Origin of the sequence: Streptomyces sp. E-08 (genome assembly GCF_049913095.1) — a bacterium.
GTDB lineage: Bacteria > Actinomycetota > Actinomycetes > Streptomycetales > Streptomycetaceae > Streptomyces.
Genome location: NZ_CP183971.1, coordinates 8,374,302 through 8,601,236, shown reverse-complemented (window position 1 = coordinate 8,601,236; position 226,935 = coordinate 8,374,302). Strand labels below are relative to the sequence as shown.

Sequence of the window (226,935 nt, the reverse complement as noted above, 5' to 3'; positions counted from 1 at the left end):
GGTGGCGTGGCTGGCACGCCTGGGCCGGCGGACGGCGATGGCCGCGGCAGGGGTGGTCCTGGCGGCGTCCTACCTCGGCTTCTGGCTTGCGGGATCGGTCGGCGGCGCCGGGGCCGCCGTGGGCGTGGCGCTGATGTCCGTGGTGCTGACCCTCGGCGAGATCATGTACACCGGCAGCGCGACCGCCCTGGTCATCGCGACCAGTCCCCCCGACCGTCTGGGCGCGGCGCTGGCCAGGTTCCAACTCTCCAGCGGCATCGGACAGGCCGTCTCACCAGCCGTGCTCACGGCTCTGCTGTCCCTCGGCTCCGCCGCGCTCTGGCTGCCCCTGGCCGTCGCCACCCTGCTCGGCGCCCTCGCATTCGGCAGGAAGCAAGGTTCGGTGTAGTTCGTTTCGAGGGACCCCAAGGGGGTGAGAGACCCCTCTGGGTGAGGGACCCCATGGGATGGGGTCGAGCCTGAGATCCCCGGCGTTGTCTCGGAGTGCCGCGTCGACAGGGACAGGGCTGACGTGGTGGGTGACTCTGCCAGGTACTCGCTGAAGGGCCGGCGCATCGCGCAGCCGGGCCTCGTGGGCGCGCAGGTCACCGGTTGGGAGCCAGCCATCCACCATCGGTCCGACCCTCAGGCTCGCGATGGGTGCTGCCCGAAGTCATGAACCGTTCGGCTCTTCCGACGGCCCAGGCCACTGCCCAAAATTGGTGAACAAACGCTGTCGGTTCCCGGGCTCTGGTCCAACTTCTGTGGTGTGCCTACTCGCTGTGCACGTTGATCTTGCGGGCCCTTCTGCGAGGTCGTCTGGATCCGCCGGTACCGACCTCGTCTGGGCTGATGGTTCCGGGCTGTGCGCGAGGTACTCTCCGGCTGGAAGAGCTGCTCTTCCAGCCGGCTCCCGGGGATCAGGGTGGTGTCGGTGCAGGACGACGGCGACGTGGTCCGAGTCGGTGTCCGATGTCGGACGGCCGGGGCTCAGTGTCCGGCTGCGGGAACTGTCTGGGACGGGTGCACGTGCTCACCCAGCTCCAGGGCGACCAGCTTCCGCAATGGATCGCGGCGGTTCGGGCCGACGACGTTCCCCGCCACCACACCTTCGTCAACAGCCTCGAACGGGACCTCGCCGCCGTCACCGCCGGCCTCACGCTGCCCTGGAACTTCGGCATCGTCGAAGGCCACGTCAACCGGATCAAAATGATCAAACGCCGGATGTACGGCCGAGCCGGCTTCGGCCTGCTGCGGAAGCAAGTCCTCCTTGCCTGACCGCTCTGTCGCTCGCTGAGTGGATCCGTCAGCTGATCGCAAACGGCACGGGATCCAGGCCCAGCTTGCTCCGGCAGGAGTCGACGGCCCGTGTGACCCAGGCGATCACGGCGTCGCGATCTGCCGCGATCGCGTGAAGATCACGCGCCTTCTCCTGAGCTTCGACCATCCACTTGGCCAGCGCGTCCTCTCGCAGGACTCGTTCGAAGTGATCGCGGGCCGTGTCCGGGTCCCCCACCAGAGCGGCTGCGATCCCAGAGTCGAAGCTGTCCCAGAGGAATCCCCGCCGCACAGGCCTGGACGTCAGATGCCGGGCGACGTCCGGCAGAGCTGAGAACTCCTCCCTCAGCGCTGTCACGTTCACGGCCGCCTGGCGACTGAGTTCGAGTGCCAGCGGCATGAACTGGTCCTCGGTGCGAAACAGCTCGGAGCCCACTCGGACTGCCTCCACGTGGAAAGCCAGGTGGTCCACGTCGTGCCACAGCCACATCGCACCGACGTACAGGCCGCTGCCGGCAAGCCGCGACGGGGTGAACTCCACAACCGCGAGCCACCATCCGTGATCATCAATCCACAGCCTCGACCGTCCGCGCTGAGTCAGGCCGAGCGGTTTCAGGGACTCTCGCGCGGCCGAGGTGATGATACGGAGCACCGGACTGCGATCTGCCATGACCGGCATTATCGACTGCCCCACCGACATGCCGTCGGTCGTGGTGGCACAGCATCATCGCGGATCTGTTCACCAACACTGAACGTCACCGCTCCACAGAAGTTGGACCAGAACCGGTTCCCACGGACAGAGCCACCCTGCCGACGGACCAGGCCCGCACGCTCTGCTGGTCAGACTTTCTCGCCCCTCACAGCAATCCCGCAACCGCGCACCCGCCTGACGCCGCGGACTTGCCGCCTCCAGTGGTCACCGACACCACCCGGCAAGAACGCCCAACGGTCACAGCACCCCCATTCACCAGGGCAAAGGACCTATGAGGCTCACAGCCCGGTCACTTACTGGTCCTTTCGTGAGTTCGGTGGGTGTGATGGCTGGATGGTCATCAGGCAGGTGGGGGCGAGGAAGGACCATGGCAGGTGGGGGTTGTTGTTGATGCGGTGGATGACCCTTTCGGTGGCGTCGGCGACATCGGCGAGGTGGTCGCCGGCGAGGTCTGCGAGGTCACGCTTCTTGAACGAGGACCACAGCAGTTCCATCGGGTTGAGCTCGGGCGCGTAGGCGGGTGATCGCTCCAGGTGGGCCAGTGCTGTTCGGCGGCCCAGGCGCGCATCGCCCGGCTCCAGCGGGCAGACAGGCCGTCCCGCACGAGGACCGCTCGCTCGCCGCTACAGAACACCTTCACCTGCTCCAGGACCTCGATGAGCCCACGGTGTCGTGGCTCCCCGGCCTGAGGTGGAAGCACAGGCGGGCCCCCCGATCGGGGTCGGTGCAGTGGTAGCCCGGGGCCCGGCCGTCGAGGCACGCTTCCGGTTCAACCCGCGCCGCGGGAGAGGCGTGTGGCCATGCGGCAGGGCAGCGCGGCGCCTCACCGCAGTTCGAACCCGTGCCGGAGAAGGCCCCAGTGCCCGCATCGGGCCGGGCCGACCACGCACCCGCCACGACCGCGTGCGGGCCCACAAGGCATACGCCTCCCGAAAGAACCACCCCTACCTGCGCCGACGCGGGATCCGCTGCACCATCCCGGACCAGGCCGACCAGGCGCGCGACCGGCACAGGCTCGGCCCCCGCGGCGGCCGGCCGCCGACGCGGTGGCGATCCACATTTCGACCCGGTGTCGACCACCGCCGGCGCCATGCGGCCGAGTGCGGCATCAACCGCCCCAAGAGACATCACGCTGTCGCCACGCGCCATGACAAGCTCGCCGTCCGGTACGAGGCGACCGTGCTGGTCGCCGTCCTTGACGAGTGGCGGGGAGAGGCCCCCTGCCGGGACGATGCGTCGGTGAACTCAGGACTCCCGGCCGGATGGACGATTGAACGCGTGCGCGCTCTGTCCGGAGACCCCAGCGCCGTCCCGCTCTCCCCCGATCGGCTCGTAGTCGTCGAAGCCGCCGGTCAGGACGACTACGAGCCGCTCCGGCCCGATGTGATCCTTGCATTCCACGAGTTGTGCCTCGCGAGGGACGACGGTGAGTGGTTCATGGGGCAGCTTGACGATGACGGCTCGGTGATCTGCTGGGCCTCCTACGGATCCGACCTGGTCGAGGCCATCCGCAGCCTTTGAACGACACCCCGCATCTTCAGCCACTTCCACAACACGCCCTGCGACGCAACGACCCCACCCTGATCTGCGACGACACGAACCCGGCCTTCTGGGGCGACGACTTACGGCCGCGGCCGCAGCCGGTCAGGACGCCTTCTCGAAACCGTCCGCTGCGAACCGCGGGCACGACGAACGGGATTCCCCTGGACGTGAGCAGCCCGGATACGCGACCTTGCCGGCCGGGAGCCGGGCCGCACCCCGCAAACCCTGGGATAATCAGGACGTATGGGCCTGCGGTTCTTCGACGACAGGCGTCTGGCGTGTGACCTGTACGCCGCGGCGAGCCAGAACACCGGCTCCGAGCAGGTCGGAGCCGGGATCTCCCGCGTACTCGCCCCGATCGTGGCCCACGACGCGCTGAGCCTGGTGGGCACCGACCCCTCATCCGGTCCCGGCCTGGGCACCTTCAGCTTCTGGCACCAGTACGACCCCGGTCTCGTCCGCGAACTCGTCCTGCACCGGCACCTGGGGGACGACCCGCTGAGACCGGCGATCCCGACGCTCCTGCGGACCCCGGCCGTCGTCGCGGGCACGGGTACCGGCGAGCAGCCCGTACATGATCCGCACACGGGGAAGATCCTCACCTCCCACGGGGCGAGCTCCGAGCTGCGCCTGCTCCTGAAGGACAGGCGCGGCGTGTGGGGAGCCCTCGGGCTGCTCCGCAGCGAAGGCGCCGCACCGTTCAGCCAGGACGACGCCCAGCAGGCCGCCCGGCTCGTACCGGCGCTCCTGGCCGCCCTGCACCGGTACGCGACGACCGGCCCCCTGTGCCCCGAGGTCCCCCCACAGGCGGCGGGGGTGATCACCGTCGGTCCCGACCGCCGGATCAAGGCCGTCAGCCCCCAGGCACGGCTGTGGCTGGACCAGTGGTCGGCGCACGCCATCCCCTCGTGGGCCCCGGAGGCCTTCTTCGTCTCGCTCTCCCTGGCCGCACGGGCGCAAGCCCGCCGTCCGGGCGGATCGATGCCCCTGGTGTGCGCGCCTCCGGCCGTCTGCGGCCGCTGGACCACCTGCCAGGGCCAGGTCCTCGACGCGGACGCCACGGGCGATGTCGCCCTCGTCGTGCGGGGGGCCTCCTGGGACTCGGTCCTGCCCTCGCTGTGCGAGTGGTACCGCATCACCCCCCGGGAACGTGACGTCGTCGCGCAGCTGCGCACAGGGGCGTCCGTCAAGCAGATCGCCCGTCGCCTCGACCTGTCCGCGTACACGGTCAACGACCACCTCAAGGCGGTGTTCCGCAAGACCGGAGCAGACGGCCGCGACGAACTCAGCGCGGCCCTGACCCGCTGACCACCGGTGTCCATCCCTGATGTCAGGGGGCCCCAGCGACAGCACGGCGGCCCACCCTGGGAAGGGAAACCGCACCACCGATCCGAAGGGACAGGGCCATGACCCACAACGATCTGGTCGAACCCACCCGCGCGAGCGGGGACGGGACACGACTGAACCCGGAGATCGCCGCCACAACCCATGACGTCCGAGGCCACGGCGTCTTCGAGCAGATTCTGGACGCACCCGGCTTCCCAGGCGCCGGAGGCATGATGCTCGCCGGCGCCACGGAGTTCAGCCCCGTCACCGGCGACCCCATCATGGGAAGCGCCGTCGTCACCCTGCACAACGTGGTGCCCCTGAACGGGGCCCGCGTACAGGTCCGCGTGGAAGTGAAGTGGCCGGAGGACCTCTCCATCAGGATCCAGCTCTTCTACCTCCTCTGAACCGACCCGGGAGGGGGGCGCGGCGAACCGCGCCCCCCTCGCCCCCGATGACCGCATGCTGACGCACGACCCGGCCTCCTCGATGACCGCATGCCGACGCACGACCCGGCCTCCTCGATGACCGCATGCCGACGCACGACCCGTTCCCCTCGTCGGCGAGCAGCACCTGCGCGCGCACCGCCCCGAGCGCGACGAGCCGAGCGCGACGAGCCGTCAACGCGGCGAGGTGCTCATCGGCCCAGGAGCCGGTGCCCACCCTCACGTCGAGGTGCACCCGGTTCTTCACGACCTTCCCCTCGGGAACGCGCTGGAAGGACAGACGCGGGCCCACACCTGACGGATCCGGGCAGGCGGACCAGGCATCCCGCTTCTCGACCGGCAGCGAGAACGAACACGCGCCGCAGGTCGGCGAACCCCTCCGGCGGCGGGGACGGGGGCGTACCCCCACACCTCACACCACAAACACGCGACGCGCTCGGGCCGCGCGGGCTTGCTCTGCCTTCCAGGACATGCGTTCTGCGGCATCCCGACAGAAGCGAAGTCGCTCTCCGATCCCCCTCGCCGCTGGTGCAGCCGCCGTTGTCGCACATGGCCGTCTGGGGGCGCGGCCTCATCGATCTTCTTCAAGCCGGTGTCCTGCAGCCGGTGCCAGAAACCGATTCAACGCCGCAAGGACGGCTGGACCCGGCGTTGGTGCTCGCGCACGTGCCACCGGTTGTCCCGCGGCTGGTCTGAGCAGCCGAAGAAGGCCAAGCAGCCGACCGGCTGATCGCACAGAGCACCGCAAGGCAACAACCACGATGGTCAGCCTGCGCTGGCGCAGAGAGCCATGTGGTCACCCTTCGCTGACACAACCGGCTTTGATCAACTCTCCCTGGCAATCCACCGTCCGCTGTCACAGGTCACCGGTACAGGGTTTGTGCCGGAGCGCGATAGCGGTCACCTGACCGCGACGGTTGTCCCAAGGGCTTCACGACGAGGCTTGGAACCGATCATCCGTTTGAGTGAAGGCGGTCGATCGATGACGCTCCGGGTGACAAGGGTGTCCAGGATGATCACCGCGCAGTGATCGCACGTGACCCACGGGTATCCGGCGGGGCGTACTCAAGAAGAGGGGCAGCACCATGCAGGCATCCGTAGGAGACCGCTACATCGGCAAGAGCAGGATGGTCGGCCAGGACAGGGTCGGAGAGATCATCGAGGTCAAGGGGCCTGACGGAATGCCGCCGTACCTGGTGCGGTTCACCGACGGGAACGAGTCTCTCGTCAACCCGGGTCCCACCGATGTGATCCAGCCCGCCGGCACTCAGAACTAGGTAGACCGCGTCCCGGCCAGGCGGTCGAGGCCGGGGAGGTCGAGATGCCGTCTGGGCAATGAGCTGCTGAAGCGCTTGCCGGGCAGGAAGCGGGAGTCGTTCGGGCCCGCGCCCAGCGACGCCCCTGGCGGCCCGGCACCGCTATGCCGGGCCGCCGACTTTACCGACGCATCAGCCAAGGTCAGGTTTGCGCACTCAGTGCGCCGGAGCGCGGCAATCGTCACCGGGTGCACTGGTACGCCCCGGGCGCACTGCGAGACGAATCGCCGCGGTTGCCACCCCCTGGTCCCGGCACCTGTCACCAGCTCGCACACGGGGCGAAAGGTCCGCTCGGGGAACTGCCCGCGTTCGCGCCAGGCGAGGTGATGCAGATCGACTCGACCCGCTGGACGTGCTGGTCCACCGGGACGACGGGATTGCCGGCAAGGTCGAGCTCACCGGAATGATCGAAGTCGCCACCAGGACAGTGACCGCGGCGGTCCTGCGGCCCACCACCAAGCCGGTCGCCGCGAGCCTCCTTCCGGCCCGCACCGTCACACCGGAACTGATGCGGCCGGGCTCGGCGGACGCGTTGCGGACGACACGACCGGTCCTGCCTCACCGCCCGCTGCTGACTCCGGACGAACGACTGGAGCACGCGGCGGCACGGCCGGTGATCACCTCATCACCCCCATGCTCGAAGAGCGACTCGCTCCGTCAGAGGCCTGGGACCGGATGATCAACGATCACGGAATCCCCCTGTCCCGGACCCACTCGGCACCTCCATCAACAGATGGCACCTTGACCACATCCGCAAAGGCCACCCGCCCATCGCGACCTACCAGCCCGATCGAGCCCCGAGTTACAGGTCGAGATAGTTGATACGTCGAGATAGTTGATACAGGGAGCGGAATCCCACCTGAGATCTTGGGCAGTTCTGATCACTATGGCTGTCACAGTCCGGTCGTTCCCACTGTCACCAGCGCCTGCCCCTCGGCCACACTGTCGCCAGGAAGTCACGACGCCTCTTCTGCTTGACCCCCCGCGCGGGCGACGCCGAAACCGGTCGCAACGTCCGCGTCCGGTCTCTACAGTCGCCGCATGGCCACCCAGGACGAGCACCCAAGTCAGCCCGACATCACCGCGATGCTCAACGACCAGACCAGTGCCTGCAAGGCAGCACGCGACACCCTCGCCGCCGGCGGCGAGGTAAAGCTCTACGACGGACAGCCACCGCAATGGATGGTCGCCGGCATCGCCGCGACAAGGCTGAGACGATCATTGAAAATCGGCCTGACGACCCTCGGCCTCGACGAATCCGTCGAGATCCTCTCCCGCCACCGCGGCGAACAGTTGCGTACCGGCAACATCGTTGCAGCGGACCGGTCCTGGTTCTTCACCCTCTACTTCGACGCCACCGGAACCGAGCTCCTGGCATGCAGCGGCGTCAAGAACGAGCGTCCCTCGCAGGACGACGGTCAAAAACTCCAGCTGTAGAGGCCACCACCCAAGTCCACCGCAAACACCGCGAGCCGCGCAACTCCCAGCAAGACCACCAGTAGATCACCGTCGGTCAAGTCACCCCCACCCTCGGACCGGACCCGCGCGGTCCAGCGGGCAGCAAGCTCTTCCAGCTCGGCGGAAGTCGCATCCGCCAGCGCCCGGGTCAACCGCTGCGGCACAGCGAACACCTCAATGCCATCGTTCAAGGGGGCGGTGACCCACTCCGGCCACGGCCGCCACGCATAGATCCGCTCAGGAGGCGGGACCTCGGCCGAAGGCTCCTCGAAGTACATGTCCCACTCGGCAATGGCCGTGTCCGGCTCAATGAAACGGCACGTCACGGACTCGAAACCCTTACCAGGCCCCCGCAGGCGCGTCGCAGCGGCGGTCTCGTCGTCAGGAGCAAGGAAGATCACTATCTCGTGGGCCATCTCAGCATGATGGCAGCCCGCCGAACCGATGTCGGCGACAGACATCGTGACCAGGCACCCACTGCCTCGACCCGCCACATCCCGCGACGGCCGTCACTCACACTTCAATGAGATCGCTCAACCCTCACTGCGACAGGACACGCGTCCTCGCCCAGGAAACGCGGACACGGACGCACACGGAGTCCGCCCGCCCCCGCACCCCCACGGCCATCACCGCCCAGCGGGCGGCGCCGGCCGATCCGCCTCTCCGCCGAGGTCTGCTTCCCCCTACTGGGTCCGCCCTCACCCGGCCACCGGCCGGGCCGACCCCCTGCGCCAGGTCCGGGACCGCCTGCACGACCACGGGGAGACGGCAACATGACCACAGGGAGGTGGCAGCATGACCACAGGCCCGACAGCGAGGACTAGCAGGTCACTGGGGCTGAACATCTAGATGACGACTCTCTACTGACAGCCTCACGCAGAGCATCATCCCGCGCATCCTTGCCTCGGCCCGCCCGCAGAAGCGCACTGGCGGCCAGGAGCTGGAGATCGCCTCCATGGCCGACGACCCGGAGGGCACGTACGGGGCGTGGCTCGCGGAGCTCGGACTCTCGGAGGCGATCGAGCGCGAGATCCTCGCCGGGTTCTAGATCGACGTCTTGGACATCCGCGACCCCTCCCCCGTCCTCGGGGAGTCCGAGGAAGCGCAGCGGGGCCGGCGCCTGGCGCTGCTGCAGGCCGCGCTCCTGGAGCACGCCGCGGCGTACAACCTGCGTACGGTCATGACGTTCCACCAGAAGGTGGAGGAGGCGGCCGCGTTCGCGGAGAAGCTGCCGGAAACGGCGGCCGAGCTTTACGTCAACGACGCCTCCGATGAGGACCTGTCCGCCGCCGACAAGCTGCCGAAGTCCTCGATCGACGCGGAGTTCTACGAACTCGAGGCCGGCCGCCACCGTACCCCCGGACCGGGTGTGGTCGGCGTGGCTGTGCGGCGACCACCTCGTCACCGAGCGCCGGGAGGTCCTGCGCCAGTTCGCCAACGGCATTGACGCAGCCGGGCGCCGGGTCCACCGCGCCTTCCTCGCCGGCTGCCGCGTACTCGGCGAAGGCGTCGACATCACCGGCGAACGCGGAGTCGAGGCGATCTGCTTCGCCGACACCCGCGGCTCCCAGGTCGAGATCGTCCAGAACATCGGCCGGGCGTTCCGACTCAACCGCGAGGGCTCCACCAAGGTCGCCAGGATCATCGTGCCCGTCTTCCTGGAGCCCGGCGAGGACCCGACCGACATGGTCGCCAGCTTCCGTCCCCCTGTAGCGGTCCTCCAAGTCCTCCGCAGTCACGACGACCGCCTCGTCGAGCAGCTCGCCTCCCGCGCCCTCACCAGCGGCAAGCGCAAGATCCACGTCCGGCGTGACGAACACGGGCAGATTTCGCCCCCGGCGGCAAGGCTGACGGCGAGGACCAGGAGGACGACGACACCCAGGCCACCGCCGAAGCCGCACTGCTCCACTTCTCCAGCCCGCGCGACGCCGCCACCACCGCGGCGTTCCTGTCCCTGGTGTGGCTGGAGGGCTACCAGGCCCTGATCCGCTGGCGGACGGAGAACGAGATCACCGCCGTCCACACCGTCCCACACGACACCGAGGTCGAGGTCGGCGTCACCAAGAACTTCCCGCTCGGGCGGTGGGCACCAGCAGAGCAAGGCACTGCGCACCGGAGACCTCGCAGATCAGGGGTGCAACACGGCTCTGTTGCACCCCTGCTGTTGCACGGGGGTGTTGCTGTCGCCGTGGGCCGGATGGATGAACGCAGGCACTCCAGCTCAGGGCACTAGCTCACGACCGGGACACCGCCGGTGGCGACGTAGACCGAGTCGTAGACCCTGCGCTCGACGCCGGGAGCCGGAAGGTCGGTCAGGCCGTTGACCGGACGCGTGCCCTCACCGAGCAGCATCGTGGTCGAGCCGCCGCCGTCCTGGTTGAGGGCGTCCATGGCGCCGAGGGCCTTCAGCGGTTCGGTGACCTCTGCGAGGAATCCGCCGTCGGGGTAGTACTGGTCGCGCGGACCGCTCAGCGCGACCAGTAGGGTGCGACCCTGGTCGTCGACACCGATGACGGTGCGGGAGTCCCGGCAGATGTCGGTCTTGGCCTGGGGGGTCGCAGCCGAGAGCTCCTTGACCTTGCCGTTCTCGTCATAGAGGCGGGCGCAGCTGCCGTGGGCGTAGCCCGTGGCTCCCGTGCTGCCGTACTTGTTGACGCCGTCGCGCATGAGCAGAGATCCGCCGTTGACGACGTCCACCGTCTCGTCCAGGAGTATCTCCCGCTTAATGCCGTCGGCCTCGAAGCGGTGGTCCCAGAGCTTCTGCGTGACCGTCAGGTCGGCCTTCTTCTCCACCTGTTGGCGCAGCCAGTCGACCTGGTGGTCCCCGATCGCCTGGAGGACGTACTGGCCCTTGCCGACGGTACGTCCGCCCCGGCCCGGACCGCCGTCGATGATCTTGCCGGTCGTGCTGTCCAGCACCACCTCGTACCCAGCCTGGTCGTCGGCGGTGATGTCCTTGTTGACGTCCGGCTTGGGCGTCGTCGTCTTGTAGGAGTAGTTGAACAGCACGAACTCGGTCGGGTCCGTGTAGGCGGTCAGCTTCTTTTCGTAGGCGTCGTAGTACGGGCCGAGTTCGCCGGCGGTGTCGTCGGCGTCGCGCGGGCACCCCAGGGCGCCGCCGGGGTTCCGGTTGACGTCGTCCACACGCTGGGTGGCCTCACCGTACGGCTGCTCCTGCGACAGACTGCTGGTCACGGTGATGTCGGTCTCCAGCTTGGTGATGTACGGAACGCCGTACTGGAGCACTGCGCTGTAGCGGTTCTTGCCGAGCAGGCACGAGGCTCCCAACACCTCCCCGTCGCGGACGGTGGCGCCGAAGGTCTGAATGGTCTCCGGTACGTCGTCCGTCGTGACCTCGGTGCCCTCGTTCATGAAGTAGCTGCCGTTGATCGCCGCGAGGGGGGCCTCGGGCATGGCTTCCACCATCTCCCGGACGGTCTCCCTGGTTCCGGCCTTCCTGCCGAAGGTGCTCTCGATCCGCACGGCGCCCTTGGCGGGGTCGATCCGGATGACGTTCAGCTCACGCGGGTACGTGCGCTGCGCGATCGGTGAGGTCTCCTTGTACCGGAAGTACTCCACACCGGGCGCGAGCAGCCTGCTGTCCGCGGTCTGGGCGGTCCAGCGCGCCAGCTCTGGGGCGGACGGCGGTTCCTCGGCCGCGCTCGTCGAGCCCGGGGAGGTGAAGAGGAGCACCGAGCCGAGCGCGGTGGCGGCAGCCACCAGACGCGCGCCGCCGCGGTGTGCGGTACGGGGTGCGGGGGGTGTCATGACAGGCATTCCTTGTCCGTGGCGGAGTCGGCGTCCGGGGTCCTGAGCCGGTGCGACTGGAAGGACTTGTCGAAGGGGACCGTGAGCGATGTGCTGTCGCCGGCGTTGACCTTGTACGCCTTGGCGGCGGGCTGCCCGGTCTGCGTCCACTCGCCCGTCCAGGAGGCCCCGTTGAAGAAGCAGGCGACCTTCTCGGTGCGGTTCATGACCGACCGCACGTTGTCCGCCCAGACTCCGGCGAGGTATCCGGCGTGGTCGTTCGGGGTGCCGTACATCCCGCCACGGCCGTTCGGTTCCTTGAAGATGCACAGCTGACCGACGGGGCAGCGCTCGTATCCCGTGAAGCAGGCGCCCTGCGAGGGGGTCAGTTTGTGAGAGGTCACCTGCAGACCGAGCGTCTTCAGGTCGCTGCGGGCGCCCGGCGGGATCGCCTCCACGGTGCCGCCCAGGTACGTGTTCGCGTACACGCAGCCCCAGAAGTGAGTGTTGTTGTACACGGACACGGCCTTGTCGTCCCAGCCTGAACCGGTGACGGTGGCGGTGCCGTCGAGCGGGAGCCGCAGGCTTTCGCCGGTGCCGCCGGCGCCCTGGTAGAGGCAGAGGGACGGCTTCTCACAGTCGTCGTAGACGGCGCTCGCGGGCAGGGCGAACAGGACCGAGCAGAGGAGGGCGAGGGCTCCCACGACGAGGGAGCCCCGCAGAATATTGATCTTCACGGGCTGAGAGTCTGTCAGTAAATGTCGATGCGTGGGGATGCGTTTTCGAGCGGGCGCGGGACGGCGCACGAGGTGCTCTTCGACAGGTCGATGCCTTCGGCGGCAAGCTGCTCGAGGACGGCTCCGGGAACCCGTACACGCGGCTGTCGGGCAACGCGGAGGGCTCCCGCAAGGACATCTACTTCAAGGTGCCCTTCGCGCACTGGGAGCAGGGCTACAACCGCAGCCCCCGCACCGCCTGCTCTTCCGGCACACCGCGGACGGCGTCCGCGAGCCGCGCAGCGACCGTCACCGCCCATGCGCCGGCCCCACGCCGCTCGGTTCGCACCCTGCCACCTGCACGACCGCAACCGGCCGACGGCCCCACCCCGGTGCCCGAACCCCTGGCGCCAGCATGCGCAACTGGGCCATCTCAGGAGACGACCCCTTGGAGGCCGTTGCTTACCGATCATGGAGTCTGACGATCGCACGGGAGTCCCGAGCGGGTGAACGCGGGCCTTGCCCGGCATGAAAGCAGAGCCTGGCGGTACAGGGGGCAAATCCCGAGGAGCGGATGGCCGCTGCTACGGTCGGGCGCCATGAGCTGGCTTCCCGATGATTTCGTCCACCCCGTCCTGGTACCACTGCCGGGCGGTGGTCATCACCTGCGGCCGATCCGGGAGGCGGACACCCCGCTCGACTATCCGGCTGTGATGGGCTCGCGCGAGCGGCTGTGGACCATCTTCGGCCCGGCCTGGGGCTGGCCCGCGGCCACCATGACCTACGAGGCCGACCAGGCCGACCTCTTGCGGCACGAGAAGGAGATCGCCGCGCACCAATCCTTCAACTACGCACTGTTCGACGCGGAAGAGACAGCTCTGCTCGGCTGTGTCTACATCGACCCACCGCAGAAAGCCGGCGCGGACGGCGAGATCTCCTGGTGGGTGGTGGACAAGCTGGTGGGCAGCAAGATCGAGCAGAACCTCGACACAATGGTGCCGCAGTGGATCGCCGCCGACTGGCCGTTCGAGCAGCCTCGCCTCCTCGGCCGCGAGATCTCCTGGCCGGACTGGCTCGCCCTGCCACAGCACCCCGACGCGTAATCGGCCGCCCTCAGCACGACGAGAGGCACGTCGTGCTGAGGACAGCTGAGGAGATAGAGGCGATCGTCGCCGGCTTCGGGCCGATCGCCGCCCGGTACACCGCCAGCAGCGCCATCCCACTGCCCCGGATCGCCGAGGCCATCGGCACACGCGGCGGAACCGGCAGGGGAGCCTGCCCACCACCAGTGAAGATCACCCAAGGTGCCGCAAGCACTGCCAGGGCGTGTGTCGGAAGTGCTCTAGGTTGGCTGACGTGAGTGCGCGGGGGCGGGGTTATCAATATGTCGGACCGGTCGAGCTGAAGGCTGCGGTCCGGCCTGACAGCGGCGGGTGCCCAATCAGCTCGGCCGCTGAGTTCGTCGGCTGGATCGCTGAGCGGTCGGCGTCGGAGTTGGCCGAGCCGTTCACCTTCGTGGTCGGCACGGACGGCGTGCTCCGGCTGGCGCCGCGGCGAAGCGAGCACGTGGCCTGTGCCGGCGGAGCCGTGGTTCTGAGTGCCGGTGAAGTCAGCTTCGTGCGCGAGGCGGACCGGTGGACCGTGAGCGAGGTCAGCAACCAGTCCACCGGGTACTGCCCGGACGTCACCTCCTGGTCGGAAGTCGCTCGTGCTCTGGACGATGTAGGGCTCGGGCGACCCTCCGGCTTCACCCATGAGGTGGTGTTCCGGCGGTGCCCTGACTGCCAGGAGCGCAACATCGTGCGCGAGGACGACTTCGTCTGCGTCTTCTGCGGCAGCGATCTGCCTGCGGCGTGGAACGTGGATCCCGCCGCGTGACAGCCGAGGGTCACAGCCACTCGTTGATGTCCGCTACGAGGACGGTCGCCTCGTAGCGGACGGCGAGCTTGTCGTATCGCGTGGCGACGGCGCGTTCCTCTTGAGGCGGTTGATCCCGCACTCGACCGCGTGACCCTCGCGGTAGTCGACCGGGCCGGGTGTGGCGCTTGATACGCGGGGGCCGGCATCGCCCCTGGCCCGGCGTCCGCCGGTTCGGGCTCGACGTGCAGGCCCAGGCACCGACGGGCCGTGACTGTCGCAGTCCTCAGTGCGGCCAGCTCTTCCCCCACCACCCGGGGCGATCTGGCCGAGTGCAACGGCCAGGGCGTCGCTCGCGATCAATGCGCCGTCAGCGGAAATTCCGCGGCACACGACATCAGTAGCTGTCGTAGCTGGGCCTGCCGTTCGGCCGGTAGACGCCGACGACGGTGCCGCCCTTCGTCGTCGAGACGCTGACCGGCTCCAGCGCCGTAGGGATCGCGCCGTCGGCGAACAGCCGCTTGCCGGTGCCGAGGATCACCGGGTGGATGGTCAGTCGGTACTCGTCGACGAGGTCGTGCTGCATGAGGGTCTGGGCGAGGTCGCCGCTGCCGACAACGTTGATGTTGCCGCCGTCGGACGCCTTCAGCGTACGAACGGCATCGACGGTGTCGCCCTCCAGCAGTGTGGAGTTCTGCCACTGGACCGACGTCAGGGTCCGAGACGCCACGTATTTGTGCATGCTGTTCATCCGCTCGGTGAACGGGTTGCCTGGATCGGCGGTCGGCCAGTACGACGCGAAGATCTCGTACGTCTTGCGACCGAGCAGCATCGCGTCAGAGCCCTCATACCAACCGAAAACGGCCGCGCCGACCTCGTCGTCGTCCACCGGTTTCTGCCAGCCGCCGTGCTCGAAGCCGCTTTCCGCGTCCTCGTCCGGACCGCCCGGCGCCTGCATGACGCCGTCGAGCGTCAGAAACGTGCAAACGATGATCTTGCGCATGGTGCGCTCCCTTCGTTGACGGGTAGACCCCACAACCGCCGGAAACTCATCGGCGCCACTTCCGTGCCACAGCCCTACGGTGTCTCACCGCGATGGCGGATCCGACATCCATCCGACATCGACCCGCGCTGCCGACCATCCATCCGGCGGACCGTGGTCAGCGGTTGCCGGTCCAGACGATCCGGTCCGCGAAGCCGCCGCGCTCACTCGCCTCGACCTCGCGGATCTTCTCCAGCTGTCTCGCGTCGACCCCCAGGTCCGCGGCGAGCGCGTGCACGACCTCCAGCACGTCCGCGAGTTCCTCCGGCGCCTTGGTGTCGTCGGCCTCCAGGAACTCGGTGACCTCCTCACCGAACTTGTCCCGCCGGCGGTTGCGATACTCCTCCGGGCCCGCGATGTAGGTGACGCTCGGCCCCGTCCTCGCGGATGATCTGCGGAATCCGGTCCCGCACCAACTTGCCGTACTCGCCCTTGCGGTTCATTGGTTGTTCTCCCGCACCCATCACCGCGAGGCGGGCCCCGATGGCCGCCCTTTCATGCCGAGGCAGCCTAGGCAAATCGCCTCACCGCTCGCCATGTGAACCGCCGTTCCCACCCGTGCGGGTCCAGGATGGCTCAGAATCAGCGTCGGCCGCGCGGAAGCGGGCGGTGACCCCGTCCGGCAGAAGCGGTCCGCTGTGGGGGTGGGTTCAGGGCGGTGACGCCCAGCGCGGCGTCCCGCGTGGCCAGGGCCTCGTCGCGTTCGGCGATCTTGGCCATGAGCGTGGTCGGATACTTGTGCGTCAGCAGCCACCGCTTGACCTGGGCTTCTTCGGCGAGGTCGAGGATGGTGAGCTTGCCCGAGGAGTGGAGCGGGGTGCCAGCCAGCAGCCGGTCGGCGGCCGCCCTCAGCTTGAGGCACAACTCCTGTGGCGGATCCTGCTCGGCCGTCACCACGTATCCCCTCCTGGACGCCCGCGCTCATGCTCGTCGATGAGCCGGTCCAGATCGGCCAGGCGGCGGCGTTCACGTTCCCACCGCTGCGGCCCGCAACAGGACGTCCCGGTGTTGCAACACGACCGGATCGTCGTACCCGGGGAGAAGATCCACCCGTTCCCCGTGAAAGCAGACCTTCCATCTCACATCACGGATCCTGCATAGCCCGACGTCACAGCAGAACCAGTACAGGTCGCCATTCGCCCAAACAGGTGACTCCCGCTGTGCCCGGCGCCAGCAACACGGATCTGCATCAACACACAACTCGCTAGAGAAGCAACGACTGGCCGGTGATGAACGATGCGGACGGGCTGGCGAGGAAGGCGATGCCCGCTGCTACGTCTTCGGGCTGGCCGCGGCGCGGAACGCACTGGCGGGCTATCTGGTCTTCGGGCCGGGCGCGGTGGTGGGCGGGAAGGTCGTTCCCGGCGGCGACCTGGATGGCGCCGGGGACGATGATATTCACGCAGATGCCGTGGGGTCCGAGTTCCCTGGCCGGGGAGCGAGTGAGGGCGATGAGTCCGGCCTTGGCGGTGCTGTGTGCGGTGAGCCCGGGCCGGCCGACGCGGGCGTTGACGCTGCTGATGTTGATGATGCGGCCCCAGCGGCCCTGGACCACCTCAGGGGTGACCGCGTGGCTGGTGCGGTAGTGGATGGTCAGGTTGAGGGCGAGGGCGCGGGCCCAGACGTCCTCGTCGGTCTCCATCCGATTCACTCGGCCGCGCAGGGCCGCCCAGGTGCAGCGTCACCGGCCGTCGCTGGTGCCGAGTGCCTGGAAGTCGATCATTCCGTAGGCCTGGTGCACGTACACGTTGGTCAGGCGCGGGTTGCGGTAGTTCAGCGTCTTCTCTGCGGCGACGGGCAGATAGTAGGCGCCGTCGGTGACCTTGTGGTTGATCCGGCGGTAGAGCTCGGTCGCCTCGGCGGCGTCGGTCGCGGCCTCAGCCTGGTCGAAGAGGGCGTTGATAGCGAGGTCGTTGATCTGGGCGTGGTTCGAGTTTCCCGCGGGGAGGATGAGCCGTCCGTCGGCAAGGGGCTGGAGGAAACTTGAACCCTGGGGGAAGTCGGCCCCCCAGCCGACCATCATCAGCCCGTAGCCCTTGCTCCGGACCGTGCTGGGCGAGCCTGCGGCGTCGAGGAACTCCATGGTGTCCAGCCGCTCGATTTCGACGGCGATGCCCACGGTACGTAGGGCCTGCCGCAGGGCTTCGGCGGACTGGATCTCCTTGGCCCTGGTGCTGCGCACGAGGAGCTTGGTGGAGAATCCCTTGGGCTTGCCGCAGGCCCGCAGCTCCTCCTTTGCCTTCTCGGGCTGGGGTTTGCCGCTGGTCAGGGCGAACGGGTCGTACGCGTCGGCGCCCGGAAATACCGGGGGAAGCATGTTGCCGTGTCGCGAACCGGACGTCGGACCGCCCCGCGCGTTCTGGAAGGCATTGGTGTCGGCCGCGTACAGCACGGCCTTGCGGCAGTGGGCGTTGTCCAGCGGCGCGATCGTGGACACGAGCGAGACGTAGCGGAGAAAGCCGTTGGCCGGGGCGTCCGCGTCGTCCCTCAGTTTCGGGTCCCCCAGCACCCGGCTCGCGGCGCTCGGCGAGAGACCGGCCTGCTGGACGTCGAGGTCCGCGGTTCCTTCAATCACCTGCGCAGCCACCCTGTCGGCATCGGTCGCGACGGTCAGCTCCACCCTGTCCGGCAGTGCCTTGCGCAGCGGGTCGGAGGACCGGTTCCAGTGGTCGTTGCGGACGAGGAGGAGCGACTTCCCCGGGGTGTACGACTCGAACCTGTACGGGCCCGAGGAGACGGGCTTCGTGCCGTACTCGGCTCCGGTGTCGCGTGACTGCGGCACGGGGGAGGTGGCGCCCATGGCCAGCACGTAGGGGAACCGCGAGTCCGGCTTGGCCAGCCGGAAGACGAGCGTCAGGTCGTCCGGTGTCGTGATCGCCTTCAGACCGGTCTTCCCCGACGTCCCGTCCTTGTAAGGGCCCCTGTAGTTCTGGCCTTGGTCCAGCGCCTCGATCAGGTAGGTGGGGCCTCCGGTCAGCACATCCTGCGCAAAGACGCGCTCGATACCGTACTTGACGTCCTTGGAGGTGATCGCTGTGCCGTCCTCGAACTTCAGACCGGGCTTCAGCCTGACGGTGTACGTCCTGCCGTCGGCCGACACCTGCGGCTTGGCCGAGGCCAGGTCGGGGACGACGGTGAGGCCCTGCTTGCCCGGCTTGACGTCGTACGTGAACAGGGCGCGGGTGTAGAGGCGCTGGAAGTTCCAGACCCATCCGTAGTACGAGCGGGCCGGGTCCCAGGAGTCGGCGTCCGCACCGCTGGCCAGGCGGAGCGTGCCGCCCTTCTTGTCGGATGCGTTGACCACGTTGCCGATGGCGGCGTCGAAGCCCTTGCGTGCTTCGGCGGAGGGCCCGGTGGGGGCGCCAGCGGATGCGCTCGAACCGCCCTTGGCCCCACCGGAGTTGTCCTTGCCCTGGCTAATGATCAGGGCTGTGACGCCTCCACCCGTGACCAGGACCGCCGCGACAGCCATCGCCACGAGCCGCCGGATCCGGGCCCGGCCCGGCAGACGTGCCGGGGACGTGGGTGAGGTAGGTGACGTGGGGTGCGTAGGTGAAGTGGGGTACGTGGGTGGCGTGGAGGGTGAGGCCGGGAACTTGGTGGAGACGAGCATCGGCTCGGCAGGCGGCCGAGCGGGCAGCGCGGTGCCCGGGAGGTCGTCGGCCGTTGTCGGCGGGGTGGGCGGTAACGGCGGCAATGCCACTGTCTGGTCGGCGGTGGATGCGGGCACCGGCGTGGGCGTGGGTTCGAGGGTGGGCCCTGGCATGGGCGTGGGCACGGGACCAACGGCAGGCCCGGGCGTCTGCTCGGGTGTCGGCTCGGACGCCGACGGTGTGTCCCCGGCAGGGGCGGGGGCAGGTGGGGTCGGCCGCGGTTCCGCGTTCTCCGTGGGGAGGGGCGCGGGGCCGGAGCCGGTCGGGTCGGTGAGTGCCAGGGCCACTGCTTCGGGCAGCCAGTCGGTCTCCTTCGGCAGCCGACCTCCGTACGTCTGCCCGCCCTCCTCTCCGAGCAGCTGCGCGAGCCTGGTCAGCAACTCCAGTACCGTCGGCCGCCGTTCAGGGTCCTTCTCGAGACAGCGGTCGACGAACTCCGTACCAGCGGGCAGTCCATGTAGGTCGGGCTGCTCGTAGACGGCCCTGAAGTTCACCGAGTGCGGGGAGCCGGTCCCGAAGGGGGCGGCCCCGGTGCCGGCGAAGGCCAGCACCGCGCCCAGGGAGAACACGTCGCTGGCCGGTCCGACCGTTCTTCCCGTCACCTGCTCGGGCGACATGAACCCCGGCGTGCCGATCACCATGCCCGTCTGGGTCAGGAGGCTCGCCTCCGAGGCGACCGAGATGCCGAAGTCGATCACTCGTGGACCGTCGGCGGCGAGCAGGACGTTCGACGGCTTCAGGTCCCGGTGGATCAGCCGCGTCCCGTGAATGGCTTCCAGGGCCTCGGCGAGGCCGGCCCCCAGGACGAGCAGCGAGTGCCGGGGCCATGCCCCGTGGGCGCGGATCGCCGCGTCGAGCGGCAGGCCCGGGACGTAGGCGGTGGCGAGCCAGGGGGGTACGCCCCCGGGGTCGGCGTCGACGACTGCCGCGGTGAAGAAGCCGGTCACGCGCCGGGCCGCTTCCACCTCACGGGCGAAGCGGCGCCTGAAGTCCGGGTCCTCCGCCAGCTCGGCGCGCACAACCTTCACGGCGACCATCCGGCCGCTGGTGGATCGGCCCAGGTACACGCGGCCCATGCCGCCCGCGCCCAGGCGCGCGATGATCCGATAGCGCCCGATCTGTCGTGGGTCTGCCGCACCCAACTCTTCCAACGTCGCTCCCCCAGCCGGTGATCCCCGGCCCCCGGGGGTCGTCCGGCGACAATTACATCAGATCCGTCCACCAGGTTCTGGGCCGCGGTGGTGACCGAGCCGTTGTCGGTGATGGCAGGGACTCCGGCCCCCGGCCACGTGAGGTCGTTGCCGAGCAGCCACGTACCGCTGGATCCTGCCATCACGCCGATCGCCGTTCCCGAGGAGGTCGTGCCCGGTCAGCCGGGCAGAGCGAGGCCGAGCAGGAAGGCGGGCAGCCAGCTGGCGAAAACGATCGCGGCCCAGATAGTGGAGTGGGTCAGGCCTGAAACGAGAGCTGTCATGGCCCAGGCGAAGCCGACGGTGACGATGATGCCCAGCAGCAATTTCCACATGCTCTGGTGAGGGTCGGCGTCGAAGGCTGCGCTGAAGGCGATCCCGGTCCAGGTGGAGAACCCGAGGTTGAGGGCGAAGACCAGGAGCGCCGCCAGATGCAGCAGGAGAAGCAAGGCAGTGTCCGCAGCGACGGAGCGGTACGGAACGGGGTGCGGTGGGACGGGGCGTGGCGCAGTAGGTCTGGAACGAAGGGCACGGAGATCGGTGTGGTCCGGCCCATCACCACCCCAGCCGCGCCCGCCGCGAAGCCGGGGCAGTCGCCCAGCTGGCGATCGTCTTCCTCGCTCTCCTCGTGCCCCTGCTCCTGGGCCGGTTGGCCGTCATGAACGGCGCCGGCAAGGAAGACACCGCAGCGCTCCTCGCCCCCACCGAGACCCCCTCCGGTGACAAGAGCCACACCGACGACGTCGAGTCCCGGCGGAACACCACCGACGGTCGGCGACCCGGCCACGGCCGACGGCAAGGGCGAGGAGCTCGAGGCCGACGGCCCGGCCGTGCGCGGGGCCACCGCGTCACCCGTACCCGGCACCTCCCCCACCGACAAGGCCACGCGGACTACTGCCCCGGCATCACCGACCTGGACAGCCCCCGCGCCCACCACGGCCCCGACCACTTCCTGCCCCGCCCCGCTCAAGGCTGAGGGCCGTGCCACGTGCGCCCACTACAGGTCCAACCGCTGCCGACTGGGCAGGCGCCTTCGGCGACGCCACCGTCGCAGGCGCGATGCTCGACCGGCTCCTCCACCGAGCCGCCGTAGTCAAAATCGACGGACCGTCCTACCGGCTTCGCTCGCACCAGTCCCACTCCGACAACCTTCGCAAAGGGGTGACCGGACGTGCTGGTTGAACGCCGCCCCTTGCCCCATCTGCTGGACCCAGTTCCAGGTCAACCCCCAGGCAACCCGCCACACCAACACCGGACCGCAGGTAGGTGCCAAGCTTGTTCGTCAGACGCCCTGCGGCCTCGGCGGATTTGAGGTGCGGACCACGTCGTCGAGGCTGGTGAGGTAGACCGAGCAACCGGCCCGAGCAGGGCGGCGTCCACGCCGCGCGGCTGCCCGGATCGGCCTGGGAGCGGACCGGCTGATCATGGCCTGGCCGCTCGCACCGCTTCTCACGGCCGGGGCATCCCCGCACGGGCGTCCTCCGCCCCGGCCCTGAGCGCCGATGACCCGACCCCTGGGGGGCGGGTCATCGGCGTGGGTGCCGATCGTGGTTGCGCCTACCGGGTCAGTGGCCCTTCGAGCTCAGCCAGCTGACGATCGGCGACACCGCCTCGTGGATCACCTGCGAGGCCTCGTGGAGGGCGTGGGCGCCCCGGGGGGCGAAGTGCGCGGCGGTCTTGATGCCGCCGGACATTCCGAGCGTCAGTATGCTCAGCGCGGCGATCGAGGCCTGTTTCTTGAACTCCTTGCTCGACCACCCGTAGCCGATGCCGTAGAAGACCGCGCTGGTCACGTCGAGGATCCCGGCGGCGATGCCGATGCCGAGGCCGGCTCCCATGAAGAACGGGGTGGCGGGGGCGAGGGGGGTGAAGGAGAGGCCGATGCCGACGGCTCCCACTCCGACGCCCACGAACCCGACCATCATGCCGGCCTCGTGGAACGCGTTGGCATACGCCTTGGCGCTTCCGGGGCGGATCTCCTCGGGGCCGTTGTCGTAGTCGGCCACGTTGCACGGGTTGATGCCCGCCGACTTGTTCGCCTGAGCCTGCTCCGCGGCCTTCCTGGCCGCCGCCGTGCGTTCGGCCCACGCCTTCTCCACCGCGATGGTGTGCGCCTCGCTCGACGCGGCGGCGGCGGTGTCGCGGTCCCGTCCGGCCTGGAGTTCGGCGGCGCGTGCCGCGTTCTTCGACGCCAGCGCGGAGTTGGCGGAGGCGATCGCTTCGCGGGCGGACTCCATGGCCCGGTCGGCGGAGTAGTTCGCCGAGCGCGCGGCGACCCGGGCGGTGGACGCCGCCTGTGCCGCCTGGTCCGCCGAGGCCTTGGCGCTGGCGGCCGACTGCTCGGCCTGGTTCGCGAAGGTGTTCGCCCGCTCGGCGGAGGTGGCGGCGGCGGTGGCCGACAGCTTCGCCTTCTCCGCCCAGTCGAGTGCCTCGCCGACGGCCGTACGGGCGTATGCCGCCGCCTCCTGGGCTCGGTGGGCGTCCTCCTGCGCCTTGTCCGCGATCTTCGCGGCCGCGGCGATGGCCCCCTGCATGGCGGCGATGTGCGTGTCGGAGTCGTAGTCGAGCTGGGCGGTCCTGTACTGCACCGACGCGATGAAGTTGCGGCGCATCCACGCCGGGCCCTCCAGGGCGGCTTGCGCGTGGGCCTTGGTGTAGCGGCCCGCGGTCTGCAGGAGGGTCGCGGTCGCGACGGCGTCGTCCTCCCGCTGCGCCGCCTCGAAGGTGACGGTGAGGAACTCGTAGAGTGCCTCGGGTGTCCCGGCGTCGAGCGCGGCGTTCGCCGACTCCTTCACCTTGCGGCCGGGGTTGTCGGCCAGCAGCCGGGTGACCGCGACGCGGTTGTCCATGGCGGCGGCCCGGGCCGCTCCGCCGCTGAGGAACTTCGCGGGGGCGTCGGGGTCCGTGCTCTGCAGCGCGTCGGTCGCGGCGAGGGCGACGGCCGGCTGCGTGATCCTGGCGAGGAAGAGGGTGGACTCGCGGTCGTCCTGGCGCTGGGCGATGGCCCGGTCGACGTCGATCCAGGCGTGGATCTCGGCGTCCGTGCCGGCCAGCGCGAAGCGCGCGGCCTCCTGGGACCAGGCGCCCTTGGACTCCAGCAGGGCGAGGGCGGCCTTGCGTCCCAGGTCGGTGGCCCGGCCCCGGTCACCGGCCCGGAGCGCCGCCTCGGCCTCGGCGATGAGTTCCTTCGTGGCCTGGGCCGTCTGCTCGGACTGGGTCCGCTTGCTCTCGGCCTCCGCCCGGTCCTTCGCCTCGATCTGGCCGAGCAGTCGCACCTCCTCGATCGCCCGCTGCGTGTCTTCGTCCAGACGCTGCCACTCGGCCTCGCGGGCAGCCTTCTCCACGTCGACCGCCTTGAGGACCGCATCCGTGGCGGCGTCTGCGGCCTTGGTGGCCTCGTTCGCGAACGCGGTCGACTTGTTCGCGTAGTCCACGGCTTGGCCCGCGTACGCGACGGCCCACTCGGCGGCGTCCGCGGCCTTGTCGGCGTGGGCCGCGGCGCTGTTGGCAGCGTCGCGGGCGGCACGGGCGGCCGCCGCGGAGGCGTTCGCCAGGGCCCTCGCCGTCCCGGCGGCGTTGGTGGCGATCTGGGCGTTCGCTCCGGCGATCTGCGCCTGGCGCCTGGCCTCCGCGGCCTCGGCCTGTGCCGCGCCGGCGGCGCCGGCGGCCTCGGCCGAGGCGTTCGCGGCGGCGGTCGCGTTCCGGGCGGCGTTCGCGGCTGCCTCGCCGGCGCTCGCGGACTGGGCCGAGGCGATGGAGGCCTGGTCCGCGGCGAGCGCGGCGGTACGGGCCTGCCGGGCGGCATTCCGGGCGGCGACGGCCGCGTCCTTGGCCAGGCCCGCCTTCGTGGCGTCCTTGGAGGTGGCGATGGCCGCGTTGTACGCCCGCGCTGCGGCCGAGCCCGCGTTCGCGGCGGCCTGGCCCGCGGCCGCCGCCGCGTAGGCGGCACGGCGGGACGCCGCGACGGCGGCGTGCGAGGCGTTGATGGCGACCCGCGACGCATCGGCGGCACCCCGCGCGGCGTCGGCCGCCTTGCGGGCCGCGCTGCCGGCCCTGGCCACGTCGTTCTGGGCCTGCTGGGCCTCGTACGCCGCCGCCTCCGCCGCCTCCTTGGCCTTGGCGGCCGCCTCCACGGCACGGGCGGAGGCTTCTTCGGCCGCCTTCGTCTTCGTCTCGGCGTTCTTGCCCTCGCGCTGGACGACGGCGACGAGTTCCTCGATCTTCACGCGCTCCTGATCGCGGGCGCGGGCGATGTGCTGCCCGGTCTCCAGGAACCACTCGACGTCCTCCCCCGTGCCGGACAGGGCACGGTCGGCGTACTTCTGCACCTCCGGGCCCGCCTGCACGAGCAGCTTGGAGGCGGCCACGCGCATGTCCTGCAGCCGGGCGGTGAACTGACCGTCGGTGAGGAACGCCTCCAGGGCGGGCTGGGTACCGTCGTTCAGGGCGGTGTTGCCCGCCTGGGTGAGCGCCTTGCCGCCCGCGGCCATCACCGTGGCGGTGGCCACCCGCAGATCCTCCAGGACGGCGGCCTTGAACCCGCCGCCCAGGAAGGCGGCGATGGCGGAGTCGCCCTCGTTCATCGCGGCGGTCACCGCACGGCGGGTTCCCTTGCCCGCCACCGCGAGGCTGCTCATCAGCGCGGCGCGGTTGTCCACCGCCGTCTCGCCGGCGAGCCTGGTGCTCAGGAAGTACTGCACGTCGGCGTCGGAGCCGGTGAGCGCCGCCGCCGCGGCGGCCTTCACGGCTTTGCCGCCCAGGATCCACTCCTTGACGACCTTCGCCCGGTCGGTGTCCGGCAGCTGGAACGGGTCACCGCCGTCGCCGTCCGCTGGAGGCGTGTCGGCCCAGGCGGCCAGGGGGTTGAGCACGAGGCTGGAAGTGGTGACCACGGCCGCACCGGCCGCGAGGGCGCCGAGAACGCGCCGCCTATTCCAATAGATGGTATCCAAAACGGTCCTTCGCTATCGGCGCCTGGCGTGCCGCAAAACACTGCGGCCCGGGCCAGGACAGCAAGGTGTGAGTCGCGTTCATATTCATCGGACCGCCGACGGAGATGACGGAGCCCGAGAGGCGCGCAGCTCGACCATACGGGCTGCGGTTCGCTTTGACCAGACTGAAGTTGATGCGCAATCAACTCTAGTTGATTCGAGGTGGCTTGACGGGGCCTGCGAGGGTTGAAGTCGTTAGGCAGACCGGGACAGATGCCCCTAGAAATCAGCATTTGACCTGGCCCGCACTCGGCCATGTGAGACCCGTCACCCTGCCGGCCGAGGGGGCCGCTCCCTCCCCCTGCCGTCCTGAAATCACCAACCCATGACATCTGAAGTGCCCTCAAGTCATTTTCCATGGGCTTGATTTATACACAGGTTGTGTTGTTAGGTCTCGGTGGAAGTCGGGGGCTTCCCTAAGTCGACGCGAGAACATGCCCATTCGGCATGTCCGCCTTGTCGGCCTCGGTATGAGCCTTCACCTCCGAATGACGCACTCTTTCCGGGACGCACCGGAACTGACGACTGGGACAGGGATGAAGGCACGTAAGACACTCGTCCGCGCGGTGGCCGCGGCCACGGCCGCCGGCGCCCTCGCATGGCTGGCGATCACCGGCGGCGCGAGCGCCGGCCCCACCGGGACCGACACGGACAGCGGCACGATGACGTCCATCGCCGACGAGGGCCCCGGCTACGCCGTGGAGGACTTCGGCTACCCCGACGCCGACAAGATCCTCACCGAGCGGCACATCACCCTCAAGCGGGGCGACGGGCACATCGTGCTCGCCGACTGCGGCAGTGCCACCGACCTGTTCGAGGTCTGGTCGCGCGACAAGGACAAGATCTGCTTCAAGGTCAGCGGCACCCGGGGCTACCTGGCCCTGGAGATCCCGACCGTGTTCGCCGTCAAGGGCAACACCTACTCCGCGCAGGTCGACATGACCACCGGTACCGAGGAGAAGACCTTCGACGTCAACAAGAACTCGTGGACCCCCGTCGGCGAGAGCGCCGACGAGCAGGGCCGCGACTTCATGCTGATGGAGATCCGCACCGCCAAGTAGACGCCCGCGCCCCGGCACCACCACCCAACAGCTCCAAGCCCTGCTTCCAGGAAGTGAAATGAAGCGTCTGCATCGCACAACGTCCCGGGTACGAGCCGCACTCGGCGCGGCTCTCCTCGCCGCTCCCGTCGCGCTCGCGGGTCTCGCCGGCACCGCGCACGCCGCCGTCGGCACCCCCGCCGCGGCCGGTGCGCCGACCCACACCGCTCAGCTGTCCGTCGGCGCGTGGCCCGACAACCGGGGCTGTACCGCCACGCTGGTGGACGAGTTCTGGCTGGCGACCGCGGCCAGTTGTCTCGCCGAACGGCCCGGTGAGGCGGTGGCCGCCGGCAAGCCCGCCCGCAAGACCACCGTCACCCTGAGCGGCGGCACGGTCCGCACGGTCGTCGAGCTGGTGCCCCGTACGGACCGGGACCTGGTCCTGGCCCGTCTCGACCTCCCTGCCCAGGGCGTCACCCCGGTGACGCTCTCGACGGCGGCCCCCGCCGCCGGGAGCAAGGTGTCGGCCGCCGGATTCGGCCGCACCAAGACCGAGTGGGTCCCGGACAAGGTCCACAGCGCCGGCTTCAACGTCACCGGCACCACCGGCGGAGTGCTGACCCTGGAGTCGGCCAACGGCACGGACGTCCTGTGCAAGGGCGACACCGGCGGCCCGGTGCTCGACGCGTCCGGCAAGCTGGTCGGCATCAACAGCCGTTCCTGGCAGGGCGGGTGCCTCGGCACAGCGGTCACCGAGACCCGCAAGGGCGCCGTCGCCGCGCGCACCGACGACCTCGCCGACTGGATCGGGGCCGCCAGGCAGCGCCCGCTCGTCCTCAAGGCCGGGGACACGCTGATGCCCGGCGAGACGATCTCTTCGCAGAGCGTCAAGCTGGTCATGCAGACCAATGGCGACCTGGTCATGTACCACCGCACCGGCGCCGAGAACCAGGGCGGCGCCCTGTGGGTCTCCGGCACCGGCGGGAACCCGGGCGCCTTCGCCAAGATGCAGGCCGACGGCAACCTCGTCGTCTACAAGAAGGACGGCAAGGAGACCGACCCGACCACCGCGCTGTGGTCGAGCGACACGTACGGCAACCCCGGCGCCCGGCTGGCCCTGCAGGCCGACGGCAACCTCGTCCTCTCCTCCTCCGTGTCCGACGGGGACACCGGCATGGTCAAGTTGCTCTGGCAGACCGATACCGGCTCGCGCGGGGCCAAGCTGGCCTCCGGCGACCAGCTCAAGCCCGGCTCGTGGCTCACCAACGGCACCGTCGTGCTGATGATGGACATCCAGGGCAACGTCCTGCTCCGCGAGGCTGCCTCCGGACGAGAGCTGTGGGGCAAGTACTCCTGGAACTGGCAGGCATACCTGCACATGCAGAACGACGGCAACCTCGTCCTCTACAAGAAGGACGGCGGCCAGGGCCGTGGCGGAAACCTCTGGGCCACCGAGAGCTGGAACGGCGCCGGCTCGTACGCGAGCCTCGACGGCAACGCCCTCGTCGTCCACACGAGCGACGGCGGCATCCGCTGGGCCGACTCCACCCTCCGTGGCGAACAGTCCAGCCGCTGCCTCGACTGGAACGGCGCCACCGGCGCGACGATCTGGGACTGCTGGGGCGGCCCCAGCCAGCGGTGGGACGTCACCCCGGCCAAGGAACTGCGCGTCGGCGGCGACAAGTGCCTGACCGCCCCGAAGGGCGCGACCCAGGGCCCGGGCGTGTCCGTCCAGCCCTGCGACGGAAGCGCCGAGCAAACGTGGAACGTCAACGCCGACGCCACGATCACCACGGTGCTCCACCCGGAGCAGTGCATGAACGTCTGGGGCCAGGCCACGGCCAACGGCTCGGGTCTCGGCCTGTGGCCCTGCAACGGCGGCGCGAACACCAAGTGGTTCCGTCCCTGATCACACCCCGAGGGGGCGGCCCGTCCGGCGGCGGGCCGCCCCCTCAGCTTCGTACGGCCCGGGAGAGGGCGACCAGCAGGTCGCCGTGCTCCGCCTCGGCGGCCCGCAGCGCCCGCACCGCCACCGCGCCCCGCTCCGCGTCGGAGGACGCACCACGCCCCCGTGCGTCGGCCGCGGCGGTGAACATCGCCGCCAGGCCGGCGGCCGCCCACCCGGCCTCCGTCCCGCCGCCTCGGCGGGCCTCGGCGCAGGCGTGCGCGCGCACCTCGTCCGAGCAGTACGGCCCGAGTTCCAGCAGCCGGTCGTGAAGTTCCGTCATCCTGTCGGTGAGGCGCCGGCCGGGACCGGCGTACCAGGGAGTGCTGAGCCGCATCCGGTGGCGACCGCCGCGCAGGCGGACCGCGTGGCGCAACGGGCCCAGTGCGCGCAGCGTCCGCAGCGGCCCGAACACCCGCAGCGCGAGCCACGGCACGACGATGGGGATCAGGAAGCCGGCGGATACCAGCAGGGTCCCGAGTCCGACGAACGACACGGCCGCCTGATTGAGCGGCTCCCACGCGCGTCCGGTCCACGTGCCCACGATGGCGACCAGCTTCGCCACGCCGTAGACGACGTTGCTCAGGAAGCCCACGGTCAGGACGGTGAGTCCGAGGCGCAGGGCGCCCTCGGCCGAGGTCCTGCGCCCGGGGTGCTCGCGGCGGATGTCGCGCGCCCACCGGCGGCAGGCGACGGCAGCCGCCGTCGCGGCTGCGGTGACGGCGAACAGGCAGAGCAGCACCATCTCGCGGATGAAGGGGGTGCCGGCGTAGTAGGTCTCGAAGTCACGCGGCCGCTCGACCGGTGCGTCGCCCAGGGCGAAGCAGCCGACGAGCAGGACGGTCACCGCCACGTGACCCCAGATCCAGCGTCTCACCCGGCGGCGGGCGCGGGGCTGGACCCGTGCGTCCTCGCGCCAGTTCTCCATGAGGACGCGGCAGGCGCACGCGTATCCGGAGAGCAAGCAGTAGACGAGGACGGCCGAGACGTTGCTGATGCCGGTCGTCTCGTTGACCACCCGGATCGTGGGCGGGGCGGAGAAGAAGAAGGCCGCGGCCTGGAGGAAGATCACAGCGTTGACGCTGCGGACCAGAGGGGTACGCCAACGTCGCACCAGGGACGGTGATTTGACGGCCAGGACGACGCCGAGCGCCGCGGCCGGGAGGTAGAGGTTCACGCCGGTCCGGTCGTCACCCTCTGAGCGAGGCCCAGATGCGGCCCGCCACTCCGGCGGAGGGCGTCAGGGCGTGCCCGCGCCCGAGGTACGGCCTGAACCTGTCGGCGAGCATCCGGCCGAACTCCTCGGCACGCCGCTCCTCCTCGACGTCGGGCCCGGTGCGCGCGGCGACGTAGGTGACCGCCTCGGACAGGCTCCACCGGTCCCCCAGCATGCGGGCCGCGGCCTGCACGCCGAACCCGTCGCCGTGACCGCAGTGCCCCTCCTTGAGGTGCCACAGCTCGTGCCCGAGGATCACGAGCTGGTGCAGCGGCGAGGTGTTCGCCTCGACGACGATCAGATGGTGGTCGCCCAGGTCAAGCCACAGCCCGGTGACCGTGTCCGGCGGGAACTCCTCCAGCATCAGGCGCACTTCGCGGCCGCAGCTCTTCGAAGCGACGTCGCAGATCGCCTTCAACAGCTCCACAGGACGCTCCGGAACCGGCCGCGGCAGATCCGCCGCGAGCCCGTCCCGATAGCGCCTCATCTCGCGCGAGACCCCCACCTCTTGCCAACCCGTCCTCAGTGCCCCGGACCCACGGTTCCCGCCGTGGGTCGCCCCTTTCTCGTCACCGCCGGTGGGGAACTTTCTCGGCCACACCGCGGTCAGACGACGTCATTGTGCCCCACCCCTGTCTCCAGGGCCGCGCGGTTCTCCCGGGCCCGCTCCTCGCGCGAGCGCCGTGCGACGGACTCGATCAGCGCGATGAGCGGCTGGGCGGTGTCGTCGGGGACGTCGGCCAGCGCCCGGGCGGCGTACGCGACGACGCCGAGCTCGGGGTCGATCTCGCTCGCGGGCCCCGCGTTCCGCAGGCGTCGCAGATCCTGGTCCTGGCGCTCCACGGTCCGTTCCAGCAGGTCCCTGTGGATCTGCTGGAGCACCCGGTCGAGGGCCTCTACGGGCTCGGCGACCAGGAACTCGATCCGTTCGCCGAAGAAACCGGCGATCCCGGCGGCGTGGTCGAGGTTGGGCGCCTTGCCCGTCCTGATCATCTTGTCGAGCCACTGGGCGCTGGTGCCCGCCGCGGCGGCGATCTCAGCCAGGGAGTGGGCCCGCCTGCTGCCGTCGGCGCCGTCGCGCAGCCGGGTCGCGCGCAGGAACTGGATCCGCTCGACCACGCGCCGGTGGCGCGCCTCGACGACGTCCTCCTCGTCCTGGGCGGTGATGCTGGGCCGTTCACCCCGCAGCAGTTCCCGCACCTCCGCCTCCGGCACTCCGGAGGCGTACGAGAGCCCGCCCTCGCCCTCCACCCGCAGGACGTCCTCTCGCTCCACGCCCATGCGGTCGAGGAGCGCATCGATACGACGCACCAGTCCCCCGAGGTCCCGGGCCGGCCCTTCACTCACACGAACTCCCACGGTTGGCGTACTGCGCCGCACCAGGCTAGCAACCACGGTTGACGCGGGACCTCCTCGCGGTGGGAGACCTCGCCCGCGCACGGGCCGGATCCGGCGCCGTACCCCGACGAGCCCGGCTCCGGGACGGCCTTTCGGGTCCTGGGCGGCGATCGCTGCCGCGCCGGACAAGCCGGCGCGGTTCGCGGCACGAGGGGTCGGGACGTTGTCGGTGGCGGCCGGTACGTTGCCGGTCATGGGTCTCTATCTGGTGAGTGTCGCCGCGCAGGACTGGTCGCGGCCCGGGGAGGACGGGTACGGGGACGTCGCCGCTGCGCTGAACATCGAGCTGGAGCGGCGCGGGCTGCCTCCTTACGAGCTGCGGGCGGCCGCACGAGGGGTGCAGGGATGGTTCGAGGAGAAGGTCGGCCCGTCCATGGACGGCTTCGTCGCTCTGTGCCGGACGCGGCTGACCGATGCTGAGCTGTCGACCCTCCTCGACTGGAGCGTGCTGGTGCCGTTCGCGCTGGAGGAGGAGATCGTGCTCCCCGTCGGCACCGCGTACTCCGGCGAGGAGACAGCGGTCGCCGGGGCCCCGCGGGTTCTCGCCCTGGCGGAGCGGCTGGCCGGTGCCGTAGGCCTGCCCGTGGACGCGATTCCGGCGGGCGAGAACCTCGCACTGAGCCTGTGGTTCCTGGAGGGCGGGGCGGAGCGGACCGCCCGGGTGCGGCCGGGACCGTGGGCCGAGGACCGGGACGCGGCCTTCTACGTGGCGCTCTACCTGCGCGCCGCGCAGTACTCCCTGCGGCACGGCTGTCCGATGACCTACTCCTGAGCGACGGCGGCGTCCGACCGGAGGCCGACGCGGGCGCCGGACGGGGGGGTGGCCCTACGGCGGGCCCTTCCGGGCACCCGGAAGGACCCGTTCGGCGTCACGGACTCAGGCGGTGTGCAGCCGCAGGCCGTACCGGCCGGGCATCTCGTTGATCGGCTGGAGCCAGGTCTCGTCGTCGGAGGAACCCACCGACCCGGCCGGTCACCTCCTGCGGCGGCACGGCGCCGTCTGCCTGGAGACCCAGCACCTCCCCGACGCCCCCAACCGCCCCTCGGCCCGACCTGCGTCACGGCCCGCGCCAGAGGTTCGCGAAGGCCGCGTTCTCGATGGTCCGCCGCTGGCGGACGGCCTCCAGTTCCATGACCGCGTCGTGCACGGCGGCGACCACGGCTGTGGCCGCTTCGTCGTCGAGCCCCGGCTCCTCGTCGGGCGATTCGCCGCCGATGCCCACGGCCGAGGCGAGAGCCGTCAGGACGGGTTCCCGCCGCTCCCAGCGGTCGGCGGCCCCGTGACGGGCCGGCGTATCGACCGCTTCCACGCGTCGCGCGCCGAACGACAGGCGGCCTGCGGCCTTCGGCGTCAGCTCACCGTCCGCCTCCAGCACGGTTTGGTACGTGGCCGCGAGGTCCCTGCCCCGACGCCACAGCCAGTCCTCGACGGTCTCGTACGGCGCCTGCCGGACGATCCGCGCCCCCGCCTCGCCGAGGAGCCGGTCATCAGGGGCCGGCGCCCCACCCGGCACGAGGACGTCGTCCTCCAGGGTGAGGCCCCCGGCACCGAGGAGGTCGATCAGCTCGGCACCCGCGAGCGCGAGCGACAGGTCCCCCTGTCCGACGGTCTGCTTCTGCCCGGAGTCCATCGCGATGATGAACAGGTCTTTCGCCGTGGTCATGAACGGCTCCCCTCGAAGGCATCGACGAAGGCGCGCTCCGCCCGCTGCCCGGCCGTGGAGGCCGTCGCGGCTTTGGCGCGCTGCCTTGCCAGTATCGTCCCGTCCGATCGCTCCCGTCACAGATTCCGCCGCATCGCGATCAACGGCTGGCCACCCGGACGGGGGGGGACGACGCGGTCGCGCGGTGCCCTGGTCCGAGGCTGCTTCCCTCTTCACGGCAGGGCGATGTCGCCCCCTCCGACGCGGCGAGCTGTTTCCGCCACCTCCCCGCGTGACGCGGGTCCCCTGCCCAGGGAACAGGGCCGTCACGCCGCGACGCGGACGCCCCCGGACGCCTTGTGAGGGCGGCCGGGGGCCGGAGCGGTCCTGCCGGGGTTACGGCGCGGCCGGCACCGTGTCCTGGAAGGTCGTGTCCGCCGTGCGGTACGTCCCGACCTTCGCGGCCACCTGGGCCGGGGTCAGGACCTGGTCCTTGACGTACAGGACGTAGTCGACCTTCTGGTCGTAGGCGCGCGGTGTCGTCGAGGTCTGGCCGGCCAGGTCGATCAGCCACTGGTTGAAATTGATCGACATCGGGCGCTCGGGCAGGTACCGGGCGTCGTGCCGGCCGAACTCCTGGCCGTCGACGTAGTAGACGATCGCGTTGTCGTCGATGGTCAGTACGAGGTCGTGCCAGCCGGCGTAGCTCGCGCGGGACTCGGAGTGCTGGTTGACGGCCTCCCACGGGTCGGGCCGGTAGGTCTCCCAGGACGTGGTGTAGAGGATGTCGGCGGGTTCGCCCCAGCCTCCGTTGGGGAGGTACTCGAAGTCGTACTCGGCGTAGTCGTCGGCCATCGGGGCCTTGAGGTCGTTGATGGTGAAGAAGGTCTGCACGACACGGTCGCCGTCCGGGCCCGACACGGGTGCGTCGGAGAAGCGCACCCGTGCCGCGTAGGTGCCGTTCTTGAACTTCGAGGCCTGGGTGAGGATCTCGGTGTGCCGGGTGGACTCTCCCGTCCCGGCGGTCGAGCTCCGCAGGTTCATGATCGAGTTCGCGCCTTCCTTGGCGAAGGTGACGTTCTCGGGAGCCCAGGTGGCACCCGGCACTCCGGGTCCGCCGGAGTTGGACCGGACGCTCCAGCCGTGGGCGTTGATCGCCGGGTCGGTGTGGCCGGTGTAGTCGAAGTCGTCGAAGAGCGCGGCCCCGGTGGGCGGCGGAGTGGTCGGGGGGTCGGTGGGGTCGGTCGGCGTCGGGGTGGGCTCGTTGCCCGCCGGCGCCGTCCCCCAGACCTGCACGCCACCCACGGTCGCCGTGACCTTGGACCAGTTGGCGTACGTCGTCTGGGCCGGACCGAAGGAGTAGTCGTCGCTCTGGTTCAGGGACTGCCAGTTGGAGCGGTGGAAGCGCAGCTGCATGTCGCCGGTGTCAGCGCCGGGCGCGAGGGATCCGGCGCCGGCGGTGAAGCCGATCTCCAGGTAGCGGTCGGCGGTCGCGGTCGGGTTGGCGAGGGTGCCGAAGGTGCCGGTGAGGTTCGCGCAGCCCTTCACCGCCCAGGAGCAGGCGTAGGTGTACGAGGCTCCCGCGTCGGCCTTGAAGTAGTAGCGGACCTTGACCTGGCTCAGCGGCACGCTGGACGCGCCCGTGTTGACGACCTTGAGCCAGGGCTCGGCCTGGTCGCCGCCGGTCGAGCTCTGCCGGTACTGGACGGCGAGCGCCTCACCGGCCGCGGCCGCCGGCAGGGCGGTGAGGGCGGTGGCGCCGAGCCCGGTCACCGCGGCGACGGCGAGTGCGGCGCGGATCCGCAGGTTCCTGGTCCTCGTGGGGTCGTTCATGGTGATTCCTCTCCTGGGACGGGGTGGGGCGGAGGTGCGGACGGGTGGTGCGGCTGACGTACGCACGGGTGGGACCGGCGTACGAGCGGGGGGAGGGGTGTGCGGGCCCGGTCACGGGGCGGGGGCGAGGAGGGCGGCGGGCGTGGACGGCAGCCGGCGCGGCACTCCGAGGGCGTCGAGCCGTGTCCTGTGGTGCCGCAGGCGCTCCTGGAAGCCCGGCCAGTCGTGGCGGCCGGTCCAGACGACCTCGGCCAGCGCGCAGAGTCGGGGGAACGTCAGGTACTCGGCGTGCGCGGTGGTGGGCACGTACTCGGTCCACAGCTGCACCTGGGAGCCGAGGACCTGGACGGCCTCCTCCGGGGTCCAGTCCGCCGGCGCCGGTTGGTTGCCGTGCACGGTCCGCAGATCGACGACCTCGCCGGCCTGGCCCGGCGGCTCGGCGGGGCTGGCCGACTGGGGGTAGTCGAGGTAGGTGGTGCGATGGGGCGCCATGACGACGCGGTGTCCGCGGCGGACGGCCGTGCGGCCGTGGTCGGCGTCGCGCCAGGGCATGACGGTGAAGTACGGCGGGAGGTCCGCGCCGTTCTCGGTCCAGCTCAGCGGCAGCCGACCCGCGTCGAGCAGGTGCCGTCCGATGCGTTCCATGAACCATCCGTGCAGGGCCTCGGGTCCCGGCAGCCCCTCCTCGGCGGCCCTGCGCAGCGCGGCGGGGGCGTCGTGCCACTCGGTGGTGGGGCATTCCTCGCCGCCGATGTGCACGTACGGGGAGGGGAAGACCTCCATCACCTCGTCCATTACTGCGCGGCAGAAGTCGAGGGCGCCGTCGTGGACGCCGAGGATGGTGTCGCACACGCCCCACCGGTCCCAGACCTCGTAGGTGCGGCCGGGATGGTTGCCGAGCTCGGGGTAGGCGGCGAGCGCGGAGCGGACGTGCCCCGGCATCTCGATCTCGGGCACCACAGTGACGCCGCGCTCCGCCGCGTACGCCACCAGACCGGTCAGTTCGGCCCGGGTGTAGGCACCGCCGTGCGGCAGCCCGCCGACTTCGGTGAGTCGCGGGAGCGCCGCGACCGGCATGCGCCAGCCCTGGTCGTCGGTGAGATGGAGGTGGAGGACGTTGAGTTTGTGGAGGGCGAGGAGGTCGACGTACCGCCGCAGGTAGGAGACGGGGCGGAAGCGGCGGGCGACGTCGAGCATGGAGCCGCGCCACGGGAAGCGCGGGGTGTCGGTGATCTGCACGCAGGGGACGGACCAGGCGACGCCGGCCACGGGTTCGGCGTGCAGGGCCTCGACGGGCAGCAGCTGGCGGAGGGTCTGCACACCGGCGAGGAGCCCCTGGGGCCGGGCGGCCCGCAGCAGCACCCCCTCGGTGCCGATGGTCAGGCCGTACCCCTCGTCGCCGAGTCCGGTGAGGGCGCGATCGAGCGCCAGGACGACGGAGCCGTCCGCACGTGGGGGCAGCGGCAGGCCGGTGGCCGGGCCGAGGAGGGTACGCAGCAGTCCGGCAGCGCCCTCGGCTCCCGGAGAGACCTTGAGCGCGGTCGACGCGTCGAAGGTGAACGTGCCGGGCAGGAGCTGGAGGTGGGTGGGTTCGGGAACGAGTCGGGGCTGGGGCATCGAGGTGCGTTATCCCTTCACGGCTCCGCCGGTCATTCCGGCGGCGACCCGGCCCTGCAGGACCAGGAAGAGGACGAGGACGGGCAGGGCGAAGAGGGTGGAGGCGGCCATGGTGGCGCCCCAGTCGGTGCCGAAGACGTTGGAGAAGGACGACAGCCAGACGGGCAGGGTCCGGTCGTCCTGGTTCTTGATGATGAGCATGTTGGCGAAGGCGAACTCGTTCCAGGCGGTGATGAACCCGAAGAGCGAGGTCGCGAGCAGCCCGGGTGCGAGCAGCGGGAGTGTCACCCGGCGGAACGCGGCGGTGCGGGTGCACCCGTCGACCTGTGCCGCCTCCTCCAGTTCGGGCGGGACCGCCGCGAGGAAGGAGCGGAGGGTCACGATGGTGAAGGGCAGGGTGACCATGAAGTAGACGAGGCTGAGGGTCATGAGCCGGTCGAGCAGGTCGGCGTCCCGGGCGATCACGTACATCGGGATCAGCAGCGCCTCCCATGGCGCCACCTGGGCGATGAACACCATGAGGATGAAGCCCCGCCGGCCGCGCCAGTTCATCCGGGCGACGGCGAACGCGGCGGCGAGCGCCACCACGAGGGCGAGTACGACGCAACCGGCGGTCACGAGAAGGCTGTTGCGCCAGAACATCCAGAACCCGTCGGCGGCCACGGCGTGCCGGAAGTGCTCCAGGGTGACGGAGACGGGCAGGAACCGCGGCGTCTCGGACTGGATGTCGCGGGTCGGCCGGAAGGCCGTGAGGACCATCCAGTACACAGGGAACACGGCCAGGACGAAGACGAGCGCGGCCGCGGTGTTGAGGGGGATTCGGCGCAGGGCGCGCGGGGTCACCGGTCGGCCTCCTGTCGGAGCATCTGGCGGAAGTAGGCGATCAGCACGGCCACGAGGAGGAGGACGGTGAGCGTGGAGACCGCCGCTCCGAGGTCGTAGCGGTGCAGCGACTGGGCCACGCGGTAGGCGTACACGGGCAGGGTGGTCGTCGCCTCGCCCGGGCCTCCCTTGGTCACGGCCCAGATCTGCGCGAAGCAGCGGAAGACCCAGATGACCTCCAGGCAGAGGACGAGTCCGAAGATGGGGCGCAGCAGGGGAAGCGTGACCGAGAGGAAGATCCGTCGGCCCCCGGCGCCGTCGAGCCTGGCGGACTCGTACAGCTCGGCGGGGACGGTCAGCAGCGCCGAGTGCAGCGTGATCGCGGCGAAGGGCACCGACTGCCAGACCACCAGGAGGACCAGGACGGTGAACGCGGCGGGGCCGTCCGCCAGCCACGAGTAGCCCTCGAAGGACTCGAACCCGAGCCGTACGAGAACCCAGTTGACCACCCCGAGCCGGGAGGCGAACAGCCACTGGAAGACGGTCGTGGTGGCGATGACCGGGCTGGCCCACGCGAGGACCAGACCCGTCGTCACGAGGATCCGCATCCGTCGGCCGAGTCGCTGCATCATCAGCGCGACCAGGGTGGCGATCACCATGATCAGGACCACGTTGACCAGGGTCCACCAGAAGGTGCGCCGGACGACCTCCCAGAACTCGGGGTCGGCGAGCACGGTCCGGTAGTTACGGAGCCCCACGAACGAGGCTTCGCCGCGGATGAGTTCGCCCAGGCCGTACTGCTGGAAGGAGATCAGCAGATTGCGGACGAAGGGATACCCGAGGAGGAGCAGACCGCCGAGGACGGTGGGGGCGACCAGGAGGTAGGGCCAGAAGGCCGCCCTTCTCGACGGGCCCCGGCCCCGCACCGGACGGCGGGCCCCACCCGGCCGTCCTGCGGGCCGTCGGCCGATCCGCCGGCCGGGCCGCCCGCCGAGCGGTCCGTCGGGCGGTCCGTCGGGCGGTCCGTCGAGGGGCGGGTCGAGCGTGCTCCCGGGCTGTCTCACGGGCGGGCTCACGGGTCCGCTCACGGGTCCACTCACGAGCCGAGGGTCTTGGTGATGCTCTGCGAGGCGATCGCGGCCGCCTGCGCGGGGTCGGTGCCGGTGAGCACGGCCGTCATGTACTGCTTGATCGGGTTGGTGGCCTCGACGGCCGCCCACTGCGGGGAGTTCGGGGTCGCCCGGCCCTGCGCCGCGCCCGCGGCCATGGCGGCCGTCCCTTCGTCGTCCTGGATCACGCGCGCGAGCGAGGTGCGGTTGGGCACGTAGCTCATCGTCCTGGCCATGTCGGTCTGCCACTTCTCGCCCGCCAGTGCCTTGACCACCTCGTACGCGGACTCGGGGTGGTGCGACGCCTCGGGCACGATCAGGTCGGAGCCGCCGGTGAAGACCGCGCCGGGCTTGCCCGCGGTCTTGCCGGGGATCGGGAAGAAGCCGAGCTTGCCCTTGAGCGCGGGGTTGATCTCCTCGACGATCTTCGCGCCGCCCGGCACCGCGATGATCTGGGCGACCTCGCCCTTGGCGAAGACCTCGGCCTGCGGGGGCTTGGCCTCGTCGGAGTCCTTGGGGCCCTTGCCCAGGGCCTGGAGCCGCCGGTAGAAGTCCATGCCGGCGCGCGCCTGGGCGGAGTCGAGCGCTCCCTTCCAGGCGGCCCCGTCCTTGACGGCGAGGTCGCCGCCCTCCTCCCAGATGAACCCGGAGAGGGTGTACCAGTTCTGGCCCGGGAGGTAGATGCCCTGGGTCCTGCCCCGGTTCAGCTGGGCCGTGGCGGCGAGCCACTCGGCCTGCGTCTTCGGGAGAGTGGTCACGCCGGCGCGGGCGAAGAGGTCCTTGTGGTAGATCACGACCCGGTTGGCCGCGTACCAGGGAATGCCGTACTGCTTGCCGTCGACCTTGCCCGGCTCGGCGAGCCCCGGCAGCCAGTCCGCGCCGTTCAGCTCGGCCGTCCTGTCAGTGAGGTCGCGGACGCCGCCGCTCGCCGCGTACTGCGCGACCTGGGTGTTGCCCACCTCGATGACGTCCGGGGCGTCCTTGCTGGCGAGGGCGGCGGTGACCTTCTCGCCGATGCCGTCCCACTCCTGGATCTGGATGTCCAGGTCGATGTCCTCGTGCTCCGCCTCGAAGCCGGTGCGGAAACGGTCGAGGAAGGCGTCGGTGACGCTGTCCTTCATGATCCATACGGTGACCTTCTCGGGTCCGCCGGAGGCTGCCGGGTCGCCCGATCCGCCACAGGCCGTGGCGGTGAGGGCGACGGCCGCCGCGAGGGCGACGGAGCCGACGAGGGGACGATTCTTCACGGGCACCTCGATGAATAGTTGACCAATTGGTCAAGTGGTCAGGCGTGTGAGCAGAAGGTGGCACGCGCGGCGAAGGCCGTCAATCCCTGGAAAAACATGAGTCGTTCACCGGACCTACGGTCAACCGGTGCGGCTAGTATCGGATTTACCAGTTGACCAGTGAGGTGAGGGTGGGTGGCATGAAGGACGGCTCCTCCAGCGGGGTGCTGAAGCGGGAGCGGGTACGGGAGCACCTCTTGGGCCTGATCGAGGCGGGCGGACCCGGCGACCCGATCCCGTCCGAGCGCACCCTCTGCGCCACCCTCGGCGTCTCCCGGCCGACTCTGCGCGCGGCCGTCGACGAACTCGTCGCGACCGGGGCCCTGGTGAGGGAGCACGGCCGCGGGATGTTCGTCGCACCCGCCAAGATCATCCAGCGGCTCGCCCCGGACGACGCGGCCTTCACCGTCCCCCGCGCGTCGGGCAGCTGGTCCAGCACCGTGCTGGAATCCGCCACGATCCGGGCCGGCGCCCGCATCGGCCGCAGGCTTCGGCTCTCGCCGGCCGCCGAACTGCTCTACGTCGCCCGCCTCCGCCTCGTCGACGGCTCACCCATGGCCATCGAGCACCTCCACATCCCGGCGGACCTGGTGGGCGCCTCGCTCACCCCCGAGGAGCTCGAAGCGGGCGACCTCTACGACCATCTGCGGGAGCACCACCGGGTCCACGTCCAGGAAGCCACCCAGTCGATCGAACCGACCGTCGTCAGCGAGGACGAAGCGGCACTCCTGGACGTCCCCGTGCTCTCCCCCGCCCTGCTGATCGAGCGCCTCACCCTCGACACCGCGGGCCGTCCCGTCGAGTACGTCCACTCGGTCTACCGGGGCGACCGCTACCGCATCGTCTCCCGCCTCGACTTCACCCGCGACGGCCTCGTGACCTCCTCCACGGAGGGGGATGCATACTGACCCGCAGCGGAACGGCGCACTGGGGAGTGGACGGCATGGAGCTGAAGCGGGAGCGGGTGCGCGAGCACCTCCTGACCGTGATCGAGAGCCGCCGACCCGGCGACGCGATCCCGTCCGAGCGCACCCTCTGCGCCACCCTCGGCGTCTCCCGGCCCACCCTGCGCGCGGCCGTCGACGAACTCGTCGCCACGGGCCTGCTGGTACGGGAGCACGGGCGTGGCATGTTCGTCGCGCCCGACAAGATCACCCAGGAGCTGGTCTCCGAACACCGGGCGGCTGGCGCGCCCCGGAGCCGGGGCGACTGGACCAGCACGGTGCTCGGACTCCGCACGGTCCGGGCCGGCGCCCGCATCGGGCGCAGACTGGCGATCTCCCCCGCCGCGGAACTCGTCCACGTGACGCGCCTGCGGCGGGTGGACGGCGCCCCGATCGCCCTGGAGCACCTCCACGTCCCCGCCGATCTGGTCCCCGGCCTCACCGCCGCCGACATGGAGGGCGGCTTCTACGCCCACCTGCGGGAGCGGCGCGGCATCCGTCCCGCCCACGCGGTCCAGTCGATCGAGCCGACCGTGCTGAGCGAGGAGGAGGCGGTTCTCCTCGACGTACCGGTCCTCGCGCCGGCGCTCCTCTTCGACCGGATCACCTCCGACACGCACGGCAGACCGGTCGAGTACGTCCGCTCCCTCTACCGGGGCGACCGCTACCGCATCGTCTCCCGGCTCGCCCTCGCCGACAGCGCGGTCGGCGATCCGGCGGCGGACGCGGCGCGGGGCGGGGCGTGGTGGGGAACGGTGGAGTGACGCCCCCTCATCCGGTGCGCCGGGCGAGCAGGACCCGGGTGAGCACGTCACGGGTGAGGGCGAGGTGGGACTCCTCGGGATGCGGGGTCAGCCGGATCCTGATCCAGGCCTCGTCGACGCTCAGCCCGGACACCACGTCGGGGCGCCGGCAAGGACCGGGTCACCAGCTGCGAACGGCAGCGCTGCTCAGGCCTTGGACTCCGGACTGGTCAGAGGGTGCGCAGGTGGTCCCGAGCGGTGGCGATCAGCCGGGCCCTGGCCGCCTTGAACGGTTCCCAGTCCCCTGCCGCGCGCGCCGTACGCAGGCCGAGCAGCACCTCGTGGGCATGGGTCCCTACCTCAGGGGCGTTCGTCAACTCGATCAGCGTCAGGGCCCGGCGGGACGCCAGGTGTGCCTCGTCCTGCGCCCGGGTGTGTGCGTGGTCGTTCCGATCGGCCCGGCCGGACTCAGCCTCCCAGGCCAGAGACATCTCTCTGTCGGCGGCCGCGACGAACTCGACGACGGTGTCGCGCTCCGTGGCATAGCGCGTGGCCGCACGGGCCGCCTCAGCAGTGAGATGGACGGTCTTGAGCCCGGCGGACCTTCCGATCAGGCCGCCGCCGACAGCGGCGACCGCGGCTATCGCTGTCCGCCCGGGCAGCGTCGACGGACGGGGGCACGTTCGGCGCCAGGTGTACGTACCTCGTCGCCCTGTCCCGGACCCGAAGCGGGCTGCGAGACCTCGCTCACCACGTTGAGCAGCCGGTGCCGGAGTGGGCGCAGCCGGCGTGCGACATCGTGCGGGAGGGCGGCACGTACGAGCTCCGCCACCAACTGCAGCTCTGTGCTCCGGCGGAGCTGCTGGCACTGACCGAACGGGTACACGCGGCGCTTCGCGACTTCCGGGAGCAGGTCCTGGTCGGAGCCGCTCCCGAGAACGAGGCGTACCGAGCCGCGTGCGCTACGTACGAGGATGCTGCCCGAGCCCTTCGCGAAGCGATGCGTCGCAACCTGAACGTCGCCCCTGGCTAGCGCACCGACGGCCAGAGCTCAGGGCTTCCGGCCGTCGCCGAGGTAGCGCCGGAAGAAGGCCTCGGCGTAGGCCGTGCCGACCCGCCGCTGCTCCGCCTCGGTCAACTGGGGAGCGTAGGCGGAGCCGCCGGGTTCGGTGCACTGGCCGGGCCGGTCGACGTCGTGTCCGGCGTCGTCGCGGGCGGCGACCTCTCCGCTCTCCGGCGACCACTCCGTGTTGAAGTAGTTGTGGTTCGCACCGGGTATCGCGAGCCGGTGGAAGCCGGCGGTGCTCCGGGCGGTGGCGTCGGCGGCGAAGGAGAAGGCCTCGGTACCGACCTGGCCGTCACAGGTCCCGCGCAGCACGGCCACGGGGGTCTTCGTGATCTCGTACGCGGTCATGTCCTCGGTCATGACGTTGTAGGCGGGGGCCAGTGCCAGGACCGCCTTGACCTTGACTCCGGTGGGCCACTGGTCCTTGTGACGGTCGGCCGCCTGCCAGGTCACACCCGCTCCACCACGCGAGTGGCCCATGGTGCCGACCCTGTTCAGGTCGACGCGGTCCCGGAAGTCGACACGCAGCGGCTTGCCCGTCGCCACGTCGCGGAACGCGCCGACGAGGCCGCCACGGCCCGAGGTGCCGAGCCGCTGCCACAGGGCCAGGTGCCTGTTGATCAGGTCGGCCCGTGCGGAGGCGTTCTCGTCCCCCCACACCGAGGACGCGTTGATGCCGTTGGCGCGGATGGACACCACGACGAAGCCGCGCCGGGCCAGTTCCTCGCCGAGGTAGTCATAGCCGCGGTCGTTGGCGATCGGACGGGTTCCGGGAGCGCAGGGCCAGCTGAACAGCTTCCGGCTGGCCGCTTCGTACGCCTCCCAGTCCTGGGCGAGTTCGGCAGCGGTCCGGGCCTCTGCCGCAGCCCGGTCGGCACAGGTCTCGTGCCAGCCGTGGAGCTGGACGACGAGGGGCAGCGGCGTGGTTCCGAGATCCGCCGGGTAGTGCACGGTGCCGGCGATCTCGACCGGTTCCCCCGTTCCCGGCAGCCGATAGGACTGGTCACCGAGGTCGTAGGTGACGGCGGAGACGCCCCGCAGGCCCTGGGCGGCGTCGGGAGTGGCGGCGGTCGCGGGGCTTCCCGCCAGGACCTGCGGTACGAGAAGGGCCGCCGTCGACGCGGCGAGTGCGCAGGCTCGCATCGGGCGGCGGGTGGTGGTGTCGGTGTGGTTCAAGAGTCGGTCTCCATGAGCCGTGAGCGGTGAACGGTGTGCCGGTTGCGGGGCGCCGGGAGCGGCTCCCGGCGCCCCGCACGCGGCTTCATCTCGACAGACGTCCGACCAGGCCCGGGGTTGCGTCGTGTCCCGGGGAATCCGTGACAGGGTCAGGAGGCGTGCCTGAAGGTCTTCCGGATCCAGTCCGCGTACGCGGGCACGTTGACGTAGAGACCGGGCCCGGCCGAGCAGGCGACCCCCGGGGCGCCGGGACCCGAGGTGGCCCCGACGAGCTCCCACTGTCCGCGCCTGCCCTTCTGGAGCTGCGGTCCGCCGGAGTCCCCGAAGCACGCCATGGCCTCGGGGACCTCGCTGATCGTGCACAGCCGGGTCCGGTCCGCGTAGCCAGGAGCGCACTCGCGGGCGGCGCCCCTGCGCGTGTCGAGCTCCTGCAGCCGCTCAGCGAACGCGAACTCGCTGTCGGCGGTGGTGCCGAACCCCAGGATGCGCGTCGGGGTCCCGGGCGGCCCGGCCCGCTCCGCGATCCTGACGGGCTGCTCGGAGACGGGGCGGTCGAGGCGGACCAGCGCGATGTCGTGCCGGTTGGCCGCCTTCCCGTCACCGCTCCGGAAGCCCGGGTGAATCACCGTTCGCTCGATGGCCCGAACGGTTCCCCCCGACTTCCGGGCCTCGCTGCCGATCCTGACGATGCCGTCCAGCACCAGACCCTCACCCGTTACGCAGTGGGCCGCCGTCAGCACCCACTGGGGATCGATCAGCGACGCCCCGCAGTTGCCGTCGTGCAACCCCTGGGTCGGGGCCGACTCCGGGATCGACGCCATGAACGGATAGCGCTCGGTGGAATCGGTCCCGTTCACGATCGCTCCGGCGCTGCCCGCCATCATGGTGACGCTGGTCGCGACGGCGAGCACGCCGACCGCAGTGGTAAGCGCCGCGCGGCGGGCGGCCGCCTTCAAGCTGAACACGTATGGTTTCCCTTCCTCATACATCCTGGTGTGCCCGACCAACCCTGCTGGTCAGGGATCCGCCGGACCATCCGGCCAGCGGGCGGGAACGCGGTGGGGATGTCCCCCCGGAGAAAGCCGGTGGGGTGCCCAGGTCACGAAACCGGGGAAGGCCGAACGACGCCTGGTGCACGGAGTTCGAGACTCTTCTGACGCGCGTCCGCGTCGCACTGCTGCGGGGAAGTGCAAGGGATTCGGGTTCGGCCGAGCGGCCGAAGACCTCCCGTGTCACCCGAACCGCTGTCAACCAGCCGGTCCGAGCTGGACCGTAGGCTCCCCCACATGACTGTGCTGTACGGCAACGCCCTCGTACTCCGGCCGTCCGAGCCCCACGACGTCCCCGCACTGGCCGCGATCCGCGCCACCCCCGAGGTGCGGGCGCGCTGGCGCGGCGGCCCCGACCTCAAGGCCGAGATCTCGGAAGACCTGACGGATCCCGACACCCACTGTCTGACGATCTACCAGCAGGACCGGATCATCGGCATGATCCAGTGGCACGCCGAAGAGGATCCTGACTACCGCCACGCGGGCATCGACCTCTACCTGGACCCGTCGGCGCACGGCCGGGGCCTGGGCACCGACGCCGTCAGGACCCTCGCCCGGTACCTCGTCCACGATGCCGGCTTCCACCGGCTCGTCATCGATCCGGCCGCCGACAACGCCGCCGCCATCCGCTGCTACACCAAGGTCGGCTTCCGCCCCGTCGGCATCATGAGGCAGTACGAACGCGGCGACGACGGAACCTGGCACGACGGCCTGCTCATGGACCTCCTGGCCGATGAGCTGAACTGACCGCGCACCATCGCGACCCGGGCGGGCGGCGCGAACGCACACGGGTGGTCGGCCCGCGGGTGGTCGGCCCACGGGAAAACCGGATGCCCCCTTCCGTCCCGCGTCCCTAACCTGACGTCATGGAACACAGACCCGCGCTTCTGAACGTCGTCGACGTCGAGGCCACCTGTTGGGAGGGGCAGCCGCCGCCCGGTGAGGTGAGCGAGATCATCGAGATCGGACTCACCGTCGTGGATCTGGCGGCCCGGCGGCGCGTGGAGCGGCACCGGATCCTGGTGCGACCCGCACGTTCCGGGGTGAGCGAGTTCTGCACCGAGCTGACCGGGCTCACCCCGGCGGAGGTCGCCGGCGGCGTCGGCTTCGCCGAGGCGTGCCGCATGCTCGCCGACGCCCATGGGGCGCGCAGCCGGCCCTGGGCGAGCTGGGGAGACTACGACCGCAACCAGTTCGAACGGCAGTGCCGGGCGACGGGCGCACCGTATCCGTTCGGGCGGCCGATCGAGCAGCGGCACACCAACGCCAAGGCCGTGTTCACCGACGCGTACGGCCTGCGCAAGCGACCCGGTATGGCGGGCGCCCTGCAGATCGCGGGGCTGCCGCTGGAGGGCCGCCACCACCGGGGCGAGGACGACGCTTGGAACATCGCCGCCCTCGTCCTGAACCTGGTGGAGCGCGGGGCCTGGATGGACTCGAGGGTCGGTTCGCCGTCGACGCCTTAGGGGAGGAAGGCCCTCGGCAGCGGTCGGTCATCCGGACCCATGCCGTCACGTGCGCGGCGGGCTCGCCTCGGGGAGGGCGCTGCGAATGGCGGTGATCAAGGTGCGGCTGGCGTCGAAGGCGGCGGCCATGGCCTGGGTGGGGTTGGTGCCGGCCTGCTGGTGGAGGACGACACCGAGGATGAGGCGGGAGGTTCCTGCGACCTCCTGGGTGGCGGCCCACATGAGGTTGCCGCCGGCCGGGGTGGAGGAGCCGGTCTTCAGGCCGATCACTCCGTCCTGGCCGAGGAGTTTGTTGCTGTTGCGGATCTGCACGCCGACGCCGGGGGCCGTGACGGTGGGTGTGGCGACGATCTTGCGGAAGGCTTCGTTCTTCATGACGGCGCGGGCCAGTTTCAGCTGGTCGGTCGCGGTGCTCTGCGTGCTGGGCTCTATGCCCGAGGCTCCCGTATAGGTCGTGCGGTCCATTCCGAGCTTCGAGGCGGTCTCGTTCATCTTCTCGGCGAACTCTTCCTGGCTCCCCGCGTCCCAGCGGGCCAGGAGCCTGGCGACGTTGTTGCCCGAGGGCAGCATCATGAGCTCCAGGAGCTCGCGCTGTGTGTAGTCCCGGCCGGCCACGAGAGGTGCGGTCGACTCGGTCGGGGAGTACGACTCGTCGGCGGCCTGCTGGTCGGCGGTGACCGTTGCGCCCTGCTCGTCCGCGGCCATCGGGTGGCTGGTGAGGATCACGTGGGCGGTCATGACCTTGGTGATGCTGGCGATCGGCACCGGTGCCTGTTCGCCTCTGGTCCCGAGGCTTCCGAGGCCTTCGACCTCCGCGCTCGACTGCCCTTCCGTCGGCCACGGCAGGTCCGTCGGAAGGCTCACGCCGGAAGGCGATCCAGTGCCCGCGGCGGCGCTGGAGGGCGCTCGTCCACCGAAGGTGTACCAGCCGGCCGTGCCGCTCACGAGGAGGGCGGCGGACAGGTACAGGACGGCGGGACGGCGCAGACTGGGTCGGAAACGGCCAGGATGGGCGGACATGGGGGACCTCCGAAGGCGGGGTGGGTGCGGATCCCGCACCTGAATTCACCTTCGAGGGCTCGTGCTTCCGGTCTCGTGCGCCCCTGTTTCCGTCGCCGCGGGGTCGTATTGCGGTTACGTTTCAGACGGGATCGAGGCCAGGTCGAGGGTGGCCGTCGCGCCTCCGTCGGGGGCGTTGGCGAAGGTCAGCCGCCCTCCGAGCACTTCGGCCTGCCCCAGCGCGATGGTGAGTCCGAGGCCGTGGCCGCGCCCCCGCTCGGAGGTTCCCGTACGGAAGCGCTGTGGTCCTTCAGCGAGGAGCGGGGCGGGGAAGCCGGGTCCGTGGTCCCGTACGACGATCCGCGTGCCGGTGACGGTGACCTCTACAGGGGCGGCTCCGTGCCGGTGTGCGTTGGTCACCAGGTTGACCACGATCCGCTCCACCCTTCGCGGGTCGGTCTCCACGACCTGGGCGTCCCTGGTCGTGACGACGGTCGGCGTCCCGGTCCGGCGCACGACGTCGGCGACCAGGTCTCCCAGGGGTACGAGGTCGGTCCTGGCCCGTTCGGCGCCGGCGTCGAGCCGGGAGATTTCCAGGAGGTCCTCGACCAGGCCGTTCAGCGCCGAGGCCCGGTCGCGTACGAGTTCCGCTGCTTCGTCGTCTTCCGGGAGCAGTCCTGCGGCGGTGGACAGGCCCATCAACGGGGTGCGCAGTTCATGGGCGACGTCCGCGGTGAATCTCCGCTCGTTCTCGAGTTTGCGTTGCAGGGCTTCGGCCATCACGTCCATGGCGGCCGACATCTCGGTGATCTCGTCACGGGCTCGGCCGCCGGAGCCGATCCGGGCGTCGAGGTCGCCGTCGGCGATGGCCCGGGCGGTGCGCGAACCGCGGCGCAGTCGGCGGTTCATCGGTTCGGTGGCCAGGGCGGCGAGCGGTACGACGACCGCGAGGGCGGCGAGCACGGCTTTGATGATGCTGCGGTCCAGGAGCTGGAGGCTGCGTACCTCGGTGCTCATGTCCGTCCGCGCGACGAGTACGTGGTTGTCGGCGACGGGCATGGCCGCCCACAGCCAGTACCAGTTGGGGGGCTTCTGGTCGTACCAGGTCGCGTACAGATCGCTCGGGTTCCTGGCTGCCAGTGCGTCCGCGAGGGGCGCTTCCAGCTGTTGGGGGGTACGGATCTCGATGTCGATGGGTACGGTGCCTGTGCGGGTGTACTCGCGCTCCGCGGCGGTCAGACGGGCGCCGACGCGCTGTTCGCCCGTGCGGTCGCCGCGCTCGGATATGGCTTGGTGGACGAGTACGCCGATCACCGCGGCCACCGCGCAGCAGGCGGCCGCGGTCAGGGCTGCGATCTTCCAGCGCAGGGCGCGTGGGTTGAGGAGTGCCATGGGCCGGTTCGGTCTCTCAGTCGCGGACGAGTTTGTAGCCGAAGCCGCGGACGGTCTCGATCCGGCCGGTTCCGATCTTCTTGCGTAGGCGCAGTACGCAGAGGTCCACGACCCGGGAGTCGCCTTCCCAGCCGTAGTCCCAGACGTCGCGGAGCAGCCGTCGGCGGTCCAGCACGGTGCCGGGTGCCGCGGCGAACTCCAGGAGGAGGCGCAGTTCGGTGGGGGTCAGCGGGACGGGCCGGCCGTCCCGGTGCACTTCCAGACCGACGGTGTTCACGGTCAGGTCGCCGAAGACCAGCACCCCTGAGGTCACCGCGCCGGCCTGGTCCACGTCTGGCTGGGTGTCCGGGGGTGGGGTGGGCGGCTTCTCGGCTCGTTCGGATGGTCCGAAGCTCGCGCGGCGCAGCAGCATGCGGATGCGGGCGACGAGGATGGCGGTGTCGACGGGTTTGACGACGTAGTCGTCGGCGCCCGCTTCCAGGCCTGCGACGACGTCGAGGGCGTCGCCGCGCGCGGACATCATCAGGATCGGTACCAGGCTCTCCTCCCGGATGCGCCGGCAGAGCCCGATGCCGTCGAGTTCGGGCAGCATGACGTCCAGGATCAGCAGATCATGGGCGTCGGCTCGGAACGCTTCCAGGCCGGCGAGGCCGTCCGCGGCCACGGTGACCTGATAGCCGTATCGCTCCAGGAAGAGCTGGACGGCGCGGCGGATGACGGCGTCGTCCTCGACGACGAGCACGCTGATGGGGCCTGGTACTCGGATGACCGACATACCACCTATCTGGTCATGGGGCGGACAAGTGCTTCCCGTCATCGTAATCAGCGGTTCGGGCGGTACGGTCACAGCCGCAGCGAGGCCGCGACGGGGAGGTGGTCGCTGCCCGTGGCCGGAAGAGACCAGGACGAGACGGGGCTCACTCCCCTGACGAGGATCTGGTCGATGCGTACCAACGGGAACGAAGCCGGCCAGGTGAAGCCGAAGCCGTCGCCCGCTTCCCGCTGCGTGGAGCGCAGCTGCGAGGTCAACGGCCTCAGCGCGGTGTCGTCGGTCGTCCCGTTGAAGTCGCCCATCACGATCACTCGGGGCAGCGGTTCGGCCCGCACGGCCTCCGCGAGATTCCGTCCTGCCTCGTCGCGGCGGGAGGTGGCGAAGCCGGCGGTCGGGGTCACTCGTACCGACGCGAGGTGAGCGGCGAACACCGCAACGGGTCCTTTCGGCGTGTCGACCGTGGCCCGTACCGCACGGGTCCAGGGCATGATCGGTACGGGTTCCACCCGGCGCAGCGGGTACTTGCTCCACAGTCCGATGCCCAGGTGCACGGAATGGTGTGGGTAGTCCGCGGCCAGCTCGCGCTCGTACGTGGGAGTGGTGTCGGAGGACAGCTCCTCCACGGCGAGCACGTGCGCCCCGGAGCGGGCAAGGGCACGCGCGGTGCGCTCGGGATCAGGGTTCTCCTCGCCCACGTTGTGGGTGACCACGATCAGGTCTCCGCCGACGGAGCTCTTGTCGGCGACGACTCCGTAGAAGAGGGAGACCCAGACGACCGCGGGCGCGATCACGGCGACGGCCGCGAGCCGGGAGCGTCGAACCGCCGCCATCGCGAGCAGAACCGGAACGCACAGCCCGGCCCACGGCAGGAAGGTCTCGAACAGGTTGCCGAGCCGGCCGACCCCGTTCGGGACTTGGGCGTGCAGCGCCATCAGCAAGGCGGCGCAGAGCGCGAGGCCGGCGATCAGCCGGCCGCGACGGCCCGCGCGGGCGCGGTCCTCAGGCGGTCGGGCACCGTCCCGGGGCGGTTCGGCGGGCCCCGCTTGGGGGGCGGGAGAGGGGAGCTGGAAAGTGCGCAGCAAGACAACGGCCTCCGACGTCACGTACACCGGGGATCGGGTACGGGCACAGAGTCGCGCGGACACGCTTCCAGCCGGCCTGAGCACTGCTTCCAGCGCCCCGCGGCTGTGTTTCAAGTGTGTATCGACACTTGCTTGCCCCCCTTCCCACCGTGGGTTCTGGGCGTGCGTAGTCTCGACCGTGTCTGGCGCGGCCGCCCATGCCACCGAAGAAGCCGGTGACGATGTTCGCGAGGGTTTTCTCGATTCTTCTCGGCGCGGCCGATGAGTCTGTGGCTCCGGGCCGGTCCAAGCTCGTGACACCCCAGGAAAGGACACCGCCATGTCGGAGCTTCTCGTCGACTTCATCACCTCCCTCGACGGTTATGCGTCAGGAGAGGGATGGCCCGGGTTCTGGGGCCTCGAGGGCCCGGAGTACCTCGCCTGGCTCGGCGAGCAGCCCGAGGTCACCTACCTGATGGGAGCGAACACGTACCGCCTGATGTCGGGCTTCGCCGCCGGCGAGGTCCCGAGCGGTCAAGACGAGTTCAGGGCCGAGGAAGAGGCGTCCGTCGACTCGCTCACACGAGCGTCGAAGGTGGTGTTCTCCTCCTCCCTGAAGGAGCCGCTGACGTGGGCCAACGCCACGCTCGTCCGCGACGACGCCGTCGAGGCGGTCCGCGCCATGAAGTCGAGTGGCTCGGGGCTCCTCAGCACGATCGGCAGCCTCAGTCTCTGCCGGTCCCTGCTGCGAGCCGGACTCGTCGACCGCTTCCGGGTCGTGATGTTCCCGGTGATCACCGGTGCCACGGGCGAAGAACGCATCTACGACGGCTATCCGGACGTTGCCCTCGAGATGATCGAGCACCGAACCTTCGATGGCCGCATCCAGCTGGTCGAGTACAGGCCCCAGGTGCTCGAACACCCGCCGCTCGTCGTTCCTGCGTGACGGTGCTCCGGCAGCCGGTCTGGACGGGGGAGGGCGGCACCAACACGCGGGGAGCGAACACATGCCCCAACTCGTGCGCCAGGAACCACTCGTCGGCCGCCGACGCGGCCAGGACGACCCCGGCTTCTCCACGGGGCTGTTCGGACACTGAGGGTCGCCGACAGCGGAAAGGGTGACGTTCCGCGTTTGGCCGCCGGCTTGCCCGCCGTCGACTGGATGACGGCCATGTCCTCGCCGACCTGCATGAGCTTGATCATCGCCAGGATGCTCGCGACATTCACCTCGTCGCTGGAGAACGAAGCGCGCGTTGCTTTCGAGCACCGCCTCGGATCCAGGGCGGATTGATCCATTCGCTCCGCCCGGCAGAACTCGGCACACTGGAAGCGGTGATCCTTTCGGTCCGAACGGAGGGATTCTGATGCTGCAGCCCGGCGAACCCGGCGCCATCCCACCTGACGCGTACGAAGCCCTGGAGGCACTGAGATCCGCGTACGCACGCCTGCAGCCGTCCGACGTGGGGTTCGGCGTCGGCCTGAAGCGGATCGGCGACACGTACGTCGAAGAACTCTCGCTGATCGTCTACGTTCCCGACAAACGCCCGCCCAGCCGGCTCCCCACGGAAGCGGTGATCCCCCGCACCTGGGAGGGTTACACGACGGACGTCGTCGAAAGTCACCCGGAGCCAGTCGCGCTCCTCAACGACTCGACCTTCTACCACGCACCGCGCGGCGGCGTCTCCATCGGATGGGAAGACCCCTTCCAGGTGTTCGTCGGCACGCTCGGCTGCGTGGCACAACGGCGCAGCGACGGAGCGCGGCGCCTGCTCACGGCCAACCACGTGACCCCCGCCCCCGGCATCGACATGTTCCAGCCGCAACCCGGAGCCCCCCAATCCGCAGTCGTCGGCACCGTCGAACTGCAGGGGACGGACTGGGACTGCGCCATCCTCGATCCCGACCCCGGCCGCGGTACCCCCGACTGCAGCGTCCTCGACATCGGTGCTCTCCCCGGCTCGTCCACCCTCCCGCCCGGCGCCCACGTCTGGACCGCTGCCAGAAAGCGGGGTCGCGCGACGGGCCTCACCAGCGGCCTGGTCGTCGCCCACATGAACCCCGGACAAGTCGGCATCGAACGCCTTCGCGTGGACACCTTCCCCTTCGGCGGGCTCTTCCTCTGGCACGGCGACTCCGGCTCCGTCCTGGTCAACGTGAACGACGAGGTCATCGGCCTCCTTGTCCAGGGCGACGAGATGAAGCCCAGTCCCACCAGTACCAATCCGACCGCTGCCGTCGGCCTCGCCCTGCCGATCGCTCCCGTACTCGACGAGCTCTCCATCGAGATCGGCGTCGACCCGCCCGTCATCACCGACATCACCCCCGACACCGCTCTCGGCGTCCTCGCCAACGGTGGCAAAGCCCTCATCACAGGCTTCGGCTTCGACGCGGCCAGCACCGTCACCTTCAACGGGATCGGCGCCCTCAGTATCGTGCCGGCCTCCCCGCATGTCCTCGTCGTCATCCCACCCGTCCTGGGCATCGTCGGCACCGTGCCCGTGGTCGTCACCAACGCCTTCGGCGCGCAGTCCCTGCCGGGGCCTCAGGCGACGTTCACGTACTGAGGCATGCGTATTCCCTGGCCGCGGACAGCGGCCAGCCCACGAGCTCGTGCACGGTAAGCGGTGAATCGTCGAAGGCCGGCGTCCGCGAGTGGGCCTCTGCACGCCTCCCTCGCTGCTCCATCGGATGGTGGAGGCCGGTCTGCCCGGCCGAAGAACCGGCCGGGGGTTCCATGCGTACGACCGGGAATGTCACGTACCCTCGGCCACCTAGCGAGCTCAGGCCGGCCGACGCCGAGGGAGACGGATGGGCGTTCTGAGACGCGGACGGCCCGAGCGCTGCGTAGGCTGGTGGCAGGAGCTGTGCTCGGGATAGGGATCGGAAGGTCCGTGAGACCGGAGATCGACCACAGTGCGTTGTTCGCCGCAACGCCGAGCCCGTATCTGGTGCTGGCACCGGATCTGGTCATCGTGGATGTCAACGAGGCGTACCTTCGGGCGACCGGCCGCACCCGGACGGATCTGCTCGGGCAGCACGTGTTCGACGCGTTCCCCGACAATCCCGCCGACCCGGGGGCGGACGGGGTGAAGAACCTCGGAGCGTCGCTCGGGCGGGTGCTGGCCACCGGTGAGGCGGACACGATGGCCGTACAGAAGTACGACATCCCCGTGGTCTCGCAGCCCGGCGTTTTCGAAGAACGCTGGTGGTCCCCGGTGAACACCCCGGTCAAGAACGCGGAAGGGCGGGTCGCGTGGATCATCCACCGCGTGGAGGACGTGACCGCCTTCATGCACTCCCGTCGATTCAGCGGCCGGGGCCAGGGGCGGCGGATGACGGAGCGCGAGGCGGGGATGGAGGCCGAGCTGTACGCCCGCGCCCGGGAGCTGCAGCGGCTGAACGAGGAGCTGCGGGCGGCGCACGCACGGGAGCGGGAGGTCGCCGTCACCTTGCAGGAGGCGATGCTGCACTCCCCGGACCTGGCCCGGCACGACGACGTGGCGGTGCGCCACCTGCCGGCGATCGGCTCGCTGAACGTGTGCGGCGACTGGTACGACGCCGTCGATCTGACCGAAGGACGGTTCACCGTCGCGGTGGGCGATGTCGTCGGGCACGGGCTGGAGGCGGCCACCGTCATGGGCATGCTCCGCAGCGCCCTGTCCGCGGCAAGTCGCGCGGTGGCCGGGCCGGCCGGGGCCCTGGAAGTACTGGGCATGTACGCCCGCTCCGTCGAGGGCGCGCTCGCCGCGACCGCGGTCAGCGTGCTCGTGGACACCCGCTCCAGGCTGCTCGTCTACTCCAGCGCCGGGCATCCGCCGCCGGTACTGCTGCACAGGGACGGCACGTGCGATCTGTTGGACCAGGCCACCGATCCGCCGCTGGGAGCCAGACCCGAGCACGTTCCTCGGCCGCAGGCCGGCACGGCCTACCGCCCGGGCGACACCCTGGTCCTCTACACCGACGGACTCATCGAACGCCGTGACGAGGACATCGACGTCGGCCTGGACCGGCTCACCACCGCCCTGGGCGACCTCGCCGGCCTCGGCCCGGCGCGGCTGGCCGACACGCTGCTCGCGCGGCTCGGCGTCCCCGGCGGAGCCCGCGACGACATCGCCCTGGTCGTCGTCCGCGTCTGAGCCCGCGTGACGTGCGTGTCCCCGGACCACCGGACAAGGGCGCGTTCTTGCACAACAGCGCCGTCATCCTGCTGCTCTCCTCGCGGAGCGGTGTCCGTCAGGGCGTGGCGTTCCTGCTGTCGTGGCCGGCCAACCTGGTCGTGGTGATCGATCGCTCTTGTCCTGCTGCTGACGGGAGGTCACCTCCGGCACGTCCCAGTGCCCCTTCGGCCGCCGCCGTCGCCGCGAAGCTCGCCATCGGTGTGGCACTGGTGCGGTACGGCTCCTACCGGCACCGTCGCCGCCCCACCCTCGCTGAAGCAGGCCCCCCGCCCTTCGACAGGACAAGTCAGCGGGGTCACCGCCGAGGAGGTGGGGGCGGGTTCCGTCTTCCGGTTCGGCTCGAGGCGAGTGCGCTGCTCGACGGACGGAACGCCGGGGGCTCGTCCATGCTCCCGTTCTGGGCACCCGTAGGCTCGCAGCCGACGACGACAGGAGATCGGCATGTGGAAGCGGGCCCTCGACCGGGCCGGGGTGAGGGAGCCGCGGCTGCGCCGGGACTACACCGAGCAGCGGCGGTCGGTTCGGAGATTCGCGGCGGCAGAGTACGCGGCCGCCCGGCTGCTGCTCCCGGCCGCGCTGCTGCCGCACGTCGTGGCCGTGGTCGCGTTCATGCACGACACCGACGACCGGATCGACCGCGGGGAGCCGGACGAACGGGCGGCCGCGCTCTGGGAGTGGGACGGGCTGGTAGGAAAGGCGTTCGCCGAAGGTGACTCCGGGGTGCCCGTACTGCGCTGCCTGACGCGCACGGCCGAGTGCCACCCGGATGTGCTCGCCCATGTGGACGAGTTCTTGCGGGGCTGTCGGCGCGAGGTCGCGTGGAGGGCCATCGCGGACGACGAGGAGCTGGAGGAGTACGTACGGGAGTACTCCCTGCCCGCACTGATGCTCTCCGCCTGTCTCATCGCGCCTGCGGACGCCTCGGCGCGCACGGAGTTCACCAGCGGCTGCCACCGGCTCATCCGTGCCATGCAGCGCTTCGACTTCCTCGAGGATCTCTCCGAGGACGTGCGCGCGGGCCGGCCGGGCGTCCCCACGGACGCGGTGGCACGCCACGGTGCCGACCTCACCCGGCCCGGCGCGCCGCTGGGCCGGCTCGTCGAGGAGCAAGCCGACCGGGCCGCGGCCGACCTGGCTCCGGCTGCCTCCCTCGCGGGCGTGGTGGACCCTCCCTACCGACCCTTCGTGCGTGCCCTCGTCGGCGTGCAACGTCTTCGTCTCGACGCCGTACGCCGTGCGGGCGCGTCCCTGGCGACGCGCACCTCCGGGCCTTCGGCGTCGGCGGCCGCCGTACTGCTGCTGAGGGAGACGGCGGTACGGGCGCTGCGGCCCCCGTGGGTCAGGCCCTGAGGGGGCTCGTCGAACGGGCCGGATCGGCGAGTCGCCTCCGACGCGGTGGATCACGAGCCGGAGGAAGACGTGGTCGTCGCCTTCGATCGACCACCGCTGACGGCGTTCGACGCATGCCGCCGTCCGGTGCGCGTGCGTAGGGCCCGGTCCCTGGACGACGAGCGGCACGGCGGGCGGGGTGGACGACGGGGCCGGGGATCAGCGGCGTGAGGTGAGGATGCTGAGGACGTTGGCGCCGACGACGGTTCCGATGGCCAGCCCGTCGATCCAGCCGAGGCCCTCGCCGAGCCCGATCCAGCCGACCACGGCCGCGAGCACGGGGTTGACGCTCATGAACAGGCCGAACGCAGCGGCCGGTACGTGGCGCAGCGTGAACAGGTCCACGAGGTACGGCACGGCCGAGGCGAGGATTCCGGCGGCGACGGCGTACCCCAGGGACGCGACGGTCGGCGGGTGGCGCAGCACGACGTATAGCCCGACCGGGAGGAACGTCAGGGCGGACAGCAGCGCTGCCGCCGCGGCGCCCTGCGCCCCTGGGACGCGGCTGCCGACTGTCCGGTTGAGCAGGATGTACGACGCCCAGCAGACGGCCCCGAGCAGGCCGGAGCCCATGCCGACGTAGTCGGTGGAGGGTTGCGGGCGCATGAGGATGACGACCCCGGCCGTCGCCATCACGGCGCACAGGACGTCGACCCGGCGGCGGGTGGCGGCCAGGGCGATGGCGAGTGGGCCCAGGAACTCAAGGGTCACCGCGAGCCCGAGGCCGACGCGGTCGATGGCGGTGTAGAGGGAGAGGTTCATCGTCCCGAAGACGACCGCGAGCATGATGACGGGCCGCCACTGCCGCCAGGTGAGGCTCCGCAGCGCGGGCCGGCCGACGGCCAGCAGCACGGCGGCGGCGACGTACTGACGGACCGCGACGACCCCCACGGGTCCGAGGACGGGGAAGGCGAGGGAGCCGGTCGCCGCGCCGATCTGGTTGGACAGGCCGCTGCCGAGCATGGCGGCCACGCCGGCCGGGGAGGTGCGGGGTGTCGGCTCGTTGCGGGTCGTCGGGGCAGGTCCGGACGGGGCTGTTCGCATGGGCCGATGCTGACGCCGGATCGTCCTTGCACATAATGCATGCGCGGATCCGATCTATACGCTGGAGTCATGGATCTCGAACTGCGGCAGCTGCGCTGTCTCGTCGCGATCGTCGACGAGGGCACCTTCACCGACGCCGCGCTGACGCTCGGCGTCTCACAGGCCGCCGTCTCCCGAACCTTGGCATCGCTCGAACGAGCGCTCGGTGTCCGGCTGCTGCGGCGCACCTCCCGGTCCGTGACCCCCACGAGTGCCGGGGTGCGTGTGGTGACGCACGCGCGGCGGGTGCTCGCGGCAGCGGAGGAACTGGTCCGGGAGGCGTCAGCGGGACAACACGTCCTGCGGATCGGTTACGCCTGGTCCGCCCTTGGCCGCCACACTCCCGCCTTCCAGCGCCGGTGGGCCGCGGCGCATCCCGGGACCGAGCTGCACATGGTGCGGGTCAACTCGGTGACCGCCGGGCTTGCGGAGGGCTCGTGCGATCTGGCCGTGCTGCGCAGACCGCTGGAGGACCGGCGCTTCGACTCGGCGATCGTGGGCCTCGAGCGACGACTGTGCGCCATGGCCGCCGACGACGAGCTGGCCAGGCGCCGGTCGCTGCGTCTGGCGGACCTGAGCGGCCGCACCCTTCTGATCGACCGGCGTACCGGCACCACGACACCGGAGCTGTGGCCGCCGGACTCACGCCCCGCGATCCAGGAGACGTACGACGTGGACGACTGGCTCACCGCGATCTCCACTGGGCGCTGCATGGGCATGAGCGCGGAGGCCACCGCCATCCAGTACCGCAGGCCCGGCGTGGTGTACCGACCGGTCCGCGATGCCGAACCCGTCGCGGTGCGGCTGGCCTGGTGGCGCGACGACCCGCACCCGGCGACCCAGAGCGTGATCGAACTGCTCACCGACCTCTACCGCAAGACATGACGTGTCCCGGAGGCGCGCAGGCATGCCTCCTCCGCAAGGCGTGACAGTGCCCCGAAGGCACGCAAGCATCCCTCATCGTCTCGGCGGGGCATTCTCATGGCGTGCGACCGACTGATCACAGGTGCGGAGTCGCCGCGAGCAGAAGGCCCAGCAGGTGATGGGAACAGGCCGAGGTGCAGACCGGCGGCCCGAACTCGCGGCTCGCGCATGGCGGGTCGCCGGCTCTTCTGTGAGCATCGTGCCCGGCTGTCGAACGTCACATCCTGAGCAGGTCAGCGGGGAGGGGATGTCATGGACGGAGACGAGCGGACCATCGCGGAGCTCCTACGGTCCGAGGTGGTGCGGGAGCGGCGGGGGGCGTTGCGGCAGCGGGTCCGGTCCGCGGGGATCCGCCTCCAGGACATTCTGTGCTGCGAGGACCGCCGTGGCTTCGTCGGGCCGGGATACGCCGACGAGTACAGCGTGGTGCTGGTCAGGGCCGGTTCGTTCGTACAGCGGGTCGAGGGAGAAGAGCTCTTCCTCGACGCCACCGGTGGCTACCTGCTGCGGCCGGGTGACGAGCTGCGGGTCGCCCATCCGCTGGGTCCGGGCGACCGGTCAAGCGAGCTGCGGTTGTCCGAGAACTCGTTCGCCGATCGGTTCGACGACACGGCCGGGATCTCCCGTGGATTCCACGTCGACGGGGTCACCGATCTGCGGCACCGGGCGCTGCTGGCGGCCGCTCGACGCGGCGCCGAACCGTTCGAGCTGGCCGAGCGCCTGCATCGGCTGCTCGATGCAGTGGCCGCTTCCGTGGACTCCCGGCGCGCTGAGGACCGCGGTCGCGCGCGGCAGGCGACCGCGCGCGTACACGCCAGACTCGTGCGCGACGTCTGTGCCGTTCTGGCCACCGGGCCGGTGGCGCTCGGGCTCACGTTGGAGGATCTGGCCCAGGTCGTGGGGGTGTCGCCGCACCACCTGAGCCGGGTGTTCCGCGCCGTCACCGGGACGACCCTGACGCGGTACCGCAACGAACTGCGGCTGAGGGGGGTCCTGCATGCCATCGAGGGCGGGGTGGGCACGGGCGGCCTGCGGGCGCTGGCGTACGCGTACGGGTTCGCCGACCAGGCCCATCTGACCCGGATGTGCCGGAGCCAAACGGGGCACGTGCCCAGCGGTGTACGGAGGTTGCTCGCCGATCGCGCATGAATGTTCAACGCGGGGCGGCGCTTCCCGACCCAGGATGACGGCAGCCGGGCCTCCGGCCGTGCCATGGCGGCCGACGCCGCTGGCACCACGTCTGCCGACGGGGAAACGACCATGACCTTTTTCAGTCGATCTTGTACGGCTTTGGTGGCTGCTCTGGCCGCCGCCGCGTGTGTGGGGTCCACGGCCCCGCCCGCGGCCTCGGCCGCACGGCCTGCCTCCGCCACCGCCACGGTTGCCGGAGCCGTCGGCCTCGCAAGCCTCAGCGGCCTCAACGGCCTCAACGGGCATCGGCCGTGCCCCGGGCAGTCCGACGTCGTCTGCGCCGACTTGACCGTGCCGTTGGACCGGAGCGGATCCGTGCCGGGCACACTCGCGCTCCAGGTCGCCGTGTCCGGCCGGGCGGACGCGCCGCGCGGGACGCTGCTCTTCCTCACCGGCGGGCCGGGGCAGCCGGGGGTGCCGTTCGTTCCGAGGATCCGCTCGCGGCTGCCCGGGGCACTTGCCGAGTACCGACTCGTGATGATCGACCAGCGCGGCACGGGAACGTCGGCTCTCGACTGCCCGGCACTCCAGAAGGAGGTCGGAAGCAGCGACACCGTCGCCCCCACGCCGGGGGCCGTCACGGCCTGCGCCGAAGGCCTCGGAGAACGGCGGAACTTCTACACCACCTCCGACACCGTCGCCGACCTGGAGGATCTCCGCCGCGCCCTCGGCGTCCCGTCCTGGACTGTGGACGGCGTCTCGTACGGGACGTTCACCGCAGGGCAGTACGCCCTCGCCCATCCTCGGAAGGTTCGCAAGCTGGTCCTGGACTCCGTCGTGCCGCTCGACGGCTCCTCCGTGTTGTACGAGGATTCGCTCGGTCACTCCGCGCGCGTCCTGCGTGCCGCCTGCCGGGAGCAGCGGTGCGGGTTCGACCCGGCGTGGGACCTCGCACGGGTCGTACGCCGGGACGGCAACGCGGTCGGCGTCTTCAACCTGCTGGTGATCGCCAGCATCATCGACCCGAAGCTGAACGATCCGAGGTTCGGCATCCTCAACGCACTGCACGCCTCCGCCGGCGGTGACCGGACCCGACTCGATGCCCTGGTCGCCGGCTTCTCCTCACCGAGCGACGAGATTCCGGCCGAGTTCAGCTCGGGGCTGCACGCCGCGACCCTGTGCGCGGACGGGGCGTGGCCGTGGGGCGACGCGTCGGTACCGGTGGCGGGGCGGCAGCGGGCTCTGGAGCGGGCAGTACGACGGATCAAGCCGGCGGCGACGTGGCCGTTCCCCCGGGAGACGGCGGGCGCCCAGGGGATGCCGCAGACGTGTCTGCCGTGGCCGGCGTCGCGGCCGAACCGTGCGGCGGCGCCCGGCCGCACGTTGACCATGCCGGTGCTGATGCTCGCCGGGGACCGTGACCTGTCGACTCCGGTGCGGTGGGCCCGGGAGCTCGCTGCCGCAACCCCTCGGGCCGAGCTGATCGTGCTCCCGGGGGTCGGGCACTCGACCCAGAACCGCAGTGACGAGGGGGCGCGAGCCGCGGAGGAATTCCTGCTGCGGTAGCTCCGTCGGAGACCTTGGTTATGAGGGCGTCCTCCATCAGGCCTCGGGTGCCGTGGCCATGGTGAACCGGTCGCCCGCGCCGGCCGGTCCGATGGAGTGGTAGCGGGTCGGCGTCTCGTCGACGACCCGGCACGCCTGCCGGACCGGGACAGGCTCCGGGCCCGGTGCGAGGGTGCGCGTCGCGTTGTTGCGGAAGGGGCCCCGGCCGGAACGTCCGACCGGGGTCCAGCACCGTAGGCGTGCCTGGCGTCAGCCGGCTGCAACGGCCGGATCGCCTGCCATCGGGCAGATCGGTGTCGTGGTCCCGTGCCCGGTCAGACAATTCGGTGGCGGGTGTGAAGAGCGGCGCCTAGGGTCTGGATCATGTGCTCGTTCTTGAACAACTGGCAGTCCCTGCGCATCCGTCCGAGGTCTCGGACTCGGTGCTGATCCGGGGCGTCCCGTCGGCACCTGGTCATCCGTGCACTGTTCACCGTTCGCCTCAGGATGACGAGGACTCTTCTAATGCGCACCACCTCACAGCCCACCTTTCTGTTCGTTCCCGGAGGATCCAGCAACGCCCGGGCCTGGGGACCGCTGCAGAACGAGCTGGCCCTGCACGGGCACCGCTCGTACGCCGTCGACCTGCCCGGTCATGGCGACCACGCCGACCACCCGGCCGCCTACTACCGGCAGCCTCAGGACCTTGCGGCACTGGCCACCGCCCCGTCCCCGATGCGCGGAGTCACCTTGCGGGACAACGTCCGTCATGTGGTGGACGTCCTGCACCGGCTCGCCCCCTCGGGGCCCGTGATCCTGGTGGGCAACAGCTTGGGCGGCCTGACCGTCACTGCCGTCGCGAACGCCGTGCCCGAACTCCTCCACCACGTCGTCTACCTGTCCGCGGTCTGCATCAGCGACCCTGCGATGGTCACCGAGGAATGGGGCGTCCACGACGACAACCTGCTGGACGCCGTAGCCGCCCGGATCGCCGTACCGGACGCAGGAAACCAGGGTGTAGTACGGCTGAACTGGCGTGCCGCGCACTCTGACCCCGTACTGTTCGCGCAGCTCAAGGCCGCCATCATGGCGGACTCCACCGACCACCAGTTCCGGATGCTGCTGGACTCGATGGACCCGGACGAGAACTACGCGGTACTGGAGGAGGGTGCGGTGGCGCAGCTCGCACGCTGGGGGCGGATTCCGCACACCTTCGTACGCCTCTCCGAGGACCTGAGCATCCCCCTGGCCGTGCAGGACTACATGATCCGCAAGGCCGACGAGCTGACGCCGGACAACCCCTTCGACGTCCGCACGCTGGCCGCCTCCCACACCGGATACTTCAGCCGCCCGAGCCTCTTCGCGGAACTGCTGGCCGACCTGGCGCCGACAGCATCCACATAAGAGGCAGCGGCACCCCGGGCGGTGGTTCAGTTTGCGTAGACGTCCCCGGCGGCGCGGCGTTCGCCGGGGGCAACCACGCAGGACTGCGCGTCTCACCCCTGCCGGCCGCCGGTCCTGCCCGAGCCCGCGCGGCACGGCGAGGACCCCTCCGACTGCGATGCGTGCCGCGAGCGCGATGAGGGGATCTGGTTCAACGACAACTGGCGGCTCACCCGGATCACGGGCGTAGGAGTGCCGCTGGTGCTCATGCTCCACCCGCTCCCGCCTGCACGTGGACTTCCCCGAGGGAAGCCGGCTGTGGGGCGGCGGCGCCGGCCCGGCCAAGATCTCGGGCGGCGCCGAGGCGTCGTTCGCGGCGACAGGGAAGACGGACGGTTTCGCGTCTCGGCGGGCGGGTCCGGTCGGCGGCGGTTCACCGGCGAGCATCCATCCCCACGCCGTGAGGGAGATCCAGTAGATCCACGCGGAGGACTTCTCGATGCCCGGGCCGGTGAGGTACCGCTCGACCGCCGCGGTGTACGACGACGGCGGGCGGACACGACCCGAGCGTGCGGGAACCGATGTGCGCCCCCGCTCCCGATTTGGGTCACGGGTTCGATCGTCGCGCCGTCCCGCCCTTCCAGTGCTGCCGCAGGAGATGCGTCCACCTCGCCTTGGCGGCCGGATCGACCCGCCGCAGGTCGCGGTGATCACGGGAGGTGCTCTGCCGGAGTAAATCCGTTGATTGCTGCGGTAGTTGTGCATACGTCTCCGCGATCGAGCAACCGCCCGAATGCGAGTGGACTGTCAGCGCCCGGGGCCGGCGTGCTCACCTGGGTCATGCTCCAGATGCTCCGTCACAGGCAGGCACTCGGCGAGCAGGTCGACGACGTCGCGCCAGGCTCGCTGCGCGTGGCGTGGGTGGTAGCCGACGCCGGGGACCGCGGGGTGGTCGACCGGCGGGTGATGGAAGGCGTGCAAGGCGCCACCGTAGACCGTGAGGCGCCAGTCGACGCCCGCGGCCTGCATCTCAGCGGTGAACGCGTCCCGCTGCGCGGGCGGCATGATCGGGTCTTCCGACCCCACCCCGGCCCAGACCGGGCAGCGAATACGCGCAGCCTCGCCCGGTCGGCCCGTGGTCAGTGCGTTGACTGTCCCGATCGCACGCAGGCTGACGCCGTCGCGCCCGAGTTCCAGCCCGACGGCACCCCCCGTGCCATAGCCGACGGCGGCGATCCGGTCTGGGTCGGTACGCGGTTCGGTGCGCAACACATCGAGCGCCGCATGGCCGATGCCGCGCATCCGCTCGGGATCGGCGAGCAGCGGCAGGCAACGGGCCAGCATCTCCTCGGGGTCACCCAAATAGCGCCCGCCATGAAGGTCGAAGGCCAGCGCTACATATCCCAGCTCGGCGAGAGCATCGGCCCGGCGGCGCTCGACGTCGCTGAGCCCCATGCCCTCCGGTCCGAGCAGCACCGCGGGCCGGCGGTCGGCACCGGCCGGGAGCGCGAGGTGCCCGGTCATCGTCAAACCGTCGGCCGGATACTCGACCGTACGCGTCGTAATCGTGGTCATGAGCCAGGACTGTAGTGATCGTCGAGCCCGGTCCGGCCGGTGTTCCGCCGCTGGCAGAACAGCGCGGGCATCCCTCTGGAATACGGCGGGGGCCGACAAGAACCGTCACGAGCTCCGCCCCTACGGCACCGCGGCGATGTGGATCCGCGACCGCCTCGACGGCCTCTTCGGCGACGAGGTTCCAGTGCGCCCTCGGCTTGGAGCTGAAAGACCCCGGCTTCCGCCACAGCGTGCTGTCCGACTTCCGCGACCGGCTGGCCGAGGGCGACCGCGCCGACCGGCTGCCGGGCCCTGGCACTGACCCGGATCCGGCGGGCCGGCCTGCTCAAGGGGTGCGCCGCCCGCACCAGTCGAGCATTTACATAAACTATGAATATAAAAATGCTATGGTTCGAGCATGAGTCGTCACGACACCACTCCTGGCGCGTCCGCCGCCATCGGGTCGGCCCTCTACGGCCTGGCCACCAGGGCCGCGAGACGCCTGCCCCGGGACATGAGCCTGACGTCCGCCGCCACCCTGGCCACCCTGGACCGGACCGGACCGCGACGCATCACCGATCTGGCCGCGGTCGAGGGCGTGACCCAGCCCGCGATGACCGCCCTGGTCCGGGTGATGGAGGAGTCCGGCCTGGTCGAGCGGCGGGGTGACGCATCCGACAAGCGGGTCACGCTGGTGTGCCTGACCGAGGCCGGCGCCTCCTATGTCCGGACGCGGCGCCAGGCGGGCGTCCACGCGTTCGAGCGGTTGATCGGCGAGCTCACCGGCGACGAGGTCGAGGCGCTGCTGGCGGCCCTTCCGGCGCTGAAGCATCTGGCAGAGCTCGAAAGCCAGGACCGCGAAGGGCTCAAACGGTGACCGGGCAGCCGGTCGACGGGGTCGCGGTGAAGGCGCTCCCGGTGGCGCGTTCCGAGGCGCGGCTGTTGGTCCCCGCCCTGCTGTTCATCGCTCTGGTCGTGGCGGCGGTCGCCAGCCTCGGGACGCCGCTCATCACCAGCGTGGCGACCTCGTTCCACGTCTCGCTCGGCAGCGCGCAGTGGACGCTGACCGTCGCGCTGCTCAGCGGCGCCGTCGCCACGCCGGTCCTGGGCCGGCTCGGAGCCGGCCGGCACCGGCGGGCCACGATCCTCGCCACGCTGGCGGTCGTCGTCGCCGGCAGCGCGCTCACCGTCCTGCCGCTGCCGTTCGCGTGGCTGCTGGCCGGTAGGGCGGCCCAGGGCGTCGGGCTCGGGCTGACGGCTCTGATGATGGGCGTGGCCCGGGACCACCTCCCCGAGGAGCGCAGCGCGGCCGTGATCGCCCTGATCTCGGTGGTCTCGATCATCGGGGCCGGCGTCGGATACCCGCTGGCCGCACTGCTCGCCGAGCTGGGCGGGGTACGGGCCGCCTACGGCCTCGGCCTGGTCGTCACCGCCGCCGCCCTCCTGACCGCGTGGCGCTCCATGCCCGAGGCCCCCGAAGGCCGCTCCGCCCACGTGGACGTGGCGGGCGCGGTCGTCCTGGCCGCAGCGCTGTTCCTGGTGCTGTTCCTCGCCGGCGAACGGAATCTGTGGAGCCGGCACCTCGCCGTGGCGGCGGGCCTCGCCGTCGTCGCGGTGGTGTTGCTCTGCGTCTGGGCCGTCATCGAGCTGCGCAGTACGACGCCCTTGGTCGATGTGCGGGCGGTGCGGCACCCGGCGGTCGCCGGGGCGAACCTCGCCATGTTCGTCGGCGGGATCGGCATGTACCTCCTGCTCACGCTCATCACCCGGTACGCGCAGACTCCGCACGGCGCCGGTTACGGCTTCGGGCTGACGACCTTCGTCGCCGGGCTGGTCCTCATCCCGTTCTCGGTGCTGGGATTCGTCGCCGGCAAGCTCACGCCGCGGGTCCGGACGCGGATCGCCGACCCTCTGCTCCTGGCCGGCAGCGCCGTCGTGGTCGGCATCGGGTTCGCCCTGTTCGCGGCAGCCCGGTCGAACCTGGCCGAACTGTTCGCGGCGATGGGCGTGCTCGGCTTCGGCGTCGGCGGCTTCTCGGCCGCGATGCCCGGCGTCATCCTGGCCGTCACCCCCAAGAGCGAGACGTCGAGCGCCATGAGCTTCAACTACGTCGTCCGCAGCGTCGGGTACGCCCTGGGCAGCGCCATCGGCGGCCTGATCCTCGCCGCGGGCACCGGCCCCGACCACCCCTTCCCCGACGACAGCGCCTTCACCGCCGCGGCGCTGGTCGGCATCGGCGCCATGGCGGTCACGACGCTGACAAGCCTCGCTCTCGCCCGCCGATGCTCGTCCGAGACAAACCCGTAAGTCAGATGCACTCATCCCCGCACTGGAGGTTCCATGCCCAAGGGCTACTGGGTCAGCGTCTACCGCACCATTTCAGACCCTGAGAAGCTGGCTGCTTACAACAACCTGGCCGGTCCGGCCGTAGCGGCCGGTGGCGGCCGGGTCCTCGTCCGTGGCGGTCAGGTCGTGGCGCATGACGCCGGAATCGCCGAGCGCACCGTCCTGATCGAGTTCGACAGCTTCGAGCAGGCCGTCGCGGCGCACGAGAGTGCGGCCTACCAGAAGGCGCTGGTCATCCTCTCCGACGGCGTCGAGCGCGACTTCCGCATCGTCGAAGGCATCGACTGACCGAGATCCAGTCGGATCTTCACTGAAGAGCAGCAGGATTCCGGGGTATAGCCGCCCGCTGCGGTGAAGGGCGTCACCAGCTGGTTCCCTCACGGCTCAGACAGCCTGGCCGAGACCGGCGGCGGTCAGGTCCTGCTCGCGCAGCGGAGTGAAGTCGACGTCGGGTTCCGGGTCGTACGCCTCGGGCTGGATGCCGAGTTCATGGGTGCTGTATTCGCCGAACCTGTTGATGTGTGCGGTCAGGTACGGCGAGCTGTGCGCCAGGTCTTCCGGGTCGATCTCCCGTCCCTCCTCCACCAGCCGGCAGCCGATCTCCGCGATGTCCAGGGCGTTGTGGCCGACGGGGCCGCTGCAGAAACTCCGGCAGGACGCGCACCAGTTCAACCCGGGGGCGTCGCTGAGAGGTAGGCTGATGGAGGCCCGCAAGGACGAGAAGGCGGGTGTGGGAGACCGGGTGGAGCAGCTGGACCTGCTGCGCAAGATCATGGAGGACCCGGACGCGCACGAAGCGTTCCCGGCGATGTCCCTTCCCGGCGCGAAGCTGGAATTGCGCAGGGAGTCGGATGAGGAAGGGAAGGCCACGTCATGACGTCCGCTGCCGAGGAAGCGTTCCGCGCCGTAACGTGCTGTGGGGCGGCTTCAACGGTCTCGCGTACGTGCCGAGGCTTCCCCCACCGCCTATACCCTCCTGCTGCACATGATGACCGAGCAGTCGGAACACCCTGCTGAGGCTGAACATCTCTCTGCCAGACCACCCAACGCCACTCCCCCGCGTGCTCGGCGTCGACGAACACGCCCAGCGCAAGGGCCGGATCTACGGCACCCGTACTCGTCGACGCCGAGACTCGACGTCCCGTGGACCTCCTTCCAGACCGGGAAGCGGACACCCTCGCGGCCTGGCTGTCCGAGCGACCCGGGATCGAGATCATCGACCCCCGCCTCTGCGCGGCCATCGTCGACCGCCTCACCTTCAACGGCACCATCATCGAGACCGGCACCGACTCCTACCGCCGCGCCAGCACCCGAGCCCGAGCCGAGGAACCCGCCCAGGCCGGCTGAGCCGGAGTCCGCTTCTCACCATCGCGCCGGCCATGTCAGCCTCAAAACAGGCAGGCCGAGCGACACCACTGCTCGCCGTTCAGCAGCGAATATACGAACACGTCCCGCCGCTCGGCCCCCACCTGCTGCCAGCCCCGCAGCAGCCCCTCCCGCTGGAACCCCACGCGCTCGGCAGTGCGCACGGAACCCGTGTTCCACGGCTCGACATACAGCTCAAGCCGAGGAATCCGCAATTCGTTCAAGGCCCACTCGGCGACGGCTCCGACTGCGGCCCCGGCTGCCCCCTGCCCACGGGCCGACTCAACGACCCAGTAACCCAACGAGGCCCGCCCCTGCCCCAGGTCCTTCAGCCACAGCCCCACATTTCCGACCGGCCGACCATCAGCGCTCACGATGACGAACGGATACCCAGTCCTCGCGAAGGCCCGACCCCACTGCCGCTCGACGAACGCGACAGCTGCCGACTCTGAATAGGGCGAGGGCACCGTCGTGATCAACGGGATGTAGTCGTCCTCGGATGCCTCGCGGACAAGCTGAAGATCCGAAAGGCACCACGGCCGAAGACTGAACCCCGCACCAGCAGCGAGTTCGGGCACGTCAAGTGGTTGCTCCATCCGCCCATCCTGCCGTGACACGCAACCGGCCGCACCCAGATACTCCCGCCGTTCCGCGCTCTGCTTCCCCGCTGGAGCGACGAGCCACGCTGGTCCCAGTGACGTCATTTCCCGTCAACATCCGTGAGCCCGACGCCCACCAATCGCCGTTGAAACTCGTCGACAAACACTGTCGCTGAACGTGAACGAAGCCAGGATCCCCCGCATTCGGCCAGTACCGCCCTCAAGCAAACGGCGCCGGCTACGCACGCTGGGGCCTCCAAGTCGTCGAGTTCCGCGGCGACCGGATCAGCAGCATTACGGCCTACCGTGACACCGATCGTCTCTGCCGGCTTTTCGGTCTGCCGGACCGCCTGAGCGAGGTGCAGACCGACCCCGGACCCGAGCCCCTGCGCAGGTCGCCCGCATCCACGACCAGCAGGGCACCCACGAACAGCGAGTTCACCGTCTGAAGCCGGCCCGGCCCGCCTGCGTAAAGGCGCACGTTGTGGGCGGCCGCCCGGCTTCGACAAGTACCGCTGCAAGAGGTGCATGGTCGCAGTCGTAGCCCTGAAAGGGGGTAGCCGAGGAATGTTCGGGTGGCCCCGCTCCAGCCCCGTAGCCCCCTCTCCCCGCCTGAGGAAGTCGGGCGCACGGGAAGTCGACTCCGGCGACTCCTCGCAACGCCGTCAGAGCCTCACTCCCAGGCGTCGTAATCCCTCTCCCCCGGGTCTTCTGCCAGCCGTTAAGGATCCGTCCGCGGCTCCGACGCGACTTCTTCTGGAGGTAGCGGAGAAAGGCCAAGCACTGTGCGGATCTCTCTGCTCACGCCCTCAACAAGCGCTTCACCGGTGCTGGTCCCCTCAAAGGCTGCCCGCAGGAGGCTGCCCGCAGTATGAGATGGCCTTCCGGGCGACGGCCGGACTGTGCCAGCATGCCGGGCATGCAGCAGCAGCTGATTATCAGCGGCAGCGTGCCGGCACCGAGCCCGAGGGAGTAACCCTTCCCGAACTCACCGCCCGCACGCAGACCTCTCGCGCCTCGCGAGGGGTCTTTTCGTTTTCCGGCCCCACCATGGCCCCATGAACAGGACCACCGCACATGGAACACACCCGGCTCACCGTCACGCTCCAGTCCGGCCACGGAACACTCGCGCGGCTCGCCGCCATGCTCAACAACCACCACGTGCTGGACCTGACCTACACCACCGCGACGACGAACACGGCCACAGCCGTTGTATGCGTGCCACAGTCCGACGCTCTGCGCGCACAGCACAAGCTGCGCAGGCTCGTCGACGTGATCGACGTGACGCCTGCTCCCGCACTGCTGGGCACCTCAGAAAGTCCAGAAGTTCCCCACACCCGCGCCAGCCACCTCACCGGCGCGCCACGCCAGTGAATGGTCCGCCCGGCGCTCTGCTCGGACTCGGGCAGGGCGAGCTCGACCGAAGAGCGCGTCGCCCCGGTGCGGATCGGCCAGAAGCAGGGCGTCGCCGAGGCGCGGAGCAGCCCGGGGCGCTCGCGGCCGCGTCGCGGCGGCTGCCTTCTCCGTACGGTCGAGCACTTTCCGGAGCGGGACGTAAATCTCTGTCGGCCTCGGGGCGTGACACACATGTGACAGAGCATCCGGAGGGCGGCCCGAGTCGTGGGGCCGCCCTCCCTTCTCGGATGCTTCTTACGGCTTGCGTCCGCACCACGCCACGAGGCGGTCGATGGCCGGCGCGTCCGGGTCGACTTCCACAGCGGCCCCGAACGGCGCGCCGTCACGCGGCCCGGTGGGCAGTCCGCGCCTCATGGCGGCGTATGAGATCGCCACGAGCCCGGGATCCCAGTCCGGGAGTTGACCCGTGGCGGTGGCCACGTCCCAGGTGTGCACGGTGAATTCCGAGGTCCAGACGGCCGCGGCGGCAGCACCCGGAAGGCTGCCGAAGGGCAGGGTCAGCGTCCGGCCCAGGATCGCGGGATCCGCCCACGCCGCCTCGACCTCTCGCACGGCGGCGTCCCACGCCTCCTGCCATGCGGTGTCCGCGAGGTCGTCGGCAACCGTGGGGAGACTCGTCACGTCGCCGCCACGCCCGGCGAGGGCGATCCGGCGCAGGACGGCGACGAGGTGCCCGGCCAGCCGCCGAACGGTGAACTCGGTACAGGGCGTGGGCCCGTCGAGCTGCTCGGGACGGACCGCGGCCACGGTACGTCCGGCCAGCGCGATTGCCTTCAGCAGGCTCTGGCGGGGGTCGTCGGTGGCGTCAGGGGTGGCAGGGGATCGTGGGGGGTTCTGTGTGTGCGTCATGGCCTCATCCTGTAACCCGAATAGGTCATCTTCTGGCCTATTTCCTGAAGAAGATGGTCGGCATGAGAGCCGATCGACTGGTGGCGACCCTGCTGTTCCTCCAAGCGCGCACCCGTGTGACCGTGGCCGAGGTCGCCGCCGAACTCGAAGTGTCGCCGCGGACCGCTCGCCGCGACCTGGAGGCCCTGTCCACCGCGGGTATCCCCGTCTACTCACAGCGTGGCCGTGGCGGCGGCTGGGCACTGGTCGGCGGCGCCCGTACGGAGCTCACCGGGCTGACCGCCGAGGAGATCCGGGCACTCTTCCTGCTCGCGGGCCCGTCTTCCACCACGCCCGAACTCCGCACCGCACTGCGCAAGTTGGTACGAGCCTTGCCCGCACCTCTGCGTTCGGGCGCCGAGGCGGCCTCGCGGGCCGGTCTTGTCGATGGCACGGACTGGTCGCGTGTCGACGTCACGGCCACCGGGCCGCTCCTCGACGCGCTCCGGCGAGCCGTGGTGGACGGGATCCAGGTGCGGCTCGGATACGCCGGGCCTGGCAAGCCCGTCGGCGTACGCACCGTCCATCCGCTCGGGCTCGTAGCCAAGGCGGGTCACGACTACCTCGTCGCCGAGACGGAGCAGGGCCTTCGGACCTTCCGGCTCAGCCGGGTCGTCTCGGTCGAGGTGACCGGCGAGCCCGTTGTCCGGCCGGACGGCTTCGACCTTGCCACGGTCTGGCGTTCGTTCTCCGCGCGCTTGGAAGAACGGCTGTACGCGGTGACGGTTCGGGCCCGGGCCGAGCCAGATGCCATGGCGATCCTGGAGCGGCTGTTCGACGGGCGCCTGCACGTGGGTCCGTTGCTCCCCGACGGGTGGACGGAGATACGGGTCGACGGGCCGACGCCGGAGGTCGTCGCGACACAGCTGGCTGGGCTGGGGGGACGCATCGAGGTGCTGGAGCCGCCGGAGGCAAGGGAGCGGCTCGCACGGCTGGCGGTTGAGCTGGCCGGTGTGTACGGACCGCCGGGTTCTGAGTAGGGTCTGGCTCGCCGGGCCAAGTCGCGGAGACATCGGTGTCAGTGGGTGTGGGAGTGCCGTGTGTCGGCGAACAAGGCGGGCGGTCGCTCCGGGGCCCCGGGGGTACGCCGGACTTCCGGGACCTCTGAGGTCGCCCACCGGGCCGCGCCCTCGGCCGTGGCGGTCCGAAGAATTGTCCTGTCCTGGGCGGTGGTGGTGTCCAGGGCGGGTGGTGTCCAGAACGGCCTGGTCGCGGCCGGTGAATCGGGGGCGGCGCGGTCGGCGTCCCCGGTGCGTGTGGGGGCAGCGGTGGGCAGCATGTGACCCGCCGCTCTCATGCCGCCGGTCAGCTTTGGGCGGGTGGGGATGGGCGGTGGCTGCCCTGGTCGATGGCGGCGATGATGGTGCGTGCCCATTCGGCGGGGGCCGGTGCGGCCAGGAGTCCCGCGAGACGGACGGTGTGGGCCCGTCGTTGTGCGGGAGTCATCGCGAGGGCGGCGTGCAGCTTGTCGACCAGGTCGCGCGGGGAATGTGGGTCGGTGAGGAGGGCGTGGTCCTTGACGTAGTCCGCGGCACCGGCATAGCGCGAGAGGACCAGGACGCCTGACCTGCCGGTGGCCATGTGCGCGGTGACGTATTCCTGGGCGGTGAGGTTCATTCCGTCGGCCAGGGATGTCACCCAGAAGATGTCGGCCGCCAGGTAGTGGTCGACGACTTCCTCGAACGGCAGGGTGCTGGTGATGTATTCGACCGGCTTCCAGCCGTGCCTGCGCCAGTAGCCGTTCAGTTCTGCGATGGCCTCTTCGAGTTCGGCGCGGGTGGTGTCGTAGGCGCGTATCCCCTTCTCCGGCGGCGGGCATACGAGGCGGTAGTGCACTCTTCCGCGTAGCGCGGGATACAGGTTCAGGAGCTCTCCCAGGGCCTTGATCTTGTGCACGGGGGCCTTGGCGTAGTCGAGCCGTTCTACGGAGAGGATCGTCTTCTCGTCTCCGCTCTCTCCTCCATCCGTCCCGCTCGCGGCATCGGCGCGGACCCGGGCGAGGATGGCGACGGCCTTGCGGTCGATGCCCAGTGGGTGCACGCCGATGCGGGGCATCCGGACGGCGGTGCCGGCCAGGAGACCGCGGAAGTTCCGGGCGAACCCAACGGTGTGGAAGCCGGCCCAGTCCAGCTGTGCGAGGGAGGCGCGCAGTTGGTCGGCCATCGGAAGCCGCTGGAATGTCCACGGGTCGGGGAATGGAGTGTGGTGGAACAGACCGACCGTGAGATCGGGCCGGTGCTGTCTGAGCAGAGCAGGGACCAGCCACAGGTTGTAGTCATGCAGCCACACTGTCCCTCCGTATTCGGCATGGCTGCTGACATGTCGGGCGAAGGCGGTGTTGACGGCTTCGTAGTCTGCCCAGGCGGCCGGGTCGTGGCGGATGAGGTGCGCTTGGGAGGTCAGGGCCGGCCACAGTGTCTCCTTGCAGGCGCGGTGGAAGTACCCGGCCCATTGGTCGGGCGGCAGCGGAAGCAGCGTCAGGGGCAGTCCCGGCGGGACTGTGGCTGCCGTGGAGGCGTCCTCGGTCGTGGCGGCTGCCCATACCGCGTCCAGTTCGCCGGCGTCGGTCCCGAGGGCGGACACCAAGGTCGGCAGGATCCCGTTGGGGCTCGCCGGCGGCCGCCAGCGGCCGTCGTACCGCTGCCACGGCGGACGGTGGTACCCGATCACCACGCGTCGGGGTGACCGCACCCAGCTGAGCCGTTCCAGGGCGTCCAGGACGGCCGCGGCGCCGTCCAGTGCCGGGCGGTGGACCAGCGGGTCGCCGGATACCTGCGCGACGAGTGCCGGTTCGGCGTTGCCGACGACGACTCCGTGCGCGCCGAGGCGAAAGAGCGACAGGTCGTTGAGGGAGTCTCCTGCTACGAGGAGGGCTGCCCGCGGCCAGTGGAGACGGCGCATGAGTTCCCTCAGGGCCTGGCCCTTGCCCGCGCGCGGCGGTAGCACGTCGAAGTAGCGTTCCGCAGAGTGTGTCCAGGAGCATCCCAACGCCGCGACGGCGGCGGTGATCTCGTCCGACGGCCGGCCCGCGGTCAGGTAGTAGGAGCACCGGCCTTCCTGCGCGACGGTGTCCTGGTAGACGAGTTCCGGGAACCGGTGCAATGCCTGGCGAACCCGGTGCTCTCCCGGCCAGCCGGTGCGCAGCACCGTTTCGAGCGGCTCGGCATGGGACATGTCCTTGGTGTCGATGACGCTCGCCCCGACGTCCGCGATGATCCATTGCGGCCAGGGGACGTAGAGGTCCGCGTTCAGCAGGGTTCGGACCGAGGCGAGGTTGCGGCCCGTCGCATAGACCACGGTGATGTCGCGGTGCCGGTCCAGTGCGCGGCGCAGCCGGTGGCGGCTTTCCTCGTCGCCTCCCAGGAGCGTGCCGTCAAGGTCGGTGACCAGGACTTTCTCCACCGGAGCTGCCTCGGTGCCGGACATGGCGGATCCTTCCTAGGCCCCCCTTGGCTGGGAGTTGCCTGGGAGTTCACCAGGCAGGGTCATGGGTCACCGGGTCGAGCGCGGTGGTGTCGGAACGGGAGGAGCCGGCGTGGTGGGGGCCGTCGGTGTTCCGCTCGGACCGCAGCAGTTCTTCTTGGATCGCATGTACCGCCCTGCCCAGTCTGGCCAGGTGAAAGTCGGGGCTCGCCAGAAGGCCGGCGACCGTCTCGTGTGGCGCGTCGACCGCAGAGCCGAGCAGGTCGTCCACCAGGCGGGCGTGCCCGAGCACCAGGTCCGCGTCTCGTGTGTCCGGTGGCACCACGCCGGCGACCTCCGAGCCGTGCGGAACGCTGAACGCGAACGAGACGTCCCCCGCCTCTCCGTCGACGGCGTCCTGACCTGGGCACCCGTCTGGAGTCCGATGGTCTGACGGGTGCTGCGTCACGGTGACCTGCACGTGTGTGTATCCGTGGCGGGGCCTGGGTTTGGACCTGATGCGCTCGATCCTCGGTGACACGACCGTGCTCCTTCCTGCGGGCAGGCGGCGTCCCCAGCATCGCCTCCGGGCCGGGACCCGGGCACTCGGGGCTATGCCATTGGAGTGACGCGCCTGCCGGGGGCATTCAGGCGAATCAGGATGTCCGCACCACGCCTGACCAGGCGAAACCTGCCCACCGCGTGATCACTGTCCAGCCACGTGCCCGCAGGGTCGGGGAGCGAGGCATCGCTGATCGTCCCGAGCCTCGCCTCATCCCTGCCTGATCGGCGTCGTCGACCACATGGACGAGGAGGAGGGCGGTGTCACCCCACCTGCTGTGGAGTACGCCGGCCTCCGCTAGCAAGCCGCTGTCGAAGTCCTCTTCAAGGCGCGCCTGTTCGCCGAAGACTGGACCTCGTGTCGAGGTAACTCGTGAAAGTGGCTCTGTCAAGAATTTCGTAGCCGTAGATCATCTCGGCGACACGGTTCGGCTGGTCCGCAGGGCGGGCAGTCTATCTTTGCGCCCTGCTGAACTGACGGAAATATAAACGCAGTTGGCTTATGTGCTGGTCATGTCGGTCGATGTCTCTGATCTGGTGTGGTGGTTCACGCCCGCACGAGGTCCGGCGTTCCGGGGGAAGGCACGGGATGCGGCAGGCTCAGCGAGTGGTCCAGGACATCGCCTCCGCCCACCGCGGCTGCCTGCCCGCGGCACAGCCCCCAGCGGGCGAGAGCGATCCCGCACCGGCCGAGGAGACCGCCGACAACACCACGGCGGCCTCGTCCATGAGTTCCGCAGGCTGGGGCCAGCCTCGGGTCAGTCGTGTCGGCCGCCCCTCTTGGCGGACCGGGGGCGGGGGCGACCTCGCGGCGACAGCCTGCTGCGGCGATGGAAGTGGATCACCAGGTGCATGGCGACGGCGATCGGGACAAGGAAACGCCCGGCCGCAGGTAGCCGCCGAGCTTGCTGGTCAGGCGCCACGCCGGAAGGTTGCGCGGTAGTCCCTTGGGCGTCGTCCGGTGTGTTTGGCGAAGAGAGCAGCGAAGGTTCCGGAGTCCTTGTACCCGACCGCGGTGGAGATGTCGGCGACGGTTCGGTCTGTGGTCTCAAGGAGGTGGCGGGCGCGACGGACGCGCGACGACTGTAGGTACTCGAGAGGACTCTGGCCGGTCGCGTCCGCGAACCGCCGTAGCAGAGTCCGAGTGCTGACCCTGAGTGCGTCCGCCAACGCGGCGAGGTCGTATCGGGCGGCGAGGTTCTGGTCGAGGTGCCGCATGACCTTGCGGGAGAACTCGTTTCCGGGTTGCGGAAGAAGTCGCGCGTCGACGTAGGGAGTCTGGGACGACCGCGCATTGTCGAGGAGCGCCACCCGCGCGGTTGTCCGTGCCACGTCGGCACCACTGTGTTGGCGGATGAGTTCCAGTGCGAAGTCGTACATGGCGCTGAAGGCCGCCGTCGTCGTCACCCCCGTGTCGGTGACGACCAGACGTTCGGGGCGGACATCAGTCTCCGGACAGCGTCGAGCCAATTCGTCGGCGAGGAACCATGCCGTCGTAGCCCGGCGCCGGTTGAGAAGCCCTGCCTCGGCGAGCAGGAACGCACCGACGCAGATCGAGACGACGACATGACCCGCAGCGGCGTGTGAGCGGATCGCCGCAATTTCAGGGGCGAGGGCTACGAGCTTCGCGTCCACGTCGTGGCCCGGCACGAACTCGAAGCCTGGCACGACTAGAACGTCGACCTCGCGCAGCGGAGAGACGGCCAACGTCGCACCACCTGATGCGGCGACGCGATGACGAGGCGAAACAATCGACACGTCATAGCCGGCGCGTTCCGGACCGGCAACGTGCATGGCCATCGTCAACAGATCGGGTACGCCGAACACCTCGGACGCGAAGCAGCCTGGATAGGCCAGGACACCAACCCGCAGCGCGCTCACGCTCGCCTCCTGAGCATCATGCCTGTGGCGAGATCACCCCATTACATGGCGATCCAGCCTATCGCCTTGTGCGGGTACATCAGTCCACGCTGTCGCCATGAGTGCTCCCAACGGACGTTTTGACGACGCGATCACGGACTTCTCCCGCCGACTGGTGGACGTGGACGGGGTGGTGAAGACGGTGCATGCCGCCGGTTCCGGGCCGGCCGTCGTGTTGATGCCGGAGATGCCCGGCATCAGTCCTGACGTCCTTCGGCTGGCGCGGTGGGTGCGGGATGCGGGCTTCACCGTCTACGTCCCGTCACTCTTCGGGGTCGACGGTGCCTATCCCACGGCCGAGGGTGGTGAGGAGGTAGTCCGTCGCGCGTGTGTCAGTGCCGAGTTCCGTGCGTTCGCGGGAGGCGGCACCAGCCCCGTCACGGCGTGGCTGCGCGGGCTGGCGCGCCAAGCCCACGCCGAGTGCGGCGGTCCGGGAGTCGGTACGATCGGACTGTGCTTCACCGGTAACTTCGCACTCACCATGGCGATTGAGCCGGCTGTCATCGCGCCAGTGGTCAACCACCCGTCACTGCCGCTGGACGATCCCGCCGGGATCGAGATGAGCGAAGAGGACGCGCGCGCGGTCCAAGAACGGATCGCGCGCGACGGACTGAAGGTTCTCGCCTACCGCTTCGACGACGACCGCTGGTGCACCGGGCAGCGCTTCGCCGCGTACCAAGCACTCCTCGGCGACGCCTTCGACGGCCGCGTCCTTCCGGGCAGTTCTGCGAACACGAACCCGCCCCCGTTCTTCCGCAACGTGGTCGGGTCCCCCCACAGCGTTGTCACCGCCCATCTCGTCGACGAGGACGGACATCCCACGCTGAAGGCCAGGGACGAGATCCTTGCCTTTCTGACCGAACGTCTGAGTCGGTCTGGACGCTCAGAGAGCAATTGCCAAGATCTGTAGATCACTTGAGGTCATTCACGCCGCGACGCTCTCGGGGCGTTGGACGAGTTGGCCGCGCGCGCGTCTTCCTCCCACTCCTGCCCCGTGCACAGCGTGATCACGGCCAGGCGGAACAGCGCGCCGGGGTGCCCTGCTGCAGCGGCGGCGCCCAGCCAGTCCACCGCCGGGGCGAGCTCGCGCCGCAGCAGCGCTTTCGACCCGAGCCGGTAGAGCGAGTTCGCCTTCCTCCGGGCCTCGACGCCGTAGGAGGAAGGGTGGTCCAGGGGGCCGAGGTCCCCGCGTGGCCGGTCCCAGAAGTTCGGCTGCCCCTGCAACTTCCTGCGGAGGGCGAGCAGCCCGCCAGGGATTCGGAGGCGGGGCTGCCGGCGCCGTTGTCCTTGCTGAAGCGGCGCACAGCCGTCACCCTTCCATCTCTACGCGTTGTGTCTGCTGGCGATGCCCGTCACCGATGTGCTTGCCCAGTTTGCCGCGCGGCTCAACGACAGCGGACGAGCGGTGCCGTACAGCCGGAGCCTGTCGATGCCCAGCACGCTGGCGATGTCCGTGTCCTCAACTCCCGAGCTCTGCAGCTGCACGATCTTGCGGGCTGAGTAAGGGACTTCACGTCGAGCAAGGGCACGACGAGGCGTTCCAGGAGGTCGGCGTCGTCGGCGGAAACGCGCAGCGGAGACAACGTGTAGCAGTCCAGCAGTCGCTGCTCCACCTCGGTGAGAGAGGGCTGCTTCCACGGTCATCCCGGCATCGGGAACGCGTACGTGATGACGCGCAAGACAGGGGCTCAACCATTCGGCCGAGCACTCCCGCGGCGTGCTGAGGCTGCCTCGCAGCGGCTGGGTGTTCAGACGAGAGCCGGGGCGGGAGTGGACAGGTAGGGGGAGATGTTGCGCCAGGCGCGCTCGATGTATTCCTCCTTCTCGCCGACCGGGGCGACATAGTGCATCGCGCCTTCGGCGGCATCGTGGCCTTCGAGGCGGGCGATGATCCACGCGGCGAGGTACTGCGAGGCCAGGCAGCCGCCGGCGGTGGCAATGTTTCCCTTGGCGTAGAAGGGCTGGTTGAGCACCTCGACGCCGGCGGCGACGACCCAGGGCTTCGTGGTCAGGTCGGTGCAGGCGGGGATGTCGTTGAGCAGGCCGAGCTTGGCCAGTACGAGCGCGCCGGAGCACTGCGCCGCGATGAGTTGGCGCGAGGGGTCCAGACCTCGCAGGACCTTCATGATCGCCGGGTCTTCGACGACCTCGCGGGTGGCGATGCCACTGCCGACGATGACGGCGTCGGCGGCGCACGCCTCCTCAAGGGTGGACATCTGCTCGATGACGACCCCGTTCATCGACGTCACCTTCGGGCTGGGGGTGGCGATGGTGACGCGCCAGTCGTCGGTCTTGATGCGGTTGAGCACGCCGAGCGCGATCAGGGAGTCGAGCTCGTTGTAGCCCTCGAAGGTGAGGATGGCGATGTGCACGGCGACTGTCCTTCGGCCGGGTGGGTCGGTGGACCTTGACAGTAGGAAGCCGCGACCAGGACGGTCAAAGAATTGTCATGGATACAATTCCGTACATGGCAGCTTCGCGGTACAAACAGCTGGTCGACGCGCTCGCAGCCGACATCCGGTCGGGTCGGCTCGCCGCAGGTGTGCGGCTGCCGACACACCGCGGGCTCGCCGCCCGCGAGAGCATCGCCGTGGTGACCGCGACCCGGGTGTACGCCGAGCTGGAAGCGATGGGCCTGGTGAGCCGGGAACAGGGCCGCGGCACATTCGTGCGCGACATCGCGGTTCCCGCCGGCCACGGCATCGATCAGCAGGTCGTCGCCACAGACGCGGTCGACCTCACCTTCAACTACCCGTCAGTGCCCGGCCAGGCCGATCTCCTCCGGCAGGCCCTTCGAGAGGTGGCCACCTCCGGTGACCTCGACTCGCTGCTGCGCTACCAACCACATCGAGGACGTCCCCAGGACAGAGCCTCGATCGCACGGCACTTGAGGCGTCGGGGCATCACCACGGACGCGGAGCAGATCCTCATCGCAGGCGGTGCCCAGCATGGCCTGGCCATCACCGTGATGGCCACGCTCAACGCCGGCGACGTCGTCGCGGTCGACGCACTCACCTATCCGGGTTTCAAGGTGCTCGCGCATGCCTTTCATCTCGGCCTGGAGCCCGTACCCGTCACCGCCGACGGGCCGGATCTCGATGCCCTGGAAAGACTGTGCGCGACCCGCCCCGTGCGCGCCATCTACACCATGCCCACCTTGCACAACCCGCTGGGCTGGGTCATGCCGGCACCCGACCGTACCCGCCTGATCAAAATCGCTCGGCGGTACGGTCCGCTCATCATCGAGGACGCCTCCTACGCCTACCTCGCCGAGGACCCTCCGCCGCCGCTGGCCTCCACAGCGCCGGACATCACCCTCTACGTCTCGGGCCTCTCCAAGAACATCGCCACCGGTCTCCGCGTCGGCTTCGTCGTGGCCCCGCCGTCCACGGTGCCGTCGCTCGAACGCGCGATCCGGGCGACCACATGGAACACCCCTGCCCTCACCACCGCGATCGCCTGCCGCTGGCTCGACGACGGCACTGTGGACCGCCTGGAAGCGCAGAAGCGAAACGACGCCAAGGCCCGCCAGACCCTCGCCAGAGAGGAGTTGGCAGGCCTGCCGCTCATCAGCTACCCCTCGTCCTACTTCACCTGGCTGCCCCTGCCCGACGACGCACGCGCCGACCGCCTGACCGCCACCCTCGCGCGTCAACACATCTCGGTATCCACCGCGGAGCCGTACACCACCTCGACACACACACCACAGGCCCTCCGCCTCGCTCTGGGCTCGACCGATCTGGACCGTCTCCGCTCGACGCTGCGCACAGTGCGGCGAGTCGCCATCGAGGACGCGTACGCCTGAACTCCTTGCGAGCGTCCGATTCCTGGCCGCACCCACTTCCGCGTACGAGAGATCGTGAGCGTCGGAGTCCTGGCAGAACAAAGTCGGCAGCCAGATGTGCTCGACCCCGCCCCAGGTGAGCGGGAAGGCGTGAGCCACCATCATGATGCGCAAGCGACGGCCTCTCGGGTTGCGATGAGGTCCGTTGCCCCCGCCCGCCGTGCTCCGGCGCCGTCCCCGGGCGCGGGGCGGCGGCTTCGACCGTGGATCAGCGTGACAAACAACCAGGGCTGAAGCCAGGAACACGTCGCCAACGCGCAGACGGAGTGGGCCGGTCAGCCGTGGCAGCGTCCGACGACATGGTCGACCGGCTGACCGACCGCCCCCGTTTGACGAACCCCGGCAGCGTGCCGCGGGCACGAACCTGTGGAACCGGCCGCGACGACCCTCAGGCCGAGCGGGCATGACACGACCGGCCCGCGCCCATGCGAGGGAAACACGCAGTGGACTCTTGAGGTGGACGTGCTGGCCATGCGAGGCAGTGAACAGCACACCACGATTGACCACTCGGGACCCGCGAACGCTCTGTCCCGGTCCGGGCGTGGGATGCGCTCTCTCGGGCCCGTGAGCCGCAGAAGCACCCCGCGCGCCTGGTTTGCATGACAGCCATGTCGCGCTGGGCCTGTCTCCAGAGGCCCTCCTGCGATGTCCCCTCCCCGCGGGGCCGCCGTCGCCCCGGTCCCCTCCCCCGCCCGGCCCCGCTCGCCGCGCCGGTTCGTGACCGCAGCCCTACGCTCGGGGCATGCGACGCCGCCCGATGCACATGTCTGCCGAGGCCCAGGACGCTCTGCGCACCGCGCTGGAGGAACTCCGCGCGGAGCTGAAAGTCCCCCTGAGATTCCCCAAGCGCGTACTCAAGGCGGCCGACAAGGCCGCGGGTGAAGCGCGCCTTCCCGACAAGGACGCCACCCACCTGCCGTTCTTCACGATCGATCCGCCGAACTCGAAGGACCTCGATCAGGCCATGCACCTGGAGCGGCGGCCCGGTGGCGGCTACCGCGCGTACTACGCCATTGCGGACGTGGCGACCTTCGTCAGGGCGGGCAGCCCTCTGGACGTCGAGGCGCACGACAGGATCGAGACGCTGTACTTCCCCGACCTCAAGGTGCCCCTGCACCCGCCCGCGCTCTCCGAGGGCGCGGCCAGCCTGCTGCCGAACAAGGACCGCCCCGCCCTGTTGTGGCAGCACGACCTTGACGCCCACGGCAATCTGACCGACTCGTCCGTGAGCCGGGCCATGATCCGCAGTCGGGCCCAGCTCGACTACGCCGGCGCCCAGCAGGCCATCGAGAACGGCACGGCGGAGGAGTCCCTCGCCCTGTTGCGCGAGATCGGCGAGCTGCGGGAGGCCGTCGAAGTCGCGCGCGGCGGCATCTCGGTGAATCTGCCGGACCAGGAGGTCACCCTTGAAGACGGATCGTTCCGGCTGCGCTACGTGGCGACGCTTCCGGTCGAGGGCTGGAACGAGCAGATCTCCCTCATGACCGGGATGTCCGCGGCCCAGATCATGCTCGACACGGGTACCGGCATCCTGCGGACCCAGAGGGAGCAGGCCGATCAGAACGTGATCAAGCGCCTCCACGACATCGCGAAGGCCCTGGGCATCGTCTGGCGGCCCGGCATCTCGTACGCCACCCTGGTCCGCAAGCTCGATCCCCAGAACCAGCAGCACATGGCTTTCCTCTCCGAGGCCACGAGCACGATGCTCAAGGCGGAGTACACCGTCTTCCGCGACAACCAGAAGCCGGCGTACACGATGCACGCGGCGATCGCGGCCCCGTACACCCATTGCACGGCTCCGCTACGGCGCCTGGTCGACCGGTACACCGGTGAGCTGTGCGTGATGGCGTGCGCGGACAAGGCCCCGCCGAACTGGGTGCTCGACGCCCTGTCCTGCATCCCGTGCGACACGGCACGGGGGAAGGGCGGCCTGGCGGACCGCCAGACCGTGGACCTGGTCGAGGCCGCGGTGCTCAAGGACCGCGTGGGTGAGGTGTTCGACGCCGCGGTCATCGATACCGACGCGGAGCGCGGCAGGCCGCGCGAGGGCAAGGTGTTCCTGGCCGACCCAGCCGTGCTGGCCAAGGTCGTCTCGACCGACGGCCTGGATCTCCAGCTCGGATCCAGCGTCAGGGCCAGGCTCAAGCAGGCGGACCCCGCCGCGGACGAGGACAAGGTCCTCTTCACCGTGCCCTAGGGAATCCCTTGTCGATCAACGGATCATGGGGCCGGCCCTGAGGGAGGCGGAGCTGTCTGATGGCGCGTGGGCGGTCGGTGATCGCACCGTTGCTGCCGCCGGTTGGACCGGGCCCGCGGGCGGTGGCGTGATCACCGGCACGTGCTGGAAGGCAGCGACTTCAAGTGCCGCACCGGCGTACCGATGACGCGACGTTCCCGAGCGGTTCGGACCGGCGGGCAAACCGTCCATGGACGCGCTTCGCCGACCGGTCCGCCGAAAGTACATTCGACCGCCTCCTGGCCGTGCCCCAGGGCCCGGATGAAGGGGACTGGATGGTCGCGATCGACTCCACGATCGTCCGGGCTCGCAGCACACCGCTGCCAAAGGCGCCCACGCCGAACGAGCCGGTTACCTCTCAGCTCGTGGGTGGGCTCGCGCTTGGAACCGCAGCGTCTGGTTCGGCAGAGCCGGACCCGCGCGGCGCGGCGTCGGCGCGCTGACCGACGCCCTCACGGGTGTCTTCTCACGACACCTGAACGCGCCCTTCGGCCTCTCGCCCTGGGATCACCCGTGACCAGTCTCCTGGTCGATGTGGGCGTCCAACGCCGCTGTGGCCTCATCCCGACGCCGGTCCACGAGGTCCGCGAGACGGGCGACAGCCGTCCGCTCGGCTGGGGTGAGTTCGTCCATGGCCACCTCGATGGCCTCCCGGACGTGCTCGGCAACAGCCTGTGCCTTGACAGCTTCGATCTCGACCGGCCCGACCGTGTCGAGATAGCCGAACTCGACCAGCCGCCGGACCGAAGCCCGGGTCTCCTCCGGCGGCATCCGCAGTTCGGCGATCAGCCAGTCGAGATCACCGTACGGAGCGCAGATCGCTCCCAGCCACCGGCACCGCATGTAGACACCGACGTCAGCTGACGACAGACGGCCGTCGGTGATCGGCAGGTGGGCTACGGCGAGCACGTCGGGCTCACCGGGTTCACTGCGCAGCTTCAGCTGCTCCTCCGACACCGCTACCGCCGCCCCGCAGCAGCTTCGGCGCCGAGCAGATCGGTGGCGTCCAGGGCTTCCCGGGGCGAAGCCGCACGAGGGTCAGCCGATGTCGGCAGCCGGTGCTGTGGGCCGGCGGCGGCAGGCGCGAGTTCGCCGGGCCGGGCCGAAGTACTGGGGACCGAGTCGTCGAAGACGAGGAGAATCGTGCGGCGGAGATCCATGGGGTCCACGCTGCCGGAACAGGAACGGGGCCCGGGGTCAATGCGGCGCGCGATCACCAGAACGGGTGATCCAGCGCCGACGGCAGCCGATCTTTTTCGACCCGTAAGCGGCCCATGACCTGGGCGAACGCGGGTGCGTCACCTGCCTGGCCAGGCGTGAGGACGAATATGAGCGGGCGTCAGTTGCCGTCTGCGGCGAGTGGATCTCGTGGTCAGTCCGCCGCGGGATCCTCCGGTGGGCGCCCCTCCACGACCCGAAGTGTTCGGGCAGGTCCATCCACGGCGTCCCGGTGCCGTTCTTGAACGCGATCGCGTCGATCACCTGCCGGTGATCCCGCCACCGCCCACCCCGCCACGGAGCGCGGTCCGGCAGCGGCTCGATCCGCGCCCACTGGGCGTCAGTCAACGACACACATCAACCGGCGGTGGGATGATCCGAAGGAAACGGCCTTAGCCCCCCATGAACTGGGAGCACCGGTACGGGCCCGCCGGGCGGCCGTCGCCGATGAGGGTGACCTGGACGTCGTCCGGTCGGATCGCGGGGTGCAGGGTGGACTGGGCGCGGGCGAGGGTGCAGACGAGCTGGCCGTTGATCAGGTCGTCGCGGCGGTTGCCGGAGAAGGTGGTACCCGCGGAGCGCAGGGTCACGCGGGTGGCCTCCGCCGTGGTGTCGTAGGAGATCCGGCTGACCAGCGTCGTCAGGCCGCGTTTCTGTTCGGGCTCGGTGGGGCCTGCGACCAGGAGTTTGAGTGCCGCGTCCAGGCCGGTGAGCTCCGTGTCGGGGCGTGAGACGCCTTCGAGGTGGCCCGTCGCCGAGACGAAGTAGAGGCGGAGGCCCTTGGTGAGGCCGGTCGGGGGTTCGCCCGCGCCGATCACTCCGCTCGGCTGCACTCCGCAGGATGTCAGTACGGCCGCCAGCGCGGCCGCCGGCAGCATCAGGGCGGCAGGTCTGCGGGTCATGGTGTGCGGGCCTCCGCGTCGGTCGGGGGCAGGGGCAGGTGGAGGGTGAAGACGGCGCCGCCGTCCCGGCGGTTCGCGGCGTCGATGGTGCCGCCGTGCAGGCGGGCGTTCTCCAGGGAGATGGCGGTGCCGAGGCCGCTGCCTTCGGAGCGGGTGCGTGCCGCGTCCGCCTTGTAGAAGCGGTCGAAGACGTGCCGGAGTGCGTCGGCCGAGAGGCCGGGGCCCCGGTCCGCGACGGTGAGGACTGCCGTGTGCCCGGTGGTCGTGAGCGAGAGCGTCACCGGGGGTGCGCCGTGCCGGAGCGCGTTGCCCACCAGGTTGGCGATGATCACGTCGAGGCGGCGGCGGTCCAGTGGGGCGCGCACGCCGTCGGGGAGATCGACGTGTACCTCGTCCGTCCAGCCCCGCAGGGCCAGGCTTGCCCGGATCGCCTCGGCCAGGTCGGTGTCGGTGAGGGTCAGGCGGGCCGCACCGGAGTCGAAGCGGGACATCTCCATCAGGTCGTCGACCAGGCGGGAGAGCTTCGCCGTCTCGGCGCTGACCGTGCGGGCCGCACGGGCCGTGTCGGGTGGGAGCTGGTCGGCGTCCTCCTCCAGGACGGTGGCCACCATGGTCATCGCCGCGAGTGGGGTGCGCAGTTCGTGGGAGACGTCGGCGACGAAGCGACGGGCACGCTCCTCCTGGTCGCGCAGGTGGGTGACCGAGGACTGGAGCTCGTCGGCGGTCTCGTTGAAGTCCTGGGCCAGATTGCCGAGTTCGTCGCGACCCTTCACGGTCACCCGGATCGAAAGGTCCCCCTCGGCCAGCTTCCGGGTCGCCCGCCCCAGGTCGCGCACCGGGCGCAGGACGGCTCGTGCGGAGAGCAGGGCGAGGAGGGCGGAGAGCAGGACGACGGGGGCGATGCCGTCCCGTACCGCCGTGAGCAGTCCCGCTGTGTCGTCCTGCTCGGGCCGCAGCGAGGCGACTGCGTAGATCTCCAGGCCCGAGGCCCGGCCGTCGTCGGCGAAGGTGACGGGTGTGCCGACGGCCAGGTACGGGATGTCGTGGCGGGTGACGCGCTGGAAACTCATCGTGCCGCGCGTGCGGACCGCCTCGCGCAGCTGCGGGGTGATCCTGCTCTGGTCGGCGAGCACGTCGGAGGTGCCCTGGAGCTCGCGGTAGCGGCTGATGACGAGCGGGGCGCCGTCGAGGCTCTGGGCGACGCGCTCGGAGAGTTCGGTGAGGCCGCGTTCGGTCGGCGGCAGGTCGATGTCGGGCGCGATGGTGGTGACGCGGTCGTACAGGTTGTGCTGGAAGGAGTCCTGGGCGCGTTTGAGGATGGCGGTGCGCGCCTCGCGGTAGGCGAGCGCGGTGGCGGTGGCGGAGCCGGTCAGGGTGACGAGGACGAACGTGACGACCAGGCGGGTGCGCAGGCTCCCCAGCCACGGTCCGCGGGGGCGGCGGCGGCCCCGGGAGTCGCGGCCGGGCCGCGTGCGGCGGGGCGGGGTCATATCGGGCCGAAGCGGTAGCCGAAGCCGCGGACGGTCTGGATGTATCGGGGGCGCGCCGCCTCGTCCTCGATCTTGGCGCGCAGGCGCCCCACGGCCGCGTCGACGAGGCGGGAGTCCCCGAGGAAGTCATGGTCCCAGACCCGTTCGAGGAGCTGTTCACGGCTGAGGACCCGGCCGGGCGAGGCGGAGAGCTCCAGGAGCAGCCGCAGCTCGATGGGCGGCAGGGGGACGCCGGCGCCGTTCTTGGTGACGGTCAGTCCGGCGCGGTCGAGGACGAGTCCGGTGTACTCGGAGCGTTCGGGGTGCGCGGGCTGCGGCTCGGCCCGGCGCAGTGCGGCCTTGATGCGGGCTTCCAGGACGGGGGCGGTGACGGGCTTGACGACGTAGTCGTCGGCGCCGGCCTCCAGGCCGCGGACGATGTCGGAGTCGTCGCCGCGGGCCGTGAGCATGATCACGGGCAGGGTGGAACGGGAGCGGAGGCGGCGGCAGACCTCGAAGCCGTCGATGCCGGGCAGCATGAGGTCGAGCACGGCGAGCTCCACCGCCTTCCCGGCGGTGCTGTCGAGGAGGTCGAGGGCTTCCTCACCGGTGGCCGCGGTGTCGACGTCGTAGCCGTGTCGGCGCAGGACGAGTTCCATGCCGTCGCGCACGGCGGCGTCGTCCTCGATGAGAAGCACATGGGGCATGCGTCCGATTATGGGCGAGGATTCCGTGTCGAAGCCCCCGGGACCAAGGCTCGGATACGCAGGCCATCGGCATTGTTACGTTCTCATCATGTGGTGTTACGTGTTCATGGAACGGCGCGGGAGAGACCATCATGTGCGGGCCTGAGGGTCGTCCGCATGACCTCGAACACCATGAACGCCTTGAGCGCCACCGACCGCGATGGCTGTGTGCGGCCCCGTACCCGCCGCCGGTCCCGTGCCGTTCTCACCTCGTTCCTCGCCGTGCCGGTTCTCGCTCTCGCCGTCGCCTGCGGTACCGACGGCGGGGCCAAGGACGCCGGTGTGGCCACCGTCCCCGATGAGCCGACGGCCTCTGCCGCCACCCCGAGCGGGCCCGGCGACGGCGGCTCGCCGACGGCCGGCGGCAAGGGTGCCTTCTACGACGCGCAGATGACGTACGTGCGGTGCATGCGCGGCAAGGGCGGCGTCAAGGAGTTCCCCGACCCCAAGCTGAGCGGCTATCTGGACTGGACGAAGATCGACGAGCTGAGCCCCGCGTACCCCGAGGTGTCCAAGGGCGGCAGGAACGGCGTCTGCGTGGCGGAGATGACCGCGGCGTCGCAGCAGGAGCCCGAGCGCGACACGCAGACGGAGTACGAGTCGATGCTCGCGCACGCCCAGTGCATGCGCTCCCAGGGCGTGTCTCGGTTCCAGAACCCGACGATGTCCGGTGGCAACGTCATCCCGGGCGGCGATCCGAACCCGGCGAGCCCGTCCTTCGACCGTGGCTCCCCGGCGTACAAGCAGGCCGTCGCGGCCTGCAAGGACAAGCTTCTCGACGGCCTGGACGGTATGCAGTGACGCGGCGCCGGACACTTCTCGTCGGCGGTGCGCTGACCGTGGCCCTCGCGGGCGGTGCCGGGATCCTCGTCCTCGCCACCGGGCCGGAGGCCGAGCCCGCGGGCGGCGGGGCGGGACTGCCGCCCGCCACCACCACCGTCGTACGGACCGACCTGGTGAGCAGCAAGACCGTCGACGGACGGCTCGACCACGCGGGTCGGCGGCCGGTGAAGGCGGCGGTCGCGGGCACGGTCACCGTCGCGGCCGAGGAGGGCACGACCGTACGCCAGGGGCAGGCGCTGTACGAGCTGGACGACAAGCCCGTCACCCTGCTGTACGGGCCGGTGCCGATGTTCCGCGAGATGCGGACCGGCGACCGGGGCACCGACGTCCTCCAGCTCGAACGCAACCTGCGCGACCTCGGGTTCGGCCGCGGGATGTACGTGGACCCGCGGTACGACGCGGCGACGGAGGCCGCCGTCAAGCGGTGGCAGAAGTCCTTGAACCGGGAGCCGACCGGGCGGGTCGGCAAGGGACACGTGGTCTTCCAGCCGGGCCGCGTCAGGGTCGTCTCGGCGGATGCCGCTCTGGCCGACCAGGTCGGTCCCGACAAGGCGGTGCTCACGGTCGCCTCGCCCCGGCCCGTCGTGCGGGCCGCCCTCGACCCGTCGGACGCGCCGCTGACCGCACCGGGCACCCGCGCCGAGGTGACCCTGCCCAGCGGGACGACGGTACGGGGGAAGGTGACCGGCACCGTAAGGCCCGGCGACGACGGGTCCGGGGGCGGGGAAGCGGCCGGGGGCGGCCGCGAGGGCATCACCGTCGAGGTGACCCTCGACGACGGGACGCCTGCGGGCGAGGACACGCGGGCCACCGCGAGCGTGAAGTTCGTGAGCGAGAGCAGGAAGGGCGTGCTCGTGGTGCCCGTCGAGGCGGTGGTGGCACTGCGCGGTGCGAACGGCGGCTACGGGCTGGAGGTCGTCGAGGGCGCTTCCACCCGGATGGTGCGGGTGGAGACGGGCATGACGGCCGACGGGAAGATCGAGGTCAAGGGCGCCCAGCTGCGTGAGGGGATGCGGGTGGGGGTGGCGGCTCCGTGATCGCACGCCGTCGTTCCGCGGTCCCGGACGGAGCCTCTGACACGATCCCGGCCGTGGCCTCGGATGCGGTCCGGGGCCCGGTCCCCTCCGCCGTCCCGGCAGCGGCCCCGCACCTCGCCGACGGGCTCGTCCCTCGCGACGCGCTGGCCGGCGCAACCTCCGTGCCTCCGGTCGTCGAGCTCCGGGGTGCCTCGAAGACCCACCCCGGACCGGTGCACGCCCTGCGCGCGGTGGACCTGACCGTCGAGGCGGGCGAACTCCTCGCCATCGTCGGCCCCTCAGGCTCCGGCAAGTCGACCATGCTGAACATCATGGGCACCCTGGACCGGCCCACGACCGGCACCGTCCACGTCACCGGGCGGGATGTCGGAACGCTGTCGGACGCCCGGTTGTCCGCGCTGCGGGCCCGGCACATCGGCTTCGTGTTCCAGCACTTCCACCTGTCCGCCGGGCGCGACGCCGTCGACAACGTCTGCGACGGTCTGCTCTACGCGGGCGTCGGCCTGCGGGAACGCCGCGCACGAGCCCGTACCGCGCTGGAGAGGGTCGGGCTCGGGCACCGCCTCGGCCACAGGCCCACCGAGCTCTCAGGCGGCGAGAAGCAACGCGTCGCCATCGCCCGGGCCATCGTGGGGGCGCCGGACCTGCTGCTCGCCGACGAACCGACGGGCGCCCTCGACACCGCGTCCGGGAAGATCGTGATGGAGCTCCTGCACGAGTTGAACGCCGCCGGTACGGCCGTGTGCGTCATCACCCATGACCACGACATCGCCGACTCGCTGCCCCGGCGGGTGCGCTTCCGCGACGGCGAGGTCGTGGACGACTCGGGACGGGCCGGCTCGCGTCTGCCGGAGGTGGGAGCGTGAAGGGCCCCGTACCCCTGCGGCCCGCGCGCCTGTCCGCCCGTGACATGCTGCGCACCGGAGCCATCGGCCTGCGCACCCGCCGTACCCGGGTGGTGCTGTCCGCGCTCGGCATCGCCATCGGCATCGCGACCATGATCGCCGTCGTCGGTCTGTCGACCTCCAGCCGTGCCGACCTGATGAGCCGCCTCGACCGCCTCGGCACCAACCTGCTCACGGCCGAGGCGGGCCGGGACCCCTATGGCCAGGAGGTCACCCTGCCCAAGAACGCGGTCGCGATGGTCCAGCGCATCGGCCCGGTCCGGCATGCGACGGCCACCGGCGACGTGGACGCGCGGATCCGGCGCAGCGACGTCGTGCCCGAGGAGCGGACGGCGGGCGTCACCGCGCAGGCCGCCCGTCCCGACCTGCTGGCCGCGCTCGGCGCGAAGGTGAGCCGTGGGGTGTGGCTGAACCGGGCGAACGAACGCCTCCCGGTGACGGTCCTCGGCTCGGTCGCGGCGCGACGGCTCGGTGTCACCGAACCGGGCGAGAAGATCATGATGAACGACGAGTACGTCGTCGTGGTCGGAATCCTCGAACCGATCGAGCTGGTCCCGAATCTGGACCGGGTGGCACTCGTCGGATTCCCGGCCGCCGAACGCTACTTCGCCTTCGACGGGCACCCGTCGACGGTCTTCGAGCGCTCACCGGACGCCACCGTCGAGGACGTGCGCGCCGTGCTCGCGCGCACCGTCAGCCCCGGCAACCCCGTCGGGGTCAAGGTCTCGCGGCCCTCCGACGCGCTCGCCGCGAAGGCCGCCACCGACAAGGGCCTCACCGCGTTGATGCTGGGCCTCGGGGCCGTGGCCCTGCTCGTGGGCGGTGTCGGTGTCGCGAACACGATGGTGGTGTCGGTACTGGAACGGCGTCAGGAGATCGGGCTGCGCCGCGCCCTCGGGGCCACCCGCGGCGCCGTCCGGCTGCAGTTCCTCACCGAGTCGCTCCTGCTGTCCGCCCTCGGCGGCCTGGCGGGCGCGGTCCTCGGAGCGGCGGCGACATACGGCTTCGCCCTGGTGCAGGGCTGGACACCGGTCGTCCCACCGTGGTCGCTGGGCGGTGGACTCGCGGCCACCCTCGCCATCGGTGCCCTGGCGGGCCTCTACCCGGCCGTCCGCGCCTCCCGCCTCGACCCGACCACGGCGCTCAACGCGACCTGACCGAGCCGCGGCGGCGAGGATCTGTGGAATCGGTTCTGTCCGCATTTCGCGAAACCCCAGGCCGATCGCTCGCCGTCTCGCGGCGCGATAGCGTGCACCTGTGACAGAGCTCGTCCTGGATACTCAGGTCCTCGTGAACTTCCGGCACCACGACTTCACAGGCCACGGACCGCACGGCTACCGCTGGGTCGACGTGAAGTCCTTCCGGTTCCCCCAGGGCATTCAGGACAGTGAGCTACTGGTGGCGCTCGTCGCGCACGAGCAGTTCCGCGATGACTACGCGGGCGGCGGCGTCGACCCTGCGGGGACGCGGCACGGCCCGTACTGGCTCAAGCACGTCACGGCGCATGCCTACCGGCCGGTTGCCGACACAGACGCACTCCGCACCCTCCGCGGGTGGGCCAGCTGGCACGGCTCCATCCCGGACTCCCTGGAGGAGACCCTCGCCTCGACCGTGCATGCCCCGATCGACTCGGCCACCAGCTGCTACCACCTCCAGGACCTCGGACACCAGAAGTTCCACGACTGGGGCGGCGTGCACATCGACTTCCATGAATACATCGCCATCGATCATGACCAGGCCCTGTTGACGCTCCTGGTCGCGGCCGACGACTGAACCCGAGGTCGTTCACGAAACTGCGCACAGACAGACAGAACCGTGGAATCGGCCAGTGCTGCCCTCGTTCCCCAGGCCCCCGGGCCCCCGCTGCGGATATGCGGGGGCGGGCGGCAGCACCGAGAACCGGTGCCGCACCACGAAGCCGAACCGCGGCGCGTACAACGCCCGCGTCTGTGGCCGGGAGTCGGTCGCGTCGGTTTGGGGCTTGGGCCGCCTGCATGGCGGTGAGTTCGCGGACGTAGTGGGCGGCGACGACCGCCGCCGGCACAACCAGCAGGTCCACGGAGTCAGCCCGAGCGGCCCGGCCACGAGGGCGAACAGGCAGGCGGCCCACCAGCCTTGCAGCAGACGGGGCGCCGGGGCTGTGCCGAGGCCGGGTGGGCTGGAAACGCGCCAGACGTCGTTGGCGATCTGCCTGGTGGGGCAGGACGGCCCGCTCCGCCTGGTCGGCGACATGGGGCGGGTGCGGTGGACGGGGCGGCCCCTCGGCCCACGCCTCGGTGGCAGCGTCCGCGTCGAGCGGTGCGTCCGCGGCCGGACCCATCCGGGTGTGCGGGTCCTCCTGGTCGAGGAGTTGGCAGGCTTCCTGTCCGAGCCGGGTCAGTACCTCCAGCGGAAGCCAGGGGCCCAGCGAGTGGTACTGCGTCTCCTGCCGGTGCCGCAGCTCGGCCAGAGTCGGCCGAGCCGCCGGATCCTTGGCCGGGCAGGCCGCGATCAGCTCCTGCAGCGGCTCGGGCCCACCGGCGAGGTTCGGTGCCTCGTGCACCACCCGGTAGATCACGGCGTGCGCCTGACCCTCCGCCACATCGAACGGGAGCCGCCCTGAGGCGGCCGAAGGCCGGCACCGTGCCCAGCGAGAAGACGTCGCTCGCCTCGGTCAGCCGCTCACCGCGGATCTGCTCCGGCGACATGAGGCCGGGGGCACGGAGGGTCAGGACCGCACTGTCGTACGGGGAGTCTCGCCGGGTCCTGTGCGGGCCGAACGGAGCAACGCGCATCTCCACCCGCGTACGCCCGACGGGCGCCCCGCAACGGTGCGGGTTACCGACAGCGGATCGACGGGCCGTCCCTGGCGCGGAGATACCCCGTGCGCCACGTGCGTGGCCTGCTTGACCTGCCGTGCGGTCCCCTGCAGAGTCGGGGTACGGCGGATCGGTGACGACGTCCCGTACCCAGGCCCGCCGCTCCCTCGTCCCGAGAACGGCGGACAGCCCCGAGTCCCAGGAGTGACTGAAGCGGTGCTCCTCGACCTGGTAGTGATCGGTTTGGCCATCTCGTTGGGACCTCTCCACAACAGCGCCTTCATCCTGCTGCTCTCTTCGCGGCGCGGTGTACGTCAGGGGCTGGCGTTCCTGTTGTCGTGGCTGGCCAACCTGGTCGTGGTGATCACCCTCGTGATGCTGCTGACGAACGGACAGCCCCCGGCCCGTCACAGCACCCCTTCGACCGCCGCCATCGCCGCGAAGCTCGCCATCGGTGTGGCTCTGGTGCTGTACGGCTCCTACCGGCACCGTCGGCCTCCGCGCCCGCACGGGCCGCCCCGCTGGAGCGCCCGGATCGACAACGCCTCCCCCATCACCGCGGCCGGTCTCGCCTGGGCGCTTCAGCCGTGGGGACTGGTCGCCGCCGGCGCCGCCACGGCCCTCGACGCGGACCTCTCCACTGCTACCGACTGGCTCGCGCTGACCGGCTACTGCCTGTTGGCCACGCTCAGCCTCATCGTCATGGAGATGTACGTGGTCTGGGCTCCCACGAGCGCGAACGCTCGCCTCAACGCGCTGCGGAGCTGGCTGAGTCGGCATCAGGAGCAGTTGATCATCACCATTTCCCTGCTGGTCGGCCTGTGGCTCATGGCTCGCAGCATCTACGACCTGGTCTCCTGAGCCCCGCCTGCCCTGGCTTCATCACGCTTCCTCCCCGCCGGCCGTTGCAACCGCCAGGCCCTGCTGGGCTCCGCCGCCCTCGCATCAAGGAACTGCTGCGTACGCAGGAGATTTTCGCGGAGGACCTGTTCGACGCTGTGCCGGACGAACTGGTTCCTGAAGGTGCCCGCTGCTCCGCACCGCGGCCCAGCGTGGATGTGGTGCGTGCGGCTCCGCGAGGGCCTCGCTCGTGCGATCCGCGCGCCGCCAGGGCAATGGTTTCGGGCATATCTCGGTCCCCGTAGTCTCCGTGATCCGCGTTCTCGCCGTCGGTCGGTGGAGGGTGGCGGGACATCACTCCCCCGCCCCGCGTGCGTGGCCCCCTGGCCATCGGTGGACACCGGCCCGGCGCCTCGGCCGCTTCAGCAGGCCGCCGAATCGTTGCTGCCGCGTGCCGCACGGCCGTGGCATTCGCCCACGAACACGTCGGCGATTGCGAAGGTAAGCACTTCTTCCTATCAATTACCTCGTGACGAATCCCGGCGCGCGCTGGCCAGAAAGTGCTGCCGGGGAAATCCGCAGGCCCTCGCGTCCGCTGCTAGTCTTCGGTTCCTCGTTCGGATGCAATGGAGATTCTCCGTATGGAAAATCCACCCGGAATGGGGCCGCTGCCGGCGAGGTCCTGGGCCATCGGCGATTTCTCGCGCGAGGTGCTCCGCCACGCCGCATACCCGTTTCTGGCCTTGTCCGCAGTCTGGCTCTTCGCCTCGACCCTGCACTACGGCTGGGACCGCGGGACGTCGGTCCAGATCTTCCTCGTCGGCGTCATCCTCTACCTCTCGGCACTGGAGCGCGCGATCCCCCATCGAGACGACTGGCATCCGAGTGGTCGGGAACTCCGCTGGTACGCGGCCTACTTCGCGTTCACCATGGTGGGTGCCGTGCTCGCCCAGGCGGTGGTGGGGGCAGTGGTGGCGGCGGTCGCAGGGCCGGTGCTGGGGCTCGTGCTGTCGGTGCAGATCCCCGTGGCCCTGCTGGCTTCCTCACTGGCCGGATATCTGGCACACCGCCTGGCGCACTCTCATCGCTGGCTCTGGAAGGTTCATGGAATTCACCATGTACCGGAGAAGGTCAACGTCGCCAACAACGGCGTCAACCACGTATTGGACGTCGCCTTCAAGCAGGGTGCGGTTCAATTGAGTCTCGGATTGCTCGGATTCTCTTCCGACTGCCTCTTCGCGGTGGCGCTCTTCACCATCGTCCAGGGCTATTTCGTCCACGCGAACGTCGATGTCCGTCTCGGGCCGTTCAACCATGTCCTGGCCAGCCCGGAACAGCACCGGCTGCACCACAGCGCCGACGTGGCCGAGGCCGGGCACTACGGCGTCGACCTCTCGGTCTGGGACCGCCTCTTCGGCAGCTTCACCTGGCGGCCGGGCCGCCGGCCCCTCGTGGTCGGCGTCCAGGACCCCGCCGCGTTCCCGGGGACCGGGTCGGTCCTCGCCGGCCTGCTCCACCCCTGGCGCCGTCCGCCCCGTACCGCCTAGCCCCGTGCCGTACGGGCGACGCGCCCGACACCACGCCCACCGCCCGGCCCGTACCGAGGCGCCGTCACTTCCGGATTGGACCATGACCGACTCACCTCATGCCGCCCTGCGAGACAAGGTCGCCATCATCGGCATCGGCTGTCGCCTCCCCGGACACGCGGGTGACCACCGGGCCTTCTGGCGGAACCTGATCGAGGGGCGGGACTGCCTCGTCCCCACGCCGGCGGACCGGTACGACACCACCACGCTCGGCAGCCGCGACAGGGCCAAGCCAGGCCGGCTGATCGGTGGCCGGGGCGGGTACATCGACGGCTTCGACGAGTTCGACCCGCACTTCTTCGGCATCAGTCCCCGCGAGGCGGAACACATGGACCCGCAGCAGCGCAAGCTGCTGGAGGTGTCCTGGGAGGCGCTGGAGGACGGTGGACAGAAGCCCGGGGAGCTGGCCGGACGGGACGTCGGGGTGTTCATCGGCGCCTTCACCCTGGACTACAAGATCCTTCAGTTCGCCGACCTCGGCTTCGAGACGCTGGCCGCGCACACCGCCACCGGCACCATGATGACGATGGTGTCGAACCGCATCTCGCACTGTCTCGACCTCCGCGGCCCCAGCGTCTCGATCGACACGGCGTGCAGTTCCTCTCTGGTGTCGGTCCACCTGGCCTGTCAGAGCCTGCTGCGCGGCGAGAGCGAGCTGGCCCTGGCGGGAGGGACCCTGCTGCACCTGGCGCCGCAGTACACGATCGCCGAGACCAAGGGCGGCTTCCTCTCCCCCGACGGACGCTCGCGGGCCTTCGACGCCGCCGCCGACGGTTACGTACGGGCCGAGGGCGTCGGCGTGGTGGCGCTCAAGCGCCTGTCGGACGCCCTGCGCGACGGCGACCCGGTGCACGCGGTGGTGATCGGCAGCGGCGTCAACCAGGACGGGCGGACCAGTGGCATCACGGTGCCCAGCGCGGACGCCCAGGCCACGTTGATCGAGCGGGTGTGCGCCGAGGCGGGCGTGGTACCAGGCAGCCTCCAGTACGTCGAGGCGCACGGCACCTCGACGCCGGTCGGTGATCCGATCGAGGCCGAGGCACTCGGTCGGGTGCTGGCGATCGGCCGCGCGCCGGGTGCGCGGTGCTACGTCGGCTCGGTCAAGACCAACATCGGGCACACGGAGTCGGCGGCCGGAGTGGCCGGGCTGATCAAGACGGCGCTCGCTCTCAAGCACCGACGCATCCCGCCGCACCTCAACCTGGAACACCCCAACCCCGCCATCGACTTCGGCTCGCTGCCGTTCGAGATCCCGACCGTTCCGGTGGACTGGCCGGAGCACGACGGCCCCGCCCGCGCGGGCGTCAACTCCTTCGGCTTCGGCGGCACCAACGCCCACGTCCTGCTGGAGGAGGCGCCGCCGCTCGAGGAGGAGGGACGGAGTCCGGCCGGACACGAACCGCCCTGGTCCGTCCTTCCGCTGAGCGCACGCCATCCGTCGGGGCTCGCCGAACTGGCGGGCGGCCTCCGCCGGGAGATCGCCGCGGGCGTGCCGCTCGCGGACATCGGGCACACGCTCGCGCACCGCCGCCAGCGGTTCGAGGAGCGGCTGGCAGTCGTCCACTCCTCCCGCGAGTCCCTGGACGAGGCACTGGCCGCCTGCGAGCGCGGCGAGCCGCACCCCCGGGCGGTGCGTGGCCGCGGCCGGGAAGCCGGGCAGCGGCGGCTGGTCTGGGTCTTCACCGGCATGGGGCCGCAGTGGTGGGGCATGGGACGCCAGCTGCTCGACGCCGAGCCGGTGTACCGGGAAGCGGTGGAGCGCTGCGACCGGGAGATCCGCAGGCAGGCCGGATGGTCGCTCCTCGATGAGCTGGCCAGGCCCGAGTCGGAGTCGCGGATGGCCGAGACGTGGCTCGCCCAGCCGGCCAACCTCGCGGTGCAGACAGGGTTGGCGGCGCTCTGGGAGCACTACGGAGTGCGGCCCGACGCGGTGGTCGGACACAGCACCGGTGAGATCGCGGCCTTCCACCGGGCCGGGGTGTACAGCCTGGAGGACGCGGTCCGGGTGGCGCTGGGGCGCAGCGTCCTCCAGCACCGGCTCGCCGGCACGGGCACCATGCTGGCGGCGAACCTGTCCGAGGAGGAGGCCGAGCGGCTCGTTCTCCCGTACCGGAACCTGGTCTCCGTCGCCGCCGTGAACAGCCCGGCCTCGGTGACCCTCTCCGGGGACGTGGACACGCTTCGAGAGCTCGCCGACCGGCTGGGCCGGGAGCAGGTGTTCACCAGGTTCCTCGACGTCGAAGTGCCCTATCACAGCGTGCGGATGGACCCGATCAAAGCCGAGCTGCACGAGGCGCTGGCCGGGATCGAGCCGCGCCCGGCGAGGCTCCCGCTGTACCTGACCGCCCGGGACGGACGCGCGCAGGGGCCCGAACTCGACGCCGGATACTGGTGGGAGAACGTCCGGCGGCCCGTCCGGTTCCGGTCGGCGGTCGACCGGCTCGTCGACGACGGGTACACCCTGTTCCTGGAGGTCGGCCCGCACCCCGTGCTCGGCCACTCGATCCGGGAGTGCCTGGACGGCCGTGCCGCGGACGGGCGCACCCTGCCCTCGATCCGCCGCGGGGAGGACGAACCCGAGCGGTTCGCCCGCTCCCTGGCCGAACTCCACACCCTGGGCGTCGAGGTGGACTGGACCGTGCTGCAGCCCGAGGGCCGACCGGTGCCGCTGCCCGGCTACCCGTGGCAGCGGGACCGGTACTGGGTGGAGCCCCGCCCGGTGGAACAGATCCGCCTCGGCCGGCTCGACCATCCCCTTCTCGGTCGCCGTACCGCCTCCCTCCAGCCCACCTGGGAGAGCAGGCTGGACACCGAGCGCCTGGCGTACCTGGCCGATCACCGGATCGAGGGGAGCACGGTCTTCCCGGCCGCCGGATACCTGGAGATGGCAGCTCAGGCCGTGCGCGCGATGACCGGCGGCGGCCTCGCCGCCCTGGCCGACGTGGAGTTCTCCCGCGCCTTGTTCCTGCCCGAGGGTACGTCCGCCACCGTCGAGCTCTCGTTCGCGCCGGAGGAGGCCGGCTTCACGATCGCTTCGCTCGCCGATTCCGGGGCAGCCGGGTCAGGGGCCGGTGACCGGGTCCCGGAGCGTACGGTCCACGCGCGTGGTGTCGTCCGCTCCGGCCAGCCGTGCCGGGTCACGGGCCTCCTGGACGTCGGTGCCGTCCAGGCCCGCGGTGAGCGCTGTCTCGACCGGGCCGCGTGTTACGAGGAGCTGGCGGCGCTCGGCTATCAGTACGGCCCGGCCTTCCAGGCCATCGACGAGGTGTGGAGCGGCCCCGGCGAGGCGCTGGCCCTGATCCGCCCCACCACGGCGATCGGTACGGACGCGGCCGACTGCCATGCGCACCCGGTGCTGCTGGACGCCTGCTTCCAGACGATGCTGACCACGCTGTCGCCCGACGGCGGACGGTCCGGTGGCATCCGACTGCCCGTCGCGATCGAGGAGCTGCGGTTGGACCCGGTCGGGGACCGGGCGTTGTGGGCGCACGCCACCATCACGGAACAGAACGACGAGGAGCTGATCGGTGATCTCGCCCTGTACGCCGAGGACGGAACACCGCTCGGCAGGATCACCGGATTCCGAGCGGCTGCGGTGGATCGCGTGGCCTCCGCGGTCAAGCTGAGCACCATCGACGGCTGGCTGGCCGAGGTGGGCTGGGAGGAAGCGGCATCGCAGGAACCCGCACCGGATCGCTCCGAGGGCGAGGCGTCCGCCGAGCCTTCGGGGACGGGGGCTCCCGACCTGGTGCTGTTCGCCGACGCCGGTGGGCTGGCCGACCGGCTGGCCGAGCTGGTCCGGGAGCGTGGCGGGCAGTGCCGGATCGTACGTCCCGGCCACCGCTACCGGCGCGGCGCGCGGTGCACGACCGTCCGGCCTGACTCGGCCGCCGATCTGCGGCGGTTGTTCGCGGACCTCGACCCGTCTCTCCGTACCGTGGTCCACCTGTGGAACCTCGACCTGCCTCCTCTGGACGCCGTCGCCCCGGAGGACCTCGCCGAGATCGGCACCGTCGGAGCCTTCTCGCTGGTCCCGCTCGCGCAGGTGCTGCCCGAGGCCCGGCCGGGCGGACGGCTGCACATCGTGACCAGGGGTGCCCAGGCCGTCCGGACGGGCGATCCGGTGGAGCCGTTCGGGGCGCCCGCCTGGGGCATCGGCCGGGTTCTGTGGCAGCAGGAGCTCACCGCCCAGGGCGGAAAGCTGATCGACCTCGGTCCGGTCGCGGGGCCGGGCACGGCCGCGTCCGCCGGGGCGGCGACGGAAGCCGAAGCCCTGCTGCGTGAGCTGGCGGCCGACGACGGCGAGGACGAGATCGCCCTGCGCGGCGACCGTCGCCACGTCAGCCGGCTCCGGCCGCCCGCCGGTCTGACCCGGCCGCTGCCGCTGCGGCTCCGTCCGGACGGCTGTTACCTGGTCACGGGCGCGTTCGGGGCGCTCGGGCGGCTGCTCTGCCGCACCCTGGTCCGACGGGGGGCCCGGCGTCTGCTCCTGCTCGGCCGTACCGCCGTGCCCCCACGCGACGCATGGCACGGGCTCGATCCGCAGGGCCCCGCCGGGCAGCGGGTCGCCTTCCTGCGCGAGCTCGAAGCGCTGGGTGCCGAGGTGCTGGTCGTGGCGGCCGACGTGACCGACCGGGAGGCGATGGAACGCTGGCTGGCCGAACGGAGGGACGGCGGACTGCCTCCGGTTCGGGGTGTGTTCCACCTCGCCGGGCAGGTGCAGGACGTCCTGCTGCCGTCGCTGGACCGTGCCGCGTTCGACGCCGGCTACGGACCGAAGGTGTACGGCGGGTACCTCCTGCACCGGCTGCTGCGCGAGGAGCCGGTGGAGCACTTCGTCCTGTTCGCCTCGGTCGCCTCGCTGCTGACCACGGCCGGCCAGGTCAACTACGCGGCCGGCAACGCCTTCCTGGACGCGCTCGCCCACCGCCGTCGCGCGCAGGGCCTGCCCGCGCTCAGCCTGGACTGGGGGCCCTGGGCGACCGGCATGATCGAGGAGCTCGGTCTGGTGGCCCACTACCGGGACGCCCGGGGGATGAGCTCGCTCGCCCCGGAGACCGGGATGGCGGTCCTGGAGCGGGTGATCGGGCAGGACCTGCCCCAGTTGCTCGTCGCCACCGTGGTGGACTGGCCGGTGTTCCTCTCCTGGTACCCGCGGCCGCCGCGACTGGTCTCCGGCCTCGCGGCCGCCGCCGCGCGGACCGCCCCGGCCGGACAGGGCGGCGGTCTCCTCGACACCTTCCGCCGTTCCGACGGGGCGGCTCGCACGAGGCTGGTGTCCGAGCACTTCGCCGCGCTGGCCGCCGGTGTGCTCCGGGTGGAGCCGGGCCTGATCGACGCGGACAGTCGTCTCGGCTCGCTCGGTCTCGACTCTCTGCTCGCGATGGAGCTGCGGGCCCGGGTCCACACCGAACTCGGCGTCTCGCTGCCAGTGGTGGCCCTCCTCAGCAACGGCCCGGTCGGTGAGCTGACGGCCCGGCTCCACGAGGGGCTGGCGGACCTGGTGTCGGCAGACGCTCCGCCCGAGGAGACGGAGGTGGAGCTGTTCACCGACGAGCACTGTCACCCGCTCACCCACAACCAACAGGCCCTGTGGTTCCTGCGGCAGCTCAACCCCGACGGCTTCGCCTACAACATCGGCGGCGCGGTGGAGGTCCGGGCCGAGCTGGATCCGGAGCTGCTGTTCGAGGCGTTCCGCACGCTGATCGGGCGGCACCCGAGCCTGCGCGCCAACATCACCACCGAGTCCGGCCGCCCCGTCCAGCGCATCCGGAGCGACGTCCGCGCCGACACCGGCCTGTTCGACGTCGAAGGCCGGTCCTGGGAGGAGATCAGGGCGCTGCTGGTCGGGGAGTACCGCAGGCCGTACGACCTGGAGCTCGACCCCCTGGTCCGGTTGAGGCTGTTCCGGCGCGCGCCGGACCGCTGGGTCATCATGAAGGCCGTCCACCACATCGTCTCGGACGCGATCTCCACCTTCACCTTCATCGAGGAGCTGTTCGAGGTCTACCACGGTCTTCGTACGGGCCGGTCCGTGGAGCTCGCCCCGGTGGCGGCCCGCTACCTCGACTTCCTCAACCGGCAGAACCGCTTCCTGGCCGGGCCCGAGGCGCGGCGGATGCTGGAGTACTGGCGCGGTCACCTGCCCGACGAGGTGCCGGCGCTCGACCTGCCCACCGACCGGCCGCGCCCGCCGGTGCAGACCGACAACGGTGCCTCCGAGTTCTTCCGGCTGGACGGGGAGCTCAGCGCCCGGGTGCACGCGCTGGCCCGGGATCACAACGTCACCGTGTACACGGTGCTGCTGACCGCGTACTACCTGCTGCTGCACCGCTGGTCGGGTCAGGACGAGATCGTGGTCGGCAGCCCCGTCACGGGACGCACCGACGAGGAGTTCGCGTCGGTCTACGGCTACTTCGTCAATCCGCTGCCCCTGCACGTCAGCCTGAGCGGCGAGCCGACGGTGTCCGAGCTGCTGGCGCGGGTGCGCGACACCGTCCTCGGCGGGCTGGACAACCAGGAGTACCCGTTCGTCCTGCTGGTCGAGCAGCTGGGGCTGCAGCGTGACCCGAGCCGCTCCGCGGTCTTCCAGGCGATGTTCATCCTGCTCACCCACAAGGTCGCCACGGAGCGGCTCGGCTACGAGCTGGAGTACATCGAGCTTCCGGAGGAGGAGGGCCAGTTCGACGTGACCCTGTCCGCGTACGAGGACCGCTCGGACGGCCGCTTCCACTGCGTCCTCAAGTACAACACCGACCTGTTCGACGCGGGCACGGTCCGGCGGATGGCCGAGCACTACCGCAACCTCCTCGACGGGCTCACCCGCGCGTCCGCAAAGTGCCCGGCCGGCCGGCTGCCGATGCTCGGCGCCGGGGAACGGGACCGGATCCTCACGGAGTTCAGCGGCGTCGGACGGAGGATCGACCACGACGTCCCGGTGCACGAGCTGATCGGCAAGATCGCCGCCCAGCACCCGGAGGCGGTCGCCGTGTCCGTCCCCGGCGGGCGGCGGATGGGCTACCGGGAGCTGGAGCACCGCTCCCGTCGCGTGGCGGCCTCTCTGCGCGACATGGGCGTGGGCGACGGCACCGTGGTGGCGTTGTGCATGGACAAGTCCCCGGAGCTGGTGATCGCCCTCCTCGCGGTCCTGCGGGCCGGCGGTGCGTACCTTCCGCTGGACCCGGACCACCCGGCGGAGCGGCTGGCCGAGCTGATGACCGGTGCCGGTGCCACGCTCGTTCTCACGGACGGGCAACGGGACGGCGCGTCCCGGCTGCCCGGCAGGCCGGTGACCCTCGACGAACTGGACAGGCCCGAGTCCGGTTCCCTGCCGGAGCCCGTCGTGGGCCTCGACCAGGCCGCGTACGTGATCCACACCTCCGGTTCCACGGGCCGCCCCAAGGCGGTTCGGGTCAGCCACCGCAACCTGGCCTCGGTGTTCGTGGCCTGGCAGGCGGAGTACCGGCTGGACACCGAGGCCCGGGTCCACCTGCAGATGGCGGGCGTCTCCTTCGACGTCTTCACCGGAGACGTGGTCCGGGCCCTGTGCTCCGGCGGCACCCTGGTCATGGTCGACCGGGACCTGTTGTTCGACACGGGGCGGTTGTACCGGACGATGCGGTCCGAGGGGGTCGACTGCGGTGAGTTCGTCCCTTCCGTGGTGCGCGGCCTGATGGCGTACTGCGAGCGGGAGGGCGTGGGCCTGGACTTCATGCGGCTGCTGATCGTCGGCTCGGACTCCTGGAAGGCGGGCGAGCACGAGCGGCTCATCGCCCTCTGCGGTCCGGCCACCCGGGTGGTGAACTCCTACGGTCTCACCGAGGGCACCATCGACAGTGCCTACTTCGAGGGCCCGGCCGGCCACCTGGAGCCGGGCCGGATGGTGCCGGTCGGCCGGCCACTGCCCAACAGCGCGCTGTACGTCCTCGACCGGCACGGCGAGCCCGTACCCCCGGGCGTGACGGGCGAGCTGTGGCTCGGCGGCGCAGGGGTCGCGACCGGGTACCTGGGCGAACCGGAGCGGACGGCCGAGCGCTTCGTCACCCTCACTCCGGACCGCGAGCCCGTCCGGCTGTACCGGACGGGCGACCTCGGTCACTGGGACGCCGGCGGTGTGCTGCACCTCCTCGGCCGGGCCGACGGCCAGGTCAAGGTCCGCGGCCACCGGATCGAGACCGGCGAGATCGAGGCCCGGCTGACCGCCCGGCCGGAGCTGGCCCAGGTGTGCGTGACGGTGCGGCGGGACGAGACCGGAGAGAACCTCCTCTGCGCGTACTGCGTGCCCTCGGAGGGCACCGCGCTGGACGCCCGCGAGCTGCGCCGCCACCTCGCGGAACAACTGCCCACGTACCTGATCCCCACGCACTTCACCGAACTGCCGGCCCTGCCGCTCACCGCCAACGGCAAGGTCGACCTCGCCGCACTGCCGGAACCCCGCACCGAGGCCGGACCCGACCGGCACGAGCCTCCGGTGACACTGTACGAGCGGCGGATGGCCGCGCACTGGCAAGCCCTTCTCGGGCTCGAACAGCCCGGTCTGCGGGACGACTTCTTCGAGGCGGGCGGCAGCTCGATCAAGCTGATCGAGCTGATCCACCACCTCAGGGCCGAGTTCAACGCCGCCGTCCCGGTCGGCAGGCTGTTCCGGACGAGCACCCTGCACGGCATGGCCCGCAGCCTGGAGGACGTCGTCACCGGGCGGCTCCCCGGCGCCGAGCCGTACCTGTGGTTCAACCCGGGCGCGGACCCGGCCGGTACGGTCTTCTGCCTGCCACCAGCGGGTGGACACGGGCTGGTCTACCGGGAGCTCGCGGCCCGGATCCCCGAGTGCCGCTTCGCCGCGTTCAACCACCTCGCCGGTACGGACAAGGCCGCCCGCTACGCGGATCTCGCCGAGGAACTCCACCCGGACGGCCCGTACACCCTGTTCGGCTACTCGCTCGGGGGCAACCTCGCCTTCGAGATCGCCGAGGAACTGGAGCGGCGGGGCCGCACGGTGAGCGTCGTGGTCATCATGGACTCGTACCGGATCACCGAGGCCTTCGACTTCGGCGACGAACACCTGGCCGGCTTCGAGCAGGAGCTGGGCGAGCACCTGCACCGGCACACCGGGTCCGAGATCGTCGCCCGGGAGACCCTCGAACAGGCCCGGGAGTACCTCGCCCACTGCGCCGCCCATCCCGCCCTCGGCGCGCTCCGTGCCCCGATCGAGGTGATCGCCGACCAGGACAAGCTGCGCCACTTCGCGGCGGGCGAGCCCGGCAGCTGGTACAGCGCCTCCACCACCGGGTGCACCGTGCACCAGGGCCACGGACGGCACGCCGAAATGCTCGACGGCACGTTCCTGGACCGCAACGCCGAGCTGGCCCGCACCCTGCTGGCGGGAGGTGCCCCGCATGGCGTCGCGTGACACCGGGCCGCGCTGGGGCGCCCGGACGCCCGGCGGACGTCCGCGGGTCATCATCATCGGCGCGGGCATGTCGGGCCTGGCCTCCGGCTGCTACGCGCAGATGAGCGGCTTGGAGAGCCGCATCTTCGAGAAGCACGTGCTGCCCGGCGGCTGCTGTACCGCCTGGGCCCGGCAGGGCTTTCTCTTCGACTACTGCATCGACTGGCTGATCGGCACCGCCCCCGGTACCGGGGCGAACGACGTCTGGCGCGAGCTCGGCGCGCTGGACGGCAAGCGGATCACCTCGTTCGACCAGTTCAACCGGGTGATGGACGAGGACGGCAGATCCGTCACCTTCTACAACGACCCCGACCGGCTCCAGCGCCATCTGCTGGACGTCTCGCCCGCCGACGCCCGGCTGATCCGGGCGTTCTGCCGGGACCTCCGGCGCTTCGCCGCCCTCGACCCGCGTTGGGAGACGAAGCCGCCGGCGCTGAAGTCCGCGGCGGAGAAGGCCGGGACGCTCCTCGGCATCCTGCCCGCCTTCCTTCTGTACTGGCGCACCGCGGCCACCCCGATGCGCCGCTTCGCGGACCGCTTCCAGGACCCGCTGCTGCGGCGGGCCCTCCCGAACGTGTTCCTTCAGGAGCTGACCGGCTTCCCCCTGCTGCCGTACCTCTTCACCATGTCCTGCGCGCACAACGGCAACGCCGGATTCCCGGAGGGCGGTTCGCTCGGGCTGGCCCGTTCGGTCGAGGAGCGGTACGCGGGCCTCGGCGGGCACATCGGCTACCGGTCACGGGTGGAACGCGTCCTCGTCGAGGACGGGCGCGCCGTCGGCGTACGACTCAAGGACGGGCAGGAGCACTTCGCCGACCATGTGATCGCCGCCTGCGACGGCCCGACGGTCCTGGACCGCCTGCTGGACGGACGGTGGACCAGCCCGCGTACCGACCGTCTCTACCGCGAGCTGCTGGACACTCCGGACAACCTCTATCCGGCGGTGGTCTCCGCGTTCGTCGGCCTGGACGGAGCCCTGCCGGCCGGTGAACCGCACAGCACCACCTACCTGCTCGGCGCGGAGCGGGGCGCCGCACTGCCGGGCTGCCTGCAGAACAGCCTGGTGGTCCAGCAGCGGTCGGGGTACAGCTCCGGCTTCGCGCCGGCCGGGAAGTCGGTCCTGCACTGCACCTACTTCACCGACCACCGGTCCTGGCAGGAGCTGCGCACGGCCGACCGCCGGGCGTACCGGGCACGCAAGGGGCAGGTCGTCGACTTCGTCCGCCGGTTCCTGGCCGAGCGTCACCCGGGCATCGACGAGCGCATCGAGGTCATCGACGTGGCCACCCCCGCCACCACGGAGCGCTACACCGGCAACACCTACGGGAGCATCCTGGCCTGGAAGGCGTTCTCCGAGGCCGATGACGTGTCGACCGCGCTGGTCAACCGGGACCGGATGCGGTTGCCGGGCCTGAGCGGTTTCTCCATGGCCGGGCAGTGGACCGGCATGGGGGGCCTGATCCGGGCGGCCACGAGCGGCCGGTTCGCCGTCCAGTACCTGTGCGCGGAGCTCGGCCTGGAGTTCCGGGCCTGGCCGAGCGAGGCGACCGAACCTTGGCACCCCGGAAAGCTCGGGCGGCTGCCGCAACTCGAACCGCGACGTGCTCCTCGGAAGGCGACGGTGGCCGAATGACGAGAAGGACCATGCTGATCGTGGGCGGGGGTCTCGGCGGCCTGTCCACCGGCTGCTACGCCCAGATGAACGGCTACCGCAGCCGAGTGCTGGAGATGCACGAGATCCCCGGGGGTTCCTGCACCGCCTGGGACCGGGGCGACTTCACCCTGGACTGCTGCGTCAGCTGGCTCCTCGGCAGCGGCCCCGGCAACGAGATGCACCAGATCTGGCTGGAGCTGGGCGCCCTCCAGGGCAAGCGGATGCGCAACTTCGACGTCTTCAACACCGTGCGCGGCCGGGACGGCCGAGCGGTCCACTTCTACTCCGACCCGGACCGCCTGCAGGCCCATCTGCTCGCCCTCTCCCCCGGCGACGCCCGGCCGATCCGGGACTTCTGCACCGGACTGCGCACGTTCCGCCGCGCCCTGGCCCGCTATCCCTTCCTCACCCCGGTCGGCCTGATGGGCCGGAGGGAGCGCTGGCGGATGCTGGCCTCCTTCGTTCCCTACTTCAACGTGATCCGGCGCTCCCTCACCGTGCTCATGCGGGACTACTCCCAGCGGTTCCAGGACCCTCTGCTGCGCGAGGCCTTCAACTTCATCCTGTACGAGAAGCACCCCAACTTCCCGGTCCTGCCGTTCTACTTCCAGCTCGCCGCGCACGCCGACCAGTCGGCCGGTGTGCCCGAGGGAGGCTCGCTCGGCCTGGCGCGCTCGGTCGAGCAGCGCTACCTCGGGCTCGGCGGCCAGGTCACGTACAACGCCAAGGTGGAGGAGATCCTGGTCGAGGAGGACCGGGCGGCCGGCGTACGGCTGAGCGACGGGACCGAGCTCAGGGCCGACATCGTGGTCTCCGCCTGCGACGGCCGCACCACCCTGCTGGACCTGCTGAAGGGCCGCTACCTCACCGACGCCTACCGGGAGCTGTACACCAGGACCATCGCCGAACCGGGCATGGTCTTCCCCGGCTACCTCACCGTCTTCCTCGGCCTGCGCCGTCCCTTCCCCGAGGGCGAGCCCTGCACCACCCACCTCCTGGGCGAGGACCTCGCGGCCCGGCTCACCGGGATCCGCCACCCCAGCATCAACGTCCAGTTCCGCAGCCGGCACTACCCGGAGCTGTCGCCCCCGGGCACCTCCGTCGTCTACGCCACGTACTTCTGCGACATCGCCCCCTGGCGGGAGCTGAGCACCGGTCCCGAGCAGGCGACGCGAACGCGCCGCGGTGCGGAGCTGCACACCCTGCCGGTCGGACGCGGACGCGAGTACCAGCGGGCCAAGCGGCAGGTGCGGGACGCGATCACGGACTTCCTCGAGGAGCGCCACCCGGGGCTGAGGGACGCGATCGCGGTACGGGACGTGTCGACCCCGCTCACCCAGGTCCGCTACACCGGCAACTACGACGGCACGGTCCTCGGATGGCAGCCCTTCGTGACGAGCGGCGAGACCGTGGAGCAGGAGGTCAAGCGCCACGGACCGGGTCTGCCCGGGCTCGCCGACTTCTACCTGTCCGGGGTCTGGGCCACCACCGGCGGCCTCATCAGGGCCGCCGCCTCCGGACGGCACGTCATGCAGTTCGTCTGCCGCGACGACGGCCGGCCGTTCACCGCCACCGTCGACCACAGCGCCCCCCTCCCCGTCCAACTCACCGACCCGGCAGGAGCAACCCCTTGAAGACCGAGAAGTGGATCGTCAGCGAGCACAACGACGGCGTCCCGGACGTGGACCGGATGTACGTGAAGGTGGTGGAGGACCTCGACACGGAGCTGGCCGACGACGAGATGCTCCTGCGGACCCGGTACGTCTCCGTCGACCCGTACCTCCAGGGCATCGCCCTCGACACGCCGGTCGGCGACCACATGGGCGCCGACTCGATCATGGAGGTGCTGGCCGCCGGGCCGCGCGCCAGGTTCGGCGCCGGCGATCTCGTCCAGGGCTTCGGCGGCTGGCGCACGCACCTGGTCAGCACCGGTGCGCCCGCGCTGTGGCAGACCGGAACGTTCCCGATGGTCTTCCCCGCCTACCGCCGTCTTGACCCGGCCCACTACGACGACGCGCTGCCGCTGAGCACCGCGCTCGGCGTCCTGGGCGGTGCGGGCATGACCGCCTGGGGCACCCTCAACAAGTTCATGACCGTCCGGCCCGGCGACACGGTGCTGATCAGCGGCGCGTCCGGAGCGATCGGCACTCTGGTCGGCCAGTTGGCCAAGCGGTCCGGCGCGCGGGTGGTCGGCACCACGGGTTCGCCGGAGAAGGCGGCCCGGCTGACCGCGCTGGGCTTCGACGCCGTGGTCGCCTTCCGGCACGGCGGCGACGCCGCCCAGCTGCGCGAGGACCTCTCCAAGGCGGCCCCCAGCGGAGTCGACAAGTACTTCGACAACCTCGGCGGCGTCATCACCGACACCGTGTTCCCCATGCTCAACGTGGACAGCCAGGTCGCGGTCTGCTGGCAATGGGCGAGTCAGGTCGGCGGCGAGTGGTCCGGCCCGCGCCTGCTGCCGTACATCATGTTCCCCCGCACCACGATCCGTGGGATCTTCGCACTGGAGTGGTTCACCGACGAGAACTGGGCCGCCCTGCACGCGGACCTCGGCCCGCTGGTCCGGGCCGGGGAGGTCCGTTACCAGCAGACCGTCCACCGGGGCTTCGACAGCATTCCCGCCGCCTACCGCAGCCTGTACACCGACCGGGCCGGGTCCTTCGGCAAGGTGCTGGTCGAGCTGTGAACCGCAGGCACACCCGACCCCTCACCGAGGGACCGAGCCCGGCCGACGCCCACGAACCCGGCCTGCCGTACCCCGACGGCTGGTTCGCGGTGGCGTTCTCCTCGGAACTCGTACCGGGCACGGTGCTGACCCGGCCGCTCCAGGGCGAGGACGTGGTGCTGTACCGGCTCCGTGACGGCGAGGTCCGCGCGGTCCGCCCCTACTGCCCGCACCTGGGGGCCCATCTCGGACTCGGCTCGGTGGAGGGAGACGACCTGATCTGCCCCTTCCACCGCTTCGCCTTCGGCCCCGACGGCTCCTGCGTGCGTACGGGATACGGGACACCACCGCCGCCGTCGTCCGACCTGACTCCGCTGCCGGTGCGCGAGGTCAACGACGCCGTCTTCGTCTGGCGCCACCACGACGGGCGGGCACCGGACTGGGAGCTCCCGGACTGGCACACCCTCGGTTCGCGGGCCCCCCGCCTCGCCGCCTGGGAGATGGCCGGCCACAGCCAGGACGTCGTCGAGAACGCGGTGGACCTCGGGCATTTCACACCCCTGCACGGCTGGGGCGAGTCCGAGGTCGCCGAACCCGCCACGTTCGAGGGACGGAGCTTCCGGGTGTCGGTGCGCTCCCGCGAACGCGTGCCGCTGCTGGGCGAGAGCCCCCTGGAGGTGACGCTCGAGGGCTGCGGCATCAGCCGCGTACACGTGTGCACCGCCCTCCCGAGGTTCGGGGTCCGTACCTGCGCGATGTACGCGGCCACGATGATCAGACCCGCCGCGTTCCAGCTCCGCCAGGCGAGTTGGCTCGACGTGGCGGAACCGGGTGCCCTCCCGGAGCCCGTGGCCCGCTGGCTGAGCCGCTCGGCGTCGCGCCTGCTGGCCGGTCTGATGTTCCGTGGGAACTGCGAGTTCGTCGCCCAGGACTTCCCGGTCTGGGCGACCAAGCGCTATCAGTCGCCACCCCGGCTGGCCCGGGGAGACGGTCCGATCGGTCCGTTCCGGCACTGGGCCCGCCAGTTCTATCCGGCGGACCGCCTGCGGACGCACGTACCGGCGTCGGTCCGTTCCACGGAGGGCAGCAGGGCGACCTGAGCGCCACCTCGCGCCGGGGAGGTCTCGCGCACCCCGGCGCGCTGCGAGTCGTGTCGCCGCGAAGTCGACGAACTCCGGCTGACGACGGCGCGGCTGTGCGGCGGCGCCGTGAGCGTCACCACGCCCCTGGAGCTGCGGATACCACCCTCCTTGAACCTGCGCTGGTGATGCATTCCGGCCGGTGAATGCCGATGCGGCTGTGGGAAGGACATCGGCCTCGGCAGGGCCGAGCCCGCAGCAACGCGGGCGGGCCGGGCACCGGCTTGCAGGGCCGGCCGGGGGCGCGGCACTCTGGTAGTCGAGGGCAGGTGCTGAGGTGCACACCAGTGACGAGATCTACCACCGTGTGCTCTGGGACCCGCGGTTCGACCCCGAGCGGTTCGTGGTGGGGATCGCGGAGCGCGGGGCTTCGCCGAAGCGGGTCCTGTTCGGCGATTTCGTGCCGGGCGGGGAGGTCCCCTGGCACCGGGTGGTGTTCTTCGAGGCGGACGGCCAGATCGTCTGGGACCGCGCTTCGGGCACCGACATGCTCGGTGAGACCCTCGCGGGTCAGGTCGATCCCGTACCGGCCCCGGCGCCCGGCGACGTCCTCGTCGTCCCTCCGACGAACCGCAGTACCGTCGCCTGGCTGCCTCCCGCGGAGCTGTGGCCACCGATCCAGCACATTCGCCGCGAGCACGACCGGCAGATCCACCGCTGGCCGCCGCACGTCAACGTGCTCTTCGGTTTCGTCCCCGAGGCCGAGTTCACTCGGGCCCTGCCGCTGGTCGCCGCGGCGCTCGCCGAGACGCGGCCGTTCACCGCTCGTCTGGCGGGCGTCCACTGGTTCGGCCACCGCGCGGACGCCACCGTCTGGCTGGACCCGGCCGCCACCGACCAGGAGCCCTGGGCGCGGCTGCGGGAGTCCCTGGAGCTGCGGTTCCCGCTGTGCGGATCGCACTCTCACGGCTTCACCCCGCACCTGTCCCTCGGCCGTACCCCGGACCCCCACCTCCTGGCCCGCAAGGTGGAGGCCCTCCTCGGCCCCATGACGGCCCGGGTCGACGAACTGGCCGTGCTCTCCCGACACGGCGACGAGCCGATGCGGGTCCGGGCGCGCGTCGCACTCGGCAGCGGGAACGTACGTCTGCCGGAGGGGCCGGCCTTCCCGAGCGAACCTTCGCCGTCACCACCCCCTGCCGAACGATGATCCGTCTCACGAAACTCCTCCCCTCGGCCGGATGGCGTGGCCGGGCACGGGGCTCATGGTGTCGGCGCGGGTGTAGGTGTAGGTGAGCAGGGTCCGGGGGCGCGTCCAGCGGCACCGGAACGGGCGAGTCGCACCGGGCAGAATGAGCGCCATGATCGATGAGGGGAACTCGGGCTTCACACTGACGCGGGGGTCGACAGGCTTTTTCGTGCCTGGGGACGGCCCGCTTCCGCAAAGTGACCTGCGGGTGTTCCGTACCGCCCTGTATGCCGCCGCCCGAGCCGCAGAAGGCCAGGTCGGCGAGATCGAGGTCCAGGAGTACCCCCGGACCTTCCACACCGCGTCGGTCATCGACCGCACGGGCGAGAGCGTCATTCTGTGTCACGCCCATCACCCCTGGATCGCCTTCGCTCACGAACGCCGGAACTGGTACGCGGAGGAGTTCCTCCCGCCTCCCCTGTGGGCGTCCACCTTCACCGAAGCAGGCCTCACGGTCCTGTCCAGCGAGCGGCTCGCCACACCCCTCTCAGCCCTGGACACCTCGATGCTCACGAAGGACGAGTGGCGCCACATTCGCACCTACGGCATCACCACGCTCGGCGGAACACTCTTCAACGCATGGGACTGATCGCCCGGCTGCTCATGCGGCAGATCTCGCTGGTAGGAGACGTAGATCCGACTTCGGTCAGGGGAGGGTGACGTTGTTGAGGGCGTTGTGGGTGGGCAGGGTGTCGGCGGCCTTGGCCTGCTGGTCGCCGTTTCCGAAGGTCTGAGACAAGAGTCCGACCCCGGGAAGGTTGTTGCCGACACTGTCGGCCGAGGCCGCCCCGGCCGAGGCGAGGACCGCGGTGGCGGCGATGGTGGCGGCGGTGAGGACGCGGCGGTTGAAGATCGTCATGCTCGACTCAACGACGCGCGCCGCGAGGGGACACGCCCCTCGCCACCACGAGGTTCGGGACGGATGTCAAGGCGCGAGCGACATCCTCGCCGGGGGCTGCGAGAAAGGGTTCCGCCTGGTAACCGGCACACCTCACACGCGCAGGGCTGTGGTGTAGGGCCAGCCGTGTGGCAGAGCGGTCTCATGTTCGCCGGTCGGGCCGGACGCGGTCTCGACCCAGGCGTGGTGGACGCGCGGCGGTGGGAGGAAGCGCACGCCGAGGCACCAGGAGAGGCGATAGCCCTGGGCGACGGCCGCCAGGCTCGCGGCGAGCGAGGTCTCGAGGCAGGCCGCGCGCCCCGGCCACCAGGCGCCGGCGGAGCGCACAGCCTGGACGATGCGGGCGGCCCTGGGCTGTTCCGGTTCCCTGAGGGGCAGACGGTGCAGCAGGCGCACGAGGGCGGTGGTGCGGTGCAGCGGAAGCCGCAACAGGAGGACGGCGGTGAGGAAACCGAAGGATCCGCACAGGAGCTGGGGCCAGGAGGGCCGTGGGCCGGCGGCAGTGGCTACGGGCAGGCTCATCGTCGGGTCCTCCTCGTGAACAGTGCGGTCAACGGCCGTCGGCGGCGCGGCGGCACGTCCGAGTGCCGGACCAGGAGTCCTGCGGCGCGCAGGTCGTGGAACAGGGCGAGGAAGGCGCGGTCCGAGCGCGACGCGTCGTCACCCGGTACGGCTGCATCGGCTGCGGCGGCCTCCGGGTCGGCTCCGGCGAGGATGGCTCTGAGGAGAGCGGCTCCTGGCCGGGACAGGTGGTACCAGCGTCCGGAGCGCTCGTCGAGCAAAGCGGCGCCCGCGATGTCGTCATGGACGACGTGCACCGTACGGGGCAGGACCCAGGGCACGGGATCGGTTCTCCTTCCACCATGTCGAGCGGCTCCGGGTTTCCAGCTGTCGCAGCCACACCTCGACGGCGACGAGGTTGTGCACCGAGCCGAGCGGCAGCGGTAGCCCCGGCGCCGCTCGGCGCAGTACGGCGGACACGGGGGCAGGATCGACGAGTCCGAGGCGGGCGAGCCGGGAGTCCGTGCCCAGCAGCTCGGTGAGCGCGGCGCAGTGTTCGGCGAGGCCCGCGTAGACGGGCCCGCCGAAGGTTCCCTTGGTACGGCGGTCCAGGACCGTGTCGGCGACGATGCCACGCATGGCGCGGGTCAGCAGCGGCTTGTACGCGCCGGGCACATGCCGTTCCTCGGGCGGTACGCCGAAGCAGACGGCGACCACCTCGTCGTCCAGGAAAGGGGCCCAGAGGGGCATGCCCAGGCTCGCGGCGAGGTGCGCATACTGGGCGACGTCGTCGCCGACCCTGGCCAGGCCGTGCGCGTCGCGCCAGGGTGCGAGGCGGTCCGGCCGTTCGCGGGACCGGCAGGTGTCCGTCACGTGATCTGCCAGGAGGTCGCGGGCCGGGCGCGGCATCCAGTCGGCGACCGTCTGGACCGGCAGCCATGCGGCGTCGGCGCCGCCGTTCCCCCGATGCGCCGTGGCAGCCGGAGCCGCGGGCCCGCGCAGCCGGGCCGCGAGGTGCCCGGCCTCCACGGCAAGCGTGAGCGCGGCCTTGGACCGGGCGGCCCGCCACAGGCTCCACACGGAGGTGTGGGTGACCCGGGCCGCCGCCCTCGCCACCACGGCGGCCTCACGACGTCGTCCGGCGCGCAGGGCGTCGGTCAGGACACCGGACGCCGTGAGCACGGTGTCGGCTCCGGTGCCCACGAAGTGGCCGCGCGAGCCGTGCGCGGCCATCGCGCCCAGGACCCTCGCCTTCATCGCCCACAGCACGACGGTGGGGCTCGGGGCGTCGGAGAAGGGAACGGCGAGATGTTCCGGATCGAGGCCGGCGTAGTGGAGGGTCGAGCGGTCGCCGCGCATGACGTGATGGACCACGCCCGGCATCGCGTCGGCGGCGGCGGTCGCGTACGGGAGGTCGTCGTTGCGCAGCCATTCGTCGGTGTACGTGACGGCGTGGGTCTTGCCCGCCCGCGCGGACAGGTGTGCAAGGGTCGTGGAATCGAGCCCTCCGGACAGGTCGGCGGAGCGGAGCGCGGTCGACCGTACGCGGCGGTCGACCGCCTCGGTCAGCCGGGTGCGCAGGAGCCCGGCCCCTTCCGACAGGGTGAGGGGCTCCGCGTACGCCCGGGCGGTACCGGTACGGACAAGGCGGGCCGAGCCGCGTTCGCAGAGCAGGGCCATGCCGGGCGGTACGCGGGCGACCCGCGGGAACAGGCTGGTGTGCGGGTCGAGCACCACGTCGGGCACTGCGGTGCGGGCCGCGAGCGCGCGGAGTTCCGGGATCGGCGGGCCGGAGAGCGCGGCGAGCGGTGTCGCCGCGTTCGACCACCAGACGCCGCCGTCGGGATCCGTACGGTAGAACACCGGCCAGACCCCGGCGTGATCGCCGACGACCACCGTGCGGTCGGGGGTCTCGGCCACGAGCAGACACGAACCCGGCCGTTCCGGCATCCGCTCCAGCCTCCCGGTCCGAATCGCCCGGAGCGTGGCGGCGAGTTCGTCACGTGTGGGCGGGCAGTCGCCGACGGCCGCGATCCGGGACGGTCCGGGGCCGTCGCCCTCGACCGTGCACACCAGGACGGGTCCGACGGTCCACGCCGAGGCGAAGCCGGGGATCTCCTCCCCGGCGACAGGCGCCGGGATCGGCGTCCCGCTCGTGTCCGGTCCTGCCCGGAACCCGGCCGCCCAGCGCATCAGTCGTCGATCGGCGTCCAGTGCTGCGTGTCGTCGGGGTGGCCGTGCGACCAGTTCCCCAGGGTGACGTCACGCACCGATCCGGCGTCCACCAGAAGCAGTTCGGGGTCGCGGCCGTCCGCCGCGGTCGTCGGGGAATTCTCGTGTGCGGGGTCGCGGTGCTGGTGTGCAGAGTTCATCGCTCTCACTCCCGATGGATCGTCAGGAACACTGTGACAACCGTGAAGGACCGTCTGTGATGCCTACCGTCTGTGATGCCTTCCGCGAGGCTTTCCGAAGGTGTCAGCATGACCAGTCCACACCGGCGAGTCCATCCCGGCACGGTGGGGAATCGGCCCCTCCTCCCCACACCGCCCCACATTGGCCGGATCGTATTGCCGCTGCCCTTCGACGATCGCTCGTCGAGGTGGTCGAACCGGCCAGCCGTGTCCCCCGGCCGGAGGTGCTCGGCCGTCAGGCACACTCACTGTCGTCACGCAGCAGGGTGAGCTGGTGCGAGACGGCCTCGGTGAGCCGCTTCTCGTCGTCCGTGGCGAGGAGGTCGAGCAGAGCACCCCGCAGTACGGCCAAGGCCAGGGTGCGACGGGTGAGACCGTGCTCGCTGTCACGTTCGGACGGTGGTTGGGAGCTGGCCAGGAGCCCGAGCCAGTCCTCGACCGTGGCACGGGCGAACCCGGCCCAGGCCCCGCTGGGCTGCATGACGGAGCGCGTGTACGCCTCGGCCCAGAGGCGCAGCAGCGGCCGGTGCTCCTTCGCGGCGAGCCACGTCCAGACCTGTTCGACGGCCGGCACGAGTCCGGCAGGGCGATCGGGCTGCCCGGCCCGTTCCAGGAGCGCCAGCTCGTCGGCGCGGGCGCGCGCCAGCAGGGCCTTCAGCAGGCCGTCCTTGCTTCCGAAGAGGAAGAGGAGGACCCGCGGGCTCGAACCGATGGCCTCGGCCAGGGGGCGCAGTGATTCGCAGGCGATGAGCCGAAGGTGGCCAAGCTGCGGATCCTGCTCGTCACCACGGAGGGCAGGGGCCTTCGCCTCGGGACGCGTCTGGTCGAGGAGTGCCTCGCCTTCGCCCGTGAGGCGGGCTACGAACAGGTGACGCTGTGGACCAACGACGTACTGACGGCGGCGCGCAGGATCTACCAGAGCTTCGGCTTCCAACTCGCCGACGAGGAACGACACCACAGCTACGGCCACGATCTCGTCGGCCAGAACTGGACTCTCGACCTGCACGCCGACGTGGCGGACAGGGGCAGATGACCGACGTCGGCGGGGCTCGCCGTCGCCGTGACCTTCATGGTCGAGGCAGCACATCGCCGAAGCGGTAATCAGCATTCTGCCGCGTCGGCCCCTTTTGACGCGGGAGCCGACGGCGGGGCTGCGCGAGCCCCGGCCGCGTGCTGATGCGCCCGCACGGTGGTGGAGTCCACCGCGATGCCCCAGTCGATCTCACCCGCCGCGTCGCCCGCTGCCTGAAGCGCGGCATCGGGCGCCGTACGTGGTGCGAAGCCGTGGGCGTGTCGCCGCGGCTCCGCTGTGGCTCACTCCGAGCCGCGGGCCGGTTCCGGGGTCATCGCCCTGTCTCCGCGGTGTTCACGGTAGCCAGGCGCCGGTTGTACTGGATCACCTCGTACTTCTGGTCTCCGGTGACCACAACCTCCGAGCGCGTAGGTGTGGCGGGGAAGAAGTCGTCGGCCTCCACCGGTGTGCGGGCGGCTACATACGCCTGCCCCTGGGGGAACGTGTACATGGTGAACCGTGTCTGTGCCGAGACCGGCAGTCCCTGGGGGTACTCGTCGGCGCGGGGGTAGGCCGTCGTGTAGAGGGCGACCGACTTGGCCCCGCTCGCGGGACGGACGATTCGCGCGTTCGGAGCGGGGCGGGTGTTCTCGCCCGCCGGGTTGTGAATCCACCCCTTCTGCCCACCGAACCAGATGGCTGTCCAGTCCCCTCTCACGTCGGCGACCACGAACTCCTGCCCCCACATCGCGGTGGATCCCCAGTCGTCGATGCGGTCGGTTCCCGACGAGCCGTCCGGACGGAGGGCGAGGTCGGAGACGAGCGGGGCGTCGTCGCGCGGCTCCGTGCGGACGTACAGGAAGTTCGAGGGCTGTGTCTGGGTCCGGCACGTCGGGGCGCACACCGTCACCGGCTGTGCGTTCTTGCTGTACGTCGGGGCGATCGTGACCGCCTGTCCGATTCCGATGTTCCCGCCCGTCTTTCCTGCCTCGGCCTTGCTCTCCTGGCGGTGATCGGCGGTCAGGAGAGCCATGAACTTCTCCCAGTCCCAGTAGGGGCCGGGGTCCCAGTGTGCGTCCGGCGCGCGCGCCGGCCTCGGCGGAAGGACGTTGTCGTGTCCGATGATGTGCTTGCGGTCCAGTGGGACGTCGAAGCGCCGCGCCAGGTAGAGCACCAGCGCGGCAGTCGCCTTGTACTGGGCCGGAGTGAACCAGGTCGGCCCCTGGGCGGCGTATCCCTCCATCTCGATACCGACGCCGTGCAGGTTGACCCAGTAGTTTCCGGCGTGGAATGCGATGTCCTTGGTGGCAACCATCTGCGTTGCCTCACTGCCGTCGGCCTTCATCACGTAGTGCGCGGAGACCCCGCTGGCGGGGTCCTGGAACCAGCTGACTCCCCCGTCGTAGGAGCCTTCGAGATCATGGATGACGATGAAGTCGACGCCCATGCCGTTCGAGTTCCGCGAGGACACCTGGTAGTTCGAGGCAGCGGCGGGTGCGAACCGGCAATGCAGCTCGCTGGGGCACTCCGGCGCCGTCGCCGCGGCCGACGTCCGCAGCCCCAGGGACGCGAGCTGTGACCTCGTCGGGCGGACGGTCGGCGTCTTCGGCAGCGACACCCTCTGGCCGTCCTTGCGCACCCTCTGCGTGCCGGTGCGGATCGCCTCGAAGACACCATCGGCGAACCGTCCGGCCGTGGCGGTGTCGGCGGCCTGGCTGTAGCGCGCCACAGCCCCGTACCAGCTACCCGGGTCGAGCGGAATCCCGTGGGTGATCTGCCGCTGATACGAGGCGAGCAGTGCCGCGCCGCCTCGAAGGTTCTGCAGTTCGTCCCGCTGGAGAGTCCGGGGCTCGACGCCGATCATCGCGGCGGCAGCCTGCAGGGTGTGCTCGGACGGGTCGTCGGTGCCCGTCGCGTCCACCGGCCCTTCGCCCGGGCGGTGGGCGTACGTTCCTCCGGAAGTCGTGTCCGTCAGGTGCATCGGACCGTAGCCACCCTTGGTGCTGGGGCGGCCCTCGTTGGCCTCCCACCACGAGGACGCGTAGCTGACGCCCAGAAGCACTTCCTCCGGCACACCGAATTCCGCTGCCGCCTGCTCGGCCGCCCGCTCGAAGCCGTCGGGCGGCGCGTCGGAGGGCCGGGCATTCCCAGCAGTGGCACATCCCCAGATGAGGGCTGCCGCCACTCCCACAGCGCCGAGACCCTGGTGCCGCCTGCGTCTTCTGGTCACAGCACGTCCACTTCGCTTTGGCGGTCGTCGTCTGGCCGAGGCTGATGCCGCGGCCGCCACCATCCTTGGGACCGTCGCCTCCCGGTCCCACCGACACGCCGCACCCACGCGGCCGCGTCACCGCACCAGAGCAGTGATCCGACGCGTGGGGACCGGGCAGCCGTCGCCGCCCGGTCCCGTCGCCGCCCCGTCCCGCGTCGCCGTTCGAATCCCGTGCAGCAAGAGGTGGCCTGTGGAGAACTGCGGCTGAGCTTCCCCTCCGACACCGCGGGTTGATCGCCCGCCCGACGGCGTGGCGCTTCTGTCGGTAGCGAGGCCGTCCGGCTTGATGCGCGGCCTTCCCGGCCTGGGACGGGGACGCGGATCTTCTCCCGCCACGGCGAGGAACTGGGTGCAGTCTGCGCCATTGAGTGCGGAGGGCGGCTGCCGCCCTCCGCACTCAAGCGCGGCCTACTGGTGAACCCGCCTCGCGAGCGGCCCAGGTCCTCCGCTCCAGCACCAGCCGGGCGACGAGGCTCTCGGTCCCACCCACCGCATCGGCCGCCGCCCGAACCTGTTGGAACAGACGCTCCCAGGTCCCGTCCGCTCACCGCATGCGGTGGCGTTCGTACACGGTCTTCCATGGGCCGGACAAGTCCCAAGGCCTGTCGTGTGGATCAGGCCGGGATGCGGGTCCCTGCGCCGCCGACCCTGATCCGCCGGTCACCCGCCCGCAGTTCCACCGTCAGGACGCCGGGGCGTCCCATGTCCTCCCCTTGGTGGAGGGTGAGGACCGTCGCCTCGGGCACGAGTCCGAGTTCACGGGCGTACGCGCCGAAGGCGGCGGCCGCCGCCCCGGTCGCCGGGTCCTCGACCACACCGCCCACCGGGAACGGGTCGCGGACGTGGAAGACCTCCGCAGAGGCGCGCCAGACCAACTGCAGCGTCGTCAGGTCGAGCCGGTGCATGAGGGCCTCCAGGCGGGCGAAGTCGTACGCCAGGCGGGCCAGGCGCTCTCGGCTCGCGGCGGCAAGGACCAGATGGCGGGCGCCCGCGAAGGCGATGCGGGGAGGCAGGGCGGGATCGAGGTCGCCGGCCGGCCAGTCGAGCGCGGCGAGTGCCTCTGCCAGGTCATCGGCCGCGATCTCCTCGATGTGCGGCTCGACGCTCGTGAGTGTGGCCCGCAGCACCCCGCCCTCTCGCGTCACGGTGACCGGCACGGTCCCGGCCTGCGTGGTGAATACCAGGTCGCCGGGACCGATGCGCTCGCCGAGGGCCACGGCCGTCGCGACGGTGGCGTGACCGCAGAAGGGCACTTCCGCCTTGGGGCTGAAGTAGCGGATGGTGTACGCACGCCCGGCGTCCGACGCGGCGGAGCCCGCTCCCTCGGACGGCGCTGTCAGGAACGCGCTCTCGCTGTAGCCGACTTCGGCGGCGATCGCCTGCATCTCCTCGTCGCTGAGGCCCGTGGCATCGAGAACGATTCCGGCGGGATTTCCACCCTCGGGATCTTCGGAGAAGGCGGTGTAGCGCAGGACGTCGGGGGTTTCCCGTGCGGAGGTCATGCCGGGGCAACGTCGAGGATCCCCGGGTTGGTTCCCCAGACAGGGACCCTCTCGGAGCTCCGCTCCGCGGTCACGACCTCGGCAATCTCGGCTTACGTCCGGATCGTGAGGCGACCGTCCTCGCCCAGGTGCTCGTCGCCGCCCACAGGGTATGGCTCCGACGAGCACCGGCGGCCTCGGGCGGCTGACCCGCGCGCCACGGCCGACGGGGCGGCCCCGGAGGCGCGACCGGCGTCAGCGGTCGTGCGCCGTACCGTCCTCCTGAGAAGCCGGGCCCTTTCGGATGACAGGGCAGGCGCCCCTCCCGGCCTCGACAGGAGTGGAGTATGCCGGCGCGCCGAGCTGGTCCAGGATCTCGTCGGCGAGCAGATCCTGCGGGCCCTTGAGCGCATCGGCGGCCGCCCGGTCCGAAGGAAACACCAACTCGGCCGCGATGTTGTCCTGCACGATCCGGGCGAGGTTGTCCAGGGCCACGAAGACCGGGTCCGAGAGCGGCTCGGCGGCCGGCAGGTCGATCAGGTGGGTGGCCACCTTCGCCGGGTTCATGCACGGCCTGATGATGATCGAGTTCTGGTTCAGTTCGGACGTGGCCCACTGGGACAGCACGACCGTGTACAGGTCCTGCCACGCCTCCTCACCGATCCGGGTCCGCCACTTCCGCAGGATGCCTTGCACGCCCGCGATCTGGGCCTCGGCCGCGTACCTCATGTTGGTACGGATGCCCGCGTACACGCTGGAGGAGAAGTCCTCGAACGACCTGATGTCGAAGGACCGGGCCGCGGTGGAGACCTCGATGAACGAGAGCGCGCCGTCGAGTACCCGCGCGCACGAGACCACCATCTCCGGCGGGATGCCGGCCTGGTCGAGCTGGCGCCGTGCCCTGGCCAGCGTGTCGGCGTACTGCCGGAGCGGTGCGATCCAGTCGGTGGTCGCGGTGTCCTTGAACGCGACCATGGCGAGGTCGTGCGCGTCGATTCGGTCCGCGCCGGGGACGTTCGGAACCCTGTCGCTCAGGTGGGGCGCGATGATCGAGAAGACGCCGAGCGGCACATGGCTGACGGACTTCGCGAGCTCGAACACCTCCCCGACGGGATGCAGCGACTCCTGCGTGCCGTCATGGACGAGGGTGAACCTTCCGCCCCTGGCGTCGTTCTGGACCACGAGGACGGGACTGAGCTGCGCGATCAGATCCGACTTGAGCGCGGCGTAGTGCGACCGCATACCGCTGTTGACCGCCACGATCGCGTCGCGGGCCCGACCGCACCGAACGGCCGGGGTGCTGGGACGTGCCCCACTGCCGGCCTCGGCCGCCGCCGGTGGGGCCGCGAGGCCCGCCATGACGCCGGCCGCGGTGGTACGGCCGAGGAAGCTTCTGCGCGTGGTCATTCTCCGCCTTCCGTGAGGGCCCACTCGCCGAGCGAGGGGCGGGGAACACGAAGTCGACGGCGCGCGGCCCTCCCTCCCCGCGGGGAAGACACCGACGCGCCGGTGTTCCCGGCAGACGAACAACGATCCCGAGCACCCACGCGCATCGGGTTGTCTCGTATCGGATGCGCATGGGGTTGTCTCGTATCGGTTGTGCGGCGGTCTTTGACGCGGCCGGGGCTCCCATCGAGGGCCCTGGTCGTGGGGTCGGCGACCAGGGGTAGCCGGCCTGCACCTTCGCGAACAGCTCACGGAGCTTGAGTTCGGTGTTGGGCAGACGCGCCTCATCAGGTGTCCGTCGACGCCTCCGGGGCCGTTGGCACCAGCAAGGGGAAAGCCGTTGTTTTCGTGCACCGGCGCGGTGAGGATGGCCCGTAAGCGGAGTACCGTGATATCGACGCCCCGTCCAATCTCGGCCTGCGCCCGCCGGCTCCCGATACCATGCCCGACTGCTACAAGCTTGCCGGAGCGTTGCGCGAGATCGGGATCATGAGACGGCTCGGGGCGTGTGAGGGCGGGGTGGTGGTGCCGCCCCGGTACGACCGCGGCAGTTGGCGGGAGGGTGACGGGGTGTTCAACGCGGCGGCCCTCGCCACGTACGCCGTCCGTCTCGCCGACCGGATCGAACGCCATGTGTCGGCCGGTGACTTCACGCTCGTCCTGGGCGGGGACTGCTCGATCCAGCTGGGTGCCGCGCTCGCTCTGCGTCGGCTCGGCCGTTACGGCCTTGCCTCCGTCGTCGCCTCCCCGGACTTCCGCAACCCGGGAAACTCGGACCGGATCGGCGCGGCCGGCGGCGAGGAGCTTGCCCTGGCGACGAGCTGACCGCTCTCCTCCGCCCGCTCGTCCGCTCACCGCGCTGCGTCGGTCTCAACGTCACCATCTACGACCCCGACCTCGACCCCGAGGGCACTGCCGGCGCGCTGCTCACCGACCTCGTCGTGGCCGAGCTCGGCGACAGCTGACGTCGCGCCACACCGGGCAGGGCTGTGCCGTCGGCATGCGGCTCAGGCCAGCACCGTTCCTGCCTGCGACGCGTGCCGGCAGGCTCCGCTGGAACTGGGGGCTTGGCGAACCGCGCCTGGTGCCCGTCCCCAGCGCGCAGCGCTCGTCGATGACAAGCCGCTCTGGACCACTGGACGTTGCGGCCCCGAGACCGGTCGGGTCGTCGGGATTGTCGCGGTCCCGGATACGGAGGAGACGGGCCATGGGATGATCTTGGTCTAACCCGGGCTGTTCGCGGCTGCCTCGTGCACGGCGGTGGCCGTATCTGGATCCGCGGAACGCTGCGGCGCTGCGGAGCCTTCCGCGGGCTTGGACCTTGCCAGCCACAGGCCCGTGAACACGGCGGTGGCCAGAGTGACGGCTCCGGCGGCGAGGAAGGCGCTGTCGAGGCCGGCCTCGAAGGACGCGCCGTCGGATTGGCGGGTGCGGACGACGGCTCCGAGTACTGCTACGCCGAGCACCGCCCCGATCTGCCGGGTGGTGCTGCTTATGCCCGACGCGAGGCCGCCTTCCTGCGGGCTGACCGCTTGGATGGCGGCTCCCGTCAGTGGGGACAGCGTCAGGGCGAAGCCGATGCCGACGGCTCCCAGCCGCCACCACACGTTCCCGTAGCCGGTGTCGGCGTGCACCGTGCCGAGCGCCAGCAGCCCCAGGCCGGCCAGAGCCAGGCCGATGGTGACCACGACGCGGAAGCCGTACCGGGCGGCGAGCCGGCCCGCGTACGGGCTGACGATCACCATGCCGAGGGACACCGGCAGGGTCTGCAGTCCGGCGCGCAGGATCGAGCTGCCCTGGACGTACACGAAGAACTGGGAGAAGAAGAACGACGAGCCCATGAGCGCGAACCCCACCACGATCATGGCGGTGTTGGACACGCTGAACAGGCGCTCCCTGAACAGCCGCAGCGGCAGCATCGGTGCGGGGCGGCGCACTTCGACGGCGACGAAGGCGGCAAGGAGGGTCACCGCGGCGGCGAAGCTTCCCAGGATCACCGGCGACGTCCAGCCGCGGGCACCACCCTCGATCAGCCCGTAGGTGAGCGCACCCACCCAGAGAACAGACAGCACCGTTCCCGGGATGTCGATCGCCGGGGCGCTCGGATTGCGGGTCTCTCCGAGGCTCCGCAGACCGACCAGCAGAAGGGCCGCGCCGATGGGCAGGTTGATGAGGAAGATGGCGGGCCAGCCGAAGGCGTCTGTCAGCACGCCGCCGGCCACGGGGCCCGCGGCCAGACCGATTCCGCTGAATCCGGCCCACAGCCCGATCGCCTTGATCCGTTCTTGCGGCACGGGATGGGCGGCGACGAGCAGGGCGAGCGAGGCAGGGCTCAGCGCTGCGGCTCCGATGCCCTGCAGCACCCGGCCGGCGACCAGCCAGCCGAGCGAGGGCGCGATGCTGCACAGCGCCGACGCGGCGGTGAACACCGCCACGCCGGTCAGGTAGACCCGCTTGCGGCCGAACCGATCGGCGAAGACACCGCCGGACAGCAGCAGCATGGCGACCAGCAGTACGTAGGCGTCGACGATCCATTGCAGACCGGTCAGCTGAGTGTGCAGCCGGTGCTGCATGTCGGGCAGCGCCGCTCCGACGATCGTGTTGTCGAGCAGGACCATGAACTGGCCGAGGCAGGTCACCGCGAGCAGTACGGCCCGGTCTGGTCGACTGCCTACTGCCACAGGCGATACAGCCATGGGGATTCCTCTCCGTCGTCGGTTGCGCCCGGCGCCTCGGTCGGCGCGGGTGGCGAAACACCAGATCACTAACGCAGTCGGCGACTGCGTTAGGTGACTGTAGGGGCGGCGCACCACAAACGCAAGCGGTGACTGCGTTAAGGTGGGGGCATGAACGAGCGACAGCGAGCCCGGCGGCCCGGCGGGCGCAGCGCCCGCATCGGCGCGGAGGTACACCAGGCCGTCACCGACCTGATCAGTGAGCGCGGCTACGGCAACTTCACCGTCGGCGAGGTCGCGGCTCGCGCGGGAGTGGCCGACAGCAGCATCTACCGCCGGTGGGGCAATCTGGAAACCCTGCTCACCGACGTGGCCCTCACCCGCCTCAACGCGCGGTCGCCGATGCCCGACACCGGGAGTCTCGCCGGCGACCTGCGCGCATACGCGGCCCAAGTGGCCCGCGAGATCACCGGACCCGACGGTGTGGCCGTGGTGCGCCTGGCCGTCGCCCTGTCGGGCAACGGTCAGCAGGGGCTGCAGGCCGGCGACGACCTCCGCACCGAACGCATGCGGCAACTGCAGTCCATGCTCGATCGCGCCCGCGAACGGGGCGAGAACGCACCCGACGCGCTCGGCGTGCTGGACCACATCCTGGCCCCGATGTACATCCGCGTCTTGTTCGGCATGGTCCCGCTCACTCCGGACTACGTCGACGGGCTGGTCGACCGAATGCTGTGACCTCACCCCGGCCCCGGGGATCAGCCCTCGGACACGGCGCCAAGGTTGCGCGAGGTGTGCGGCGACGGGCCGGCACCGTGTCGGGCGCGTGTCGGCGGGCCGGCGGGGGTGTCGGTGGTACGTCGGCGATCTGCCGGTGCTCCCTGGAACCGTGGGTGTCGCGTTGCCGCTAGGAACAGCCGCAACCGCCCGCAACAGCTAGGGAGTCCCTTCGCCATGTCGTCCACCTCGTCCTGGAATGTGCAACGCCTGCCTGGTGCCGGTGAGCGCGTCTTCCTGATCACCGGCGGTAACGCCGGCATCGGGTACTTCACTGCCGAGCAGTTGTCGGCTACCGGAGCCACCGTCGTGCTCGGCAGTCGGAGGCCCGACAAGGCGGAGGTCGCCATGGCCTCGATTCGTGCGCGTGTCCCCCGTGCGCGGGTGCGGGCCGTACGGCTGGACCTGGCCGACCTCTCGTCGCTCGAAGCCGCGGTGGAGGCACTGGGGGTGGAGCGCCTTGACGCGGTGGTCCACAACGCGGGCGTCGCGCTCGACGACCCGCCCCGCAGAGAGACGGGGGACGGCCACGAGCTCATGTTCGGCACGAACCACCTTGGACACTTCGTACTGACCCACTGGCTCATGCCACTGCTGTCCGCCGCGCCGGCTGCCCGCGTTGTGACCGTGGGAAGCTTCGCGGCGAAGTCCGAGCGGCTCGACCTCGACGACCTGCAGTCCCGGAAGGACTACCGGGCCAAGCGCACCTACGGACGCTCCAAGCTGGCGCAGATGTACTTCGGCCTCGAACTCGATCGTCGTCTGCGTGCCGCCGACCGTGCGGTGGCGAGCGTGGTGGTCCATCCCGGCGGCGCGCTGGACTCCCTCACCCCGTCGCGACCGCCGGTCCATGTGCGTACCACCGGCGCACGGCTGAGCGCGGCACCTGCCGCCCTTCTCGTCCAGGGCAAGCACGCCGGCGCATGGCCCGCGGTCCGGGCGGTGCTCGACCCGGCCGTATGTGGCGGCCAGCTCTGGGGGCCTCGCGTCTTCGGCTTGCGCGGCGAGCCTCGACGTGAGGCGGTCTGGGACCACCTGGCCGACTCCGCCGTCGCGGCGCGGCTGTGGCACGCGAGCTGTGATCTGACCGGCGTCGACCTCAGCACCGTCTCCGGATAGCTCCGGCCCGCCCCCACCGGGACCGCTCCCTCGTGGGGACCGTGTTCAGGAACGAAGCGTCCCGGTCAGGGCTGCGGAGAGTCGGGACATGGGCCCGGGACGCACCGGGGACGCCTGCGGGAACAGGTGGGCGGGCGTGCCCCGCAGGCCGGGCAGGGCTCCATGGACGGCGGAAGATCCACTCTCCGGTGTCCCTCCGTCCCTTCCCGGGACGTGGGACGGGCCCGGGACGCTCATCGGCGAGCGGATCCGGGGAGCGGAATCACCGCTAGGTTCCTCGGCGTCGGATCGGTACTCGCCGACCGCAACCATCAGCACGCACGTGACTGCACCCCGGAGGTCGACCCGCCCATGAACCTCAAGCGCACACTCGCCACGCTCGGCTCCGTCGCAGCGATGACCGCCGGCCTGATCGGCTTCAGCCCTGCCGCGCACGCGGCCACGCCCGGCTGCACCGACTACGCGATCTACTACAGCGGCTCCACCAATGACTGGTACACGAAGGTCCCGACCATCGGGCCCCAGGGCAGCAACGTCTGCACTCTGCGCGCCGGCGCCAGCGGCATGCAGGTGTACCACCTGCAGGACACCCTGAACTACTGCTACGGGCAGGACGTCGGTGGCATCGACGGCGTCTTCGGCGCGAACACCACGGCAGCCCTCAAGCGCGTCCAGGCCAGCCTCGGCCTCACCGCCGACGGCATCTACGGCCCCCAGACCCGCGACAGGCTGAAGTGGCACTGGAGGAACATGGAGGGGGCTTACAACACCTGCAACACCCTGTCCGGTGCCGGCGCGCACTGACCCATCGGGGAGCGCGGCCGGGCGTCACCGTTCGCGCTCGTGGCTCGGCACCGGATCGTGGGCGACCACCCTGCGTGTTCGGGAGCGTGGTGCCGGGACGTTTCCGCTGGGCGTGGTGGTGGTCACCAGAGGGGCGCACGACCTCGGCCTCGGCCGTGTCGGACGCCCCTCGATCTCGTGGTGACACCGCGGGCAGGTGTCAGCAGGTGACGGTGCCCTTGCGGATCGCGTGTCCGCTCGTGTTGCTGTCGTCCGCCCAGTAGACGGGCTTGGTGCCGCCCGCGCACTCGTCGGCGGCGGCGAGCGCGAAGCCCTCGTTGTTCAGGTTGGCCATGCCGGACGGACGGTTGTAGACGGCGTCCTGGGTGAAGGTGCCGTTGGCACCGATCTTCACGGTCCGGTGCCGGCCGGAGCAGGTGTCGTCGCAGACCAGCCACAGCCGCGCGGCCTGCGGCTCCCACTGGAGCTCCATGACTCCGGACATGCCGCTGCTGATCGTGGCGACCCGGGTGGCGGTGCCGCCGACCTCCAGTACGTAGCCGTGGACCGATCCGGTGCCCTCCACACCGACGAAGAAGACGCCGCCGGTGTGCGCGCCGAAGCGGTTCGGGTCGTAGGCCGCGCCGTTCGACTCGTCCTTGAAGCCCGCCGCGGTGAGCGTGGCGTCCGGGATCCAGGTGATCGCCTCGAAGCCGGCGTTGGAGCCGACGGACGGCAGGCCCGCCGTCAGGTTCCACTCCTTCGTGGCGGTCAGGGAGGTGCCGGTGCCCGTGGTGACGTCGTACCGGAGGACGGACAGGCGGCTGGTGCCGGAGGCGTCGCCGTTGCGCTCGCTCGCCACGAAGGCACCGCCCGCCGCGCCTGCGGCTGTCAGCGTCACGGCCTCGCTGTCGGGGGCGCCGGTGCCGCCGGGGAACCGGAGGGTCTTTCCGGAGGTCCATCCGTTCGCGGTGTCCGGCCGCCAGCCGCCGGAGCCGTCGCGCACCAGCCGCCACAGCTTTCCGGAGTTCTGGGCGCCCCACATCACGGAGCCCTCCTCGTACAGGCCGCTGAGGTCCGAGCCGAAGACATCGGAACCGTCGGCCGTGGCCACGGAGCTGCCGCCGGGCCAGGCCTGGGGACCCGTACCGCCTCCGCCGCAGTTGTTGAGCGCGCCGAGTGTCAGTGCCGTCTGGCCGAACGCACCGGTGCCGTCGGGGCACCGCGACCAGGACGGGGCGGAGTGACTGGTCCACGTGAAGCTGTCGACCAGCGTGCTGCCCCCGGGCAGGTAGAGGCGGGCCTTGTCTCCGGAGCCGAGACCGAACGACGCGGAGACGTCGAACGCCCGGGCGGCACCCGGGCCGACCGTCGTCCCGGAGGGCACGGTGAACTTCGAGCTGTTGTTGTCGTCCTTGAGGACCCAGCCGGAGATGTCGACGGCGGCCGCGCCCTTGTTGAACAGCTCGATCGAGTCGTTGACGCTGCCGGTCGTCACCACCTCGTTGATGCGGATGTCGTCCGCCGGCGCCGCCTGGGCCGCGGGCACGAGCACCAACGCGGCGGCCGTCGTGGAGCCGGCCACGACCAGGCGGAGCGCGGCGCGGCGGAAGAGGGCGAGGCGACGACGCTCACGGCGAGCGCGTACTTCGAACACGGTGTCCGTCCCGGGTGGAGAAGGGGTGTGGTGACTGAGCGAGACGAGAGTCCCGGCCGATGCCGAACAGCGCTCGGCATCGGCCCGGTCGCCGGGTGAACGCACGCCGAACGACACGTCGACGATCCGTCCACCACTCAAGGGAACACCGGTGTCCATGGTGAGCGATACCTGACTCCGCCACCACTGACGGCCACCCGGTCGTCCCGCCCCCTACCCCAGCCACCCCCGCTGCGCCACCTGCCACACCAGCTGGGTCCTGGTCAGGGCCCCGGCGCGCTGCATCAGGGCCTGGATCCTGCGCTGCACCGTGCGCTGACTGACCCACAGCTGGGAGGCGATGGCCTTGTCCGCGACCCCCGCGACGATCAGGGACAGCAGATACCGCTCGTCGTCGGCGAGGTGCACCGCCGGCCGTGGGCTGCCGTCGAAGTCGGCCAGTTCGCCGGAGTCGGTCACGTGCAGCGGCGTCGCCGCCGACCACTGGCTCTCGAAGAGGGCGATCAGCGCGTCGAGCAGGCTGCTGCTGTGGATCACGGCGGCTGTCGGTTCGCCCGCCCGGTCCGCCGCGCCGGCCGCCCGCTCCGCGCCGTCGACGCCTACCCCGCTCTCGTACACCAGGGGGCAGATGGCCATGGAGCTGTCCGCGATCACCAGCCGCACCGGGAGCTTTCCGACGGCCCGGGCCTGTTCGCCCGCACGAATGCTCCGGGCAACGTTGTCAACCATCCCGGGGCCTTCGAGGAGTTCACGCTCGTAGATCGTCTTGTAGCGCACCCCCCGGGCGAGCAGCTCCCACTCCTCGTCGTTCTCCGCCGCCGCCAGGGCGACAGGACGGGCCTTGCAGAGCCAGCGCATCTCGCCGGCCCCGTACGCCATCTGCCGCAGTCGCTGCCGGATCACGCTGGCCCCGGTGATCACCTCGACGAGCTGCCCGGCGTCGTGCCGCCGCCCGCCGGCGCGGTACTCCTCGGCGAGCTGTTCCACGCCCCGCCGCGCCCATTCGAGCGCCTCGTGCCCACGGAGCAGCAGGGGACGCAGCGCGGCGTCGGGAGCCATCGGCACGTACCGCTCGGGACCGCCCTCCGGAGGTTCGGCGGCCCGCCCGACCAGGCCCTTGTCGTGGAGTGACGAGAGCAGCCAGTGGACCCGCGTCACGTCGAGCCCCAACTGCGCGGCGATTCCGGCGGCGTCGGCCTCCCGTACCCCGACGAGGAAGCGGTACACCCGCTCCTCCGCGGCGCCGACCCCTGCCGCCGCCAGCATGTGTCCTTCTCCCACTAGGCCTTCCCCCACCCCGGTTGAAAACGATCACCCCCGCTCGCGAAGCGATCAAACCACAACAGGACCGTTCGAAACGAGAGTTCGCATTACCACACGGGTGTCCTCGCAGCCCCGAGGTAGGTGGAACGTGGCGGCGAGTGGACATGTCGCTTCTTCGTCAGTCGCAGCCCGTAGCGAAGGTGATCGTTCCTGTTGAGTCTTGGTTCCGCCGGAGACGGATCCCCCTCCGCCGGCGGAAGGAGTGCCCCCAGCATGCGCAGCAGACGGAGTACCGCACTGCTCGGCTTCGCCCTGGCAGCCACCATGGCCGCCGGCGGCTTGGCGTACGGCGCAACCCCCCTCCCTGCGACCGGGCAGGACGCGGTGACCGCCGCGCCCCGGGACGCCGTCCGGACCGCGACAGTCACCCTGGTGACCGGCGACAAGGTGACGGTGGCCACCCAGGCGGGCAAGACCCTCGCCGTCGACGTCACCCCGTACCGCAACAGTGCCTCCGGACTGCGGACGTACACCGTCGGCACCGACGTGTACGTGATCCCCCGGGACGTCGAGGCTCTGATCCACAACGGACAGGTCGACAAGCGCCTGTTCAACGTCACGCAGCTCGTCGCCCAGGGTTTCGACGACGCCCACCGCGCGACCACCCCGCTGATCGTGCGCTACGACTCCGCCGGCACCGCCGCGCCCGGCGGGGCCCGGCTCTCCCGCAAGCTCCCCGGCGTACGCGGCGCCGCCGTCACCGCCGACAAGGCGAAGGGCGACACCTTCTGGGAGGCCGTCGACGACGACAGCGCCCGCGCCGGAACCCCCAAGGCCCGTCTGTCGGGCGGTGTTCAGCGCCTCTGGCTGGACGGCAAGGTCGACGCGCTCCTGGAGAAGAGCGTTCCCCAGATCGGCGCGCCGGAGGCGTGGGCCGCCGGATACGACGGCAGCGGCGTCAAGGTCGCGGTGCTCGACACCGGCATCGACACCACCCACCCCGACCTCGCCGACCGCATCGCCGAGAGCCGCAGCTTCGTCCCCGGCGAGACCGTCCGCGACGGCCACGGCCACGGCACCCACGTCGCCTCCACGATCGCCGGCAGCGGTACCGGGTCCGGCGGCAGGTACCGGGGCGTGGCTCCCGGCGCCAAGCTGATCGTGGGCAAGGTCCTCGACGACGGCGGCTCAGGCTCGGAGTCCGGCATCATCGAGGGCATGGACTGGGCCGCGCACTCCGGCGCGAAGGTCGTCTCCATGAGCCTGGGCGGGCAGGAGGGCGCCGACGGCACCGACCCCATGTCGCTGGCGGTCAACGAACTCACCGCCAGGACGGGCGTCCTGTTCACCATCGCGGCGGGCAACAGCGGCCCCGGCGCGAAGACCGTCGGCTCGCCCGGCGCCGCCGCCGCCGCACTGACGGTCGGCGCCGTGGACTCCGCAGACGTCGTCGCGGACTTCTCCAGCCGGGGCCCGCGCGGCGACGGCGCCCTCAAGCCGGAGATCACCGCACCCGGCGTCCGGATCGTCGCGGCCCGCGCGGCGGGCACCACGATGGGCACGCCGGTCGGCGACCTCTACACCACCGCGAGCGGCACCTCCATGGCGACACCTCACGTGGCGGGCGCGGCGGCGATCCTCGCCCAGCGCCACCCCGACTGGTCGCCCGCCCGGCTGAAGAGCGGGCTCATCAGCACCGCGAAGACCACCGCCGACACGTCCGTCTACGCCCAGGGCGCCGGCCGCGTCGACGTGGCGCGCGCCGTCCGCCAGCCGGTGACGGCCAGTGGCACGGTCGACTTCGGCCTGCGGGGCTGGGACGACTCGGCCACCGTCGAGAAGAAGATCGAGTACGTCAACGACGGCGACGCCCCTGTCACCCTGGCCCTCTCCGTGGACCAGGCGGGCGAGACGCTGCCGGCCGGAACGCTCGCCCTGGGCTCCGACTCGGTGACCGTCCCTGCGCACGGCACCGCCGAGGTCGCCGTCACCCTCGACAGCCGCAGCATCACCACCGGCTCGCACGGCGCGCACGTCACCGCGCGTGCCGCCGACGGGACGACGGCGGTGACCGCGATCGGCTTCGGCCGGGACGTCCAGCGCTTCGACGTCACGCTGAAGGTCCTCGACCGCGACGGCAAGCCGACCGACGGCATCGCCGCGGTCACCGACACCACCCTCGACAAGGCAGAGATCCCGGAGACGTACCCGGTCGGCGAGGACGGAACCGTCGTACTGCGGGTGCCGCGCGGCGAGCACTCCTTCATCGCGGAGACCTACCACTACAGCCCCGACTGGAGCATGCTCCACGAGTACACGTACGCGGCCCAGCCCGGCACGCTCATCGACGCGGACCGGACCTTCACGTTCGACGGCTCCAAGGCCGGCCGGGTCACCATGACCACGCCGCGCCCGTCGGAGACGAACCGCCTCCGGGTCGGCATCGCGTCCAGCCCCGCCTCGCGGGTCCTGGTCCACAACCGCGAGGTCTGGCTCGGCGGGGAGACGGCCGTCTACTCCGTGCCGTCGGCCACCACCGACCCCACGCTCTTCGAATCGCGCGTCGGCTGGTCGCTCAGCGCACCGGCGCTCTCGGCCCGGCTCGCCGGACACGGCAGCCGCACACTGGACGTCTCCTACTTCCAGGGCTGGACGGGCTCCGCGCGCTTCGACGGCAGCCGCACCCTCCGGGTCGCCAGGCCCGGCGAGGACGTCCGGGGCAAGATCGCCCTGGTGAAGCGGGACGCCGGGACCACCACGTACGCACAGGTCGACGCGGCGGCCGACGCCGGAGCGGCGGCGATCCTCGTCTACAACGACACCGCCGGCTCCTGGCTGGCGGGCAACTGGAGCCCGAAGGAGACCCGCATCCCCGCGATGACGGTCTCCGGAACCGAGGGCGAGCGCCTGCTGGCCCTGTCCGGAGCCAGGATCACCTTCACCGGCACGGCGGTCAGCCCGTACGCGTACGAACTCCTCAAGTACCGCGCCGGCGGCATCCCCGCCGACCAGCGCTACCGCGTCCGGACCGGTGAACTGGCCACGGTCGACAGCCGGTTCCACGGCACCACCGCCGGAGCCGAGGCCGGATACAGCCGTCTGATGCACTCGCCGATGCAGACGGTGGCGAACTTCTCCTTCGGACGCATGACGCTCCAGCGCACCCTGACCGAGTACGTCACCCCGGGGCTGCGGACGTACGAGGCCATGAAGCTCGGCCCCGTGTGGACAGCGGCCGGGACCTGGCAGATCACGGCCGCCACGAAGCTCACCCCCGGCCAGCAGGTGCGCCGGGACTGGAACAAGGCCGTGGTCCGCACCGCGCTGCCCGGCGACCTGGACTACGCAGCCGCCCGCGTCGGCACGGTGGGAGCGGTGGCCGCCGCGGGGCTGCTCGACAGCGGCACGGGGCAGTGGGCCGTCGTGCGCAACGGCACCGACAAGGAGCTGGCCACGGTCTACCGGGACGGCGTGCTGCTCGGTACGGCTCCCGCCACCAACATCGCCTTCCCCATGGTCCCGGAACGCGCCGAGTACCGCGTGGTCACCGACGTCCAGAGGGACGAGCCCGGCTGGAACACCTCCACGAAGGTGCGCACCGACTGGCGCTTCCACTCCGCTCAGGGCGAGGGACGGACACTGCTGCCCGTCCTGTCGGTCGACTACCGCCTCGGTACCGACCTGGCCAACAGCGCCCGGGCCGCGTCCCGCACGACCGTCGGCCTGTCCGTACGGCACCCCAAGGGCCTCGACGGTCCGGCGATCACCAAGGTCGAGCTCTGGGCCTCGTACGACGACGGTGTCTCCTGGCGGAAGGTCCGTCTGGACGCCCGTGCGAACGGCACCATCGACAACCCGGCAGCGGCCGGCTTCGTCTCGCTCAGGGTCACCGCCACCGACGCCGACGGCAACTCCGTCGACCAGACGGTGACGCGGGCCTACCAGGTCCGCCGCTGACGGACCGCAGCGCAACGGCCGGGGCATCCGTTCACGGGTGCCCCGGCCTCCTGCGTCCTTCTCGGCTGGGCCGGATTCGGAGCCCGGCACCATGGGAGAGCGCGCAAACGCCCCCGCCCCGTGCCGAGATGGGCGGCCTCGCGCAACACCCCGTGTCCGGGGAGGGTGCCCGCGCCCGTACGGTGGTCGCCATGACGATCAACCGCCCGGGACTGCCGCAGGACCTTCCGCCCGCCGAGAAGCTGTGGGCCCGCTGGGCCCTGCTCGCCGCGCTCGGAGCGACCACCGCGGACGAACTCATGCCCAGCGTGCACCGCACAGGCCGCTGGATCGACGACGACGGGCTCCACTGGGACGACGCCGGATGTACCTGGTGGGTGATGTCCAGCATGGGCGAGGGCCGTTACGTGCTGTACGGCGAGGACGAGTCGAGCGCGGTGAAGTGGCACGAGCCCCCGGTCGACATGCTCGCGGGCGGCCCCGCATGGCTTCCGTGGGACGAGCTGCGCGACCGGTTGTCCGGCTATGAGCTCGGCTGCGTCTACTGGTACGAGAACGGCACCTGGGCCCGCGCGCCCTACCCGGACACCCTCGACGACGACGGCCTGGACTGCGGAATGGGCGCGCTGGCCGACCGTGCGGAGGCGGTGGGGCTGGTGGCCGAGCGCCTCGCGCGGAGGGACGACGGGCCCGACGCCGACACCGTTCTCGCCCAGGCCGAGGCCGGCCGGCTCCAGGACGTGGACACGCTGCTGACGTACGTGCGCGACCCGGACGGAGACGGACCGGACCCGTCCGCCGTGGCCCGCGCCCTCGCCCGCAGCGGCCTGGCGGGCGAGCGCGCCACCGGCTGACGGGTCGAAAAACTCGCGTGTGACGGGGACCGGGCGCGTCTAGCGTGGCGGCTCTGTACGTCGTGAAGGAGGTGCGCGGTGCTGGTCATGCCCGGTCGGCGGACGTCGACGATGGAACTGCTCGCCGGTGAGGCGGCGGGGCGCGGGATGGCGGTCCTCGCCCCGGAGGAGATCGGTACGACGGTGGGACCCGCCCACTGGTACGGCGGTCCGGTCGCGGGGGCACGGTGGGCCGAACAGCTCGGGTTCGCCCTGCTCGAACCGGCGGACGACTGGCTTGCCCGGCTGCCGGAGCAGTTCACCGGACGAGAGGTCCGGGCCGCGACCCTCGCGGACGCGTGGGCGGTCGACGGGCCGACGTTCGTCAAGCCGCCGCGGGACAAGTCCTTCCCGGCTGACGTCTACGCCGACGGCTCCCGGCTGCCCGTCGACCTGGATCCGGCGACGCCGGTGCTGCTCTCCGACGTGGTGACGTTCGCCGCGGAGTACCGGCTGTTCCTGTTGGACGGGCAGATCGTCACGGGCAGTCGGTACGCGGTGTTCGGCCGGCTGGACCCCCGCCCGCTCGACGGGCGGGAGCCGGTCGACCTGGAGATCGCCGGGTTCGTCGACCGCCTGGTCGCCGAGGCCGGGCCCGCGCTGCCGAGCGCCGTCGTCGTGGACGTGGGACAGCTGCTCGACCCGTACCGTCCGGGCCACAGGTGGGCCGTGGTCGAGGCCAACATGGCGTGGTTCTCCCACGCGTACGCCGCTGACCCGGCGCGCGTGCTGGACGTGGTGCTGCGGGCCGCGGGACCGCGTGAGCGGGTGCAGCCGGGGGATCTGCCTTTCGTACGGCACTGAGCCCCCTGACGCGGCGCCGGACGCCTGCACGGCCTGCCGGCCCGGGTTGCGCGAGGAGCCGGGGAGTGATGCGGGCATCGGCCCGGAGGGTGCCCTCAACGAACTCACCGAAGCCTGGTGGGCGAGTCCACTTCTCGACGGCGGACAATGAAGGTGCCACGACGGGCGACGATCATGTCGAGGCCACCGGCGGACGGCTGGTGCGGTGACCGTGCCGCCGTCGCCGCCCGGCTCCGCTCCGCGCGCGACACGCCGGACAGATCCTCAGGAGGGACGCATGACCGAGACCAGCGACACTCAATCCGCCGCCGAGGAGGCCCCAGGGGCGTCGTCGGGGAGCCTGCTGCACCGCCTGATGCGGTACATACCCCTGATCGCTCCCCTCCTTCTGTGGTCCGTGCCGTGCTGGATCCTCCTGCACACCGGTCAGCACTGGCCTCTGCCCGTCGCCCTGACCGGCACCGCGCTGTTCGCGCTCGGCCTGATCGGCATGCCGCTCGCGATGGTGCACGGTCACGGTCGCCGGCAGCAGGACCGGGCCGCGATCGTCGGTGACACGCTCCTGGGCAGCATCTGGGTCCTGTTCACCTGGTCGGTTCTGCTCGGGGTCCTGCTGCGGCTCGCCCTCGCCGTGGCCGGTGTCGGTGACGGACAGGACCGGGCGCGCATCGTCACCTGGGCCGTCCTCGGCGTGACCGCCGTCCTGCTCGCGTGGGGGTACGCCGAGGCCCGACGCGTGCCACGCGTGCGCCGGCTCGACGTGCAGCTGCCTCGACTGGGGGCCGGGCTGGACGGCACCCGGGTCGTCCTGATCACCGACACCCACTACGGTCCGCTCGACCGCGCCCGCTGGTCGGCGAGGGTCTGCGACACGGTGAACACGCTGGACGCCGATCTGGTGTGCCACACCGGCGACATCGCGGACGGCACGGCCGAACGCCGACGAGCCCAGGCCGCCCCGCTGGGCACCGTGAAGGCGACGCACGCGCGTGTCTACGTCACCGGCAACCACGAGTACTACAGCGAGGCTCAGGGCTGGGTCGACCTGATGGACGAACTGGGCTGGGAGCCGCTGCGCAACCGTCATGTGCTGCTCGAACGTGGAGGTGACACCCTCGTGGTCGCGGGCGTCGACGACGTCACCGCCGAGTCCTCCGGACTGGTGGGGCACCGCGCCCACCTCGCCGGAGCCCTCCAGGGCGCCGACCCGGACCTGCCCGTCCTCCTCCTCGCGCACCAGCCCAAGTTCATCGACCGGGCGGCGGCCCACGGCATCGACCTCCAGCTCTCCGGTCACACCCACGGCGGCCAGATCTGGCCCTTCCACCACCTGGTCCGCCTCGACCAGCCCTCCGTCGCCGGGCTGAGCCACCACGGCGCCCGCACCCTCCTCTACACCAGCCGCGGCACCGGCTTCTGGGGCCCGCCGTTCCGCGTCTTCGCCCCCAGCGAGATCACGCTGCTCGTGCTCCGCTCCCCGCAGCGGTCCACGTCGTCCTAGCTCGCACGCGGGCTCGCGGCGATCGGCCGCTTGGCGATCGGCCCGTTCGCGGAGATGCGGGTGAGGGGCAGCGGGACCTCGGTGGAGCACCCGCACCACCCTTTGTTGAAGCGTGTGGCGATCACCGCCGGGTCGGTGGGCGTCGCCATCCTGGCCTCATTGGCGGCCAACGCCGCGACCTCCGGCGACCACCGCTGGCCGGGACCGCCGGACTGGATCCGGACCCCCCTGGACCTACGTCGGCGGCTTCGGTGTCGCCGGGTTCCTGTTCAGCTTCGCCGCTGACTGGTCGGTGCAGACCACGACCACCGATCCTCCGCCGGCCCCGGTGACCCCGGTCCCCGACTGGGTCCTCGACCGGGGTGGGGCCGACCGCGCGGTCGCCGCGGTGTATGCCGGACCGTCCGACCGGGCCGTCGCGATCACCACGTCCCTGCAAGGAGCCGGCGGCTTCGGCAAGACGACCCTGGCCACCGTGGTCTGCGCCCACCCGAAGGTCCGCCGTCATTTCCGGCGGCGGGTCTGTCCTGCGGATGGCATGGCGACGGGACCGGGGTGACCGCTGTGGGCAGTGGGGAGGCTCTTCTTCTTCGCCTTCCACTCCTGAACGACCCTCCGGCCGGAAGCAGGCCCCCGGACGCGGCCGGGGGGCTGGTCGGGAGCGGGCGCCGGGTCCGGGTTCAGGTCGGCCGGGGGTCGTCGCGGCCGGGTGTCGGCACTGACCTGCGGTGCCGGTCGTTCGTCGGTCCGATGACAGCGGGGTGTCGGCGGACTCCGGCCGCCTTTCCCGGGAAAGGCGGCCGCACTCCTGGCACTTCGCCCGGTCCCGTCACATCGACTTCGCCTTCGAACTACTCTTCGGATCATGGCTTTGCGACCTGACGAGTTCTACGATCACGCACTTGCGGCCTCGGACGCCGAGCGTCGGCTTCCGCTGGCGCGGATGACCGGCTGGGGCATCAGTCCGTTCGAGGAGGACGGACTGCGCGTCTCACCCCTGCGGCCGCCGGTCCTGCCCGAGCCCGCGCGGCACGGCGAGGACCCCTCCGACTGCGATGCGTGCCGCGAGCGCGATGAGGGGATCTGGTTCAACGACAACTGGCGGCTCACCCGGATCACGGGCGTCGGAGTGCCGCTGGTGCTCATGCTCCACCCGCTCGACCACCACGACATGGCCGACCTCCCCGACGAGCTCGCGGCCGAACTGGGCGTGCTCACCACACACATCGTCCGTCACGTGCAGGCCCTGCCGCACATCTCGCGCGCCCACGTCTACCGGATCGGGGACGGCGGGGCCCACCTGCACATCTGGTTCTTCGCCAGGCCCGCAGGGCAGGCCCAGCTGTTCGGTTCATGGCTCCCCGTCTGGGACGACCTGCTGCCGGAGTACCCGGCGGACATCGCCGACGCGGACGCGACGGTCGTCGCGGACGCGCTCGTCGCCTCCGCAGGAGGACGCCGTCGAGCCGCCGAGGACAAGCCCGGCGACTGATCCCCGGGCCTGCGCGCCCCCTTTCTTGGAATTCTCCTCCCTGCCCGCTGGTCATGGACAGACAGGCATCGGCCGGTGAACCGGCCCTGCGCAAGGGGGACGCGCATGGTGGGCACGCTGGGCCGTGACCGGGAACCGGCTCCGCTGGTGGGACGACAGCATGTGCTGGGGCCCTGTCGGCCGCCGTCGCCGCAGTCACGGCGGGAGCGGCCCAGTGCCTCGTGGTGACGGGCGAGGCGGGCATCGGCACGTCGCGTCTGCTCGCCGAGACCGCGCGGGAGGCCACCGCGCGGGGAATGGCCGTCGCCGAGGGCAGGGCCACCGAACTCGACCGGTTCTCCCCTCTCGTGACCCTGGCGACCGCCCTCGGCGACAGCACTCCCCCGGTCCTCGACGAGCCCGCCCTGGCCGAGCTCGCGGCGCGGTCAGCCGTCCCGTACCGGCAGACGGCCCTCCTGGCCGAGAGGATCGCCGAGTACACCCCGCTCCCAGCCGCTGCTGATCGTCCTGGACGACGTGCAGTGGGCCGAGCAGGCCACCGCCCTCCAGCTCCGCTCCCTGGTCCCCGCACTCCGCGGCGCCCGGGTGCTGTGGCTGCTCGCGGGGCGGTTCCTGCCACAGGCGTCGGCGATGCGCACGGCGGTCGAGAGGCTGCTGGGGAGCGGCGCCGGGTCCCTCGCTCTCGGTCCGGTGTCGGACGAGGCCGTGGAGGAGCTGTCGGCGCACATGCTGTGCGCCCGCCCCGGGGGTGGGCTCCGGGCCCTGACGGCGGGCGCGGCAGGGGACCCGTTCCTCCTCCAGGAGCTGCTGTGGGCGCTGCGCGAGCAGGGCCGGGTTCTGGTCGAGGACGGCGTCGCCCGCGTCACGCCCGGTGCGCTGCCCGACGACTTCCGCGCTCGGGTGGCCGGCCGGTGGCGTCACCTCTCCCCCGCCGTGCGGCAGTTGGCGCGGGCGGGCGCCGCCCTCACCCGGCCGTTCACGGTGCACGAGGCCGCCGGAGTGATGGGCGTACCGGTACGGGTGATGGTCTCGGCCACCGAGGAGGCCATCGCGCAGGGGCATCTCGTCGCGGAGGGCCCGCTGCTGAGGTTCCGGCACGACCTGATCCGACAGGCCGCGTACGACGACCTCGCGACGCCCGTGAAGCACGCGCCGCACCGAGAGGCAGGCTCGGTGCTGGCCGCCGAGGGCGGACCGGCGGCCGAATCGGCGACCCATGTCGCCTTCGGCGCCCGGCGAGGGGACGCACAGACGCTGCGGGCCCTGCGGGACGCGGCCGGGGGCGAGGCGGTCCGGCTGGGCGAGGCGGCTCGACCTGCCGATCCTGGTGGGCTGGTCCCACGGAGCGACGATCGCCGTGTGCTGTGCCGCCGAATCCCCGGACCTGGTCGGGGGGCTTGTGCTGGTGGACGGCGCCTACCCGGTCTCCGTGCTGGACGAGCAGGGAGGGCGGCGGGGTACGTGAGCGGTTCCTTCGTCCCGGACCGGTCACGCGTGTCCGAGCCGTCCTCGGCCGCTCGGCCCGGGTGCCCCCGTCGGAGGCCGCCGAGGTCGTCATCGGGACGGACGAGGTCAACGGCGGGCTGGAGGCCGACCTCGCGGCCCTGTGCCGCCCGACGACGTTCGTCGTCGGGCGCGGCGAGCACTCCGGTGCCACCGGTCCGCAGGCACACGCGATCCGCGCCGCAGCGGCAGCGGCAGCGGCAGCGGCAGCGGCAGCGGCAGCGGCAGCGGCAGCGGCAGCGGCAGCGGCAGCGGCAGCGGCAGCGGCAGCGGCAGCGGCAGCGGCAGCGGCAGCGGCAGCGGCAGCGGCAGCGGCAGCGGCAGCGGCAGCGGCAGCGGCAGCGGCAGCGGCCCGCAACGACCAACTGACCTTGTCCGGCACGACGAGCAGCGACCCCAGTCGGGTCCTCACCCGGGACGCCGGGCTCGTGGCGTCCGCGATCGCGGACGTCGCGAGGCGGTCGATCCGCCGACAGGACGGCTGAGAGGCCGTCCCGGCACGCGCGAGCGGGCGCCTCCCCGCCTGCGTCTCCCCCGGACCTGCTTGCACGGACAACCGCTCCGGGCGGCCACGCAGAGCGGGACACCGCCCGTCCGGTCCCGGCTCCCCGAGGGCCCGTGGCGGCAGTCAGCCCCGCGGTGGCCCGGTGGGCCACCGCGGGGGCGGGGTCAGGGTCGGTGGCGCAGTGCGCCCGGCCACCAGACCGTGGAGCCGATGTCCCTGACCAGCGCCGGCACCAGGAGTGTCCGCACCACGAGCGTGTCGAGCAGGACGCCGAAGGCGACGATGAAGGCGATCTGGACGAGGAACGCCAGCGGGATCACGCCCAGCGCCGCAAACGTCGCCGCGAGGACGACGCCGGCCGAGGTGATGACCCCGCCTGTGGCGACCAGGCCTCGGCGCAGGCCCTCGCGGGTGCCGTGCAGCGTCGTCTCCTCGCGCACCCGCGACATGAGGAAGATGTTGTAGTCGACGCCGAGGGCGACCAGAAAGACGAATCCGTAGAGCGGAACGGCCGAGTCGGTGCCCGTGAACCCGAAGACGTGCTCGAAGACGAGGGCCGAGACGCCCAGTGTCGCCAGGAAGTTGAGCGCGACCGTCGCGACCAGGAGAACGGGCAGCAGCAGGGAGCGGAGCAGTCCGACCAGGATCACGAGGATGATCGCCAGGACGACGGGGACGATGAGCGTCCTGTCGCGTTCGGCGGTGACCCGGGTGTCGTACTGCTGTGCCGTGGTGCCGCCGACGAGCGCGTCGGCCCCGGGCACCGCGTGCAGGGCGGCACGCAGCGCGGCGACGGTCTCCTTGGCGGCGTCGGAGTCCGCGGCGGCCGCGAGGGTCACGTCGACCCGGACGCGTCCGTCGGCGACGAGTGGCCGTGTGGTGCCGGGGGCCGCGAAGACGGTCGCGGAGTCGACTCCGTCGACGCCCTCGGCGGCCGTACGCACCTGGCGGGCGGCGCCCGCGTCGGCGATGACGACGGCGGGGTTGCCCGCGCCGCCCGGGAAGTGGTCGCTCAGGCGCTGCTGCGCGGTGACGGAGGGCGCGTCGTTGACGAAGATCTCGTCGAGCGGCACGCCCTTGGAGTCGAGCGTGAAGGAGAACGCGGCGCAGGCGAGGAGTGCCGCGAGGGAACCGGCCCAGACCTTGCGGGGTGCGCGGTCGACGAGCGCCGCGATCCTGCGCCAGGCCGGGTGGGCAGCCTCACCGTCCGCGGTGGTCCTAGGGCGGGCCGGCCAGTACGCGGCTCGGCCCAGCAGGACCAGGGCGGCGGGGAGGAAGGTCACCGCGCTCAGGACGGCGCAGGCGATGCCGATGGCGCCGACGGGGCCGAGGGCACGGTTGTTGGTGAGATCGCTGAAGAGCAGGGCCAGTAGGCCGAGCGCCACCGTGGCGGCGCTGGCCACGATCGGGCCGAGGGACTGCCTGAGCGCGGCCCGCACGGCGGGTACGCGATCGCCGTCGCGTGCGGCCAGTTCCTCGCGGTAGCGGGCCGCGAGGAGCAGGGCGTAGTCGGTGGCGGCGCCGATGACCAGGATGGACAGGATGCCCTGGACCTGGCCGTCGACCCGGACGACGCCGTGGTCGGCCAGGACGTAGACGACGGCGCAGGCCAGCCCGAGGGCGAACACCGCGCCGATGATGATGAGCAGCGGGAGCAGGACGCTCCGGTAGACCAGGAGCAGGATCACGAGGACGGTCACCAGCGCGACGACCAGCAGAAGGCCGTCGATGCCCGCGAACGCGTCGCCGAGGTCGGCCCGGGTGGCCGCGGGGCCGGCCAGCCACACCTCGGTGCCCGGAACGCCGGATGCCGCCGCGTCGACCTCCTCCAGCACGGCGGCCAGGTCGTCGCCGAGGTCGGGCCGCAGCTGCACGACACCGCGCAGTGCCTCTCCGTCCTCGGAGGCGAGGGCGGGGGACGGCGCGCCGACGACGCCGTCGGTTCCCTTGAGGGAGGCCATGGCCCGGGTGGCGTCGGCCCGCGTGGACGGGGCGACGGAGCCGCCGTCCCGGGCGGTCCAGACGACCAGGACGGGGAGGGTCTCCTCCTGCCGGAACGCCTCCTGGGCCCGGAGGACCCGGGTCGACTCTGCGCCGCGGGGCAGGAAGGCGGCTTGGTCGTTGGTGGCCACCTCGCCGAGCTTGCCCGCGTAGGGGCCGAGCCCTCCGCCGACGGCGAGCCAGACGACGAGCACCAGCAGTGGCAGCAGTCTGCCCACCCAGCGCGCGGGTGCGGACATGGATCACTCCCGACAATCTCTCGATGGTGAAGTATCTCAATGATCGAGACATAGTGCCACGGCGCCGAAGTCGTCCCTGCGACCGCCCTCCCTCCGCGCCGCACCGGGTCTGCCGGACATCCCCCCTTCCGTACCCCCGCACGGCTTGGATGCAGCCGGACCTCAGGGCCGGCCGGGCGAGCCGCGGTGTCGCCGGGACGGGGAAGGACGCCGCCCGCGCCACCCGCCGCATCGCCCCGCCGACCGCCGCATCGCCCCGCCGACCGCCGCATCCATCGGCCGCTCCCGGGGCGAAGGAGTACCGGCGGTGCGCAGGGGCATCGCGCGGGCACGGACGGATGCGGCATGACCGACACTCATTGGCTCTTCGGGGACCAACTCGGCCCCTCCTTCCTCGCGCCGGGCGGTGAGGGCCCCGCCCGTGACGCGCCGGTGGTCATGATCGAGTCGCGGTCCGTCTTCGGACGCCGCCGCTTCCACCGGGCGAAGGCGCATCTGATCCTTTCGGCGATGCGCCACCGTGCCGCCGAGCTCGGCGACCGGGTCACGTACGTCCGTGCGGACACGTACCGGGAAGGTCTCCGTCGGGCAGCCGGCCACGGCCCTGTGACGGTCCACCACCCGACCTCACGGGCGGCCCTGCGTCTCGTACGGTCGCTCGCCGACGTCACGGTGCTGCCGCCGCGGGGGTTCCTGGTCGCCCCGGAGGACTTCGCGGCATGGGCGGGCGGGCAGCGCACACTGAGCCACCGGCTGGCGGGGTTCGGCGCGTACGAGGCCGCGATGCTCGCCGACGACGGGACGATGAGCCACAGCCTGTTGTCCTCCTCCCTGAACCTCGGACTACTCGACCCCGCCGAATGCGTGGAGGAGGCGGAGGCCGCGTGGCGGGCGGGCGAGGCGCCGCTCCACTCGGTCGAGGGGTTCGTCCGGCAGATCGCCGGCTGACGCGAGTACGTCTGGCACCTCTACTGGCACTTCGGCGAGGAGTACCGGACGTCGACCGCCCTCGGCCACCACGGTCGCCCGCCCGACTGGTGGAACGACCTCGACGCCGACGCCGTGTCGGCCCGGTGCGTGGCCACGGCCCTGCGCCAGGTCAGGGACACCGGGTGGACGCACCACATCCCGCGCCTGATGGTCCTGGGCAGTTACGCCCTCCAGCGCGGCTGGGACCCCGCCGCAGTGACGGACTGGTTCCACCGCTGCTTCGTCGACGGATACGACTGGGTGATGCTGCCCAACGTGGTCGGGATGTCCCAGTACGCGGACGGCGGCCGGATGACGACCAAGCCGTACACCTCCGGCGGGGCCTACATCGACCGCATGAGCGACCTGTGCGGGCGCTGTCCCTACCGCCCCGACCGGCGCGTGGGCGAGGACGCCTGCCCGTTCACCGCCAGGCACTGGACGTTCCTCGACAGGCCCCGCGACACCTTCGGCCGGAACGCCCGCATGGCCCGCGCCGTACGGGGCCTCGAGCGGCTGAAGGACCTGCCCGCCCTCCTAGAGCAGGAACGGGCGCGCGAGCGCCTGCGCGGGGACGAACCGCCGTGACGGCGGGCGGCGTCGCGCGGACGTCCGACGGCGGATCGCCCGATGCGCCGGCCGGAACCGACGTCGCCGGTACGGCGGGAGACAGCTCAACCACGAGAGGCGCGCGACGCGCCGAGCTCCTCGTTCAGCGCGTCCAAGTACCGCAGGATGATGTCGAGCTCGTCCTCGCTGAACCGGTCGCGCGCACGGCCCGCGGCCTCCGCGAGCGGCATGAAGTGGGCCCGCGCCAGAGCTCGCGCTCCCGGGGCGTAGTGGATGCGAACCACCCTGCGGTCATCCGCGGACCGGCTGCGACTGATGTGTCCCGCCTTCTCCAAGCGGTCGAGACAGGCGGTGACCGCCCCCGAGCTGAGCCCGAGGTGCTCCCTCAGGAGCCCGGGCGTGGCCGTGTCCGGGTGGTCGAGCACGAGCCCCAGCGCGTGGACGTCGGTGGGGTGCAGACCCTCGTCGGACGCGAAGTCGTGGACCAGTCGGTTCATCTCCCCGAGCGTCCGTCGCAGGGCGACCGCGAACCTCTGCAGGTCGGCCATGTCCCTGTCGTCCGTCACGATCGTCTCCGTCTGCGCGTCACCCACGCGACAAGCCTATGCGGACACCCGCGCGCCGACGGAACCCACTGCCCCGGGCGCCGCGGCCGCTCGTCGCGCGACGGATGTCACGCGGCGAACGCATCCGTGGGGACACGCCGGGCGGAATCCCTCAGGAGAGCCCGTACCGCTGAAACCCTGTACCGCTTCTGGAGGCAGTCATGACAGATGTCAGGAGCGTGCTCGTCGCCGGAGCGACCGGAGTGGTCGGAGGTCTGGCGGCCCAGCTGCTGGCCGACCGAGGTGCCTCCCTGGCGCTCGCGGGGCGCGACCCCGACCGGCTGGAGGACCGGTCCCGTCGGCTGAACGGTTGTCCGGTGGCCTCCTTCGAGGCCTACGACCTCGAACGCTGCACCGCGCTGGCACCGTGGGCCGCCGGAGAGCTGGGAGGGCTCGACGCGGTCGTCGTCACCGTGGGCGTCGCGGGCTTCGGTCCCGCGAAGGACGTCACGAACGCGACCGCCGAACACCTCATGACCGTCAACGCGCTCGCCCCCATGGCGGTGGTACGGGGAGCCCTGCGGGTACTGCGAGCCGCGGGCACCGTCGCGGTCGTCACCGGCGCGATCGTCGACAGGCCGATGCGCGGCACGGCCGACTACGCGGCGGCGAAGACGGCGCTCGCAACCTGGCTCCGAGTGGTGCGCCGCGAACAACTCGGCTACGGGATCACGGTCATGGACGTGCGGCTTCCTCACCTCGACACGGGCTTCGCGGACCGGGCCGTGGTCGGGAGCGCCCCTGCCATGGCTCCCGGTGCTGACCCCGCCACGGAGGTCGACCGCCTCCTGGTCGCTCCTGTGATGGGCCCGGTGCTGATCTGAGCTTTCTGTACGCCCTCGTACGCCCGTCAGCTCAGGCGGATGCACACTCCGACCGGATCCGGACACAACGCCCACGCGCGCGGCGCTTGCAGTGATCGCCCGGCGTTGAGAAAATGCCGCGCATGTCCAATTCAGCAGCGACTGCGGGCGACTTCGACGTTCAGGAGTTTCTCGACCATGGCCGTGTCGACATCCACAGCGCGATAGACCCCCTTTCACTCCAGGCCGATCCGCTCCGGAAAGCCGGTTTCAAAGAGGCGCTCGCTTCGGCCGTCCAAAAGGCCACCGTCGGTGTATTCACCCACGATGTCGAGGTGTCCCTGGTCTGGTTCGTCGAGGAGTCTCGTCGCTACCAGACCCATCTGGTCGCTGATCTCGACAACGTCATGAAGCCGATTCTTGATGCGGTCACAGGAGCCAAGGGCATCATGATCGATGACAATCAGATTCAATCGATCCACGCCTCCTGGATGACCCCTGGGCCACCATCAGGATTTGAGCTGCGGTTCACAGCACTGACGCCTGAGGCCTATGTGACTCGAGAGGGGATCTCTTTCGTCGAGTTCAGCGCGGATCGCTGTTACATCCTGCCGAGGGCGGAAAGATCCGTTCATTCGGATCTCGTGGAAGGGTATCGTGCGGCCCTCGCAACGTACGGACAGATGCTCGACGAGGGCATCCCCGAGAGCGTCGCGCGGAACGTCCTTCCTCTGGTACGCCCCTTCCCGCGCGCCCGGCTGGGGTGTTTCCCAGTGCTGCACCACACAGCTTTCTAAGGGCTGTCCCGTAAAGATCCAGCTCACTGCTTCAGTCTGGACCGCTCCCTACCTGGTGGCGCATGGCGGACGGCGACCACCAGAAGGAGTGGCGTCATGACACCACCGGGACCCGCCCCGGTGTCCGGGCGCTTCCGTCGCCCGTGTGGTCAGGCACCCACGCAGGGCGGCCTCGCTGTCGCCCTCGGCTCCGAGGACGACAGCGAGGCCGGCCGTCACGCCGCGGCCAGTGCCAGGGTCGGTGGCTGGCGGGCGGCCCGGATCGCCGGGTACAGGCCCGCCACCGTGCCGATCGCGAGGGTCGCGACGAAGCCTGCCCCGGCTGCCCAGGGCGGGACCACCCACGGAAGTCCGCCGGTGGACGCGTACACGGCTGTCGCCGCCGCGCCCAGCGCCACGCCCGCGATCCCGCCGAGGCCCGACAGCATCAGGGACTCCGTCACGAACTGGATCCTGATCTGACCTCGCGTCGCACCGAGCGAGCGGCGCAGGCCGATCTCGTGACGCCGCTCAAGAACCGAGATGATCATGGTGTTGGCGACACCGACACCGCCCACGAGCAGGGCGATCCCTCCCAGTCCGAGAAGCAGCGTGGAGAAGGCACCCTCTGTCGCCGCCTTCGCCTTGAGCACCTCGGAAGGGTCGCTCACCGCCACGTTCTGCGGGTTCTGCGGATCGATCGTCGGAGCGAGCAGCCGCTGGACCTGGCGGACGGAAGCGTCCGTGGAACGCTCGTACACCGCCGTCGGATGTCCGTCGAAGCCGAGAAGCCGCTGGGCGCTCTCCCAGCCGACCAGCGCCGAGCGCTCGATCTCGGGGGCGAGCGGCAGGGGGTCGAGGATGCCGACGACGGTGAAGTACCGGTCGTCGATCCAGACCTGCCTGCCGGGCCGGTCGATGCCCAGCCGTTCCGCTGCGACGTGCCCGAGCACCACGGAGGGGTAGCGGCTGTTGGCCGCGTTCAGCCAGGTGCCTGACGCCGTCGTGCCGCGCAGCACGTCGAGCAGGCCCAGGGTCGCCGCCTTCACGGCGATGCCGCCGGTCTCCGCCTCCGGGATCATCTGCGAGCGGCGGACCGTGTGCCGGAGGTCCCCGCTCGCGCCGGCCTTCTCCACGCCCTCGATGCGTCCGACCATGCCGACGGCGTCCTTGGGCAGTTTCACCTCCTGTCCGCTGAACATCCCCTCTCCGGGTTTGGCGACCAGCATGTTCGTACCGAGGGCGTCGAGCCGCTGGAGCAACTGCGCCTGGCTGGAGGCCGAGATGCCCACCACCGCGATCATCGTCGCGATGCCGATGGCGATTCCGAGTGCCGACAGCACCACTCGCACGGGTCGGCTTCGCAGCCCGGCCGAGCCGACGTGCAGGACATCCCGCGGACCCAGCCGGCGGGCGGTGAGCGTGACGGGCTGTCGTTCGGTCGCCCGGGACGTCATCCGTTTGCGCCTGCCGGGCATCAGACCACGACCTTTCCCCGGGACGAGTCCGCGACGACCTTGCCGTCGCGGATCCGGACCGCTCTCGGCAGGCGCTGCGCGATCTCGGTGTCGTGGGTGATGACCGCGATCGTGGCGCCCTCCTGGTTCAGGGCGTGCAGCAGTTCCATGACCGCCTCGCCCGAGGCCGTGTCCAGAGCGCCCGTCGGTTCGTCGGCGAGCAGCAGGTCGGGCTGCCCCACGACCGCGCGGGCGATGGCGACGCGCTGCTTCTGACCACCGGACAGCTCGTGCGGCCGGTGCCTCGCACGATCGGCGAGGCCCACGCGGGCGAGTGCCTCGGCGGCCAGCTTGCGGCGGCGGGCCCGGGGCAGGCCGGAGTAGAGCAGCCCCTCGGCGACGTTGTCCACGGCGCTGACTCCCGGGGCCAGGTGGAAGGCCTGGAAGACGAAGCCGATGTGGCGGGCGCGCAGGGCGGAGAGCCGACGGTCGGTGAGGGATGCGACGTGGTGACCCGCGATCGCGACCGTGCCGGCGGTCGGCCGGTCTAGTGTGCCGACGATGTGGAGCAGCGTCGACTTGCCCGAGCCCGAGGGGCCGACGATCCCGACCAGTTCGCCCTCGCCGATGGTGAGGTCGACGCCGTCGAGTGCGCGGACGCCCCCGGCGTACTCCTTCACCACGCCTCTGAGGTCGACGACGACCGGGACGTGGGCGGGGTCCGGGGCAGGGCCGCGGGCCGGTCCCTCGATCATCGTCGGGGGCGGGCACACGGTCGGGGGCGGGCCGGGGGTCGGGGGCGGGCAGAGCGTCGGGGGCGGGCCGGGGTCCTCGTCGGGGCGCGTGCTGTCGGTCATCAGGACGGCACCCCGACCTTCATTCCTTCGCGCAGTCCGTCGCCGCTGATCTCGACCCTGCCCTGTGCGAACATCCCGAGCTCGACCTTGACGTCCCTCGCCGCTCCGTCCTCGACGACCTGGACGCCGAACCCGCCGTCGGGGAGGGCTAGCAGGGCGTTGACGGGTACGGAGAGGACGTCCCGGCGGGTGTCGCCGGTGAGCTCCACGGTGACAGGGGACTGGTCGACGCCCTTGGCCTCGGCCGGGTCGTCGAAGGAGACGGTGATGTCGATCTTCGGGGTCTTGTCCTGCGGGTCCTCCCCCGCCGTCGCGGTCTTCCCGACGGCGGACACCTTCCCCGGGAGCCGGCTTCCGTCCGGCAACGTGACCTGGACCCTCGTCCCGGTCTTCGCCGATCCGGCCTGCGAGGCCGGCACCTTGAAGCTCACGACCCGCTCGGAGCCGGTCACCGTGAGCACCGGAGAGCCGGGGGTGACGCGGTCGCCGGGGGCGATCCGGTCGCCGCCGCCCGAGCCCGTACCGGACTCGGAGCCGGCTTCCCTGACCCGTACGGCGCTGCCCGCGAAGGCGATCCGGTCCGGGCCGAGGGTGCCCGTCTGCTTCAGGTCGTGGGACTTCTGCCAACGCTTGACCGCCGCGGCTGTCTTCGCCGTGTACTCCTCGTCGACGTCGAAACCGGTGTACCCGAGGGCGGCGAGGTTCTCCTCCAGCTGCCGTACGTCCTTGCCCTTGTCGCCGGTCTTGAGGGTCCGGTACATGGGCTCGTCCCCGTACATCAGCCGGACCGCCTCGCCGTCTACCTCGTAGAGCCGCCCGTCCCGCTTCACTACGGAGCCGGGCGGGGCGAGCCAGGTGAGGGTGCCGCCCGTGCCCCCCGCGTTGATCTTTCGCTCCCCGAGGTGGCCGAGCGTGCCGTCCTGTTGGGAGCTGTCGGCGAGGTCGCCGCGGGTGACGGGAGCCGTGGCGGGCGGCAGTCCCTTGGTGCCGGTGCGGTCGGGCGAGGGATTCTCCGGGCCGGCCAGGGCGGTGACGGCGACGCCGCCGCCCGCGATGGCGACGACCGTGAGGAGCGCGAGCCCGAGTCGGCGCCGTCCCAGCGCCCGCCGCTCGCCGGTGTGGGCGTCGGTCGCGCCGCCGCTCATCGGGCCACGCTTTCGCACGCCTTGGCGGCCTTGTCGAACTTCTCCTTCTGCGCGCCCTGCGGTATCGGCATGGCCTGCTGTGCTCCGCCGTCGAACTTCGGGTCGGGCATGTTGAAGCCGTTCTCGCGCATGCACCTCGCGTAGGCGAGTGCCTTGTCCTTGTCGGCCTGCGTCGGCTCCTTGCCGAACCCTGCACCGCCGGCCTTGCTCGCGCAGGCCTTGAACGCCTTCTCCATCTTCTCCTTCGACATGCCGTCGCCGCCGATGGTGAGGCCGACTCCGCTCTCGCCCGGCTTGGGCTCGGGCACGTCGAGCCCCTGTTCACGCAGGCACTTGCGGTGTTCGAAGGCCTGGTCGGCCTTCTTGCCCTCCTCGTTCACGCTCCCGTCGTCCTTTCCGCCCGGGGTGGTGCCCGAGCAGGCGGTGGCGAACAGGGCGAGGACGGCGGCCAGTGAGGGGGCGGCGGCCGTCCGGATGATCCGTCGAATCGTCATGCCGCAGAGAGTGCCGAGAGCGGAGGTTTCGCTTCTCTCAACGGTTCCGTTTACATCGGCGAAAGGTCCCTTTCGGATAGACAGGGGCCATGCGCGTACTGGTGGTGGAGGACGAGGCGTTCCTCGCGGAGATGATCGCCGAGGGGCTGCGCCGGGCGGCGCTCGCCGTGGATGTCGCGGCCGACGGCCTGGAGGCTCTGCGGAAACTGCAGCTCGGGGAGTACGACGTCCTCGTCCTGGACCGGGACCTGCCGGGCATGCACGGCGACGACGTGTGCCGTCGGGTGGTCGAGCAGCGGCTCATGACCCGGGTCCTCATGCTGACCGCGGCCGGCACCGTACGCGACCGGGTCGAGGGCCTCGGTCTGGGCGCCGACGACTACCTGACCAAGCCCTTCGCGTACGACGAACTCCTCGCCCGCGTGCTGGCCCTCGGCCGGCGCGCCAGGCCCGCGCTGCCGCCCGTCCTCGAACGGCGCGGGATCGTCCTGGACACGGCACGCCGCCAGGCCAGCCGGGACGGGCGGCACCTGCACCTGTCGCCCAAGGAGTTCGGGGTCCTGGAGGCGCTGCTGCGCGCCGAGGGAGCCGTGGTCAGCGGCGAGGACCTGATCGAGCAGGTATGGGAGGAGCACACCAGCTACCGCACGAACGCGGTTCGGGTGACGCTCAGCAAGCTGCGGGCCAAGCTCGGCGAGCCTCCGGTGGTGGAGACGGTCCCGGGCGCGGGCTACCGGATCTCGTCGTGAACGGCGTACGGAAGCTCCGTACGGCGCTGCTTCGGGGCCGACGGGGGGCGCGGACGCCGGATCTCGACGCGCGGCCGGACCGCGTGCTGTCGCTCAGTTTGCTGCGCTTCCGGGTGCTGCGCTTCCGGGTGCTGCGCTTCCGCAGCGAACGGGCCCGGCTGACGGCCCTCTACACCGGACTGCTCGTGCTCGCCGGGGCGCTGCTCACCGGAGTCGTGTACGTACTCGTGGAGGAGGGCCTGTACTCGTCGATCAGCATGGCCGTCACCACGGCCGTGCCGGCGCAGCGGCTCGAACGGCTGCCGTCCTCCTGGCAGACGGCCTTCCCGCCCGGGGTGCCGAGCGCCGCGCCCGCGAGCCCCGCCCCGAGCACGGGCACGATCGTCCCGGGCGAGGCCCTGGCCATCACCCGGACGCTGAGCGACGCGGCCGGGTCCGCAGCGCTCGACCGGCTTCTCGCCGTCTCCGTGATCGTCTTCGTCTGCTACGCGCTTCTCTCCCTCGCGCTCGCGTGGTGGACGGCGGGCCGGGTGCTCCGGCCGATCGCCGTCATCACCGAGACCGCCCGCCGCCTCTCCGGCGAGAACCTGCACGAAAGGATCGCGCTCGACGCGCCGCCCGGCGAACTCAAGCGGCTTGCCGATACCTTCGACGGCATGCTCGGCCGTATGGAACGGCTCGTCTCCGCCCAGCAGCGGTTCGCCGCCAACGCCGCGCACGAGCTGCGCACCCCTCTGGCCGTCCAGCGGGCGGCCGCCGAGATCGGACTCGGCGGAGATCCGTCCCCCGAGCGGGTGGCACGCATGCGATCGAAGCTGATCGAGGTCGCGGACACCAGCGAGCAGATCATCGAGGGGCTCCTGCTCCTCGCCGCCTCGGAACAGGGTCTCAAGGAGCGCCGCCAGGTCGCCGTGGACGAGCTCGCCCGTCAGGTGGTGGCGGCGCTCGACGGCGAAGCGGCGGAGCGGGGTGTGCGCGTCACCGTCCGGACCCTGCCGCTGACCATCGACGGGGATCCCGTGCTCCTGGAGCGCCTCCTGCACAATCTGGTCGCGAACGCGGTGCGGCACAACGTGCCCGAGGGCCGGGTCGACGTGCGCACCGGCTCGGGCATCGGCATCGAAGTGGCCAACACTGGGCCCGTCGTGCCGGCCGCCACGGTCCCTCTGCTCTTCGAACCCTTCCGCCGACTCAACGAACGCACCCATGCGCCCGGGGAGGGCGCGGGCCTCGGCCTGTCGATCGTCGACGCCGTCGCCCGGGCGCACGGGGCCGAGGCAAAGGCCTCGGCCAACCCGGAGGAGGGCGGTCTGACGGTTCGGGTGGTGTTCCCTCCGTCGGAGCCGTGACGGTCGGGCGGCCGGAGTTGCGGGTTCCGGGCGCTCGGGCCGCCGGGCGGGCTCAGGGAAGAGCGGCCGGCCTCGGCTGGTGGTCAGCGGGCGATGCCTGCTCCATCAGGTGGCGATGAACGGCTCGGTCAGGTGCGATGTCGCGAGGTAGAGGGTGTCGGCGTCACGGCGGCGAAGCACTCGTTCCCTTGAGGCCCTTGCCTGTGCGGGGTCCCCCTCGTGGGCGTAGGCGAGTTCTGGGTGGAGCAGCTGGATCGCGTGCACGAGCAGGTCGCCGGTGACGGCGACCAGTGTGTCCCGGGACGCGACGAGCACGCTCTGGTGCCCGGGTGTGTGACCGGACGTGGCGAGCACGCGTTCGCCGCGGCGCAGTGAGGTCTCGCCGTCGAGGAGCCGTAGCTGACCGGCCTCGCGGAGCGGGTCGATCACGCCTCTTCGCAGGTGCGGATTGACCTCTTCGATCGCGTCGAATTCGGCCTGCTGCAGCAGGTACTCGGCGTTCGGGAAGTACGGTCGCAGCTGCGCGCCGCCGCCGACGACGGCCCAGCCCACGTGATCGGTGTGGAGGCGGGTGAGCACCACGGTGTCCACGTCGGACGGGTCGATGCCCACGGCGGCAAGCGAGGACGGCAGCTCCCCGGGGACCGGTGCCCAGTCGAGTACGCCGTTCGTGATCTGATGCGTCGCGACGGATGCGTGGATGCCCAGCAGGTCGGCGGACGTGGCGACAACGGGGCCGACGTCAAGGCCACCGACCCGTTCGGGAGACGCTGGGTGATCCAGTGCAAGCACCGCAAGGCCGGCTGGGCCGGTTCCGCCGTCGGGACACCCGACCTCCAGGTCCTCAACGGCACCGGGCGCCAGATCCACGGCGGCGACGTCCTCGTCATGCTCACCAACGGGCGCTTCTCGCGCCCCGCCCTCGACTTCGCCACCTCGCAGCGCCTCCACCTGGTCGACCGCCATCTCCTCGCGCAGTGGGCCGCCGGCTCCGTACCACTGTGGGAACTGCTGCGGGCCGTACCGCCGCCTCGGAGACCCACCTCGCTGTCCTGAATGCGGCAGCAGGTCTCGAACCAGGGCGTGGCCGTGCACGACGTGGTGTCTCAGGCACGGGGTTCGGCCGTCCAGGTGACGCGGGGCGGCACGACCCGAGCGCACAGGGGTTCGCCGCAGGCGTCGGTCAGGCCCAGACGTCCGACGAGCAGTCCGCCGCTGACGGCAGCGTCCAGTTCGCGGTCCGGGACGGCGTCGAGCATCAGCTTCGCCCGTCGGAACATGGTGAAGGAACCCGCTTCGTCGACCGCGCCCCACGACAGGTAGATGAAGCGATTGCCGGGACGCCCCTGGATGTACGGGCCTTTCACGTCCGCATGGCCGACGGACGGGGTGACGGCGGTGCACTCCAGCGTCCAGGTCGCACTCGCCGCGTCACCGGGCTGCGGGTCCAGGAGTTCGGCCGGGCGGTCTCGGCGTTGGACCGCCACATGGACGTTCCGGTAGGCCGCGTCGGGGGGATCCCCGGACGGACAGGTGAGGCCGGGCAGCTCGACGGCTTCGATACGGATGCGCATCCCCCAAGCATCCTGGAAGAACCCCACGCGACCTCAGGGCCTTCCGGTCGGGCGACCTCACGGCCTTCCGGTCGCGTGACCTCCTCGCCTTCCGGTCGTGTGACCCGGCAGCAGCGCCTCGGCGGCAACCGCAGCGACCGCCTCGGCGACCGCGGACAGCGCGGGCGAGTCCAGCTTCCACTGCTGCCAGTACAGCGGGACGTCCATGGGCCGGCCCGCGGCGAGCTCCACCAGTCGGCCGGCACGCAGCAGCGACGCGGCCTGGGGTTCGGGCACCAGGCCCCACCCGAGGCCGGCGGCCACCGCGTCCCGGAACCCGTCCGAGGCGGGCACCATGTGGCGGATCTTCCCGGCCCCGGACCGACCACGGGTCAGCGCCCGTACGAAGGTGTCCTGGAGTTCGTCACGCCGGTCGAACACCACGGTGGGCGCCTCGCACAGGTCCCGGGCCAAGGCTCCCGTCAGGTGCCGGGCCGCGAATTCCGGAGTCGCCACGGCCAGATAGCGGGCCAGTCCCAGCAGACGTACGGTGCACCCGGCCACCGGGTCGGGCGAGGAGGTGACGGCCGCCATTACCTGTCCGTCGCGCAGCAGGGCGGTGGTGTGGGACTCGTCCTCCCGGTAGAGCTCGAAGCAGACCGGAGGGTCCTGCGGCACGCGGGTGAGCGCGGGCAGGAACCAGGTGGCGAGGGAGTCCGCGTTGACCGCCACCGGAACCCGTGCGGGGCCATGCTCCGCCGCCAGCCCCAGTTCGGCGCGGGCATCCCGCTCCAGCCGAGCCAGTTGCCGGGCGAACCGGACCACCACCTCACCGGACTCGGTGGCCCGTACCGGCTTGGTGCGCAGCAGCAGGACCCGTCCGGTGCGCTGCTCCAGGGCCTTGACGCGCTGGCTGACGGCGGAGGGTGTCACGTGCAGGGCTGCGGCCGCGGCGTCGAAGGTGCCTTCGTCGACCACCGCGAGCAGGGTTCTGACCTGATCCAGGGGAAGCTCATCCATAAGTACTGCTAAGGGTACGTAAGAATCCTTAGCTGTACTCATTCCCCGTCTCTTCGTACGGTCGACGTCATGACCAGCACATTCGCCGCCGTACTCGCCGGATTCGGTACGGGCCTCTCCCTCATCGTGGCCATCGGGGCCCAGAACGCCTTCGTCCTGCGCCAGGGCGTCCGTCGCCACGCCGTCCTCGCGGTCGTGGCCATCTGCGCCGTCTCCGACGCGGTGCTGATCGCGCTCGGAGTCGCAGGGGTGGGCGCGGTGGTCACGGCCTGGCCGGCGTTGCTGACTGCGGTCGGTCTGGCAGGTGGGGCGTTCCTGCTCTGCTACGGGTTCCTGGCCGCCCGGAGGGTGCTGCGCCCGGATCCGGCGGCCGCGCTCTCGGTCGGCGGGCCGGGCACGGGTTCCGCCCGGCGGGCGGTCCTGACCTGCCTCGCCATGACGTGGCTGAACCCTCACGTGTACCTGGACACCGTTCTCCTGGTGGGTTCGCTCGCATCGGACCGAGGCGACCTTCGCTGGGCTTTCGGCGCCGGCGCTGTCCTGGCCAGCCTGGGCTGGTTCTTCGCCCTCGGCTTCGGTGCCCGCCTGCTGTCGGGTGTGCTCTCCCGTCCCAAGGCCTGGCGGGTGCTGGACGGTCTGGTCGCGGTGACCATGCTGGCGATGGGCACGATGCTGGTCGCGGGGGCGTAGACCGTCACCGCCAGCGGGCCTCTGTCCCTGCCAGGGACATGCATAGCGTGTCGATGAGCGTCATGGTGACGCTCGGCGTGTCCCAGGTGGTCGCCCAGCGTCATGGCGGCGCTCGGCGTGGCCCAGGTGGTCGCCCCCACCGTGATCGATGCGCTGCAGCGACACCCTGGCGTCGGTCGCGCGGAGCCGGGTACGGGCTACCGGCGCGGGGAGGGGACGAGGCGCAGGAGTGTGTGAAGGACGGCATCGATCGTGTCCTGCGAGGGCTCGTCGCTCACATGGGTCAGCAGGCGGGCCAGGACCCTCAACAGGTGCGGCGAGGCCATCACCCGGGGGTGCAGGAGGGGACGGTAGCCGAACCGGGAGAAGAGCAGATCGCCCGCGAGGTTCCCCAGCCGGTAGTAGCGCGCCCACCGTCGCTGGATCTCGGCCGGGTAGTGGTGCAGCGCGTGTTCCCGGCGTGGTCCGGCCGGCCTGGCCAGCGCCAGGGCGATGATCTCCGCCGCCACCTCGGCGGCCTCCATCGCCTGGGCGATGCCCTCGCCGCTCCACGGGCTCACCATTCCGGCGCTGTCACCCACGAGAAGCAGGCCACGGCGGTACTGCGGACGCCGGTTCAGTCCCATCGGCAGCGGCGCGCTGCGCAGCGGGGAATCGGCGCTCCCTTCGTGTACGTCCCACTCCTCGGGCAGGCGGGGCAGCCAGTGTTCCAGTGCCGCCCGCAGGTCCACAGGCCGGCGCCGGCGTTGCTGTGGCAGCGCACCGAGGCCCACGTTGACGCGGCCGTCCCCCATGGGGAACACCCATCCGTATCCGGGCAGGTCGTGTCCGGTGCTGGGGCAGCGCAGGTCGGCCCACAGCTCGAGGTAGGGGTCACTGGTGCGGGCCGCGCTGCGGTAGTACCGGCGGGCAGCCGCCGCGACGGGGCGTTTCGCGTCCCGTTCGAGCCCGAGGCCGAGGGCCGTACGCGCCGAGGCACCGTCCGCCGCGACCACCAAGGGGGCCAGATACCGCACCGGTGCCGTCCCCGGCCCGTGGGTGGCGGTCACGCCGATGACCTGCCCCGCCCGGTCGGTCAGCGGGCCCGTCACCTTGACGTTGGTGCGCAGGCGCGCCCCGGTCGCGGTCGCGTGCGTAGCCAGCAGGTCGTCGAAGTCGTGTCGGCTCCGGGTGAGTCCGAAGTCGGGGAACGCGCCCAGGCGCGGCCAGTCCAGCTCCGCCCGGTGTCCGCCGCAGACCCAGCGCATCCCCTTGTTCCGCATCCAGCCAGGCGCGTCGATGTCGATGCCCAGCCGCACCAACTGGTGCACGGCGCGCGGGGTCAGCCCGTCACCGCACACCTTCTCCCGGGGGAAGCCACTCTTCTCCAGGAGCAGGACGTTCACACCCGCTCGTGCCAGGTGCGCCGCGGCGGCGGAGCCCGCCGGTCCCGCCCCCACCACGATGACCTGGGCCTGCTCATCACCTACGCCGTCGGATCCCCCACGGCCGCCGTCACTGCTGCCACCCTCGTCACTTTTGGTGATCACCCCCCTACTATGCCCCTCGACGGGCACCCGCAGTCCGCGCGGCGCGACCGAGGCGCCCCGCTCGTTCCCGTACGCCGTTCGGCCGCTTGTTCCCGTACCGGCGATCGGCCGTTCGTTCCCGTACCGGCGATCGACCTCGCGGTCAGGCCGTGGAGTGAGCGATGTCCCGGGACTTCCTCATCTCTGCCTGAGCATGTCCTCAAGGAACCCTTAAGAATCGTCGACCTCCGGTCTCATGTCTCAGACATGCCATCAACAGACGGTTATGTTTCCACCAACCGCCCGATGTGCCACGGACTGTGAGCAGAGCGCCTCTCGACACGCCCAGCACGGCAGCCGCACCGCACCACCGCTCGGCCTCCCACCCTCGTCATCGCGCAGGTTCGGGTGCCCCGACCGTCCGGCACCGCACCACGCCTGCCGGTTCCAAGGCCCGGAAAGGAAACGTCGCCATGGTCCCGTCCCTCCACCGAGGCACTGTTCGGCTCAGAGCGATAGTCGACGCCCTCCCCGACGGTCTCGTGCTCGTCAACGGCAACGGCACGGTCGTCGACGCCAACACCGTCGCCCTCGGCATGTTCGAGACGGGCGACACCCCGCTCGTCGGGCGCGGCCTGCTCGATCTGCTGCCCGATGCCGACTCGCGCGTGCTCCGCGGCTCGCTCGGCCGCCCCGACCCGGCCGACGGGCGAGGACGGCCCCAATCGGTACGGATGACGGCCCGGCGCATCGACGGCAGCACGTTCCCTGTCCAGGTGACCGGTGTCAGGGACGACGGTCCCACGGCGGACGACGCGAGCAGCGGCCGCGGCGGGCACACCGGTGACGGGCTGCTGATGATCGTCGTCCGTGACATCACCGGAACCTTCGGCATCGAGGCCGAACTCGCCCGCTCGCAGCGGCAGACCGAGACGATTCTGCGCGCCACGGACGAGGGCGTCGTCGGCACGGACGTCGCAGGCCGTATCGTCCTCGCGAATCCCGCGTTCACACGCATTCTCGGTTACGACGCACGCGAGTTGAGCGGCGCCGAGCTGCACCCGCTGATCCTCGCCCAGCGCGCCGACGGCTCCCCCTTCCCGTACGAGGAATCCGCACTCGCCGACACCCTCAAGTCCGGGCACAAGCACCGGGTGCGCGGTCAAGTGCTGAGGTCGAAGGACGGCGAGCGGGTGCCCGTGGACCTGACGACCGCTCCCGTACGGGAAGGGGACCGGCTCGTCGGCGCCGTGATGACCTTCACCGACCGCAGACCGTACGAGCGGCTGGTCGAGAAGCACATCGCCGAACTCGCGTACCGAGCCGAGCGGCGCGCCGCGGAGCGCAAGGAGTTGGAGGAACGGTACGAGGCCCTCGCCGCCCGCCACGCCGAGCTGACGGCGGTCCTCGCCGACTCCCGGTCGGGCGAATCGGATCGGGGGGTCGAGGACGTCGTGGAACCACTGCGACAGACGCCGGCGACAGTCGCCCTCAACCGCCATCCGACCACGCTGGGCACCGTCGTGAACGCCGGGATCGACAAGTCCGCGGCTCTCACCGGCCAGCACAGGACCCAGTTCGCCGTGCACGCCCCGCCCATCGTCGTCACACTCGATCCCGGGCACGCGTCGACCGCCCTCGCCCACCTGATCGCCGACGCCGCCGGAGTCACCTCGGCAGGGGAGGTCTCTCTGCACAGTCCCTCCACGTCTCGGGCGGACACGACCGTCGTCATCACGGCAGCGGTACGGGGTGATGAGCTGCGCATCGAGATCTGCGGCCCCCGGGCCGTCAACGACCCCGCGCACCTGCTGGTCGCGCGCGGAATCATCGAGGCACACGGCGGAGACCTCACCGCGCGGGAACACCCTCGGGCGTCCGGCCTCACCTACGTCGTCCAGATCCCCCACACGCCCCCTCACGCGCCGGCCGCACGCGCCGCCCTGCTGCGTGCCCAGGCGCCGGTCGCCGGCTCCTGGATCATCGGCGCGGCGGTCAGCGCACGCCGCGACCGCGCAGCCGCCGGGGGTCTCGCCGCCGCCCTCGCCCCCTCCGCGTCCGCTCCCGTCCTCGACGCGCCTCCGGCCGGTCGGCCCCGTCCGTACGTCGTCCCGCTCCCGCACGCGCGCGCGGAGCGCTCCGCACCGACGCCTCACCTGCCTCGCACGCCTTCCGCGGCCCCTGCTTCGGATCGCGCCGAGCGTGCTCAGTGGGGGCACGCCGGAACGGACGACCTCGACCGGCAGCGCATCGCCCACCTCCTCGCGAGGCTCAGGCGCCCGTCCGCCTGATGGCGCGACACATCAAGATCACAGGGCGTTCTGCGTTCCCATGGGATGCCCTGTCAGCACAGGAGGCACAAGCACATGCCATGGCGGGTCGTCCCCGGCCGGAACGGCTCACACGGCGGGGCACGACGCAGACGTCGTGCCGCGCGACCTTCCCGGCCTCCGCACGGCGTGATGCCCTCGGCCGCCCCAGGGCGGCAGGGCGGAGCGGGTCGGGAAGTCGTCGAGCCCCTTTCGGGTCCGGGCCGTGCCGAGCGTCGCCGCGCCGCCAAGGGCGGCCGCGGCAGGAACCACGGCGCGCCCGCGGGCACCGGGTCGTCCGCCGCGGCGTCCGCCGCCGAGGGGCGTCCTCTCTCCCGTGTCGAGGCCCGTCGCGCGGCCCGCGCGCCAAGGAAAGCGTCGGCGTCGTCGCCAGCCGTGTCGTCGGCGAACTGTTCATCACCTTCGGCGTCGTCATGCTCCTCTTCGTCACCTACCAGCTGTGGTGGACCAGCGTCCTGGCTGGCCAGGAGACCGACAAGGCCAAGGCGCAGATCGAGGACACCTGGGCCACCGACGGCGACGACAACAAGCCCGAGGCCTTCGAACCCGGCAAGGGCTTCGGACGGGAGGGGTGGTCGCCTCTGGGCCCGCACGGGGCGGCGAGCCACCACCCCGTCCCTCCGCCCCGTCACTCAGGCCGACACCTCCGGGGCGAGCCACCGCCCCGTTCCCTCAGGCCAACGCCTTCGGGGCCTCCAGTTTGATTCCGGCGTGGCGGACCGTGTGCAGGTAGCGGGGCCGGGCCGCCGATTCGCCGAGCTTCCGGCGCAGCCAGGAGAGATGGGCGTCCACGGTGCGCTGTCCGCGGTGAGTCTGCAGCCATACGTGCTTGAACAGTTCACCGCGCGGCACGACGACACCGGGACGCAACGCCAGGAACTCCAGGAGATCGAACCCCTTGCGTGTCAGGTCGAGCCGGGAGCCGTCGAGTGAGGCCTGTCGATGCGCCGCGTCGACGACGATCCCGCCCACCCTCAGGACGCCCGTGCGCATGCAGCCGGCGCCGGAGACCGCCCGGCGCAGCACCGCGGTCATCTTCGCTATGAGAAGCTCGACGGAGAAGGGCCGGACGAGGTAGGCGTCGGCACCGCTGGCCAGCGCACGCACGACCTCGTGCTCGTCGTACCGGGCCGTGACGACGACGGGAATGTCCGAGAACGTACGGAGCATCTCCAGCGCATCCAGGCCGTTGAGTTCGAGCAGGCCCAGGTCGAGCACCATCACGTCGAAGGGCTCGTCCAGGACGGCGCGCAGCGCCTCCGTCGCCGTCCGGCAGCTTCGCACCGTGTATGAGGCGTCGGAGAGACTCCCGTGCAGGACGGAGCGAACGGAGGGGTCGTCCTCGACGAGAAGCACCTTTGCCATGCAGCGCACACTACGTGACACACATGTCTTACGAGATGCCGGATGGGTGCCATCTAGGCGATCCAGACATCACATGTCGTGTGGCCGTCGAACTCCGCGTGAGGTCAGCGAGCTGTTGGCCCCAAGATCCCGCCTTCTCGGTTAAGGATCTTTAAGACATCAGAAAGTTCACGTTAAGCCCTTCCTCTCACATCGACTCCTAAGATGACATGTGTCGCTGAGGGCTCGCCGGCACGAGGACAGACGCGAATTCAGTCAGCCCCGAGGACGCCGAAGGGTCCTGGAGCTACCGCTCTGCCCCTTCGCCTGGAGTGGCCAACGTGTAGAAGACGGAGGAACCCTGCTTGCTTCGGTGTACCTCTCCCCTGGCGACGAGGCTCTCCAGGGAGGTACGGACGACGGTGGTCTGGACATGACGGTCGCGATTCTGCGCGCTCAGAGCAGTGGTCACGTCACGGGCGGAACAAGGAGTGCTGCTCGCGGCAAGATAGTTGCGGATCAGTTCCACGAGCGTATGCCTGCCCGCTCCAGAACTCCGCGTCCCGTTTCCGGACTTCTGTCGCGGGAGATCCCGGTCAGAGGTCGGCGCACCGGACTGAAGGGCCTTCTGAAGGCTGAGGAGCACCGCATGGTCGTGATTCAGCGCGTCCAGTTCGGCCGTCAGCCGTGCGACCTCCTCGCGAATCCTCTCCCGCTCCTCCACGTTGCGTTCGAGATCGCTGGCGACCTTGCTGCTGTAGGCGGACGTGAGTTCCGTTTCTCCCGACATGCTTCTCTCTCCGTCACATACGTTCGGACGCGAATCGCGTCGCTCTGTCAGTGGCGTCGCGCGGCGACAGACTCGTCTTTGACTCCGTCGGGTGACGTCGGTACAAGGGTGCGCACGTGCGGAACGTCGCCGTCACTGGTGAGCGCGCTCCTTTCGGACTCACGGCAACGCCACGGATGTCACGCGAGAGCGTGGAATCCGAGTGCGCCGCAGACCGGTGGCACGTGGCCCGCGGCGCGCAGCTGACGGCGTTGACCGACGACCACTGTAGGGCATGGGTTCACATACTTGGCTTTCGGAGAGCCGTATGCCACAGGCGAACGCTATTGGTCGCATGGCCAATTCATGGGCCTGGAGGATGGGGGCGTGACCGGGCGTCAACAGAGGTGCCGAGCGCGACAATCGCGTCGGCGCGACAAGGAACGTCAGGGCCCTGGAACCCTTCATGCGGCGCATACGTCTTGCCCTTCCCTTCATGCCGTTCTCGGGTGATCTGGCGGTTCCCTTCTTGGCACGCCGTCTCTCGGGGAGGCAGATATGGCATGGCCTGAACGACCTCTTCCTTAAGGAACTCCTCAGCATGGCTGCAAGGAGGCATGGAATCTTCCTCCATGTGTTTCGATGAGGCCGTGACACAGGGCGTGACCGGCAGTGGTCGGGCAACGTGGGTCGGATCAATGCCAGGAATCGCGGATGAGGAGTTCCCCACCTCTCATGCCCCCGGCTTCCCTCCTACGAAAGTCCATGGCCGACGTGACAGGCAGAGAGTCAGCGGTGAATTTCGAGAAGATCCCAGCGGTGGACCGGCGTGAGGACGTGGTGGATTTCGTTCCCGACGCCGTGCTCATCGTCGACGACAACGGAACCGTGGTCAGGGCGAACCTGGCCGCGGCGGCCCTGCTCGGATACGAACGACACGCGGTCGAGGGGCGAGGCGTACTGGACTTCCTTCCGTTCTTCGACTGGAACCTCACCCGCCTGCCCCCGGATTCCGGGCATGGGGCGGGGTGATCCGGCGGATGCCGAGGGGGAACGGCCGCGGGCGTTCCTGCCGATCAGCAACGGGCGTTGTGGCCGGTGGATCTCCGTGGACGGGGGCGACGCGACGGCCGTCGCCCCCGTCGGTCCTCCGGTATCAGCCCGAGCCGCTCACCGATGCTGCGGCCGCGCCCTCGGGGCGGTTCGGGGTCGTGGCGGCCCGGACGGCCTCGGCGTCGGCGCCGCTGTGCCGTTCCGCCCATGTCTCCAGCGCGGCCCGGCAGGCGTGGTCGAGGTGGTGGACACCGGAGAGGTCCAGGACCACGCGCCGGTCGCTCGGCAGGGCCTCCAGGCTGTCGAGTATCTGAGGCAGCCGGAGGAAGGTGACCGTCCCCTGAAGCCGTACGCGGACCACGTCGCGTCCGTCGTCACTGCGTTCGATCCGCAGCTGTGAGGCCTCCCACGCGGCCTTCCCGACCGACAGGACGAGGCCGATCAGGACACCCTCGAACATGCCGACCGCGACGATCGCCGCCGCCGTCGCCACGAGGACGACGGCCTCGCCCCGGTGGCGTCGCCAGAGCGTCAGAACGCCCTTGAAGGGGATGAGCTTCCAGCCGGCGTGTACGAGGATCCCGGCCAGCGCGGCCAGCGGGATGTACGCGAGGACGGCAGGCAGCAGGGCGACGAAGAGCAGCAGCCAGACACCGTGCAGGATCCGGGATGCCTTCGTCCGGGCACCGGCCTCGACGTTGGCCGAGCTGCGCACGATGACCGCGGTGAGCGGCAGTGCGCCGAGCAGACCGCACAGCGTGTTGCCCGCGCCCTGAGCGACGAGCTCCTTGTCGTAGTCCGTGCGCGGTCCCGCGTGGAGCCGGTCGACCGCCGCCGCGCTGAACAGCGATTCGGCGGAGGCGATCAGGGCGAACGCGAGGACCGTACCGAGGAGGGCCGGGTCGGCGACGGAGGAGAGGGCCTCCGAGTCCGGCAGGTGGACGGCCTCCAGTACGCCGCTGACCCGCACGGTCTCCACCGGAACGCCGAACACGGCGGTCGCGAGGGCGGCGAGCAGCACCGCCACCAGGGCGCCGGGAACCGCCCGGGCCCGGCGCGGTGCCCGTCGCCAGCCGACGATGACAAGGACGGTGCCGGCGCCGACGGCGAGCGACACGAGGGCTGTACGACTGCCCAGTGCCTCGACCAGGGCGCCCGGCAGGGCGGTGAGCTTGTCGAGGCCCGAGTCCGGGGCGGTGATGCCCGCCGCGGCGTAGACCTGCCCGGCGATGATGACCAGGCCGATGCCCGCGAGCATGCCCTCGACGACGGAGAGGGAGATGGCGCGGAACCAGCGGCCCCACCGGAGCAGGCCCATGGCGATCTGCAGCAGACCCGCCGCCAGGACGATGACTCCGAGGGCGGCGAGACCGAAGGCGCGGACCGCTTCGAGGACGAGGACGGTGAGTCCGGCGGCCGGACCGGAGACCTGGAGGCTGCTGCCCCGCATCAGGCCGGTGACGACACCGCCGACGATGCCGGTGATCAGGCCCAGTTCGGCGGGGACGCCGGAGGCGACCGCGACGCCGATGCAGAGCGGGAGGGCGACGAGGAAGACCACGAGCGAGGCGGCGACGTCCTGCCGCAGGAAGGGGAAGGAGCGGAGCATCCGGACGTCCTTCCTCACAGCGCCTCGAAGGAGTCGGCCCCGGAGCGGTACTCCAGGACGGCACCGGTGTGCACCTCGTAGTACCAGCCGCGGAGGCGGAGCCGACCGTCAGCCAGTCGTCGCTCCACGCACGGGTAGGAGCGCAGGCGGAGCAGTTGGGCGAGGACGTGACCGTGGACGGCGTCGGTGACGGCCGGGTCGTCGGCGCGCCCAGGGGCGCCGTCGGGGGCGGCGTGGGCGAGCCAGTCCCGTACGGCAGGGACCGTACTGAGGTCGTCGCCGCGAACGAGGGAGCCCACGGCGCCGCAGTGGGAGTGGCCGCAGACGACGACGTCCTCGACGCCCAGGACCTCGACGGCGTACTCGATGGTGGCGGCCTCCCCGCTCGGGGTGCCCGTGGTGTACGGGGGCACGATGCCGCCCGCTGTGCGCAGTTCGAAGAGCTGACCGGGCCGGGCGCCGGTGATCAGGGCGGGTACGACCCTGGAGTCGGAGCAGGTGATGAACAGGACGGCCGGGGACTGGCCCGCGGCATGCGCGGCGAACTCCTCGGGGTGCCGTCCGAATCGGCGGGCGTGGTCGATGAGGGGCTGCATGAATGACTCCTCCTGGCGCGCCGTGGGGCGCGTCGGGCTGACAGGTCGGCGCGGGTCGGCACGACCTGTCAGCAGCGGAACACCTGCAGGGCGGAGGGGTCGTGGGGCCCGAGCGGTCTCGGCCGGGTGTCCGTGCCACCAGGGCGGACGACCGGCGGAACCGCGAGCGGGACGACGCGAGTGCCCGGCGGCGAGCCGGGAAGGCCGGCGGTCGCGGTGACGGGGCGCCGCCGGTCACGGTGGAGGACCGAGCCGCTGGTGATGTCGGCGTCGCCGGTCCCTGCCTGCCCGGACTCGAACGCCACGATCGGCACGGCGTGCTGGGCGCAGGGCCGATGAAGCTGGGTCGCGGAGCCGGCGAGGGTGAGGGGCAGGTCGGCACAGAGGAGCGCGAGGACGAGGAGGAGGGACGCGCGCAGTGCTGCGGACAGGCGGACGGACCTCATCTCGGCGTTTCCCCTCCGGTTGAACCATCATCGGGCTTCACCAAAGCAAGCCCAAGGGCGAGTCAAGGAAGAGTAATGCACGCAGGTGAGCAGGATTCCGCAACGCCCTTGCTGTACGACGGTTTTCGAATGGAATCAGCCTGATGTTGACGCGAACGGCGGCATGGACGGTGAGACAGGAGCCGCTGGCGGGCGGGGCTGGCCCCTGCGGCGGGCGCTGTGCGCACGCCACGGACGAAGCGGCCCACCAGGAATCCTGGTGAGCCGCTTCCCGTCGAGCGCTTCTACGTGGGCCCCAAGGGTGCTGACCACCCGTCTAGTCGATGCGGTCTGGCGCTTGCTGACGTGCCTTTGTCAGCGCGCACCACTCGGGGTTCGCCGGTTGATCCGTCGCTCAGTCACAGCAGTCGCAGCAGCACTTGCACGGGTTGCAGCAGCCCCCGCCCCCGCAGCCGTCACCCGAGCCCCCGCCGGATCCACCGGAGCCCCCACCGGACCAGTTACCTCCGCCCGAACCGCCGGAGGAGCCACCGGAGGAGCCGCCTGAGTTGCCGCCGCCGTGCCCGCCGAACCAGCCGTCACCCCCGGAACCGTCCCTGCCGGACGCATCCCGGTTCGAACCGCCGTTGCCGTTGCCGCCGCCGAACTCCCAGGGCTCCCCGTCCCCGGAATCCGTGTCGTCGTCGCAGCGGCAGCAGTTGTAGCAGAGCCTGCAATCGGGGCACAGCCGGCGCACCTCGCGACACCGACGGCACTCCCCCTCTGGGTGCCGCCCCGACGCCGTCGGGGCGGCACCCAGAGGCGTACCCGCAAGCGCGCCGACGCCGCAGGCCGCGCCCGTCCCGACTCCGGAGGGCTCTTCCGTCGCCGTACGGCGACCCAGCCAAGGCACCATGCGCAGGCCCCGCGCCGGGCGGCTGTGGCGATGGTGGCGATGGCGGGGGTCGAAGACCCGATCTACGGCGCGCTCCAACTCGCCGCCCAGCAGAGCCCGTACCAGCCGATCGTCGACGAACACGGCATCGGACAGGGAAAGCCGGATTCCGTGAACGGCGTCGTCGCAGAGCCTGCGCACCTCGGCACGGTCCGCGCCGGTCACGGCGATCGGGTTCCACGCGCCCGACGCCTCGTCCGCGTCCAGGTCCTCCACCGCGTCGAGGAGATGCGCCAGGCGACCGAAGAGCCGGCCGGCTTCGGTCAACGGTTCCGCGTTCTCCGGGCGGTCCGTGAGTACGGCGGTGTAGGCGAAGGCAGCGGCGGTAGCCGTTTCGGTGGGCTCCGTGACCGTCAGCAGCGAGCCGCCTCGGCCGGTCGACCGCTCGATCTGCGGCTGGCGCTCGACCGCCTCGATCAGCACCGAGGTGTCGAAGCCGAGCCGCTCGCCGCCTGCGGCACCCGCCCGGTCCCAGCCGCGGGCGATCCGGCGTGCCGCCAGCGCCACCGGACGGCGTCCCATCAAGCCGTCGCCGTCCGCCACATGGTCACGTATCTTCGCAGCGGCGAGCACCAGTGACACCGTGGCCGCCAGCCGCGCGCCCTCGCCCTGCGCCACGTCCGCCGACCGCATCCCGCGCAGCGGGCACGGACCGGCCCCTCGCCGCCAGTCGCCGGTGCGCTCCGACTGCGCCTCGGTCAGTACCGAGACGATCAGGCCGTCGTAGTTGGTGGCGGTCCTCGCGAACTGCCCGTACTCCCCGCGCAACGCCAGGCACAGCCCACACAGGTGCGCCATCCACTCGGTACGCAAGCCCTCGCCCAGCCGGTGACGGCACGGTCTGATGATTCCGAACACCGAAGATCTCCCCCGTAGAACAGCTACCTCTGCGCATACGGTCGGACGACTCACGGCCGACCGCACGCCTGACGCGACCGCGTGTGACGTCAACCGCATCCGTTCCGTCGTCAAACGCGGTCGTCATCCTAGAGGGGTCGTCTCCGACAGCTGCCCCGGAGGCCGGACATTGGCCCCTGGACGTGCAGTGAGGCACCGTCTGGTCGGCTCCTCGCCGGGAGCCTCAGGGCTCCGGACGTCAGGCGGAGGCGTGGTCCACGCACTGCGGGCTGAAGTGCGGGAGCGGTCCGGCCGATCTCTCAGGTATGACTTCCGAGAACGCCTCCCCCGGCACCGCGCCGGCCCCTCCTCTTCCTGCCGAGGCCGAACGGCATGCCTCATGGCTGGAGTTGTTCTTCGACCTGATCGCCGTCGCGGGTGTCGCCCAGCTGGCCCATCTGCTGCACGGCGTCCCGGGCGCAGATGACCTGGGCTTCTACTGCCTTCTGTATCTGGCGTTCTGGACGGCGTGGATGTGCTTCACGACGTACGGAAACGTCGCCGCAGACAAGGTGCGCACACGAACCGTCCTGATCGGCATGTTCGGGCTCGCCGTGATGGCCGCCGCCGTCCCCGAGGTCCGCACGGAGCACGCACGGGCCTTCGCCCTCGCGTACGTGCTCGTGCGGGTCCTGGCGTCGAGGTTCTGGCAGGGGCGTGGAGAGGTCCTCGCGGACTGGCCGGTCGCGCAGCTGTCTCTCGGGGTCGTCCCGTGGATCGTGTCCGTGTGGGCCGAGGCGCCGACCCGCTACTGGCTGTGGACGGCCGGTCTCGCCGTCGACCTGGGACTCACGTTCGCCCTGTCCCGGAACCGGATCCTGGCCCGGGCGCAGGAGGAGTGGGAGGAGCGCGCTGCCGAGCACGAGCGGCAGCCCCGCCCGAGACCGACGGCCGCTCGCTTCGACGCCCGGCATCTCGACGAGCGACTCGGGCTGTTCACCCTGATCGTGATCGGCGAAAGCGTCGCGCTGACGGTGGAGGCTTCGTCGGAAGCGAACTGGACGTCACGCCTCGGTTCGATGGCGGTGGGCTCCTTCGTCCTGCTGCTCGCGCTGTGGGCACTCGCGGTGCGCCGCTCGTGCGGGGTTCCGTTGCTGGGCTTCGGTGTGCTCGCTCCGCGTTTCGCGCTGCCGCTGCACTGCGTGACGACGGGCGCGCTCGGCGCCCTCGCCGCCTCCCTCGGCGGGGCGGTGGAGCACGTCGAGGAGCAGCTGCCGGCAGGGATGCGTTGGCTCATGTGCGGCAGCGTCGCCGTGTTCCTTTCCGTCGGCGTCGTGGCGGGAGTGGTATCCGGCCGAGGCACCCGCTGGGCCCTGGGGGCCGGGGTGCCCGTGGTCGTCGTGCCGATCCTCCTGGGCGCCTTCGCGGGCCGTGGGTCCCCGGCCGTCCTGGCGTGGGCCCTCGTGGCGGTGGCCCGCTGGCCGTGGCTGTACGAGAAGCTCGTCGTACGAAGCAGCCCATGACTCCGGGGTGACCCCGACCGGTGACGCCTCACGCGGCGTGTCGACGTCCTGTGGCGAGTCGGAGTAAACCCCTTGCCAGAATGGTCAAGAAACGTTGACCATTGTGCGCATGACAACCGATGACCTTCCCGAGGCGTTCCACGTCACGACGGACGAGCAGCTCCGCGCCGTCTCCAATCTCACCCGCCACCGGATCATGGCCGTGCTCCGCTTCGAGCCCGCGACGATCACGCAGATCGCCGAGCGAGTGGGCCTCGCGAAGGGCAGCTCGAGTTACCACGTGCGGCTGCTGGAGCGGGCCGGCCTGGTGAAGGTGGTGCGGACGCGAAAGGTTCGGGGCGTCACCGAGCGGTACTACGCCATGGCCGCGCGGGCGATCGTGCTGCCGGATCCGGGCGAGGGAGGACCGGATGTGCTGATGCGTCATGCCGTGGCGGATCTGGAGGCCGCGCCGAAGGACGGCGAGCGGCACGTACGGATGGCACATCTGCGGCTCACCGACGAGCAGTTCGCGGAGCTGGGGGCGCGGCTGCAGGCGCTGGCGGACGAGTACAGGGAACTGTCCGATCCGTCGCTGCCGGACACGTCGCTCGTCTTCGCGCTGTTCCACCCGTCGTCGCGCGGGCAGGCCGGAGAGGACACCAAGTGACGTCAGATGTAAAGAAGTTGCCCACCGGGTTCGGGCGTCTGTGGACGGCTCAGACGGTGTCCTCGCTCGGCGACGGCGTGTTGCATGCCGCGCTGCCGCTGCTCGCGCTGACCTTGACGCGGGACCCGATGGCGCTCGCCGTCGTCACGGCCGCCGGCACACTGCCATGGCTGCTCTTCGGGGTACTCGGCGGTGCGCTGGTGGACCGCTGGGACCGCCGCCGCACGATGTGGGTCACGGACGCGGCACGTGCGGTGCTGCTCGCGACACCGGCGGCAGCGGCGGTCCTCGACGTCCTGAGCATTCCGCTGCTCGCGACCGTCGCCTTCCTCCTCGGCCTCGGTGGACTCTTCTTCGACACGGCCGCCGCGGCCTATCTGCCGGATCTGCTCGGCCGCGCCCCCGCCCTCCTGGAGCGCGCCAACTCCCGCCTGCGCGGCACCCAGACCGCCGTGTCCGGCTTCGCCGGGCCACCCGCGGGGGCTGCTCTGCTCGCACTCGGGCGGGCGGTCCCGCTGCTCGCCGACGCGGTGTCGTTCGCGGTCTCCGCGCTGCTCGTACGGTCGCTGCCCGCCACGCCTCGGCCCACGCCGCCCAAGGCTCGTGAGTCGCTGCTGCGGCAGGCGCGGGCCGGTGCCTCGTACGTGTTCCGGGATCGGTTGCTGCTGGGACTGGCGCTGCGTCCGGCGGTCGGGAACGTCGCCTTCGTCGCCGTGGACACCGTACTGGCCCTCTTCGCACATGCTCGTCTCGGCATCGACACCTTCGGCTTCGGTCTGCTCCTCACGGCGGAGGCCACCGGCGGTCTGCTCGGCGCGGGCATCGCCTCCTTCCTCGGCCGACGACTCGGCACCGGCGCGGCGCTGACCGTCACGGCCACGGTCGAGGGCCTCGCCATCCTGGGCCTCGCCGCCGCCCCGAACCCCTACGTCGCCGGGCTCGCGCTCGCCGTCTGCGGCGCGGGGGTGGGAGCCACGATGGTGCTCGGCCCTTCCCTCCGGCAGGCGATCGTCCCCGCCCACCTGATGGGCCGCGTCACGTCCACCTCCCGCATGCTCGCCATGTGCGCCGCCCCGTTCGGCGCCTTCCTCGCCGGCTGGCTGGCCACCACCCACGACGTCCGCACCCCGCTCTACACAGCCGCAGGCCTCCTCCTGACGATGACCGCCGTCACCTCGACCATGACCACGAACCGCCGGGTCGAGGCGGCCCTGAGTGCCGCCGCCCAGGACACGGATCCAGTACACCCGGAGTCCCGGGATCCGGCTCAGGAGCAGGCTCGTGGGCACCGTTCGACCGCGAAGTGACCAAGCAGACCTGGCCCCACGTGGAGTGGAGGAACCCGGCGATCGCTGCCGAGGTCTGTGCGAGGTGTCGCGGTAAGCCGTCGGGCTTCATCCCGGAGTGGCGACGGTTGCGTGGTGTTTCTCCACCCGTACCTCCACCCGTGGGTGCAGGTGTCAGAACAGGGGTTTCCACATGCTTGAGCCATGACTCTCACTGACTGGCTCGTCGACATCGCTCTCATCCTCATCGTGTTCCGGCAGCTGCGGGAGGGGCCGCTGGGGCCCCGGTCCTATCTGATTCCTCTCGGGATCGTGGCGTTCTTCGCCTCCCAGTACCTGCACGGTCTGCCCACGGAGGGCAACGACCTCGTGCTCGTCGCCGTGACGGCGGGGGTGGGTGCCGTGCTCGGGATCGCCGGTGGCATCTTCACGCGGATCCGCTTGCTGAACGGCGATCTGATGATCAAGGCCGGGGCCGTCTCGGCGGTCCTGTGGGTACTCGGCATGGGCTCCCGGCTGGCCTTCCAGCTGTGGGTCGACCACGGTGGCGCCGACGATGTCGGCAGGTTCAGCATCGAGCACCGGATCACCGGCCAGCAGGCGTGGGTCACCGCTCTTCTGCTGATGGCCGTCGCCGAGGTCGTCACCCGTCTGGCCACGATCTTCGTACGCAGCCAGGTGGTCGCCCGTGCGACGCGGCCCGCGACGCACGGTGTGTCTCTCACCGGCCGAGTGAGGTGATCATGCCGTATCGTCACAGCATGCCACTGAGGAACCGGGGGATGCCCGGCAGGGCCGAGGGAGCCGATCCTGGGCCTACGGAGCGCATCCGGCTCGCTCAGGTGGTGTGGGTGACCGTTCTCTTCGTCGTCGAGGTCCTCACGCTCCGGCCCTTGGGCTTCGGCGGCCGTGGTCTTGTCGTGGCGGTCCTCTTCGCGGTCAACTTCGGGATCTTCGCCCTCCGGCTCGTTCCCAGAAGGCTCGTTCCCGAGCGCATCCTTCTGCTCCTGATGGTGGTCGGCGTCCTTGCGGCGGCGGCTTTGATGGCCGCCTCGGAATCGGGGACGGCGTCGCTCTTCGCCTTCTTCCTGGCCGCTTTCATCGGCTACCGGCTGAACGTCAGACCGGCCACGGTTCTCGCGGTGGCACTGAGCCTGCTGTGCGGCGTCGCTCTGGCGTGGGGTGCCGAGCCGGGTCAGCAGGGGCTGTTGTTCATGGCCGGGCTGTCCACCGGCGCGCTCGTTCTGGCAGGGATGTCGGGGCGGAGCCGGAACCAGGCCGTCGAGGCCGCGATCTCGGCTGCCGAATCAGCCGAGCGAGCCGCTCGCGCCGAAGCCCGGACACTGGTGCTGACCGAGCGAAGCCGGGTGGCACGGGACGTCCACGACGTGCTCGCGCATTCCCTGGCCGGCATCAACATGCAGCTCGAACTGGCGGACGCGCTGATCGAAGTCGGCGAGACGGAGAAGGCCCGGCAGGCGACCGCCCGGGCGCAGAGTCTGGTACGGGAGAGCCTGAAGCAGGCGCAGTGGACGGTCCGGGCGCTGCGCGAGGAGGCCCTGCCCCTGCTGGAGAGTCTCACCGCCATGCTCGGGTCGTCGGGGCATCACCAGGCCCTCACGGTGACCGGGACGGTTCGTGAGCTGCCGACGCAGACCGCCCACGACCTTCTGCGGATCGCGCAGGAGGCTTTGACCAACGCCACTCGCCACGCGCCTGGTGGAACGGTGCGGGTGACGGTGTCGTACGACGAGGGGACGACCACTGTGAGCATCCTCAACGGGCCGGGGACGATGCCGGTGTCCGCCACTGGTACGGGGAGCGGGATGGGGCTGATCGGGATCCGCGAGCGCGTCGCTCTCATGAACGGAACCGTGACGACGGGTCCCGTGCCGTCCGGCCCCGAACGGGGCTGCTGGAAGGTCGAGGTGGTGATTCCGGCATGAGCGGGTCAGCAGCGGGCTCTCCCCCGATCAACGTGGTCGTCGCCGATGACCAGGCCGCCGTGCGCGAACCCCTGGCGATGGTCCTCGCACTCGCCGGAGACATCAGCGTCGTCGCGACCGCCGCCAACGGGCGCGAAGTGCTGGACGTCGTCGCCGAAGAGCCGGTCGACGTCGTCCTGATGGACCTGAGAATGCCCGAGATGGACGGGACCGAAGCGACTCGTCGGCTGAGCGAGGCGCACCCGGACGTGGCCGTGGTGGTGCTCACGACGTTCGCCGACGACGACTCGATCATGGCCGCGCTGGCAGCGGGTGCCCGTGGCTATCTGACGAAGAACGCGGGCCGTGAGGACATCGCTCGCGCGATCCGCGCCGCTGCGGCCGGCCAGTCGGTCCTGGATCACGAGGTGCGCGACCGTCTGCTCGCCGCCGTGACCGGGACCCAGCGCTCCGCGCCGGGCCGACCTCTGCCCGACGACCTGACCCCGCGAGAGCGCGAGGTCCTGGCGCTGATCGGGCAGGGGCTCCCGAACCGGGCGATCGCCGAGCAGCTGTTCGTCAGCGAGGCCACGGTCAAGACGCACATCAACAACCTCTTCGCCAAGGCCGGCATCCGGGACCGGGCCGAGGCCGTGCGTCGGGCGATCGCCGCCGGACTGGCGTGAGGACGGAGACCCTGCGCGGTCCCGTCCGCCCGACGCCGAACCCGGCCCCGCGCCGGACTAAGGCCGGATCCCGTCGCAGGCGATCCGCAGATGGCGCGGCCCGCGCAGTACGGCGTTCTGGCGGTACGGGGGCGGGTCGTCCAGCAGGCGTGGGTTCTCCAGTCTCCGGGCCAGCTCCGACAGGGCGAGTTGGGCCTCCAGACGGGCGAGCGGTGCGCCGAAGCAGCTGTGGATGCCGCTGCCCAGGCCGAGGTGCTGGACGTCCGGGCGGTCCGGGTCGAAGCGGTCCGGGTTCTCGAAGCGCTGGGGGTCGCGGTTGCCTGACGCCAGGACCAGCCAGAGGGAGGAGCCCTTGGGGATGGTGACGCCGCGCACCTCGATGTCGGCGAGGGTGGTGCGCCCCGGAAGCAGCTGCACCGGCGGCTCGAAGCGGAGCAGTTCCTCGACGATGGGCACGGCCAGGCGCGGCTCGGTCCGCAGGCGCTGGAGGACGTCGGGATTGCGCAGCAGGGTCAGTATTCCGTTGGTGATGAGGTTGACCGTGGTCTCGTGCCCCGCGATCAGGAGCAGGGCCGCCGTGCTGAGGAGTTCCATCGTGGTCATGGGACCGTCCTCGCCCTTGGCCGTCGCCAGCTGGGAGAGCATGTCGTCCCCGGGGTTCTTGCGGCGCTCCTCGATCAGGCCCGCCAGGTACATCCCCAGTTCCATCCGGGCCTCGTGCGCACCCTTGCCGCGCTCGGCGGCATCGCCGTCCGGGTCGGGGTCCAGGCTGGCGGCGAGGGTGTCCGCCCAGGTGTGGAAGCGTGCCTCGTCCTCCCGCGGCACTCCGAGCAGCCTGCAGATCACCGTCACCGGGAACGGGTAGGAGAACTCCTCCACCAGGTCGATCCGGCCCGGGTCGGCGAGGCCGTCGATGAGGCCGTCGACGATGTCGCGGAGCTCCGGGCGCATGCCGTCGACCCGGTGCGGGGAGTGCGGCGGGCCGAAGTGCCGGTTCGTCATGCGTCGCATGCGGTCGTGTTCCGGCGGGTCGAGTCGTAGGAAGCTCGGCGGCAGGGCGCTCTCCTCGGCGGACGACTCCGCCAGCGGGTCGGCGCCGCCGGACGCCTGGTTGCGGGCGTCGGAGCTGATCCGGGGATCGTGGAGAAGGCTGCGGATCTCGTAGTAGGTGCTGATCACGTACGGGCCGTCGGCTCCGTGATGGACCGGTGTCCTCCGCAGCTCTTCGTAGATCGGGTACGGGTCGGCCCGGTTGGCGTAGTCCAGGATCTGGTGCAGCAGGGTTTGCGTCATGGCAGGTCCTTGTGGCCGTGCGGGTCAGTGCGCGGGGGTGAACGTGATCCGGCGGTCGGCCGGCGAGTATCCGCTGAGGGTCACGGTGGGGCCGTGGCTGGGGACCGAGGGGTCCGGGAAGTCCGCGTCCATCGGACGTTGTCCGTCCGCGTGCCGGTCGACCGTGGGGAACTGCGGCGGGAACGGCGCGGTGCTCTCGATGAGTTCCTTGTAGAACGGCAGCCACCGGCCGTGGTCGAAGGAGACGGCGCCGATGACGCGCCCCTGGTATCCGTAGACGCCGACGAACCGACGGCTGTCCAGTGAGCCCTGCGAGATCAGGATCTCCGTCGCCATCGACGGCACTCCGACCGACTTGATGTTGACGCCGAACTGGGAGGACCAGAAGGCCGGCACGTCCATGTGCGGCAGTCGGTCGATGCTCGCGCTGAGCATGTTGTGTGCCGCGATCTCCGCCTGGGCGACGGCGTTGCCCCAGTGCTCCAGTGACAGGAACTGGTACCCGAAGAGGGGGTGGGGGGTGCGGGCGACGTCGCCCGCGGCGTAGATGTCGTCGGTGACGATTCCGCGGATGTCGAAGGCCCGGCACCCGGCGTCGCAGGCGATGCCGCGGGGCCCGGCGCCGAGCCCGGAACCGTACAGCCATTCGGTGTTACGGAGGGCGCCGAGCGAGACGACCACCACGTCGGTCTCCACGGTGGAGCCGTCAGACAGGTGCGCGGCACGCACCCGCCCGGAGGCGTCGCCCTCCAGGGCGGTCACCATGACCCCGCACCGCAGGTCCACGCCGTGCTCGCGCTGGAGGCCGCCGGCCACCGCAGCGACGACTCCGCCGAGTGCGCCGACCAGGGGTGCGGCGCCCCGTTCGGCGACGGTGACGGGGAGGCCGCGTTCGCGGCAGGCGGAGGCGACCTCCGAACCGGCGAACCCTCCGCCGATGACGAGGACCCGTTTGGGTCCCTCGTCGAGGCGCCGGGCGAGTGCGGCGCCGTGGGCGCGGGTGCGCAGCACGAAGACGCCGTCGAGTTCCGCCTCCTCCTCCCGCGGCCACGGGCGCGCCCGGACACCGGTGGCGATCAGCAGACGGTCGTACGGCACCTCGTCGCCGTCGGCCAGCCGCACCGTCCTCGCGGCCATGTCCAGGCCGGTGGCGGGAACGCCGAGCCGCCAGGTCGCGTCGACGGACCGGAGCCGGGGCAGCGCGGTGCGATCGGCGCGCGCCCTGCCCAGGAGCACCCCCTTGGACAGCGGGGGCCGGTCGTACGGTTCCCAGGGCTCGTCGCCGATCATGGTCAGAGACCCGGCGAAGCCCTTGGCCCGCAGGGTCTCGGCAGCCCGCAGGCCTGCCAGCGAGGCGCCGACGACGACGATGCGGCCCTCGCGTTTGAGCTGGTCCAAGGCTCCGTCACCGAGCACCGGGCACCGCCTCGGCCGGTTCGTCCACGGCATCGACGAGGATGGCCTGTACGGGGCAGGCCGCGGCGGCCTGGGCCAGCTTCTCGCGCAGTGCCTCTTCGGCGTCGGGGTCGGGGTCGTACAGCAGGGCCTCGTCGCCGTGCATGGTGAAGATCTCGGGAGCGAGGAACGCGCACTGCGCGTATCCCTGGCAGCGGTTCAGATCGACGGCAATGCTCACCACGGGATCGGTCCTCTCCAATGGCCCGGTAAGCCCCCTGCGTCCACTCTCGTCGGCCGGGAGGTCCACTGCGATGGGGAGCGGACCGATCGAGTGAGCGGCGCGATCGGGTCGGCGGGGCGATCGGGTGAGCGGGGTGATTGGTGAGCGAGGCCATCGGATGAGCGGGGTGATCTGGTGAGCGAGGCCATCGGGTGAGCGGGACGTGCGGTGCGCGGTCCGGCCCGATCAGGTCGAGGTGGCGGGCCGCGACGCGGCGGGGTGCCGGCCCCACAGGATGTTCAGGCTGAGTACCAGCACCCAGGCCGGGAAGACCAGCTCCGACCAGGGAACACTCGCTCCCACCACGAGCAGCGTCAGGCCCGCCAGGTAGCCGACGACGGTCAGTGGGCGCGGGAGGATGCCGATCCGGTGGCCGATGGTCGAGGTCGTGATGACGAACACCGCTGCCATCCGCATGGCGTAGGTGGTCAGCAGGGCGTAGGCGACGTCGCGGCCGAAGGAAGAGCCCTGCGCGCCCTCATCGATCGTGCTCCAGGCCGCCGCCGCGGCGCCGTAGAGCGTGGCGACGAAGACCAGACCGCTGCCGAGGAAGACCGTGGAGACGAACTTGTCCTCACGGTCGCCTCCCTGCTCGCGCAGGGCGCCCATGAACCACAGGAACGCGATGCCTGCGAAGGGGATCAGTTCCAGCGCCGTCCGCACGGCGCTCCGCTGCCCCGCGTCCACGGTCGCTCCGGCGCCGTCGACGCCGCTCGGCAGGGCGACCCGTACCAGGACGATCGCCGTGGCCGTCAGGATCGCGAACACCGCTCCCGCCACCCCGGCGGCCCACCGCGTCGCGAGGCGCTTGTGCTTCCGCTCCATGCTCTCCCACTTCCTGCCTGCGCTTCCTTCGTCCAGACACCCGTGGTCGCGGAACGCGCGCCACTGGAGTCACCCGGGAGGAAAAGCTCGGTGCGCCATACAGGCCATGGTTGGGGCGAGTCGTCGTGGTAGGGGAGGCGGGACGGCGACCGCCCGTGCGGGCCGGGATCCGCCGACGGCCCGCCCTCCGGTCTGCCGGTGGGCGGGCCGCTGCGGAGGCCGGTTCGCTGCGACGGTCACTCGCCGTCGGCGCCCTGCCGCGTGATCCGGGCCGGGACGCGCAGGGTCCGCCGGGGCGGCCGACCGGTCAGGCGGTCAGGCGGCCCTCTGGTCGGGCGGTCGGCGGCTCAGCCGGTCACCGTGATCTGCTGGGACGGGTCCGTGGTGTCGCTGAGCTGGTACGTGGCGCTGAAGGTCGCGGACTGGTTGCCGGTCGGGCAGAGGAAGCCACCCGTGGCGGTCGCGGGGACGGGGGCGTTGGCGATCGCCAGCTGGGACGGGGTGCCGTTGGCCCAGCTTCCGTTGACGGCGGTGGGTCCGGCCGGCGACGCGGTGATGGTGCAGCTGGCGAGGCCGCTGGTCTTGAGGACGACGCCGCCCTTGGGGATGGTGAAGCCGCCGGTGGCGGGGGCGCCGTTCTGGAGGGAGAGCGTCCAGGGGCCGTTGGTGGCGTTGCTCGTGATGGTCACGTTCACGCCGAAGATGCTGGTGCTGCAGCCGCTGAAGCTGGGCGGGTTGACGGGGACGGAGACGGGGCCCGCGGCGTTGTGGTTGCCGGGGGCTGCGGGGACGGCGTTGTTGGCTCCGCTCGTCGGTACGGAGGCGGAGACGGTGCAGGTCATCGTGGTCGACCCGGCGACGAAGGTGGCCTTGCCGGTGAGCTTGGCGGCGAAGGAGTGGCCGGCAGGTAAGACGGTGGTGGAGGCGGCCTGCGTGCCGTTGGCCCCGAAGGCGAGGGCTCCGGCGGCGGCGAGGCCGGTGAGGGAGACGAGCAGCTTGGACATGAGTTCTCCTCGGTGATCGACGGTGGGGTGCGAGGAGGTGCGGGTCGTCGCATGGTGCGGTGCGCGGGGTGCTGTCGAGCGGGGTGCGTACGTGTGGTGCGTGGGGGAACCGCGCAAAGTGACTTGAGAGTAGAACCGGCCGGTAGGGGTGTCCAGGCAAGATTCTCGCCACTCCTGACGGAACGTCAGATGAGTTGACCCGACTCGGACTTGACACCGAGGGAGCCGGAGGCGGGATCCCGGCGCCGACGGTCCGGCACTGTCACCCCCACTGACTCCTCTTGGGCACCCGGGGGTGGTGTCGCGCACCGCCCGCCTGACCCGCCGCTCGCCTGAAGAGGAGGCCGGTGGCAGGTGGCCGCGGGAGTCTTGTATGGTTCTCCGCGAATCATCCAGAGGGGTGGAGGGACCGGCCCTACGAAGCCCCGGCAACTCCCCGATCGACTCGGCGCTCCATGTTCGCGCCGCGCCGTAGGGATCAGTGCCAACTCCGGCCTGCGCCAACGTGGCGTGGGAAAAGATGAGGAGACACGGTGCTCTCTGTGCTGTCCTTCGCCCTGGCTCTGCCTGTCCCGGGCATTCCGCGTACCCATCTCGTGATCGCCGCGGCATATCGGCCGACCTTTTCGGCTCTTCCCCGCTGAGCATTCCCACCTTCCCTGCGTGAGATCGCCGCGAGTCTTCGCGCGCGACCGAGACTGGAGTACCCCTTTTCATGGACATTTCGGATATTTCTAGTGGTGTGGGCGTCCTCGACAAGGCCGCGGTGATCCTCGGTGCGCTGGCGGCAGGCCCGGCCACTCTGGCGGGACTGGTCTCGTCCACCGGTCTGTCACGGCCCACGGCCCATCGGCTCGCCATCGCACTCGAGCGCCACCGTCTGGTCGCCAGGGACGTACAGGGCCGCTTCGTCCTCGGCCCTCGCCTTGCCGAGCTCTCGGCTGCCGCGGACGAGGACTGCCTGCTGACCGCAGCCGGTCCGGTCCTCACCTCCCTTCGGGACGCCACTGGCGAGAGTGCGCAGCTCTACCGCCGCCAGGGCGAGATGCGCGTCTGCGTCGCCGCAGCCGAGCGGACGTCCGGCCTGCGCGACATCGTGCCGGTGGGGTCCACGCTCCCCATGAAGGTCGGCTCCGCCGCCCAGGTCCTGCTGGCCTGGGAGGAACCCGAGCGCTTCTACCAGGGCCTGCAAGGTGCTCGCTTCACGGCCACCGCCCTCAGTGGCGTACGGCGCCGGGGCTGGGCCCAGTCGATCGGTGAGCGCGAGCCCGGAATGGCCTCCGTCTCGGCGCCGGTCCGCGGCCCGTCCGACCGCGTCGTGGCCGCCGTCACGGTCACCGGCCCGATCCAGCGCCTCACCCGACAGCCCGGCGCCCGGCTCGCGAAGGCCGCCGTCGCCGCGGCCGACCGCCTCACCGAAGTCGTCTCCCACGCATGACCCTGGTGAGCGCATATCGGTCGACAGCGACGCCCCGCGCCGGGCAGAGTGGCCGGCCGTGACAAGCAGTGAGCTGTGGACCCGCGCGACCGCCGACCGCTACGACGCCGAGGAGACCGAGATGTCCTCGGCCGCCGTCCTCGGACCGACTCTCGCCTTCCTCGCCGACCTCGCCGGAGACGGCCAGGCACTGGAGTTCGCCATCGGAACCGGACGCGTGGGCGTCCCGCTCCGGGAACGTGGCGTGCCGGTGACGGGCATCGAACTCTCCGAGCACATGGCGGCCGTTCTCCGGCGCAAGGTCGACGCCGACGCCCTGCCGGTGACCATCGGGGACATGGCCGTGACCGTCGTCCCCGGGGAATTCTCCCTGGTCTATCTCGTCTACAACACCATCACGAACCTGCTCACGCAGGACGAGCAGGTCGAGTGCTTCCGCAACGCCGCGCGTCACCTGGCACCCGGAGGCCGGTTCGTCATCGAACTGGGCGTACCGCCCCTGCGGTTGCTGCCGCCGGGCCAGGTCGCGGTGCCGTTCGACGTCTCCGAGCGACACCTCGGCTTCGACACCTTCGACCTCGTCGAGCAGATCCTCGTCTCGCACCATTTCACGAGCGACGGCCACACGAGCGACAGCTGTACGAACGACAACGCAGGCGGCCGCTACCGCCGGGACAGTTCCCGGCACCGGTACGCATGGCCGGCGGAGCTCGACCTGATGGCACGGATCGCCGGACTGGAGCTGGAGCGTCGCGTCGCGGACTGGGACGGAACACCTTTCGTCCAGGACTCCCCGAAGCACATCTCCGTGTGGCGCAAGCCCGCCTGAGGGCTCCCGAGGCACGGCCGCACGTCAGGGTACGTACCGGTCATCGATCGGTATCTGCGGAGGGAAGCGGCGGCGTCACCCAGCGGATCGCCGCCGTGACCGCCAGACCGCCGGGTCGCGCGAAACGGCGGAGGAACCGGATCCGACGGGGCACCGGCACAAGGTCCTGGGCCCACGACGGCAAGAGGTCCACGGCGGCTGCCGCCAGCAGGAGGTAGGGCAGGCGGGCCGGCCACGGCAGAGGCGGTGACACCAGCAGGTACCGGGCCGTCGCCGACGACTCGTCCGTCGCCTCCAGCTCGCGGCGCCGGCTGCCGAGAGCTGCGACGAGACCGGCACGGGTCTCCGGCGGGTCGGTGACGCCCAGCCGCACGGCGACCGACGCCATGTCCTCGACGTACGCGTCCTGTTGCCCGCCGGTCAGCGGATGCAGGCCGTAGCGTCGATGAGCCTCCAGGAAGCAGTACGTCTCGGCCATGTGCACCCAGGACAACAACGACGGATCGGAAGCACGGTAGGGCACTCCGCCCGCCGTGCGCCCGGTCACCCTCGCGTGCACCCCGCGCACCCGCTCCACCGCCCGCTCGGCATCCCGCGCCGTGCCGAACGTGGTCTCCGCCAGGAAGGTACTGGTCCGCTGCAGGCGGCCCCACGGATCACCGCGGAAACCCGAGTGCGCCCAGACAGCCGCCATGGCGACAGGGTGCAGGGACTGGAGCAGAAGCGCGGCAAGGCCGCCGACGTACATCGAGGCATCGGCGTGCACGGTCCGCACCGGCCTGTCCGGAGCGAACCAGCGCGGCCCCGGTGTGTCATGGATGCGGGCGCGCTTCCGGTGTGCCGCCGGACCGGCCACGCGCCGCAGGAGCGCATCGCCTGCCTTCGTACGCAGCCTTCCGAGCAGGGGCACCGCGATCGCGCTCCTCTCCTGGGCTTCTCCGGTGACACACCCAGCCCTCTGGGCGCCTCCGGTGACACACCCAGTCCTCAGTGAGCCACTGTGCGTCATCGGCCACGCAAGGCTGGGCCGATCCAAGGATCACTCCATCAGTGTCTAGCCGCTGCCCGAATCCCCTCGGACGCGCCCCGTCACGCCCGCGCTGTACCGGCGCGGCAACGGAGCAGAGCGGCGCGGAGGGCAACCGTGCCACACTGGGACAAAGGTGTCGCACGCGGCCGTTCCCGGATTCCGCGCACCGTTCCCTTCACGGTGCCTGCCGCCTCGAACCCGCTACGAAGTGCACAGCGAGACTCACGGCTTCCGGCAATCGCCGCGCGAGTCGGAATGGCTCCTCACCCGCAGGCTCTCGCCGCGATATCCCATTTCGGCTCGTTCGAAGGAGGTGTGTTCCATGACCACGACCATGCGAGTCCGCCGACTGGTGGCGGGTGCCGCCGCGTCCGGCCTGTTGGCAGGCGGTGTCGCGCTCGGCATGTCCGGCTCGGCGGTGGCCTCTCCCGCCCCGTCGTCCGTCGCCACGTCCGTCGTGACCGACGACCATGGCAACCAGCACGACCGACACGACCGGTGCGAGTGGAAGAAGGGTCACTGGGAGAAGAAGTGGGTCCCGGGCCACTGGGAGAAGAAGTGGGTCAACCATGACGACTCCTGGCGCAAGGGCCATCACGACCACCACGGGAAGTGGGTCTACGTTCCCGGGCACTGGGAGAAGGTCTGGGTGAAGGCGCACTGGGACTGCCACCACCGGTGAAGCACGGCCGACGGGGTCCAGGGGGTGCACCCGCTCCCCCTCGGTGCACCTCCCGAGGCGCAGCCCGTTCCTGAGCCACCACGATCCATACACCGCTGGGTCCGACCGTCGGCACAGTCCCCTTCGGTCCGCCCCGCTGGGTGCGCGGAGGGGCTCGGCGCGCGCACAATCCGGGGGTGCAGAGTCGGATGCCGCCGGAGCGCGGTTCTTTCGTCGGTCGGGAACATGAACTCGCCGAGCTGAGCGCCCGGTTGGAGCAGAGCAGACTGGTGACGCTGGTGGGGGCCGGCGGGGTCGGGAAGTCCCGCCTCGCGGCGCGGACCGCGAGTCTTCTCCCGCCCGAGGCCTTCGAGAGCGTGCTCTGGGCCCCGCTGTGGTCGCTGGGCAGCGGGACCCTCCTCATCCCGCTGGTGGCGGACGCGTGCGGCCTGTCGGACCATTCGGCGCGGGACCCCCTCGACGCGCTGGCCACCTGGCTCGGAGCGCGTCGCGTTCTGCTCGTCCTCGACTCCTGCGAGCACCTGGTCGCCGAGTGCGCGGCGCTGGTGGAGACACTGCTCGCCCGCTGCCCCGCGCTCGTGGTGCTCACCACCAGCCGGGAGCCGCTGGGCACGGTCGGCGAGGCGCTCGTCCCCCTGGGCCCGCTCTCGCTGGACTCGGACGCGATGGAGCTCTTCGCCGCACGGGCGGCGGCGGTCGGCGTAGCGCTGGAGAGTCCCGAGGAGAGACTGGCCGCGAGCGAGGTGTGCCACTGGCTCGAGGGCATTCCCCTGGCCCTGGAACTGGCCGCCGCACAGCTCTCGGACAGGCCGGTACGCATCATGGCCAGGGTGCTGCGCGGCAGGCTCGCGCTCACGGCAGGCTCGGAGAGCACGGTGCGCCCGGCGCGTCACCGTGCGCTGCTCACCACGATCGGGTGGAGTCACGAGCTGTGCGAGCCGCATGAGCGGCTGCTGTGGGCGAGGCTGTCGGTGTTCCGAACCGACGCCGCTCCGGAGGACGTCGTACGGGTGTGCGGCGGCGGACCGTTGACCGGTGCCGCGGTGGAGAAGGCTCTCGCCGGGCTGCGGCGCAAGAGCATCGTCACGGTGCACGACGGCCGGCTGCGGATGCTCGACACCGTACGCGAGTACGGGGCCATGTGGCTCGCGGAGCTCGCCGAGACGCGGGCGACCGCCGACCGTCACGCGTGGCGCTTCCACGAGCTCGCCGCGTCCGCCCAGCGTGACTGGTGGGGGCCCCGCCAGGCAGAGGCCTACACCCGGCTGGTCAGCTGCTTCGGCGACCTGTGCGCCGCACTCGACCACCTGCTCGCCACCGATCCCCCACTGGCGGCGGCGATGGCCGGGAAGCTCGGCTTCTTCTGGGCCTGCTGCGGCCAACTGCACGAGGCCGGACACTATTTGGAGGAGTGCCTGCAGCTCGTCGCCGAACCCGCCGACACCTTGGCACGGGCGTGCTGGGCCCTTGGAGTGGTGCGCTGCCTCCGCGGGGAGTACGAGTCGGCCGCCCGGCTCGGCGCACGAGCACGGGAACAGGCGCTGGCCGGCGCGGACCCGGAGCTGCTCGCGGACGCCACCTACCTCCTGGGCCTCGTCATGCTGCTCCGCGGAGAACCCCTGAAGGTCGTCGACGCCGCGGATCGGGCGCTGGCGCTCCTCGCGGGGGACACGCCTGCGGCGGCCCGGTGCCGGCTGGTCCGCGTGTTCGCGCTGACGGCGTCGGGCTCCCTTCGCCGGGCACGTGCCGAGGCGGAGGCCCTGCGGGCGGACTCCGTGTCGGCGGGAGAACACTGGACCCGGTCCTACGCCGAGTACCAGCTGGCGGTGATAGCGCTGAGCGAGAAGCGCTCGGCCGACGCCGCCGCCCACGCGAGGTCGATGCTGCGGGGCAAGCAGACGATCGGCGACGCGTTCGGACTGGCCCTCGGTCTCGATCTGCTGGCGGCCGCCCTGGCGGCGCTGGAACGGGCGGAGGAGTCCGCCACGGCGTACGGCGCGGGGCAGGCGTTCTGGGACATGGTCGGACATCCGCAGCGGGGTACCCCGGAGCTGGGTCCCCTGCGGGAACACTCGGAGCGGTCGGCACGTCTGCAGATCGGGAGCGAGGCGTACGACCATGCCTATGTCCTGGCCACGCTCACCGACCCGTTCGAGACTCTGAACGACGTGCTCAAGAACCCCTGAACCCAGACGGGGAACGGGTTCGGAGGAGGTCGCCCCCACGGGTGCGGGCGCCGTGCGCGGGGGACGTCGCACGGCGCGCGGGCGACGTCGGATCGACCGGTGTCCGTGGGACCGCAGGGGCCGGATGCCGTGTGGCTCCGGCCCCTGCGGCCTGACTGCCCTCTCTCACCGTGCGCTCTGCCCTCGGTCGGGCGACGTCGACCCTCCCGCATGCGGCACGTCACACCTGGGGCAGCCCGGCCCCACCCCTCGCGCGTCGGATCAGGCGCGGGGGACGCACGGGGCGCAGCAGGCCGGTGCCGGATCGACGCAGACGGTGACGGAGTCCGTGTTGTCGGCCGGGTCGGGGTCCTTCTCGACAGCGGTGACGGTGGCCGTGTTGGTGACGCGGGCGGGCCTGGTGGCCTTCGCCCGCAGGACGAGGGTCGCGCGGGCCCCGACGGCCAGTTCGCCCACGGACCACCGCCCGGTCTCCGGGGCGTAGGCACCGGCGTCGGCGTCGGCGGACAGGAAGACGAGCCCGCTCGGGAGCCGGTCGGCGACCGTGACGCCGGTCGCCGGGCTGGGACCGGCGTTGTGGACGGTCAGTCGGTAGGTCACGGTCTGTCCGACGGTCACGGTGGTCGCGTCGGCCGCCTTCGTCACGTCCAGATCGGCGGCGGGCCTGACTTCGGTCACGGCTTCGTCGGACGTGGCCGTCAGCGGCTCGGGGGCGGAACCGAGCCGGTTCTCGTAGGTGGCGGCAGCGGTGTTGGTGACCCGGGTACCCGCCGTCTCCAGGCCGAGGGTGACCCGGTACTCGACGGTGGTGCCCTCCGGCAGCGCGGCGGTGTTGACCAGACTGCCGCCCTGTGAGGCGGAGGCTCCGGTGCCGAGCCGGAAGACCACCGTGTCGCTCGCGGGGTCGTACGCGGCCTGATCGTCGCCCGCCCCATCGGTCTTCACGCCCGCGTTCGGGCCGTCGATGATCCGCAGGGAGCCGGGCACGTACGTCGTCCCCGGCGGCAGGACGTCGGTGAGGGTGAGCCGCTCGGCGGCGCCGCCGCCTTCGTTCCTGGCGGTGATGCGGTAGGTGACGACGTCACCGACGTCCAACGGACCCGACGGAACGGCGGACTTGGTGAGCACCACGTGGGGGGCGGTTCCGAAGAACACTCCGTCGAGGAAGTTGCCGATTCCGCGGTTGCCGCCGGCCGCCGAGACGGATCGGAAGGCGAAACGGGTGGTGGTCTGCCCGGCCGGGACGGTGTAGGTGCCGGTGTAGTACCCCCACGCGGTGTTGCCGTCGGTGAAGGTGCGCTGTTCGACCACGCTGCCCGGGGTGCCGATGTCCAGGGCCATGGTGTCCTGCCCCTGCCGCCCTCGGTGGTAGAGCCGCCAGTACAGCTTGGTGCCGGGAGTGGTCGGCAGGTCCTGGTAGAGGGTGGAGACCTGGTTGGCGTTGAGTTCGGCGAACTGCTCGCCCTCCGCGGAGGGAACGCCGTTGAAGCCCGAGTGCCACACCTCGACCATGTGGTCGGTGGCGGTGGTGAGCCAGCCCGGGACGTGCCGCGGCGCCTGCGTCTGCGAGGCGTCCGGCAGGAAGGCCATGTCGGTGACGGACGGCTGCTCGAAGCTTCCGTTGACGAGGGCGACCCGGAGCGGGACGGAAGGAGGTGTGCTCATGGTGACATCTCCGATCGGTCGACGGTGCGCAAGGGGCTCCCCCCGCCCCGGTGGCCGCGTTGCGGCGGGGATGGGAGAGGGAGCCCGGAACGCTCTGTAGCTCAGCGCCCCCGGCAGTGCCGCGTACAGCCGGGGTGGGGGCGTCCCGGCCAGCGGCGACCGGCGGGTTTACCCTGATCGACCTCGCGCGCTACGGTGCTGCCGCCCCTCACCGGTCGCTCACAGTGGCCCCGCCTGCCCTTCCTGGAGCACTGTCCGCGTCCGTACCTCTCGTGCTGACCGGATGGCACTGCCCTCTGGCGTTCACACGCCACCGGAAAGAGTGAATCGAAGCCCTCTTGGTTGACGCGGGGCGCGTCGAGGCCCCGGGCCTTCTGGCGCGGCGCTAGCGTCTCGGGGGTGACGGGAATCGATGCCGACCGGCGGTGGTCCGAGTCCATGCCCGCGGTGTACGAGCAGTACCTCGTGCCGGCGGTCTTCCGGCCCTTCGCCGATGATCTCGCCGCCCGGGTGGTGGCGCTTGGCCCTCGTCGCGTTCTCGAACTGGCCGCGGGCACCGGTGTCTTGACGTCGGGCCTGCTCTCCGCGGTGCCGGACGCCGAGGTGACGGCCACCGATCTGAACGACACCATGGTCACCTTCGGCTCGTCCCGGGCTCCGGGTGCGGTGTGGCGTCAGGCCGACGCGCAGCGGCTGCCGTTTCCGGACCACGTCTTCGACCTGGTGGTCTGCCAGTTCGGCGTGATGTTCTTCCCCGACCGGGTCGCGGCCTACGACGAGGTTCGCCGGGTGCTGGCTCCGGGTGGCCGGTTCCTGTTCAACACCTGGGGCCCGCTCGACACGCACGTGTTCGCTGCCGCGCTCCAGGCCGGGTTGGAGCGGGCTCTTCCCGTCGACCCGCCTCGGTTCATCCGGACCATCCCGCACGGCTACGCCGACCGCGCCGTCGTAGCCACCGACCTTGCCGCCGCCGGGTTCGCCGTAGAGGAGGAGCGGGAGATCACGCTGGAGGGTCGGGCTCCGTCGGCCGCCGATGTCGCCCTCGGGTTTCTCGCCGGGACGCCGGTCCGCGCGGCGGTCGAGCAGCACGGAGACGTCGCTGCCGTCCAGGACACCGTCACCCGGGAGATGACCACCCGCCTGGGCCCGGGGCCCGTCTCCGCGCCGATGACGGCGTACGTCTTCCTCTGCTCGGCCTGAGCAGAGGACCCTCGTCCGCGTAGTGGCAGTGGCCTCCCCTGCGGACCCGGGCGAACGGCGTTCGGGCGGCGGGGACTTGTGGAATATGTAGACCGGTCTATTCTTTGCGCATGGCGGAAACCAAGGGAGCAAGGACCAGCCTGCGGCTGGCGGAGTCGATGCTGGAGCTGATCCAGCGTCACGGATACAGCGGTACGGGGCTCAACACGGTGGTGGAGCACTCGGGCGCCCCGAAGGGCTCCCTCTACTTCCACTTCCCCCAGGGGAAGGAGGCCCTCGGCGAGAAGGCCGTCCAACTCGCCGCCGCGCAGTTCGGCGCGCTCGTCGCCGACTCCGCGCAGGAGTCGTCGACACCGGCTGCCGTGTTGCGCCATGTGATCGATGAGCTGGCCGGGATGCTGGACGCCGGCGACTTCCAGTTGGGATGCCCGGTCTCGGTCGTGACGCTGGAGATGGGGGCGCAGAGCGACCGGCTGCGAGACGCCTGCGCCCGTGCCTTCGAGTCGTGGATCTCGCCGGTGAGCGAGCTGCTCGTCTCCCACGGTCACCCTCGGCACGCCGCACGTGCCCTCGCGACCGCCATGGTCAGCATGGTGGAGGGAGCGGTGATCGTGTCACGGGCCCAGCGGTCCACCGAGCCGCTGTACTGCGCCGCTCAGGCGATCACCACGCTGCTGGAGCCGGGTACGGAGGTCTCGGCGTGAGCACGGAGGACAGGCACGCGGTGGTGCTCGGCGCGAGCGGCTTCATCGGGCGCCATGTGGTTCTCGCGCTCGGTCAGGCCGGTGTGCGGGTGCACGCGGCCTCCCGAAGCCATGCGTCCTATCTGCGGCTGACCCGGTGGCTGGCGGAGCGCGGGCACGACCAGGTCCCGGCGGACCTCCGGGTCGACTTCACCAAGGCGTCACTGATCGAGGGCGCGTACGACGACGTCACCGAGATCTACAACTGCGCCGGCGCCTACCGGTTCGGGATGTCCGTGCACGAGGCGCGTCGCGCCAACGTGGACAGCATCCGCGCAGTCGTCGCGTTCGCCGCGCGGATGCCGAACCTGCGCCGCCTGGTCCAGGTGTCCGGATACCGCGTGGGCGGACAGGACTCCGCTCCGTGGAGCGAGGAGCGCCGACGCGAGACGTACCGGGCGCTCGGCCCGTACGAGGCGTCCAGGGTCGAGGCGGACGCCGTCTTCCAGGATCTCGCAGCGCGGTCGGACGTGCCCTGGTCCATCGTCAACCCGGCCAGCGTCATCGGGGACAGCGCCACCGGAGAGTCCGACCAGTACCTGGGACTCGCCTCCAACCTGAAAGACCTCTGGCAGGGCTCGCTCGCCGCACTGCCGGGCAATGGGCGGACCTTCGTTCCCGTCGTCGCCGCCGACTACCTCGCACGGTTCATGACGCTGCTGCCGGTGGACGCGTCCACCGAACGCACCGCCTACTGGCTGCTGGACGACGCCACTCCCGGGCTGCCCGACCTCCTCACGCTGGTAGCTGAGCACTACGGCGTCAAGGCACCCCGGACCCGGGTGCCGGTGCCCCTGCTCAAGCGGCTTCCCCGCCGGCTCACGAAGGCCGACCCGGAGACGCTGACGTTCCTGTCGGAGGACCGCTACCCGACCGACTCCGCCCGTGCCTTCGCCGCCCGGCACGGGCTGCGCATGCCGGATACCGCCACGACGCTCCACCGCTGGGCCGACCACCTCGCGGCCCACCGCTTCGGCGACGCCCCCGCGGGTGACAGGCGGTTCACCGAGCAGGGCGGAGTACGGACGTTCGAACTGGGTCGGGAGGACGCGGCCACGGTGGTGCTGCCCGGCCTGCCGGTCAACGCCGACACCTGGGCGCCCGTCGTCGCGGCGGTCGGGCACGCCCGCGCCGTCGACCTGCCGGGCCTGGGCATGAGCACCGGGAGCCGCGACGACTGGCCTTCCTGGCTGTCCGCGCTGGTGACCGAGACCGGTGCCCGTCACCTGGTGGGCCACTCCGTCGGCGCCGCCACGGCCGTCGAGGCCGCGGCCGCCCATCCGGACGAGGTGGACCAGCTCACGCTCGTGTCGCCGTTCTTCCTGCAGGCCTCCCCGCCCCGCATGGCCACGTGGACGCTCCTGACCCGCGGGCTTCTGAGCCGTACGACTCCCGCGGCACTGTCCGAACGGCTGACCGGCACCACGGAGCACGCGTCCGCGCTCCGATCGGCGGTCGCGGACCTGCGCCGCGGCACCACCGCGGCCACCACCGCCCGGCTCCTGGCGGCCACCGCAAGCGTGCGGTGGCGCACCGATCTCCGGGCCAGGTTGCAGCGCTTTCCGGGGCGCGTCCACATCGTCACGGGCTCCGACGATCCGCTGACCTCCGAGGGACGCGCCCTGCTCGACACCCTCCCGCACGCCACCGTGACCGTGATCGACGGCGCGGGGCACCATCCCCAGCTGACGCACGCGGAAGACGTCGCTCAGGCCATCGGGGAAGTCCCGGGTTCGCAGGTCGAACCGGGCGTCAGGTCGGTATGCGAACGCTCACGCTGAGGTCGGGGTGCGCGTCGGGGAACGCCGTAGGCGATCAGGGCGCGTGCCCGTCGCACCGGGTGCCGCCGCCGTACGGTGCGCCTCCCGACGCAGCGCCGTACGGAAGTCCGGTGGGGTGGGGGCGCCCGCTCCCCACGTCCCGCACGTCGTCCCCGCACCGCTTGCCTCCCCCGCGGCTGCCGCCGGCCCGCTCGGTGGTCGGGTCGTGGTCGAAGTGGGACTCTGAAGGGGAAGGTCCGTGCCGACGAGTCTCGGGAGGGCCGAATGGGACGCGACGTCCCGGCGCTGGAGTTCACCCGTGACGACCGTCGCCGGTTCCGGAACAAGATGCACGCCTGCCTCGACGTGTTCGCTCAGATGCTGAGGGAGTCGCGGTTCGACTTCGAGCGTCCGCAGGTCGGCCTGGAGATCGAGCTCAACCTCGTCGACGATGCCGCGGAGCCCGCCATGCGCAGCCTGGACGTCCTCGAGGCACTCGCGGACCCGTCCTGGTCGACCGAGCTCGGGCGGTTCAACCTGGAGATCAACATCGATCCGCGGCAGCTCACCGCGGGCGGCCCCGGAGCATGGGAACAGGAGATACGGGACGCGCTCAACCACGCCGAGGAGAAGGCCGCGGCCATCGGGGCGCACCTCGTCATGATCGGGATCCTTCCGACGCTGGAGCTGAAGGACGTGGGTCCGGCGTCGCTGTCCGAGAATCCGCGGTATCACCTGCTGAACGAGCAGATCTTCGCCGCACGGGGTGAGGACCTGTTGATCTCCGTGGACGGGGTGGAGCGGCTGCGTACCTACGCGGACACGATCACTCCCGAGGCGGCGTGCACCAGCACGCAGTTCCACCTGCAGGTGGCGCCGGACGAGTTCGCGGACTACTGGAACGCGGCGCAGGCCGTCGCCGGGGTGCAGGTGGCCCTGGCCGCGAACTCTCCGTTCCTCTTCGGCAAGGAGCTGTGGCGCGAGACGCGCATTCCGCTGTTCGAGCAGGCGACCGACACCCGGCCGGAAGAGATCAAGGTGCAGGGAGTCCGTCCCCGGGTGTGGTTCGGCGAGAGGTGGATCACCAGCGTCTTCGATCTCTTCGAGGAGAACGCGCAGTACTTCCCGGCGTTGCTTCCGCTCTGTGACGACGAGGACCCTCAGGAGACCCTCGACCACGGAGGGATCCCCGGTCTCGCCGAACTCACCCTGCACAACGGGACGGTGTACCGGTGGAACCGGCCCGTCTATGCCGTCGTCGACGGCGTACCGCACCTCCGGGTCGAGAATCGCGTGCTGCCCGCGGGTCCCACGGTGGCCGACGTGCTGTCGAACGGCGCCTTCTACTACGGCCTCGTCCGCGCCTTGGTGGAGGAGGACCGGCCCGTCTGGTCTCGCATGTCGTTCTCCGTGGCCGAGGACAATCTGTACGCCGCGGCCCGGCATGGAATCGATGCCCAGCTGTACTGGCCCGGGATGGGTGAAGTCCCCGCGACCGAGCTGGTCCTGCGCCGCCTGCTGCCGCTCGCGGACCGCGGTCTTGAGCGGTCGGGCATGGACACGGCCTGGCGGGAGCCGCTGCTCGGGATCATCGAGCAGCGGTGCGTCAGCGGCCGCAACGGCGCGGTGTGGCAGTCGGAGACGTTCCACCACATCCACGACATCGGTCACGTCGACCGGCATCAGGCGCTGCGGCGGATGACGCAGCAGTACCTCGACTACATGCACATGAACGCTCCGGCGCACACCTGGCCGGTCGACTGACCACCCTGTTCCCCCGCCCCCGGCGGCCCGGTCGGCTCAGGGAGAGACCCGGTCCTGGAGGGCCGACTGCCAGGCGGGGGCCGGCGTGGCGGGCTTGGTCTCGGGGCGGCGGCCGCCCTGGGCGAAGAAGTCGACGAGCGGCAGCAGGGCGGCGCCGACGGTGACCGCCTCCGGGCCGAGGGTGCCGAGGCCGATGGCGGTACGGCTGGCCGGGTACCGGAGTGCGTACTCCCGTGCGTAGGCGGACACCGTCCCGAGGAACCGGGTGCCGAGCTGGAGGCCCGCCCAGCCTCCGACGAGGATGCGCTCGGGCTGGAAGAGGTTGATGAGGTCGGCGAAGCCCGCGCCCAGGTACTCGGCTGTCTCCTCCAGGACGGCGAGCGCCGTGGCGTCCGCCCGCGCACCGGGGTCCACCGGATAGGCCGCCGCCAGCATCGCCGTGAGCGCCGTCTCCTCGTCCGCGCCCGCCGGGGGTTCCCCGCCGGCCTCGCGCCACCGGTCGAGGAGGGCCTCCGCGCCCGCGTACGCCTCCAGGCAGCCCTGGGCGCCGCAGCGGCAGCGGCGCCCACGGACCCGTACCGTCAGATGACCCCACTCGATCGCCCGGCCGGGCCCCATCGGGTCCGTGACCACACAGGCGCCGACGCCCGAGCCGAACAGGACGACCACCGCGCTGCGCGCGCCGCGCCCGGCGCCGAACCACATCTCGGCCTGGCCCAGGGTCTTGGCGCCGTTGTCGATCCAGTAGGGGACGTCCTCGGGCAGATCGACGGCGGCGCGGAGGAGGCGCTCGAAGGGGACGGCGTCCCAGCCGACGGTCTGACCGTGGACGACGGCGCCGTCCTCGGCATCGCGGGCGACGATGCCGGGGACGCCGACCCCGACTCCGATGAGGCGGTCGGCGGGCACGTCCGCGGTGCGCAGCACCTCGGCGATGCCCTCGCGGAGGTGGGCGACGACGAGGTCCACGTCGTATCGGGCCGTACGGGGTCCTGAGCTGGCCAACGCGCGTTCGGTGCGGGCGAGTTCGGTGAGGGTGAGGTCGAACAGCTCGATCCTGACCCGCGTCTCCCCGATGTCGACGCCGATCATGAAGCCGCTCGCGGGGGTGATCCGCACGAGGGTCCGGGGCCGTCCGCCGGCGGAGTCGACGCTGCCGGCCTCCTCGACGAGGCCCTCCGCGACGAGTTCGGCGACGACGTTGCTGACCGATCCGGAGCTGAGACCGGTCGCCGGGCCGAGCATGAGCCGGCTCATCGGTCCGTCGAAGTACAGCCTGCGCAGAACAGCGGTGCGGTTCTCGCGCCGCAGGTCACGCACCGTACGGCCAGTTCTCGCGTGCACTTGGGTCCCCGTCTCTGGAGTCGTTCCTTGCAACATACCCGCAGTCCAAGCCTTGACGCGACCTTCTCATGGGGTTTAACTCACATCCTAAATTAAGCCGATGTTACGGCGAGGCCTCCAGTCGCCCACCGCATCGGCACTCCCCTCGTCCCTGAAAGGGCCCAGGAGCCATGCGCAGAATCAGAGCCGCTGTCACCGGTGCCGTCACGCTCTCCCTCGCCTTCACCGCCACCGCCTGCGGGGGCGGAGAAGGGAGCGAGGCGTCGCCGAAGACCCTCACCTACTGGGCCTCCAACCAGGGCTCCAGCATCGAGGTCGACAAGAAGGTCCTGCAGCCCGAGCTCGACCAGTTCGAGAAGGAGACCGGGATCAAGGTCAAGCTGGAGGTGGTCCCCTGGTCCGACCTGCTCAACCGGATCCTCACCGCGACCACGTCCGGCCAGGGCCCCGACATCCTCAACATCGGCAACACCTGGAGCGCCTCGCTGCAGTCGACCGGCGCGCTGCTGCCCTGGGACGCGAAGAACCTCGACGCCATCGGCGGCAAGGGCCGCTTCGTCGACTCCGCGCTCGGCTCCACCGGCGTCTCCGGCAAGGAGCCGGCCGCCGTCCCCCTGTACTCCATGGCGTACGCGCTCTACTACAACAAGCAGATGTTCAAGGACGCCGGCATAGCGAAGCCGCCGACCACGTGGGACGAGGTGATCGCAGCCGGCAAGAAGCTCAGCAGGAACGGCAAGTCCGGCATCGGCGTCGAGGGCTCCAACCTGTCGAACAACATCCACCAGGTCTTCGTCCTCGGCAAGCAGCACGGCGCCGACTTCTTCACCGCCGACGGGAAGCCGGACTTCACCTCCGACGGGGCCGTCGCCGCGGTCAAGCAGTACGTCGACCTGATGGCGGCGAACAAGATCGTCGCCCCGGGCAACGCCGAGTACGCCCAGAACCAGTCCCTCAGCGACTTCGCCAAGGGCAAGACCGGCATGGTCCTGTGGCAGACGCCGCAGCAGACCTTCGCCTCCCAGGGCATGGCCCCGGACGACTGGGGTGTGGCTCCCGCCCCGGTCCCCTCCGGCGCGCCCGGCCAGGGCACCCAGACCAACTCGATGGTCGCCGGCATCAACATGGCCGTCTTCAAGAACACCAAGAACCTCGACGGGGCCCTGAAGTTCGTGAAGTTCATGACCAGCGACGAGGAGCAGATCCTCCTCAACAAGGCCTACGGCTCGGTCCCGCCGGTGAAGAGCGCCCAGAAGGACCCCGTCTTCGCCGACCCGTCGCTCACCGTCATCCGGGAGACCCTCGCGTCCAGCGCCGCGGCCCTGCCGCAGGTTCCCGAGGAGTCGCAGTTCGAGACCGTCGTCGGCACCGCGGTCAAGGAGCTGTTCGCCGACGCCGCCGCGGGCCGTCCGGTCACCACGGAGTCCGTGAAGGCCAAGCTCGAAAAGGCCCAGCAGCAGATGCCCAAGAAGTAGGCCGCCCCACCATGACCGATACCGCCGTCACTCCCCCGAGTGAGCGGGCGGTGCGCAAGGCCACACCCGGAGAGGCACGCACACCACGCCGCTCCGGGCGTCGCCGCATCGCACTGCCGTACCTGCTGCTCCTGCCCGCCCTGCTCCTCGAACTGCTCGTCCACCTCGTCCCGATGCTCATGGGCATCACCATGAGCTTCAGGGAACTCACCCAGTTCTACATCCGGAACTGGTCGGAGGCGCCCTGGTCCGGCCTGGACAACTACACCGTCGCGATCGACTTCGACGCCCCCGTCGGCCAGGCCCTCCTCAAGTCCTTCGTGACGACCTGCGGCTTCACCGTCCTGTCCGTGGGCCTGTGCTGGCTCCTCGGAACAGCCGCCGCGATCTTCCTCCAGGAGAACTTCCGGGGCCGCGGCTTCCTCCGCACGCTGTTCCTCGTCCCGTACGCCCTGCCGGTCTACGCCGCCGTCATCACCTGGTCCTTCATGTTCCAGCGCGACAACGGCCTCATCAACCACGTCCTCCACGACCAGCTCGGCATCGGCGACAGCCCCGCCTTCTGGCTCATCGGGGACAACAGTTTCTGGGCCCTGCTCGTCGTCTCCGTGTGGAAGGGCTGGCCGTTCGCCTTCCTCACCGTCATGGCCGGACTGCAGAACATCCCCCGGGACATGTACGAGGCGGCCGCCCTCGACGGGGCCGGCGTGTGGAAGCAGATCCGGCACATCACCCTGCCTTCGCTGCGCTCCGTCAACCAGGTCCTCGTGCTCGTCCTCTTCCTCTGGACGTTCAACGACTTCAACACGGCGTTCGTGCTCTTCGGCAAGGCGGCGCCCGAGGCGGCCGACCTGATCTCCCTCCACATCTACCAGTCGTCCTTCCAGACGTGGAACTTCGGCACGGGCTCGGCCATGTCCGTACTGCTGCTGCTGTTCCTCCTCGTCGTCACGGGCGTCTACCTCCTGCTCACCAGCCGCGGAAGGAAGACCTCCGATGTCTGAGCACGCATCCCGGCGCACGGCACCGCGCTCGTCCACGGCGGCACGGCGCTCCCCCATGGCGGCGCCCCGCTCGTTCCTGTGGACGCGGCGGATCTTCCTCACCCTGCTCACCGCCTTCGTGGTGCTGCCGGTGTACGTCATGGTCTCCAGCTCCCTCAAGCCGCTGGAGGACGTGTCGGGGAAGTTCGAGTGGATCCCCTCCGGGCTCACGCTCCGCCCGTACGTCGACATCTGGGAGACCGTCCCGCTCGCCGACTACTTCGTGAACTCGATCGTCGTCGCGGGCTCGGCCACGGTCTTCTCGGTCGCCGTCGCGATCTTCGCCGCGTACGCCGTCAGCCGCTACACCTTCCGCGGCAAGCGGGTCTTCACCGTGACGGTCCTGTCCACGCAGATGTTCCCCGGCATCCTCTTCCTGCTGCCGCTCTTCCTCATCTACGTCAACATCGGCAACGCCACCGGCATCGCCCTCTTCGGCTCGCGCGAAGGCCTGATCCTCACCTATCTGACCTTCTCGCTGCCGTTCTCCATCTGGATGCTGACCGGCTACTTCGACTCGATCCCGCGCGAACTCGACGAGGCGGCCAAGGTCGACGGCTGCGGTCCGATCAGCGCGCTGCTGCGCGTCATCGTCCCGGCCGCGTCCCCCGGCATCATCGCCGTCGCCGTCTACGCCTTCATGACCGCCTGGGGCGAGGTCCTCTTCGCCTCCGTCATGACCAACGACACCACCCGCACCCTCGCCGTCGGTCTCCAGGGGTACGCCACCCAGAACGACGTGTACTGGAACCAGGTGATGGCCGCCTCCCTCGTGGTCAGCGTCCCCGTCGTCGTCGGCTTCCTGCTCCTCCAGCGCTACCTCGTCGCCGGCCTCACCGCAGGTGCGGTCAAGTGACGCCCCTCTCCACACCCATCACGAAGAGGTTTCCCGTGTCCGAATCCACCGACTCCCGCAGCACGCTCGACCTGGAGGCCTTCCCGCCGGACTTCGCCTGGGGCACGGCGACCTCCGCCTACCAGATCGAGGGCGCCGTCGCCGAGGACGGCCGCGCCCCCTCCATCTGGGACACCTTCTCCCGCGTTCCCGGCGCGATCGACAACGGCGACCACGGCGACACCGCCTGCGACCACTACCACCGCTGGCCCGAGGACATCGCCCTGATGAAGGGACTCGGCACCGACGCGTACCGGCTCTCCGTCGCCTGGCCGCGCGTCGTCCCCGGCGGCGACGGACCCGTCAACGCGGCCGGGCTCGATTTCTACGACCGGCTCGTCGACGGCCTCCTCGACGCGGGCATCACCCCGTCCGTCACGCTCTACCACTGGGACCTGCCGCAGGCCCTCCAGGACCGGGTGCGGGACAGCCACGGCGGCTGGACCGAGCGGGCCACCGCCGAGCACCTCGCCTCTTACGCCTCCGTCGTCGCGGAGCGCCTCGGCGACCGGGTCACCCAGTGGGCGACGCTCAACGAACCGCTCTGCTCGGGCTGGATCGGCCACCTCGAAGGGCGGATGGCCCCGGGCCTGACCGACCTCACGGCCGCCGTCCGCGCTTCGTACCACCTGCTCCTCGGCCACGGCCTGGCCACCCAGGCCATCCGTGCCGCCGCCCCCGGTGCCCACGTCGGCCTGGTCACGAACCACTCCACGGTCACCCCGGCCTCCAGCCGGCCCGAGGACGTCGCCGCCGCGGCCCGTGCGGACGGCCACACCAACCGCTGGTGGCTCGACCCGGTGTACGGCCGCGGCTTCCCCACCGACATGCGCGAGCTGTACGGCGTCGAACTCCCTGAGAGGGCGGGCGACCTGGAGGTCATCGCCGCCCCGCTCGACTGGCACGGCCTGAACTACTACTTCCCGGTGACCGTCGCCGACGACCCCACGGGCCCCGTCCCGTACGCCCGCGAGGTCCGCCTCCCCGACGTGCCCCGCACCGGCATGGACTGGCAGATCGACGCCGGCGGCCTGGAGGCCTTCCTGCTGCGACTGACCGACGACTACGGCATCCGGAAGCTGTACGTCACCGAGAACGGCTCCGCGTTCCCCGACACCACTGGCCCCGACGGCGAGGTCCACGACCCGGAGCGCACGCGCTACCTGGAGGAGCACCTCGCCGCCTGCGCCCGCGCCGTGCGCAAGGGCGCCCCGCTCGCCGGGTACTACGCCTGGTCCCTGCTCGACAACTTCGAATGGGCCTACGGCTACGACAAGCGCTTCGGTCTCGTCCACGTCGACTACGCCACCCAGCGCAGGACCGTGAAGACGAGCGGACGCCGGTACGCGGACATCGTGCGCGCCCACCGCGAGACGACCGCGGGCTGACCGGAAGCCGCGGCGGGACCCCGTGGCGATCCTCCGGAGGGCCGCCCCGACACGGCGGTTTCTAGCGGTCGTTGCAACACGTGGTTGGTTGTCTAGGCCGCGAGCAGTTTATGCAGGCGCTCGGCTGGGGTTTCCCAGCCGAGCGTTTTGCGTGGGCGCCGGTTGAGCTGGTCTGCGACGGCGACGAGGTGTTCGGGGGTGTGGACGGACAGGTCGGTGCCCTTGGGGAAGTACTGCCGCAGCAGGCCGTTGGTGTTCTCGTTCGAGCCTCGCTGCCAGGGGCTGGCGGGGTCGCAGAAGTAGACCGGGATGTCGGTGACGAGCGTGAACTCGTGGTGGCGGGCCATCTCGCTGCCCTGGTCCCAGGTCAGGGACCGCGCGAGATGGGAGGGCAGGGTCTGGGCGGTGGCCGCCAGGGCGCCCAGGACGGCGTCGGCTCCGTGGTCGTTCGGCAGGTGCAGGAGCATCACGTAGCGGGTCGCGCGCTCCACGAGGGTGCCGATCGCGGACTTGCCGTCCTTGCCGATGATCAGGTCGCCCTCCCAGTGGCCGGGCACGGCCCGGTCATCCGCCTCGGCCGGACGATCGCTGATCATGACCATCGGGGTGGTGAAGCGGGGCTGGCGGCTGTTGGCCTGCCGCTGGGGCCTGCGGCGGGCCCGCCCGGAGCGCAGGGCGCCGGCGAGCTCACGCCGCAACTGTCCCCGGCCCTGGACGTAGAGCGCCTGGTAGACGGTCTCGTGGACCACGTGCATCTCCGGCCGGTCGGGGAACTTCTGCCGCAGAGCCTGGCATATCTGTTCCGGGCTCCACTTCTCGTCCAGCATCGCCTGGACGGCGTCCCGCAGCTCGCGGTTGCGGAGGATCTTGCGGGGTTTGGGGCGGGGCCGGCGGGAATCGGCGCGGGCCTGGGCCGCGTGCGGCCGGTAGTGCCAGCGGCCGCGGGTCCCCTCGGTCCGGTTGCGGCGGATCTCCCGGCTGACCGTGGACGGACTGCGGCCCAGCTCGGCGGCGATCGCCCGCACCGTGGCCTTCTCCCGCAGCCGGTCCGCGATATGGATCCGCTCGTCCTCACGCAGATACCGGGAAGCACGGGAAGGCGGCGCCACCATGCGCATCGGTGGTGCCGCCTTCTGCCGCCGGTCGGCGCTGCGGCCGTTGAGCCACTTCCGGCCGGTCCGTGCATCGATGCCGACGATCCGGCATGCCTCGGCGTTGCTGTGTCCCTGCTGCATGAGCCGGGAGTATGCCTCTCGCTCCCGGCTCAGCTTCACAGGTCCCTGGGCCGTCCGGATCTTGCGGATCTCGAAGTTCATCGCATCCCCTGAACTGGGGTGTTGCAACGACTCCTAGAACCCAAGCACCCACCGGGTCGGCCCTCCGGAGTCCTTCCCTCCACCCCTTCTCGTCCAGGAGCGTCCATGTCCGCCGGTGCCGTCCCGTCCCCTCCCCCAGGACCCGGCCAGGCCGACGAGGTCGTCGCCGAGCGGCTGCGGCACGTGCTCGGACCGGCGACGGTCGTCCGGGGTACCGCCCTCACCGGGGGCCTGTACAACTCCGCCCGGCTGCTCGAACTCGACGACGGGCGGCGCCTGGTGCTCAAGACCGCGCCCCCGGCGAACGCCCCCGCCCTCACCCACGAGCGGGGCCTCCTCGGCACCGAGGCGTTGTTCCACCGGCTCGCCGCCGGAACGGGTGCCCGGGTGCCCTCCGTCCTCCACCACGAACCGGCGGGTCCCCGTACTCCCGCGGAGTGGCTGCTGCTCACCCACCTCGACGGCACGACGTGGGAGGCGGCCCGCGACCGGCTCGCACCGGCCGATCACGCGGCACTGCGCCGTCGGCTGGGTGCGAGCCTCGCGCGGATCGCCACGGTCACCGGTGCGGCGTACGGGTACCCGCAGCCCGCCGCCGGGCTCTCCGCCCCCGACTGGCCCGCCGCGTTCACCGCCATGCTGCGCGCCGTCCTCGCCGACGCGCACCGGTTCGACGTCGCCCTGCCCGCCCCGGCCGGACTCCTCGCCGAGCTGCCCGTACGGTTCGGCCGCCGGCTCGCCGAGGTGCGCCGTCCCGCGCTTGTCCACTTCGACGCCTGGGCGGGCAACGTCGTCGTGGCCCGGACCGGAAGCGGACCGTGGCGGCTGAGCGGCCTGATCGACGGCGAACGCGCCTTCTTCGGCGATCCGGCGGCCGAACTCGTCGGACTCGATCCGCTGGGCGCCGCCGAGGACGACGCCGACCTCCTGGCCGGCTACCGATCCGTCGGCCCCGCCCTCAACCTCGACGCCGGTGCACGCGTCCGCCTCGCCCTCTACCGGGTCTACCTCGCCCTGGTGATGCGGGTGGAATCCGTCCCCCGCGCCTACGGCGGTGACGTCGCGACCTGGCTCGACACCTGGTCGGCGGAGCGCGTCAGGGAACAGCTCGCCCTGCTCGACGCCCTGGAGCCTTGAGGGACGGGGGCTCTCGACTCCAGCGCGTCAGGTGGACTCCCGTACGACGAGTACCGGCTCGAACACCTTCGCGCCGGGCTCGGACCGGGTTCCGTCGAGCTCCTCGACCAGGAGACCGGCCATCGCTGCCGCCATCCGTTCCACCGGCTGCCGCACGGTGGTCAGCTGAGGCTGTGCCTTCCGTGCGGCCACCGAGTCGTCGAAGCCGACGACGGCCACCGTGCCGGGGACGGCCACGCCCTGCTCGCGCAGGTACGCGCAGGCGCCCTGGGCCATGAGGTCGTTGGCGGCGAACACGGCGTCGATCCCGGGGTGGTCCTTGAGGAGCCTGGCCATGGCACGGCGGCCGCTGTCCACCGTGAAACGGCCCCGGACGACGGGCACCGAGGTGACCCCGTGGGCCGCGAGGGCCTCCCGGAAGCCGTCGAGGCGTTCGCCCGCCGTGGGAGCTGTGACCGGTGCGGCGATGGTGGCCGGGGTGCGTCGGCCGGTGGCCCACAGGTGCTCGGCCGCGAGACGCGCGCCGGCGGCGTTGTCCAGGTCGACGAAGCCGCATCCCTCCCCGTCGCGGGGGCGGCCGAACAGCACCGTGGGCAGGCCCGCCGCCATCAGCATCGCCGGGAGCGGGTCGTCGTCGTCCAGTGGTACGACCAGGGCGCCGTCCGCGCCGCCCTGCCTGAGGTACTCGACGAGTTGGGTCCTGGCCTGCTCGGACTCGGCGACGAGCAGCACCGGCTGGATCGCGCGCCGGCGCAGCACCGGCAGGACGCCGTCCACCACCCGCCCGAAGAACGGATCGGAGAACACCCGGGCGGTGAAGGACCTGCCCGTGGCGGAGAGGACCAGGGCGACCGTGCCGGTGCGGCGCGTCACGAGGGAGCGGGCGGCCTGGTTGGGCGTGTAGCCGATGCGGGCGATGGCCTCGCGCACGCTCCGCTGGATGTCGGGAGCCACGTTGCGCACGCCGTTGACGACGCGGGACACCGTCGCGCGCGACACCCCCGCCTCCCGTGCGACGTCTTCCAGAGTCGGTGCTCGATTCCCCACCCACGCACCTTAACGGTGCCGTGTGTCCGGTGGGAGGACGGTCCGCGGCCGGACCGGTCCTCGGCGTCGACCTTCAAGGTCGACACTTAATGAAAGTCAAAAGAAAAGCCATGTCGTATGCCTTGACCGTCAACTCGCCCTGCGGGCAAGGTTCGGGAGAGCGCTCTCCCACATTCCCCCCTGTATCCAGAGGAGACCCCCATGCATTCCGTCGGGTCCCCGCCGGTCCTCCGGCGCCCCCCTTCGGCCGTCCGACGGGCCACCGTCGGCGCACTCGTCTCGTCGCTGGCCGGCGGCCTGCTCGCCCTGGCCCCCGCCACGACGGCACACGCCGCACCCACCCTGCTCTCACAGGGCAGGCCGGCCACCGCCTCCTCCACGGAAGGGGCCTCCTTCTCGGCGGGCGCCGCCGTCGACGGCGACCTCACCGGAACCCGCTGGGCCAGCTCCTGGCAGGACGCCCAGTGGATCCAGGTCGACCTCGGCAGCAGCGCCACGCTCAGCCACGCCGTCCTCACCTGGGAAGCCGCCTACGGCAAGAGCTACGACATCCAGGCCTCCGAGAACGGCACCGACTGGCGGACCGTCACCTCCGTCACCGGCGGCGACGGAGGCACCGACGACGTCACACTCTCCGGAACCGGCCGGTACATCCGTATGAACGGCCTCACCCGGGCCACCGGATACGGCTTCTCCCTCTGGGAGTTCCAGGTCTACGGCACCACCGGCGGCACCGGCCCGACCCTGCCCGGCGGCGGCGACCTCGGCCCCAACGTGCACGTCGTCGACCCGTCCACCCCGGGCATCCAGGCCAAGCTGGACCAGGTCTTCCAGGAGCAGGAGTCGGCCCAGTTCGGCACCGGGCGGCACGCCTTCCTCCTCAAGCCCGGCACGTACAACGGCCTCAACGCCCAGATCGGCTTCTACACCCAGATCGCCGGCCTCGGACTGCGCCCCGACGACACCACCATCAACGGCGACGTGACCGTCGACGCGGGCTGGTTCAACGGCAACGCCACCCAGAACTTCTGGCGCGGCGCCGAGAACCTGGCCGTCGCCCCGGTCAACGGCACCGACCGCTGGGCCGTCTCGCAGGCCTCCTCGTTCCGCCGCATGCACGTCAAGGGCGGCCTCAACCTCGCTCCCGACGGCTACGGCTGGGCCAGCGGCGGCTACATCGCCGACTCCAAGATCGACGGCCAGATCGGCAACTACTCACAGCAGCAGTGGTACACCCGGGACAGCTCCATCGGCGGCTGGTCCAACAGCGTCTGGAACCAGGTCTTCTCGGGGGTCGAGGGCGCTCCGGCCACCTCCTTCCCGGAGCCGCGCTACACCACCCTCGACACCACCCCCGTCTCCCGCGAGAAGCCCTTCCTCTACCTGGACGGCAACGCGTACAAGGTGTTCGCGCCCGCCAAGCGCACGAACGCCCGCGGCACCAGCTGGGCCAACGGCACCCCGCAGGGCGAGTCCATCCCCCTGAGCCAGTTCTACGTCGTCAAGCCGGGCGCCACCGCCGCCACGATCAACCAGGCGCTCGCTCAGGGCCTGCACCTGCTCTTCACCCCGGGCGTGTACCACGTCGACCAGACCATCAACGTGAACCGCGCGAACACCATCGTGCTCGGCCTCGGCCTCGCCACGATCATCCCCGACAACGGCGTCACCGCGATGAAGGTCGCCGACGTCGACGGCGTCCGGCTCGCCGGCTTCCTGATCGACGCGGGCCCGGTCAACTCCCCGGTCCTGCTGGAGATCGGCCCGCAGAACGCTGCCGCGGACCACGCCGCAAACCCCACCACCGTGCAGGACGTGTACGTCCGCATCGGCGGGGCCGGCGCCGGCAAGGCGACCACCAGCATCGTCGTGAACAGTGACGACGCGATCATCGACCACACCTGGGTCTGGCGCGCCGACCACGGCGAGGGCGTCGGCTGGGAGACCAACCGGGCCGACTACGGCGTCCGCGTCAACGGCGACGACGTGCTCGCCACCGGCCTGTTCGTCGAGCACTTCAACAAGTACGACGTCGAGTGGTACGGCGAGCGCGGACGCACCATCTTCTTCCAGAACGAGAAGTCGTACGACGCGCCCAACCAGGCCGCCGTCCAGAACGGCTCGACGAAGGGGTACGCCGCCTACCGGGTCGACGACTCGGTGAACACCCACGAGGGCTGGGGCCTCGGCAGCTACTGCTACTACAACGTGGACCCGACGATCCGCCAGGACCACGGCTTCAAGGCCCCCGTCAAGCCCGGCGTGAAGTTCCACAGCCTGCTCACCGTGTCGCTCGGCGGCAACGGTCAGTTCAACCACGTCATCAACGACACCGGAGCGCCCACCGAAGGCACCTCCACCGTGCCCTCCACCGTCGTCAACTTCCCCTGACGGTCCGCCGGGGCGCGCCCTCGCACCGGCGCGTCCCGGCCCTCCCCACCCCTTCCGGGCGGCGCCCAGTCCCCGCCGCGCCGCCCGGAAGGTGATCCCCCCTCCCGTCCTCCGTCCAGGAGCCGCCATGACCGCGACCCCCACCCCACCCACCGCACGAAGGCGCGCCCGCGCCCTCACGACCGGCTCACTCGTCTCCCTCGGTGCCCTTCTGGCCACCTCCACCACGATGCTCACCGCGGCGCCCGCCACCGCCGCCGAGACCCTCCTCTCCCAGGGGAGGACCGCCACCGCCTCCTCGACGGAGGGCGCCGCCTGGGCCGCCTCCGCCGCGGTCGACGGCGACCTCACCGGCACGCGCTGGGCGAGCCAGTGGAGCGACGCCCAGTGGATCCAGGTCGACCTGGGCAGCAGCGCGAACATCAGCCGGATCGTCCTGAACTGGGAGGGCGCCTACGGCAAGGCGTACGACATCCAGCTGTCCGACAACGGCAGCGACTGGCGCACCGTCAAGTCCGTGACCGCGGGCGACGGGGGCACCGACGAGCTCGCGGTCACCGGCACCGGCCGCTACGTCCGGCTCCAGGGCATCACCCGGGGCACCGGCTACGGCTACTCCCTGTGGGAGTTCCGGGTCTACGGCGGCGGGTCCGCGCCACCCGAGCCCGGCGGCGCCGTGCGCGTCAGCGGGACGCAGGGCAACTGGCAGCTGACGGTGGACGGGCAGCCGTACACCGTCAAGGGCGTCACCTGGGGCCCCGCGATGGCCGACGCCCCCCGCTACATGCCGGACGGGAGGTCGATGGGCGTCAACACCGTCCGCACCTGGGGCACGGACGCCGGTACGAAGCCCCTGCTCGACGCGGCGGCCGCCAACGGCGTCAAGGTGATCAACGGCTTCTGGCTCCAGCCGGGCGGCGGCCCGGGCTCCGGCGGCTGCGTCAACTACGTGACGGACACGGCGTACAAGGACAACGCGCTCAGCGAGTTCGCGAAATGGGTCGACACCTACAAGTCCCATCCGGCCACGCTCATGTGGAACGTCGGCAACGAGTCCGTCCTCGGTCTGCAGAACTGCTACGCCGGCACCGAGCTGGAGGCCCAGCGCAACGCGTACACGACCTTCGTCAACGACGTCGCCAGGAGGATCCACTCGATCGACCCGGACCACCCCGTCACCTCCACGGACGCCTGGACCGGCGCCTGGCCCTACTACAAGCGCAACGCACCGGACCTCGACCTGTACTCGATGAACGCGTACGGCGACATCTGCGGGGTCCGTGAGGACTGGGTGGAGGGCGGATACACCAAGCCGTACATCATCACCGAGACCGGGCCCGCCGGCGAGTGGGAGGCCCCCAAGGACGCCAACGGCGTCCCCGACGAGCCCACCGACGTCCAGAAGGCCGACGGGTACACCAAGGCCTGGAACTGCGTCACCGGCCACCAGGGCGTCGCCCTCGGCGCGACCGTCTTCCACTACGGCGTCGAGCACGACTTCGGCGGCGTCTGGTTCAACCTCCTCCCCGACGGCCTGAAGCGCCTCTCGTACTACGCCCTCAAGAAGGCGTACACCGGCTCCGTCGCGGGCGACAACACCCCGCCGGTCATCAGCGGCATGACGGTCACTCCGGCCGGATCCGCCCCGGCCGGAGGCGAGTTCACCGTCCACGCCGAGGTCCGCGACCCCGACGGCGACCCCGTCACCACCAAGATCTACCTCAGCGGCAACTACGCCAACGGTGACAAGCGCCTGATCGACGCGCAGTACCGCTCCCTCGGCAACGGCACCTTCGCCGTCACCGCGCCCGAGAAGCTCGGTGTGTGGAAGGTGTACGTGCAGGCCGAGGACGGACGCGGCAACGCCGGCATCGAGACGAAGTCCGTCAAGGTCGTCGCCCCGCCGGTCGCCGGTACCGACATCGCCCGGGGCAGGCCCACCACCGCCTCCTCCTTCCAGGCCTCCTACGGCGACTGCCCCTGCCCCGCCGCCAACGCCACCGACGGCAACACGACCACGCGCTGGGCCAGCGACTGGAGCGACCCGCAGTGGATCCGGGTCGACCTCGGCTCGGTCCGCTCGTTCAACCGGCTCCAGCTGGTCTGGGACCCGGCCTACGCCCGCGCCTACGAGGTCCAGGTGTCCGACGACGGCGACACCTGGCGGACCATCCACACCACCACCAGCGGCAACGGCGACGTCGACAGCATCGAGACCGGTGCCACCGCACGGTACGTCCGGCTCCAGCTCACCGCGCGCGGCACCGGCTGGGGCTACTCGCTCCACGATCTCGGCATCTACAGCTGACCCCCTCCCCGAGGAGAACGAGGAGACCACGATGAGAATCCGCGGCAGGACCCTGTCCGCCTTACTGCTCGCCGCCGCCCTGGGCGCCTCCGCCCTGACCGTCGGCACCTACAGCGCCGCCGCCGAAGGCCCGACCCCGACCCGGGTCACCGGTGCCTCCACCAGGGCGCACGTCATGGCCGGCTCCACCGGGGCGCACGTCATGGGCGGCTCCACCGGGGCGCACGTCATGGGCGCCTCCGCCCTCCCGTCGGCCGACGACGCCGACGGAGACGGGTACATCCCGGCCGTCCCGCAGGTCACCGGGGTGACGCCGTCCGACCGGACGCCGGCCCCCGCGTACCACCGCGAGTTCCAGGCCAACTGCTCCGTCACGCACACCGCGCCGGACGACCCGATCGTCTATCCCGGCCAGCCGGGCGCCTCGCACGACCACACCTTCATGGGCAACACGTCCACGAACGCCCACTCCACCACCGCCTCTCTGAGCGGCGGGGCCACCACCTGCAACGCGCCGGCCGACTCCTCGGCGTACTGGATGCCCTCGCTGTTCAAGGGCGACCAGAAGATCCTGCCCACCGGCCCCCAGGTCATCTACTACAAGTCGGGCGTCACCGACTACACGAGCGTGCGTCCCTTCCCCAAGGGGCTGCGGTTCGTCGTCGGCAGCCCGACGCAGAGCGCCCAGGAGTTCCGCGCCCACAAGGGCTTCGTCGAGGGCTGGGAGTGCGGTGACAGCTTCTTCAACGTCGACTTCCCGGCGAGCTGTCCGAGCCGGCCGGACGTCCAGCTGAACATCCGCTTCCAGGCGCCCAGCTGCTGGAACGGCCTGTACCTCGACACCCCCGACCACAAGAGCCACATGGCCTACCCGGTGGTCAAGCCCGGCACCAACGACAACATGTGCCCGGCCTCCCACCCGGTCGCCCTGCCGATGATCGAGTTCAAGATGGCCTTCCCGGTCAACGGCGACATGTCGCAGGTCCGGCTCTCCAGCGGCCGCGGCTACTCCTTCCACTACGACTTCTTCAACGCGTGGGAGGAGCCCACCCTCAAGGCCCTGGTGGACCACTGCATCAACGGCGGCCTCCAGTGCGACACGCGCGGCTACGACCAGAACCACCCGGAGCGCGGCGCGGTCCTGAACGCGGACCACCGCCTGCCCTGACCCTCCCCGCCCCCTGGCACGGCCCGGACGCCCCGACGGCGCCCGGGCCGTGCCCACGTCCCCCTCCCCCTCAGCCACCAGGAGCACCCATGACCGCCCACCACGACGCGCTCATCGACCGGCTGCCCCCGCACTTCCGCTTCGGCGCCGCCACCTCCGCCTTCCAGATCGAGGGGGCCGCCGACGAGGACGGCCGCACACCGTCCATCTGGGACACCTTCTGCCGGGTCCCCGGGGCCGTCGACAACGGCGACACCGGCGACATCGCCTGCGACCACTACCACCGCATGCCCGAGGACGTCGCACTGCTCGCCGGTCTCGGCCTCGACACGTACCGGTTCTCCGTCTCGTGGCCGCGCGTCCAGCCCGGCGGGCGTGGTACGGCCAACCCTGCGGGGATCGGCTTCTACGACCGGCTGGTCGACGAGCTCCTCGCCCGCGGCGTCACCCCCTGGCTCACCCTCTACCACTGGGACCTGCCCCAGGAGCTCCAGGACGCCGGCGGCTGGCCCGCCCGCGACACCGCCCACCGCTTCGCCGACTACGCCGCACTCGTCCACGAGCGCCTCGGCGACCGCGTCGCCCACTGGACCACCCTCAACGAACCCTTCTGCTCGGCCGTGCTCGGCCACGTCGAAGGCGTCCACGCCCCCGGGGGCCGCTCCTTCGCCGACGGGGTACGTGCCGTCCACCACCTGCACCTCGCCCACGGCCTGGCGGTCCAGCGCCTGCGCTCCGCGGCCCGGCGCCCCCTCGACCTCGCCGTCACCCATCTGCTCGGCACCAGCGGGCCCGCCACGGACACCCCTGCGGACCACGAGGCCGCCCGCCGCGCCGACGCCCTCGGGTTCCGCTTCTACCTCGACCCGATCCTGCGCGGCCGGTACCCGGAGGACCTCGTCGCCGACCTCGCCGTACGGGGCGTCGAGATCCCGGTCGCAGACGGTGATCTGGAGATCATCTCCACTCCCATCGACACCCTGGGGGTGAACTACTACCGGTCGATGCGCACCTCGGGAGTGGACGAGAAGGGCGCCACCACCGACGCGCGCGGCCTCCCCGTCACCCGGAACCTGCCGCACGGAGGGCTCCCGGTCACCGGGCTCGGCTGGGAGGTGATGCCGCACGACCTCACCGCCCTGCTGCTGCGCATCGCGCACGACCACCCGGGGACACCGATGGTGGTCACCGAGAGCGGCGCGGCGTACGAGGACGTTCCCGACGCCCACGACTTCGTCGACGACTCCGAGCGCACCGCCTACCTCGCGGCCCACCTCGCCGCCGTGGCCGAGGCCCGCTCCGGCGGCGCGGACGTCCGGGGCTACTTCGCCTGGTCGCTCCTGGACAACTTCGAGTGGGCGTACGGCTACGACAAGCGCTTCGGTCTCGTGCGCGTGGACTACGCCACGCAGACCCGTACGCCCAAGCGCAGCGCCCTGTGGCTGCGCGACACGGCCCGACGCGTGCGCACCGCAGCCGTGCGCGGCTGACGCGGTCGCCCGGGCGCCACGAGCGGTCCCGTGTCCGCCCCCCAAGCCGTCAAGACTTCACATCCCGTCTGCCCCTCCCCATGGCGGCACTCGCCCTCGCCGCCGGTGGTGTCCCCGTCGCCCCCGCCGAAGCCGCCCGTCGCATCACCGGCATCGGCGGCAAGTGCGTCGACGCCGTCCGCTCACCGGGGGCGTCGACCAGCGGACGGTCGCCACCGTGCGCGCCGCCGGCGGCGACGCCATACCCCGTCGGCCCCCGCACCAGCTCTCAGCGCACTCCGCGCGGGCGGAACTGGACGCTGATGCGGGGGCCGACGGCGCGGCTCGTCTTCGGAACGGCGTGTTCCCACGTCCTCTGGCAGGAGCCGCCCATCACCACCAGATCGCCGTGGCCGAGCGGCAGACGGAGGGCCGTCGGACCGCCGGAGCGCGGGCGGAAGGCGAGGTCGCGGGGGTCGCCGAGGGAGAGGATGGCGACCATCGTGTCGTGGGTGGCCGAGCGGCCGGTCCGGTCGCCGTGCCAGGCGACGCTGTCGTGGCCGTCACGGTAGAGGCAGAGGCCGGCGGTGGCGAAGGGTTCGCCGAGCTCGGCGGCGTAGTGGGCACCGAGGGCGTCCCGGGCCTCGGTGAGCGCGGGGTGCGGGAGGGGGACGCCCTCACCGTAGTGGGCCAGGAGCCTGGGCACGGCGACGACGTTGTCGTACATCGGCCGCTCCTCGGCCCGCCAGGGCACGCGCCCGGCCAGCTCCTCGAACAGCGCGTCGGCGCCGTGCAGCCACCCGGGCAGGTGGTCGATCCAGGCGCCGCCGCCGAGCGCCGTCCGCCGGAGCCCGTCCAGTGGACCGCACCGGATGTCGTCACCCTGGTCGAAGAGGGAGGCCTGGAGTCCGGGCAGGTCGGGTCGTGCTGCGGTCATGGGTACAGGGTAGACCACGAACCGAACAGGTGAGCGAATTCCCGGCCCGGGGTCGACTCCGGCCGTCACCGGGGCCGCGCCTCCTCGGCCGGCAGGCCTGCCTCGCGCCGGTCGTCCTCGCTCCACGCACGCGTGTCGCGCGGTTCGACGTACGGCTCCCGGTCAGGCGGCATGCCTCCCGCCACCGCGCGGCAGCGCAGCAGCTCGGCGTCGAACTCCAGCCCCAGCAGGATGGCCAGGTTGCTGATCCACAACCACACGAGGAAGACGACGACGCCGGCCATGGTGCCGTAGACCCGGTTGTACGACGCGAACTGCGCGACGTACACGGCGAAGCCCGCGGAGGCCGCCATCCAGACCAGAAGGGCGAGCGCGCTGCCGGGGGTGACCCATCGCCATCCCCGGCCCTTCGCGTTCGGGCTCGCCCAGTACAGCAGGGCGATCATCGCCACGGCGAGCAGGAGGAGCACGGGCCACTTCACGACCGACCAGACCGTCAGGGCGGTGTCGCCGACGTCCAGCACGTCACCGGCCCGGCGCGCCACGTCCCCGCTGAGCACGAACACCAGGGCACTCGCGGCGGCCATCACCATCAGCGCCGCCGTCATGCCCAGCCGTAGCGGCAACAGCTTCCACACCGGGCGGCCCTCGGGGACGTCATGGATGTGGTTGGCGGCGCGCATGAACGCGCCTACGTATCCGGAGGACGACCACAGCGCCGCCAGCAGACCGACGACGGCCATCGTGGCGCCCGTTCCGGCGCTGTCCCGCAGGGCCTCCACCGCCTGCTCCAGCACGTCCCGGGCCGGTCCGGGCGCCAGCTCGCGCAGGTTCTCCATCACCCTGTCGGTCGTCCGACGGCCGCCGATCCCGACCAAGGAGACGAGGACGAGGAGCCCGGGGAAGAGGGACAGCACACCGTAGTACGTCAGCGCCGCAGCCCGGTCCATGAGCTCGTCCTCGGTGAACCCACGCATCGACCGCTTGAGGACCGTCGCCAGCGACGCCCGGGAGAGGTCGCCCGGCGAGTCGGGGGCGTGCGCCTCGACGACGGGCCCCGGACCGGCGGCCTCGGGAGCGGGATCGGGCGCCTCGGAGGGCGGGGTCCGCCGCTCCGGCGCGCGCCGTTCGGGAAGGTTCCGTTCGACCATGGCCGAGCGCGTACCCCCCTCACACGGTCCTACACCGCGCCCCGCGTCCCGGCGGGGCGGCGCCCGCGCTTCCACCAGTGGGGGCGGGTGCGCGGGTGGACGGCACGCCCCAGCCGACGGCCGACGAGCACGTACCCGAGGAGCGCTCCCGACGCGTTGAGGAGGACGTCGTCGATGTCGAAGGCGCGTCCCGTGATGAGCGCGCCCTGGACCAGTTCCACGAGCAGCATGGTGGCCGCGGTGACGAGCGCGACCCGAAGGAACCCGCGCGCCTCGCGGGACAGCAGGGGCAGCAGGATCCCGAAGGGGACGCCGAGGGCGATGTTCCCCCCGAGCTGCTTGACGGTCTCCACGAAGCCGGGCCGGTCGAGGTAGCTCTCGATCGACCGGCCCGGTGTCAGGTTGTTGTGGGTGAGGGGTACGGATGCCGGCGAGGCCTCCAGGGTGAGCCTGGCCAGGACCACGGCGAACGCCACCATGCCCACGAGGGCCGCGAGGGCGACCAGCACCCGCACGAACCGGCCCGGTCCCCGTCGGACCCGGGCCGCCGCGTTCGCCTTGGGCACCCTCGCCCCCGGCTCCCCTGCACCCGGTCCCGACCCGGCAGGCTTCGCCCGCTCGCCACGGGGCTCGGCGGGCGCCGCCCGCACTCTGCCACCCTCCGCTCCGGCCTTCCTCCCCCACAGTCTCCGACCGATCATGTACCTCTTCCTCCTCTGGGCGACCGCATGCGAACGGACCCCGCCTACCCGTGCCGGGTTGCCGCATGCAGGGCGACGCGTCGGAGGCCTCACCCGCGCCACACCCCTCTCACGCGCCTCAACCAGCCTCATCCTGCGCCGAGTTGGGAGTGGGAGACGCCGACGGGGGCACCAGGCGACCATGGGAGAAGACACCGAGAACAGCCCCTCGCCGCCCCGCCGAACGGGAACGCGTTCCGGAGGGAGACGGCGCCTCGCCGTCGTCACTCTGCTCGTGCTCGCCGTCGGCCTCATGCTGATCGGCCAGTTCCTCAGGCTCCCCGGTCTGGACGTCTTCGGGACGCAGGTGAAGGACCGCTCCGGTCCCGCCGTCCTGAAGTCCGTCCAGGACCTGAGCCGGTACGAGGGCGCGGCAGGGACCTACCAGGTCGTGGTCGACCTGGAGAACGACGCGCGGTTCCTCCCGGACTCGATCCGTGGCACCCGCACCCTCTACGTGGCGAACGGCAGCGTCGGCGCCTACGTCGAACTGGGCCGCCTCGGGGACGGCGCCGTGACCGTCGACGCGGACCGTACCGAGGCCACCCTGCGCCTGCCGCACGCCAGACTGGCCGCTCCCGCGCTCGATCCCGAGCGTTCGTACGCCGTGTCCAAGCAGCGGGGTCTGCTCGACCGGCTGGGCGACCTCTTCTCGGACAACCCCGCGAGCGAGCAGGCCGTCCACGTCCTGGCCGCCCGGCGGATCAGCGACGCCGCCCGCGAGTCCGGGCTGACGTCCCGGGCGGAGCGGAACACGACCGAGATGCTGCAGAAGCTCCTGCACGGCCTGGGCTTCGAGCGGGTGACGGTCACCTACGTATGAGCGGGAAGGTCTTCACGGCCCAGGCACGCGGAAGGCGTCGGGCCCAGGCTTTCGCCTGGGCCCGACGCCCTGGGGACGTACCGCTCAGCGCGCGAGGCGAGGCGCCCGGCCGGTCCGCCGGATCAGCCGGCTTCGAGCAGACCCTCGCGCAGGCGCTTCACGGTGCGCGAGAGCAGGCGGGAGACGTGCATCTGCGAGCAGCCCAGGCGATCCCCTATCTGCGCCTGGGTGAGCTCCTCGACGAACCTCAGGTGGATGATGCGACGGTCGCGCTCGTCGAGTTCGGCGATGAGCGGGGCCAGCGCGTGGAAGTCCTCCACCAGCTCCATGGCGGGGTCCTCGCTGCCGATGAGGTCGGCGAGGGAGGCGTCGCCGTCCTCGTTCTCGCCGCTCAACGCGGCATCGAGCGAAGAGGAGTTGTAGCCGTTGGAGGCCAGCCGGGCCTCGGTGACCTCCTCCTCCGTCAGGCTCATCAGCTCGGCGAGTTCCTTGACCGTCGGCGTCCGGCCGAGGCGGGTGCTCAGCTCCTCGGTCGCCTTGGCCAGCTCCACCCTGGCCTCCTGGAGGCGGCGGGGCACGTGCACCGCCCAGGAGGTGTCCCGGAAGAACCTCTTGATCTCCCCGACGATGTAGGGCACGGCGAACGTGGTGAACTCGACCTCCCGCGAAAGCTCGAAGCGGTCGATCGCCTTGATCAGTCCGATCATGCCGACCTGGACGATGTCCTCCATCTCGTCGGCGCGATGACGGAACCGCCCGGCCGCGTAGCGGACCAGGCTCATGTTCATCTCGATGAGGGTGTTGCGCGCGTACTGGTACTCGTGCGTTCCCTCCTCCAGCACGGTGAGTTCCTGGAAGAAGACCTTCGACAGGGTCCGTGCGTCCTTCGGCGCGACCGCCAACGCGTCCGGGACCAGCGGCAGTGTTCCCGTTCCGACCTCAATACCCTTGGCCGTCATCGTGGTGACCGTCACACCATTCCCCTTTCACGTGGTTCCCGAGCCGGGAGTCGTGGCCCTGTGGCAGGTCGCCTACCCGGAACCTCGAAGTCCACACGGGGGAGTTTCCCGAGGGACGCGGAAGGTCGTGTCCACCCGCGTGTGAGGGGAGCTCAGTAACCGCCTCCACAGCACCTGTCGGGGCCGTCGAGCCCCGCTTCTCCCGTCCGGGCGTCGTGTGTGTGGTCACCCTGGTGGAGGATCACACCCGTCCGCGGCGGTGTGGGGAGGGAGTCCCCGTGAGGGAGAGGCGCGCCCGGACCCGCTTTCCCTCCGGGTCCGGCTCCACGCTCAGGCTCTCGCAGACGGCGACGACGATCTCGAGGCCGTGCTGTCCGATGCGGCGGGGATCGTGCCCATGCGGTACGGGGGCGGCGGCCACGCGGTCGAACACCGAGATCTCCAGGGCGTCCCGACGTAGTTCAAGCAGCAGTCGACAGGAACCGAACGCGTGCCGGACCGCGTTGGTCACCAGCTCGCTGACCACCAGCTGGGCCAGCTCGACGCACTCTCCGGCCACAGGTTCACGACGCACGGACGGGGCGCCCGAGAGGAAGGCCGCGGTGAAGGCACGGGCGGAGGCGATCGAGCCACCGTCGGAGGCGTTGTCGTAGACGGCACTCGCGGACAAAAGGGGCCCCGGTGCCGCACACTCCGCGATGATCGCGTCCGACATGGCGCTGGTACTCCTCTCGTCCGGATGGGCGGGCCCGCTGGGCACCTCGTACCCCGCCTTTCCCCACTTCATGATTCCCACACCGCCCGCAACGGGATCACACACGGCAGGCGAGTGACAAGGATAAGGACGGCGCGTGGACTCGGCGCTGAGCGCCTGAACACATGCACGAGCCCGGCACACACCGAAAGGAGTGTGCCGGGCTCTTTCATGCCGTCGGGGGTCCGCGCGTTCAGGGGCGACGTTCAAGGAGCAGGGCCACCGGTCCGAGACCCTGCCGCCCCGCTCGGCGCCCCGCCCGGCGTCCCAGCGCGTACCCGAGGGTGAGCGCGGCAGCCGCACCCACGACGGCACCGCCCGTGGCCGCCGCCTTGTGCGTGCGTACGGCGGTCCACAGCGTGCTCCCCACACTGCGGGCCGCCTGCGCGGCCGCATGGGCCTTCTCGGCCAGCGGGGCCGGAAGGGTACTCGGCTCCTCCACGCCCGTCGGGGCGTAGGTCTCCGCATCCGGGTCGTACGGTTCCGCCATCTCGGGGTAGTCGGGCACCACGTACGGCCCGGTCCAGGGGAACGCGTCCTGTCCACTCTTCTCCGAAGCACTCATGAGGCCCGTCTCGCCGATCACGCGCGGGCCAAACCTGGTGCCTCGCACCGGCTCGAAGCGCCTGTGTGCCCCGGTGCCGGAGATCCATACCTCTCCCTTTCCCGTCTCGGGGGGGCGGCTTCAAGTCGCGGGCTGCCCTCAGGGCAGGGCAAGCAGCGGCTAACCTGCAGTTCAGCGCGCTGCCCGGCCCGACGCAGCGCCCGGAACCGACGACGGCGAAAAGAGGGACCATGACCACCACGGCCCGCGCGACCGAGCAGCACGAGGACGACCGGGTCCGCGTGACCCGCTGGGACTTCGAGCCCGGCCAGTCCACCGGTCGCCACGTCCACGCCTACGACTACGTCGTCGTTCCCGTCACCGACGGGCGGACCCATGTCATCACCCCCGACGGCACGGTCTCCGTCTCCGAACTCAGGGCGGGTGAGTCCTACGCACGCCCGGCCGGTGGCGAACACGAAGTCGTCAACGCGGGCACCGCACCGCTGGCCTTCGTGGAGATCGAGCTGAAGTAACGCCGTCAAGGGCGACGAGCCCTGCCCCTCGGCGTTGCGTCACCGCGCACTCCCCCGCGTGGTTCCCTCGCAGACGGCCGACCGCCCCGCACCGGAGGAAGTCCCGTGCGGGGCGGTCACAAGGCCGCCGGCCCGCGTCGGGGGCCGTCGGTACCCCCTTCTCGGGCCAGGGCCGGTCAAAGGGCGCCCGTGCCGCCAGGGAAGGGGCCGCCGGAACGGTAGTGCCGGCTGACCTCCTCGCGGTACCGCAGGCCGGCGAGGTGCTTGTCGGAGACGAACTCGGGCGCGTCCTTGACCTGTTCCTTCGTCAGGCCGAGGTGGATGATGTGCTCCACCAGGTCGATGCGGGTCACGGCGCTCGCCGGGATCAGCACCTCCTTGCCGAAGATCCAGACCCCTGTGTCCACGACCAGATACGCGTCGTCCACCTCGTCGGAGTGCTTGTCCACCTTGCCGATGTGGCCGTCGGACGCCTCGACCCGCCATCCGGTGAGGTCGGTGCCCGCCAGATGGCCGGAGTCGGTGCTGTAGGTCCACACGTGGTCGGTCATTGCTTTCACTCCTCTGTCGCTGTGCGTGGTGTGCCTCGTGTCCGCCGCGGCACCGGACGTGCGGGCCGCCTCAGAGCAGGTCGCGGCGGTCGTCCTCGGTGACCGTCGGCGCCACGGGCGGCACCACCATCCGGCGGCGCCGAAGAACGCTCGTGTAGACGGCGGTTCCGAGAAAGCCGACCGCCATCAGGATCAGACCGACCAGATCGAGGTCGACCGCTTCGATCTCCCAGTCGGTGGCGAAGGTGAGGATGGCCCCGACGGCGATCATGATGATGAAGAGTCCCAGACCCATGTGATTGCTCCCTCCCTTACGGGTTGGACAGCGTCCGCGTACCCGGGTCCCCAGGGATCATGCCGCCTCTCTCCTCCCCATCAGAGGCACGGCCTCTCCGACCCGGCGCCCTCGCCGGCCCCCGGGACGGAACCCGGGCCCAGGACGAAGTCCTCGAAGCCGACGCAGGTGTGGCACGGCCGAACCGGGCAACACGGTGTGACAGAGCGCGAAGCCCGAGAGCACTGCCGGCCCCGCCCCTTCGACGCGAGGAGAAGTCCATGACCACACTGCTGGCCCGTATCACGGCATTCGCCCGGAGCCCTCAGAGCCGTAACGCGGCGGCGTCCGTCCGCCGGGCCGCCGCCGACCCCCGCAGGCGCGCCCAGGCCCAGCGCCTCCTCGGCAAGCTGCGCCGCCACTGCCACTGACACCGGCGCACCCGGCCGGGCGGGCGCCAGGTCCGCCGCAACTCCCGCCGAGGATGTGTTTGCCGGGCGGTCCGGTGGTGAGGCGAGAGGAACGACCGCGTTCCCTTCGTCGACTGGGGAGTCATGGAAAGCGTTGTTCGACTGGCGATCGTCCTCGGCGGCTCGGTGCTGGTGGCCCTGACCGCCGGCCGGGCGGCGGACCTCTTCGCGCGGTACGCGGACGCACGCCACCCCGACACTCCGCTCTGGGGGTTGCTGAGGCGCTGCCGTACGCCGCTGTACGCCGTCCTGTTGTGCGCCGTGTTCCGGTGGTCGTACCGCGCGACCGACTGGCCGCCGCTCCTGGATCGCGCCGGTGTTCTGGACCACATCCTCCTGCTGTGCCTGATCGGAGGTGGTGCCTGGCTGACGGTCCGCGTCGTCTCGGCCGTCGTCGAGTCCGCGTACGCGCGGTATGCCGGTCGTACCCGCGACGCGGCTCGGCTGCGCCGCGTCCGGACGCAGGTCACGCTGCTCACCCGGGTGGTGTCGGTGACCGTCGGCGTGATCGCCGCCGCCTTCGTACTCGTCACCTTCCCCACGTTCCGGGGGCTCGGCACATCGCTTCTCGCCTCCGCCGGGATCATCGGCATCGTGGCGGGCGTCGCGGCGCAGTCGACGCTCGGGAACCTCTTCGCGGGTTTCCAGATCGCCTTCGGCGACATGGTCCGCATCGGCGACACGGTGGTCGTCGACGGGGAGTGGGGCACCGTGGAGGAGGTGACCCTCACCTTCCTCACGGTCCGGACCTGGGACGAACGCCGGGTCACCCTGCCCGTCTCCTACTTCACCTCACGCCCTTTCGAGAACTGGTCGCGCGGCGGCAGCGAGCTGACGGGGACGGTCTTCGTGCACTGCGACCACTCCGCACCCGTCGAGCTGATGCGCGCGCACCTGCGCGGGTTCCTCGACACCTGCGCCGGCTGGGACGGCCGGGCGTGGGACCTCGCCGTCACCGACACCTCGCCGACCGGCATCACCGTCCGCGCCCTCGTGACCGCCAAGGACGCGGACGACCTGTGGACGACCCGCTGTGCCGTACGGGAAGAGCTCGTCGGCTGGCTCACACGGGAACACCCCGGCGCCCTCCCCCGCATCGTCACCGCCCAGGCGACCGACGCAGCACGGCGCTGATGCGTGGAGGGCGCCACCGGGGTTCGGGCGGCGACGACACGTGTCGGACCGTGTTTCCCGAACCGTACGGAGTAGACCGCGTGATCAGTCCCGTGCCGGAAGCGCCAGGCGGTCGACGGCGCGGTCGTGGACGCGGCTGAGGAGGAGCAGGGAGAGGGTGGCGCCGATCAGGGCGCAGAACATGTCCCACTGGGTGTCCCACACGTCGCCCTGAGTGGCCAGGAACGCGTCGGCGGCCTGGCCGCCGGTCACGGCCGCCAGCCACTCCAGCATCTCGAAGACGGCGCTGAAGGCGAGGCAGGCGCACACGGTCAGCGGGGCGAGCCAGCGGCTGCCGCGCAACGGCGACGTGCGGAGGAGGAGTTCGCGCACCAGGATCGCCGGGACGAAGCCCTGCATCAGGTGGCCGAGGCGGTCGTACGGGTTGCGCTCCAGACCGAACCAGTCGCGTACCCAGTCGCCCGCCGGCACCTCCGCGTACGTGTAGTGCCCGCCCACGATGAGGACCGTGGCATGCACGGCCAGCAGACCGCACAGCAGACCGCTCAGCGGGAACCGCTTGCGCAGCACGACGACCAGCGGCAGGCCCAGCATCACCCATACCGTCTCCAGCACCCAGGTGGTCGGGTCCGCGGCGCCGAACGCCGACACCGCGAGTGCGGCGGCCACGGCGAGCGCGAGAACGGCCGGCAGCCTGCGGCCGGGGACCGGCCGCGCGTCCGGCGACGGGCTGAAGGTCGGGGGCATGACGGACATCGCCGGCTCCTCGTGTCTGGGGTGTGCCCTCATCCTCGGGCCCGCCGCGTGACCCGGCATGAGTGCGCGTACTCAACCTCCGTGCTCCAGTACCTGGTTGGAGCTCAGTCAGTGGGGCGACACCCGGCGGGGAGCACGGCGACGAAGACACGTGGGGCGGTGGGTAGCTGATGCTCGGCCCGAGGCGCAGCCCGGCCCGATGGTGACGGGCCCGTCGACGTGGGCGGCCCGCCCTCAGCCGACCTCGACGTAGGCGACGAGGATGATCGTTCCGACGACCGTCGGGATGTATACGATCCGGACGCCCTCGTCGCGGTACTCCCACTCGAGCCTGCCCTCGGCGCGGGTACCGATCCGGTGATCGAAGGAGAGACGGACGATCGCCTCGTCGAGCACCTCACGGTCGGCGTCACTCATGGCCTCGATCTGCCGCTCGGCGACGTCGTGCAGCACGACGTGGGCGCGCCAGGGGCCGTGCTTCGGCGTCATCTCAGGCGGCGCCCGCGGTACGGGCGGCGTCCGTGGCGCCGAGGCCGTAGCGGGCCTGGACGTCCTCGTACGGGGTGACCTTCGACAGATCGACGCCTTCGGCCGCGAGCTGCTCCAGGACGTAAGCGATCATGCCCTCACCGGCCACCGCGTGATCACGGGCGGCGTCGCGCAGCTGCTGCGCTTCCCCCTCGTCGAACGTCAGGTGCGCCACGGCGGCCCCCTCGCTGGTCGGCTACGTCCTAGAGGCTAGCGCAGCGGCCCGCCCGTCGGCGGTGGGTCGCCAGGAACCCGCATCGCGCCGGTCCTGAAGCCGGCCCGGGGAGGTTCCCGTCCGCGAACCCGCGGAACCGAGGGGTCCAGGCCCGCCGACCTCCACGACGAGGGAGGAAGGCGCCGAAGGGCCGGGATCAGGCGGCGGGCGGTGCGGCGAAGACCTGCTCCAGCAGGGCGTACAGGGTGTCGCGCTCCTGGCTGCCGAGCCTTTCCAGGCCGTCCCGCGTGGTGCGCATCTTCGCGCGGATCGCGTCGGTGACGCGCTCGCCCTCGTCCGTGAGGATGACGTTCTTGACGCGCCGGTCGGAGGCGTCGGCCTCGCGGCGCACCAGGCCGCGCTTCTCCAGCCGGTCGATGATCCCGGTCATGTTGGAGGCGTCGCAGGTCATGGTCTCGGCCAGGGCGCGCATCGCGGCGGGTCCCCGGCACAGCACGGTCAGGGCCTTGCCCTGGCTCGCCGTGAGGTTCTCACTCGCCGCCGCGACGGTGAAATCGCCGTAGTAGACGCCGAGCGACACGGAGAGGAGCTCCATGAGCTGGGCCGTGTCGACGCGGGGAGCTTCTGTCATGGGACCACTCTAGCCAGAGATACTTGACTATCTCAAGCATCGACCTCTACCGTCGCCTCATTGCATGAAGTTCTCAAGCATCAAGGTTGTCAAGTAGTTGCCATGAGGAGCGTACCCGTGACCGCCACCGCGTCCCCCACCTCCCGCGCGGCCGAGATCCTTTCCCGGCCCGTCGCACTGAACGGCCTGACCGTCCCGAACCGCATCGCGATGGCGCCCATGACGCGCATGTTCTCGCCCGGCGGAGTCCCCGGCGAGGACGTCCGGTCGTACTACGCCCGCCGCGCCGCCGCCGGTGTGGGCCTGATCGTCACCGAGGGCACCTACGTCGGTCATGACTCGGCCGGGCAGAGCGACCGCGTGCCGCGCTTCCACGGTGAGGAGCAGCTTGAGGGATGGGCGAAGGTCGCCGAGGCCGTGCACGCGGCGGGCGGCACGATCGTGCCCCAGCTGTGGCACATCGGCATGGTGCGCCAGCAGGGCCAGGCCCCGTACCCCGACGCCCCGGCGATGGGCCCCTCCGGCATCCGTACCGACGGCACCGAGGGCACAGGCAAGGCCATGACCCAGGGCGACCTCGACGACGTCATCGGTGCCTTCGCCGAGGCCGCCGCTGCCGCCGAGCGCATCGGCTTCGACGGGATCGAACTGCACGGCGCCCACGGCTACCTCCTCGACCAGTTCCTGTGGGCCGGGACGAACCGCCGTACCGACGCCTACGGCGGCGACCCCGTGGCCCGTACGAAGTTCGCGGCCGAGATCGTCTCCGCGGTCCGCGGGACCGTCTCTCCCGACTTCCCGGTGATCTTCCGCTTCTCGCAGTGGAAGCAGGACGCCTACGACGCCCGGCTCGCCGAGACCCCGCAGGAGCTGGAGTCGATCCTGGCTCCCCTCGCCGCGGCCGGCGTCGACGCGTTCCACGCCTCCACCCGCCGCCACTGGATATCCGAGTTCGAGGGATCGGACCTGAACCTGGCGGGCTGGACCAAGAAGCTCACCGGCAGGCCCACCATCACGGTCGGCTCGGTCGGCCTCGACGGCGACTTCATCCACGCCTTCGCGGGCGAAGGCGCCCCGGTCCAGGGCATCGACGACCTCCTCGACCGTCTGGAGCGCGACGAGTTCGACATGGTCGCGGTCGGCCGCGCGCTGCTCCAGGACCCGGAGTGGGCGGCGAAGGTCCTGGCAGGGCGGACCGACGAGCTCAAGCCGTACGACGCGGCTGCCGTGCGGACCCTGAGCTAGCCCCGAACGGCCGGAACGGTTCGCCGACGAAGCCGGCGAACCGTTCCGCCTTCCTCTTTCCTCGTTTCGCGCCGAGCCGCGTCCGGCTCCTCAATTCGCTTGCGAACGGCCAGGTCAGCTGGGGCACGATGCTCCCATGAACGTGGACAGGGGCGGGGACAGCAGCGTGGCCGAGGTCATCGAGCGGGAGATGCAGTTGTTGAGTCCGGCAGGGCGGTCTTCCAGGGCACTGGCGGAGCGACTCCTCGACCCGGAGTTCGTGGAGGTGGGGGCCTCGGGGCGCCGGTGGGACCGGCAGTCGATGCTCTCGGCGCTGCCGGTCATGCAGGGTGCGGACGACGATGGCCCGCAGTACGTGCCTTCCGGGATGACCGGCACCGTACTGGCTCCAGGGATCGTGCATCTGACGTTCGAAACCACGCTTGACGGCAGGCGAGCCCGGCGGAGCTCGATCTGGCGGAAGGCGGACGAGGAATCCGGGTGGCGGATGTACTACCACCAGGCCACGCCCGTGCCGGATGACAGTGCACCGTAGCGTCGCGATCATGGAATTGAAGACCGGATCCACCACCGACCAGGCGCCGACGACGGGCGTACGCCCCGTGGGCGACCAGGTCATCAGCGACGAAGAGTACGTGGCTGCGCTCACGGTGCTGCGCAAGATGGTGGCCAATGTCGAGGGCAACGGGACTTCCGGCATTCCGTCCTGATCGAAGCGCCACAGCGCGAGGCGGGCGGTCGGGTGCAAGGACTCCCCCATCTGACTCGTACGGGTGGCAACTTTCGCTCGTGCTGGGTATCGATGCTGCTCAGATGGGGTGAAAGGGCCGCATGCCTCGTCACCCGGCACCGTACGCGAGACGTTGATGGGTCTGTGAGTACCTCAAGCAAGGCCCCGATACTGCCCGACGCGCTCGCTGCCCCTGCCCTCCCCGTCGTGCACGACTCGGGCGCGGACAACGCGCCCGGCGTCATAGTCGTCGCCGCCTGCACCACTCTCGGCACCACCCTGGTCGTCCGCCTCGCCGGGGAGATCGACTGCCACAGCATCGCCCCGTTGCGTGCGCTGTTGGCCTCGGCGGCGGCCGACGGCTACACCGGACTCGTACTCGACACCGCGCGGGTCGACTTCTGCGACTCCAGCCTTCTCTCCGTCCTCGACTGGTGGCCCCGGCGCGGACGCCGCCTCACCGTCGCGAACCGCTCCCGGGCCGTTCGACGCCTCCTGATCGCGGCCGCGGTCGACGTCTCAGGACAGCCGGTGGCCCCGGCCGGTCCGCGGGTGGCGGCGGCCACGTCATGACCTTCATACTCATGACGTGCGGCCCGATGGTGGCAGCGGTCCTCCTCGTTCACCGGGAACCCCGCGCCTCTCGCCACCGCCGTCCCGCCGGATCTCCCCGGCCCGCGCCTCGCAGAACCCTGATCCACTGCCGCTTCGCACTCTCCCTCGGGTGCCCCACGGCATAGACGGGGGTGGGCGTCGGGACCTGCGTGAGTCCGCAGGCTCCGACGCCCACCGGGCCGGCCCTTGTCAGTACAGGGCGTTCCCCATGGGGGAATCGTCGCCCGTGACGTACGCGCGGATCGATGCCAGGTACTCCGTGCGGCTGACGCGCCCGTCGCCGTCGCTGTCCAGGGCGTCGAACGCGGCACCCGCGTTGCCGGCCCGATTGCCCAGTGCCTGGCGGAGCATCGTGAACTGCTCGCGGTCCAGGGCGCCGTCCTGATCGGCGTCCGCGAGGTCGAACAGTGCGCCCAGGGCGTACTGGCAGATGTTGTCGAACTTCTCGGCGTCCACCCAGGCGATGTACTCCTCGTACGTCATCACTCCGTCGCCGTTGGCGTCCATCGCGGCCCAGGCCCGTTCACCCGTGGTGCGGGCCGCGATGACCAGGGGATCGTCGTCCGTCCGTCCCGTCGCCTGCTGGGCCCGATCGATGCGCACGAAGTAGTCGTGCCGGGAAGCGACGCCGTCGCCGTCCGTGTCCAGCATGGCGTAGATGCGGGCCTTGGCGGTGGTGGGCTCAGCAGAGGTGGTGGGCGAGAGGGGCATGGAGGGATTTCCTTCCCTGGCGGGGTGAATGTCGGCCTGGGGGGTCGGTCAGGAGGTGAGGCGGCACACGAGGGACGAGTCGGCGGTGGCGTCCCCGGCCCGGGTGCGTAGTGCGCTCATGGAGGCTGGTTGCTCCTGGCCGGCCGTCGTGGTGAAGGCGCCATGGGCATCGAGCACACAGGGGCGTCGTTCCGGCAAGGACCGGGGCGACCTTGTTGATCACCTCAAGTCTGGTGTGCCGGCACACCAGGCAGCCAGCCACCGCCAGAGGATTCACCCTCATGGAAGACGAGGACAGGGGTTCAGGTGTGTCCGCAGCTCGCTCTTCCGTGTATCCGGCGCCGGCGAGGCAGCGAATCTGAAGCGTGCGCCCGCGCGGCACCCCGAGTAGGCCTACGGCAGGAACATCACCGCCGGGAAGGCCGCGGACGGCCCGTCGAGCAGGTGCCCCCGGCGGCCGCGCAGGTGCTCGTCGAAGAACGCGAGCGGATACGCCTGCTGGATCTTCACCGCCTGGTCGGGGTCCAGGGTGCCGATCACGTCCTGGAGCTGCTGCCCGCTCCATCCGAGCACCTTCGCCACCTGCGGGAACAGTGCTTCGTTGTCGCCGTACGAGATGTGGGCGGCGCCCAGGGCCTCGATGTTCCGCCGCCAGCCCCGCAGATGCGACCAGAAGGCGGCGGCCTCGGGATCCGTGGCCCTGGTGAACTCGGCGGTCATCATCATGAACGGCCGGTCCAGGTCACCGACCAGTGGCGGGTTCATCTGCATCGGGCCGTCGAGGCTCAACCCGGCCCGGATGCGCTCGTCCGCGAGCATGGCGCAGGCGGTGGCCGTCCCGCCCTTCGACCAGCCGAACGCGCCCATGCGCCTCGGATCGAGGGATCCCAGCAGCCCGGCCGGCAGCTCCCCGCCGTCGACGTCGGGGTTGCACCCGGCGGCGAGCTGTTCGACGCAGTCGAGGACGAAGCGCAGGTCGGCGGCGAAGTCCCCTGGACGCGTCGGAGCCTGCCTGTCGAAGAGCGGAACGGCGATCCGCCCGTCGGGGAACTCCGTGTACGTGTCGTACTGGTGCGCCACCGTCACCACCGCGTATCCGTGGCTGGCGAGCTCCTGGACCACGCCGGTGTGGTCACCCTGGTGGCTGTGCGCTCCGTGCGAGAACACGACGACGGGCAGCCGCCGACCCGTTCGCAGCACCGGAGCGCCCACGTGACCGGCGGTGAGCGGTCCCAGGCCGGCCAGTTCGCCGAACCCGACGTCGGCGAGGAACGCCTGAAGGGCGCCGGCCGGCATCCACGGCGCCACCGGGTACCGGCGGACGTCCCGGGCGGGGTACCAGACGGTGGCCATCAGCTCGCGGAAACGCCCGGGGCCCGCGATGCCGTCCGGGCGCGACCGGTCCACGAGGTGCAGCCGGACCGTGCCCACCGGGTGCGGCCCGGTCGGCGAGGGCAGCGTAAGCCGCGTCGCGGTGGGGGTGTCCGTGGCCGGGTCGGCCCACGCGGGGCCCGCGACGGCGGCGAGCGGCACGGCGGCCCCGGCGGCCAGCGCCGCTCCCAGCATGCTGCGGCGTGTCATGCCCTTCCGGCTGATGAACGGCGTTGTGGTCATGGGTCCTCCCGTGGTGACAAGTCGTCAACTGTGCCGCGACGGGCGGTCCGTGGGCACAGGAGAACGCTGTCACGTGCCCTTCCGCCTCACCATTGGCCCACCGGCTGATGCGCGTCGCGAGGCCATGACCCTGGGATGTACACCCTGAGGTTGATGCGGTCGGGGTGTGTCGTCCGGAAGCGGTCTTGTGCCGTGGACCGAGCTTGAATCGGCCCTCGCTCCCCCGTTCACGCGGAGAGAGCCATACCGGAGCGCATCATCCGGGAGAAGGACCGAGTACCCGGGCAGGAGCTGAACATGCCGACGGCCGCACACCCCGTCGTCGGTCATGTCCGCAATCTCCATGCGCGTGATCCCGCGGCCGGCCCCGTTGTCAGTGGCCCTCGTTAGTCTCCCCACATATCGCAGCTCAGGGGCGTCGTTGCCCCTCGTTCGGGCTGCGCCGGCATCTGACGGACTGGTGGAGGGGCACGGCTGATGGCGTGGCTGGCAGCGGGTGAGGGGTACGAGATCACCCTCGAGGACGGGCGTGTGGTCGCACGGCGCGTCGGGGGGCGGCAGTTGAAGACGCTGCCGAAGGCGTTGCGCGAGAGTCCCGAGGTCGACCGGTTGCGCCGGCTCGCCGAGTGGCTGGACCGGCACGCGGCCTCCTGTGTGGCGCAGGTGGATGCCTGGATGGTGTCGTCGCTGCCGGTCCCGACCGAGCTGATCGCCCGGGTGTGGCCGGACGAGGCGTGGCAGGCGGCGCTGCGGGACATGGCCGTCGTGGGCGACGACCCGGACGAGGTGGGGTTCCTGCGGGACGTCACCGCCGACGGTGAACTCAAGGTGGTCGATCTCGACGGGGAGACCGTGCGGTTGTCGCCGCGCACGGTGACGCTCCCCCACCCCGTGCTCCTTCCGGACCTGGACGACGTACGGGACTTCGCGGCCGACCTCGGCATCACCCAGAAGGTGGAGCAGATCCACCGGGCCACCTGGGCGAGGCCGGAAGCGACAGACGTGACGGCTGGGACGGATGCCGGGCGTTCGTCGACGGCCACAGAGGTACGGGACTACGCCGGGGGGAAGTTCGCCTCGCGGTTCGGTCTCGCCGCGCGTGCCACGGGCCTCGGTTACCGGGTGTCCGGCGGCTACGCCACGTGCAAGGTGCGCGACGGGGGCCGCAGCACGGAGGCGTCGGTGTGGATCGGCGAGCCGTACTGGGACGGGGAGTCGGAGACCGGCGGGCTGAGCTGGCACGACGAGGAAGGCCGCGCGGTGCGGCTGAGCGAGGTCGGGCCGGTGGCCTGGTCCGAGGGAATGCGCATGGCTGCCGCGCTGTACGCCGGCCGCACGATCGAAGAGGGTGGGGACGCGTGACCGGCACGGGCGAGAACGAAAACAAGGAGCTGCTCGCGGCGGGGGCGGTGCTCCCGGCCGACGCGCGGGGTGCGGGACCTTCGGCGGTCGAGCTGACCGCGCGGGCCTACGGGCACGCGGTGCTCGGCGAGGACCGGGTCGTCGTGCGGCTGGCCGCGGCCGAACTCGGCCCCGCCGAGGACCTCGCGGCCGGTTTCCTCGGTCTCGAGCTCCAGGGCGAGCCGGTCGTGGTGGGTCTCGGCCGGCGGCAGGAGCTCGGATTCCCCGAGTGGGTGCTGGTGCACCACCCGGAGGACGGGCACCACGCCCTGGCCGTCGTGCCGGAGCTGGACCGGCTGGCCCGGCAGGCCAGGACCAAGCCCAAGGCCGCTCTGGACGCCTGCCACGAGCTGGCCGGGCGCCTCGCCTCGGCCGTCCCGCACTTCCTGCCCGTCTTCTACGAGCAGGCAGCGCGGGTCTTCCTCGGCGTCGAGAACAGCACGTACGCCGGCCAGTTGTTCGGGCGTGCCCGCACGAGCGAGGCGCAGCACGGGCTCACCGTCGACGAGGACCGGCTCGACGCCGTGTTCCTGGAGTTCGCCCTGGCCGGCGCGCTGCCGGTGAAGGTGCTGACCGCGTACGGCAAGGAGCTGTCGGCCCGCCTCGCGCCCGTCGAGGCGTACGAGCGGTTCCGCCGGCTGTGCGTGCGCCGGACCGCCGGGGGCCTCGCGCCGTCCGCCCAGGCCGCGGTGGAACTGCGGCGGCTCGCCCGCGCCGCGGCCCTGTCCGGCGGCGAGGCGGAGCAGGACTACCTCGCCGAGCTCCTGCCTCTGCCGGCCACCCTTCGGGCCGCCACCGGGTGGTGGAAGTCCCACCGGGGCGCGCTCGTCGCGCTGGCCCGGCGGGTTCCGTCCGTGCGCGGCACGCTGTTGTCGATGACCCCGCCCGGGGACGACGGGGACATGACCGAGCTGTGGCTCGGCCTCCTGGCGGAGTCGGGGGCCGACGCCGGCCTCGTGGACGCGGACGCCCCGCAGGAGGAGCGGTGCTCCGACGGCGCCGCCGGCTGGCTGGAGCGCTTCCACACCGCACGGCACCGCGGTTGGGGCCCGCGCCCCACTCCGACCGCCCTGCTGGAGCTCGTCGAGCGAGCGGCGGGCCGGCTGCGGGCCGACCTGGCGGCGCGGCCCGAGGGCGAGCGGTTCCTGCGGATCGGCGTCGAGGACCTGAATCTGCTGGACCTCCTGCTCGCGCTGGAGATCGCGGTCGCCGGTCCCGAGGAGAAGCCCGCCCGCAACCGGCGCGGCGACGCCCTGAACCTGTCGGACTGGGCGCGGGGCGAGGAGCGTCGGGATCTGGTCGCGCTGGCGGCCGACCTCCGCTTCCGGCCCGCGTTCCGGCGCGGGGCGGACGGCTACAACAGCGCGTCGTCCGGCGCGGACGTGATGCGGCGGCTCGCCGCCTCGCCCGGCGGTCGGCCGATGCTCGCCGAGTGGATGCGCGAGGTGGCGGACGCGTCGGTGGCGGCCGGGCTGCCCGGACTGCCGCAGGCGATCGACCGGCTGTCGTGGCTTCCCGCCGAGGCTCTCGCCCTCGCGCCGCAGGAGGTCGCGGCGGCGGCCGGTGCCGATCTCGGCGAGAGCGTGGCGCGCACCCTGCGCGGCGGCCTGTGGGAGGAGCTGCGCTGGCCGGCGTGGGAGGAGGCGCTGACGGAGCTGGCGCCCGCGCGCCACAGCACCGAGGCCCCGACCGTCGCCGAGGCCTGGCCGTACCTGATCGTGGCCAACGCGACGCAGGTGCGCGTCATCGACGCCCACTCCACGGTTCTCGTGCACGATCTGCGGGTGCCGTCCACGTCCGTGCGGCGCATGGGCTTCCACTACGTGGACGGTGCGCTGCTGGTGTTCTGGAGCGCCTACGGGCACGGCGAACCGCAGGGCTACTGGCACACCGCGCCGGACACCGTGTTCGACATCGTGGGCGCCGACCCTTGGACGATGCGTTCGGAGCACCCCAGCCTGCAGCTGCCCGGCGGCGGGCGTACCACCGGCGGCGGGGTCCTGAACAGCGGTGACACGAAGCTCCCCGGGGAGCGCGCTCTGGTGTCGGACGGCACGTCGTACTGGGTCTGGCGGAGCGGTGAGGGCGAGGAAGGGAGCGGCTGGGTCGAGTACGACCCGGTCGGGGGCGCCTACGGTCGGCGTTCGCAGCCTGGTTTCCTCGCGGACGCGCTGCGGCGGCACTCCCCCGGGGCCGAGTTGTCGGCCGGGGTGTCCTGGGTGCGGCCCGCCCCGGCGGTGGAGGGTTCGGTCCAGGGGACGTCCGCGGACGGACTGCTGGGATGGCGTGTCGTACGGCTGCCCGGCGGCGGCCACCACGGCGAGGACACGACCGGACGGGTCGTCAGCCTCCCGAAGGGCGCCGGCAAGCCGGTCGCCGCGCTGACGTTCCCCGGGGACGACCGGCCGCGGGCGCTGACGCGGCAGTGGCGTGAGCTGTCGCTGAGCGACCCGGAGGGTGTGGTGACGACCACGGCCTCGTGCGACCACCGCAACGAGCTGTACGGGACCGCGGGTCAGGCCCTGCCGCCGCTGGCGTACCTGCACATGCTGCGCGCGCGTGATCCGCAGGGGTCGGCGGCGCTGCGGGCCGCCGACGCCGATGCGGCCCGTGTCCTGCTGAAGGCAGCCGCGCTGGCTGAGCGGGCGGCGGACCTGCCCGAGCTGGTGAGCGCCGCCCTGCCGCAGGTCTCGGCGCCCGAGCTGATCGCCGGTGTGGTGAAGGTGCTGCGCTTCGCGGTACGGCAGCAGAAGGCGCTCGACGCCGTGGCCGCGCGGCTCGACCCGTCCGCCGAGGCGGCCGAGCCTCGTGCCGAGGGGCCCA

General features: G+C 71.1%; 195 protein-coding genes, 14 pseudogenes and 1 riboswitch (2 of these 210 running past the window's edge). Of the genes and pseudogenes, 110 read left to right on the top strand and 99 right to left on the bottom strand.

Features of this window, described 5'->3' with window-relative positions:
- Both ACN9MM_RS39380 and ACN9MM_RS39375 read left to right on the top strand, forming a co-directional pair.
- On the top strand, window positions 1-388 hold the end of the coding sequence (locus tag ACN9MM_RS39380) for an MFS transporter (RefSeq protein ID WP_426361663.1). The gene continues 872 nt to the left of window position 1, outside the view; only the last 388 of its 1,260 coding nucleotides appear in the window; the start codon falls outside the window, past its left edge; it ends in the stop codon at window positions 386-388.
- Between the two features lie 620 nt (window positions 389-1,008).
- The gene (locus ACN9MM_RS39375; RefSeq protein ID WP_426368953.1) at window positions 1,009-1,257 is read left to right on the top strand and encodes a transposase; all 249 of its coding nucleotides are present in this window, start codon (window positions 1,009-1,011) and stop codon (window positions 1,255-1,257) included.
- A 28-nt stretch (window positions 1,258-1,285) separates the two neighbouring features.
- Here ACN9MM_RS39375 and ACN9MM_RS39370 read toward each other — a convergent pair whose 3' ends face one another.
- Entirely contained in the window at window positions 1,286-1,927 is a 642-nt protein-coding gene (locus ACN9MM_RS39370) for a hypothetical protein (protein ID WP_426361664.1), read from the bottom strand.
- A 335-nt stretch (window positions 1,928-2,262) separates the two neighbouring features.
- Window positions 2,263-2,463, bottom strand: a complete 201-nt coding sequence (locus ACN9MM_RS39365) for a hypothetical protein (protein ID WP_426361665.1) — start codon at window positions 2,461-2,463, stop codon at window positions 2,263-2,265.
- Window positions 2,464-2,774: 311 nt separating this feature from the next.
- On the opposite strand from ACN9MM_RS39365, the pseudogene ACN9MM_RS39360 reads away from it, so the two are divergent.
- The 4 genes and pseudogenes from ACN9MM_RS39360 to ACN9MM_RS39345 all read left to right on the top strand — a co-directional run.
- Window positions 2,775-3,175, top strand: a pseudogene (locus ACN9MM_RS39360) (IS5 family transposase); the annotation flags it as partial.
- A gap of 72 nt (window positions 3,176-3,247) precedes the next feature.
- Window positions 3,248-3,490, top strand: coding sequence for a hypothetical protein (locus ACN9MM_RS39355; protein WP_426361666.1), 243 nt, complete (start codon window positions 3,248-3,250; stop codon window positions 3,488-3,490).
- A gap of 264 nt (window positions 3,491-3,754) precedes the next feature.
- Window positions 3,755-4,819 carry a helix-turn-helix transcriptional regulator gene (locus tag ACN9MM_RS39350; RefSeq protein WP_426361667.1) on the top strand — a complete coding sequence of 355 codons (1,065 nt, stop codon included), beginning with the start codon at window positions 3,755-3,757 and terminating at the stop codon, window positions 4,817-4,819.
- 98 nt (window positions 4,820-4,917) lie between these two features.
- On the top strand, window positions 4,918-5,244 hold the full coding sequence (locus tag ACN9MM_RS39345) for a hypothetical protein (protein WP_426361668.1): 327 nt from the start codon (window positions 4,918-4,920) through the stop codon (window positions 5,242-5,244).
- 121 nt (window positions 5,245-5,365) lie between these two features.
- Here the strand turns inward: ACN9MM_RS39345 and ACN9MM_RS39340 are convergent.
- A pseudogene (locus tag ACN9MM_RS39340) lies at window positions 5,366-5,769 on the bottom strand (VOC family protein); the annotation flags it as partial.
- A 599-nt stretch (window positions 5,770-6,368) separates the two neighbouring features.
- On the opposite strand from ACN9MM_RS39340, the gene ACN9MM_RS39335 reads away from it, so the two are divergent.
- From ACN9MM_RS39335 to ACN9MM_RS39325, 3 genes and pseudogenes are all read left to right on the top strand, one after another.
- Window positions 6,369-6,560 (top strand): DUF1918 domain-containing protein, encoded by a 192-nt coding sequence (locus ACN9MM_RS39335; protein WP_426361669.1) that lies wholly within the window; start codon window positions 6,369-6,371, stop codon window positions 6,558-6,560.
- A 308-nt stretch (window positions 6,561-6,868) separates the two neighbouring features.
- Window positions 6,869-7,218, top strand: a pseudogene (locus tag ACN9MM_RS39330) (integrase); the annotation flags it as partial.
- A gap of 422 nt (window positions 7,219-7,640) precedes the next feature.
- Window positions 7,641-8,036 (top strand): hypothetical protein, encoded by a 396-nt coding sequence (locus ACN9MM_RS39325; protein WP_426361670.1) that lies wholly within the window; start codon window positions 7,641-7,643, stop codon window positions 8,034-8,036.
- Here ACN9MM_RS39325 and ACN9MM_RS39320 read toward each other — a convergent pair.
- Complete coding sequence (locus tag ACN9MM_RS39320; RefSeq protein WP_426368619.1) at window positions 8,018-8,473, bottom strand: hypothetical protein; 456 nt, start codon at window positions 8,471-8,473, stop codon at window positions 8,018-8,020. The two genes, ACN9MM_RS39325 and ACN9MM_RS39320, sit on opposite strands and share 19 nt — an antisense overlap.
- Before the next feature lie 473 nt (window positions 8,474-8,946).
- On the opposite strand from ACN9MM_RS39320, the pseudogene ACN9MM_RS39315 reads away from it, so the two are divergent.
- Window positions 8,947-10,189: pseudogene (locus tag ACN9MM_RS39315) on the top strand (DEAD/DEAH box helicase); the annotation flags it as partial.
- A 97-nt stretch (window positions 10,190-10,286) separates the two neighbouring features.
- On the opposite strand, the gene ACN9MM_RS39310 reads toward ACN9MM_RS39315, so the two are convergent.
- Window positions 10,287-11,825: a phosphodiester glycosidase family protein gene (locus ACN9MM_RS39310; protein ID WP_426368618.1), complete on the bottom strand. Its 1,539-nt coding sequence runs from the start codon at window positions 11,823-11,825 to the stop codon at window positions 10,287-10,289.
- The gene (locus ACN9MM_RS39305) at window positions 11,822-12,541 is read right to left on the bottom strand and encodes a peptidase inhibitor family I36 protein (protein WP_426368617.1); all 720 of its coding nucleotides are present in this window, start codon (window positions 12,539-12,541) and stop codon (window positions 11,822-11,824) included. Before ACN9MM_RS39305 ends, ACN9MM_RS39310 begins: the two co-directional genes overlap by 4 nt.
- Window positions 12,542-13,119: 578 nt before the next feature.
- Here ACN9MM_RS39305 and ACN9MM_RS39300 point away from each other — a divergent pair.
- Together ACN9MM_RS39300 and ACN9MM_RS39295 are read left to right on the top strand one after the other, a co-directional pair.
- Window positions 13,120-13,623: an N-acetyltransferase gene (locus tag ACN9MM_RS39300; protein ID WP_426368616.1), complete on the top strand. Its 504-nt coding sequence runs from the start codon at window positions 13,120-13,122 to the stop codon at window positions 13,621-13,623.
- Window positions 13,624-13,876: 253 nt separating this feature from the next.
- Window positions 13,877-14,398: a hypothetical protein gene (locus ACN9MM_RS39295; RefSeq protein WP_426368615.1), complete on the top strand. Its 522-nt coding sequence runs from the start codon at window positions 13,877-13,879 to the stop codon at window positions 14,396-14,398.
- Between the two features lie 376 nt (window positions 14,399-14,774).
- Here the strand turns inward: ACN9MM_RS39295 and ACN9MM_RS39290 are convergent, their stop codons facing one another.
- The 6 genes from ACN9MM_RS39290 to ACN9MM_RS39265 form a co-directional block, all read right to left on the bottom strand.
- Entirely contained in the window at window positions 14,775-15,380 is a 606-nt protein-coding gene (locus ACN9MM_RS39290; RefSeq protein ID WP_426368614.1) for a dihydrofolate reductase family protein, read from the bottom strand.
- Window positions 15,381-15,537: 157 nt separating this feature from the next.
- Complete coding sequence (locus ACN9MM_RS39285) at window positions 15,538-15,711, bottom strand: hypothetical protein (RefSeq protein WP_426368950.1); 174 nt, start codon at window positions 15,709-15,711, stop codon at window positions 15,538-15,540.
- 290 nt (window positions 15,712-16,001) lie between these two features.
- On the bottom strand, window positions 16,002-16,316 hold the full coding sequence (locus ACN9MM_RS39280) for a hypothetical protein (protein ID WP_426368613.1): 315 nt from the start codon (window positions 16,314-16,316) through the stop codon (window positions 16,002-16,004).
- A 307-nt stretch (window positions 16,317-16,623) separates the two neighbouring features.
- Window positions 16,624-17,070, bottom strand: a complete 447-nt coding sequence (locus ACN9MM_RS39275) for an SDR family oxidoreductase (RefSeq protein WP_426368612.1) — start codon at window positions 17,068-17,070, stop codon at window positions 16,624-16,626.
- A gap of 30 nt (window positions 17,071-17,100) precedes the next feature.
- Complete coding sequence (locus ACN9MM_RS39270) at window positions 17,101-20,214, bottom strand: ABC transporter substrate-binding protein (RefSeq protein ID WP_426368611.1); 3,114 nt, start codon at window positions 20,212-20,214, stop codon at window positions 17,101-17,103.
- Window positions 20,215-20,441: 227 nt separating this feature from the next.
- On the bottom strand, window positions 20,442-20,711 hold the full coding sequence (locus ACN9MM_RS39265; RefSeq protein ID WP_426368610.1) for a hypothetical protein: 270 nt from the start codon (window positions 20,709-20,711) through the stop codon (window positions 20,442-20,444).
- A 179-nt stretch (window positions 20,712-20,890) separates the two neighbouring features.
- Between ACN9MM_RS39265 and ACN9MM_RS39260 the strand changes: the two genes are divergently transcribed.
- Complete coding sequence (locus tag ACN9MM_RS39260; protein ID WP_426368609.1) at window positions 20,891-21,238, top strand: hypothetical protein; 348 nt, start codon at window positions 20,891-20,893, stop codon at window positions 21,236-21,238.
- Window positions 21,239-21,243: 5 nt separating this feature from the next.
- Window positions 21,244-21,444, top strand: coding sequence for an ATP-binding protein (locus tag ACN9MM_RS39255; RefSeq protein WP_426368608.1), 201 nt, complete (start codon window positions 21,244-21,246; stop codon window positions 21,442-21,444).
- Between the two features lie 383 nt (window positions 21,445-21,827).
- On the opposite strand, the gene ACN9MM_RS39250 is transcribed toward ACN9MM_RS39255, so the two are convergent.
- Window positions 21,828-25,154 (bottom strand): hypothetical protein, encoded by a 3,327-nt coding sequence (locus ACN9MM_RS39250; protein WP_426368607.1) that lies wholly within the window; start codon window positions 25,152-25,154, stop codon window positions 21,828-21,830.
- Between the two features lie 635 nt (window positions 25,155-25,789).
- Between ACN9MM_RS39250 and ACN9MM_RS39245 the strand changes: the two genes are divergently transcribed.
- Both ACN9MM_RS39245 and ACN9MM_RS39240 read left to right on the top strand, forming a co-directional pair.
- Window positions 25,790-26,314 carry a hypothetical protein gene (locus tag ACN9MM_RS39245; RefSeq protein ID WP_426368606.1) on the top strand — a complete coding sequence of 175 codons (525 nt, stop codon included), beginning with the start codon at window positions 25,790-25,792 and terminating at the stop codon, window positions 26,312-26,314.
- A 58-nt stretch (window positions 26,315-26,372) separates the two neighbouring features.
- Complete coding sequence (locus ACN9MM_RS39240; RefSeq protein WP_426368605.1) at window positions 26,373-28,202, top strand: trypsin-like serine protease; 1,830 nt, start codon at window positions 26,373-26,375, stop codon at window positions 28,200-28,202.
- 43 nt (window positions 28,203-28,245) lie between these two features.
- On the opposite strand, the gene ACN9MM_RS39235 is transcribed toward ACN9MM_RS39240, so the two are convergent.
- The 3 genes from ACN9MM_RS39235 to ACN9MM_RS39225 all read right to left on the bottom strand — a co-directional run bounded on the left by ACN9MM_RS39235 (window position 28,246) and on the right by ACN9MM_RS39225 (window position 30,801).
- Entirely contained in the window at window positions 28,246-29,415 is a 1,170-nt protein-coding gene (locus ACN9MM_RS39235; protein WP_426368604.1) for an MAB_1171c family putative transporter, read from the bottom strand.
- Between the two features lie 13 nt (window positions 29,416-29,428).
- On the bottom strand, window positions 29,429-29,881 hold the full coding sequence (locus ACN9MM_RS39230; RefSeq protein ID WP_426368603.1) for a toxin-antitoxin system, toxin component: 453 nt from the start codon (window positions 29,879-29,881) through the stop codon (window positions 29,429-29,431).
- Window positions 29,882-30,060: 179 nt separating this feature from the next.
- Window positions 30,061-30,801, bottom strand: a complete 741-nt coding sequence (locus ACN9MM_RS39225; protein ID WP_426368602.1) for a hypothetical protein — start codon at window positions 30,799-30,801, stop codon at window positions 30,061-30,063.
- 244 nt (window positions 30,802-31,045) lie between these two features.
- On the opposite strand from ACN9MM_RS39225, the gene ACN9MM_RS39220 reads away from it, so the two are divergent.
- A complete protein-coding gene (locus tag ACN9MM_RS39220; protein ID WP_426368601.1) occupies window positions 31,046-31,624 on the top strand; it encodes a hypothetical protein in 579 nt (192 codons plus the stop codon).
- 286 nt (window positions 31,625-31,910) lie between these two features.
- Here the strand turns inward: ACN9MM_RS39220 and ACN9MM_RS39215 are convergent, their stop codons facing one another.
- The 6 genes from ACN9MM_RS39215 to ACN9MM_RS39190 all read right to left on the bottom strand — a co-directional run bounded on the left by ACN9MM_RS39215 (window position 31,911) and on the right by ACN9MM_RS39190 (window position 39,123).
- Complete coding sequence (locus ACN9MM_RS39215) at window positions 31,911-32,516, bottom strand: GOLPH3/VPS74 family protein (protein WP_426368600.1); 606 nt, start codon at window positions 32,514-32,516, stop codon at window positions 31,911-31,913.
- Window positions 32,517-32,891: 375 nt separating this feature from the next.
- Window positions 32,892-34,328: a cellulose binding domain-containing protein gene (locus tag ACN9MM_RS39210; protein WP_426368599.1), complete on the bottom strand. Its 1,437-nt coding sequence runs from the start codon at window positions 34,326-34,328 to the stop codon at window positions 32,892-32,894.
- Between the two features lie 111 nt (window positions 34,329-34,439).
- Window positions 34,440-35,945: a beta-N-acetylhexosaminidase gene (locus tag ACN9MM_RS39205; RefSeq protein WP_426368598.1), complete on the bottom strand. Its 1,506-nt coding sequence runs from the start codon at window positions 35,943-35,945 to the stop codon at window positions 34,440-34,442.
- A 9-nt stretch (window positions 35,946-35,954) separates the two neighbouring features.
- The gene (locus ACN9MM_RS39200; RefSeq protein WP_426368597.1) at window positions 35,955-36,788 is read right to left on the bottom strand and encodes a carbohydrate ABC transporter permease; all 834 of its coding nucleotides are present in this window, start codon (window positions 36,786-36,788) and stop codon (window positions 35,955-35,957) included.
- On the bottom strand, window positions 36,785-37,693 hold the full coding sequence (locus ACN9MM_RS39195) for a carbohydrate ABC transporter permease (RefSeq protein ID WP_426368949.1): 909 nt from the start codon (window positions 37,691-37,693) through the stop codon (window positions 36,785-36,787). The genes ACN9MM_RS39200 and ACN9MM_RS39195 overlap by 4 nt, the downstream gene beginning before the upstream one ends.
- Before the next feature lie 170 nt (window positions 37,694-37,863).
- A complete protein-coding gene (locus ACN9MM_RS39190; protein WP_426368596.1) occupies window positions 37,864-39,123 on the bottom strand; it encodes an extracellular solute-binding protein in 1,260 nt (419 codons plus the stop codon).
- 179 nt (window positions 39,124-39,302) lie between these two features.
- Between ACN9MM_RS39190 and ACN9MM_RS39185 the strand changes: the two genes are divergently transcribed.
- On the top strand, window positions 39,303-40,070 hold the full coding sequence (locus ACN9MM_RS39185; protein WP_426368595.1) for a GntR family transcriptional regulator: 768 nt from the start codon (window positions 39,303-39,305) through the stop codon (window positions 40,068-40,070).
- Between the two features lie 35 nt (window positions 40,071-40,105).
- Entirely contained in the window at window positions 40,106-40,870 is a 765-nt protein-coding gene (locus ACN9MM_RS39180; RefSeq protein ID WP_426368594.1) for a GntR family transcriptional regulator, read from the top strand.
- A gap of 7 nt (window positions 40,871-40,877) precedes the next feature.
- Here the strand turns inward: ACN9MM_RS39180 and ACN9MM_RS39175 are convergent, their stop codons facing one another.
- From ACN9MM_RS39175 to ACN9MM_RS39160, 4 genes are all read right to left on the bottom strand, one after another.
- Complete coding sequence (locus ACN9MM_RS39175; RefSeq protein WP_426368593.1) at window positions 40,878-41,006, bottom strand: hypothetical protein; 129 nt, start codon at window positions 41,004-41,006, stop codon at window positions 40,878-40,880.
- A 73-nt stretch (window positions 41,007-41,079) separates the two neighbouring features.
- A complete protein-coding gene (locus tag ACN9MM_RS39170; RefSeq protein ID WP_426368592.1) occupies window positions 41,080-41,226 on the bottom strand; it encodes a hypothetical protein in 147 nt (48 codons plus the stop codon).
- Window positions 41,227-41,900: 674 nt separating this feature from the next.
- Window positions 41,901-43,091 carry an alpha/beta hydrolase gene (locus ACN9MM_RS39165; protein WP_426368591.1) on the bottom strand — a complete coding sequence of 397 codons (1,191 nt, stop codon included), beginning with the start codon at window positions 43,089-43,091 and terminating at the stop codon, window positions 41,901-41,903.
- A 149-nt stretch (window positions 43,092-43,240) separates the two neighbouring features.
- Window positions 43,241-44,056, bottom strand: coding sequence for a S1 family peptidase (locus ACN9MM_RS39160; RefSeq protein WP_426368590.1), 816 nt, complete (start codon window positions 44,054-44,056; stop codon window positions 43,241-43,243).
- 321 nt (window positions 44,057-44,377) lie between these two features.
- Between ACN9MM_RS39160 and ACN9MM_RS39155 the strand changes: the two genes are divergently transcribed.
- Together ACN9MM_RS39155 and ACN9MM_RS39150 are read left to right on the top strand one after the other, a co-directional pair.
- Window positions 44,378-44,887, top strand: a complete 510-nt coding sequence (locus tag ACN9MM_RS39155; protein ID WP_426368589.1) for a GNAT family N-acetyltransferase — start codon at window positions 44,378-44,380, stop codon at window positions 44,885-44,887.
- Window positions 44,888-45,006: 119 nt separating this feature from the next.
- Window positions 45,007-45,606, top strand: coding sequence for an exonuclease domain-containing protein (locus ACN9MM_RS39150; protein WP_426368588.1), 600 nt, complete (start codon window positions 45,007-45,009; stop codon window positions 45,604-45,606).
- Window positions 45,607-45,651: 45 nt separating this feature from the next.
- On the opposite strand, the gene ACN9MM_RS39145 is transcribed toward ACN9MM_RS39150, so the two are convergent.
- The 4 genes from ACN9MM_RS39145 to ACN9MM_RS39130 all read right to left on the bottom strand — a co-directional run bounded on the left by ACN9MM_RS39145 (window position 45,652) and on the right by ACN9MM_RS39130 (window position 49,737).
- On the bottom strand, window positions 45,652-46,626 hold the full coding sequence (locus ACN9MM_RS39145) for a D-alanyl-D-alanine carboxypeptidase family protein (RefSeq protein ID WP_426368587.1): 975 nt from the start codon (window positions 46,624-46,626) through the stop codon (window positions 45,652-45,654).
- 114 nt (window positions 46,627-46,740) lie between these two features.
- Window positions 46,741-47,997 carry a sensor histidine kinase gene (locus ACN9MM_RS39140; protein ID WP_426368586.1) on the bottom strand — a complete coding sequence of 419 codons (1,257 nt, stop codon included), beginning with the start codon at window positions 47,995-47,997 and terminating at the stop codon, window positions 46,741-46,743.
- A 16-nt stretch (window positions 47,998-48,013) separates the two neighbouring features.
- Complete coding sequence (gene cseB, locus ACN9MM_RS39135) at window positions 48,014-48,772, bottom strand: two-component system response regulator CseB (protein WP_426368585.1); 759 nt, start codon at window positions 48,770-48,772, stop codon at window positions 48,014-48,016.
- A 68-nt stretch (window positions 48,773-48,840) separates the two neighbouring features.
- Window positions 48,841-49,737, bottom strand: a complete 897-nt coding sequence (locus ACN9MM_RS39130) for an endonuclease/exonuclease/phosphatase family protein (protein ID WP_426368948.1) — start codon at window positions 49,735-49,737, stop codon at window positions 48,841-48,843.
- 433 nt (window positions 49,738-50,170) lie between these two features.
- Between ACN9MM_RS39130 and ACN9MM_RS39125 the strand changes: the two genes are divergently transcribed.
- The 5 genes from ACN9MM_RS39125 to ACN9MM_RS39105 all read left to right on the top strand — a co-directional run bounded on the left by ACN9MM_RS39125 (window position 50,171) and on the right by ACN9MM_RS39105 (window position 55,358).
- Window positions 50,171-50,776, top strand: coding sequence for a dihydrofolate reductase family protein (locus tag ACN9MM_RS39125; protein WP_426368584.1), 606 nt, complete (start codon window positions 50,171-50,173; stop codon window positions 50,774-50,776).
- Window positions 50,777-50,962: 186 nt separating this feature from the next.
- Window positions 50,963-51,121, top strand: a complete 159-nt coding sequence (locus ACN9MM_RS39120; RefSeq protein ID WP_426368583.1) for a hypothetical protein — start codon at window positions 50,963-50,965, stop codon at window positions 51,119-51,121.
- A gap of 73 nt (window positions 51,122-51,194) precedes the next feature.
- Window positions 51,195-52,394 carry an IPT/TIG domain-containing protein gene (locus tag ACN9MM_RS39115; RefSeq protein ID WP_426368582.1) on the top strand — a complete coding sequence of 400 codons (1,200 nt, stop codon included), beginning with the start codon at window positions 51,195-51,197 and terminating at the stop codon, window positions 52,392-52,394.
- A gap of 327 nt (window positions 52,395-52,721) precedes the next feature.
- A complete protein-coding gene (locus tag ACN9MM_RS39110; protein WP_426368581.1) occupies window positions 52,722-53,966 on the top strand; it encodes a PP2C family protein-serine/threonine phosphatase in 1,245 nt (414 codons plus the stop codon).
- Between the two features lie 483 nt (window positions 53,967-54,449).
- Complete coding sequence (locus ACN9MM_RS39105) at window positions 54,450-55,358, top strand: squalene/phytoene synthase family protein (protein WP_426368580.1); 909 nt, start codon at window positions 54,450-54,452, stop codon at window positions 55,356-55,358.
- Between the two features lie 198 nt (window positions 55,359-55,556).
- Here the strand turns inward: ACN9MM_RS39105 and ACN9MM_RS39100 are convergent, their stop codons facing one another.
- Entirely contained in the window at window positions 55,557-56,441 is an 885-nt protein-coding gene (locus ACN9MM_RS39100) for an EamA family transporter (RefSeq protein WP_426368579.1), read from the bottom strand.
- Between the two features lie 69 nt (window positions 56,442-56,510).
- Between ACN9MM_RS39100 and ACN9MM_RS39095 the strand changes: the two genes are divergently transcribed.
- The 4 genes from ACN9MM_RS39095 (at window position 56,511) to ACN9MM_RS39080 (ending at window position 61,484) form a co-directional block, all read left to right on the top strand.
- Window positions 56,511-57,365, top strand: a complete 855-nt coding sequence (locus tag ACN9MM_RS39095; RefSeq protein ID WP_426368578.1) for a LysR family transcriptional regulator — start codon at window positions 56,511-56,513, stop codon at window positions 57,363-57,365.
- Window positions 57,366-57,701: 336 nt separating this feature from the next.
- Window positions 57,702-58,553 carry a helix-turn-helix domain-containing protein gene (locus ACN9MM_RS39090; protein WP_426368577.1) on the top strand — a complete coding sequence of 284 codons (852 nt, stop codon included), beginning with the start codon at window positions 57,702-57,704 and terminating at the stop codon, window positions 58,551-58,553.
- A gap of 357 nt (window positions 58,554-58,910) precedes the next feature.
- A complete protein-coding gene (locus ACN9MM_RS39085; protein WP_426368576.1) occupies window positions 58,911-60,101 on the top strand; it encodes an alpha/beta hydrolase in 1,191 nt (396 codons plus the stop codon).
- Between the two features lie 504 nt (window positions 60,102-60,605).
- Window positions 60,606-61,484 carry an alpha/beta hydrolase gene (locus ACN9MM_RS39080; RefSeq protein ID WP_426368575.1) on the top strand — a complete coding sequence of 293 codons (879 nt, stop codon included), beginning with the start codon at window positions 60,606-60,608 and terminating at the stop codon, window positions 61,482-61,484.
- A 786-nt stretch (window positions 61,485-62,270) separates the two neighbouring features.
- On the opposite strand, the gene ACN9MM_RS39075 is transcribed toward ACN9MM_RS39080, so the two are convergent.
- Complete coding sequence (locus ACN9MM_RS39075) at window positions 62,271-63,038, bottom strand: dienelactone hydrolase family protein (RefSeq protein WP_426368574.1); 768 nt, start codon at window positions 63,036-63,038, stop codon at window positions 62,271-62,273.
- A 179-nt stretch (window positions 63,039-63,217) separates the two neighbouring features.
- On the opposite strand from ACN9MM_RS39075, the pseudogene ACN9MM_RS39070 reads away from it, so the two are divergent.
- From ACN9MM_RS39070 to ACN9MM_RS39055, 4 genes and pseudogenes are all read left to right on the top strand, one after another.
- Window positions 63,218-63,322 (top strand): annotated as a pseudogene (locus ACN9MM_RS39070) (transposase); the annotation flags it as partial.
- 209 nt (window positions 63,323-63,531) lie between these two features.
- Window positions 63,532-63,894 (top strand): MarR family winged helix-turn-helix transcriptional regulator, encoded by a 363-nt coding sequence (locus ACN9MM_RS39065; RefSeq protein WP_426368947.1) that lies wholly within the window; start codon window positions 63,532-63,534, stop codon window positions 63,892-63,894.
- Window positions 63,891-65,324 carry an MFS transporter gene (locus ACN9MM_RS39060; RefSeq protein WP_426368573.1) on the top strand — a complete coding sequence of 478 codons (1,434 nt, stop codon included), beginning with the start codon at window positions 63,891-63,893 and terminating at the stop codon, window positions 65,322-65,324. Before ACN9MM_RS39065 ends, ACN9MM_RS39060 begins: the two co-directional genes overlap by 4 nt.
- 33 nt (window positions 65,325-65,357) lie before the next feature.
- Window positions 65,358-65,651, top strand: a complete 294-nt coding sequence (locus tag ACN9MM_RS39055) for a DUF1330 domain-containing protein (protein ID WP_426368572.1) — start codon at window positions 65,358-65,360, stop codon at window positions 65,649-65,651.
- A 96-nt stretch (window positions 65,652-65,747) separates the two neighbouring features.
- Here ACN9MM_RS39055 and ACN9MM_RS39050 read toward each other — a convergent pair whose 3' ends face one another.
- The gene (locus ACN9MM_RS39050; RefSeq protein WP_426368571.1) at window positions 65,748-66,035 is read right to left on the bottom strand and encodes a Tn3 family transposase; all 288 of its coding nucleotides are present in this window, start codon (window positions 66,033-66,035) and stop codon (window positions 65,748-65,750) included.
- Between the two features lie 28 nt (window positions 66,036-66,063).
- On the opposite strand from ACN9MM_RS39050, the gene ACN9MM_RS39045 reads away from it, so the two are divergent.
- Together ACN9MM_RS39045 and ACN9MM_RS39040 are read left to right on the top strand one after the other, a co-directional pair.
- Window positions 66,064-66,240, top strand: coding sequence for a hypothetical protein (locus ACN9MM_RS39045; protein ID WP_426368570.1), 177 nt, complete (start codon window positions 66,064-66,066; stop codon window positions 66,238-66,240).
- 341 nt (window positions 66,241-66,581) lie between these two features.
- Window positions 66,582-66,710, top strand: a pseudogene (locus ACN9MM_RS39040) (IS21-like element helper ATPase IstB); the annotation flags it as partial.
- 41 nt (window positions 66,711-66,751) lie between these two features.
- Here the strand turns inward: ACN9MM_RS39040 and ACN9MM_RS39035 are convergent.
- Complete coding sequence (locus ACN9MM_RS39035) at window positions 66,752-67,324, bottom strand: GNAT family N-acetyltransferase (protein WP_426368569.1); 573 nt, start codon at window positions 67,322-67,324, stop codon at window positions 66,752-66,754.
- 1,080 nt (window positions 67,325-68,404) lie between these two features.
- Between ACN9MM_RS39035 and ACN9MM_RS39030 the strand changes: the two genes are divergently transcribed.
- Window positions 68,405-68,701, top strand: coding sequence for a hypothetical protein (locus ACN9MM_RS39030; RefSeq protein WP_426368568.1), 297 nt, complete (start codon window positions 68,405-68,407; stop codon window positions 68,699-68,701).
- 276 nt (window positions 68,702-68,977) lie between these two features.
- Here ACN9MM_RS39030 and ACN9MM_RS39025 read toward each other — a convergent pair whose 3' ends face one another.
- On the bottom strand, window positions 68,978-69,592 hold the full coding sequence (locus ACN9MM_RS39025) for a TIGR03086 family metal-binding protein (RefSeq protein ID WP_426368567.1): 615 nt from the start codon (window positions 69,590-69,592) through the stop codon (window positions 68,978-68,980).
- A gap of 62 nt (window positions 69,593-69,654) precedes the next feature.
- Here ACN9MM_RS39025 and ACN9MM_RS39020 point away from each other — a divergent pair, with 62 nt between their 5' ends.
- The gene (locus ACN9MM_RS39020) at window positions 69,655-70,611 is read left to right on the top strand and encodes a helix-turn-helix transcriptional regulator (protein ID WP_426368566.1); all 957 of its coding nucleotides are present in this window, start codon (window positions 69,655-69,657) and stop codon (window positions 70,609-70,611) included.
- Window positions 70,612-70,936: 325 nt separating this feature from the next.
- Here the strand turns inward: ACN9MM_RS39020 and ACN9MM_RS39015 are convergent, their stop codons facing one another.
- From ACN9MM_RS39015 to ACN9MM_RS39005, 3 genes are all read right to left on the bottom strand, one after another.
- Entirely contained in the window at window positions 70,937-73,057 is a 2,121-nt protein-coding gene (locus ACN9MM_RS39015; protein WP_426368565.1) for an HAD-IIB family hydrolase, read from the bottom strand.
- A gap of 46 nt (window positions 73,058-73,103) precedes the next feature.
- Window positions 73,104-73,379, bottom strand: coding sequence for a hypothetical protein (locus tag ACN9MM_RS39010; RefSeq protein WP_426368564.1), 276 nt, complete (start codon window positions 73,377-73,379; stop codon window positions 73,104-73,106).
- Window positions 73,380-74,506: 1,127 nt separating this feature from the next.
- Entirely contained in the window at window positions 74,507-75,475 is a 969-nt protein-coding gene (locus ACN9MM_RS39005) for a GlxA family transcriptional regulator (RefSeq protein ID WP_426368563.1), read from the bottom strand.
- A gap of 97 nt (window positions 75,476-75,572) precedes the next feature.
- On the opposite strand from ACN9MM_RS39005, the gene ACN9MM_RS39000 reads away from it, so the two are divergent.
- The gene (locus ACN9MM_RS39000) at window positions 75,573-76,424 is read left to right on the top strand and encodes a dienelactone hydrolase family protein (RefSeq protein ID WP_426368562.1); all 852 of its coding nucleotides are present in this window, start codon (window positions 75,573-75,575) and stop codon (window positions 76,422-76,424) included.
- 11 nt (window positions 76,425-76,435) lie between these two features.
- Here the strand turns inward: ACN9MM_RS39000 and ACN9MM_RS38995 are convergent, their stop codons facing one another.
- Both ACN9MM_RS38995 and ACN9MM_RS38990 read right to left on the bottom strand, forming a co-directional pair.
- Entirely contained in the window at window positions 76,436-76,738 is a 303-nt protein-coding gene (locus ACN9MM_RS38995; RefSeq protein WP_426368561.1) for a hypothetical protein, read from the bottom strand.
- Between the two features lie 524 nt (window positions 76,739-77,262).
- Window positions 77,263-77,886, bottom strand: coding sequence for a DJ-1/PfpI family protein (locus ACN9MM_RS38990; RefSeq protein ID WP_426368560.1), 624 nt, complete (start codon window positions 77,884-77,886; stop codon window positions 77,263-77,265).
- Window positions 77,887-77,981: 95 nt separating this feature from the next.
- On the opposite strand from ACN9MM_RS38990, the gene ACN9MM_RS38985 reads away from it, so the two are divergent.
- Both ACN9MM_RS38985 and ACN9MM_RS38980 read left to right on the top strand, forming a co-directional pair.
- Entirely contained in the window at window positions 77,982-79,319 is a 1,338-nt protein-coding gene (locus ACN9MM_RS38985) for a PLP-dependent aminotransferase family protein (RefSeq protein ID WP_426368559.1), read from the top strand.
- Between the two features lie 781 nt (window positions 79,320-80,100).
- Window positions 80,101-81,555 carry an RNB domain-containing ribonuclease gene (locus tag ACN9MM_RS38980; RefSeq protein WP_426368558.1) on the top strand — a complete coding sequence of 485 codons (1,455 nt, stop codon included), beginning with the start codon at window positions 80,101-80,103 and terminating at the stop codon, window positions 81,553-81,555.
- A 546-nt stretch (window positions 81,556-82,101) separates the two neighbouring features.
- Here the strand turns inward: ACN9MM_RS38980 and ACN9MM_RS38975 are convergent.
- The 5 genes from ACN9MM_RS38975 to ACN9MM_RS38955 all read right to left on the bottom strand — a co-directional run bounded on the left by ACN9MM_RS38975 (window position 82,102) and on the right by ACN9MM_RS38955 (window position 85,890).
- Window positions 82,102-82,551: a hypothetical protein gene (locus ACN9MM_RS38975; protein ID WP_426368557.1), complete on the bottom strand. Its 450-nt coding sequence runs from the start codon at window positions 82,549-82,551 to the stop codon at window positions 82,102-82,104.
- 240 nt (window positions 82,552-82,791) lie between these two features.
- A complete protein-coding gene (locus ACN9MM_RS38970) occupies window positions 82,792-83,166 on the bottom strand; it encodes a transposase (RefSeq protein ID WP_426368556.1) in 375 nt (124 codons plus the stop codon).
- 38 nt (window positions 83,167-83,204) lie between these two features.
- On the bottom strand, window positions 83,205-83,714 hold the full coding sequence (locus ACN9MM_RS38965; protein ID WP_426368555.1) for a GerMN domain-containing protein: 510 nt from the start codon (window positions 83,712-83,714) through the stop codon (window positions 83,205-83,207).
- Entirely contained in the window at window positions 83,711-85,204 is a 1,494-nt protein-coding gene (locus ACN9MM_RS38960) for an ATP-binding protein (RefSeq protein WP_426368554.1), read from the bottom strand. The genes ACN9MM_RS38965 and ACN9MM_RS38960 overlap by 4 nt, the downstream gene beginning before the upstream one ends.
- Window positions 85,201-85,890: a response regulator gene (locus ACN9MM_RS38955; protein WP_426368553.1), complete on the bottom strand. Its 690-nt coding sequence runs from the start codon at window positions 85,888-85,890 to the stop codon at window positions 85,201-85,203. Before ACN9MM_RS38955 ends, ACN9MM_RS38960 begins: the two co-directional genes overlap by 4 nt.
- 156 nt (window positions 85,891-86,046) lie before the next feature.
- Here ACN9MM_RS38955 and ACN9MM_RS38950 point away from each other — a divergent pair, with 156 nt between their 5' ends.
- The 14 genes from ACN9MM_RS38950 to ACN9MM_RS38885 all read left to right on the top strand — a co-directional run bounded on the left by ACN9MM_RS38950 (window position 86,047) and on the right by ACN9MM_RS38885 (window position 110,622).
- The gene (locus ACN9MM_RS38950; RefSeq protein ID WP_426368552.1) at window positions 86,047-86,730 is read left to right on the top strand and encodes a hypothetical protein; all 684 of its coding nucleotides are present in this window, start codon (window positions 86,047-86,049) and stop codon (window positions 86,728-86,730) included.
- A complete protein-coding gene (locus ACN9MM_RS38945) occupies window positions 86,727-87,809 on the top strand; it encodes a peptidoglycan-binding protein (RefSeq protein ID WP_426368551.1) in 1,083 nt (360 codons plus the stop codon). Before ACN9MM_RS38950 ends, ACN9MM_RS38945 begins: the two co-directional genes overlap by 4 nt.
- A 143-nt stretch (window positions 87,810-87,952) precedes the next feature.
- A complete protein-coding gene (locus ACN9MM_RS38940) occupies window positions 87,953-88,675 on the top strand; it encodes an ABC transporter ATP-binding protein (RefSeq protein ID WP_426368946.1) in 723 nt (240 codons plus the stop codon).
- A gap of 44 nt (window positions 88,676-88,719) precedes the next feature.
- Window positions 88,720-89,871, top strand: a complete 1,152-nt coding sequence (locus tag ACN9MM_RS38935) for an ABC transporter permease (RefSeq protein WP_426368945.1) — start codon at window positions 88,720-88,722, stop codon at window positions 89,869-89,871.
- Between the two features lie 100 nt (window positions 89,872-89,971).
- Window positions 89,972-90,487: a hypothetical protein gene (locus ACN9MM_RS38930; protein ID WP_426368550.1), complete on the top strand. Its 516-nt coding sequence runs from the start codon at window positions 89,972-89,974 to the stop codon at window positions 90,485-90,487.
- A gap of 1,241 nt (window positions 90,488-91,728) precedes the next feature.
- Window positions 91,729-92,373 (top strand): GAP family protein, encoded by a 645-nt coding sequence (locus ACN9MM_RS38925; RefSeq protein WP_426368944.1) that lies wholly within the window; start codon window positions 91,729-91,731, stop codon window positions 92,371-92,373.
- A gap of 620 nt (window positions 92,374-92,993) precedes the next feature.
- Window positions 92,994-93,899: a sterol desaturase family protein gene (locus tag ACN9MM_RS38920; RefSeq protein ID WP_426368549.1), complete on the top strand. Its 906-nt coding sequence runs from the start codon at window positions 92,994-92,996 to the stop codon at window positions 93,897-93,899.
- Window positions 93,900-93,981: 82 nt separating this feature from the next.
- Complete coding sequence (locus ACN9MM_RS38915; RefSeq protein WP_426368548.1) at window positions 93,982-103,347, top strand: amino acid adenylation domain-containing protein; 9,366 nt, start codon at window positions 93,982-93,984, stop codon at window positions 103,345-103,347.
- Complete coding sequence (locus tag ACN9MM_RS38910; RefSeq protein WP_426368547.1) at window positions 103,334-105,019, top strand: phytoene desaturase family protein; 1,686 nt, start codon at window positions 103,334-103,336, stop codon at window positions 105,017-105,019. The genes ACN9MM_RS38915 and ACN9MM_RS38910 overlap by 14 nt, the downstream gene beginning before the upstream one ends.
- 11 nt (window positions 105,020-105,030) lie before the next feature.
- Window positions 105,031-106,674, top strand: a complete 1,644-nt coding sequence (locus ACN9MM_RS38905; protein WP_426368943.1) for a phytoene desaturase family protein — start codon at window positions 105,031-105,033, stop codon at window positions 106,672-106,674.
- Complete coding sequence (locus ACN9MM_RS38900; RefSeq protein ID WP_426368546.1) at window positions 106,671-107,726, top strand: MDR family NADP-dependent oxidoreductase; 1,056 nt, start codon at window positions 106,671-106,673, stop codon at window positions 107,724-107,726. Before ACN9MM_RS38905 ends, ACN9MM_RS38900 begins: the two co-directional genes overlap by 4 nt.
- Complete coding sequence (locus ACN9MM_RS38895; protein WP_426368545.1) at window positions 107,723-108,805, top strand: Rieske 2Fe-2S domain-containing protein; 1,083 nt, start codon at window positions 107,723-107,725, stop codon at window positions 108,803-108,805. The genes ACN9MM_RS38900 and ACN9MM_RS38895 overlap by 4 nt, the downstream gene beginning before the upstream one ends.
- A 316-nt stretch (window positions 108,806-109,121) precedes the next feature.
- Window positions 109,122-109,994 carry an RNA repair domain-containing protein gene (locus ACN9MM_RS38890; RefSeq protein ID WP_426368544.1) on the top strand — a complete coding sequence of 291 codons (873 nt, stop codon included), beginning with the start codon at window positions 109,122-109,124 and terminating at the stop codon, window positions 109,992-109,994.
- Window positions 109,995-110,136: 142 nt separating this feature from the next.
- Complete coding sequence (locus ACN9MM_RS38885) at window positions 110,137-110,622, top strand: hypothetical protein (RefSeq protein WP_426368543.1); 486 nt, start codon at window positions 110,137-110,139, stop codon at window positions 110,620-110,622.
- A gap of 57 nt (window positions 110,623-110,679) precedes the next feature.
- Here the strand turns inward: ACN9MM_RS38885 and ACN9MM_RS38880 are convergent, their stop codons facing one another.
- The 6 genes from ACN9MM_RS38880 to ACN9MM_RS38855 all read right to left on the bottom strand — a co-directional run bounded on the left by ACN9MM_RS38880 (window position 110,680) and on the right by ACN9MM_RS38855 (window position 114,417).
- Window positions 110,680-110,892, bottom strand: coding sequence for a hypothetical protein (locus ACN9MM_RS38880; protein ID WP_426368542.1), 213 nt, complete (start codon window positions 110,890-110,892; stop codon window positions 110,680-110,682).
- Window positions 110,893-111,024: 132 nt separating this feature from the next.
- On the bottom strand, window positions 111,025-111,453 hold the full coding sequence (locus ACN9MM_RS38875; protein WP_426368541.1) for a lasso peptide biosynthesis B2 protein: 429 nt from the start codon (window positions 111,451-111,453) through the stop codon (window positions 111,025-111,027).
- Window positions 111,450-111,773, bottom strand: a complete 324-nt coding sequence (locus ACN9MM_RS38870) for a hypothetical protein (RefSeq protein WP_426368540.1) — start codon at window positions 111,771-111,773, stop codon at window positions 111,450-111,452. The genes ACN9MM_RS38875 and ACN9MM_RS38870 overlap by 4 nt, the downstream gene beginning before the upstream one ends.
- Window positions 111,733-113,625 (bottom strand): asparagine synthase-related protein, encoded by a 1,893-nt coding sequence (locus tag ACN9MM_RS38865; protein WP_426368539.1) that lies wholly within the window; start codon window positions 113,623-113,625, stop codon window positions 111,733-111,735. The genes ACN9MM_RS38870 and ACN9MM_RS38865 overlap by 41 nt, the downstream gene beginning before the upstream one ends.
- Complete coding sequence (locus ACN9MM_RS38860) at window positions 113,625-113,804, bottom strand: lasso RiPP family leader peptide-containing protein (RefSeq protein WP_426368538.1); 180 nt, start codon at window positions 113,802-113,804, stop codon at window positions 113,625-113,627. Before ACN9MM_RS38860 ends, ACN9MM_RS38865 begins: the two co-directional genes overlap by 1 nt.
- Before the next feature lie 274 nt (window positions 113,805-114,078).
- Window positions 114,079-114,417, bottom strand: a complete 339-nt coding sequence (locus ACN9MM_RS38855) for a hypothetical protein (protein WP_426368537.1) — start codon at window positions 114,415-114,417, stop codon at window positions 114,079-114,081.
- A 165-nt stretch (window positions 114,418-114,582) separates the two neighbouring features.
- Here ACN9MM_RS38855 and ACN9MM_RS38850 point away from each other — a divergent pair.
- Window positions 114,583-114,876, top strand: a pseudogene (locus tag ACN9MM_RS38850) (GNAT family N-acetyltransferase); the annotation flags it as partial.
- A 122-nt stretch (window positions 114,877-114,998) separates the two neighbouring features.
- Here the strand turns inward: ACN9MM_RS38850 and ACN9MM_RS38845 are convergent.
- The 4 genes and pseudogenes from ACN9MM_RS38845 to ACN9MM_RS38830 all read right to left on the bottom strand — a co-directional run.
- Window positions 114,999-115,094 (bottom strand): annotated as a pseudogene (locus ACN9MM_RS38845) (transposase); the annotation flags it as partial.
- Between the two features lie 92 nt (window positions 115,095-115,186).
- Window positions 115,187-117,148, bottom strand: a complete 1,962-nt coding sequence (locus ACN9MM_RS38840; RefSeq protein ID WP_426368536.1) for an N-acetylmuramoyl-L-alanine amidase — start codon at window positions 117,146-117,148, stop codon at window positions 115,187-115,189.
- Between the two features lie 593 nt (window positions 117,149-117,741).
- Window positions 117,742-118,629 carry a PhzF family phenazine biosynthesis protein gene (locus tag ACN9MM_RS38835; protein ID WP_426368535.1) on the bottom strand — a complete coding sequence of 296 codons (888 nt, stop codon included), beginning with the start codon at window positions 118,627-118,629 and terminating at the stop codon, window positions 117,742-117,744.
- 234 nt (window positions 118,630-118,863) lie between these two features.
- Window positions 118,864-120,015 (bottom strand): twin-arginine translocation signal domain-containing protein, encoded by a 1,152-nt coding sequence (locus tag ACN9MM_RS38830; protein ID WP_426368534.1) that lies wholly within the window; start codon window positions 120,013-120,015, stop codon window positions 118,864-118,866.
- A gap of 432 nt (window positions 120,016-120,447) precedes the next feature.
- Here ACN9MM_RS38830 and ACN9MM_RS38825 point away from each other — a divergent pair.
- Window positions 120,448-121,019: pseudogene (locus ACN9MM_RS38825) on the top strand (hypothetical protein).
- A 258-nt stretch (window positions 121,020-121,277) separates the two neighbouring features.
- Here the strand turns inward: ACN9MM_RS38825 and ACN9MM_RS38820 are convergent.
- Window positions 121,278-122,750, bottom strand: coding sequence for an MFS transporter (locus ACN9MM_RS38820; protein ID WP_426368533.1), 1,473 nt, complete (start codon window positions 122,748-122,750; stop codon window positions 121,278-121,280).
- 150 nt (window positions 122,751-122,900) lie between these two features.
- On the opposite strand from ACN9MM_RS38820, the gene ACN9MM_RS38815 reads away from it, so the two are divergent.
- The 3 genes from ACN9MM_RS38815 to ACN9MM_RS38805 all read left to right on the top strand — a co-directional run bounded on the left by ACN9MM_RS38815 (window position 122,901) and on the right by ACN9MM_RS38805 (window position 125,429).
- Window positions 122,901-123,467: a TetR/AcrR family transcriptional regulator gene (locus ACN9MM_RS38815; protein ID WP_426368532.1), complete on the top strand. Its 567-nt coding sequence runs from the start codon at window positions 122,901-122,903 to the stop codon at window positions 123,465-123,467.
- Window positions 123,468-123,683: 216 nt separating this feature from the next.
- Window positions 123,684-124,625, top strand: a complete 942-nt coding sequence (locus ACN9MM_RS38810; protein ID WP_426368531.1) for an SDR family NAD(P)-dependent oxidoreductase — start codon at window positions 123,684-123,686, stop codon at window positions 124,623-124,625.
- A 351-nt stretch (window positions 124,626-124,976) separates the two neighbouring features.
- Window positions 124,977-125,429 carry a peptidoglycan-binding domain-containing protein gene (locus tag ACN9MM_RS38805; protein ID WP_426368530.1) on the top strand — a complete coding sequence of 151 codons (453 nt, stop codon included), beginning with the start codon at window positions 124,977-124,979 and terminating at the stop codon, window positions 125,427-125,429.
- A gap of 199 nt (window positions 125,430-125,628) precedes the next feature.
- On the opposite strand, the gene ACN9MM_RS38800 is transcribed toward ACN9MM_RS38805, so the two are convergent.
- On the bottom strand, window positions 125,629-127,065 hold the full coding sequence (locus ACN9MM_RS38800) for a lamin tail domain-containing protein (protein WP_426368529.1): 1,437 nt from the start codon (window positions 127,063-127,065) through the stop codon (window positions 125,629-125,631).
- 213 nt (window positions 127,066-127,278) lie between these two features.
- The gene (locus ACN9MM_RS38795) at window positions 127,279-128,331 is read right to left on the bottom strand and encodes a helix-turn-helix domain-containing protein (RefSeq protein ID WP_426368528.1); all 1,053 of its coding nucleotides are present in this window, start codon (window positions 128,329-128,331) and stop codon (window positions 127,279-127,281) included.
- A 270-nt stretch (window positions 128,332-128,601) separates the two neighbouring features.
- Here ACN9MM_RS38795 and ACN9MM_RS38790 point away from each other — a divergent pair, with 270 nt between their 5' ends.
- The 4 genes from ACN9MM_RS38790 (at window position 128,602) to ACN9MM_RS38775 (ending at window position 135,483) form a co-directional block, all read left to right on the top strand.
- Window positions 128,602-132,285, top strand: a complete 3,684-nt coding sequence (locus ACN9MM_RS38790) for a S8 family serine peptidase (protein ID WP_426368527.1) — start codon at window positions 128,602-128,604, stop codon at window positions 132,283-132,285.
- 191 nt (window positions 132,286-132,476) lie between these two features.
- Window positions 132,477-133,139 (top strand): hypothetical protein, encoded by a 663-nt coding sequence (locus ACN9MM_RS38785; RefSeq protein ID WP_426368526.1) that lies wholly within the window; start codon window positions 132,477-132,479, stop codon window positions 133,137-133,139.
- A gap of 111 nt (window positions 133,140-133,250) precedes the next feature.
- On the top strand, window positions 133,251-133,982 hold the full coding sequence (locus ACN9MM_RS38780) for an ATP-grasp domain-containing protein (RefSeq protein ID WP_426368942.1): 732 nt from the start codon (window positions 133,251-133,253) through the stop codon (window positions 133,980-133,982).
- Between the two features lie 277 nt (window positions 133,983-134,259).
- Window positions 134,260-135,483 carry a metallophosphoesterase gene (locus ACN9MM_RS38775; RefSeq protein WP_426368525.1) on the top strand — a complete coding sequence of 408 codons (1,224 nt, stop codon included), beginning with the start codon at window positions 134,260-134,262 and terminating at the stop codon, window positions 135,481-135,483.
- Here the strand turns inward: ACN9MM_RS38775 and ACN9MM_RS38770 are convergent.
- On the bottom strand, window positions 135,480-135,632 hold the full coding sequence (locus ACN9MM_RS38770; protein WP_426368524.1) for a hypothetical protein: 153 nt from the start codon (window positions 135,630-135,632) through the stop codon (window positions 135,480-135,482). The genes ACN9MM_RS38775 and ACN9MM_RS38770 overlap by 4 nt on opposite strands.
- A 143-nt stretch (window positions 135,633-135,775) precedes the next feature.
- Here ACN9MM_RS38770 and ACN9MM_RS38765 point away from each other — a divergent pair, with 143 nt between their 5' ends.
- The 4 genes and pseudogenes from ACN9MM_RS38765 to ACN9MM_RS38750 all read left to right on the top strand — a co-directional run bounded on the left by ACN9MM_RS38765 (window position 135,776) and on the right by ACN9MM_RS38750 (window position 138,847).
- The gene (locus ACN9MM_RS38765; protein WP_426368523.1) at window positions 135,776-136,042 is read left to right on the top strand and encodes a hypothetical protein; all 267 of its coding nucleotides are present in this window, start codon (window positions 135,776-135,778) and stop codon (window positions 136,040-136,042) included.
- Window positions 136,043-136,348: 306 nt separating this feature from the next.
- The gene (locus ACN9MM_RS38760; protein ID WP_426368522.1) at window positions 136,349-136,975 is read left to right on the top strand and encodes a hypothetical protein; all 627 of its coding nucleotides are present in this window, start codon (window positions 136,349-136,351) and stop codon (window positions 136,973-136,975) included.
- Between the two features lie 173 nt (window positions 136,976-137,148).
- A pseudogene (locus ACN9MM_RS38755) lies at window positions 137,149-137,391 on the top strand (AAA family ATPase); the annotation flags it as partial.
- 100 nt (window positions 137,392-137,491) lie between these two features.
- Window positions 137,492-138,847 carry a hypothetical protein gene (locus ACN9MM_RS38750; RefSeq protein WP_426368521.1) on the top strand — a complete coding sequence of 452 codons (1,356 nt, stop codon included), beginning with the start codon at window positions 137,492-137,494 and terminating at the stop codon, window positions 138,845-138,847.
- Window positions 138,848-139,147: 300 nt separating this feature from the next.
- On the opposite strand, the gene ACN9MM_RS38745 is transcribed toward ACN9MM_RS38750, so the two are convergent.
- Window positions 139,148-141,223 (bottom strand): MMPL family transporter, encoded by a 2,076-nt coding sequence (locus ACN9MM_RS38745; protein WP_426368520.1) that lies wholly within the window; start codon window positions 141,221-141,223, stop codon window positions 139,148-139,150.
- Between the two features lie 345 nt (window positions 141,224-141,568).
- Between ACN9MM_RS38745 and ACN9MM_RS38740 the strand changes: the two are divergent.
- Window positions 141,569-142,780: pseudogene (locus ACN9MM_RS38740) on the top strand (cryptochrome/photolyase family protein).
- A gap of 86 nt (window positions 142,781-142,866) precedes the next feature.
- Here ACN9MM_RS38740 and ACN9MM_RS38735 read toward each other — a convergent pair.
- Entirely contained in the window at window positions 142,867-143,310 is a 444-nt protein-coding gene (locus tag ACN9MM_RS38735) for a MarR family winged helix-turn-helix transcriptional regulator (protein WP_426368941.1), read from the bottom strand.
- 218 nt (window positions 143,311-143,528) lie between these two features.
- Here ACN9MM_RS38735 and ACN9MM_RS38730 point away from each other — a divergent pair, with 218 nt between their 5' ends.
- Entirely contained in the window at window positions 143,529-144,191 is a 663-nt protein-coding gene (locus ACN9MM_RS38730; protein ID WP_426368519.1) for an SDR family NAD(P)-dependent oxidoreductase, read from the top strand.
- Between the two features lie 122 nt (window positions 144,192-144,313).
- Window positions 144,314-144,967, top strand: coding sequence for a RusA family crossover junction endodeoxyribonuclease (locus ACN9MM_RS38725; protein ID WP_426368518.1), 654 nt, complete (start codon window positions 144,314-144,316; stop codon window positions 144,965-144,967).
- A gap of 215 nt (window positions 144,968-145,182) precedes the next feature.
- Here the strand turns inward: ACN9MM_RS38725 and ACN9MM_RS38720 are convergent, their stop codons facing one another.
- From ACN9MM_RS38720 to ACN9MM_RS38705, 4 genes are all read right to left on the bottom strand, one after another.
- On the bottom strand, window positions 145,183-146,403 hold the full coding sequence (locus ACN9MM_RS38720; RefSeq protein WP_426368517.1) for an ABC transporter permease: 1,221 nt from the start codon (window positions 146,401-146,403) through the stop codon (window positions 145,183-145,185).
- A gap of 20 nt (window positions 146,404-146,423) precedes the next feature.
- A complete protein-coding gene (locus ACN9MM_RS38715) occupies window positions 146,424-147,158 on the bottom strand; it encodes an ABC transporter ATP-binding protein (RefSeq protein ID WP_426368940.1) in 735 nt (244 codons plus the stop codon).
- 101 nt (window positions 147,159-147,259) lie between these two features.
- A complete protein-coding gene (locus ACN9MM_RS38710) occupies window positions 147,260-148,405 on the bottom strand; it encodes a peptidoglycan-binding protein (RefSeq protein WP_426368516.1) in 1,146 nt (381 codons plus the stop codon).
- Complete coding sequence (locus tag ACN9MM_RS38705; RefSeq protein WP_426368515.1) at window positions 148,402-148,899, bottom strand: hypothetical protein; 498 nt, start codon at window positions 148,897-148,899, stop codon at window positions 148,402-148,404. The genes ACN9MM_RS38710 and ACN9MM_RS38705 overlap by 4 nt, the downstream gene beginning before the upstream one ends.
- Window positions 148,900-148,988: 89 nt before the next feature.
- Between ACN9MM_RS38705 and ACN9MM_RS38700 the strand changes: the two genes are divergently transcribed.
- Window positions 148,989-149,648, top strand: a complete 660-nt coding sequence (locus ACN9MM_RS38700) for a response regulator transcription factor (RefSeq protein WP_426368514.1) — start codon at window positions 148,989-148,991, stop codon at window positions 149,646-149,648.
- A gap of 131 nt (window positions 149,649-149,779) precedes the next feature.
- On the top strand, window positions 149,780-150,997 hold the full coding sequence (locus tag ACN9MM_RS38695; RefSeq protein ID WP_426368939.1) for a sensor histidine kinase: 1,218 nt from the start codon (window positions 149,780-149,782) through the stop codon (window positions 150,995-150,997).
- 105 nt (window positions 150,998-151,102) lie between these two features.
- Here ACN9MM_RS38695 and ACN9MM_RS38690 read toward each other — a convergent pair.
- A pseudogene (locus ACN9MM_RS38690) lies at window positions 151,103-151,651 on the bottom strand (MBL fold metallo-hydrolase); the annotation flags it as partial.
- A gap of 3 nt (window positions 151,652-151,654) precedes the next feature.
- Between ACN9MM_RS38690 and ACN9MM_RS38685 the strand changes: the two are divergent.
- Window positions 151,655-152,053 (top strand): annotated as a pseudogene (locus tag ACN9MM_RS38685) (restriction endonuclease); the annotation flags it as partial.
- 50 nt (window positions 152,054-152,103) lie between these two features.
- On the opposite strand, the gene ACN9MM_RS38680 reads toward ACN9MM_RS38685, so the two are convergent.
- Window positions 152,104-152,571: a DUF5990 family protein gene (locus ACN9MM_RS38680; protein WP_426368513.1), complete on the bottom strand. Its 468-nt coding sequence runs from the start codon at window positions 152,569-152,571 to the stop codon at window positions 152,104-152,106.
- 57 nt (window positions 152,572-152,628) lie between these two features.
- Complete coding sequence (locus ACN9MM_RS38675) at window positions 152,629-153,570, bottom strand: LysR family transcriptional regulator ArgP (RefSeq protein ID WP_426368512.1); 942 nt, start codon at window positions 153,568-153,570, stop codon at window positions 152,629-152,631.
- A gap of 69 nt (window positions 153,571-153,639) precedes the next feature.
- On the opposite strand from ACN9MM_RS38675, the gene ACN9MM_RS38670 reads away from it, so the two are divergent.
- Window positions 153,640-154,260, top strand: a complete 621-nt coding sequence (locus tag ACN9MM_RS38670) for a LysE/ArgO family amino acid transporter (protein ID WP_426368511.1) — start codon at window positions 153,640-153,642, stop codon at window positions 154,258-154,260.
- A gap of 197 nt (window positions 154,261-154,457) precedes the next feature.
- On the opposite strand, the gene ACN9MM_RS38665 is transcribed toward ACN9MM_RS38670, so the two are convergent.
- Window positions 154,458-155,789 carry a geranylgeranyl reductase family protein gene (locus ACN9MM_RS38665; protein WP_426368510.1) on the bottom strand — a complete coding sequence of 444 codons (1,332 nt, stop codon included), beginning with the start codon at window positions 155,787-155,789 and terminating at the stop codon, window positions 154,458-154,460.
- A gap of 452 nt (window positions 155,790-156,241) precedes the next feature.
- Here ACN9MM_RS38665 and ACN9MM_RS38660 point away from each other — a divergent pair.
- Window positions 156,242-157,549 (top strand): annotated as a pseudogene (locus tag ACN9MM_RS38660) (PAS domain-containing protein); the annotation flags it as partial.
- A 1,221-nt stretch (window positions 157,550-158,770) separates the two neighbouring features.
- Here ACN9MM_RS38660 and ACN9MM_RS38655 read toward each other — a convergent pair.
- Window positions 158,771-159,463 carry a response regulator transcription factor gene (locus ACN9MM_RS38655; protein ID WP_426368509.1) on the bottom strand — a complete coding sequence of 231 codons (693 nt, stop codon included), beginning with the start codon at window positions 159,461-159,463 and terminating at the stop codon, window positions 158,771-158,773.
- A 286-nt stretch (window positions 159,464-159,749) separates the two neighbouring features.
- Entirely contained in the window at window positions 159,750-160,232 is a 483-nt protein-coding gene (locus tag ACN9MM_RS38650) for a hypothetical protein (protein WP_426368508.1), read from the bottom strand.
- Between the two features lie 744 nt (window positions 160,233-160,976).
- Here ACN9MM_RS38650 and ACN9MM_RS38645 point away from each other — a divergent pair.
- Window positions 160,977-161,243, top strand: coding sequence for a PAS domain-containing protein (locus ACN9MM_RS38645; RefSeq protein WP_426368507.1), 267 nt, complete (start codon window positions 160,977-160,979; stop codon window positions 161,241-161,243).
- A gap of 124 nt (window positions 161,244-161,367) precedes the next feature.
- Here the strand turns inward: ACN9MM_RS38645 and ACN9MM_RS38640 are convergent, their stop codons facing one another.
- The 4 genes from ACN9MM_RS38640 to ACN9MM_RS38625 form a co-directional block, all read right to left on the bottom strand.
- Window positions 161,368-162,873 carry a SulP family inorganic anion transporter gene (locus tag ACN9MM_RS38640; protein WP_426368506.1) on the bottom strand — a complete coding sequence of 502 codons (1,506 nt, stop codon included), beginning with the start codon at window positions 162,871-162,873 and terminating at the stop codon, window positions 161,368-161,370.
- A gap of 14 nt (window positions 162,874-162,887) precedes the next feature.
- A complete protein-coding gene (locus tag ACN9MM_RS38635; RefSeq protein WP_426368505.1) occupies window positions 162,888-163,469 on the bottom strand; it encodes a carbonic anhydrase in 582 nt (193 codons plus the stop codon).
- A 68-nt stretch (window positions 163,470-163,537) separates the two neighbouring features.
- On the bottom strand, window positions 163,538-163,915 hold the full coding sequence (locus ACN9MM_RS38630) for a hypothetical protein (RefSeq protein ID WP_426368504.1): 378 nt from the start codon (window positions 163,913-163,915) through the stop codon (window positions 163,538-163,540).
- A gap of 394 nt (window positions 163,916-164,309) precedes the next feature.
- Window positions 164,310-165,707 (bottom strand): DUF5685 family protein, encoded by a 1,398-nt coding sequence (locus tag ACN9MM_RS38625; RefSeq protein ID WP_426368503.1) that lies wholly within the window; start codon window positions 165,705-165,707, stop codon window positions 164,310-164,312.
- Between the two features lie 305 nt (window positions 165,708-166,012).
- On the opposite strand from ACN9MM_RS38625, the gene ACN9MM_RS38620 reads away from it, so the two are divergent.
- The 6 genes from ACN9MM_RS38620 (at window position 166,013) to ACN9MM_RS38595 (ending at window position 171,755) form a co-directional block, all read left to right on the top strand.
- Window positions 166,013-167,209, top strand: a complete 1,197-nt coding sequence (locus ACN9MM_RS38620) for a low temperature requirement protein A (RefSeq protein WP_426368502.1) — start codon at window positions 166,013-166,015, stop codon at window positions 167,207-167,209.
- Between the two features lie 109 nt (window positions 167,210-167,318).
- Window positions 167,319-167,858 (top strand): ArsR/SmtB family transcription factor, encoded by a 540-nt coding sequence (locus ACN9MM_RS38615; RefSeq protein ID WP_426368501.1) that lies wholly within the window; start codon window positions 167,319-167,321, stop codon window positions 167,856-167,858.
- Window positions 167,855-169,165, top strand: coding sequence for an MFS transporter (locus tag ACN9MM_RS38610; protein WP_426368500.1), 1,311 nt, complete (start codon window positions 167,855-167,857; stop codon window positions 169,163-169,165). The genes ACN9MM_RS38615 and ACN9MM_RS38610 overlap by 4 nt, the downstream gene beginning before the upstream one ends.
- Window positions 169,166-169,348: 183 nt before the next feature.
- A complete protein-coding gene (locus ACN9MM_RS38605) occupies window positions 169,349-169,885 on the top strand; it encodes a hypothetical protein (RefSeq protein ID WP_426368499.1) in 537 nt (178 codons plus the stop codon).
- Between the two features lie 101 nt (window positions 169,886-169,986).
- Complete coding sequence (locus ACN9MM_RS38600) at window positions 169,987-171,090, top strand: sensor histidine kinase (protein ID WP_426368938.1); 1,104 nt, start codon at window positions 169,987-169,989, stop codon at window positions 171,088-171,090.
- Window positions 171,087-171,755, top strand: a complete 669-nt coding sequence (locus ACN9MM_RS38595; RefSeq protein ID WP_426368498.1) for a response regulator — start codon at window positions 171,087-171,089, stop codon at window positions 171,753-171,755. The genes ACN9MM_RS38600 and ACN9MM_RS38595 overlap by 4 nt, the downstream gene beginning before the upstream one ends.
- Window positions 171,756-171,812: 57 nt before the next feature.
- Here ACN9MM_RS38595 and ACN9MM_RS38590 read toward each other — a convergent pair whose 3' ends face one another.
- From ACN9MM_RS38590 to ACN9MM_RS38570, 5 genes are all read right to left on the bottom strand, one after another.
- Window positions 171,813-173,048, bottom strand: coding sequence for a cytochrome P450 (locus ACN9MM_RS38590; protein WP_426368497.1), 1,236 nt, complete (start codon window positions 173,046-173,048; stop codon window positions 171,813-171,815).
- Window positions 173,049-173,072: 24 nt separating this feature from the next.
- Window positions 173,073-174,497 carry an NAD(P)/FAD-dependent oxidoreductase gene (locus tag ACN9MM_RS38585; protein WP_426368496.1) on the bottom strand — a complete coding sequence of 475 codons (1,425 nt, stop codon included), beginning with the start codon at window positions 174,495-174,497 and terminating at the stop codon, window positions 173,073-173,075.
- On the bottom strand, window positions 174,454-174,684 hold the full coding sequence (locus tag ACN9MM_RS38580; RefSeq protein ID WP_383665055.1) for a ferredoxin: 231 nt from the start codon (window positions 174,682-174,684) through the stop codon (window positions 174,454-174,456). Before ACN9MM_RS38580 ends, ACN9MM_RS38585 begins: the two co-directional genes overlap by 44 nt.
- A gap of 228 nt (window positions 174,685-174,912) precedes the next feature.
- Window positions 174,913-175,551, bottom strand: a complete 639-nt coding sequence (locus ACN9MM_RS38575) for a hypothetical protein (RefSeq protein ID WP_426368495.1) — start codon at window positions 175,549-175,551, stop codon at window positions 174,913-174,915.
- A gap of 347 nt (window positions 175,552-175,898) precedes the next feature.
- Window positions 175,899-176,555, bottom strand: coding sequence for a hypothetical protein (locus ACN9MM_RS38570; RefSeq protein ID WP_426368494.1), 657 nt, complete (start codon window positions 176,553-176,555; stop codon window positions 175,899-175,901).
- A gap of 385 nt (window positions 176,556-176,940) precedes the next feature.
- Window positions 176,941-177,082: riboswitch (SAM riboswitch) on the top strand.
- A 188-nt stretch (window positions 177,083-177,270) separates the two neighbouring features.
- On the opposite strand from ACN9MM_RS38570, the gene ACN9MM_RS38565 reads away from it, so the two are divergent.
- Both ACN9MM_RS38565 and ACN9MM_RS38560 read left to right on the top strand, forming a co-directional pair.
- Complete coding sequence (locus ACN9MM_RS38565) at window positions 177,271-177,993, top strand: IclR family transcriptional regulator (protein ID WP_426368493.1); 723 nt, start codon at window positions 177,271-177,273, stop codon at window positions 177,991-177,993.
- 58 nt (window positions 177,994-178,051) lie between these two features.
- Complete coding sequence (locus tag ACN9MM_RS38560; protein ID WP_426368492.1) at window positions 178,052-178,822, top strand: class I SAM-dependent DNA methyltransferase; 771 nt, start codon at window positions 178,052-178,054, stop codon at window positions 178,820-178,822.
- Between the two features lie 40 nt (window positions 178,823-178,862).
- Here ACN9MM_RS38560 and ACN9MM_RS38555 read toward each other — a convergent pair whose 3' ends face one another.
- Entirely contained in the window at window positions 178,863-179,726 is an 864-nt protein-coding gene (locus ACN9MM_RS38555) for an oxygenase MpaB family protein (protein ID WP_426368937.1), read from the bottom strand.
- 448 nt (window positions 179,727-180,174) lie between these two features.
- Here ACN9MM_RS38555 and ACN9MM_RS38550 point away from each other — a divergent pair, with 448 nt between their 5' ends.
- The gene (locus ACN9MM_RS38550; RefSeq protein WP_426368491.1) at window positions 180,175-180,534 is read left to right on the top strand and encodes a hypothetical protein; all 360 of its coding nucleotides are present in this window, start codon (window positions 180,175-180,177) and stop codon (window positions 180,532-180,534) included.
- Between the two features lie 176 nt (window positions 180,535-180,710).
- A complete protein-coding gene (locus ACN9MM_RS38545; RefSeq protein WP_426368490.1) occupies window positions 180,711-182,720 on the top strand; it encodes an ATP-binding protein in 2,010 nt (669 codons plus the stop codon).
- Window positions 182,721-182,981: 261 nt separating this feature from the next.
- On the opposite strand, the gene ACN9MM_RS38540 is transcribed toward ACN9MM_RS38545, so the two are convergent.
- On the bottom strand, window positions 182,982-184,385 hold the full coding sequence (locus ACN9MM_RS38540; protein WP_426368489.1) for a DUF7507 domain-containing protein: 1,404 nt from the start codon (window positions 184,383-184,385) through the stop codon (window positions 182,982-182,984).
- 438 nt (window positions 184,386-184,823) lie between these two features.
- On the opposite strand from ACN9MM_RS38540, the gene ACN9MM_RS38535 reads away from it, so the two are divergent.
- The 4 genes from ACN9MM_RS38535 to ACN9MM_RS38520 all read left to right on the top strand — a co-directional run bounded on the left by ACN9MM_RS38535 (window position 184,824) and on the right by ACN9MM_RS38520 (window position 189,852).
- A complete protein-coding gene (locus ACN9MM_RS38535) occupies window positions 184,824-185,585 on the top strand; it encodes a class I SAM-dependent methyltransferase (RefSeq protein ID WP_426368936.1) in 762 nt (253 codons plus the stop codon).
- A gap of 110 nt (window positions 185,586-185,695) precedes the next feature.
- Complete coding sequence (locus ACN9MM_RS38530; protein ID WP_426368488.1) at window positions 185,696-186,289, top strand: TetR/AcrR family transcriptional regulator; 594 nt, start codon at window positions 185,696-185,698, stop codon at window positions 186,287-186,289.
- Entirely contained in the window at window positions 186,286-188,109 is a 1,824-nt protein-coding gene (locus tag ACN9MM_RS38525; protein WP_426368487.1) for an alpha/beta fold hydrolase, read from the top strand. The genes ACN9MM_RS38530 and ACN9MM_RS38525 overlap by 4 nt, the downstream gene beginning before the upstream one ends.
- 264 nt (window positions 188,110-188,373) lie before the next feature.
- Window positions 188,374-189,852, top strand: coding sequence for a glutamate-cysteine ligase family protein (locus ACN9MM_RS38520; protein ID WP_426368486.1), 1,479 nt, complete (start codon window positions 188,374-188,376; stop codon window positions 189,850-189,852).
- Between the two features lie 36 nt (window positions 189,853-189,888).
- Here the strand turns inward: ACN9MM_RS38520 and ACN9MM_RS38515 are convergent, their stop codons facing one another.
- Window positions 189,889-191,232, bottom strand: coding sequence for an ROK family protein (locus ACN9MM_RS38515; protein WP_426368485.1), 1,344 nt, complete (start codon window positions 191,230-191,232; stop codon window positions 189,889-189,891).
- Between the two features lie 134 nt (window positions 191,233-191,366).
- On the opposite strand from ACN9MM_RS38515, the gene ACN9MM_RS38510 reads away from it, so the two are divergent.
- The 4 genes from ACN9MM_RS38510 to ACN9MM_RS38495 are packed head-to-tail and all read left to right on the top strand — an operon-like array spanning window position 191,367 to window position 195,997.
- Window positions 191,367-192,671 (top strand): ABC transporter substrate-binding protein, encoded by a 1,305-nt coding sequence (locus ACN9MM_RS38510; RefSeq protein WP_426368484.1) that lies wholly within the window; start codon window positions 191,367-191,369, stop codon window positions 192,669-192,671.
- An 11-nt stretch (window positions 192,672-192,682) separates the two neighbouring features.
- Window positions 192,683-193,675, top strand: coding sequence for a carbohydrate ABC transporter permease (locus tag ACN9MM_RS38505; RefSeq protein ID WP_426368483.1), 993 nt, complete (start codon window positions 192,683-192,685; stop codon window positions 193,673-193,675).
- Window positions 193,676-193,730: 55 nt separating this feature from the next.
- Window positions 193,731-194,570, top strand: a complete 840-nt coding sequence (locus ACN9MM_RS38500) for a carbohydrate ABC transporter permease (RefSeq protein WP_382860019.1) — start codon at window positions 193,731-193,733, stop codon at window positions 194,568-194,570.
- Window positions 194,571-194,605: 35 nt separating this feature from the next.
- Entirely contained in the window at window positions 194,606-195,997 is a 1,392-nt protein-coding gene (locus ACN9MM_RS38495; protein WP_426368482.1) for a GH1 family beta-glucosidase, read from the top strand.
- Window positions 195,998-196,089: 92 nt separating this feature from the next.
- Here the strand turns inward: ACN9MM_RS38495 and ACN9MM_RS38490 are convergent, their stop codons facing one another.
- A complete protein-coding gene (locus ACN9MM_RS38490) occupies window positions 196,090-197,313 on the bottom strand; it encodes an IS30 family transposase (protein WP_426363000.1) in 1,224 nt (407 codons plus the stop codon).
- Between the two features lie 105 nt (window positions 197,314-197,418).
- Here ACN9MM_RS38490 and ACN9MM_RS38485 point away from each other — a divergent pair, with 105 nt between their 5' ends.
- On the top strand, window positions 197,419-198,450 hold the full coding sequence (locus ACN9MM_RS38485; protein WP_426368481.1) for a phosphotransferase family protein: 1,032 nt from the start codon (window positions 197,419-197,421) through the stop codon (window positions 198,448-198,450).
- A 27-nt stretch (window positions 198,451-198,477) separates the two neighbouring features.
- Here ACN9MM_RS38485 and ACN9MM_RS38480 read toward each other — a convergent pair whose 3' ends face one another.
- The gene (locus ACN9MM_RS38480; RefSeq protein WP_426368480.1) at window positions 198,478-199,497 is read right to left on the bottom strand and encodes a LacI family DNA-binding transcriptional regulator; all 1,020 of its coding nucleotides are present in this window, start codon (window positions 199,495-199,497) and stop codon (window positions 198,478-198,480) included.
- Between the two features lie 201 nt (window positions 199,498-199,698).
- Here ACN9MM_RS38480 and ACN9MM_RS38475 point away from each other — a divergent pair, with 201 nt between their 5' ends.
- The 4 genes from ACN9MM_RS38475 (at window position 199,699) to ACN9MM_RS38460 (ending at window position 206,854) form a co-directional block, all read left to right on the top strand.
- Window positions 199,699-201,888: a discoidin domain-containing protein gene (locus ACN9MM_RS38475; protein ID WP_426368479.1), complete on the top strand. Its 2,190-nt coding sequence runs from the start codon at window positions 199,699-199,701 to the stop codon at window positions 201,886-201,888.
- A 127-nt stretch (window positions 201,889-202,015) separates the two neighbouring features.
- Complete coding sequence (locus ACN9MM_RS38470) at window positions 202,016-204,196, top strand: discoidin domain-containing protein (protein ID WP_426368478.1); 2,181 nt, start codon at window positions 202,016-202,018, stop codon at window positions 204,194-204,196.
- Between the two features lie 31 nt (window positions 204,197-204,227).
- Window positions 204,228-205,364: a DUF1996 domain-containing protein gene (locus tag ACN9MM_RS38465; protein WP_426368477.1), complete on the top strand. Its 1,137-nt coding sequence runs from the start codon at window positions 204,228-204,230 to the stop codon at window positions 205,362-205,364.
- 89 nt (window positions 205,365-205,453) lie between these two features.
- The gene (locus tag ACN9MM_RS38460) at window positions 205,454-206,854 is read left to right on the top strand and encodes a GH1 family beta-glucosidase (protein WP_426368476.1); all 1,401 of its coding nucleotides are present in this window, start codon (window positions 205,454-205,456) and stop codon (window positions 206,852-206,854) included.
- A 268-nt stretch (window positions 206,855-207,122) separates the two neighbouring features.
- Here the strand turns inward: ACN9MM_RS38460 and ACN9MM_RS38455 are convergent, their stop codons facing one another.
- The 3 genes from ACN9MM_RS38455 to ACN9MM_RS38445 form a co-directional block, all read right to left on the bottom strand.
- Entirely contained in the window at window positions 207,123-207,770 is a 648-nt protein-coding gene (locus ACN9MM_RS38455) for an alpha-ketoglutarate-dependent dioxygenase AlkB (protein ID WP_426368475.1), read from the bottom strand.
- Window positions 207,771-207,835: 65 nt separating this feature from the next.
- A complete protein-coding gene (locus ACN9MM_RS38450) occupies window positions 207,836-208,921 on the bottom strand; it encodes a YihY/virulence factor BrkB family protein (protein ID WP_426368474.1) in 1,086 nt (361 codons plus the stop codon).
- Between the two features lie 29 nt (window positions 208,922-208,950).
- Window positions 208,951-209,487, bottom strand: a complete 537-nt coding sequence (locus ACN9MM_RS38445) for a VanZ family protein (RefSeq protein ID WP_426368473.1) — start codon at window positions 209,485-209,487, stop codon at window positions 208,951-208,953.
- 316 nt (window positions 209,488-209,803) lie between these two features.
- Here ACN9MM_RS38445 and ACN9MM_RS38440 point away from each other — a divergent pair, with 316 nt between their 5' ends.
- A complete protein-coding gene (locus tag ACN9MM_RS38440; RefSeq protein WP_426368472.1) occupies window positions 209,804-210,484 on the top strand; it encodes a DUF4230 domain-containing protein in 681 nt (226 codons plus the stop codon).
- Between the two features lie 122 nt (window positions 210,485-210,606).
- Here the strand turns inward: ACN9MM_RS38440 and ACN9MM_RS38435 are convergent, their stop codons facing one another.
- The 3 genes from ACN9MM_RS38435 to ACN9MM_RS38425 all read right to left on the bottom strand — a co-directional run bounded on the left by ACN9MM_RS38435 (window position 210,607) and on the right by ACN9MM_RS38425 (window position 212,762).
- A complete protein-coding gene (locus tag ACN9MM_RS38435) occupies window positions 210,607-211,458 on the bottom strand; it encodes an RNA polymerase sigma factor SigF (protein ID WP_426368471.1) in 852 nt (283 codons plus the stop codon).
- A 226-nt stretch (window positions 211,459-211,684) separates the two neighbouring features.
- On the bottom strand, window positions 211,685-212,158 hold the full coding sequence (locus ACN9MM_RS38430; RefSeq protein ID WP_426368470.1) for an ATP-binding protein: 474 nt from the start codon (window positions 212,156-212,158) through the stop codon (window positions 211,685-211,687).
- A gap of 232 nt (window positions 212,159-212,390) precedes the next feature.
- Entirely contained in the window at window positions 212,391-212,762 is a 372-nt protein-coding gene (locus ACN9MM_RS38425) for a hypothetical protein (protein ID WP_426368469.1), read from the bottom strand.
- Window positions 212,763-212,992: 230 nt separating this feature from the next.
- Here ACN9MM_RS38425 and ACN9MM_RS38420 point away from each other — a divergent pair, with 230 nt between their 5' ends.
- Window positions 212,993-213,277, top strand: coding sequence for a cupin domain-containing protein (locus ACN9MM_RS38420; protein WP_426368468.1), 285 nt, complete (start codon window positions 212,993-212,995; stop codon window positions 213,275-213,277).
- Window positions 213,278-213,453: 176 nt separating this feature from the next.
- Here the strand turns inward: ACN9MM_RS38420 and ACN9MM_RS38415 are convergent, their stop codons facing one another.
- Entirely contained in the window at window positions 213,454-213,828 is a 375-nt protein-coding gene (locus ACN9MM_RS38415; RefSeq protein ID WP_426368467.1) for a PRC-barrel domain containing protein, read from the bottom strand.
- Window positions 213,829-213,898: 70 nt separating this feature from the next.
- Window positions 213,899-214,123, bottom strand: coding sequence for a DUF6458 family protein (locus ACN9MM_RS38410; protein WP_382862600.1), 225 nt, complete (start codon window positions 214,121-214,123; stop codon window positions 213,899-213,901).
- Window positions 214,124-214,383: 260 nt separating this feature from the next.
- Between ACN9MM_RS38410 and ACN9MM_RS38405 the strand changes: the two genes are divergently transcribed.
- Window positions 214,384-214,533 carry a hypothetical protein gene (locus ACN9MM_RS38405; protein ID WP_426368466.1) on the top strand — a complete coding sequence of 50 codons (150 nt, stop codon included), beginning with the start codon at window positions 214,384-214,386 and terminating at the stop codon, window positions 214,531-214,533.
- Window positions 214,534-214,656: 123 nt separating this feature from the next.
- Complete coding sequence (locus ACN9MM_RS38400; protein WP_426368465.1) at window positions 214,657-215,706, top strand: mechanosensitive ion channel family protein; 1,050 nt, start codon at window positions 214,657-214,659, stop codon at window positions 215,704-215,706.
- Window positions 215,707-215,790: 84 nt separating this feature from the next.
- Here ACN9MM_RS38400 and ACN9MM_RS38395 read toward each other — a convergent pair whose 3' ends face one another.
- The 4 genes from ACN9MM_RS38395 to ACN9MM_RS38380 form a co-directional block, all read right to left on the bottom strand.
- The gene (locus tag ACN9MM_RS38395; RefSeq protein ID WP_426368464.1) at window positions 215,791-216,462 is read right to left on the bottom strand and encodes a DUF2238 domain-containing protein; all 672 of its coding nucleotides are present in this window, start codon (window positions 216,460-216,462) and stop codon (window positions 215,791-215,793) included.
- Between the two features lie 234 nt (window positions 216,463-216,696).
- Window positions 216,697-216,951, bottom strand: a complete 255-nt coding sequence (locus ACN9MM_RS38390) for a hypothetical protein (protein ID WP_426368463.1) — start codon at window positions 216,949-216,951, stop codon at window positions 216,697-216,699.
- A gap of 1 nt (window position 216,952) precedes the next feature.
- Window positions 216,953-217,165, bottom strand: coding sequence for a hypothetical protein (locus ACN9MM_RS38385; protein ID WP_426368462.1), 213 nt, complete (start codon window positions 217,163-217,165; stop codon window positions 216,953-216,955).
- 196 nt (window positions 217,166-217,361) lie between these two features.
- Complete coding sequence (locus ACN9MM_RS38380; RefSeq protein ID WP_426368460.1) at window positions 217,362-217,796, bottom strand: MarR family winged helix-turn-helix transcriptional regulator; 435 nt, start codon at window positions 217,794-217,796, stop codon at window positions 217,362-217,364.
- Window positions 217,797-217,913: 117 nt separating this feature from the next.
- On the opposite strand from ACN9MM_RS38380, the gene ACN9MM_RS38375 reads away from it, so the two are divergent.
- The 4 genes from ACN9MM_RS38375 (at window position 217,914) to ACN9MM_RS38360 (ending at window position 220,344) form a co-directional block, all read left to right on the top strand.
- A complete protein-coding gene (locus tag ACN9MM_RS38375; protein WP_426368458.1) occupies window positions 217,914-219,041 on the top strand; it encodes an NADH:flavin oxidoreductase in 1,128 nt (375 codons plus the stop codon).
- A gap of 136 nt (window positions 219,042-219,177) precedes the next feature.
- Entirely contained in the window at window positions 219,178-219,576 is a 399-nt protein-coding gene (locus tag ACN9MM_RS38370) for a DUF4440 domain-containing protein (RefSeq protein ID WP_426368457.1), read from the top strand.
- A gap of 10 nt (window positions 219,577-219,586) precedes the next feature.
- Entirely contained in the window at window positions 219,587-219,751 is a 165-nt protein-coding gene (locus tag ACN9MM_RS38365) for a hypothetical protein (protein WP_426368456.1), read from the top strand.
- 164 nt (window positions 219,752-219,915) lie between these two features.
- On the top strand, window positions 219,916-220,344 hold the full coding sequence (locus tag ACN9MM_RS38360) for an STAS domain-containing protein (protein ID WP_426368454.1): 429 nt from the start codon (window positions 219,916-219,918) through the stop codon (window positions 220,342-220,344).
- Between the two features lie 231 nt (window positions 220,345-220,575).
- Here ACN9MM_RS38360 and ACN9MM_RS38355 read toward each other — a convergent pair whose 3' ends face one another.
- Both ACN9MM_RS38355 and ACN9MM_RS38350 read right to left on the bottom strand, forming a co-directional pair.
- Window positions 220,576-221,097 (bottom strand): EF-hand domain-containing protein, encoded by a 522-nt coding sequence (locus ACN9MM_RS38355; RefSeq protein WP_426368453.1) that lies wholly within the window; start codon window positions 221,095-221,097, stop codon window positions 220,576-220,578.
- Window positions 221,098-221,490: 393 nt separating this feature from the next.
- Complete coding sequence (locus tag ACN9MM_RS38350) at window positions 221,491-222,711, bottom strand: alpha/beta hydrolase family protein (RefSeq protein WP_426368451.1); 1,221 nt, start codon at window positions 222,709-222,711, stop codon at window positions 221,491-221,493.
- Window positions 222,712-223,188: 477 nt separating this feature from the next.
- Between ACN9MM_RS38350 and ACN9MM_RS38345 the strand changes: the two genes are divergently transcribed.
- Together ACN9MM_RS38345 and ACN9MM_RS38340 are read left to right on the top strand one after the other, a co-directional pair.
- Complete coding sequence (locus tag ACN9MM_RS38345) at window positions 223,189-224,073, top strand: DUF4132 domain-containing protein (RefSeq protein WP_426368449.1); 885 nt, start codon at window positions 223,189-223,191, stop codon at window positions 224,071-224,073.
- A protein-coding gene (locus ACN9MM_RS38340) for a DNA-binding protein (protein ID WP_426368447.1) crosses the window boundary here: on the top strand, window positions 224,070-226,935 show its 5' portion. The gene runs 2,048 nt beyond the window's last position; the window shows 2,866 of its 4,914 coding nt (coding positions 1-2,866); it begins with the start codon at window positions 224,070-224,072; the stop codon falls past the right edge of the window. The genes ACN9MM_RS38345 and ACN9MM_RS38340 overlap by 4 nt, the downstream gene beginning before the upstream one ends.

Bases quoted from the DNA above. Each gene is read 5' to 3' on its own strand.
- ACN9MM_RS38830 (WP_426368534.1), bottom strand. From the start codon at position 120,015: ATGACCACGCGCAGAAGCTTCCTCGGCCGTACCACCGCGGCCGGCGTC.
- ACN9MM_RS38450 (WP_426368474.1), bottom strand. From the start codon at position 208,921: ATGGTCGAACGGAACCTTCCCGAACGGCGCGCGCCGGAGCGGCGGACC.
- ACN9MM_RS39020 (WP_426368566.1), top strand. From the start codon at position 69,655: ATGAGAGCCGATCGACTGGTGGCGACCCTGCTGTTCCTCCAAGCGCGC.
- ACN9MM_RS38885 (WP_426368543.1), top strand. From the start codon at position 110,137: ATGAGCGCCATGATCGATGAGGGGAACTCGGGCTTCACACTGACGCGG.
- ACN9MM_RS39095 (WP_426368578.1), top strand. From the start codon at position 56,511: ATGGATCTCGAACTGCGGCAGCTGCGCTGTCTCGTCGCGATCGTCGAC.
- ACN9MM_RS38700 (WP_426368514.1), top strand. From the start codon at position 148,989: ATGCGCGTACTGGTGGTGGAGGACGAGGCGTTCCTCGCGGAGATGATC.
- ACN9MM_RS38400 (WP_426368465.1), top strand. From the start codon at position 214,657: ATGGAAAGCGTTGTTCGACTGGCGATCGTCCTCGGCGGCTCGGTGCTG.
- ACN9MM_RS38515 (WP_426368485.1), bottom strand. From the start codon at position 191,232: ATGTTGCAAGGAACGACTCCAGAGACGGGGACCCAAGTGCACGCGAGA.
- ACN9MM_RS39365 (WP_426361665.1), bottom strand. From the start codon at position 2,463: ATGGAACTGCTGTGGTCCTCGTTCAAGAAGCGTGACCTCGCAGACCTC.
- ACN9MM_RS38730 (WP_426368519.1), top strand. From the start codon at position 143,529: ATGACAGATGTCAGGAGCGTGCTCGTCGCCGGAGCGACCGGAGTGGTC.
- ACN9MM_RS38645 (WP_426368507.1), top strand. From the start codon at position 160,977: ATGGCCGACGTGACAGGCAGAGAGTCAGCGGTGAATTTCGAGAAGATC.
- ACN9MM_RS39075 (WP_426368574.1), bottom strand. From the start codon at position 63,038: ATGACCACGATTACGACGCGTACGGTCGAGTATCCGGCCGACGGTTTG.
- ACN9MM_RS38550 (WP_426368491.1), top strand. From the start codon at position 180,175: ATGACCACGACCATGCGAGTCCGCCGACTGGTGGCGGGTGCCGCCGCG.
- ACN9MM_RS38910 (WP_426368547.1), top strand. From the start codon at position 103,334: ATGGCGTCGCGTGACACCGGGCCGCGCTGGGGCGCCCGGACGCCCGGC.
- ACN9MM_RS38520 (WP_426368486.1), top strand. From the start codon at position 188,374: ATGGGACGCGACGTCCCGGCGCTGGAGTTCACCCGTGACGACCGTCGC.
- ACN9MM_RS39345 (WP_426361668.1), top strand. From the start codon at position 4,918: ATGACCCACAACGATCTGGTCGAACCCACCCGCGCGAGCGGGGACGGG.
- ACN9MM_RS38635 (WP_426368505.1), bottom strand. From the start codon at position 163,469: ATGCAGCCCCTCATCGACCACGCCCGCCGATTCGGACGGCACCCCGAG.
- ACN9MM_RS39370 (WP_426361664.1), bottom strand. From the start codon at position 1,927: ATGGCAGATCGCAGTCCGGTGCTCCGTATCATCACCTCGGCCGCGCGA.
- ACN9MM_RS38535 (WP_426368936.1), top strand. From the start codon at position 184,824: ATGCCCGCGGTGTACGAGCAGTACCTCGTGCCGGCGGTCTTCCGGCCC.
- ACN9MM_RS39145 (WP_426368587.1), bottom strand. From the start codon at position 46,626: ATGTCCGCCCATCCTGGCCGTTTCCGACCCAGTCTGCGCCGTCCCGCC.
- ACN9MM_RS38820 (WP_426368533.1), bottom strand. From the start codon at position 122,750: ATGGCTGTATCGCCTGTGGCAGTAGGCAGTCGACCAGACCGGGCCGTA.
- ACN9MM_RS38460 (WP_426368476.1), top strand. From the start codon at position 205,454: ATGACCGCCCACCACGACGCGCTCATCGACCGGCTGCCCCCGCACTTC.
- ACN9MM_RS38475 (WP_426368479.1), top strand. From the start codon at position 199,699: ATGCATTCCGTCGGGTCCCCGCCGGTCCTCCGGCGCCCCCCTTCGGCC.
- ACN9MM_RS39030 (WP_426368568.1), top strand. From the start codon at position 68,405: ATGGAACACACCCGGCTCACCGTCACGCTCCAGTCCGGCCACGGAACA.
- ACN9MM_RS38505 (WP_426368483.1), top strand. From the start codon at position 192,683: ATGACCGATACCGCCGTCACTCCCCCGAGTGAGCGGGCGGTGCGCAAG.
- ACN9MM_RS38905 (WP_426368943.1), top strand. From the start codon at position 105,031: ATGCTGATCGTGGGCGGGGGTCTCGGCGGCCTGTCCACCGGCTGCTAC.
- ACN9MM_RS38655 (WP_426368509.1), bottom strand. From the start codon at position 159,463: ATGGCAAAGGTGCTTCTCGTCGAGGACGACCCCTCCGTTCGCTCCGTC.
- ACN9MM_RS38605 (WP_426368499.1), top strand. From the start codon at position 169,349: ATGACTCTCACTGACTGGCTCGTCGACATCGCTCTCATCCTCATCGTG.
- ACN9MM_RS38565 (WP_426368493.1), top strand. From the start codon at position 177,271: ATGGACATTTCGGATATTTCTAGTGGTGTGGGCGTCCTCGACAAGGCC.
- ACN9MM_RS38345 (WP_426368449.1), top strand. From the start codon at position 223,189: ATGGCGTGGCTGGCAGCGGGTGAGGGGTACGAGATCACCCTCGAGGAC.
- ACN9MM_RS38950 (WP_426368552.1), top strand. From the start codon at position 86,047: ATGACCTCGAACACCATGAACGCCTTGAGCGCCACCGACCGCGATGGC.
- ACN9MM_RS38745 (WP_426368520.1), bottom strand. From the start codon at position 141,223: ATGTCCGCACCCGCGCGCTGGGTGGGCAGACTGCTGCCACTGCTGGTG.
- ACN9MM_RS38380 (WP_426368460.1), bottom strand. From the start codon at position 217,796: ATGACAGAAGCTCCCCGCGTCGACACGGCCCAGCTCATGGAGCTCCTC.
- ACN9MM_RS39100 (WP_426368579.1), bottom strand. From the start codon at position 56,441: ATGCGAACAGCCCCGTCCGGACCTGCCCCGACGACCCGCAACGAGCCG.
- ACN9MM_RS38430 (WP_426368470.1), bottom strand. From the start codon at position 212,158: ATGTCGGACGCGATCATCGCGGAGTGTGCGGCACCGGGGCCCCTTTTG.
- ACN9MM_RS38960 (WP_426368554.1), bottom strand. From the start codon at position 85,204: ATGACCCCGCCCCGCCGCACGCGGCCCGGCCGCGACTCCCGGGGCCGC.
- ACN9MM_RS38675 (WP_426368512.1), bottom strand. From the start codon at position 153,570: ATGGATGAGCTTCCCCTGGATCAGGTCAGAACCCTGCTCGCGGTGGTC.
- ACN9MM_RS39055 (WP_426368572.1), top strand. From the start codon at position 65,358: ATGCCCAAGGGCTACTGGGTCAGCGTCTACCGCACCATTTCAGACCCT.
- ACN9MM_RS38715 (WP_426368940.1), bottom strand. From the start codon at position 147,158: ATGATCGAGGGACCGGCCCGCGGCCCTGCCCCGGACCCCGCCCACGTC.
- ACN9MM_RS39215 (WP_426368600.1), bottom strand. From the start codon at position 32,516: ATGACCACGGCGAAAGACCTGTTCATCATCGCGATGGACTCCGGGCAG.
- ACN9MM_RS38530 (WP_426368488.1), top strand. From the start codon at position 185,696: ATGGCGGAAACCAAGGGAGCAAGGACCAGCCTGCGGCTGGCGGAGTCG.
- ACN9MM_RS38575 (WP_426368495.1), bottom strand. From the start codon at position 175,551: ATGGAGCGGAAGCACAAGCGCCTCGCGACGCGGTGGGCCGCCGGGGTG.
- ACN9MM_RS39125 (WP_426368584.1), top strand. From the start codon at position 50,171: ATGTCGGAGCTTCTCGTCGACTTCATCACCTCCCTCGACGGTTATGCG.
- ACN9MM_RS39210 (WP_426368599.1), bottom strand. From the start codon at position 34,328: ATGAACGACCCCACGAGGACCAGGAACCTGCGGATCCGCGCCGCACTC.
- ACN9MM_RS38920 (WP_426368549.1), top strand. From the start codon at position 92,994: ATGGAAAATCCACCCGGAATGGGGCCGCTGCCGGCGAGGTCCTGGGCC.
- ACN9MM_RS38620 (WP_426368502.1), top strand. From the start codon at position 166,013: ATGACTTCCGAGAACGCCTCCCCCGGCACCGCGCCGGCCCCTCCTCTT.
- ACN9MM_RS38630 (WP_426368504.1), bottom strand. From the start codon at position 163,915: ATGAGGTCCGTCCGCCTGTCCGCAGCACTGCGCGCGTCCCTCCTCCTC.
- ACN9MM_RS39025 (WP_426368567.1), bottom strand. From the start codon at position 69,592: ATGACGCACACACAGAACCCCCCACGATCCCCTGCCACCCCTGACGCC.
- ACN9MM_RS38840 (WP_426368536.1), bottom strand. From the start codon at position 117,148: ATGGTGGCGGCCGCGGCATCAGCCTCGGCCAGACGACGACCGCCAAAG.
- ACN9MM_RS39350 (WP_426361667.1), top strand. From the start codon at position 3,755: ATGGGCCTGCGGTTCTTCGACGACAGGCGTCTGGCGTGTGACCTGTAC.
- ACN9MM_RS39155 (WP_426368589.1), top strand. From the start codon at position 44,378: ATGACTGTGCTGTACGGCAACGCCCTCGTACTCCGGCCGTCCGAGCCC.
- ACN9MM_RS39310 (WP_426368618.1), bottom strand. From the start codon at position 11,825: ATGACACCCCCCGCACCCCGTACCGCACACCGCGGCGGCGCGCGTCTG.
- ACN9MM_RS38810 (WP_426368531.1), top strand. From the start codon at position 123,684: ATGTCGTCCACCTCGTCCTGGAATGTGCAACGCCTGCCTGGTGCCGGT.
- ACN9MM_RS38835 (WP_426368535.1), bottom strand. From the start codon at position 118,629: ATGACCTCCGCACGGGAAACCCCCGACGTCCTGCGCTACACCGCCTTC.
- ACN9MM_RS39045 (WP_426368570.1), top strand. From the start codon at position 66,064: ATGGAGGCCCGCAAGGACGAGAAGGCGGGTGTGGGAGACCGGGTGGAG.
- ACN9MM_RS38470 (WP_426368478.1), top strand. From the start codon at position 202,016: ATGACCGCGACCCCCACCCCACCCACCGCACGAAGGCGCGCCCGCGCC.
- ACN9MM_RS38490 (WP_426363000.1), bottom strand. From the start codon at position 197,313: ATGAACTTCGAGATCCGCAAGATCCGGACGGCCCAGGGACCTGTGAAG.
- ACN9MM_RS39205 (WP_426368598.1), bottom strand. From the start codon at position 35,945: ATGCCCCAGCCCCGACTCGTTCCCGAACCCACCCACCTCCAGCTCCTG.
- ACN9MM_RS39180 (WP_426368594.1), top strand. From the start codon at position 40,106: ATGGAGCTGAAGCGGGAGCGGGTGCGCGAGCACCTCCTGACCGTGATC.
- ACN9MM_RS38720 (WP_426368517.1), bottom strand. From the start codon at position 146,403: ATGACGTCCCGGGCGACCGAACGACAGCCCGTCACGCTCACCGCCCGC.
- ACN9MM_RS38540 (WP_426368489.1), bottom strand. From the start codon at position 184,385: ATGAGCACACCTCCTTCCGTCCCGCTCCGGGTCGCCCTCGTCAACGGA.
- ACN9MM_RS38440 (WP_426368472.1), top strand. From the start codon at position 209,804: ATGGGAGAAGACACCGAGAACAGCCCCTCGCCGCCCCGCCGAACGGGA.
- ACN9MM_RS38980 (WP_426368558.1), top strand. From the start codon at position 80,101: ATGCGACGCCGCCCGATGCACATGTCTGCCGAGGCCCAGGACGCTCTG.
- ACN9MM_RS38790 (WP_426368527.1), top strand. From the start codon at position 128,602: ATGCGCAGCAGACGGAGTACCGCACTGCTCGGCTTCGCCCTGGCAGCC.
- ACN9MM_RS38650 (WP_426368508.1), bottom strand. From the start codon at position 160,232: ATGTCGGGAGAAACGGAACTCACGTCCGCCTACAGCAGCAAGGTCGCC.
- ACN9MM_RS39140 (WP_426368586.1), bottom strand. From the start codon at position 47,997: ATGGCACTCCTCAACCCACGCGCCCTGCGCTGGAAGATCGCAGCCCTG.
- ACN9MM_RS39035 (WP_426368569.1), bottom strand. From the start codon at position 67,324: ATGGAGCAACCACTTGACGTGCCCGAACTCGCTGCTGGTGCGGGGTTC.
- ACN9MM_RS38500 (WP_382860019.1), top strand. From the start codon at position 193,731: ATGGCGGCGCCCCGCTCGTTCCTGTGGACGCGGCGGATCTTCCTCACC.
- ACN9MM_RS39105 (WP_426368580.1), top strand. From the start codon at position 54,450: ATGTGGAAGCGGGCCCTCGACCGGGCCGGGGTGAGGGAGCCGCGGCTG.
- ACN9MM_RS38680 (WP_426368513.1), bottom strand. From the start codon at position 152,571: ATGCGCATCCGTATCGAAGCCGTCGAGCTGCCCGGCCTCACCTGTCCG.
- ACN9MM_RS38710 (WP_426368516.1), bottom strand. From the start codon at position 148,405: ATGAGCGGCGGCGCGACCGACGCCCACACCGGCGAGCGGCGGGCGCTG.
- ACN9MM_RS38405 (WP_426368466.1), top strand. From the start codon at position 214,384: ATGACCACACTGCTGGCCCGTATCACGGCATTCGCCCGGAGCCCTCAG.
- ACN9MM_RS39015 (WP_426368565.1), bottom strand. From the start codon at position 73,057: ATGTCCGGCACCGAGGCAGCTCCGGTGGAGAAAGTCCTGGTCACCGAC.
- ACN9MM_RS38455 (WP_426368475.1), bottom strand. From the start codon at position 207,770: ATGACCGCAGCACGACCCGACCTGCCCGGACTCCAGGCCTCCCTCTTC.
- ACN9MM_RS38570 (WP_426368494.1), bottom strand. From the start codon at position 176,555: ATGTCCAAGCTGCTCGTCTCCCTCACCGGCCTCGCCGCCGCCGGAGCC.
- ACN9MM_RS39080 (WP_426368575.1), top strand. From the start codon at position 60,606: ATGCGCACCACCTCACAGCCCACCTTTCTGTTCGTTCCCGGAGGATCC.
- ACN9MM_RS38705 (WP_426368515.1), bottom strand. From the start codon at position 148,899: ATGACGATTCGACGGATCATCCGGACGGCCGCCGCCCCCTCACTGGCC.
- ACN9MM_RS39300 (WP_426368616.1), top strand. From the start codon at position 13,120: ATGAGCTGGCTTCCCGATGATTTCGTCCACCCCGTCCTGGTACCACTG.
- ACN9MM_RS38670 (WP_426368511.1), top strand. From the start codon at position 153,640: ATGACCAGCACATTCGCCGCCGTACTCGCCGGATTCGGTACGGGCCTC.
- ACN9MM_RS38760 (WP_426368522.1), top strand. From the start codon at position 136,349: ATGGCTTTGCGACCTGACGAGTTCTACGATCACGCACTTGCGGCCTCG.
- ACN9MM_RS38355 (WP_426368453.1), bottom strand. From the start codon at position 221,097: ATGCCCCTCTCGCCCACCACCTCTGCTGAGCCCACCACCGCCAAGGCC.
- ACN9MM_RS38370 (WP_426368457.1), top strand. From the start codon at position 219,178: ATGAACGTGGACAGGGGCGGGGACAGCAGCGTGGCCGAGGTCATCGAG.
- ACN9MM_RS39320 (WP_426368619.1), bottom strand. From the start codon at position 8,473: ATGGCCCACGAGATAGTGATCTTCCTTGCTCCTGACGACGAGACCGCC.
- ACN9MM_RS39335 (WP_426361669.1), top strand. From the start codon at position 6,369: ATGCAGGCATCCGTAGGAGACCGCTACATCGGCAAGAGCAGGATGGTC.
- ACN9MM_RS38915 (WP_426368548.1), top strand. From the start codon at position 93,982: ATGACCGACTCACCTCATGCCGCCCTGCGAGACAAGGTCGCCATCATC.
- ACN9MM_RS38425 (WP_426368469.1), bottom strand. From the start codon at position 212,762: ATGAGTGCTTCGGAGAAGAGTGGACAGGACGCGTTCCCCTGGACCGGG.
- ACN9MM_RS39065 (WP_426368947.1), top strand. From the start codon at position 63,532: ATGAGCCTGACGTCCGCCGCCACCCTGGCCACCCTGGACCGGACCGGA.
- ACN9MM_RS39220 (WP_426368601.1), top strand. From the start codon at position 31,046: ATGGGTCTCTATCTGGTGAGTGTCGCCGCGCAGGACTGGTCGCGGCCC.
- ACN9MM_RS39245 (WP_426368606.1), top strand. From the start codon at position 25,790: ATGAAGGCACGTAAGACACTCGTCCGCGCGGTGGCCGCGGCCACGGCC.
- ACN9MM_RS38365 (WP_426368456.1), top strand. From the start codon at position 219,587: ATGGAATTGAAGACCGGATCCACCACCGACCAGGCGCCGACGACGGGC.
- ACN9MM_RS38935 (WP_426368945.1), top strand. From the start codon at position 88,720: ATGCTGCGCACCGGAGCCATCGGCCTGCGCACCCGCCGTACCCGGGTG.
- ACN9MM_RS38615 (WP_426368501.1), top strand. From the start codon at position 167,319: ATGACAACCGATGACCTTCCCGAGGCGTTCCACGTCACGACGGACGAG.
- ACN9MM_RS38595 (WP_426368498.1), top strand. From the start codon at position 171,087: ATGAGCGGGTCAGCAGCGGGCTCTCCCCCGATCAACGTGGTCGTCGCC.
- ACN9MM_RS38395 (WP_426368464.1), bottom strand. From the start codon at position 216,462: ATGTCCGTCATGCCCCCGACCTTCAGCCCGTCGCCGGACGCGCGGCCG.
- ACN9MM_RS38410 (WP_382862600.1), bottom strand. From the start codon at position 214,123: ATGGGTCTGGGACTCTTCATCATCATGATCGCCGTCGGGGCCATCCTC.
- ACN9MM_RS38865 (WP_426368539.1), bottom strand. From the start codon at position 113,625: ATGCGCTGGGCGGCCGGGTTCCGGGCAGGACCGGACACGAGCGGGACG.
- ACN9MM_RS39325 (WP_426361670.1), top strand. From the start codon at position 7,641: ATGGCCACCCAGGACGAGCACCCAAGTCAGCCCGACATCACCGCGATG.
- ACN9MM_RS38420 (WP_426368468.1), top strand. From the start codon at position 212,993: ATGACCACCACGGCCCGCGCGACCGAGCAGCACGAGGACGACCGGGTC.
- ACN9MM_RS38725 (WP_426368518.1), top strand. From the start codon at position 144,314: ATGTCCAATTCAGCAGCGACTGCGGGCGACTTCGACGTTCAGGAGTTT.
- ACN9MM_RS38390 (WP_426368463.1), bottom strand. From the start codon at position 216,951: ATGACGCCGAAGCACGGCCCCTGGCGCGCCCACGTCGTGCTGCACGAC.
- ACN9MM_RS38590 (WP_426368497.1), bottom strand. From the start codon at position 173,048: ATGACGCAAACCCTGCTGCACCAGATCCTGGACTACGCCAACCGGGCC.
- ACN9MM_RS38875 (WP_426368541.1), bottom strand. From the start codon at position 111,453: ATGAGCCTGCCCGTAGCCACTGCCGCCGGCCCACGGCCCTCCTGGCCC.
- ACN9MM_RS38640 (WP_426368506.1), bottom strand. From the start codon at position 162,873: ATGCTCCGCTCCTTCCCCTTCCTGCGGCAGGACGTCGCCGCCTCGCTC.
- ACN9MM_RS39000 (WP_426368562.1), top strand. From the start codon at position 75,573: ATGAGTGCTCCCAACGGACGTTTTGACGACGCGATCACGGACTTCTCC.
- ACN9MM_RS38735 (WP_426368941.1), bottom strand. From the start codon at position 143,310: ATGGCCGACCTGCAGAGGTTCGCGGTCGCCCTGCGACGGACGCTCGGG.
- ACN9MM_RS39240 (WP_426368605.1), top strand. From the start codon at position 26,373: ATGAAGCGTCTGCATCGCACAACGTCCCGGGTACGAGCCGCACTCGGC.
- ACN9MM_RS38985 (WP_426368559.1), top strand. From the start codon at position 77,982: ATGGCAGCTTCGCGGTACAAACAGCTGGTCGACGCGCTCGCAGCCGAC.
- ACN9MM_RS38965 (WP_426368555.1), bottom strand. From the start codon at position 83,714: ATGACCCGCAGACCTGCCGCCCTGATGCTGCCGGCGGCCGCGCTGGCG.
- ACN9MM_RS38780 (WP_426368942.1), top strand. From the start codon at position 133,251: ATGGAACTGCTCGCCGGTGAGGCGGCGGGGCGCGGGATGGCGGTCCTC.
- ACN9MM_RS38795 (WP_426368528.1), bottom strand. From the start codon at position 128,331: ATGCTGGCGGCGGCAGGGGTCGGCGCCGCGGAGGAGCGGGTGTACCGC.
- ACN9MM_RS38860 (WP_426368538.1), bottom strand. From the start codon at position 113,804: ATGAACTCTGCACACCAGCACCGCGACCCCGCACACGAGAATTCCCCG.
- ACN9MM_RS38775 (WP_426368525.1), top strand. From the start codon at position 134,260: ATGACCGAGACCAGCGACACTCAATCCGCCGCCGAGGAGGCCCCAGGG.
- ACN9MM_RS38815 (WP_426368532.1), top strand. From the start codon at position 122,901: ATGAACGAGCGACAGCGAGCCCGGCGGCCCGGCGGGCGCAGCGCCCGC.
- cseB (WP_426368585.1), bottom strand. From the start codon at position 48,772: ATGTCGGTCATCCGAGTACCAGGCCCCATCAGCGTGCTCGTCGTCGAG.
- ACN9MM_RS38465 (WP_426368477.1), top strand. From the start codon at position 204,228: ATGAGAATCCGCGGCAGGACCCTGTCCGCCTTACTGCTCGCCGCCGCC.
- ACN9MM_RS38485 (WP_426368481.1), top strand. From the start codon at position 197,419: ATGTCCGCCGGTGCCGTCCCGTCCCCTCCCCCAGGACCCGGCCAGGCC.
- ACN9MM_RS38955 (WP_426368553.1), bottom strand. From the start codon at position 85,890: ATGCCCCATGTGCTTCTCATCGAGGACGACGCCGCCGTGCGCGACGGC.
- ACN9MM_RS38770 (WP_426368524.1), bottom strand. From the start codon at position 135,632: ATGGCGACGCCCACCGACCCGGCGGTGATCGCCACACGCTTCAACAAA.
- ACN9MM_RS38510 (WP_426368484.1), top strand. From the start codon at position 191,367: ATGCGCAGAATCAGAGCCGCTGTCACCGGTGCCGTCACGCTCTCCCTC.
- ACN9MM_RS38805 (WP_426368530.1), top strand. From the start codon at position 124,977: ATGAACCTCAAGCGCACACTCGCCACGCTCGGCTCCGTCGCAGCGATG.
- ACN9MM_RS39290 (WP_426368614.1), bottom strand. From the start codon at position 15,380: ATGCGCAAGATCATCGTTTGCACGTTTCTGACGCTCGACGGCGTCATG.
- ACN9MM_RS39150 (WP_426368588.1), top strand. From the start codon at position 45,007: ATGGAACACAGACCCGCGCTTCTGAACGTCGTCGACGTCGAGGCCACC.
- ACN9MM_RS38785 (WP_426368526.1), top strand. From the start codon at position 132,477: ATGACGATCAACCGCCCGGGACTGCCGCAGGACCTTCCGCCCGCCGAG.
- ACN9MM_RS38585 (WP_426368496.1), bottom strand. From the start codon at position 174,497: ATGCCGTGGACGAACCGGCCGAGGCGGTGCCCGGTGCTCGGTGACGGA.
- ACN9MM_RS38350 (WP_426368451.1), bottom strand. From the start codon at position 222,711: ATGACCACAACGCCGTTCATCAGCCGGAAGGGCATGACACGCCGCAGC.
- ACN9MM_RS39185 (WP_426368595.1), top strand. From the start codon at position 39,303: ATGAAGGACGGCTCCTCCAGCGGGGTGCTGAAGCGGGAGCGGGTACGG.
- ACN9MM_RS38880 (WP_426368542.1), bottom strand. From the start codon at position 110,892: ATGACGATCTTCAACCGCCGCGTCCTCACCGCCGCCACCATCGCCGCC.
- ACN9MM_RS38415 (WP_426368467.1), bottom strand. From the start codon at position 213,828: ATGACCGACCACGTGTGGACCTACAGCACCGACTCCGGCCATCTGGCG.
- ACN9MM_RS39115 (WP_426368582.1), top strand. From the start codon at position 51,195: ATGCTGCAGCCCGGCGAACCCGGCGCCATCCCACCTGACGCGTACGAA.